This window comes from Staphylococcus sp. LCT-H4, from assembly GCF_001866145.1.
GTDB lineage: Bacteria > Bacillota > Bacilli > Staphylococcales > Staphylococcaceae > Staphylococcus > Staphylococcus succinus.
Genome location: NZ_MODY01000002.1, coordinates 346028 through 576713 on the forward strand (window position 1 = coordinate 346028; position 230686 = coordinate 576713).

A 230686-nucleotide genomic window follows, 5' to 3' on the forward strand; every position below is an offset into this window, starting at 1 on the left:
TCCGTACCGCTAGTTAATAGAATTACACACGATACTGCTTTTGTACGTTACCATGGACGCAATGTGCACGGATGGACGAAGAAAGATATGACTGATGAGGCGTGGAGAGATGTCAGATATCTTTATGACTATAGCCAGCAAGAATTAGAAGCTTTAGTAAACAAAGTGAAAGTATTAGAGCATAAAGCAAAAAAAATTTACGTTGTATTTAACAATAATTCCGGTGGACATGCAGCACAAAATGCCAAAACATATCAAAAGATATTGGGAATTGATTATAAAGGTTTAGCACCACAGCAATTAAAATTATTTTAGGAGCGATAAAATGTTAACTATAGTATTATTGATCATAATTGGTGGCTTATCAGCAATTATTGGGTCATTAGTAGGTATTGGCGGTGGAATCATCATCGTGCCTACGCTCGTTTATCTCGGCGTAGATAATGATTTACTCCAAGGCATTACACCACAAATAGCAATAGGAACGTCATCTGTAATATTAATTGTGACAGGTCTATCATCTACGTTAGGTTATTTGAAAACAAAGCAAGTCGATGTGAAAAATGGATCTATATTTTTAATTGGTTTGTTACCAGGGTCGCTCATTGGCTCAATACTAAGTCGTTATTTAACATTAGAATCATTTAACCTATATTTTGGTATATTTTTAATATTTGTAGCTATATTACTAATGATAAGAAACAAAATTAAACCATTGAAAGTTTTTGATAAACCCAAGTATCAACGTACATATGTCGATGGTAATGGGACAACCTATCACTATAGTGTACCACCTGTTATTGCATTTATAGCAACACTATTTATTGGTATTTTAACGGGATTATTTGGAATTGGTGGGGGAGCATTAATGACCCCATTAATGCTCATCGTATTTAGGTTCCCACCTCATGTTGCAGTTGGAACAAGTATGATGATGATATTCTTCTCAAGTGTGATGAGTTCGGTAGGTCATATAGCGCTCGGACATGTGGCGTGGATTTATTCTATCGTCTTAATCATAGCTAGTTATTTTGGTGCTAAAATAGGTGTGAAAGTTAACCATTCTATTCAATCATCTACAGTTGTAAATCTATTGCGTACAGTCATGTTGTTAATGGGTATATATTTAATAATAAAAGCATTTTTATAAGTATTAGAGGAGGGAATTAGAGATGGAGTTAACGATTTATCATACTAATGATATACACAGTCATCTACATGAATACGCACGTATTTCAGCTTATTTAGCTGAGGCAAGACCGAAGTTGGATCATCCCTCTCTTTATTTAGATATCGGCGACCATGTTGATTTATCTGCGCCAGTCACAGAGGCTACAATGGGTATTAAAAATGTAGAGTTGTTAAATCAAGCACAATGTGATCTTGCAACGATTGGTAACAATGAAGGCATGACGATTTCACATGATGCGCTAAATACGCTATACGATAAAGCAAATTTTCATGTAACATGTTCAAATGTTTTTGATGAACAGGGACGTTTACCCCGTAATATGTCACCTTCTTACATTAAAGAAATTGAAGGTGTGCGAATTTTATTTATTGCTGCTACAGCTCCGTTCACACCGTTTTACCGTGCTTTAGATTGGGTAGTAACCAATCCATTAGAAGCAATTAAGGATGAAGTGCAAGCCAATGAAGGCGCATATGATTTACTTATAATTATGAGTCATGTAGGTGTATTCTTTGATGAAAAATTATGTCAAGAGATTCCAGAGATTGACTTGATTTTAGGGAGTCACACACATCATTATTTTGAACAGGGTGAAATGAATAATGGTGTATTAATGGCTGCAGCGGGTAAATATGGTTACTTTTTAGGTGAAGTGACATTAGAAATTGAAAATAAAAGCGTTGTGAACAAAGTAGCTAAGTTGCATCCGGTTGAAACATTACCAGACTTTGAAACAAATTTTGAAGCTGAGGGCAAGGCGCTTTTAAGTGATGCTATTATCAATCGTCCTGTGAATTTACCTAGAAAGACGAATGTCATTTCACAAACGGCATATATGTTAGCTGAAAGTGTATTTGAATTTACTAATGCTGATTGTACAATTATTAACGCTGGCCTTATTGTTAAGGATGTTATTGCAGATGAAGTGACAGAATATGACATTCATCAAATGTTACCACATCCTATCAATGTCGTACGTATTAAACTGAACGGGCAAGAATTAAAAAATGTAATATTAAAAAGCCAAAAACAAGAATATATTAATGAACATGCGCAAGGATTAGGGTTTAGAGGTGATATCTTTGGAGGATATATTCTGTATAATTTAGGCTTTATTGAATCAGAATCAAAGTATTTTATAAACGGTGAAGAGATTGATGACGAAACTACATATATATTGGGAACTATAGATATGTATACCTTTGGTCGTTACTTTCCAACACTCAAAGACCAACCGACAGATTATTTAATGCCCGAGTTTTTAAGAGATATATTTAAAGAGAAATTACTAGAATATTAAATTATAACCGATTTACGTTTTAATTTAGTGAAAATTTCGTTATAATGAGTAGAGATTTCAAATCAGGAGGATTGTGCGGTTATGGCTACTAAAAATGAAGAAATTTTACGTAAACCAGATTGGCTGAAAATAAAGCTGAACACAAACGAAAACTACACTGGTCTTAAGAAAATGATGCGTGAAAAGAATTTACACACAGTTTGCGAAGAAGCAAAATGTCCGAATATACATGAATGTTGGGGAGAACGACGTACTGCTACTTTTATGATTTTAGGTGCAGTGTGTACACGTGCTTGTCGCTTTTGTGCAGTAAAGACTGGCTTGCCGAACGAATTAGATTTAGACGAACCAGAACGTGTAGCTGAATCTGTTGAATTAATGAACTTGAAACATGTTGTAATTACAGCAGTAGCACGTGATGATTTAAGAGATGCTGGTTCTAACGTATATGCAGAAACAGTACGTAAAGTACGTGAACGTAATCCGTTTACTTCAATTGAAATTTTACCTTCTGATATGGGTGGAGATTTTGAAGCTTTAGAAACGTTAATGGCTTCGAAACCAGATATACTTAACCACAATATCGAAACCGTACGCCGCTTAACGCCAAGAGTTCGTGCGCGAGCGACTTACGATCGTACATTAGAATTCTTAAGACGTTCAAAAGAATTACAACCAGATATTCCAACGAAATCTAGTTTGATGGTTGGATTAGGTGAGACACACGAAGAAATTTATGAAACAATGGATGACTTACGTGCAAATGATGTAGATATTTTAACAATTGGACAATATTTGCAACCTTCACGCAAACATTTAAAAGTTGAAAAATACTACACACCACTAGAATTTGGTAAATTAAGAAAAATAGCAATGGACAAAGGTTTTAAACATTGCCAAGCTGGACCTCTTGTACGTAGTTCATATCATGCTGATGAGCAAGTTAATGAAGCAGCAAAAGAGAGACAACGTTTAGGTGAAGAACAGTTGAATCAAGAGACAAATTTATAATAATTTAAGATAGAAATCAAAGACTTAGTTCAATAAAGAATTATGCTTCAATACAGCGTATTCTTGTGAGCTAAGTCTTTATTAGAAATATAATTCATATATGTCGTGAAATGTAATAGCACTTCTTAATACTACATTGATATGTGACATATTTAGATTAGGTGAATGAAATGATAAAAGTGAATGAACAATACTTTGAAATAATTGAAGATTATAGAGCATCATTTGACGAAGAAACATTTGCAAATCGTTATTCTGATATTTTAGATAAATATGATTTTATAGTAGGCGATTTTGGGTATGATCAATTAAGATTAAAAGGGTTTTATAATGATACAAATAAAAAAGCAGAATTAAGTAAACGATTTTCCACAATACAAGATTATCTGTTAGAGTATTGTAACTTTGGTTGCCCTTATTTTATTTTAAGACGTGTTTCTGAAAAGGAAGCAAAGCGTCATATAGATGATACACGTATAGCTGATGCTGAATTCGAAGAGAATAAGCTTCATGATGTGAAGATTCAGCCAAGTATACAACGAACGGACAAATAAAGAACCAAGTGTCATACATAGACGCTTGGTTCTTTATTAATATATTTGATATAAATGATTTATTGTTTTATTGAATGATTTCGTTAAGGTATTCAGTAATTTCGTTGCCTTCTTCTTCATTCACGCCAAGTATATGGGAAATATAACCTTCTTCTTCTAAATCATCAGTTCCTATAATACCAAACTTATTCGTTTGCATATTGAGGACAATAGATTTACCATAATGGCGGTTTGTTTGTACTAACATTAAATCATAGCGACTGTGCTCACCAACAAAACCAACAAATTGGACTTGTGCAGATTCATCATCGTCATATAGATACATATCAATCATGTTAAAACGCTCCTAATAATAGATTGTGATTTATAAAAAATAATTCGTTAAACATTGAATTTTACTAACCCAATAAAGTCTTAATATTTAGTATAACCATAAATGAATTCGACTGCAAAGGTATGGTATGATGACATTAATAGGGGTGAAAATAATGTATTTCGTGAATAAGAATCAATTAAATACAAAGTTAAATTACTTACAACAATTAATAACAGATTATCCTCAAAATAAAGATAATCATTATGCATTTGAACGTATTTCACAGATGTTTATAGAATCAGCTGTCGATATTGGCAATATGATTATTGATGCTTTTATATTAAGAGATCCTGGAAATTATAAGGATGTTATTGATATTTTAGAGTTAGAAAATGTAATTTCTAAAGAAACACAGGTGCAGATTAATCAAACGGTCGAAGTTAGAAAGCACTTTGTCCATTATTATGATGAATTAGACGTAAACAAATTAGTGCCACTCTTTGATGAATCTTTAGCATATTATCAGCAATACATTAAAGAAGTAACACAATTTTTAAAAAATGAAGATGTACCGATTACAGCATTTGGTAAAAAGGGAGAGTAAACAGAAATGAAAAATTATAAAGCTTATCTTATAGATTTAGATGGGACGTTATATAAAGGTAATGAAATTATCGATGGGGCAGCACAATTTATAGAATATTTGAATCAACAACAAATACCACACCTATATGTGACGAATAATTCAAGTAAAGAGCCTGAAGATGTAGCTTCAAAATTACATACAATGGGCATAGATGCAAAGCCTAATGAAGTCGTTACCTCAGCGCTTGCTACTGCAGAATATATAGCTGAGGAAGCGCCCGGCGCTTCAGTCTATATGTTAGGCGGTAGTGGCTTAGAAACAGCTTTAAAAGCCTATGGTTTAGAAATCAAAGATGATGAATTTGTAGACTATGTGGTTATTGGTTTAGATGAAGCGGTAACTTATGAAAAATTAGCAACTGCGACACTTGGTGTACGTAATGGTGCCAAATTTATTTCAACGAATCAAGACTTATCTATTCCTAAAGAACGTGGATTTTTACCTGGTAATGGCGCGATAACAAGTGTGGTGTCAGTGTCAACGGGTGTTCAACCTACATTTATAGGCAAACCGCAACCTATTATCATGAATAAGGCTCTAGAAACATTAGACATCGATCCATCTGCAGTAGCAATGGTTGGTGATTTGTATGATACTGACATTTTATCTGGGATTAATGTTAATATAGATACAATTCATGTCCAAACTGGCGTGACTACGAAAGAAGAAATTGAAGTGAAAGATGTACCTCCGACATACACGTTTAAAGATTTAAATGAAGTTATCAACGAACTCAAAAGGTAGGAGTGATTGAATGGAAAAAGTCATCGTAACAAGAAAGATACCACAACCATTTATAGAACAACTAGAAGCATTTGCAGAAGTTGAAGTATGGAATGAGTCATACACACCAATGCCGAGAGAAAAGTTTTTAGATTCATTAAAAGATGCTACAGCATGCTTTATTACGTTAAGTGAGAAAATTGATGAAGCTGTTATAGAGTCTGCACCACATCTCAAAGTAATTGCTAATATGGCAGTTGGATTTGATAATATTGATGTACCATTAGTGCATAGTAAAGGTATTATCGCTACGAATACGCCTGAAGTACTTACAGAAACGACAGCTGAATTAGGTATCACATTATTGTTAAGTGTAGCGCGACGCATTGTTGAAGCTGAACAATATGTGCAAAGAGGCGAATGGCAGAGTTGGGGACCTTATTTACTAGCAGGTAAAGATTTATACAATACTAAAGTCGGGATATTCGGCATGGGCGACATAGGTAAAGCTTTTGCACGTCGACTTAAGGGATTTAACACGAATATTATGTATCATAATAGAACGAGATATAAAGATGCTGAAGAAAAATTAGGTGCATTATATGTATCATTTGATACATTATTAGAAAATAGTGATTTTATTGTTTGTACAGCGCCGCTTACAGAAGATACACGTGATAAATTTAATGAAGCGGCATTTAAGAAAATGAAAAATGATGCCATTTTTATTAATATTGGTCGTGGCGCAGTTGTAGATGAACAAGCGCTTGTCAAAGCACTGCAAGAAGGAGAAATAGCAGCTTGTGGTCTTGATGTTTTGCGACAAGAGCCGATAGATATGTCGCATCCACTACTCTCTATGAGCAACGCATTGATTGTGCCTCATATTGGAAGTGCATCAGTTATTACTAGAAATCGTATGATTCAACTTTGTGTTGATAATATTCGCTTAGTTTTAAGCAATAAACAACCCAAAACGCCTATAAAAGCTATTTAAAAATGTATGTAAAGTTATTAAAGTGAATAGATTATAGCATAATTTATAATAATAAAAGCTGGTAGAGTTCCTTTTTAGGATTTCTATCGGCTTTTATTTTTTATTTTAAAAAATATGCTCAAAATTTGAGACGTATTCAATATAACATATTTGTTATATAGGAAATTGTTTATTAAATTGTAATATCGTTGAAAAGAATGTATAATAAATTGGGAAATTTGTAAAAAGTCGTTATACATATTTTAGATAGATTTAAATACTTACATTCAATAATTGTAAAAGAGGTGAATTATGAATAACGATAAAGGTAATACTAAATATCTCACAGTGAAACCATACTTGCTAACGCTATTATATCTTGTAATATTTATAGCACTATATTTAATTTATGGTAGTGGTGATACACATAATAACTTTATTTATAATGAATTTTAATGAAGGAGACAAGCATGAAAGATATAATTCAATCATTAAGTGAAAGTGAAAAAAATTGCCCACATCACATAGCTGTGCAACATAATTATGAGCGATTAACCTATAAAGAATTAAATCAATATTCGAATATACTTGCTCGTATGATACAAGAAACGGATAGACCTATTATAGCGTATGGTCACATGTCGCCGTTTATGATTGTAGCAATGATTGCTAGTATTAAAGCAGGATGTGGTTATGTACCCTTGGATACATCTTTACCTCAAGACCGTTTGCGCACAATTATAAAAAAAATAAATCCTCAATTTTTAATCAATACAACTGATGAAAACATTGAGCAATTTGAATTAAATGTGATTGATATCAATACAATAAAAAACAATACTTTCGAACTTACATTTGAGTCTAAAATTAATGCAGATGATATTGCTTATACAATATTTACATCTGGTTCTACAGGGGAGCCTAAAGGTGTACAAATTAGTTATAAAAGTCTAAACGACTTTACCCGATGGATGGTCAATCTGAATCAATTAGGAGAATATCAACAATGGTTAAATCAGGCGCCATTTTCTTTCGATTTATCAGTGATGGCTATATATCCTTGTTTAGCAACGTCGGGGACTTTAAATTTAGTCGATAAGATGATGATTAATAAACCTAAACAACTCAGTGAGATGTTGGATGAAGCAAAAATTAATGTATGGGTTTCAACGCCATCATTTATGGAAATGTGCTTGATGTTACCACAGTTAACAGAGACGAAATACGCTAGTTTAAAAGAGTTTTTCTTCTGCGGTGAAATATTTGCACATAGAACTGCTAAAATGCTTTTACAACGTTTTCCTTCTGCATGGATCTATAATACTTATGGCCCAACTGAAGCCACTGTAGCTGTTACTAGTATTTTAATAACAGAAGAGATATTACGCGAGTATAACCCGTTACCAGTGGGGACGCCAAGGCCGGGAACTTCCTTAATTTTAGGACATAATGATGAACTTATTATAACTGGCGATTGTGTCAGTATGGGCTATGTATACGACGAGATTAAAACGAATAAGGTATTTAAAAAAGCCAATAACCAACGCGCTTATCACACCGGTGATAAAGCTGAGCAAAGAGACAAGCAGTGGTTTATTAACGGTCGTATAGATTTTCAAATTAAATTGAACGGCTATCGGATGGAATTAGAAGAAATTGAATTTCAATTGAGACAGATAGACTGTGTTAAAGAAGCGGTTGTCGTGCCTATATATAAAGACAACAAAGTCACACAAATACATGCAGTGGTTGTATCTAATAGACCAAATCATATTGATTTAACTGAACAAGAAATGACTCGTGATATTAAAGGAGCATTAAAGGAACATATTCCCGAGTATATGATTCCTAAAAAAATACACTTTACGGATAAATTACCATTAACGGTCAACGGTAAATTAGATCGTAAAAAGATAGCTGAGGGTGTAAATTAATGATTCCTTATGGCACATTTACTTTCTTTTTAATTGCATTTGTATTATTAATACCAGTTATTATATTGGGGTTACAAGGTAAAAGAAGTCGTATTTATAACGGGCTCAGCACACTCGTAATGATTGAACTCATATTCTCTTCGGATAAACATAATCTATTTGGACAAACATGGTTAAGTGTACAATTTATTAACTTTATACTGTATATCCTGTGGCAAGTCGCAATTATATTATATTATTGGAAATCACGTGCAAAAAATAATATGTTTAGTAAATTTTTTATAGTTATCGTACTATCTATTTTACCGCTAGTCATTGTTAAAATAGCTCAAAGTTCCTTGATAGGCGCTTCAAGCATACATTTTCATGAGAGTAAGGTTGTTGAATTAATTGGATTTTTAGGTATTTCTTATATTACCTTTAAAAGTGTTCAATTGTTAATGGAAATACGTGATGGTTCAATTAAAGAGGTAAACTTCTGGAAAATCATCCAATTTATATCATTCTTCCCTACAATATCATCAGGTCCTATAGATCGTTATAAAAGGTTTGCAAAAGACGATCAAAAAATACCAAGCGGTATGCAATATCATCAGATGTTATTGAAGGCTGTTCACTTTATTATGATTGGATTTTTATACAAATATATTATTGCGTACTTAATTCAAGTCTATGCCATTAATCCGTTGATGCTAGATTTTAATGGGTTTACTACAAAATGGCTTTATATGTATGCCTACAGTTTGTATTTATTCTTTGATTTTGCTGGATACTCACTATTTGCAATTGCTTTTAGTTATATATATGGCATACAAACACCGCCAAATTTTAAACAACCATTTAAAGCTAAAAATATTAAAGATTTTTGGAATAGATGGCATATGACCCTTTCATTTTGGTTTAGAGATTGTATTTATATGAGAACTTTATTTTTCTTATCTAAGAAGAAGTTATTAAAAAGCCAATTTGCAATGTCTAATATTGCCTTTTCACTCAATTTTATAATCATGGGGATATGGCATGGCATTGAAATTTACTATATTGCTTATGGCTTATATCATGCATTACTATTTATAGGTTATGGATATTATGAAAGATGGAGAAAAACTCATCCCCCTAGATGGAAAAATCAAATAACTACAATAATAAGCATCATCATAACGTTTCATTTTGTAGCTTTTGGTTTTCTAATCTTTTCAGGGAAATTATTTTAAAAAATTGGAGGAAAAATTATTATGGAATTTAGAAATCAAGTATTAGATGTATTGGAAGACGTTAGTGAAAGTAGTGTGGTTAAAGAAAACCCAGATGTGGAATTATTTGAAGAAGGTATTATAGATTCATTCCAAACGGTAGGACTTTTACTAGAAATTCAAAATAAATTAGATATTGAAGTATCTATTATGGATTTTGATAGAGATGAATGGGCGACACCTAATAAGATAGTAGCAGTATTAGAAGCATTAAGATGAAATTGAAACCATTTATACCAATTATTGTAAGTCTGTTATTGTTTGGAATTTTCTTAATCATGCCTGCCAGTTGGTTTACAGGTTTCATTAATAGTAAAACATTAGAATCACAACGCATAGCTTTAACTGATCAAGTACTTAAAGGTACATTGGTTCAAGATAAGATGTATCAATCTAATGATTATTATCCCATTTATGGTTCAAGTGAACTTGAAAAAGATGACCCATTTAATCCAGCCATAGTATTAAATGGGAAAAAAGAAATATCTCAAAAACCGTTTCTAATTGGTACGGGAGGTTCGACTGATTTAGTAAATGCTGTGGAATTAGCATCACAATGTGACAATTTAAAAGGTAAGAAAATGGCCTTTATCATTTCACCACAGTGGTTTACAAATCATGGTTTGACCAATTCCAACTTTAAAGCACGTATATCTCAAGCGCAGTTAAATCAGTTGTTTAATCAAGACACTTTAAGCCCAAAACTAAAGCAACGCTATGCGCGAAGATTATTGCAATTTAAAAAGGTCGAAAATAGAAGCTATCTAAAGCAAGTAGCTCATCACCCTAATGCAGTGAAGGGGAATTATATTTCTAGTTTCAAAGACAATCAATTAAAAAAAATTGAAGCAATTAAGTCTATTTTTCCAGTACGTAGTTCACCACTTTCACATGTAGAACCCATAGTAAATAAATCAGACTCATGGAAGACAATTCGAAATCGCGCTGAAGCGTATGGTTCCAATCAAGTGAAGTCAAATGAATTTGGTATTAGAGATAAATACTGGGATTTAATAAAACAACACAAACGTAAAATTAATCGAGATTATGAATTTAATATTAACTCCCCAGAATTTAAAGATCTAGCATTACTTGTAGATACATTACATGAAGCGGGTGCAGATGTAACATATATTAATTTACCATCTAATGGTAAATGGTATGATCATATTGGTATTGATAAAGATAGACGACAAAAGGTTTATAAAAAAATTAATCAAACGATAGAACAAAGAGACGGTCATGTCTATGATATGACAGACAAAGATTATGAACCTTATGTCGTAAGTGATGCTGTACACATTGGATGGAAAGGCTGGAGTTATATAGGTGAACACATTGAGAAACATATAAGTGACTTTTAAAGTGAACACTATTTTCTCTAGCATAAGTCTGATATATAAATTATAAAAAGGTAGCCTTATTTTAAGGCTACCTTTTTATTTTATAGCGTCATAGATGCTTATCCAATCCAATCACGTTTGATATACCCTAAGTAGCCTATAAACATTAATACGAGGCTGATTATACCTACTATAAAAAAGGTAGAGAATTCAAAACTTTCTTTTGGCATCGGTGGCAGCCAATTTAAAGCAGAAGTTTTTGAAAACCATGTTGGAAATTCTAAAACTTCGCCAAAATAATTTATTGCAAAGGCATAACCAAGATATAAATAAATCAATTTACCTATTTTAGGTATCCAACCAAGTACTAGAGCAGTCATACTCGTGAAAAATAATACTACTGGCAATAAATTGTAACCGGCGATAAGGAAATCCGCTAAATCTATATTTTCATGATGCGTCATTACTGTAAGTGCTGTAACGCCAAGACTGAATACAGTTAAAAATATGCCGATTATACCTGTACAAAGTGCTAAACCTATATTGGTCCAATATAGATGATTGCGTGTCACTTTTGTAGCACTCATTTGATTTAGATGTGCTTTGTTTTCTTCATTAAATAATTTGTTGATGATTGCGATAGGTAATATTGTCACTAAAGAAATCATTACGATTACAATTTTACTTGTAAATGAAGCTTCTATAGATACATTAGATTGTGAAAACATTTGTTTCATTAATTCATTACTTGCTAAAAAGGTTTGCATATCTCCATAAATTGAACCATAAGCAATACCCATTATTATAAAAGCAATAAACCAGCTTATTATAGTTCCTTTATTTATTTTAAGCAATAAACCCCTAACCGATAGCAAAGAATTTTTGGCTGTGGGTCTACCTTTTATTTCAGGTATATAACTCGTACCCATATCACGTGAGGATTCAAGTATAAAAGCTATTACTACAATAATTACAATGAAAATAACAGCAAATCCTAAAGGGCCCCAATTATTTTCTGTGAATGGGTAAGTGATATAAGTCCAACCAATAGGGTTGAATTTAGCTAATTCAACATTCGTGATATCTGTGGCACCTCGAATAATATAAAGTAACCCTACGATACTAAGTGCCAATCCAGTTGAGGCGGAAGCATTCGGCATTATTTGAGCGGTTAAAAGAGCAATACTTGCACCAATAATACCCGCAATACCAATTGTTGCGCCATATAATAGCGAACCCTGCATAGTGATTGTTTGAGCATTAAAACTCAATAATATACCAGTGATAAAAATGGATACTATCGCATTAATAAGAATGATTTCTACAAATACTGAGAAGGTGTTTGATTGCCTACCTACCTTGAAAGCACGCACGAATTCTGAAAGACCTATGTCTTCTTCTTTACGTGTATGTGCAATTACGTGTAAAAGAGATATAATCATTGAAAGTAAACTACAAAACAATAGCATTTCATGTGCATAAAGGGCACCTAAAGTGTATTGAGTTGCTTGAACAATAGGCGTGGTCCCAACCATTGAAATCATTGCAGGGTTTTTTAAAGTTTCGAACATACCACTTAAACCATTACCTTTTGCAATCTCTTCAAATGATGGAATAAAGGCAGATGAAAATACAGAAAGTCCGCAAATCCAAATTATGATTTTTTTCCAATCTCTTTTTAAATGTTCTAAAAAGAGAAGGTTCCAGTATATAAAGCTTTCTTTCATAAAGCAGCCCTCATTTCATTAACTTAATTTTCATAATGACGAATAAACAAATCTTCAAGTGTTGGAGGGATAGATTCTATTTTTTTTATGTTTAATTGAGTTAGTTGGATTAAAATATCGTTGAGATATTGGTTATCTACCGAAAATGTCGCTTGATTGTGAACCTGTACAAAGTCAAATACTCCATCTAAAGTAGCTATTTTAGCCACATCTCTTTCGGTTTCTATGGTAATTGTGGATCGTGTTAAATGGCGTAATTCATGAAGTGTACCACTTTCTACAATTTCTCCTTGTCGAATAATAACTACTCTGTCAGCCAACCTTTCAACTTCACTTAGAATATGTGAAGATAGTAAAATTGTCTTTCCAGATTTTTTAAGTTGTTCAACTTCTTCTTGGAAAACTTTTTCCATTAGAGGATCTAAGCCCGATGTCGGTTCATCAAAGATATATAAATCTGATTCTACGGCTAACGCTGCAATTAAACCAACTTTTTGACGATTTCCTTTTGAATAACCTTTGGCTTTTTTCTTTGGATCTAATTCAAAACGTTGTATTAAAGCATCACGTTTTTGTTTGTCGCCACAGCCATGTAATTTCATAAATAAATCAATGATTTCACCGCCAGATAAATTGCCCCACAATACGACGTCCCCAGGTACATAGGATATTCTTTTATGAATTTCTGTACTTTCTTTCCAAACATCCTTACCAAATATTTCTACATCGCCTTTGTCTCGTTTGATGACGCCTAATAAAGTGCGTAAGGTAGTAGATTTACCAGCGCCATTAGGTCCAATGAAGCCAACAACTTCACCACAATTGACTGAGAATGTTACATCACGTAATGCTTCAAATTTACCGAATTTTTTTTGTAAATTACTGACTTTAATAATTTTCTCCATAGCAATGCACGCTTCTTTCCAAATGTTTATTTGTAAAAACTATATTTTAATATCTGGGCGTATTGTTTCCATTCATTTAGGTATGTCTCACCAAATTGAGATGAATTATCAAAAGTAGTGATTTGCGTAAGTGTTTTTGTTCCAAATCCAAGCATCGTCCAATTTAGTATTTCTATAGCTTTTTCAATATCAATATCTTCTCGAAATTTAGAATAATCAAGGTTATGAAATATCTTTTTTGTACCTTCTTCATAAGTTAAACTTATTTTTGCTTTAATGATATCTTGTACGTCAGCTGAGCTTTCTTGAGATAAGGATTTTAAAAAATCAAACACTTTAGGTGACTTTTGTTGTATGTATAATTTTTGTAATCCTATGTTTTCAATTCTCTGGAATAAATCTCTTTCTTTAAAATCAATATGTTCATACATAGTTTCTATAGTTTGAATACTGAAATCAATGAGGTATAAATATAAATCCTTTTTATTATTGAAATAATTAAACAATGACCCTTTGGAAATATGAGCTTTTTTTACAATATGATTCGTAGAGGCTTTGTCAAAACCATTTTTTACAAATTCATTCATTGCAACATTAATAATATTATTCTGTTTATCTTTGTGTAGTTGAGTAAACATATAATTAATAAGCAATTGCTCCTTTCTAAATGAAATGACCGATGTGGTCAATTAGAGTGTAGCTTTTACGTGGAAGTAAGTCAAATGATAAAAAAATGTTTAAATGAATATGAGGTGACATAAATAAAATGAAAATACAACGAATTTAATGCAAAGGGTTAAACCGTTTTCAACATTATCGTAAATGAAATTATTAAAACAATGACCATGATAATTTTAATAAAAAAAGCCTATCCAAATATATGGATAGGCTAGAAATGTTCGATAGAAATTATATCTTAAGACGTTCTTTATTTATATATGATTATTGTATCAATTAGAATACTTGTTCTACTTCTATTACTCCGGGTACTTCTTCATGTAAAGCACGTTCGATACCGGCTTTTAAAGTGATTGTTGAACTAGGACATGTACCGCACGCCCCATGTAATTGTAATTTAACAATACCATCTTCTACATCGATGAGTGAACAGTCACCACCATCACGTAGTAAGAAAGGACGTAATCTTTCAATAACTTCTGCTACTTGATCAAACATTGTTACGTTTTCAGTTGGCATGGATATGCCTCCTTTCAAGTAAATTATTTCATTTTCTACTTATCTTTTTATTATAATAGAAATGTACTGAAAAATCTATAAATCAAGATAAAAGGGGATAAGCCTAAATGAATAAAGTGAGCGTAGTTGTCTATGGTGCAGATGTTGTATGTGCAAGTTGTGTTAATGCACCAACCGCACGTAATACCTATGATTGGTTGCAGCCATTATTAAAAAGAAAATATCCGGAAATGCATTTTGAATTTACTTATATTGATATTGAAAAGGATACAGAAAATTTAACTGATCACGATGAACAATATATAGAACGTATACAAGAAGATGAATTGTTTTATCCTCTAATTACAATGAACGATGAATATGTCACAGATGGCTATGTACAATTAAAAGACATTACTCAATTTATGGATAAACAATAAATTGTTAGTTCACGATATTTAACAGACCATTTTGGAGTATTAAAAACTAAATGATAAGCACACATAAAAAAGATGATTTCCATGTAAAATGACATAGAAACCATCTTTTTTAGTTATTAGTTATCTGTAGTCATTAACTTACAGACTCAATATTTGTCTAACCATTATGGTATTTATATAGCCAAAGTACGCCTGATTTTAGGATTGAAGCTAGGCGACCTGTTACGGTACGATCCATAATATAAGCAAACCCTTTTTTATCTCCAAGAGAACCTAAGAAACCTTGAATTTTAATTTCAGGCATTTTGTCAGGTAATTTTTTACCTTGCCATTGTAGTTTCATAACATCTGCGATTTGGTCACCTTGGGCTTCAGCTAATTGGGCACTTGGTGCATGTGGTAGTTCAGCACAATCTCCAACAACATATACATTAGTATAAGTTGGTACTTGGTGATATTGATTTAAAATCACGCGGCCACCTTTACTGATATCAATTGGTAAATTTCTAACGACTTCTACGGGTTGAATACCGGCAGTCCAGACGATTAAATCTACATCTTCTGGTACATCGTTATTATAAATACGACCAGGTTCAACACGATTGATATCCGAATTTGGTACGACAGTAACGTTATTTTTACTGAACCATTTTTCGATATAAGTACTTAATTTTTCTGGGAAACGACTTAAAATTCGTTCACCTCTGTCATATAGGAAGATTTGTAAATCTTCACGGCTTTCACGTAATTCGCTTGCTAACTCTATACCACTTAAACCAGCACCAACAATTCCTACTTTAGCGCCATTTGGTAATTCACTAAGATGATGGAATGTTTCACGAGATTTTGATAATGTTTGGATACTATGCGTATATTCTTCAGCGCCAGGCACATTATGATATTTATCTTCACAGCCTAAACCGATGACTAATTCATCATAGTCTACTTTAGTATTACCAACCGATACAATTTGATCATCTAAATTAATATCATTGATTTCTCCATAAACATTATTAATACGATCAGAGTCAGGGAAACTCATACGAATATCCTTATCGGATTTAGTACCAGCAGCCAATTCGTAAAACTCTGGTTTTAAACCATGATACGGCATACGGTCGATTAATGTAATAGAATAATTTTCTGGTAGAGCATTAGGTAAAATATGTGACATAATGCGCATATTACCATAGCCGCCACCTAACAGTACTAAATTTTTCATTTTGTAATACCCCTCTAGTAAATATTGTGTTGAGCATTTACAGAAAACTCATAAAACACAATAACTTTAATCTTATGAGATAGTAAAGCTTCCTTAAATGCTACAATGTAAGTTATTAAATTTAATATGGTTTAATCATACCTTACCTTGCATCGATATACCAATTTTCTATAATCAGCTTACTTATATATATTATATGCTTTTTTATAAACTACTACAAATAAGTAAAGATAGTAAAATTTGTAATTGTAATCGTTTTAAATAAGAAAGTATCTTTCGTTTAAAACGGCTAATGGCACTAGATATAGGCTTTAGCAAGTTTGAAAGGTAGGTTGTTAATTTACACAAAAAAATTTTATAAGTATCTTCTTATTATTTTAAATTTTTTAAGAAGCAATTATTGTAAGCTAGAATGTAGTCATTATCATCTGATTTTTGTTATAATTGTATAACTGATAATTAATGAGAGGGTGTAATATGAATCCAATAGTTGAGTTCTGCATTTCGAATTTAGCGAAGGGTGGGGACTTTGTATATAATCAACTTGAAAATGACCCAGGCGTCGACGTATTAGAATATGGTTGCTTACAAAATTGTGGACTATGTTCAAGTGGGTTGTATGCATTGGTTAATGGTGATATCGTTGAAGGTGAATCGCCAGACGACTTACTACAAAATATTTATGCACATATAGAAGAAACATGGATTTTCTAGGGAGGTATTTACGATGGCAGTAATAGAAGTAACAGAAGCAGCAGTATATGAAGTAAAAGACATGTTACAACAAAATGATATGGCAGATGGCTATTTAAAAGTTAAAGTAAATGGCGGTGGCTGTACTGGACTTACTTATGGCATGTCAGCAGAAGCTGAACCAGGTGAAAATGATGAAGTTATTGAATTTCATGGTTTAAAAGTACTAATAGATAAAACTGATAAGTCAGTATTAGAAGGTACTACAATTGATTTTAAACAATCTCTCATGGGTGGTGGCTTCCAAATTGATAACCCAAATGCAATTGCATCATGTGGTTGTGGAAGTTCATTTAGAACTGCAAAAGTTGCGGGTTCACCAGAAGATTGTTAGTAGCATGTAAAAAAAATGAAGGCTATAGTACGCATAAAATAAAGTGTGAACTATAGTCTTTTATAAGTTTATGTGAAAAAATAAACAATATGTGCGTTAGCGCTTGAAAATGAAGAATAAAAGCTATAAAATTGGTGTTGGATAAAAATTGTCTTTTTTGTGACTTACATATGTTTCATTTAGGGTATAGAAAAAGACTGACGCAACAAAAAAATTATGAAAGCTTAGGTGAATGAAATGGCTCAAGATCGTAAAAAAGTATTAGTTCTAGGTGCTGGTTATGCTGGATTACAAACTATTACAAAATTACAAAAGCAAATTTCAGCAGATGAAGCTGAAGTTACGTTAATTAATAAAAATGATTACCACTATGAAGCTACTTGGTTACATGAAGCTTCAGCAGGTACACTTAGCTATGAAGATTTACTATATCCAGTTGAAAGTGTAGTAAATAAAGACAAAGTTAACTTTGTTAAAGCAGAAGTTACAAAAATTGATCGTAATGCTAAAAAAGTTGAAACTGATGCCGGTATTTTTGACTTTGATATCTTAGTAGTATCATTAGGTTTTGAAAGTGAAACATTTGGTATTAAAGGTATGAAAGAGCATGCTTTCCAAATTGAAAATGTATTAACTGCGCGTAAATTATCTCGTCATATCGAAGATAAATTTGCTAACTATGCATCTTCAAAACAAAAAGATGATAAAGATTTAGCTATTTTAGTCGGCGGTGCTGGATTCACTGGTATCGAGTTTATCGGTGAATTAACAGATCGTATTCCTGAGTTATGTAATAAATATGGCGTAGAACAAGGTAAAGTAAAAGTGACTTGTGTTGAAGCTGCTCCAAAAATGTTACCACAATTCTCTGACGAATTAGTTAATCACGCTGTAAGTTATTTAGAAAGTAAAGGTGTAGAATTCAAGATTGCTACACCTATCGTTGCTGCTAACGAAAAAGGTTTCGTAGTTAAAGTTAATGATGTTGAACAACAATTAGAAGCAAATACAGTTGTATGGGCTGCTGGTGTTCGTGGTAGTAAATTAATGGAAGAATCATTTGAAGGCGTTAAACGTGGTCGTATCGTTACAAAACAAGATTTAACAATCGAAGGTTATGACGATATCTTTGTAATTGGTGACTGTTCTGCATTCATCCCTGCTGGAGAAGAACGTCCATTACCAACAACTGCACAAATCGCTATGCAAGAAGGTGAACACACTGCGAAAAATATTATAAATATTTTAGAAGGTCAACCTACACAAGAATTCTCTTATGTTGACCGTGGTACTGTATGTTCATTAGGTTCTGGCGACGGTGTTGGTGTTGTATATGGTAAAGATATCCAAGGTAAAAAAGCTGCGTTTATGAAAAAAGTTATCGATACACGTGCTGTATTCAAACTTGGCGGTATCGGCTTAGCATTCAAAAAAGGTAAATTTTAATAAATAAATAGATTTCATACAGCAACACATACACGTGTACTGTACATACAAAAGACCTATCTTATTACTAGATAGGTCTTTTTATTAACAAATGGCAATTAATTTCGAGAAATATAAGATTTATTGTTATAATTTGAAGAAAATAAATGTGAAAAAGAGGGATTCCATATGCAAGCAACAATAAAACCCAATGCAGAAATCAAGCATACTACTTTAATTGTTGGTGTACCTGAACATATAAACCAATTAAGTCAGATTGTAGTAGAAGACGAAGATATAAATGAATTATTAAAAACGTTGAAGCATAATCAAATCATCAGCAGTAATGTAGGACATGTATCGAGCACGCAAGTTTTATTAAATGGTAACTATGTTAAGTTGATTTCAGTAGGTTTAGGCAACTTAAAAACATCTGACTCCAGTGATTTTTTAATTGTATTTGGAAAGTTATTCCAGCATTTAAAAAATGATAGAATTTTCAAAGGTGCATTACTATTTGATACTTTTGCATCTAAAATACTGAGTAAACTTGAGCTTGCTGAATTATTAGGAAGACAAAGTGAGCAATCTATTTATCAATTTGATAGTTATAAAACAGATAAAACTGCACCATATCAAATTGATTTAGACATACATACAAATGACGAAGATGTTAAGCATGCGCTTGCAGATGGCGTAGCTTTGGCTTCTGCTATAAATCTTGCAAGAGATTACAGTAATATGCCGCCTAATATTTTGACACCTGCTTATTATGCAGAACTAATATCTAACCATTTTAACAATACAGAAGTTACTGTAGATGTAAAAGATGGGGCTACTTTACAACGTGAAGGATTTGGTTTGATACATGCAGTAGGTAAAGGTTCAAAAAATGATCCGAGATTAATTACTTTAACTTACAACGGGGGACAAGAAGGAGAACAGCCTATAGCACTTGTAGGAAAAGGAATCACATACGATTCAGGCGGTTATTCAATTAAATCAAAAGTCGGCATGCAAACTATGAAATATGATATGTGTGGTTCCGCCAATGTCGTTGCAATGATAGAATCAGCACAACGCTTAAACCTCAAAGTAAATATCATCGGTGTGATCGTTGCAGCTGAAAATATGGTTAATGAAGCAGCAATGAAACCGGACGATGTATTCACAGCATTAAGCGGAGAATCGGTAGAAGTTCTTAATACTGATGCTGAAGGGCGCCTAGTATTAGGAGATGCAGTTTTCTATGCAAATCAATTTCAACCTAAAGTAATATTGGACTTTGCTACGTTGACTGGTGCTGCTGTTGCTGCACTTGGTGAAGATAAGGCTGCAGTTTTCAATAAAAAGGCAAAAGTGCAGCTGGATGAGATATTGGTAGAAGCGCAAAAAATGGATGAATTTGTATTTGAATTACCAATGACATCTACAGAACAAGCTCTAATTCGTAATAGTGACGTTGCGGATTTAGTAAATCATACAAATGGTCATGGTAAAGCACTGTTTGCTGCTACATTTATTAATCACTTTGCTGGTGAAACACCACACCTTCACTTTGATATCGCTGGCCCTGCTACGATAAATAAAAATACACACAAAGGGCCTAAAGGACCAACAGGTTACTTAATTTCTACCATAGTTCAATGGTTGAGAAAACAATAGCACACGCAATACTTAATTTATAATATAATTGAAAGGAAAAACTCGCTAATCATTAAATGAGTTTTTCTTTTTTTATAATAAACAAAGTGCAAAAGATTTATTGAAAAAAGCTTGTGTAAATATTTATGAACCTGAAAAGATAAGATTGACAATTTAAGTGGTTATTGATAGTATAAATCTCGTGATACTTTAGTTCGATAACGTAATAAAGGAGTTATGCTTTGTGATAAATGCAGTTGTAATAGCAGTTGTATTGATGATTATCTTATGTTTATGTAGATTAAATGTAGTGATTAGTTTGTTCGTCAGTGCATTAGTCGGTGGATTAGTTGCAGGTATGAGTATACCTGAAATTGTTTCCGTATTTGGTAAAAATATAGTTGATGGAGCCGAGGTAGCGTTAAGTTATGCACTATTAGGTGGTTTCGCAGCGCTCATTTCATACAGTGGAATTACTGATTACTTAGTAAATAAAATTATAAATAGCATTCACGCTGAAAACAGTAAAATGTCTCGTGTGAAGGTAAAGGTTATTATTATCGTGGCACTATTAATACTTAGTATTATGAGTCAAAATATCATACCTGTACATATTGCATTTATACCAATTGTAGTACCTCCATTAATAAGTTTATTTAACGAACTTAACGTTGATAGAAGACAAATCTCTATCATTATAGGTTTTGGATTATGTTGGCCATATATACTTCTACCATTTGGTTTTGGTCAAATATTCCACCAAATTATACAAAATGGTTTTACCAAAGCACATCATCCAATTGAAATGGGAATGATTTGGAAAGCAATGATTATTCCATCATTAGGGTATGTTTTTGGATTGATTGCTGGTATTTTCTATTTTCGAAAACCAAGAAAATATAAAGAATATAAAGATGTTAAAGATATGAGTCATATAGAACTGAAACCCTATGTACTGGTAGTGACAATTATTTCTATATTGGCCACATTTATTGTACAAACACTTACTGATTCAATGATTTTTGGTGCATTAGCTGGGGTGCTAATATTCTTTGTGTTTAGAGTTTATAAATGGACGGAATTAGATAAACAATTTGTAGATGGAATTCAAATCATGTCATTTATTGGTGTTGTAATTCTATCTGCCAATGGTTTTGCAGGTGTAATGAATGAGACAGGTGATATTACTAAATTAGTCCATAGTTTAAGTGGTATTACTGGCGATAATAAACTCATTAGCATTATTGTAATGTACATCATTGGTCTAATTGTCACATTAGGCATAGGCTCATCATTTGCTACAATCCCGATTATCGCTACATTATTTGTTCCATTAGGCGAGTCTCTTGGCTTAAGTACGATGGCATTAATTGCGCTTATAGGTACAGCAAGTGCCTTAGGTGATTCTGGATCACCAGCAAGTGATTCTACGCTTGGACCAACTGCAGGTTTAAATGTAGACGGACAACATGATCATATTAGAGATACATGTATACCTAACTTCATATTTTACAATATTCCATTAATTATTTTTGGTACTATTGCGGCTATGATATTATAAAGTTAATAATGAATAGACGGGGTGTCAAAATGACTAATATGTTAGAAACATTAGGCATGAAATTAGAAAAAAAAGCACATGGATTAATTGTAATGTCGATGCCTGTGACTGATCGTGTTAAACAACCTTTTGGATATTTACATGGTGGGGCAAGTTTAGCTCTGGGTGAAACGGCTTGCTCTTTAGGTGCGGCAAATATGATTGATACGAATCAGTATGTTCCTTTAGGTTTAGAGATGAATGCTAACCATATAAGTAGTACTACTGAAGGTATAGTATATGCGACAGCGACCATTATCCATGAAGGAAAGACCACACAGGTGTGGAATATAGAAATTAAAGATGACAACAATCGTTTAATTAGTATCATGCGTGGGACGATTGCGATTAAAGCGAGAAAATGAAATATGAATATTAGCAAAGCGCTATAAAGTATTATACTGTGCACAAAGTGGGAGGAAGCAGCTCACACTTTGTGTAAACAATCAGTATATGGAACTTTATAGTGCTTTTTTTGTTATTGCTTCATTTTCTATGTTATTGAAAGCTTGTGATATTCGAATAGCAGCTTCTCGTCCACCCATAATATTTCTAGCAAATGGACCAAGTTCTAAGTCTGATAAGCCGCCTGAAACAAAAAGGTTAGGTAGCCACTCTAAATTATTATTGATAGACGGCAAGCCACAGTCAGCCACTGGGGCCTGATGTTTATTTATGAGTTGTTTGATAATAGGTTGTGCCATGATAGCATCTTGAAAACCAGTTGCTAATAATATTTGATCATAGTATAAGCAGTAACGATGCGTACAAATATGATGATGTTGAACTTCAACAAGTTCATTCGTATGAATGACTAATCTTTTTTGCTCTACATACTTTTTAAGCCTTAATTCAATTTCTTTAGGTATTGAGCCTTTATGACGTTCTTGTTTAATAATCTTTAAACGTTCTTCAGATGAGTGAATTTTACGGAATTTATTCATATTTTTAGGACCTAACCAACCAGGATCAGCATCAAAATCATGGACCTCAAGTGGTTTGTTAGTCCATAAATGAATGACTTTCTCAGAATTTATTTTGAGTAATCTTAAGGTCAAGTGTGCAGCTGTTATGCCACTACCGACTACGTGAGAAGTATGGTCATAGTTTTTGTCGTCATCATCAAAAATATGGGATACATCTGCTTCATCCTTAAATAGTGCTGGTGTATATGTATTGTGGTTACAACCAAATGCAATAATTAAATGTGTCGTTGAAATCCAAGATTGATCCGCTAATTGTATATGCCAAAGTTGGTCTAGTTGCTTAATATTGCATACAGAACTTTGAATATGACTATGGTTTAAATGATATTGATGAATAAGTTCGTGTGTGTGATTCATAAACATCTCAAGATTTGGGCGTTGGTATGGCCCATACGAGGCGTTGGTATATTGGCATTTTTTAGCAAATTGCTTTAAATGAAATGGGTTAGGATGCGTATGGTGCACACCAGGTGATCGAAGATAAGGCATAGCGATACGTTGGGTAAATTGATTGAATTGCTGACATAGATTACGGTTAGGGTCTATGATACGTAATTTATGCGGACTTAAACCTTGTGATCTTAATTTGATAGCGATTGTTACTGCTTGAATACCGCCACCGATGATAGTCCAAGTAGCCATAATGACATAACCTCCTATTAAATCGTAATAATTACGATTTAATATAACATTGATTGTAGTGTATGACAAATATTTATTTCTGATAAATTTGTAATTTAAAAAGCACCTATCTTTTTAAGATAGGTGCTTTTCAAATTTGCATATAAACGATTATAATTTTGTGTTTTTCAAATCATCTTTGATATCATCGAGCTTTGTTCTCTTAGAAGAAGGTGTATCTAAATTATAAGCTGCTTTTATAATAAGATGACTTGCTAAAGGACCAGTAATCAAGATGAATAAGATACCGACAAGCAATTGCATATTTACGTATCCTTCTTTGCCTATAAAGAATAAAAATACGCCGCTAATTAACAACATTGAACCGAGTGTAGCTGCTTTTCCAGCTGCATGTGCTCTGGAATAGACATCATCTAGGCGTAATAGGCCAATTGCTGCAAGCGCACTGATGATTGATCCAAGAATAACGAGTATAAGTGAGATGCTAATGACGATCTGAGTTATCATGTTCAATCACCTTACCTTTATCCATATATTTTGCGAAGACTGCAGTGCCTAAAAAAGCTAAAATGCCAATCATTAAGATGACAACAAGGATATATTTAGTACCTAAGAAAATACTAAATAGAGCAACGATGGCCATTAACTGTATTCCCATTGCATCTAATGCAACGACGCGGTCAGCAAGAGAAGGACCGATGATGACGCGTACGAGCATACCTAGCATAGATAACGCTACGATTACCAATGCAATGATTAAAATGATATTATAGTTCATTAATTTTCGCCAACCTCTCTAACCACTTTTTCAAGGGAGGATTTGATACTTTCAACTTCTTCTTCCTTAGTGCTAAAATCAATGGCGTGTATATAAATTTTAGTACGATCATCACTGACTCCTAATACAACAGTACCTGGTGTAAGCGTAATTAGATTAGATAATAAGGCGATTTGCCAATCTGTTTTCAAATCAGTATGATAAGTAAAAAATGCCGGTGCATTATTGATAGTTGGTTTAATAATAATTCGTATGACATCGATATTTGCTTTGACTAATTCAACTAAAAATACGAAGAAGAGTTTTAATATCTTATAAATCGTTATAAGGTAAAATCTTCCAGGTAAAATACCGCGCATGATAAATACTAATAATAAACCAAATAAGTAACCTAATATAAAGTTATTAATAGTGTAGCTACCTGTTAAGAATAACCAAAAAATAGTAAGTATTAAATTCACTAATATTTGAACTGCCATATTATTTACCCCCCAATACGCTTTCAATATAGACACTAGGGTTATAGAAGGTCTCAGCCGCTTCTTTGATTATTGGTTGTAAATAGTCCGCAGATAATCCGAACATTACTGAAAGTATAACTGAAATAATCGCTACTGCAAGTAATCCTTTATAATGTAAATGATGATTTACATTATACCCTTTAGATTCACCAAAGAATCCTTTTAAGAAAATGCGAATAACGGAATAAAGTACTACTAAGCTTGATAACAGTACGACAATACCACTGATATAGAACCCTTTCTCAAAAGTGGCTTGAACAATGTAGTATTTCCCATAAAAGCCGCTTAATGGAGGGATACCTGCTAAGCTAAGTGATGCGATAAAGAATGTCCATCCTAGTACTGGATAATCTTTAATAAGACCTCCATATTTACGTAAGTCGTGTGTTTTAGTAATTTTATACATGATACCAATTAAGAAAAATAAAGCTGCTTTAATTAACATATCATGTAAAGTGTAGTAAATCGCACCCATCATGCCTGATTGATTCATCATAGCGACGCCCACTAAAATAACACCGACAGCAATCATAATATTATAAATGATAATTTTTTTCGTATCATAGTAACTTATCGCTCCTACAGAACCAAAGATAATGGTTAAGAGAGCTAAGAAAAGTATCGTGTAGAAGGAGAAACTTGTTGTATCTCTGAAAAAGAGACTTGCTGTTCTAGCAATAGCGTATACGCCTACTTTTGTGAGTAGGGCGCCAAAGAATGCAATGATTGCTACAGGCGGTGCGTAATATGCCCCAGGTAACCAAATATACATTGGGAACACACCAGCTTTTGTTGCAAAGACGAAAATAAACATTATAAATATAAGGCTCACAATCCCACTATCTTGAGAGGGCAGTTGACTCAGTTTTTGGCTGATATCCGCTAAGTTTAATGTACCGACTACTGAATATAACATGGCTACTGCAATTACAAAAAATGCAGATGAAGTTACATTAACAAGGACATATTTAATAGTTTCACTTAATTGTACCTTTGTACCTCCAATGACTAATAAGATATAGGAAGCCATTAGAAATACTTCAAAGAATACGAATAAGTTGAAAATATCACCCGTGATAAATGAACCTATTACTCCAGTAACCATAAACATGATTGCAAAGTAATAATAATATGTTTCACGTTCAATACCAACAGACTGATAAGAATATAAAATGATGAGCATAGTTACGATTAGACTGGTAATTACAAGCAATGCACTGAATATATCAAGTACAAATACAATACTATATGGTGCAGACCAAGAACCAAGTTCTAATTTAATAGGGCCATCTTTTAATACATTACTTAAATTTATAAATGCAAAAACCAATGTGATACCAGTACCAATCAATGCGACATAACGCTTGATTATAGGGCGCTTACCGATAAATATTAATAGAATAATAGTTAACATGGGTATGACAAGCAGTGAAATAATGAGATTATTCTCGATCATCATCAAGTACTCCTTTCATACTTTCGACGTTGTCTGTACCTAGCTCTTTATAACTTCTAAAAGCTAATACTAAGAAAAAAGCTGTGACAGAAAATGATATTACTATAGCTGTTAAAATTAATGCTTGGGGTATTGGATCGACATATGAAGTAATCCCTTTTTCATAAATTGGAACGTCACCCTTCTTTAATCCACCCATAGTCATTAAAAATAAATTTGATGCATGCGTTAGTATGGTAGTTCCAATAATGATGCGTATCAAACTCTTAGAAAGAATGAGATAGACGCTCATTGCTGTGAGAATACCACAAACAAAAATCATAACTATTTCCATTACTCATTCTCTCCAATCGATAAGATTATAGTCATTATTGTTCCGATAACTGCGCACATTACACCCAAATCAAAGAATACTGCAGTATGCATTTCCATCGGTTTTAAGAAACCAAGTGGTATTTCAAAAGGTGTGTGCGTAAAGAAATTTTTAGTATAAAACCAGCTTGCCATAGGAGTTGCTACACAAAAGAGTAGCCCAATACCAATTAATATTTTAAAATCCCAGGGGAATATTTTTCTCATCGTTTTAATATCAAAAGCTACCGTAATTATGACAAGCGCGCTTGATAGCAAAAGGCCACCTACGAATCCGCCACCAGGTGTATAATGTCCTGCTAAAAATAATGATAGACCAAACATAACTATTAGAAAGAAGATAATCACAGCTGAATATTGGAAAATTAAATTATTTTTCTGTCTGTTCAACGTTTTTACCTCCTTCTTCTGTAGCTTTATTTTTTGTACGTAGTTTTATCATAGTGTAGACACCGAGACCTGCAATACCTAAGACTGCAGATTCGAATAAAGTATCGGTACCACGGAAATCTACTAAAATCACGTTAACCATGTTTGTACCATGGGCTAAGTCATATACATGGGCTTTATAAAATGCGCCGATAGATTCAAAGTGCCTATTACCATAAGCAATTAAGCCAAGGATAATCACTACAGCGCCAGCGCCTATAGAAATCAATACATTTACGAGTTTGAATGAACGAGATTCTTGATGACGATTTAAGTTTGGTAAATGATAGAAACATAGTAAAAACAAAGCTGTAGAAATAGATTCAACAACAAATTGTGTGAGTGCTAAATCGGGAGCTCCAAAGAAAATAAAGAATATTGCGACTGAATAACCCACAGCACTAGCCATGATAATACTGAACAATCTAGAGTTTGCCAATACAATCATAGATGTAGCAGTGATAATCAGTACTACGATAATCAATTCAAAAGGTCTTATCTCACTCACATTGTTAAGATCAATACTGAAAGGCGTTACTAATAATGTAACCAACGTAATAACAATTAAAGAAGTAAAGATAATAACTAAATTATTACGCGTAAAGCCTGTCACATAAGTATTAGTGAAAGTGCTTGAGTAATTTGGCGCATAATCTCCGAATTTATCGTACCAGTAATTGAATGTAAGCTTGCGTGGTTGTGCTTTAAGTAAACGCACCCAATAGCCAATACTTAAAATCAATAAAATCCCTATAATGTATATGATAATTGTAGAAATAAAAGCAGGTGTAAAACCATGGAACATATGAAATTCTGCTGTATTACCAGTATGTAAACTAATTGAGTTAACAGCAGGTTCAATAATTGATTTTGTTAAAAGCGATGGGAAGAATCCAAACACGATTACTAATATCGATAAAATGATTGGTGATATTAATAATAAGAATGAAGCCTCATGCGCTTTTTTAGGTAAAGCATTTACATTGCCTTGACCTAAAAAGATTTGAGTAATAAATCTTATAGAATATACAAAGGTAAATATACTACCAATAATGGCTATGATTGGTATCAATATGCCAATGGTATTTAAGTTGTATATGCCTGCGTGGCTTACATCAATCATACTTTCTAAAAATTTCTCTTTTGATAAGAAACCATTAAAGGGTGGTATACCCGCCATACTTAAAGCAGTAATGATGGTAATCGTAAATGAGATAGGCATAACTGTTAAGAGCCCACCTAATTTTTTAACATCACGTGTACCTGTCGAATGATCAATGACTCCAGTAATCATAAATAGCGCACCTTTAAAAGTTGCGTGATTGATTAAATGGAAAATAGCTGCAGTAAATGCTGCAACATAGAGCTGGCTTTGAGCACCTTCAAAATGATAACTCACTGCACCAATACCTAACATGGACATAATCATTCCTAGTTGTGAAACTGTAGAAAATGCCAAGATGCCTTTTAAATCTTGTTGCTTACTTGCATTTAACGATGCCCAGAGTAATGTAATTAACCCTACTGCAGTTACTGTCCATATCCATCCTTGTGAGACCGCATAAATAGGTGTCATTCGAGCTACGAGATAGAGTCCAGCTTTTACCATTGTTGCAGAGTGTAAATAGGCACTAACTGGGGTTGGTGCTTCCATTGCATCTGGTAGCCATACATAAAATGGAAATTGAGCAGACTTTGTCATTGCACCAATTAATACAAATATCATTGATAAAATGAAGACTGGACTCATTTGTATTTCTGAAGCATTACCAATTAATTCTTGTAAGCTTGTTGTACCACCTGCCATTGAGAGTAGGATAAGCCCACCTAATAGCGACAGGCCACCAAATACAGTGACGAGCATTGACTTTTGAGCACCATAAATGGAAGCTTGTTTGTCACGCCAAAAGGAAATGAGCAGAAAACTAGAAAAAGAAGTTAACTCCCAAAACAGATATAAAATAATAATATTATCTGATAATACAACTCCTAACATTGCGCCCATAAAGAGTAAAAGATAACAATAAAAATTCCCCAACTGCTCTTGTCGACTTAAATAACTTATAGAATACAGTACGATTAAACTACCAATACCAGTGATGAGTAAACTAAAAAGTAACCCCAAGCCATCAACATACAAATTAAAATTCATGCCAAAATGGGGCATCCAATTTGCGTTTTGCATGACGGTTTGACCGGACATGGTTGTTGAAATATATGATAAAAAATATATAAATAAGACGACAGGGATGGGTAACACAAACCATCCTATATGTATTCGTTTTTGAAGACGATATACAAACGGAATAATGAGTGCAAATATTAACGGTAAGAGTGCCGCTATATGTAACAAACTCATTATTTTATCCTCCTTTGAAAATATAGTATAAAATTTATTATACATGATTTAGACTATTCTGAAAAACGTGATTATCCCTTGAAACAGTTGAGATACATGTTTAGTTAAATAAGAAGAAACACGGTATTTTTATTCAAAATTTTGTTTATATTGGATTGCATAATCTTTTTTTAATTGCTGTAAATTTTCTAAGGATTTTGCTGCGTGTAATGTACCTTGTGCTTTTAATTTTTGTTCTAAATTTGTGATTGCTTGTTGCAAAGAATCTACATAGGGCATTTCCTCTACATTAAAAGTTTTAAGGTGTGATTGTGTTGTATAACGTTTCTCAAATTGGCTGAGTGCTTTACGTTCATGAAAAAAAACATTTTCGGTTTCATTAGGGTTATGTAAATCGCCTTGTTTTGGGTGTTTAATTACTTGTTCAACTTGTACTAATACTTGATTTTTATCATTTTTTACTATTGAGACACCATAACTTCCAGTTTTATGTGCAAATCGATATAACATCGTTCATTCCTTCCCTTCATTTATGTTAGAATACATATATCATCTTAACATGAAATGGAGAATGAAAATGACTAACTATCCTCAGTTAAATTCAGAAATAAATGGTAATGAAATTAAATTAGTAATGCATACTAATAAAGGCGATATGACTTTTAAATTATTGCCTGATGTGGCACCTAAAACAGTAGAAAACTTTGTGACACATGCTAAAAATGGATACTATGATGGTATAACATTCCACCGCGTTATTAATGATTTTATGGTACAAGGTGGAGATCCTACAGCTACAGGTATGGGCGGCGAAAGTATTTATGGCGGACCATTTGAAGATGAGTTTTCACTTGAAGCATTTAATTTATATGGTGCTTTATCAATGGCGAACTCAGGTCCAAATACAAATGGATCACAATTCTTTATTGTTCAAATGAACAACGTACCTGAATCAATGTTAGGTCAATTATCTGATGGTGGTTGGCCAGAACCAATCGTTAAAGCTTATGGCGAAAAAGGCGGTACGCCATGGTTAGACCAAAAACACACAGTTTTTGGACAATTAATTGAAGGTGAAACAACTTTAGAAGATATTGCGAGTACAAAAGTGGGTCCTCAAGATAAACCATTACATGATATTACAATTGATTCTATTGATATCGAAGAAAGATAATATTAAATGATTATGAAGCGGGCAACAATTATATAAATTGTTGCCCGCTTAAAATCTTATGCAATTTTCAAATACCACAGTGGGAGATGTTGAAGTCTATGATCACATGGATGCAACACTTCTATTAGGGAAGTTGAAGAAATAGCTCAACCATTTCAAATAATTTACGGATTTTCATTTCGATGAAATTCTAGATTAGGAAGTGTGTCTTCAAATGGCAAATTAAGTATTGCAATTAGAGGCAGAATATAAATGATAAATAGAATGAACAAGGTTTAAAGTGTGCACATTGTAGTAGTAGCATCGTGTATATATTTAAGCCTTTTTTTCGTGCAATTTAACTTAGTAATGCTGTTATAACAGTTATATTTGCTTATTTGAGTTTTTATTGTCAAAACTATAATCTAACAAATCGTGAAATTTTTCTATATTAATGTTAGTGACTTCCTATAATTTATGCTATTATAATAGTGTTAAGTATTACGAAATAAGGGGTTATCACGTTGAATAATCACTATAAGGTAGGTCAACATATTAAAGTTCGTGTGACTGGTATTCAACCGTATGGCGCTTTTGTAGAAACCCCTGACAATGCTGAAGGATTAATCCATATTTCTGAAATCATGGATGATTACGTCCATAACTTGAAGAAGTTTTTATCAGAAGGACAAATTGTAAGAGCGAAAGTAATTTCAATTGATGAAGAAGGAAAGTTGAACTTTTCTTTAAAAGATAATGACTATTTTAAAAATTATGAACGTAAGAAAGAAAAGCAATCAGTATTAGATGAAATTAAAGAAACCGAAAAATATGGGTTTCAAACAATTAAAGAACGCTTACCGGTTTGGATTAAACAGTCCAAAAACGCGATCAAAGATGAAAAATAATCTTTCGAAAAAACCACTAACATTTTATGAGATGTTGAGTGGTTTTTCGTTTGTATAGAAGTATTTATATTTTAGTGATGGGTATATAGTCCATGTAAGATATTATAAATGAAATTAAAAATACATGCATGAGCATATTGTTTTATATTTTATAGCAAAGTAGTTAGAATTAATGAGCACTGAACGAGTATTAAAATTTAGGAGGCAATATCGAAATGAATAAAAAATTCCAACCGTTATTTGAAAAACTAACTTTACCTAATAAGGTAGTGTTAGAAAATAGATTTGTATTAGCACCATTGACACATGTATCATCAAACGATGATGGTACTATTTCAGACGAAGAAGTTGTGTATATGGAGCAACGCTCAAAAGATGTAGGTTTAGCTATATCTGCAGCAAGTAATGTTACTGATATTGGTAAAGCTTTTCCAGGTCAACCTTCAGTAGCACATGATTCAGATTTAGAAGGCTTAAAACGATTAGCTAAAGCCATGAAGAAAAATGGTGCAAAAGCAGTGGTACAAATTCATCATGGTGGTGCACAAGCATTACCAAACTTAACACCTAATGGGGATGTAGCAGCACCAAGTCCTATCTCAATGAAAAGTTTTGGTGAACAAGAAGAACATCATGCACGTGAAATCACAGTTGAAGAAATTGAAAATACGATTAAAGACTTTGGTGAAGCTACACGCCGAGTAATAGAAGCGGGATTTGACGGTGTAGAAATTCATGGTGCTAACCATTATTTAATCCATCAATTCGTATCACCTTATTATAACCGTAGAAATGACGAATGGGGCGAAGATCGTTTGAAATTTGCTTCTTTAGTTGTTGATGAAGTAACTGAAACAGTTAAAAAATATGGTAATAAAGATTTTATCGTAGGATATAGATTTTCACCAGAAGAAGCAGAGTCACCAGGAATAAGTATGGAAATAACTGAAACATTAATTAAACATCTTATTGAAAAACCGCTAGATTATTTACATGTGTCATTATTTGATATTCATTCTAAAACACGTGAAGGTAAATATGAAGGTCAAGAGCGCATTGATTTATTACATCAATGGATTGATGGTCGTATGCCGCTTATAGGTATAGGTTCAATCTTCACAGCAGAACAAGCTTTAGATGGTATTGAATCAACAAATGCAGAACTAATTGCATTAGGTAGAGGCATTTTATTAGATCATAATTTTGTGAGCAAAATTAAAGAAGGTAACGAAGACCAAATTATTTCCGAATTTGATCCTGATGATGAAAACAAACACCATTTACCAGAAAAACTTTGGACACAATTTAATCAAAGATTTTATCCACTTCCTAGAAAAGATGAAAAATAGAATTTAGCATATAACCATGGAGTATAGATACCCTGATATCAGTGTATCTATACTCCATTTGTTATTTAAGTCTAAAGATGGATGTATTTATGAATCAAACTTATTAACCTTAGTATATGAAAGTTTATATATGAAGGTGGTTTAAAGCGTGATCAGACAATATTTAATTAATGAATTTAAGACATGGATTCATGTTCAAGTAAATAATATGATACATATAAACGCATTTTCGGCAGATTATCAGCAACTTATTTATGATTGGAAAGAAAGTTATTAAATCAAAATAATTTTTATTCTTCTTTTTAAAGTAATGAATGCTAATGAATAACGAAAGTTTATATAAGCGTTACAGCAAGCTTTGATATGACTAATTATACAATTTATTGTAATTTTAATTGGAAATAAATTAATTTTATAAAATAATAGAATTGCCTTGTATAAGTGTAAGGATATATGTCATTATATATGTAAGGGCTTACACAAAAGAAATGAAGTTAAAGTGATATTTTTTTAATTGTACTTTGTGGTACTTTTCGATTCATAACCCTTGGGAATTGGGCATTTTAAGAAAATAGTTTCAGTTGTCTTGCAAATACGTTATGCTATGAATGAGTATCATTTAAAGAGTTTAAAGGCTCTTAAATTTAAACTAAGGGGAGATATCATGTCAAGATCAGAAGAAATCATTGAATTAACAAATCATTATGGAGCGTCAAACTACGTACCGCTTCCGATTGTCATTTCGGATGCTGAAGGTGTTTGGGTGAAAGATCCAGAAGGTAACAAGTATATGGATATGTTATCAGCTTATTCAGCTGTAAACCAAGGCCATAGACATCCAAAGATTATTCAAGCACTAAAAGATCAAGCGGATAAAGTTACATTAGTTTCTCGTGCTTTCCATAGTGAAAATCTAGGGGAATGGTATGAAAAAATTTGTAAGCTCTCAGGTAAAGAAAAAGCTTTACCAATGAACACAGGTGCGGAAGCGGTTGAAACTGCTTTGAAAGCAGCACGTCGTTGGGCTTATGATGTTAAAAATATCGAGCCAGATAAAGCAGAAATTCTTGCGTTCAATGGTAACTTCCATGGTCGTACAATGGCGCCAGTATCATTATCATCAGAGGCTGAATATCAACGTGGATACGGCCCATTATTAGAAGGATTCCGTAAAGTTGATTTTGGAGATATCGAAGCTGTTAAAGCTGGTATCAATGAAAATACTGCTGCAATTCTAATTGAACCTATCCAAGGTGAAGCTGGAATTAATGTACCGCCAGAAGGTTACTTAAAAGCAATCAGAGAATTATGTGATGAACATAATATTTTATTTATTGCCGATGAAATTCAAGCTGGATTAGGCCGTTCTGGTAAATTATTTGCAACAGACTGGGACGATGTTAAGCCAGATGTATATATCTTAGGTAAAGCTTTAGGTGGCGGAGTATTACCTATCTCTGTAGTATTAGCAGATGAAGAAGTTTTAGGCGTATTTACACCAGGATCACATGGTTCTACATTTGGAGGTAACCCACTTGCTTGCGCGGTATCCAATGCAGCATTAGATGTGATTGTAGACGAAGATTTACCTGGACGATCATTAGAATTAGGTAACTACTTCAAATCAGAATTAGAAAAGATAGACCACCCTTCAATTAAAGAAGTGCGTGGCCGTGGATTGTTTATTGGTATTGAATTAAATGAGAATGCTAGACCGTATTGTGAAGCGCTAAAAGAGCAGGGATTATTATGTAAAGAAACACATGATACTGTGATTAGATTTGCGCCACCACTCATTATTTCAAAAGAAGAATTAGACTTTGCATTAGACAAAGTAAGAAGCGTTTTTGCGTAAATATACAGTTCCATAACATAAGTTTTGAAAAGACTTTAAAAAGAAAAATCTTATGTTACAATTAGCATGAAAGCGAAATCATTAGTGACGAAAAAGAGGCGAAATGGATCATGACTGAGAATAATAATTTAGTTACTTCTACGCAACAAATTATTAAAGAAGCATTGCATAAACTGGGATTTGACGACGGTATGTACGATTTAGTGAAGGAACCTTTAAGATTTTTACAGGTCAGAATTCCTGTACGTATGGATGACGGTACTGTTAAAACGTTTACTGGGTACCGTGCGCAGCATAATGATGCTGTTGGACCAACTAAAGGTGGAGTAAGATTCCATCCTGACGTGGACGAAGAGGAAGTTAAAGCATTATCAATGTGGATGACATTGAAATGTGGCATTGTGGATTTACCATATGGCGGTGGTAAAGGTGGAATTATTTGTGACCCACGACAAATGAGTATACATGAAGTGGAACGTTTATCCCGTGGATATGTTCGCTCAATTTCTCAATTCGTTGGACCGACTAAAGATATTCCAGCGCCAGACGTATTTACAAACTCTCAAATTATGGCATGGATGATGGATGAATATAGTTCATTAGACAAATTCAATTCACCAGGTTTTATTACTGGTAAACCTATTGTTTTAGGGGGATCACAAGGTCGTGATCGTTCAACAGCATTAGGCGTAGTCATTGCAATTGAACAAGCTGCTAAAAGAAGAGGTCTTGAAATCGAAGGTGCACGCGTCGTAATTCAAGGTTTTGGTAATGCAGGTAGCTTCTTGGCTAAGTTCTTATATGACATGGGAGCAAAAATTGTAGGTATTTCAGATGCATACGGTGCATTACACGATCCAGAAGGTTTAGATATCGATTATTTACTAGATAGAAGAGATAGCTTCGGCACTGTAACTAATTTATTTGAGGAAACAATTTCAAATAAAGAGTTATTTGAAATCGACTGTGATGTATTAGTACCAGCAGCAATTTCAAATCAAATTACAGCTGAAAATGCTAATGATATTAAAGCTGATGTTGTGGTTGAAGCAGCAAATGGTCCAACTACGCCAGAAGGTACACGTATTTTAACTGAGCGTGGCATATTATTGGTACCAGATGTATTAGCGAGCGCTGGAGGCGTGACAGTTTCTTACTTTGAATGGGTGCAAAATAACCAAGGTTATTATTGGACTGAAGAAGAAGTAAATACAAAATTACGTGAAAAATTAATAACTGCATTTGATACGATTTATGAATTATCACAAAACCGTAAAATTGATATGCGCTTAGCAGCGTATATTGTAGGTATTAAACGTACAGCAGAAGCTGCACGATATCGTGGTTGGGCATAAGTGAACGTAGGACTTTAATCTATTATAGATGAAGCAGTATCTGGGATATGAAATTCTCAGAATTTAAAAAGGTGATTTCTATTGAAATAAAAATAGAAATCACCTTTTTTATATTAAATTTAGTAAGTAAGTAAGTATATGTTGTTGCTAAAGGTTACTTACTAGATTTAACATTTCGGTGTTGATTCAAAACGTTAACGCAATCATATTAAAATATTTAGTTTATAATTAATCACTGACTTCTATGAAGCGTGACATTGTAAAGCATACTATATATGAAAGATTGTAAGATTTAATGAATTAGCGATTAGGATGAATACTTATAAAATTATTGGATAATCTAGAAAAGAACCCATTCATTGCTAACGAATGGGTTCTTTTAAATCTAAAAAGGCGTATTCATACTTTTATTATTAAAGTATTTTAAAGTGTGTAGATATTTATTTACTATCTTCTACAACTTGTTTATAAATGTCAGCGTAATTAGTGAATACGCCATCAACACCATAACTATTTAAACGTTCCATATCTGCTTTGGTATTAACAGTATAAGGGTGTACTAAGAAGCCGAGTTCTTTTAAATTTTTTACATTATCTTTAGTTAAATCAGTATAATGAGGACCTACACCAATCGCAAATTTTTTGATGTATTCTAAATCTTGTTCGGACAGATTAGGCAACTCACCCTTATTTAAAAGTCTTACTAAAGGAACATCTGGGTTTAAGTTGTTCATTTTTTCAATACTATCTTGTGAAAAAGATTGAACGATGACATGTCCATTATTTAAAGCATCGTTGGTAAGTAAATTATGCTTATCTAAGGTATCAAGTAACTTTTCTTCCATACCTGGGTAAACATCTGGTGATTTCGTTTCGATATAGTAATTAGCATTTGCACCATATCGATCAATAATTTGATCTAATGTAGGGACTTTCGCTCCTTTATATGCTTCATCAGCATAGTCAGGATTTTGTTCATTAAATTTACTACCGGCATCTAGTTTTTTAAGTTCTTTTAATGTATATGAATCTACTCTACCTGTGCCGTTAGTTGTTCTATCTACAGTTTCATCGTGCATTGCTACGAGTTTACCATCTTTAGTCATTTGTAAATCGATTTCAATGTATGAAGCGCCTATTTCATTGTGACTCTTATCATATGCGGGAAATGTATGCTCTGGTGCATAGCCACTTGCACCTCTATGAGCAATCGTTGCATATTTCTCTCCATTTAAATTATGTATCTCCTTAGTATCTGCACTTTTATCGTCGGCCTCGTTAACTGTTTTTGCTGACGAAGTAGTATTTTCGTTGTTTGTATGTTCAGTTGGTTGTGTTTGGTTTTTAGTAGTATCTTGAGGTTGTGTTTGTGAAGCATTTGGTTCCAGTTCTTTAGTAGTATCATCTTGGGATGCTACAGATGATTGTTCATTCGTAGAAGACTGTGATTGAGGTGAGTCTTGTTCTTTTGTCTCTGTAGTATTTTGAGTTTGTTCTTGAGTGTTGAATTGATTTTGCTTTTGGGTATCTTGCTGTTGTGCTAATGGTTTTGTTTGAACTTGAGATGCATCGTTATTTTCATCAGCCTTTGCCATAGAGGTAGAGGCTAGTAATGATAAAGATAAAACCGTCATACTTGATACCATAATTCTTTTCACATTTTTCATAGTGCTTCACTCCTTAATTTGAACTGTACATTCATATTACCTTTGAATATAATATTTTAAACACTATTTACGTATTCTTAATTAAAAGTATAAAAAATTAATTATAGTTTGATATATTAATTGCAAGTTAATTAGTTGTTTTTTTACTGTAAAATATTAAAGGTATGTAAAAGAAGTATGAAATAAAAAAAATTAAAAAACGGAAAAAGGATTGGAACAACAATTTATGTTTGTTCCAATCCTTAAATGTAGTTTAAAGTTATTTTTGTGCTTTGATTACTTTTAATTGTTGTTTAACTGCTTCTTGTCCAGTTGAACCATAACTGATTCTACGACTTACACAGTTTTCTGGTTTTAAATAATCATAAATGTCAGATTCGATACTTGTATGAGCATTTTGATATTCTTCTAAAGGCACATCTAATAAATAAACATTATTTTGAATAGACCAAAGTACAATTTTACCAACTATTTCATGAGCGTTTCTAAATGGTACGCCTTTATTCACTAAATAGTCTGCAAGTTCTGTTGCGTTAGAGAAGTCATTGTAGACGGTTTGGTGTAAGTGATCTACGTTGACTGTCATTGTATCTATCATACCGTCAAAGATACGTAATGAGCCTTTGAGCGTGTGAATCGCATCAAATAATCCTTCTTTGTCTTCTTGCATATCCTTATTGTATGCAAGTGGCAAGCCTTTCAATGTCATTAACATACTCATTAAATGACCAGTCGTTCTACCAACCTTACCTCTAATTAATTCGGCCATGTCGGGATTTTTCTTTTGAGGCATAATAGATGATCCAGTAGAAAATGCGTCAGATAATGTAACAAAGTTTGCTTCGGCAGAAGACCAGAAAATAATTTCTTCAGCAAAACGAGATAGGTGAACCATGGTCAAAGATATATTGTGTAATGTTTCGACAATATAATCTCTATCACTCACTGCATCCATACTATTTTCATATATAGCGCTAAAGTTTAATAGAGATTGCGTTTCATGACGATCAATTGGATATGTTGTACCACTTAATGCAGCAGCGCCAAGTGGGGAGATATCAATACGTTTCATACTGTCTTGAAAACGAGATTTATCTCTTTCTAGCATCCAGTAATACGTTAATATATGGTGTGCAAATGATATTGGCTGTGCTCTCTGTAAATGCGTATATCCAGGCATAATGGTATCAATATGCGCATCAGCAACTTTAACAATTGTCTGTTGAAAAGAAGTGATGAGTTCAATCAAATGAGATACTGCTTCTTTTGTATATAAATGCATATCTGTAGCTACTTGATCATTACGGCTACGACCAGTATGCAACCTTCCACCAGCATCCCCAATGCGCTTAATTAATTCATGTTCTATATTTAAATGAATATCTTCTAAAGAAACATCTAAAGATAAGTTACCTTGTTCATAATCAGTTAAAATATCGTTTAAACCTTTAATGATTTGATCGCAGTCTGAATCAGAAATGATACCTTGTTTGGCCAACATGGTTGCGTGCGCAATACTACCTTGTACATCATATTGAATTAATGCCTTATCAAAGTGTATAGAAGCATTAAATTCATCAACCCATTCCTCAGGCTGTTCGCTAAATCTGCCACCCCAAGCTTTAGTGCTCATCGTGATAACCACCGTGTAACATTGAATTCACTTGAGTAGGTAGGCCAAAGATATCTATGAAACCAACTGCTGATTCTTGATTAAATGCATCTTCTTTAGTATAAGTTGCTAATTTTTCATTATATAATGTATGAGGAGATTTTCTACCATTAACTATGGCATTCCCTTTGTACAATTTAATACGTACATCCCCAGACACATATTGTTGCGTACTATCTACAAATACTTTTAAGTTGTCAGTTAATGGTGAGAACCATAAACCGTTATAAACTTGTTCTGAAAATTGTTTTTCAATGACAGGTTTGAAATGAGCGACATCTTTTGTAAGTGTAATCGTTTCGAGCGCTTTATGTGCTTTGACAATTACTTCCGCACCAGGTGTTTCATATACTTCTCTTGATTTAATACCAACTAATCTATTTTCAACATGGTCGATTCTACCAATACCATGTTTACCAGCAAGTTGATTGAGTTCTAAAATAAGTTCACTTAATTTGTAGGATTGACCGTTTAACTCGGTAGGAATACCTTGTTCGAATGATAGAACGATTTCTTCTGCTTCATCTGGTGTATTTTCTAACGCTTGTGTTAAATCGTATGCATCTTCTGGTGGAGCTGCATAAGGATCTTCTAATATACCGCATTCATTACTTCTACCCCATAAGTTTTGGTCAATTGAGTAAGGTGAATCATGTTGAATTGGAACAGGAATGTTATGTTTGATTGCATAATCAATTTCTTCTTCACGACTCCAAGCCCATTCTCTAACAGGTGCGAAGACTTTTAAATTTGGATCTAATGCTTTAATCGCCACTTCAAAACGCACTTGGTCGTTACCTTTACCTGTACAACCATGAGCAATGCCTACAGCATCTGTTTTGTCAGCAATTTCAACTAATTTTTTAGAAATTAAAGGTCTTGATAATGCAGAAACTAATGGATATGTACCTTCATACATTAAGTTCCCTTTGATAGCATAAGATACAAATTGTTCACTAAATTCTTCAGTAGCATCAATAATATGACACTCAATTGCCCCCATATCTAATGCTTTTTGATGTACTAAATCTAAATCTTTACCTTCTCCAACATCTAAGCAACAAGCTACAACATCGTAACCTTTATCTAATAACCATTTTACTGCAACACTTGTGTCTAATCCGCCTGAATATGCTAATACAATTTTCTCTTTCATAACTTCCACCTCTATTTGTAATTTTAATAATTTGTTTTGTTAATTTGATATTGATTAGTATAGCAGATAATAAATGAAAATAAAACCATTTTTATACATAAATATACAAAAATATTTCGGTGGTGAATTTTGAATTATGATTACCAAGGAATGTGTATGTAAGTTTAAGAGCGTTTGAAGGGTGTATTATAAATGCATATAAATATGAATATGATGCAAGTTGTTTAAATAGTAAAATTTGACGAAATTGTCATAATTTACAATTATCTATAGGCTAGTTGTTTGAATAGTGAAAATAAAATTAGTAAAATGATTTTGAAATTAAAAACACTGGAGGCAAATCAAATGACTCATATTCAATTAGATTATGGTAAAACTTTAGAATTTTTTGGCGAACATGAATTACAACAACAAAAAGATATAGTGAAATCGATTCATAAAACGATTCATGAAGGTACAGGTGCTGGCAGTGATTTCTTAGGTTGGATAGACCTTCCTGTAGATTATGATAAAGAAGAATTCTCACGCATATTAGAAGCTTCTAAACGTGTGAAAGAGCATTCTGACGTATTTGTAGTAATAGGTATTGGTGGTTCATATTTAGGCGCGCGTGCGGCGATTGAAATGTTAACGTCTTCATTTAGAAATAGTGATGAATATCCAGAAATCGTTTTTGTAGGTAATCATTTATCTTCTTCTTATACACAAGAATTAATTGATTATTTAGATGGTAAAGATTATTCAGTTAACGTTATTTCTAAATCTGGTACGACAACAGAACCAGCAGTGGCATTTAGATTGTTCAAACAGTTATTAGAAAGTAAGTATGGCAAAGAAGAAGCGAAAAAACGTATTTTCGCTACTACAGACAAAGAAAAAGGGGCACTTAAACAATTAGCTACAAACGAAGGTTATGAAACATTTGTAGTACCTGATGATGTTGGTGGCCGCTACTCTGTATTAACTGCAGTAGGTTTATTACCAATCGCGGTAGCTGGTATAGACATTGAAGCAATGATGCAAGGTGCTGCTAAAGCCCGTGAAGAATTGTCATCAGAAAATTTAGAAGATAACATTGCATATCAATATGCAACAATTCGTAACGTATTATATGCAAAAGGTTATGACACTGAAATGTTAATTAACTATGAACCATCTATGCAATATTTTAACGAGTGGTGGAAACAATTATTTGGTGAGTCAGAAGGTAAAGATTTCAAAGGTATCTATCCTTCAAGCGCAAACTATACAACTGATTTGCACTCACTTGGACAATATGTTCAAGAAGGACGTCGTTTCTTATTTGAAACAGTAGTCAAAGTGAACAATCCAAAACATAATATTACTATTGAAGAAGATAGTGATAATTTAGATGGCTTAAATTATTTAGCTGGAAAAACAATAGATGAAGTCAATACGAAAGCATTTGAAGGAACGCTTTTAGCACATACTGATGGTGGTGTTCCTAACCTAGTTGTTAATATTCCTCGTTTAGATGAAGAAACATTTGGTTATGTAGTTTACTTCTTCGAACTTGCTTGTGCTATGAGTGGATACCAATTGGGTGTTAATCCATTTAACCAACCAGGTGTAGAAGCATATAAACAAAATATGTTCGCATTATTAGGTAAATCAGGATTTGAAGACAAAAAACAAGAATTAGAAAAACGCCTATAATTTAAATCGTATTTCATTGATGACTTCATAATAAAATATGTACGTGTATGTATGAAATTTAAATTTGTTCGTTTTCTATCTATTAAATTGAATAAATAAAAAGGTGGCTCATCCTAAATTCAGATTTAGATGAGTCACTTTTTTATTTATGTTTAGGAATGACTATAAGCAATACTCTATTATCTAAATACATTATTTAAGTAAAAAATCTATGAGTCGATGATAAGCATACTTATTCGTTCTTAAGGCTGATTTATGAGCAAACTAACACTTTATAGTTTGAAAAGTTTGAGGTTACAATTATAATTACGAAGAATAGTAATATTATGAGGAATGATTTGATGACGGAAGAACAAGTTCAGCATTGGTTTGATTTATTTGGAAGTCTAGGCTATATTATAGGTTTTTTATTGCCGTTTATTGAAGCATTTCTTCCTATTTTACCAATCATTGTATTTGTAATTGTGAACGTCAATGCCTATGGCTTGGTTATTGGTACGTTGTTAGCTTGGCTTGGAACAGTGGTTGGTAGCTATTTTGTGTTTCTTATTTTCAGGAGACTTACACATACAAAATATATGAAGAAATTGCAACAACGCACATCAGTTCAAAGATTGATACATTTTATTGATAGACGTGGCATTATACCTATATTTATTTTATTGTGCTTTCCATTTACACCTAGTGCATTTGTAAATATTGTAGCTAGTTTATCTCATATTAGAGCACATGTATATTTAACAGTACTTTTTGCATCGAAATTAGTTATGATTGGCCTTATTGGATGGCTAGGTAATGATATAACGACATTATTTACAAATCCTACAAGACTTATTTTAATTATGATTGTGTTTGTTATTGTATGGTTTATTGGACGCAAAATCGAGAAGTACTTTATGCATTCTTCAGGAGAGTGACATTATGCGAAGCATATTAAAACATTTGATTTCCATCATTATTGCGATTATTATTGTACTATTGATTCAGGCTTTTATTGTCACTGGTACAGTCATAAAGAATGACGCTATGGAACCGAGTTTGAAACTAGGGGATAGAGTGATAATAAATAAAGTTAAAACAACTTTTAATTTACTAGATAATAATGACATTATAATGTATCGTGAAGGTAATGATATTAAAGTAAGTAGAATTATTGGAAAGCCAGGACAGTCTATTGCGTATAAAAATGGCACGCTATATAGAGATGATAGACAAGTAGATGAACCCTATGTTAATAATGAAAGTATAACTAATTTATCACTTAGGAATCTTAAACATTCTGAAGAAGATATTATTCCACCCAATGCCTATTTCGTTCTTAATGACCAACGGAAGCATGAGGATGATTCGAGGACATTTGGTTTTATACAAAGAAACGATATCATAGGCGATGTGAGTTTGAGATATTATCCTTTTAAAAAATTCACAATGAACTTTAATTAAATAGATGAGGTGTAAAAATTGAAAAAAGAGATATTGGAATGGTTTGTGTCGATCGTTGTTGCAGTTGCATTAGTATTACTTATCGTAAACTTTGTGGCGCAGTCATATACAGTTAAAGGGGATTCTATGGATCCTACTTTAAAAGATGGAGAACGCGTAGTCGTAAATTTATTTGGTTATAAATTTGGAGACATTAAAAAAGGTAATGTGATTGTGTTCCATGCAACGAAAGACAGTGATTATGTTAAACGTGTTATTGGTACGTCTGGCGATAATGTAGAGTATAAGAAAGATAAACTATATGTAAATGGTAAAAAGGTAGACGAGCCATATTTAAATTATAATGAGAAACATAAGCAGTATAATTATATTACTGGTAGTTTTGAAACCAAAGACATTAATCAGGTAGATCAGAAAAATAAAATTCCAAAAGGTAAATTACTTGTACTCGGCGACAATCGTGAGGTAAGTAAAGATAGTCGTTCATTTGGTTTGATTGATGAAGATCAAGTCGTTGGTAAAGTGTCATTTAGCTTTTGGCCGCTAAATGAAATGAAATTTGGGTTTGATCCTGATACAAAAGAGGATAAATAATATTTAATTTAAAATACTAACAAAGTTTAAACCTTTGTTAGTATTTTTTGTTATCCGGAATGTGTATAAGTCATATTAAGTATTAATAAATCGGTTTTTCTAAACCTTAAAATATTATAAAAGTAATTGTGATATGAGTTGATGATTAAAATATGAATATAGCTTTATGAGTATTTAGATTAACGATGCACAACCTTTTATATGTTAAAATATAAGTCAAAGGAGTGGAAGATGTCATGGAATTAAATGCTTATATTGGAAGAGCAGGTACGGGAAAATCACATGCAATGATAGAAGAAATAAAAAACAAAATGAAACAAGATCCGTTAGGCGACCCGATTGTCTTAATTGCTCCAACACAAAATACTTTTCAACTTGAGCAAGCATTCGTAAATGACTCTGAACTGAACGGTAGTCTGAGAACAGAAGTATTACACTTTGAACGACTAAGTTATCGTGTCTTTCAAGAAGTTGGCGGTTTGATGGAACAACAATTGTCGAAAGCAGGCACAGAAATGATGATTTATGACATCATTCAACAACACCAATCGGACTTAAAGCTTTATCGTTCTCAAGTTAAATATTACGGTTTTAGTGAGAAACTCTATGAGCAGATACAAGATTTTAAGAAATATGCAGTATCCCCTGAACAGTTAACATCATACATAGAGACAAATACACTACAAACTAGAACCAAACATAAGCTTCAAGATATAGCACTTATTTACAAACATTTAGAAGATAGAATAAATGGAGAATATGTATCTACTGAAGATAGTTTGCAACGTTTTATAACGGTGATGGACAAATCTGAATGGCTCAAACGTACTGAAATTTATATCGATGGGTTTCATAACTTTTCAACGTTGGAGTATCAAATCATTCAAAGCTTAGTGAAGTATGCCAAAAAGGTAACGATACTATTAACAACAGATGGTGATAAAGATACGTTTAGTTTATTTAGAAAACCATCAGAATCACTTACGCATATAGAAGATATAGCACAGCAGTTAAACTTACAATTAAATGTTAAGCGTTTTAACCAAGCATATAGGTTTAAAAATAATGATTTATCTCAATTAGAACAGAGCTTTAATGCTTTGCAATTTGAGCCTATAGCGACACAAGGTAATATAGAAATCTTAGAGTCTTCTATAATGAGAGAAGAAATCAATGAAATTGCACGACGTATCTTAAGAGAAACACGTGAACAAGGACGTCGTTATCAAGATATAGCCATATTGTATAGAGACGAATCCTATGCTTATCTGATGGAGTCTATCCTACCACAATATGGTATTCCGTATAACATTGATGTGAAAGAGTCTATGACACATCATCCAATCATGGAAATGTTGCGTTCACTTATTGAAGTAATTCAAACTAATTGGAAGTTTGATCCACTGATGCGTTTGTTTAAAACAAATGTTTTAACTAAGAAATTTAAAGATAGTCATCTACTTATTGATATCTTAGAAAATTTTGTGTTGGAACGTGGCATTTATGGCAAACGTTGGATAGACGAAAAGTATTTCCATGTAGAGCAGTTCAGAAAAATGGGGTTAAAACGTCAGCCGCTGACAGATGATGAACGAGAAACTTTTGAACGTGTAATTCAATTGAAAGCTGATGTCATTGACAAAGTTATGCACTTTGAAACAAAAATGAGTGAAGCGAATACAGCGGTTGGATTTGCAACTGCATTTTATGAAGCGTTGGAAGCCTTTGATTTACCAAGTTTATTAATGACGGAAAGAGATACACTAGATGTAGAAGGTGAACATAAAAAAGCAGAGGAAATTGACCAAATATGGAACGGCTTGATTCAAACTTTAGACGATCTTGTTACGGTGTTCGGAGATAAAAGTATGTCCCAAACTAGATTTTTAGAGCTATTTGATATTGGTTTAGATCAATTGGAATTTGTCATGATTCCGCAAACATTAGATCAAGTGAGTATTGGTACAATGGACTTGGCTAAAGTTGATAACAAAGCACATGTATACATTGTAGGGGCTAATGATGGTGTTATCCCACAAACTGTTTCATCTTCAAGTTTGATCACGGATGACGAGAAGAAATATTTTCAAGAACAAGCATCAATAGAATTAAGTCCTACAGCAGATATACTACAAATGGATGAAGCCTTTGTCTGTTATATTGCAATGACGAGAAGTCGTGTGGCTGTGACATTCTCTTATTCACTTATGGGAACAAATGGTGATGAAAAAGAGCCGAGTCCATTTTTAAATCAAATTCAACAGTTGTTTACAAATCTAGAAGTTCAAAATATACATCATCAACATCAAGCTAATCCACTTACTTTAATGGAACATCCACACCAAACAAAAATTGTGTTATTTGAATCATTAAAAGCATGGTTAGACGATGAAATAGTTGCAGATACTTGGTTAGATACATATCAAGTTATGAGAGATGATGATCGTCTAAATAAAGGATTGAATTATTTGTTATCTGCACTGACATATGATAATAAAACGGTGCAATTAAGCGAATCACTATCTAAAGATTTATATGGAAGTACGATAAATGCCAGTGTTTCACGTTTTGAAGGATATCAAGCATGCCCATTTAAACACTTTGCTTCACATGGTTTGAGGTTGAATGAACGAACAAAATATAAACTAGAACATTTTGATTTAGGTGATATTTTTCACCAAGTATTAAAATTCATTTCAGAAAAAGTGAATGGCGATTTTAAAAATTTGAATACAAAGCAAATTCATAAATTGACGGTTGAAGCCTTATCGGAAATATTACCCGAGGTTCAATTTAATTTATTGAATTCAACTGCGTATTATCGTTATTTATCACAGCGAATTGGCGCAATAGTTGAAACAACATTGACCGCATTGAAATATCAAGGTAATTATACTAAATTTACACCACAACGCTTTGAAGCTGGCTTTAGAAGAAAACCACGAGACCATGACGAACTTTTTGCAGAGGCATTGCAAACAACACAAGGTATTCCAATCAATATTCGCGGACAAATAGATCGTATTGATACTTACAATGAAGGGCAACAAAGCTTTGTAAATATTATTGATTATAAATCGTCTAAATATAGTGGTACTTTAGATTTAACAAAGGTATATTATGGTATGCAAATGCAGATGATGACTTATATGGATATTGTTCTTCAAAATAAATCACGACTTGGTTTAACTGAAATGACCAAACCTGGCGGCTTACTCTATTTCCATGTTCATGAACCACGTATTAAACTAGCGTGGAACCAATTAAGTGAAGAAAAGAGAGACGAAGCATTTATTAATTCATTTAAATTGAGTGGATTGTTGAATAGTGATGAATCTGTGTTAGATGCATTTGATACAAGAATTGAACCGAGCTATACGTCTGATATTGTACCACTCGGATTGAAAAAAGATGGCGGTATTAAAAGCAATAGTAAAGTTGCAGATGAACAGACCATTTATAAACTCATTAAACACAATAAACAAAATTTTATTGAGACTGCATCAGATATTATGGACGGCCATACAGAAGTTGCTCCATTGAAATATAATCAAACTTTACCGTGTGATTTTTGTAATTATAAATCGGTTTGTCATGTAGACGGAATGATTGATAGTAAACGATATCGTACAGTAGATGAATCTATTGATCCATTAGAAGAAGTTCAAAAAGTGGCGTTAGAAGAGGATGATCAAATATGAGCCAAATTCCAGTGAAACCCGCTGATGTTAGATGGACGGATAATCAGTGGAAAAGTATTTATGCAAAAGGGCAAGATGTGCTTGTAGCAGCGGCTGCAGGTTCTGGGAAAACAGCTGTATTAGTTGAACGTATTATACAGCGCATTTTAAATGATGAAATTGATGTAGATCGATTACTTGTCGTGACATTTACGAATGCAAGTGCACGTGAAATGAAACATCGTGTGGATCAACGGATACAAGAAGCTTCGCAAGAGGCGCCTGATAATGAACATTTAAAAAACCAACGAATTAAAATACATCAAGCTCAAATTTCTACACTACATAGTTTCTGTTTGAAATTAATTCAACATCATTATGATGTATTAGATATAGATCCAAATTTTAGAACAAGTGGTGAAGCGGAAAATATACTGTTATTAGAGCAAACAATCGATGAAGTTTTAGAGCAACATTATGATATCCTTGACCCTAGTTTTGTTGATTTAACAGAACAATTATCATCCGATCGAAACGATGATCAACTGCGTAATACAATTAAACAAATGTATTATTTTAGTATAGCAAATCCTAATCCATACGGATGGCTCCGAAATTTAGCAAGTCCTTATTATGATGAAGCACAGCAAAATGAATTACTACAATTATTGAATGAATTGGCTATGATTTTTATGGAGTCAGCGTTAGAAGCACTAGATAAAAGTTATAACTTATTTATGTTGTTGGAAGAAGTAGATAAGCAAGTAGCAGTGTTAGAAAAGGAAAGAGCATTTTTAAATCAAGCCATGGAAGATGGACAGTTAAATTCCGAAGTGATTGCACAACATCAATTTGAAGCTCGTTTTCCAGCAAAGAATAAAAAGATAAAGGAAGCAAATGAAATGATGATTGATGCTTATGATGACGGTAAAAAGCATTATGATCATTATAAATCATTAGTCTCGAAAGTGCAGGAAGATTATTTTTCCCGAGATGCGCAAGATTTGAAACAAGACATGCAGAAATTAGCACCAAGGGTTTCTTATTTATCTAAAGTCACAGCCGATGTGATTGAACAATTTGATCAAAAGAAACGGAGCAGAAATCTCTTAGATTTTTCTGATTATGAACACTTTGCCTTACGCATATTGATGAATGAGGATGGCTCGCCTTCAGAAGTGGCTGATGTATATCGACAACAATTCGAGGAAATCTTGGTCGATGAATATCAAGATACAAACCGAGTGCAAGAAAAGATATTGTCATGTTTTAAGCGTGGAACTGAAGCTGATGGCAATTTATTTATGGTAGGTGATGTTAAGCAATCTATCTATAAATTTAGACAAGCCGATCCAAGTTTATTTATCGATAAGTATAATCGATTTACATTAGATGGTTCTAACAATGGTATGCGTATTGATTTATCTCAAAACTTCCGCTCTCGAGAAGAAGTATTAACGACGACAAACTATTTATTTAAACATATGATGGATGAATCCGTAGGAGAAATTATATATGATAATGCAGCACAACTCTACTATGGTGCCGCATTCGATGATAAACCACATGATGTACAAATGAATATGTTGGTCGAAGACCCTTCATCAGATTTAAATGGTTCAGAACAAGAAGCAGAATATATAGTGCAACAAGTAGAGAAGATTATGGATGAGCACGAAATATATGATATGAAAACAAATCAATATCGTAAGCCAAGTTATAAAGATATTGTCATATTAGAAAGGTCATATGGGCAGGCTAGAAAGATTCAACAAGCTTTTAAAGATCATAATATTCCGTTCCATGTTAAGAGTAAGGAAGGGTATTTTGAACAAACTGAAGTCCAATTAGTCTTATCATTTTTAAGAACAGTAGATAACCCTTTACAAGATATCTATTTGGTAGGATTGATGCGTTCAGTCATTTATCAATTTACGGAGGATGAATTATCAAATATTCGTGTCCTTAGTCCAAATGATGATTATTTCTACCAATCTATCCAAAACTATATGTCTCATGAAGCATCCAATAAAAATTTAGTGGAAAAATTACAAGTATTTTTACAGGATATAGCAATGTATCAAATGTATAGTCAAAGTCATCCAGTCTACCAATTGATTGATGAATTTTATAATGACCATTACGTTATACAATATTTCAGTGGTATTATAGGTGGCAAAGGGCGTCGTGCTAATTTATATGGCTTGTTTAATAAAGCTGTGGAATTTGAAAATTCGAGTTTCCGTGGTTTATATCAATTTATACGTTTTATAGATGAATTAATGGAACGTGGAAAAGATTTTGGCGAAGAAAATATTATCGGTCCCAATGATGATGTCGTGAGAATGATGACAGTGCATAGTAGTAAAGGCCTTGAATTTCCTTTTGTAATTTATTCAGGATTATCTCGTAAATTTAGAAGAGATGATTTGTATAAATCTGTAATTCTTAATCAAACCTACGGTCTTGGCATGAATTACTATGATGTAGAAAGTAATATTTCTTATCCGTCATTGTCTTCAGTAACTTATAAAGCTATCACAGAAAAAGAAATGATTTCAGAAGAAATGCGTTTAATTTATGTAGCATTAACGCGAGCAAAAGAGCAATTGTTTTTAATCGGTCGTGTCAAAGACGAGAAAGAGCTGCAGCAATTAGAACAAGCACCAGTGTCAGATACACATTTACCCGTCAGTTACCGTATAACTGCACAAAGACCTATTGATATGATTTATCCAATATTGGCCAAATATCAATCTACATCGTTACCTAACGAATTACGCTTTGAAAATTCAATTCATGATATAGAAGCATCTATGATACCTTATGTTCATCTAACAACAGACTTTTATCAAGATATTGCTTCAGAAACAGTATTTGAAGAAAGCGAGCAGCGGACAATCCAAGATATTCATGCATTAAATACTGGCAATGATGCCATAAAAGAACAAATACAAACACAGTTAACACATGAATATACATTTCAGATGGCAATTAATAAGCCATCAAAACAGTCTGTATCTGAACTTAAAAGACAATTAGAAACCGAGCAAACTGATACCAACTATGATCGTGTCCGCCAATATCGTATTGGTTCAGCAGCCTACGATAGACCAGACTTTTTAAGTCACAGCTCCAAGCGTAAAGCGAATGAAATAGGCACATTGATGCATACTGTCATGCAACATTTACCGTTCCGAAGTGGTGGTCTGAACCAATCAGAAATAGAACAATATATTGGACGACTCATTGAGCAACATATCATTCCTGAAGATGCGAAAACAGACATACGTTATGACGATATAACGTATTTTGTTCAAAGTGAATTATATGAAACCATCGCACAAAGTGACGCAATCTACCGAGAGTTACCATTTGTTGTAAATCAGTCTAAAGTAGAATCGATGAGAGAAGTAGAAGAAGATGCTTCGATAATTCAAGGTATGATTGATTTGATTTTTGTAAAAGAAGGACAATATTATTTCGTTGATTATAAAACAGACGCTTTTAACAGAAGGAGAAATATGACAGATGAAGAAATAGGTGAACAGTTAAGGTCACGGTATAAAGTACAAATGGATTATTACCGTAATACATTAGAAACACTGTTAAATGCTGACGTTAAAGGATATTTATATTTCTTTAAATTTGGTCAACTATCTATTGATTCTTAGAATCTAAAGGGAGGTTGTTTTGTGCCACCACAAAAGCGGTTATTCGAATTAGATGCATTACGGGGATTGAGTTTATTTGGTATCGTGCTTATGAACATTTTAGTTTTTAGTATGCCATATGAAGAAGCTTATTTACCGGATATAGTACACGGCATCAACGAAGGACTTTTACGAATAGTTACGCTTGTCGTTATCAGTTCATTTTATCCAATCTTTTCATTTTTATTTGGATATGGATTAGCAATTATGTATGAAAATATCCAATATAGAGGCCTTCGTTATTATCCGATTATATATCGAAGGTTAGCTTGCTTATTGATTATCGGTTTAATACATGGGTGTTTTATATTTTCTGGCGATATTTTATTTGGGTATGCATTTACAGGAATGCTCGCAGTGTTGTTAATTAAAAAGAAAACGAAAACATTGATTAAAGCGGCAACAATATTGTTTGTATTAAAAATTATCCTCATTGTCATACCATTTTCAGTATTCTCATGGAACACAGGAAGAAATGATACAAATAACTTTTCAGGTATGTCTTTGGGACAACTCATAGATGTTAAGCAAAATGGTAATTATTTTGACTTGTTAAAAATAAATATCAATGAAACAGTGATGAGTGTCTTAGATGTTATGACAACATCGGCGTACTTAGAGTTTTTACCATACATTCTATGTGGTATAATAGCGCAAAAATTAAATTTAATCACTGTTCTACGTAACAATAACAATCAAAAACGCACGACTTTCTGGGGAATGCTATGTATAGTTATAGGGTATACTCTGAAAGTGCCATTCGCCATAGATTATAGTAATAATGCTTTTCAATATATAAGTGCCATGGTTGGAGGTCCGATTGTAGCAGCAGGCTATATTTTAATATTTTTACGTTTATGCCAAGTGTCAAAAGTTAGAAAAGTTGTCCACCTGTTTGAATATCCTGGAAAGTTAAGTTTAACAGTGTATTTATCACAAAGTATTATTTTTACTTTGATTTATATGGGGTTAGGTTTATATAACAAGCTAGAGCTTTATCAGTCCTATCTCATTGTACTTATTGTATATAGTTTACAAGTTTGCGCTAGTTATTACTATTTAAAAAAATTCAAACAAGGTCCGGTTGAATGGGCGTGGAGAAAAATAACATATTTAAAGTAATTGTACGATTATTTCTAAACTGATTGAATTTTTAGAAAATACCAGGTATTTATTTGTTATTTGGTAGTAAATATAGTTATAATATGTATTAAGATATAGATGAGGAGCTGATATTGAATGAAATTCCTATCATTCAGACATGAAGGACAGACATCTTATGGTGTAAAAGTAAAGCGTGAAGAAGCAGCGTGGGATTTGAAAAAAGTCTTTGCTGATTTTGCTGAAGGAGAGTTTCATCCTAAAACATTATTACATGGCCTTCAACAGAATCAAGTCGTAGATTTCCAAGAACAAGTGCGTAAAGCAGTTGTTGCTGCAGAAGATAGTGGCAAAGGTGAGGATTATAAAGTACAATTTGCTGACGTTGAATTTTTACCTCCAGTTACACCAACAAATAATATAATTGCTTTTGGACGTAATTATCAAGAACATGCAAATGAATTAAATCATGAAGTTCAACGGTTATATGTATTTACAAAAGCGGCATCGTCATTAACTGGTGATAATAGCACAATCCCAAATCACCAAGATATTACTGATCAATTAGATTATGAAGGTGAATTAGGTATCGTCATTGGAAAATCTGGTGAAAAAATACCTAAGGGCTTAGCGTTAGATTATGTGTATGGTTACACTATTATTAATGACATTACAGATCGTAAAGCTCAAAAGGCACAAGACCAAGCATTCTTATCTAAAAGTTTAACTGGTGGATGTCCAGTCGGTCCGTATATTGTAACTAAAGATGAATTGCCTACACCTGAAGATGTTAATATTGTAACAAAAGTTAACAATGAAATTCGTCAAGATGGTAATACAGGTCAAATGATTCTTAAAATAGATGAATTAATAGAAGAAATATCTAAATATGTTGCGTTACATCCAGGTGATATTATTGCGACAGGTACCCCAGCAGGTGTCGGTGCAGGTATGAATCCACCCAAATTCTTACAACCTGGTGATGAAGTTAAAGTAACGATTGATAACATTGGTACTTTAACGAACTTTATTGCTGAAAAATAAATATACTTAAACGGACTAACATTTGAGATTGTTAGTCCGTTTTTTGAGTGATTTAACTATGGAAATTAGGGACTTTGATATAAATGATGAATTGTAAGAAAATAGATTTTGAATTTCTTTTTGAAAAATGACAAAGTATTGAGTATGATAAGGATGGAAGCATATTATTTTTGCAATTCAAAGACTACAAAAATTTTACTTATATATAATTATTGTAGTTAATAGTTGTATGAAGTGATAAAAAATATGTGTGGGGGTTATTTAATGTTACATATTCATATTACATCATGGGTGCTTGCAATTATTTTGTTCTTTGCTGCGTATTTTAACTTTTCAGTAAAACAAGGCGCAACACCTTACTTTAAACCAATTCATATGGTATTAAGACTCTTTATGGTATTAGTTTTAATTTCAGGATTTTGGTTATGGATTCAAGCTTTTTCTTCTGATAATGCTGGAGGGCATATGTTACTAACATTGAAAATGTTAGGCGGCGTAGCAGCTGTTGCACTTATGGAAGTTACCATTGCGAAAAGGAAGAAAAGCCAACCAAGCCATGGATTAATGTGGACAACGATTATCGTCATTATCATTACGATGTGTTTGGGTATTATCTTGCCACAAGGACCAATTACAAAAATGTTTGGTTTATAAAGAAAAAGCAGTCATTCATTATGTGATTGCTTCAAGCTGTCGACAGAATTTTTGATTTTGTTGACAGTTTTTTTGTGCATATTTTTATAGAAATGATTCAATATGTGGTGCTAATAAACGCCATAGTTCATTACTTAATTCATCAATAGAGCATGGTCTAGATTGTTCAATCCACCAAACGATAACGCCTACTGTTGCTGAACCTAAAAACTGTGTCATTATTTCATTGTCTTTTTGCTTAATAGATTTCATGAATTTCTCTGAAAGTGTCTGTTTTAATATATTTAAATCTGATTTTTGTATCAATTTCTTAAGGAGATCATATTGCTTATCGATGGCGACAAGTATTTCTCGTATACCCTCTTTACCGTCTTCTATTGCATACATATAGTGCTCACATTTCTCAATTGCCTCTGCCATAATAAAATCTATGGCGTGATTAAGAATGTCATATTTATCGATAAAGTTTAAATAAAGCGTTCCCCTATTAATATTGGCAAATTCAGCTATATCTTTCATAGATATTTTAGCAACGTCTTTTTCCTGCATGAGTTGTATAAAAGTTTCGATAATGAGTTGGCGTGATTTTTCTTGTCTTTTATCCATAATTACTCCTTAGTTCTCGACAATTTTTGATATTTGTACATTAAACATCAAAATGTACATTTTGTTTATTGAGTTTAACGTTTTATAATGATAACTTCAAGTTAATGAACAAATGTTTATTAAAAAGGAAGGAGTATACCAATGAATATACTTATTTATGGTGCTGGTGTGCAGGGGCAATTTTTAGCACATGCGCTAAACAAACCTGAGAATAATATAACGATATTAGCAAGAGGACAGACCTACAACAATTTGAATGATAGGGGAGTCGTATTAAACCACTATTTCCAGAAGCGAAATACAAAAGAACATTTTAGCTATATTAGTGAATTAAATGAGACTGATCATTATGATGTTATATTTGTAACAATGAAATATTCAGATGTCTATTCAGTTGTACCTATAATAGGGAAAAATGTTACGCAGAATATCATTTTTGTGGGGAACAACACCAATCCACACAAGCTTCGTGAAACTGTTCTTAAGCAATCAAAGACATATAAAAATGTATCTTTTGGTTTTTTAATGACTGGGGGAAATAGAAATGACAGCACAACAACGGTTATCCGATTTAATGCTGGAGAACTAAAAGTCAGTCACCTTGAGGAGAAAATACCATTTCAAAATAAACTTTATAAAATATTCAAAGATTTACCTATAAAATTAACTTATGAAGCAAATTTTGAAGATTGGCTAATGTCACATGCAGCAATGATTATACCTTTAAATACAGGCATAGCGCTAAAAAATCAGTATAAAGGAAAACAACAACAACAACTGATTAACAACATCATAAAGTCATATAATGAACTACACTTATTAATAGAACAAAGTAACTATAAAATTATTCCTAAAGTCCAAGCTATATTTTTTAAGAAATTTAAATTCATTGCATATCCCATGTTAAAATTCTTATTAAACATTAAAGTGATGAATCAAATTCAAGGATCTAATAGCGAAGTTACATCATTATATCAAGATATTAAATTACTAAATGAACAAACTGCAGTGACAACGCGTCATTTAGATAAGATAGTTAAAAAAGTAGAAGAATTAAATTGATTTAGAATCAATACTTTAAAGATAAATTAATAAGATCTTTTTGAATTTTAAAATGAAATTTATAGCTTGAAAGAGAATGGATGGAGAGACCCTGTTTAAAGATGTGACTAAATTAGAAACAAATGTTAATCATGATACATTTGAATAGGCGCATTGTGGAACGATACAGTAAAAATATAAGCAACTTTGAGATAAGTATGTAAAATTGAAATTGTACTAGGAGGCAAGAAGCAAAAAATGAATTTACGAAATAAAATCGATGATTTCTACTCAGCTTCATACTTAATAGAAATCATCGATTTTATTGTCTCAGATATTATTTTTATTTATTTCGAGCTTTATAACCAATCATGTTAATAATATCTTTCGGTCTACTATATGGTGGCGCATAGGCAACTTCAAATTCAGTGAGTTCATCAATTGTTAAGCGATGCATCATTGCCATCGATAATACATCGATACGTTTATCGGCGCCTTTTTTTCCAACTGCTGCTGCGCGTATAATACGACGGTTGGTATTATCAAAATAGACACGTAAATGTAAAGGGGAATTACCTGGATAATATCCAGCATGTTCACCCTGTTTAGTTTCAACGACTTCATAATCAAAATGCATTAATTCTTGTGGGCTGACACCAACACTTGCAAAGGTATAGTCGAAAAATTTAACAATGTTTGCACCTAAATAGCCTTTGAACTTTATGGAATCATTCCCAGCAATTTGTTCAGCAATAATGCTTGCGCCACGATGTGCACCCCATGCTAGTGGGACATGTGCTTCAAGGTCAACGTGCCGATAGTGTGCATTTATAATATCACCTAAAGCATATATGTTTGGGATGTTTGTTTCGAAGCAATCATTGACAGGTATATAACCACGTGCGTCTAGTTTGATGTTAGACGTTTTGATGAAATCAGAATTCGGTTTTACACCAATACCTTCAATAATAATATCAAAATGTTCAACTGTACCTGATTTGAAATGCACCTCATTTCCAATGACTTTCTCAACTTCTTCATTGAGTCTAAATGGTATTTGACGTTTTTGCATTTCTTCTATAATAGGTTGATTCATATCGGAATCCATCAGTTTGTTGATATGAGTTGAGCGATGAATTAGCGTTGGGCTAATGCCTCTTTCATATAAATTATCAAGTATCTCTAAACCAATATAGCCAGCACCAATAATAAGTGCATTACTGACTTTACGATGCTTAATAAATGATTCTATGGCATCTGTATCTTCCATATTTCTTAATGTAAATGTGATATCGCTGTCCAAATTTAACGAGTTTGCACTACAACCTGGACTCAGAATTAAGGTATCATAAGTTTCTTCAAATGATTGTTTGCTTTGTCTATCATATACGGTAATAGATTTATGGGTATCATTAATTGCCGTTACTTCATGATAAGGTTTGACTGTGATTTGTTTTTTTTCATAGAACATTTCAGGTGTAGCTTCTAGGATTTTATCTCGTGAATCAACAACATTACCCAGATAATAGGGTAGTGCACAATTTGCAAAACTCATATCTCTGTCTTTTTCGAAGACAATGATTTCACTTTCTTGATCTAATCTTCGTATCTGACTAGCGACGGTCGCTCCACCAGCAACAGCGCCAACGACTATGATTTTATTCATAATAAATGACCTCCTAGTAAGTGAGTATCTGACTATATTCGAGATGTAATGAATGCTTTATAAGGAATATCAAGTTGGAAATAGTTGTTAAGATAACGACCAATACCGTCATCATTATTTGAATATGTAGTTTCATTAGCTACGTGTTTTAACTCGTCTAATCCATTTTCCATTGCGATACCGTATTTAGCATATTTAATCATTTCTAAGTCATTATCTTCGTCTCCGAATGCAATAATTTGGTTGCGATCAATGTCTAGGTGTGATTTAACATAATCAATGCCTCTAGCTTTGCTAATACCTTGTTTTACAATTTCAATAACTGGAAAAGGTGATCCCCATCTGCGGTGTTCAATGTTTTCAGCATAAAAGTGCGTGAGCATTTGTTTAACTCTTGGAATCATCACTTCTTCAGCTTCTACTAAGATAGAAGTCGGTGAGGCTGTTAAAGAAGTCAATAAGTCACCAGTTTCTACTTTAGGCGTGCCCATTGAAAAGCCATCAAATAATTTTTGGTCAAAGTTATTAAGAAAGACATGATCTTTGATTTCAGCAATAATATTTGAAACACCATAATCATTTAAGGACTGAATAATTTCTTTAGACAATTCTAAATCTAAAACATCGTGCTTTGTTTTAAAGTTATTATCTTTAGGATGGTGAACATAGGCACCATTAAAGTTAACTACAGGCGTGTCCATATGAAGTTCATGGTAATAAATTTGACTTGCTCTATAAGGGCGGCCAGTTGCTATCATGAGCTTATGCCCTTGTGATTGTAAAGTTTTTAACACTTGTTTTGTATAAGTAGGAATTACTTTTTCATCGTTTAAAAGTGTACCATCTAAATCTAAGCAAATTAAATAAGGTTTCATGCAAATCTCCTTAATGTTTAATAATTGTTGTATCAATATCATAGCATTTTATTGGCGTTTTGTAAGATATTTGATATATTGTTAATATGATTAATAACGAAGAGGTGAGACAAATGGACGAAGGATTAAAAGATAGTATTTTAAATGCGCTTGAAATGGTTATAGACCCTGAGTTAGGAATTGATATTGTTAACTTAGGTTTAGTATATAATGTAGACGTTGATGATGAAGGTATTTGTAAAGTAGATATGACTTTAACTTCTATGGGTTGTCCAATGGGACCACAAATTATGAACCAAGTTAAAATGGTCTTGGCAGAAATACCTGAGATTTCAGATACAGAAATAAATATCGTTTGGAGCCCGCCATGGGACAAAGATATGATGTCTCGCTATGCTAAAATTGCGTTAGGCATTGGTTAAACAATAAATGGAAATAATTAAGAGAACTAGCTAAATGAGAACCGTATCAAAACGCGGAGATCATGAGGTTAGTTCTTTTTTTAATTTTAAAACTCAAAAACTTCGTTTAATAAATTATATAAGTTTGAACTATTGAAAAAATAAAAAAATGTATCGTACAAATCATTAAAATAATTGCATTTATATTACAAAAGTATTACAATCGGCTAGTAAAATGAAAGTGGATTTACGCTGTAGATAAAGCATTATTTTAAAATTTGGGGATGAAAGTATGATGAAAATGAGTAACGATTCAAGTAAGCGTTGCGATAAAAAACGCGATACACGTTATATGCCTGGCTTGGATGGATTAAGAGCAATTGCTGTTATAGGCATCATTATCTATCATTTAAATAGGCAATGGCTTACGGGTGGTTTCTTAGGTGTAGATACATTTTTTGTTATTTCAGGCTATTTAATTACCAGCTTATTATTAAAAGAGTATGAAGAAACAGGTATCATTAATTTGAAAAACTTTTGGTTAAGGCGGGTTAAGCGATTAATGCCTGCAGTTATCGTCTTAGTTTGTGTGGTGGTATTAGCTACGCTCATTTTAAAACCAGATCAAATTGTCGGTATCAAACACGATGCATTTGCTGCAGTACTTTACGTATCTAATTGGTGGTATATTGTTTCAGATGTAAATTATTTTGAACAGTTTGCGTTTATGCCACTTAAACATTTATGGTCACTAGCAATTGAAGAACAGTTCTACATATTCTTTCCAATTGTATTAATCACTTTATTACTCACTGTTCGCAAATATCGCAATGTGACATTGATTTTTTGGATTATTTCATTAGTATCTTTGTTTGTAATGATTATGATTTCGCAACCGCATATGGGTCATTCCCGTGTTTATTTTGGAACCGATACAAGACTGCAAACGATGCTCTTAGGTGTAATGTTAGCATTCTTATGGCCACCATTTAAATTGAAGAAAAAACCAAATGTTGCTATAAGACACGTCGTTGATACAGTGGGGGTATTAAGTGTTATTTGCTTATTAAGCCTATTTATTTTGGTCGATGATAATAGTGATTGGATATATAATGGCGGATTTTATTTGATATCAGCAATGACACTGTTTGTAATCAGTAGTGCAGTACATCCATCAGGATATTTCGCTCGGATACTCGGTAATCCAGTATTCGTATACATTGGCAAACGCTCATATAGTTTATATTTATGGCATTTTCCGGTGATAAGTTTTTTACATAGTTACTTTGTAGACGGGCAAATTCCTGTTTATGTGTATATTATTGATGTGATAGTAACCATCATTTTTGCAGAATTATCTTATCGCTATATCGAAACACCGTTTAGAAAATATAGTTTCCGTGCGTTCACGTTAAACCGTTTTAGAAAAATCTCATTCTTACGAACAGTAGCTTTAATCATTATTCTAATCCCGTCACTGCTGATTTTTGCAGGAGCATTTGATCATTTAGGTAAAGATACTACAGCTAATAAGAAAATGTCTTATCATACTACAGGCAATCATAAGCTCAAAGAAAAGTCTAAAACTGTTTCTCTCAAAGAAAAATCAGGAGAAAAGCAAGCCAAAGCACATAAAAATAATAAAGTATATTCAGACCTGAAACCTTTACTTATTGGGGATTCTGTAATGGTAGATATTGGAGAAGATTTTACTAAATATGTACCTAATGCCAATATTGACGGTAAAGTTGGACGTAATTTATATGAAGCTATACCACTCGTTGAACAAAATTATAAAAAATATGCTAATAAAAACGAGCAAGTAGTTCTAGAGCTAGGGACAAATGGTGATTTTTCAAAAGAGCAATTGAACGAACTGATAAGTAAATTTGGAGATGCCAAAATTTATTTAGTAAACACGCGCGTTCCGAGAAATTATGAATCACATGTAAATAGTTTGATGGCTGATGCTGCTAAAAATCGCCAAAATGTAACGTTAGTAGATTGGCATAAACGTTCAGAAGGTCATTCTGAATATTTCGCTCCGGATGGTATTCATTTAGAATATTCAGGCGTTCAAGCTTTAACTGACGAAATATTAAAACAGATGGTTCCTAAAAAGGATAAATAATAAATTTTATTTATTATGCCTAAGCGAAACGAAAAGTAATACGATAGTAAGTTCATTTCAACATAACGTTGGCATGGGCTTTCATTCGTTTTTAAAGACAATTAAAATATCAGAAATATGTAATAAAAAATAAGTTAAAGTATGATGGTTTAATCACGCTAATAAAGGGGCAAAACATTGATGTATATAGCTTGAAGTATAAGTGTTTTATTTGAAAAAATACAAGCTTTTGTGTTGATTATCTAAATAAAAAGGACTATAATAAACTTAAGGTCAAAGAAAGTCAAAGTCAAACTTACTTTCCATTGATCAAACACTAAATGGTGAGGTGAATCATTTTGGATATTAATCAAATGACCTATGCAGTTCAAGGCGCTATACAAAAAGCTGTTGAATTAGCAAAAGAAAATGAAAATCAAAATATTGAAATTGAAGCTGTACTTATGGCAGCACTTGAAGAGAATGATAGTTTATTTAAAAGTGTTCTAGAACGTGCCAATATTGAAACAGAAGCACTGATAAATGTATATAAAGAAAAATTAAAACAATATCCATCTGTGCAAGGCGATAACGTACAGTACGGACAGTATATTAGTCAAAAAACGAATGAACTGTTTAATAAAGCTGAAAGTTATATGAAATTTTATGAAGATGAATATATTTCTATGGAACATATTATTGTTGCTGCGATGGACATAGACGAAACGACGCAACAATTTATCGCCAATAAAAAAGAAGTGATAACTGAGATTATAAAAAAAATAAGAGGGGGAAATCACGTGACATCACAAAATCCAGAAGCAAATTATGAAGCGTTAGAAAAATATGGACGTGACTTAGTTGAAGAAGTACGTCAAGGCAATATGGATCCGGTTATAGGACGAGATGAAGAAATACGTAATGCTATTAGAATTTTAAGTAGAAAAACGAAAAACAATCCTGTACTTATAGGTGAACCTGGTGTAGGTAAGACTGCTATCGTTGAAGGATTAGCGCAACGTATTGTACGTAAAGACGTACCAGAATCACTATTAGATAAGACGATTTTTGAATTAGATCTAAGTGCTCTAGTTGCCGGAGCAAAATACCGTGGTGAATTTGAAGAACGCTTAAAAGCAGTGCTTAAAGAAGTTAAAGATTCAGAAGGTAGAATTATTCTATTTATTGATGAGATTCACATGCTTGTAGGTGCAGGTAAAACAGAAGGTGCGATGGATGCCGGTAACATGTTGAAACCGATGCTTGCACGCGGTGAATTGCATTGTATTGGTGCTACAACACTAAATGAATATAGAGAATATATTGAAAAAGATTCAGCGTTAGAACGTCGTTTTCAAAAAGTAAACGTTGCCGAGCCAGATGTAGAAAATACAATTTCTATATTACGTGGATTAAAAGAGCGTTACGAAGTTTATCACGGAGTACGTATTCAAGACAGAGCTATAGTAGCAGCTGCAGAATTATCAGATCGTTATATTACTGACCGCTTCTTACCAGATAAAGCGATTGATTTAGTCGATCAAGCTTGCGCAACGATACGTACAGAAATGGGATCTAACCCAACAGAACTAGATCAAGTCAATAGACGTGTCATGCAATTAGAAATTGAAGAATCTGCATTGAAAAATGAATCCGATAACTCAAGTAAACAACGATTACAAGAACTACAAGAAGAATTATCTAATGAAAAAGAAAAACAAAATGCAATACAATCACGGGTAGAAGAAGAAAAAGGTAAAATTGCTAAATTACAAGAAAAACGTTCAGAATTAGATGAAAGTAGAAAAGCTTTAGAAGAAGCTGAAACGAACTATAATTTAGAAAGAGCAGCTGAGTTACAACATGGTAAAATTCCAGCATTAGAGAAAGAATTACGTGAATTGGAAGAAGCGTTCCAAGATGAACAAAGTGGAGACACTGACCGTATTATTCGAGAAATTGTAACTGATGAAGAAATTGGAGAAATCGTGAGCTCATGGACAGGTATTCCAGTATCAAAATTAGTTGAAACTGAAAGAGAAAAATTATTGAATTTGGCAGATATTTTACACAAACGTGTCGTGGGCCAAGATAAGGCTGTTGATTTAGTATCAGATGCTGTTGTAAGAGCACGTGCAGGGATTAAAGATCCTAACAGACCAATTGGTAGCTTCTTATTCTTAGGACCTACAGGTGTCGGTAAGACGGAATTGGCTAAATCCCTAGCATCTACTTTATTTGATTCAGAAAAACACATGATTCGTATTGATATGAGTGAGTATATGGAAAAACACTCTGTCTCTCGTTTAATTGGTGCACCTCCAGGTTATGTAGGTCATGATGAAGGCGGACAATTAACAGAAGCAGTTCGTCGTAACCCATATTCTGTTATATTGCTAGATGAAATTGAAAAAGCACATTCAGATGTATTTAACGTACTTTTACAAATACTTGAAGAAGGTCGTCTAACAGATTCTAAAGGAAGAGAAGTAGATTTTAAAAATACAATCATTATTATGACTAGTAACATTGGTTCACAAATTTTATTAGAAAATGTTAAAGATACAGGTGTTATAACAGAATCTACCGAAAAATCTGTAATGACAAGCTTGAATCAATATTTCAAACCAGAAATTATTAACCGTATGGACGATATTGTGCTCTTCAAACCGTTAACAATCGACGATATGAGTTTAATCGTTGATAAAATATTGACGCAATTAAATATTAGACTTATGGAACAACGTATTTCTATAGAAGTTTCTGATGAGGCAAAAGCATGGCTAGGAAAAGAAGCGTACGAACCTCAATTTGGTGCACGTCCTTTAAAACGTTTTGTACAGAGACAAATTGAAACGCCATTAGCCCGTAAAATGATTAGAGAAAATTTACCAGAAGGTACATCAATTCATATAGATTTATCAGATGACGGCTTGACGTTTGAAGATATCAAACCTGAAATGTGATAAAGGTAATTAAATATAGCAACCACAAAATAGCACAGCCCCCGTATCAGTTGTCAGACTTTTACGGGGGCTGTTTTATAATAATTTGTTAAATAAAAAACTGCCACAAAGTAATGATACTTTGTCGACAGTTTAAAATATGCCTAATGCTGCTGTTTAGAATCATTGGACGTTGGCTTAATCACCATATCAAATAACACTACAATAATTGTAAATATAACTGCTACAACAAGAGGTGTGATTAGGTTAAGTGGCCCGCCACCCTCTAAACTATTTAATACAAAATTAATCATTTCTAATAAGACAATAGACCAAAATAGAACTATGAGGTATTTCATTATGTAATGCCTCCAATATAATAAATATATCTCTATTATAAATAAGAAAACGCTATTTGTATAGTAAGAAAAGTATCAAAGCATATTTTTGCGTTATAATTAAATATGCTTTAAATTATAATAAAATATGCAATTATACACACATGTTAGAGGTAGTTCTTGTATTTGAAATGTGTATTATGTTAAATTAATACCTGGTAATAAAAAATAAATTAAGAAGGTGTTCGACCATGGACGTGGGTATTAAAGGTTTTGGTGCATATGCACCTGAAAATATAGTAGACAATGCCTATTTTGAAACATTTTTAGAAACAACGGATGAATGGATTTCTCAAATGACTGGTATTAAAGAAAGAAGATGGGCTAGTGAAGAGCAAGAAACATCTGATTTAGCATATGAAGCAAGCGTAAGAGCAATAGCAGATGCTGGAATTGAAGCCTCTGATATTGATATGATATTAGTTGCGACTTCTACAGGTGATTTTCCTTTTCCAACAGTAGCCAATATCCTTCAAGAGAGATTAGGCGTTGGTAAAGTTGCATCTTTAGATCAACTCGCTGCGTGTAGTGGTTTTATGTATTCTATGATTAATGCTAAACAATTTGTACAATCTGGAGATTATAAGAATGTACTTGTTGTAGGTGTAGATAAATTATCTAAAATTACTGATTTTACTGATCGTTCCACTGCAATTTTATTCGGTGATGGTGCAGGAGCTGCCGTTATCGGAGAAGTATCAGAAGGACGTGGTATTCTGAGCTATGAATTAGGTTCTGATGGCTCAGGCGGTAAATATTTATATTTAAATCCAGAAAATGGCAAAATATTTATGAATGGTCGTGAAGTATTTAAATTTGCAGTTAGAATTATGGGCGAAGCATCAAATAATGCAGTAGCTAAAGCAAATTTAAAACCAGAAGATGTTGATATGTTTGTGCCTCATCAAGCAAATATTAGAATTATGGAATCGGCGAGAGAACGCTTAGGCATACCGAGAGAAAAGATGAGTGTTTCAGTTGATAAATACGGTAATACCTCTGCAGCCTCAATTCCATTAAGTATTGCGCAAGAATTGGAAAATGGCAAAATTAAAGACGATGACGTTTTAGTGTTAGTAGGTTTTGGCGGCGGTCTTACTTGGGGCGCTGTTACATTGAGATGGGGAAAATAGGAGGATAAAATATGAGCAAAGAACAACGTGTTGTAATAACAGGAATCGGCGCATTATCACCTCTAGGTAACGATGCAAAGACGACGTGGGATAATGCATTAAAGGGCGTAAATGGTATTGAAGAAATTACTCGTTTAGATGTATCAGATTTCAATATTAATTTGGCTGGAGAGTTAAAAGATTTTAATATTGAAGATCATATCGAGAAAAAAGAAGCACGTCGTATGGATAGATTTACCCAATATGCAGTTGTCGCGGCAAGAGAAGCAGTGAGTGATGCTAAATTAGATATTAATGAAAATACTGCAAATAGAATTGGCGTATGGATTGGTTCTGGAATTGGCGGTATGGAAACTTTTGAAATTGCACATTCACAATTATTAGAACGTGGACCTAGACGTGTAAGCCCATTTTTCGTACCAATGTTAATCCCAGATATGGCTACAGGACAAGTATCTATTGATTTAGGTGCTAAAGGGCCTAATGGATCTACAGTCACTGCTTGTGCTACAGGTACAAATTCTATAGGCGAAGCTTTTAAAATCATTCAACGTGGTGATGCAGATGCCATGATTACTGGTGGTACGGAAGCACCAATTACTCAAATGGCAATTGCAGGGTTCAGCGCAAGTCGTGCATTATCTACAAATGAGGACAAAGAAACTGCTTGTCGACCATTCCAAGAAGGCCGTGATGGCTTTGTTATGGGTGAAGGCGCAGGTATTGTTGTACTTGAATCACTTGAATCAGCAAAAGCAAGAGGTGCAGAAATTTATGCAGAAATCGTTGGTTATGGTACAACGGGAGATGCTTATCACATTACTGCACCTGCACCTCAAGGAGAAGGTGGCTCACGTGCTATGCAAGCTGCTTTAGATGATGCAAACATTGAGGCTAAAGAAGTACAATACCTTAATGCTCATGGTACAAGTACACCAGTTGGAGACTTAACAGAAGTGCAAGCAATCAAAAATACATTTGGTGAAGCTGCTAAAACATTGAAAGTAAGTTCGACTAAATCAATGACAGGTCATTTACTTGGAGCGACAGGGGGCATTGAGGCGATATTCTCTGCACTTTCAATTAGAGATAGTCGTATTGCACCAACGATTCACGCTGTCACACCAGATCCTGAATGTGATATCGATATTGTGCCTAATAAAGCAGAAGATTTAGATATTACTTATGCAATGAGTAATAGTTTAGGTTTTGGTGGACACAATGCGGTAATTATATTGAAAAAATTTGCTGATTAAAAAATGACGTTTAATCACTAATATACTAAATAAAAAGTGGATGTAATCAATTGTGAGATGATTATATCCACTTTTTGTATACCAATTTTTATGAACTTTTGATCTGTTAAAAAATTATTTTTTAGAAATTAGTTAATATGAAAATAAACTTTTCATAATATCTACTTCATGTACTCTTTGCAGTGAGTTCAATTATATTTGAGTCAAATAACCATGTATGCGATTTATGACAACGTACGTGAAATGGATGATGTCGGTATATGTAGGGGTTATCGTATTACTTGGGTTTGTACTGCTATATTATGCTTTGTTTTATAATCCGCATTTAGATACAAAATAAAAGACTGTAAGAAATATTGTTAAATGGATGACAATATTTCTTACAGTCTTTTTTGTTTTAAGTAACGTTTAGAGCATAAATGAAATCAAAATAGAACATAATAAATATATAATATTACAAACAAATCCAGTGATTACCCATGGTGTAATAAAATATTGATCTTTTTTTACTTGTCCTGGTTTGAAAAATGTGTCTTTTTCTAAAGCATCTCTATGTTTTTGGCTAGAGAGTTGATATTTTAATCTTCTAAAACCATAACTTGTAGGATCTAATACACCTTCTTGAACAATGAGAATAATGAAAAATATAATCGTTAAGATGGTAGATATGTAAAACAGTAAATTCATAAAATGCACTAAAGTATGGACGCTAAAGAGCCACAAAGCTAAAGATAATAGAGGTGTGAAAAGTCCCCATATGAGTATATTGTGTTTGCTTCTCATTTTTATGCCTCCTAGTTTCAATAAATTTATTGTAACTTAATATAACTTAAAAAAGAATAATAATATCTATAAATTCTTTTATATCAATGTTTTTGTTAGTTAATAAATTATTTTGTTAAAATATTCTTTATTAATGTAAAGCAAAACAATATTGCTTAATAGATGAACTGAATATATAATTGTTATTAAATATTTCTGAATATTTTGAAAGGGAATGTTTATTTTGAAAATAAAGGGGGATAATTTATGCTTAAATATGTTTTGAAACGTTTAGGATATATGATTTTATCATTATTCATTATCGTAACGATTACATTTTTCTTAATGAAATTAATGCCAGGGTCGCCATTTAATGATGAAAAGTTAAGTGAAGATCAAAAGCAAATTTTAAATGAAAAATATGGGTTGAATGATCCTGTACCAGTGCAATATGCAAGCTATTTGAAAAATGTAGCGACAGGGGACTTTGGTAATTCATTCCAGTACGATAATCAACCCGTGTGGGAATTAATACAGCCACGATTATTACCATCACTTGAAATGGGACTTATAGCAATGGTGATTGGGGTTATATTAGGATTAATTTTGGGGATTATAGCAGCGGTACGGCAAAACAGTTGGGTTGATTACACAGCCACAGTAATTTCAGTTATAGCAGTGTCTGTCCCATCATTTGTATTAGCAGTACTTTTACAATATGTGTTTTCTGTAAGATTACATTGGTTTCCTGTCGCCGGATGGGAAGGTATATCAACAGCAGTCTTACCTTCATTAGCACTCTCAGCAGCAGTGCTAGCAACTGTGACTAGATACATAAGAGCAGAAATGATAGAGGTATTAAGTTCAGATTATATTTTATTAGCGCGTGCAAAAGGTAATTCTACGATGAGAGTGTTATTTGGACATGCATTGAGAAATGCATTGATTCCAGTAATTACGATTATTGTACCGATGTTAGCTAGTATTTTAACTGGGACTTTGACAATTGAAAATATTTTCGGTGTGCCTGGTTTAGGGGACCAATTTGTTAGATCTATTACTACAAATGATTTTCCTGTGATTATGGCAACAACAATTTTATTCAGTACACTATTTATTGTTTCTATCTTCATTGTAGATATTCTTTACGGTGTTATTGATCCACGTATTCGTGTACAAGGAGGTAAAAAATGATGGCTGATAAAAGAGATGAAAAATTAACAGATGACCATTCAAATGCAGTTATGTCACATACCTCTGAAGCTATTCCGGCAACTGATTTTATTAGAAGTAACAATGACATTTCAAAAGAACCAGAAATGCAAAGAGAAAGTAAAAACTTTTGGCAAGATGCATGGGCGCAATTGAAGCGTAACAAGTTAGCGGTAGTTGGGATGATTGGACTTATCATTATTGTATTACTTGCATTGATAGGGCCTTTGGTAAGTGCACATAATTATGCTGATCAAGATGTTGACAGACGTAACTTGCCAGCAAAAATTCCAGTACTAGATCAAATACCATTCTTACCCTTTGACGGTGAAGGCGCAAAAGGTGTTGATGCTTATAAAGAAGCTGGTGTTAAAGAGCATTTCTGGTTTGGGACTGACCAATTAGGAAGAGATTTATGGTCAAGAACATGGCAAGGTGCTCAAGTTTCTTTGTTTATTGGTGTTGTAGCCGCTTTATTAGATATATTTATTGGCGTTGTCTATGGTGCCATATCCGGGTTCTTTGGGGGACGGATAGATAATGTCATGCAACGTATCATTGAAGTCGTAGCATCTATTCCAACGCTTATCGTTGTTATATTATTCGTGCTGATATTTGAACCATCTATTTGGACAATTATATTAGCGATGGCTATTACAGGATGGATAGGTATGAGTCGTGTTGTGCGTGGAGAATTTTTAAAATTAAAATCACAAGAATTTGTGTTGGCATCTAAAACATTAGGTGCTTCAAAATTAAAACTAATTTTCAAACATATTTTACCTAATACATTAGGGGCAGTAGTAGTAACATCTATGTTCACGGTACCCAATGCAATATTCTTCGAAGCATTCTTAAGCTTTATCGGTATTGGTGTACCTGCGCCTAAAACATCATTGGGTTCACTTGTTAATGATGGTAGAGCGATGTTATTGATACATCCACATGAGTTGTTTATACCAGCAATTATATTAAGTTTATTAATCTTATTTTTCTACTTGTTCAGTGATGGATTACGAGATGCATTTGACCCTAAAATGCGTAGATAATAAAGGAGGCAACAGTTATGTCAGAACGAATATTAGAAGTTAACAACTTGCATGTTTCCTTTGATATCGATGCAGGGGAAGTGCAAGCAGTCAGAGGTGTCGATTTCTTTTTAGATAAAGGAGAAACATTGGCGATTGTTGGTGAGTCAGGATCTGGGAAATCCGTGACTACTAAAGCGATCACGAAGTTATTTCAACGTGAATCAGGTCGAATTAAAAAAGGAGAAATCAATTTTTTAGGTGATGATTTATCAAAAAAATCAGAACAAGAATTGATTAAGTTACGAGGCAAAGACATTTCAATGATCTTCCAAGATCCTATGACTTCGTTGAATCCAACGATGAAAATTGGTAAACAAGTTATGGAACCTTTGATGAAACATAAAAACTATAACAAGGTTGATGCGAAAAAAAGGGCGTTAGAGATTTTGAATATGGTTGGTTTACCAAATGCAGAGAAACGGTTTAATGCTTATCCCCATCAATTTTCAGGTGGACAAAGACAGAGAATTGTTATTGCAACTGCATTAGCGTGCGAGCCCAAAGTATTAATCGCTGACGAGCCAACCACAGCACTTGATGTAACGATGCAAGCCCAAATATTAGAATTGATGAAAGAATTACAAGATAAGATAAGCACGTCTATTATCTTTATTACACATGATCTAGGGGTTGTTGCTAACATTGCAGATCGTGTTGCAGTAATGTACGGTGGTCAAATGATAGAAACGGGAGAGGTAGATGAGATATTTTATGATCCAAAGCATCCTTATACATGGGGACTGTTATCATCTATGCCCGATTTAACAACAGGATCGGAAACTGAACTATTAGCTATACCGGGCACGCCACCAGATTTATTACATCCACCCAAAGGAGATGCATTTGCAGAACGAAGTCAATACGCATTAGATATTGACTTTAAGTCGCCGCCACCTTGGTATCAAGTATCGCCAACACATTTTGTAAAATCATGGTTGTTAGATGAACGCGCACCTCATGTTGATCCACCAGAAATGGTACAAAAACGTTTACGTAACATGCCAAAAAATTACGATAAACCTCAACAAGTAGAAAGGGTGTCGTTTGATGGACAATAATAAAGAAGTGTTACTACAAGTGAAAAATTTAAAACAATATTTTAATAAAGGTAAACATAATGAAGTAAGAGCAATTGAAAACATCTCTTTTGATGTATTTAAAGGAGAAACATTTGGATTAGTAGGGGAATCAGGATGTGGTAAATCTACAACTGGTAAAGCAATTATTAAATTAAATGATATTACAGATGGTGAAATCTTGTATGAAGGTGTAGATATACAAAAGATTAAAAATCGTAAAGACTCATTAAAATTTAATAAAAAAATACAAATGATTTTTCAAGATCCATACGCCTCTTTAAACCCAAGGTTGAAAGTTATGGATATTGTGGCAGAAGGCATTGATATTCATAAACTTGCTGCTGGTGTGAAAGATCGTAAAAAACGTGTATATGATTTATTAGAAACAGTAGGATTGAGTAAAGAGCACGCAAACCGCTATCCACATGAGTTTTCAGGTGGACAAAGACAACGTATCGGTATTGCTAGAGCTTTAGCAGTGGAACCTGAGTTTATTATTGCGGATGAACCTATTTCAGCACTAGATGTTTCAATTCAAGCGCAAGTTGTCAACTTGTTGTTGAAACTACAAAGAGAACGAGGAATTACATTCCTATTTATCGCCCATGACCTTTCTATGGTGAAATACATTTCTGACAGAATTGCAGTCATGCACTTTGGTAAAATCGTCGAATTAGGCAGTGCGGATGAAATTTATAATCACCCATTACATCCATATACACAATCACTTCTTTCTGCTGTACCACAGCCAGATCCAGAAAGTGAAAGAATACGTAAAAGAACGGTTTTTAAAGAAGATACATCTAAAAATGACCAAAGAGTATTGCATGAAGTACGTCCAAGTCATTATGTATTTACAACAGATGAAGAAGCTGAGACGTTAAAATCACAAATACAAAAAGCATCTGTATAACAGGGGAAAGGGGGATTTTGATGAAAAAATTTAAAATATTTACCATACTTATAGCGTTATCTGTTGTATTAGCAGGTTGTAGTAGTGCTGAAGGCGTATATTCAGATAAAGGGCAAGTATTTAGAAAGGTATTATCACAGGATATATCATCATTAGATACAGCACTTGTAACAGACACAGTATCATTTGACGTATTTAACCAAATATATGAAGGATTATATACATTAGATAAAAATGATAAAGCGCAACCAGGTGTAGCGAAAGACATGCCTAAAAAGAGTAATGGTGGTAAGACGTTAACAATCAAGCTACGTAAAGATGCCAAATGGTCGAACGGTGATCCAGTAACAGCACAAAACTTTGAATATGCTTGGAAACGCGTCGTCAATCCTAAAACAGCATCAGAGTATGCATATATAATGTATGATTTGAAAAATGCTGAAGCGATTAATACAGGTAAAAAAGATATAGATGAATTAGGCGTTAAAGCTGTGAATGACCATACATTAAAAGTAGAATTAAATAAACCAATTCCTTATATTAGTGAATTGTTAGCGTTTGCGACATTTATGCCACAAAATGAAAAAGTAGTGAACAAATATGGAGAACAATATGGGACAACAGCTGAAAAGTCAATCTATAACGGACCATTCAAAGTAGAGGACTGGAAAGTTGAAGATAAAATTCAACTTGTGAAAAACAAAGACTACTGGGATAAGAAAAAGGTACATTTAGATCGAGTGAATTATAAAGTGTTGAAAGATCAACAAGCGGGTGCTTCATTGTATGATACAGGGTCAGTTGATGATACGCTTATTACTGCTGATCAAGTGGACAAGTATGAAGGCAATCCTGGCCTGAAAAAACGACTGTTAGCAAGTACTTATTATATCAAATTAAATAGAGACAATGTTCCTGAATTTAAAAATAAAGACTTGCGACTTGCGATTTCTCAAGCCATTGATAAAGAAGGATATGTGAATGCCGTTAAAAACAATGGTTCAACAGCGACAGATGGTTTCACATCTAAGTACACTGCAAAATCGCCTGACGGTAAGGATTTTACAGAATCGATTCAATCACCACTATCATATAACCCTAATGCAGCGAAAAAGCATTATGACAAAGCGAAAAAAGAATTAGGTATTAAAAATCTAACATTCACGATGAACACTGAAGATACAGCTGATGCAAAAATTTCGGCAGAGTACATCAAGGCCCAAGTTGAGAAAAATTTACCTGGTGTTACGATGAAGATTAAGCAACTACCATTTAAACAAAGGGTAAACCAAGAACACTCAGAAACGTTTGAGGCTTCGCTTTCTGGTTGGGGTCCAGATTATCCAGATCCATTAACGTTCTTAAGTATTATGACGACAGGTAATGCGTCTAATAACACAGGATGGGGTAACAAAGAATACGATAAACTCATCAAAGACGCGAATGGCAAATTATTACAAAAGCCAGATGAACGTCAAGCGGCAATGAAAAAAGCCGAAGAAATTATGTTACAAGAAGCACCGGTTGCACCAATTTATCAAAAAGGGGAAGCTCATTTAACTAATCCTCAAGTTAAAGGTTTATATTATCATCAAATCGGTGGCGATACTTCGTTGAAAGAGGTACGCATCGACAAAGATATTGATAGAGACACAGGTAACAATAAAAAATAATATACCAATATACCGATCAATATTATGCCATAAGAAAAAGACCATCTCATTTTTAGTTGAGGTGGTCTTTTTGTTATCTCGATATATAAAAAAACACAGCCTAATCATATTAGACTGTGTTAGGGATTTTATCTTTTACGACCTAGGCCCATCGCTTTTTCCATTTTTTTCAAGGTTTTGAATGAAACTTTTTGAGCTTTATCTCTACCTTCATCTAAAATGGTATCCAATTCCTCTGAATTATAGTAGTGATTGTATTTTTCTTGGAATTCAGTTAAGAATGTTTTTACTATGTCAGCTAAATCTGTTTTAAAGACACCATAATTTGAATCCTGGTATTTGAGTTCAAGTGCAGCTAATGATTCATCAGTAAGACTTGAATAAATAGATAATAAGTTAGAAATACCTGGTTTGTGTTCTCTATCAAATTTAATTATGCCATCTGAATCTGTAACTGCACTTTTAATTTTTTTAGCAGCAGTATTTGGATCGTCTAATAAAGAGATGAAGTTTTTTTGATTATCATCACTTTTACTCATCTTTTTAGTTGGATCTTGTAAACTCATGACACGCCCACCTACTTTTGGCATGCGAATTTCAGGTTTAACCAAAATGTCATTGTAGCGACTATTAAATCGATCTACTAAGTTTCGTGTTAATTCCATATGTTGTTTTTGATCATCGCCTACAGGTACGATATTAGTATTGTAGATTACAATATCGGCAGCCATTAATGGTGGATAAGTTAAGAGACCGGCAGGCACACCTTCAGTTTGTTTTAAAGATTTATCTTTAAATTGTGTCATGCGCTCTAATTCACCAATAGAAGATATGGTTGTCAGCATCCAACTTGCTTGAATATGTGCTGGTACTTCTGATTGGATAAAGAGTGTTGATTTTTCTGGATCAATACCAGAAGCTAAATAAATAGCTGCGAGTTGTCTCGTTTGTTTTCTTAATTTCAAACGATCTTGTGGAACCGTAATTGCATGTTGGTCCACGATGCAGAAGAAACAATTGTAATCATCTTGGACTTCTCCAAATTGTTTTAATGCACCGATATAATTACCGAGTGTGGGTATACCACTAGGCTGGATACCTGAAAATAATGTTTCCATTTTTGGGATGCCTACTTTCTAAAATTTAAATTTTTACATATTACCTACATTATAACAGTATTTCATTCATTTGTAAGTTATGTTAAACTAATAGGCATACCTAAGAGTTCAGTCAATAATTATTGAGAAAAGTTATTATTTTAAACATTTTGAAAAAAATTAAGAAATTCTCATTTAATTTTAATGTTGAAAGGGTATACTATGATTGTAAGGTTAGGAAGCGGAATATTACTATAATATTTCTTAATCATATAAATAATGAAATCTAATGAATTATATTCATGAAAAATAGGAGAGTGAGATGTATGGTAACACTATTTACTTCACCAAGTTGCACATCTTGCCGTAAAGCGAAAGCATGGTTACAAGAACATGACATTCCGTATACGGAGCGTAACATTTTTTCAGAACACTTAACAATTGACGAAATCAAACAAATTTTAAAAATGACTGAAGACGGAACAGATGAGATCATCTCTACACGTTCTAAAACTTATCAAAAGTTAAATGTAGACATCGATGCATTACCACTTCAAGATTTATATTCAATTATTCAAGATAATCCTGGTTTGTTACGTCGTCCAATTATTTTAGACGACAAGCGTTTGCAAGTAGGCTACAATGAAGATGAAATTAGACGTTTCTTACCAAGAAAAGTGCGTACATTCCAATTACAAGAAGCGCAACGTATGGTTGATTAAAATAAATAATAAATACTAGCCATAAAGTGACATTTATTCATGTTGCTTTGTGGTTTTGTTATTTTTAAACAAAGATGCAGCATCCTCCGTATATTTCAAAAACGAGGGCTTTAATTATTCAAGTATACATTAAAGGAGCTGGATTGATGTGAACAAGAATGACAAAATCGCAACAGCACTCAAATATAAAGTGCTGTTTTTTTGGTTTATGCAAGGGGATATGTTAATATAAGAGACCGAATAGGAAATGGTAAAATTTAATCAAACAAATGAATTGTAATTTTTACTATATTCTAATACAATAATGATTACTATTCATCGACTGTAAGGAGTGAGATGATATGAGAATAGAGCGTGTTGACGATACTACTGTTAAATTATTTATAACATATAGTGATATTGAGGCTAGAGGATTTAAACGTGAAGATTTGTGGACAAATCGTAAACGTGGGGAAGAATTCTTTTGGAATATGATGGAAGAAATCAACGAAGAAGAAGATTTTGTTGTTGAAGGACCACTTTGGATTCAAGTGCATGCGTTTGAAAAAGGCGTGGAAGTAACGATATCTAAATCTAAAAACGAAGATCTTATTAATATGTCAGATGACGATAATGAACAACTTGATTATCAAGTCAATGATTTGTTGTCACAAACTTTTGATCAAGAAGATAGTTTAGAAGATTTATTTGAACAACGCCAACAGCAAAAAGAGAATGCACAACAACAAGAGCATAACGAACGTAAGCAACAAAATACGCGCACAGTTATTGTTAAATTCAATGATTTAGAAGAAGTTATTGATTATGCACATCACAACAATCAAAAAACTGATGAATTTGAAGATTTATTATATAGTCTTAATAATATTTATTATTATGCTATTCACTTTGATGAATCCGTAGATCAAGAAGCAATTAATGATAGCTATAGTCAATTACTTGAGTTCGCATATCCTACTGACAAATCAGAAGTATATTTAAACGACTATGCTAAAATTATTATGAGCCATAATGTAGCATCACAAGTACGTCGTTATTTTCCAAGTACCACAGAATAATTAAATTGAGTAAATGATTGAAGATAAATATAAGTGATGATAAAGCATTCGGGTTATAAAGCAATATTTTTATAGAGACCAATTAGATTTCAAAATCTAATTGGTCTTTTTTGTATACAATCAATTAGCAAAGATTTTAGAAATATAATGAAATTATGAGTCAAAACAGAATTTAAGCTGAAAGATATGAATATAGAAAAGTAATCATATGGGCTTAAACGTGTAATAGTATGGGGTGATGTATCAATGTTACGTGCTAAAAGCGAAACCAACTCAATTGTTCTAGCTAATCAAGCAGTAAAAGGGCTGAATTATATGTGCCCTCATTGTAATAGAAGTGTTATCTTCAAAAATGGTGGTATTAAGAGAGCACATTTTGCACATAAAAATAAAAGTGATTATTATTGTCATAAAGGAGAAACCTTTGAACATTATCAACTTAAATATTTACTTGCGCAATGGTTCGAGTATCATGCTATTGATGTTGCACTTGAACCTTATGTACCTCAAAGTTATCAATATCCAGATTTAATTATTAATCATACGAATGTAATAGAAATTCAATTTTCTCAAATACCGATTTTTCAAATTCAAAAAAGAACTAAATCATTATTAGCTTTAGGTTATAGTGTGATTTGGATTATCAAAAACCCTAATTACAATGAAATATTGCAAATACTAAAACTAAGTAATTATGAGCGAACATTTATTAATAATGATGAGCGTAGATTATTTGCTTGGGACGAGGAAACACAGCAACTGTATCAATATAGCGCATTACAATTTTTAGGCGGTCAACTCTATTTTGCTAAAAGAAACAAAGTCTCGATAGGGGCTTTAATACTTAAACCAGCAGATGAAGACAATAATCTATTATTCAAACTTAAACCAACAGCCGTCAGCCGTTATATTAAACAGTGCCGACTTAAACGCACTGTATTGGAACCATCCTTAAGCGTTATGTATAATTTACGTATAACGGAAACATGGGTATGTAATCATTTGGGACTGATTTTCCCCGAACAATTATATATTAAATCTCATCCTATCTATTGGCAATTACAATTGCTTTTCATGTTACACAACAAGGACTATAAAGCGCGGCTCTTTTTAGGTTTAATAGAGTTTAATCCATTTTATATGGACAATATAGATAAAGAAAAAATCGTTCGAAAAGTTGTAAGACAATTTCAACAATTGTATGTTGCTACTGAAGTGAATAGCGTGCAAAATTTACTGTGACGTGAGAAAATTATCTTAAGGAATTTATTAGGAGGTTTACTAATTATTATGAGTCAACAATTAACAAGAGAAGAACAAGAACGTAAATATCCAGAATATACATGGGATTTAACTACTATATTTGAAAGTGATGAAGCTTTTGAAGCTGCTTTTAAAGAAGTAGAAAATGAATTAGGACAAGAGCAACAGTTTCAAGGTCATTTAGGTGATGATGCACAAACATTATATAATGCATTAGCTTTAGAAGATGAATTAGGTTCAAAATTAGAAAAAGTCTATGTGTATGCACACTTAAAACAAGATCAAGATACAGCTAATGATAAATATACGGGCTATGAATCACGTGCACATCAGCTTATTATTAAATTTAGTTCAGGTTGGAGCTTTTTAGTACCAGAAATTTTACAAATTGAAGAAAGTACAATCCAACAATTTATTGAAACTAACGATGATTTGAAACGTTATGCATTCGATTTAAAATTAATTAATGAGAAGCGTCCACATGTACTAAGTGCGGATAAAGAAAAATTATTAACAGAAGCACAAGATGCACTATCAACAGCAGATAATGTATATGGCATGTTTAGTAATGCTGACTTAGAATTCGAAGATGCGATAGATAAAGATGGAAACCATCATACGCTGACACAAGGGACATTTATTAAATGTTTAGAATCTGACGATCGTATTTTAAGAAAATCAGCTTTTGAAAATTTATATAAAGCTTATGGTGCGTACAATAATACATTAAGTGCTACTTTAGCAGGAGAAGTTAAAAAGAATGTATTTAATGCCAAATCACATAATTATAATACTGCGAGAGAAGCTGCGTTAAGTAGAAATCATATTCCAGAAGCAGTATATGATAATTTAGTGAAAACAGTTCATGACTATTTACCTTTATTACATCGTTATACTGAATTGCGTAAAGAATTATTAGGCTTAGAGGACATGAAGATGTATGACTTGTATACACCTTTAGTTAAAGATGTGAAATTTGAAATGCCATATGAAGAAGCTAAAGATTGGATGGTCAAAGCACTACAGCCAATGGGAGAAGAATACATGAAGGTTGTTGATGAAGGACTGAATAATCGCTGGGTTGATGTTTATGAAAATAAAGGTAAACGCTCAGGAGGATATTCTTCAGGCGCACATTTAACAAATCCATTTATATTATTGAACTGGTCGAATACAGTATCAGATTTATATACATTAGTACATGAATTTGGTCATTCAGCGCATAGCTATTTTAGTCGTCAAAATCAGCCACCAAACTCAAGCGACTATACAATCTTTGTAGCAGAAGTAGCTTCTACGTGCAATGAAGCGTTACTAAGTGATTACATGGATAAACACTTGGACGATGATCGTAGATTATTATTACTTAACCAAGAGCTAGAACGTTTCCGTGCAACATTATTTAGACAAACAATGTTTGCAGAATTTGAACACAAGATTCATCAAATTGAGGAAGCAGGGGAGCCACTTACTGCGAACCGCATGAATGAAGAATATGCTGAATTAAATAGAAAATATTTTGGTGATTCAGTAGAAACAGATGAAGATATTAGTAAAGAGTGGTCAAGAATCCCTCATTTCTATATGAATTATTATGTGTATCAATATGCAACTGGATATAGTGCTGCACAAAGTTTAAGTCAACAAATCTTAACAGAAGGCCAACCTGCTGTGGAAAGATATATTAATGAATTCTTGAAAAAAGGTAGCTCTAATTATCCTATAGAAATACTTAAAAATGCGGGCGTAGATATGACGACACCTGAACCAATTGAGCAAGCTTGTCAGGTATTTGAGCAAAAATTAGACGCTTTTGAAAAGCTTATGAAAGCTTAGCATTGATGTATTCGTTTACAATATGACAAGTTTGTGACAAAGCATATTTATTTGAACTTAAAGGTTGAAAGGGGCATATGAGCGTGTTATATTATAAACATGAAATTAATCACATAACAAACATACCCCTTTGTTTGAAGTGAAAAAATTTCTCCCATCCCCTTTGTTTAGCGCCGTGTAATCAGACACGGCGTTTTTTTTATGCCTTTTTTAGTTATATTACACCAATCATCAAAAATGAATATCTATTCAGTTGACTTTAGATAGGGAAAGTTGTAGACTTAACTTGTATCTAAAATAAATACAAGAAAGAGGTTATTTACTATGAAAATTGCAGTTGTAGCAGCCAATGGCAAAGCAGGAAGCTTAATCACTAAGGAAGCAGTAGAAAGAAACCTAGATGTAACAGCAATTGTGAGAGGTAAAAATAAAACTGTTGCTTCACAAGTAGTTCAAAAGGATATATTTGATTTAACTAAAGAAGATTTAGCACCTTTCGATGTGATCGTGGATGCGTATGGGCAAGCCGACGTAAATAAACTAGATGAGCATAGTAAGACATTGAAACACTTAAGTGACTTAGTCAGCGGAACGAACCAACGATTACTAATTATTGGTGGTGCTGGCAGTTTATTTGTAGATGATGCACACACAATAAAATTAGTGGATGCACCAGATTTCCCTGAACAATTTAAACCTACGGCACAAGCTCAAACGAAAACACTTGAAGAAATAAAACAGCGTGATGATGTCAAATGGACATTTGTAAGTCCAGCTCCAGACTTCCAATTTGAAGGTGAAAAAACCGGTGATTATAAAGTGAGCGATGATGAAGTTATTGGAACTAGTGTGAGCTATGCAGACTTTGCAAAGGCTATGGTAGATGAAGCTATTAATGGAACACATATTCAAAAACGTTTTGCTGTATTTGCAAAATAAGCAGTGATAAAAGTATTAAAATCAACTATCATATAGTGAAAAATGATTTTAAGTATATGAGTCATTGATTCATAATGAAAAGTAAAAAGCTGTTAAGAAATCATTAGTCTAAATGATTTCTTAACAGCTTTTATTTAGTGAAATAGCTACAATAGTAAATCTCCAACTGTTCAAATTTTAGATTTCCAAAATTTACCGTCCGGAGATTGAAGCTTTTCAATTTTTTGTTGTAATGCTAATTTTTTAAGTTCTTTATTCATAACTTTTTCAGGCCATTCATAAATAGTTAGCAACTCTTCCTTAGTAACAAGCTGTTGTTGTTGAATATAGCTCTCTAAACTAGGCGGTAATTCTTTTTCAATAGACGTGCCTATAAGTTCATTTATGATATACGTATAGATATGGTATGGGTATAAGCCTTCAACTTTTAATCCTTCTTCATGAACATCTTCATTAAAGAATACAAGTGTGGGTGCTTCTTCGATATCCATCTCTCGCGCAATGTGCAAATCAACTTGTAAACTATCTTTCAAGCAATTATTGTGCAAGTCTTCTTTAAACACTTCATAATCTAGACCCGCATTACTGATACAATTATTAACCATAGATTCAGTAATAATGTCCCGTTTAGGTATAATTTCATTTTGCACAAGGTGGATAAAGCGCTCTGCACGTAAACGGCCTTGAAGTTCTGCTGCCTTATAGGATAAAGCAATATTATCTAAATCAGATGTACTTTGAGCTTGGCATTTCGTCAAGACTCGTAATGATGGGTTGAGTATATGCCTTATACTGATATATTGTTTATATTCAATACGTAATTTAGAAAGAATTGCTGATAATTTAAAGCATTCTTTACTAAAAGGATCGAAAAATGAATAAATTTCAATCTTACTCACAGGTGAAAGATTTGCATCTTCACGACTATTAGTATTTATTAATTTTAGTTCTTCAGTCATGTTTATTTCACCTACAATTAATTTTCGGAATTAACCATGTGATTCGCTGTTAAACGTAATCTTTCGTATAAATAATCACCGACACCTAAAGGAAAATTTGCATGTTGAATTGCAATATACATATTTTCTAGCCATGCATCGCGTTCAAAACTTGTAATTATAAAACTTAAGTGACGTTTTTTTAACATTGGATGGCCATGCTCTTCAGAATAAAGATTTGGACCACCTAAAAATTGAGTCAAAAATTGCTTTTGTTTTCTGCTTGTTTCTTGAAAATCTCCAGGAAACAAATGATTAATTCTATCATCGTTTTTAACTAATTTGTAAAAATGATCTATCATTTCATTTAAGGCATCTTGTCCAATGATTTCGTAAGGTGTTTGCGTCATAATATCACCATATTCTTGTTAATGTATTACTAATATAACATGAATATTTACATATGGAAGTAATTCGACTTCTCGCACTTGCGCGCAATTAGTTTTTATTTAAATTTGATTTACGTTTGAAAAATCTTTGTACTTTGTTGTCAGGAGTTACATGAGTAATATCAAATTTTTTTAAGATAGATTTAAAGTTGATCAGCCCTTCATTATAATCAGTAACTTCATATTCTAGTTCATAATCTTGATAATCTAAGTACTTACTTTTGTCTAAGACAAGTAAATTACCTTGAACTTCTTTTTCTAATCGATCAGTTGTTAAAGCACCTAAAATAACGAGATTATCCATATCGATATCCATTTTAGAAAGTTCTGCGGCGATGTCTGTGGGTAAATCTTGTTCTGAAATCGTTTTGTCTAACTCTGGTATGATATGAGTTTCGAAATTGTATTCCATTAGACCGATTTTTGATGGTACTTTTAAGGTCATTTCATAACTTTCATCTTTTACACGAATTCTCAAAGCTGACTTATGATTACGTAAATCAAACTGAGATGTATCTATATAGTAGTTGGTTTGGGTGAAAGGATGGTTGCCTTGGAAATATGCAGTATAAATTGCTTGGTATTGTACTTCTGATAATAATTGTTTGAACTCTATTTCGTTGTTAGTTGCCAAAACAAACACTCCCTTAAAAATATATAATAGTTAATTTTAAAGCACTTTCTACATAATTCAAATTGAATTGCTTTTATTGTGAAAATTAATTGAAAATTAGAGTATTGATGACATTTCATTAGTCTTGTAACGTGTTATGTACACTGAAATTATGTTAAAATAATGAGGAATAAGGAGGAACAAGCATGCGTATATATGTAAATGAAATTAAAATAACAGATGATAGTATTAAATGTTATACAGAAGAATCAACAGAAGGTTTACAAGAAGCAGGACAAATGCTTGTTGATAGTGATAATTATAGTTTTGCATATATCTTAGATAATGGACAATCATATTCATATTTAATATTTGTTCAAGAAACATGGTCTATGCTACATGAAAACAAAGGGAAAAAAATTATAATTAATGATAATTTAGAACTAGAACAATTCGAAAGTGAATTTAATTACATACTGGATAATATTCAGGGTAATTTAAACTATGGTAAAGAGTTCGTTTCCGTTGTAGAAGATACTTTCGAATTAGAGTGAAGCGGAGTGAGGCACAATGAATCAATGGGATCAGTTTTTATCTCCCTATAAACAAGCTGTGGATGAGCTGAAAGTTAAGTTAAAGGGACTTAGAAAACAATATGAGGTAGACGATAATGCATCTCCAATAGAATTTGTTACTGGTAGGGTTAAACCTATGACTAGTATTATTGATAAGGCAAATAAACGCGAAATTTCTTTTGATAGACTCCATGAAGAAATGTATGATATTGCCGGATTGCGTTTAATGTGTCAGTTTGTAGATGATATTGATATTGTGGTTAACCTTCTCAGACAACGTCAGGATTTTAAAGTAGTAGAAGAACGAGATTATATTAGTAATACGAAGCAGAGTGGTTATCGTTCATTTCACGTTATTATTGAATATCCAATAGAGACGCTCGATGGGGAAAAGAAAATATTAGCGGAAATTCAAATTAGAACGCTAGCAATGAATTTTTGGGCAACTATAGAACATACCTTGCGTTATAAATATGATGGCGATTATCCACCAGAAATTCAACACCGTCTAGAAAGAGCAGCTGAAGCAGCATTTTTGCTGGATGAAGAAATGTCTGAAATAAAAGAAGAAATTCAAGAAGCACAAAAATATTATTCTAAAAAGCGTGCGAAGAAGCATGACAGTGACTAGGGAGGTGTAATCTTGCGATATACGATATTATCAAAAGGCGATTCAAAGTCAAATGCGTTAAAGCATAAAATGATCAACCACATGAAAGATTTTCAAATGATTGAGGATGCAGATAATCCAGAAATAGTCATTTCAGTAGGTGGTGATGGCACATTATTACAAGCTTTCCATCAATATAGTCATATGTTATCGCGTTGTGCATTTGTGGGGGTACATACGGGTCATCTAGGTTTTTATGCAGACTGGTTACCACATGAAGTTGAAAAGTTAATTATAGAAATTAACAATTCGGAGTTCCAAGTTATTGAATATCCATTGCTCGAAATCATTATTCGTTATAATGATAATGGTTATGAAACGCGTTATTTAGCTTTGAATGAGGCTACTATGAAAACTGAAAATGGATCTACGTTAGTGGTTGATGTCAATATTCGAGGTAATCAATTTGAGCGTTTTAGAGGCGATGGTTTGTGTGTATCTACACCATCTGGATCTACGGCGTATAATAAAGCGTTAGGCGGTGCATTAATACATCCTTCTTTAGAAGCTATGCAAATTGCAGAGATTGCATCTATTAATAATAGAGTCTTTAGAACAGTGGGTTCACCACTTGTATTACCGAAACATCATACGTGTTTGATTACACCAGTCAATCACGATACGATTTTAACCACGATTGACCATGTAAGTATTAAGCATAAAAATGTAAATGCAATACAATTTAGAGTTGCTAATGAAAGAGTGAGATTTGCAAGATTCAGACCGTTTCCTTTTTGGAAAAGGGTACATGATTCATTTATTTCTAGTGGAGACGATGAATAATGAAATTTAAGTACCATATTACTTCTCCTGAAATGCTAAGAACATTTTTACAAAAAAATGATTATTCAAAGAAGACTATAAGCGCCATTAAACATAATGGCGCTTTATTAGTTAATGGACAAGCCGTTACTGTAAGACGACAGCTTGTAGTGGATGATGTGTTAGAGGTACACCTTAGTCAAGAGGTTCCGAGTTTAAATTTAATTCCATTTATACAACCATTAAATATATTATATGAAGATGAATATTTACTTGTTGTATCGAAAAGCGCATTTCAAAATTGTGCGCCATCTAAAGACCATAAACATGGTAGTTTAGTTGAACAAGTGTTAGGTTATTTTAATGATATGGGTCTTTCAATAACACCACATGTTATTACACGTTTAGATCGTAATACATCAGGTATTGTGATATTTGCTAAACATGGATTTATACATTATTTGATGTCTCAGACGACGCTAGAGAAATATTATTACTGTATTTGTTATGGTGCTGTAGAAGACGAGGCAATGATTGATGCTCCGATTGGAAGAGAGCCAACAAGTATTATCCAAAGACGTGTAGATAATAACGGTAGACAAGCGCAAACCCAATACAAATGTCTTCAACGATCGCCAAACTATAGTTTGTGTAAAGTACAATTACTGACTGGTAGAACGCATCAAATCAGAGTACATTTTCAGCATATTGGCCATCCTTTAGTCGGGGATGATTTATATGGTGGTGCACATCCTATTTATAAACATCAATTATTGCGTTGCATCCAAGTTTCTTTTGTGCATCCTATAACACATAAAACAATTGAAATTCATGATAAATATGACGCGATAGAATCTATATTTAATATGATATAATTTAATCATTCATGGAGGTGGGAAAAGTGGCCAATGAAAAAGATTCAATCGGTTTAGAGGATGAACAAGTATATGATCAAGCGTTACTAGATCGTTTACTATTCCAAAGTAATATTGATGAATTTAGAGACGAATTTTTATCAATGCACACATATGAACAAAGTGAATACTTTGAAGATAGTAATGAGGAAGTGCGTCAAAGGATATATGAAGTGTTATCACCAGAAGAAGTCGCTGATTTCTTTGAACAATTAGAAATTGACGAAGAAGATTATGAGGCGCTTTTTGATACCATGGATGCTACATATGCAAGTAAAGTATTAGAAGAGATGTCTTACGATAATGCAGTAGATATCATGAATCAACTTTCTAAACAAAAAATTGTTAGCTTACTTACATTAATGAACAAAGAAGATGCTAAGGAAATTAAAGCATTATTACATTATGAAGAAGATACCGCCGGCGGTATTATGACGACGGAATATATTTCATTAAAAGCAACGATGCCTGTGAAAGAAGCGCTCATGCACGTTAAAGAGCAGGCGCCAAATGCTGAAACGATATATGTCATATTTACAGTCAATGATCATAAGCAATTGGCTGGTGTACTTTCATTAAGAGATTTAATTGTGGCAGAAAATGATGCTTATATTGAAGATATTATGAGTGAACGTGTCATCAGTGCGAATGCAGCAGATGACCAAGAAGATGTTGCACAAAAAATGAGAGATTATGACTTTATTGCTATGCCAGTTGTAGATTATCAAGATCACTTACTTGGTATTATAACAATCGATGATATATTAGACGTCATGGATGAAGAAGCAAGTGAAGATTACTCACGCTTAGCAGGTGTGTCAGATGTTGATGCTACGAATGATTCAATATTAAAAACAGCAACAAAACGTTTACCGTGGTTAATCATCTTAACATTTTTAGGTATGATTACCGCGACAATATTAGGTTCTTTTGAGGATACATTATCTAAAGTAGCTCTGTTGGCGGCATTTATTCCAATTATTAGTGGAATGTCTGGTAATTCAGGCACTCAATCACTTGCCGTATCAGTAAGAAATATATCCACCGGTGAGATAGATGAACAAAGTAAATTTAAAGTGGCCTTAAGAGAAACAGGAAGCGGATTTTTTAGTGGGTTAGTTTGTTCTATTTTACTATTTATTATAATTATTGTACTATACGGTCAACCTATATTAGCAGTTATTGTAGGCGCAAGTTTGACTATTGCAATGACAGTTGGGACGTTAGTCGGTTCCATGATTCCATTAGTGATGAATAAACTGAAAATCGATCCTGCAGTTGCTAGCGGACCATTTATTACAACAATTAATGATATTGTAAGTATGTTAATTTATTTTGGATTAGCAACATCATTTATGTCTTACTTAACATAAGGGGGGTTATATGGAATTTGTATCACTCGTTGTTGTCGTATTAGCGGCATTTTTAACACCAATACTAGTTAATCGGCTTAGAATCACATTTTTACCTGTTGTTGTAGCTGAAATATTGATGGGTATTGTGATTGGTCATTCATTTTTAAATTTAGTAGAGCGAGACTCTATGCTAAATATTTTATCAACTTTAGGATTTATCTTTTTAATGTTCTTAAGTGGTTTAGAGATTGATTTTAAAGCATTTAAGAAAAATAAAACGCCTCAAGATCAAGAAGACCAAAAGAAAGAACCAGGTCATTTGCAATTAGCCATTGTTGTATTTATGTTTATTATGATTATTTCAATTATTTTCGCATATATGTTTAAATGGTTTGGTTTGGTAGATGATGTATTACTTATGGTGATTATTATTTCTACGATTTCATTAGGTGTTGTTGTCCCAACATTAAAAGAAATGAACATCATGCGTACTACAATAGGCCAATTTATCTTGCTTGTTGCAGTGTTGGCTGATTTAGTAACGATGATATTATTAACAGCCTATGGCGCATTACATGCCTCAGGAAACACATCACTGTGGCTCATTGGCATATTAGTCGTATTTACGCTTGTTTTTTACTTTTTGGGTGGTATTTTCAAAAAAGCCCAATTTTTACAAAAATTAATGGATGGTACGACTCAAATAGGCATCAGAGCGGTATTTGCATTGATTTTATTATTAGTTGCTTTAGCAGAAGGCGTCGGTGCGGAAAATATACTAGGTGCCTTTTTAGCTGGAGTAGTAGTATCTTTACTTAGTCCAGATGAAGATATGGTTGAGAAATTAGATTCATTTGGATACGGTTTTTTTATTCCAATATTCTTTATAATGGTGGGCGTAGATTTAAATATTCCTAGTTTGATTAAAGAGCCTTCATTGTTGTTAATCATTCCTTTTTTAATACTAGCCTTTTTAGTTTCTAAACTCATTCCAGTATTTTATATAAGTAGATGGTTTGATAAGCAAACAACAATTTCATCCGCATTTTTACTGACGTCAACCCTGTCCTTAGTGATAGCATCAGCAAAAATTGCAGAAGAACTAGGTACGATTTCACCAGAAATATCTGGTATTTTAATTTTAAGTGCAGTTATAACTTGTGTCTTTGTTCCTATTATATTTAAAAAAATGTTCCCAATGCCGGATGAAGTTACAAGACAAATTGAAGTGAGTCTAATCGGTAAGAACCAATTAACGATACCTATTGCTCAAAATTTATCTTCGCAACTTTATCAAGTTTCCTTATATTATAGAAATGATTTAAGCGATAAACGTAAGTTGTCTGACGCAATCTCTATGATTGAAATTGCAGATTATGAAGAAGAGTTATTAGAGCGTTTAGGGTTGTTTTCTAGAAATATCGTAGTTTGTTCTACCAACGATGATGATATTAATAGAAAAGTCGCTGTGATGGCTAAAAACCATGGCGTTAAACGTGTAATATGTAGACTTGAATCTAGTTCTGAAGATGAAGATTTACAAAGACAAGGCATTGAAATTTTCAGTAGTTATATGAGTAATAAGATCTTATTGAAAGGTTTAATAGAGACACCAAACATGCTTAATTTACTAAGTAATGTAGAAACGTCATTATATGAAATTGCGATGTTAAATCATCAATATGATCAAATTCAACTACGTAATTTCCCATTTGATGGAGATATCATCTTTGTACGAATCATTAGAAATAATGAGTCAATTGTGCCACATGGTGACACGCAGTTACGATACAGAGATCGTTTAATTGTTACTGGATCTAAAGAGTATGTTGATGAATTGAAACGAGAATTGGAACTTTATTATTAAATAAACAATACAACGATAGGTTAGAGTAAGATTTATCTTCTGTGACTATATCGTTGTATTGTTTTGTTTATGAAAGTATAACGATAAAAAAAGTATTTAAATATGATAATGATAGCAAAATAAATTGTTTAAACAATCAAACCAATGTTAAAATAAAGAATATTGGAATTGGGATTGAGCAAAATGAAGCAACAGCACATCAGAATAACTCGCCCAGTTGAAAATGAAAATTAATTAAAGGAGTTATTATTTCATGTTGAATTTAGAAAATAAAACATTTGTCATTATGGGTATTGCTAATAAACGTAGTATTGGTTTTGGAGTAGCTAAAGTATTAGACGAACTAGGTGCTAAATTAGTCTTTACATATCGAAAAGAACGTAGTAAAAATGAATTAGAAAAATTACTAGCGCAATTAAATCAGAAAGACCACCATGTATTCCAAGTGGATGTACAGAAAGACGAAGACGTTATTGATGGATTTGCTAAAATTGGTGATGAAGTTGGTACAATCGATGGTGTTTATCACTCAATCGCTTTTGCAAATATGGAAGATTTACGTGGCCGATTTATTGATACATCAAGAGACGGTTTCTTATTAGCTCAAGACATTAGTTCATATTCATTAACTATTGTAGCTCGTGAGGCTAAAAAACTTATGCCTAATGGTGGCAGCATTGTTGCTACAACATATTTAGGCGGGGAATTTGCTGTTCAAAACTATAATGTGATGGGCGTGGCAAAAGCAAGTCTAGAAGCAAACGTACGCTACTTGGCGCTTGACTTAGGTGAAGATAATATTCGTGTGAATGCAATTTCTGCTGGACCTATTCGTACATTGAGTGCTAAAGGTGTAGGCGGTTTTAATACAATCTTAAAAGAAATCGAAGAACGTTCACCATTAAAACGTAATGTAGATCAAGAAGAAGTGGGCAAAACTGCAGCTTATCTATTAAGTGATTTTTCAAGTGGTGTAACTGGTGAAAATATCCATGTGGATAGTGGTTACCATATCGTTAAATAATCCGTTTATGTTGTTTAGTCTATAATTGATTCATGAATGAGGATGAACGACGAGATAAATGGTTCGAAGGTATTTTTAAATTGAATTGATTTTCTTTAATATAAAACAGGTCACATCATTGAACAATGATGTGACCTGTTTTTTTATGCACTTTATGCTTTATACACAAAGCATTGTATTATTCTTTAACATCGCTATTGGCTTTTTCCATAATTTGCTCTCTGTAGCTGAATACATTACCAATAATCGTCTTGATTACTGCATAAAGTGGTACAGCTATAAGAATTAGCCCAAAGCCGCCAATATTACCAGCTGCTAATATCACTACAATAATTGTAAGTGGGTGAATATTTAATGATTTACCCATAACATTTGGTGTAATGACATTACCTTCAAGTTGCTGTGCAATTAAAGTAATGATACATACCCAAATGAATATTGTTGGACTTTGTATGATTGCTATGATGGCAGCAGGTGCGAAAGCCATCCAAGGCCCTAAGAATGGGATCATGTTAGCTACACAGGCAAACATTACAAGCAATAATGTATAGTTTAATCCAATGATGGAATAACCAATATATAAGATAACTCCGAGTATGATACTTACAGTTACTTGTCCTTGAATATATGATTTAACAGTGTGATCCAAGTCCTCTAATAATTCTACTACAAATACCTTTCTATCCCCTTTAAATAATTTTGCAATAAAAGGAATAAAGCGTTCATGATCTTTCAACATGTAAATTAAGAAGAACGGCACCATTATAAGTAAGAACAAAGTAGAGATAATTGAAGTAATGTAACTAAATGAATTCGATAATATATCAGCAGTATTATCACTCATTGACTGTACCATTTTGTTAATGCGGTTCGTTACATCAGGTGGTAATCTTTCCATTTGATCTAATGAGTAATTGATAATATGTTGTACTTCATGTTGTAGTGTAGGAATTTGATTAACTAAATTCTCGATTTGCTCTGCAATCAGTGGACCTACAAAGCCAACAATAATACCTATAATTATAATTAACCCAATAAAGATAATTGTAATACTACCCCAACGTGGTACTTTATTTTTTTCAAGTATCTTTTGAAAAGGTAAACAAATATAGAATAAGAAGCCGCTGAGTAATAAAGGTATTAACACAGATTGTAGAATAATGATGAACGGTGTGAATACACTATGGACCTCCATTATTAATTTGATTAGTAAAAACAGGATGAGTAAGGCAACACCTGTTCTAAACCAAACTTTGTTTAACATCGAATATTTCCTCCTAAAAATTGTCATTTATTGAATTACTTTTCAGTATATATCATATATAGGTAGAACAAAAGGTAAATTTAAAGTTACATATAACGTGTGAAGGGCTGCATGTAACGTCAGAAATTTATAATTTTTAGAAAAAACAAACTGAATATCATAAAACTATTTGTCTATAAAAGTAAATATAGATTATCAATTTAGACGTATAATATATAAAAGTTTAAAAATATAAAATATTAAATGCGTTGCGCGGAATATTATAAGTGTGTATAATGAGTAAAAATATATCATTTTACATAATGGTACAACAAGGGGGATACATTATGTTAGAAAGTTTACTTACTTGGTTTTATGATATTGTTTGGAGCAAGCCTTTGGTCTATGGCTTATTAATTACGGGGATTATTTTTTCATTGATGATGCGTTTGTTCCAAGTTAGACATTTTAAAGAGATGATTCGACTCATGTTTCAAGGAGAGAAATCACCTACAGGTATATCGAGTTTTCAGGCTATTGCCTTATCACTTGCTGGTCGTGTAGGAACAGGGAATATTGTCGGTGTATCAACTGCGATATTTATAGGAGGACCCGGCGCGGTATTTTGGATGTGGGCAACAGCATTTTTAGGCGCAAGTAGTGCATTTATAGAATCTACATTAGGACAAATATATAAAAGAGAAGAAAAAGGGCAGTACCGAGGTGGACCAGCATTTTACATTGAATATGGTATAAAGGGGAAAATGGGTAAGATTTATGGTTTAATATTCGCCGTTGTCACAGTTATTTCAGTCGGTTTGTTATTGCCAGGTGTTCAATCTAATGCCATATCAAGCTCAATGAAAAATGCATTTAGTATTGAACCATGGATTATTGCACTATGTTTAGCTGTATTATTAGCTTTAATTATCTTCGGTGGCGTCAAATGGATTGCTACTGCTGCAACAGCAATTGTGCCATTTATGGCAATTATTTATATATTAATGGCGGTTGTGATTATTTTCTTGAATATTGAACAGGTACCAGCACTATTCGCTTTGATTTTTAAATCAGCATTTGGAATGCAAGCAGCGTTTGGTGGTATATTAGGTGCCATGATAGAAATCGGGGTTAAAAGAGGGCTTTATTCTAATGAAGCTGGACAAGGAACTGGACCACATGCAGCATCTGCTGCAGAGGTATCTCATCCTGCAAAGCAAGGTTTGGTACAATCATTTTCAGTTTATGTAGATACATTATTTATTTGTACAGCGACAGCACTGATTATTTTATTATCAGGAACATATAATGTTACTGACGGGGGAACAGGTTCAGGCGGTAAGCCTAGCATGATTAAAGATAATGGTATATTTGTAGAAATGTCCAATGGTGATAAAGATTACTCAGGGACAGCGATGTATGCACAAGCAGGTATAGATAAAGCATTTCAAGGTGGAAGTTACCATTTTGATCCAGCATTTTCAGGCATTGGATCATATTTTATAGCTATTGCATTATTCTTCTTCGCATTTACGACGATATTAGCGTATTACTATATTGCTGAAACCAATATTACCTATTTAACAAGAAAACGAAAAAATAAAACCACTACTTTTTGGATTAATGTAACTCGAATTGTGTTGATTGCTGCTACAATATATGGTGCAGTAAAAACAGCGGAAATTGCATGGTTGATGGGTGATTTAGGGGTAGGTATGATGGCGTGGTTAAATATCATCGCCATATGGATTTTGCATAAACCAGCCATGCATGCTTTAAAAGATTATGAACAACAGAAGAAACGTTTGGGTTCAGGGAAATATGCTATCTATAAACCGGATCCTAAATCAGTACCGAATGCGGTCTTTTGGTTGAAAGATTACCCTCAACGTTTAAGAGATGAAAAATATAACAAATAGTTAATTGGCACGATATTTATTGAAATATAGCACTGAATATTTTAAAATTATGCGTCTCTTGGTACAATGTCATTAAGACTACTAGGAGGCGCGTTATTTATGTGTGATTTTCATCCAGGTACCATTAATAAAATTAATTTTCCAAGTGAAATATTAGATAGAGATGTAACTTTATCTATTTACTTACCGAAAGACTTCACAAGATTATTTAAATATAAAGTTGTTTTCTGTTTTGACGGTTTAGATTTTTTTAGTTTTGGAAGAATTCATAGGACTTATGAGCGATTGCGTGAAGAAAACAAGGTAGAAAGAGCAATCTTTGTGGGTTTTCATTATGAAGATGTAGATAAGCGTCGTGCAGAATTTCATCCACAAGGTGCAAGAACACATTTAACTGTTAAAGCGATGGCAAATGAGATTTTACCTTATATTGATCGTACGTTTCCAACATTTAAAGTAGGGAACGCACGCGTTGTATTAGGTGATAGTTTGGCAGGAAGCGTAGCGTTGATGACTGCTTTGTCTTATCCAAGGGTGTTCAGTCAAGTCGGCTTGTTAAGCCCACAACATGATGAAGTTATACAGACTTTATTAGAAAGGTGTCAATTTAAAGAACAATTATCGATTTGGCATACTGTAGGCTTAGAGGAAGATGACTTTGAATTACCGACAAATGGTAGGAGAGCGGATTTTCTAACACCAAATCGAGAACTCAAAAATATCATCGAAGCGCATGGTATTTCGCATTACTATTTTGAATTCGATGGAAGTCATAGATGGAAGTCATGGAAAGAATTACTTGATGAGTTATTAATTTATTTTTTATCAGATAATATTTCTTTTTAATAATGTGAACTAAATTTAGTTTAAAGTAACGAATTTTTCGAAAATTTGATATAATGAAGTTATGTTAAACAAAGGAGGAATTTAAATGATTTTAGGATTAGCATTAATTCCGTCAAAAGCATTTCAAGATGAAGTAAATGCATATCGTAAGCGTTATGATAATCACTATGCGACAATTATGCCGCATATTACGATTAAGGGGCAATTTAAAATTAATGATGGTGAGTTGGAATCAGTCAAAGAGGATATTAAATCAAGAATTGAAGGTATCCCGACTGTTGAAGTGCATGCTACTAAAGCATCAAATTTCGCGCCAATCACAAATGTGATTTATTTTAAAGTTGAAAAAACAGAAGCATTAGAAAAACTATTTAACCAATTTAACAGCAATGACTTTTATGGTGTGGCTGATCATCCGTTCGTGCCTCATTTCACAATTGCTCAAGGACTAACAAGCCAAGAATTTGAAGATATATATGGTCAATTAAGACTGGCGGGAATTGATTATAAAGAAACGATTGAGCAACTTTCATTAGTGTATCTTGATGAAGAAGAAGAAAAATGGAAAGTGTTAGATACGTTTAATTTAGCTTAATTATTGCCCGATTCAACCAATTATTATTGTTTACGATAATCACAAGGAATTAAAAAGAGGAGTCCCACACCATTTAAGACAACTGTCTCAAATGATGCGGGACTCCTTGTTTAGTTTTAAATCAAATTCACTTATTGTTTACGAGTTGTGATACTTTTCTTTTTTCATAAAGTATATGCCATAGAATATTGCTAAGAATAAGAATAACAGTGCAGAGAAATAAAATGTATTGTTCACAGATTTAGTGAACTCTGTTATTAGTCCACCAACCAACGGCCCAATCATAGAGCCGAATCCTTGAACGCTATTAAATACACCCCAAGTTTCTTCTTGCGCATCACTATGAATATGACCTGCCATAAATGTGTTCCAAGCAGGTAATAATAAGCCATACATAAGTCCAATGAAGACTGCCAATACCCAAACGATTGCTATGTTAGTAATCAATGATAATGCGAAAATCATTAACGTATAAAGTATAAAACCACCGAAAATAACACTATACATAAAAGTTGTACCATTTTTATCAATGATTTTTGATAAAAATAACATTGATAGGGCGCAACCGATACCACCAAATACGATAGCCATTGTATACTCTACTGTAGAAACGCCAACGACTTTTGTTGCATATGTAGGTAAAATTGGGACCAAAGCTGTTATAGATGCGCCCTGTAATAAAATACCTGGAAATAGCACCATATGACGTTTGGTAACATCAACAATTTGCCCTAATTGTTGTTTAACTGGACGCGTATTGTAATTCGTCAGTCTTATTTTTACAAAATAATATAGTATCCATGCAATAAGTACAACGAGTGACATCATAAATGCGAATTGCGTAGGGTGGAATTTAAAGATAATATTCATGCCAACCATACCAACAAGTAAGCCTAATAACCATGAAAAGTAAACATATCCCATTTGTTTGCCACGGCTTCTCTCATCTACACTTGCAAGCATAATCACCCATATTGGACTTACAGCAATGCCTAATAGTACAGCACTCGTAATTAATACTAGCGGAGAAGTTGGAAACCAAATCACTAAAAATAGACTTCCGAAAGCAAGGAGAAAGCCTAAAGTTAATACAAGTTTGGTACCTAGTCTCTTTAATAAGAAGCCAATCACAAAGTTTGTGGCGGCATCAGCAATAAAATGAAGGGAAATTGCGGTAGAAGTAATACCTACCGCAATTGAAGTTGCTGTTGGCAGCAATGATAAATAACTTAATACATACATACCACGAGCAAATTCCATTAAGAATAGGATGACTAACATGATTATGAAATTTTTACTTATAGCATGGTTATTTAACGAAGAGCTTTGCATATAAAGGAACCTTTCCGTAAACATCCTCGTAGTGAGTTGAATGATTTAATAAATCTAATAAGTCTTTACATAATTTATATGTTGAGTAGGGAATGCGAGATGCGTTCATTGATTGTGTCATTGCTGATAATGAATCTAATGAATTTGTTAAAGTCGCTACTTGTTGGATCGCAGCTTCAGGCGTACGAGCAATGTAACCATAACCTTGTTCTTCAAAATAATTTGCATTTTCAAGCTCTTGACCTGGCGCAGGATCTAAGAAAATCATGGGTATTTGTCTCGTCAAAGCCTCTGATATTGTTATACCACCCGGCTTTGTGAGCATTAGTTGACTTGAAGCCATCCACTCGTTCATATTTTTAGTATATCCGAGTATAAGCACGTTATCGTAATGTTTAAATTGTGCAGATAATGAACGTTTTAATTCTTTATTCTTGCCACATATCATTACGACTTGTGAGTGTGGACTATGAGTTAATATGGCTTTAATCATTTGATCAAAGCCTTTAGATACACCAAATGCCCCAGCCGACATTAAAATTGTGGGTTTATCTGGGTTAAGGTGATTTTGACGTAACCACGAAACTTTATCGATTTCTTCCTCGAATTTATCAGCAATAGGAATACCAGTAACTTTTATTTTTTCTTTAGGTATACCGATACTAGCGAATTCTTCTTTTAAATCTTCTGTTGCTAAATAATATCTTTGAGAATGTGGTGTAATCCAGTTTTTTTGTAATTTATAATCTGTCATCACAGTAGCGATAGGTATATTCATATCAAATTGTTCCGTTAATACAGACATCACTGGTGTAGGAAATGTAAGTAAGATTAAATCTGGTTTTTCCTTTAACAATAAGTTTATTAATTTATTGAGTCCGTAATATTTATAGAAACATTTATCTAATTGGTCAGGGCGACTATAGTAAAATGCTTTGTACATATTTCTAAAGTATTTAAAACTATTAATGTACCATTTTTTACATATAGAAGTCAGAATTGGGTGCGCTTCTAAAAATAAATCATGTTCAATAACTGTTAAATTGTCTAGATTCATTTCGTTAAACTGGTTAACTACACTTTGAGTAACCTGTAGGTGACCATTACCAAAGGAACCAGTAATAATCAATATTTTTTTATTTTGAGTAACCATTAAAGCCACCCTCCAATAGTATAATTTATCTCATGCTAAGTTTAACGCATTTTTATAGCTTGCGAAAGAAAAAACACAATTATTAAAGATTATATCATTTTACATAACGATATGAAATCATTCATACTGAATCAAAGATTTTGTTCTGTTAAAATAATATTGTTTTATATCTTTACATTACCACGAAATTGCAATAGTACTCCTATTTCAATAGAGTTTCGTAAATATATAAAGAAACTTAATAATGCAATAACACTAAGTTAATATTTCTTATATATATAGAAATAAGTATAAATTTACAAATAGTTTTAAACAGTCATAAAAACTTATTTATATAGGAAGACATAATAAATTACCAGATAATAGATTCTATAAAATTAATTGAAAATATGTATAAATGTGTATAATGGAAGTAATGGAAAAAAAGGAGCGATAAATGTTGGATGCAAATGTTTTGTTTGAGAAAATAAGAGTTAAACAAGTAATGGGAACTTTAGATAGAAAGATAAATGATATTACTACAGATTCTCGTACTGCTAAACAAGGGAGCGTGTTTATAGCTTCAAAAGGTTATACAGTAGATAGCCACAAATTCTGTCAGGACGTCGTAGATAAAGGATGCCAAGTGGTCGTAGTTAGCGAGGAACAAACATTAAATGGTGATGTAACGCAAGTTATTGTTCCAGATACGTTACGTGTGGCTAGCTTATTAGCCAATGTGTTATTTGACTATCCGAGTAAACAACTTGTTACTTATGGTGTGACTGGTACCAATGGAAAAACGTCTATCGCGACAATGATACATCACATCTATAGAAAATTAGATAAGTCTAGTGCATATTTAGGTACAAATGGTTTTCAAATCAATGAAAATAAATCCAAGGGTGCGAATACAACACCTGAAACGGTCTCATTGACTAAAAAAATAAATGAAGCGGTAGAAAACAAAGCTGAAGCTATGACATTGGAAGTTTCAAGTCATGGATTATCTTTAGGGCGCTTACGAGGTGTTGATTTTGATGTGGCTATTTTCTCAAATTTAACACAAGATCATTTAGATTTTCACGGTACCATGGAAGCTTATGGACATGCTAAATCATTATTATTCAGCCAACTTGGCGAAGATCTTTCTAAGGAAAAATATGCAGTTTTAAATAATGATGATACTTTTTCAGAGTATTTAGGGGCGGTGACACCGTTTGAAACATTTACTTACGGTATTAATCATAAAGCGCAATTTATGGCAGAACAAATTAATGAATCATTACAAGGTGTGCATTTCAAATTCGTCACACCGTTAGGCAGATTTGAGGTTAAATCACCGTATGTGGGTATGTTTAATGTTTCAAATATTATGGCAGCAATGATAGCTGTTTGGAGTAAAGGCATTGCAATGGAAGATATTATTAAAGCTGTTGAAAATTTGGAACCAGTTGAAGGTAGATTAGAGGTATTAGATCCTTCGCTGCCTATTGATTTAATTATTGATTATGCACATACTGCTGACGGTATGGACAAATTAATTGATGCAGTCAAACCATTTGCCAAACAAAAATTGATATTCTTATGTGGCATGGCTGGTGAACGTGATATGGGTAAAACGCCTGAAATGGGGCGAGTAGCTTGTCGTGCGGATTATGTCATTTTTACGCCAGATAACCCAGCAAATGATGATCCTAAAAAACTTACAGCTGAATTAGCAAAAGGTGCAACACATCATAATTATATTGAATTTGAAGATCGGGCTGAAGGTATTCGTCATGCTATTGATGTTGCTGAGCCAGGAGATACAGTAGTATTAGCTTCAAAAGGACGCGAACCATACCAAATTATGCCAGGCAATGTCAAAGTACCTCATCGAGATGATTTAATAGGTTTAGAGGCCGCTTATGAAAAATTTGGTGGTGAGCCGAATGAAAATTAGAGATATAAATTTTAATAATGTACGTTCACATGTATATATTTATGAAAATAGTGAGGATGCACTTTATTTAATTGCCATTCCTGAATTAAATTGGTCACTAGAGGTAGATATAACATTAAATGAAGATGATTTAAAGGAAGAAATTGTGATACACTTGTTTACGTTAATTGATGAATCTTCAGCGAACACTATCGCTGAAGATATTATCGAACGGATATTTGAGAATTAAAGGAGATTATCAATGAGTATAAAGGAAGAAGTAAAATCAAGAAAAACCTTTGCAATTATTTCTCATCCTGATGCTGGTAAAACTACATTAACTGAAAAATTATTGTTATTCGGTGGTGCAATCAGAGAAGCAGGTACAGTTAAAGGTAAAAAAAGTGGGAAGTTTGCTACTAGTGACTGGATGAAGGTAGAACAAGAACGTGGTATTTCTGTTACAAGTTCAGTGATGCAGTTTGATTATGATCACTATAAAATAAATATTTTAGACACTCCAGGACATGAAGACTTTTCAGAAGATACGTATAGAACACTTATGGCAGTTGATAGTGCTGTGATGGTCATTGATTGTGCGAAAGGGATTGAACCTCAAACATTAAAACTCTTTAAGGTTTGTAAAATGCGAGGTATTCCAATTTTCACATTCATCAATAAGCTTGACCGTGTAGGTAAAGAACCATTTGAATTATTAGATGAAATCGAATCTACATTAGATATTGAAACATATCCTATGAATTGGCCAGTAGGTATGGGACAAAGCTTCTTTGGTATTATAGATCGTGATTCACGTACCATTGAACCTTTTAGAGATGAAGAAAATATATTACATTTGAATGATGAATATGAATTAGAAGAAGAACATAAAATTACAAACGATAGTGCCTTTGAGCAAGCAATTGAAGAATTTATGTTAGTAGAAGAAGCTGGAGAAACATTTGATAATGACGCCTTATTAAATGGTGAGTTAACACCCGTATTCTTTGGTTCAGCCTTAGCAAACTTTGGTGTGCAAAATTTCTTGAATGCATACGTAGATCATGCTCCAATGCCAAATGCACGCCAAACAAACGAAGATGTAGAAGTAAGTCCATATGATACTGATTTTTCTGGATTTATTTTCAAAATCCAAGCTAATATGGATCCTAAACACCGTGACCGAATTGCGTTTATGCGTGTCGTAAGTGGCGCCTTTGAACGTGGAATGGATGTTACGCTACAACGTACAAATAAAAAGCAAAAAATCACACGATCCACTTCTTTTATGGCTGACGATAAAGAAACTGTAAATCATGCCGTAGCCGGTGACATTATTGGTTTATATGACACAGGAAATTATCAAATAGGTGATACTTTAGTTGGTGGTAACCAAAAATTTAGTTTCCAAGATTTACCACAATTCACCCCAGAATTATTTATGAAAGTTTCAGCTAAAAATGTAATGAAACAAAAACATTTCCACAAAGGTATTGAACAATTGGTTCAAGAGGGTGCAATTCAATATTATAAAGCACTTCATACAAATCAAATCATTATCGGCGCTGTTGGCCAGCTACAATTTGAAGTCTTCGAACATCGTTTGAAAAATGAGTATAACGTAGATGTTGTAATGGAACCAGTTGGTCAAAAAATTGCACGTTGGATTGAAAATGAAGATGATATTAAAGATAAGATGAGTACATCTCGTTCAATTTTAGTTAAAGATATTTATGATAATTCTGTATTTTTATTTGAAAACGAATTTGCAACTAGATGGTTTGAAGAAAAGTTCCCAGAAATTAAATTATATAGTTTGTTATAAATCTATAATTTGTGTATAATAACTTTATTAATAGAATACCTATGACTTTGTAGTCAGAGGGGAGTAACTCAACTATTGTTAAATTGATATTTAAAGTACTTAATGCTTAATTGATATCTTTTAACGTAGTCATTTTATCGTCATTACGAAGTTTTACGCTTCCGGTGAAATGGGCAGACGCTATTGTCGAGTGAGACCTTTGCTAAAAGTGAAAATCGAGTAATATATTGTAATTTAGTTTATTTAAATCTAAATCGACAATAAAAGACAAGAGATTACACTTACTTAGCTTAGGTCTCTATTTTTTATGTAAAAAATTAAAGGAGTTGTCCTAGATGGATCCGAGTTTGATATTACCTTATTTATGGGTACTTTTAGTACTTGTATTTTTAGAAGGGTTATTAGCTGCAGATAACGCAGTAGTTATGGCGGTTATGGTTAAACATTTACCACCGGAACAACGTAAAAAAGCTTTATTCTATGGTTTATTAGGTGCATTAATATTTCGTTTTATCTCATTATTCTTAATTAGTATTATCGCGCATTTCTGGTGGATTCAAGCACTCGGTGCACTTTATTTACTGTATATGTCAATTAAGAACTTGATATCCTTCTTTAAATCAAAAGATCAACAAGAACAAGAAATTGGAGATACACACCATTTTGATGAATCAGGAGAAGAAATCAAAGCAAGCCCTAAAGCATTCTGGGGTACAGTGTTAAAAGTTGAATTTGCTGATATTGCCTTTGCAATTGATTCAATGCTAGCAGCACTTGCAATCGCAGTGACTTTACCAGCAGTAGGTATCCATTTCGGTGGGTTAGACTTAGGACAATTTGCCGTAATGTTCATAGGTGGTATGCTAGGTGTTGTTATTATGCGTTTTGCAGCAACATGGTTTGTAGGTTTACTAAATAAATATCCAGGTTTGGAAGGTGCTGCCTTTGCTATCGTAGGCTGGGTGGGTATTAAATTAGTGATTATGGTACTTTCACATCCTGATATTTTAATTTTACCAGAAGAATTCCCACACTCTACGTTATGGCAGTCTATTTTCTGGAGTGTAATGATATTATTAGTAATCATTGGTTGGTTATCATCAATGCGTAATAACAAAAAACATCAAAATAAATAACCATGTTTACTTTATGTGAGTTTTATATGAATGTATAATTCAATGACCCAGAAAACATATTATGTTTTCTGGGTTTCTTGCATTATAAAAGTATATGTATAGAATATTGCATACATTATATGTCAATACTTTACTATGATAAACACGTTTTTTTAGAATCATTAATTATAATTAGAAATTTAAGATAAAAGTGATTATAATCAAAATATATCTACTTTTATAAAACAAAATAACTAAGCAATCTTTATTATGATATGTCATAATAGATGTTGAAGTAACATGTAGTATTAGGGGGAATTATAGTGACTAATAATAAAAAACATGTAATCCCAAAAACGAAATATGGAAGAAAACGACGAGAATATTTTCATAACGAAGAACGGGAACAACGTGTACAACTTGAGCAAAAAGCTGAGGAAGAACGAGCAGAAAAAGCAGAACAGTTAGCAAAAAATAATGAAGAACGTGTAAAAGATAATTTGAGGAAAGCACGTATTGAAAAGCTCACTCAAGAAGAAATTCAACAACAACAAATTTTAGCGATTAGTCGAAAACATAGTCCATCTGATAACGACTTAAATGCTAGCCCATCAGACGAGATGTATAAACTTGACGATAACAAGGAAAATCAAGATGTTCATAGTGAACAGCACAACATAGATAAACAAAATGTAGAACAATCTACTACAGAGCAAAGTAATAACGATATAGAGACAAACAGAAAAGAAACATCACATGTAAACGGTAATGGTATAATTGGTAAAAATGAGCAATATGATCATTTTTATTCAGAAGAAGCACAACAGTCTCGCGTCAAACAATATATTGATGAGGAAAGTGGTAGCAATAGTAAAGAGAAGGTTGAAAATACACAAAAAAATAACAATATTGAAACGCATCATAAACAAAGCAATATTGATAAAATAAGAGAGTTTTTCTTGGAACATTGGGCAAAACTACTTATAGTGATTGGTGTGATATTACTCTTAGTATTAATAAACGCAATATTTAATAACGTAGATCACAATGGTAGTAGTAGAGAAAGCGTATTTAAAGGCCACCAAGACAAAGCTTATACAACAACAATGAAAAGCGCAAACAGTGCCATACATTCAATTGTAACTGTTGATAATAATACAGGTAAGGAAACTTCATCTGCAGATAAAGAGACACAAGAAGCTGGGAAAGAAAATGAATTAGGTTCAGGTGTCGTCTACAAAAAAGTGGGCGGCTCTATTTTTATTATGACGAATGCACATGTCGTCGGTGATAAAAAAGAACAAAAGATTACATATGGTAATGATGATTATTCAATAGGTAAAGTTATAGGTACAGATAAATTCTCTGATATCGCTATCGTCAAAGCGAAGGTGAAATCTGATAGTGATGTTAAACCAATCAAAATGGGTGATTCAAGTACACTTGTACTAGGAGAACCTATTATAGTGATTGGTAATCCGTTGGGTGTTGATTTTAAAGGTAGCGTATCAGAAGGGATCATATCTGGTCTTAACCGTCATGTGCCTGTAGACATAGATAAAGATAATCAATATGATGTACTGATGAGTGCATTCCAGGTGGATGCACCAGTGAACCCTGGTAATTCAGGTGGTGGTGTCATTGATAGAGATGGTAAGTTAGTTGGTATTGCATCATTAAAAATTGATATGGAAAATGTAGAAGGTATGGCATTTGCAATTCCTGTTAATGATGCGCAATCTATAGCAAAGCAACTTGAAGCCAAAGGAGAAGTGAAATATCCTAATACAGGTGTTAAAATAACAAATGTTGCAGAGATAGATGATGCGACACGTCAGGCAATTAGCTTACCGAATGATATTAACAAAGGTATTTTGATTGGTGATGTTAAAGAAAATTCATTAGGTGAAAAATCTGGGTTGCAAAAAAATGATGTCATAGTAGAATTAGATGGTAAAGAAATTGAAGATAATCTGAGATATAGACAAGTTATCTTTAGTCACAAAGATGATTTGCAGACATTACCAGCTAAAATATATAGAGATGGTAAACTTAAGGATATCAAGATTAAATTGAAGTAACGTTGAGGTGATAAGTGTTGTCCATTTTCAATCAATTGTTAAAGAAATCCAGCCCTCAACAAGGTATTGTAATGTATTATCTCGTTGCTATTGTAGTAGCGTTCTTATTACTTAATTTACCATTTGTACATAAATCAGGTGTACATGTTGATCCAGTAGACACGCTATTTGTTGCTGTTTCTGGAGTTAGCGTGACTGGTTTATCACCAGTAAATATTGCAGAAACTTATTCAACGTTTGGCCAAATCATTATTATGATTATTCTAAACATTGGCGGTATTGGTGTAATGGCGATTGGTACAATGCTATGGGTTGTCTTAGGTAAACATATCGGTATGCGTGAACGTCAATTAATCATGCTAGATAATAATAAAGACACAATGAGTGGCACAGTAAAACTTATTTTAGATATTGTACGTACGATTTTAATAATTGAATTTGTAGGTGCAGCGTTACTTGCGTTTTACTTTTATAGAGATACGCCAGATTTACAGTATGCTATAATGCAAGGCATTTTTGTTTCTGTCTCGGCTACGACGAATGGTGGTCTAGATATTACTGGGCAATCATTAATTCCGTATGCAAATGATTATTTTGTACAGACAATTGTAATGTTTTTGATTATTTTAGGATCTATTGGTTTTCCAGTTTTGATTGAACTGAAAGCTTATATTAAAAATCGAATCCCGAATTTTAGATTTTCATTGTTTGCCAAGATTACTACCGTAACTTATTTAGTATTATTTGTATTAGGCGTAGTAATGATTTTATTATTAGAGCATAATCATGCTTTTCAAAATATGACTTGGCATAAGTCATTGTTTTATGCGTTATTCCAATCAGCTACGACAAGAAGTGCAGGTCTGCAAACTATAGATGTTAGTCATTTTGGTGATGGGACGAATGTCATTATGAGTATATTAATGTTTATAGGGTCTTCCCCAAGTTCTGTTGGTGGTGGTATTAGAACGACCACGTTTGCAATATTAATATTATTTTTATTGAATTTTAATAATAATAACGAAAAAATTTCAATCAAAGCATTTAATCGTGAAATTCACGTTACAGATATTCAGCGTTCGTTTGCCGTATTTACGATGGCTTCTATACTTACATTTGCAAGCATGATATGTATACTTGTTGCTGAAAATGGTAAATTATCATTTTTACAAGTTTTCTTTGAAGTCATGTCAGCTTTTGGTACATGTGGCTTATCGTTAGGTATTACTGGAGATCTTAATGATACAACTAAGGTTGTGTTGATGTTGCTGATGTTCATAGGACGAGTAGGTCTTATCAGTTTTATTATCATGATAGGTGGCCGTCGCGAGCCAGACAAGTTTCATTATCCAAAAGAACGTGTGCAAATTGGCTAGTAGTCAGTTGAAAATAAAAAGCAAGGTGTTTCTTGGCGTGATATTGCAAGAAACACCTTGCTTTTTTGTATATTACTATAAAGGTATGGAAATTGTTGAAGATGTATCGTATTCAAAATCATTTTTAGTACCAACGATATTTATATACATGTTAAACTGTCATTAATGAGGAGAGAGGCGTATGAAACTAAGTGAAAAAATTGCAATAGATGTTATCACAACTTCAGATATGCATAGTTATTTTCTAAATGGAGATAATGGTTCGAATATTTATAGAGCTGGCACATACGTAAAACAAAAAAGAGAAGAAAACGAGCACGTCATTTTGTTAGATAGTGGCGGGAGTTTAGCAGGATCATTGGCGGCATTTTATTATGCTATTATTGCACCAAATAAGCGACATCCGATGATTAAACTTATGAATGCCATGCAATACGATGCTAGCGGTATAAGTCCTAATGAATTTAAATTTGGATTATCCTTTTTTTCGAGATCCATTTCATTATCTAGGTTTCCGTGGCTATCAGCGAATATTGAATATAAACGTACCCGTGAACCCTATTTTTCTACTCCATATACAATTAAAGAAATTGAGGGTGTTAAAATTGCAATCGTTGGCTTAACATCAGATGGTTTGATGGAACGTGAGCATTTTGAAATGGAAAAAGATGTACGCATTGAGAAAACGTTATTATCTTCTAAAAGATGGATTCGTTTTATCCATGAAACAGAGATGCCAGATTTTCTTATAGTAATTTATCATGGAGGATTAAATCAATTGAATACGTCGGCAAATGAGCGTGAGCAAAATGTAAATGAAGCGGAAAAAATCATGCAGACATTAGGCGTTATTGATTTATTGATTACCGGTCATCAGCATCAAACTTTTATCGGTAGAGATGATCAAACACTTTATGTACAAGCCGGTCAAAATGCAGAACAATTAATTCATGTGAAGATTAATTTCAAGAAGAGAACAAATTCTTACGAGTTGGAAGATGTAGACTCACACATTGTAGATTTAAATGAATATAAAGAAGATGAGGCATTACTAAATCTAACGCATTATGATAGAAAGACGGTTGAACATTGGGGAAAAGATGTTTTAACTCGATCTGATATACAAGCACAAGTAAACGGGCTCGCAGATGTGATTAAGCAACCACATCCATTTATTCAATTATTGCATGATAGTATTCGTTTGTCTTTTGATTATGATATTTCATGTGTACATTTGCCTACAAATGGTGAAGAAGGTTTGACGGGCACAGTGACGAATAAAGACTTGTATGAAGCTTATCCACATCCAGATGTGCCTGTAGACTTAACACTTAAAGGACAACATATTAAAGATATATTGGAGTATGGGTATTCACATATAGAATTTAGCGAAGGTGAACTGAGTTTAACGATTATTGATGAAACATTATGTACATTTTGGCAAGGTGTAGATTATACGATTGATATGAATGCTGAACCGTTCAATCGCGTGGTATTAAATAATATTAGATTAGATCACATGTATCGTGTGAGTATGACTGATTATTGTTATAGAAACTACCGACAATATTTAGAAAATGCTGTAATACATGATACTGATAATATTACTATGGTCGAACTTATTTCTAGAAATTTAAAAAATAACACATATCAATTACGTCAAAAACAAACTTTCAACGTTATAACTTAAAACAAATAGTAAGATAGGTCGTTAATCTTTTGTGCTGTTGGTGGATGTTTTGGTAACTATAAAAAATGTAATAAAAAACTGGAAGATACAGTGTCTTAAGACGAGTATCTTCCAGTTTTTTGTGATAATTGGAATATTTCAATTTTTCCTAAACAATAAACTAAATGAACTATACGTGGAAAATCAAAAGAATAACAACGGCAACAATTTGTGCTATTACGGTTGTTGCAATTCTGCGCGTATATAAATAACTTAGGGAAAGAACAATTTGTACAATAAAAATAAAGAAAACAATCCATAGATTGTCTAAATAGTAAAATAACGAAGCTGAGCAAAGTGCTGTAATCACAATGGCTAACCAACTTGGCATTTTTAATTTTAGCAGTTCTTTTTGTAACACAGTTCTCATATAAAGTTCATGGCATGGAATAACGAAAACGAGCGTTACTAACATTTGCCATTTAAAATATACACCAGTTCTTGTTAATTCTTTAATTAATTCAGAGTATTTTAAATCTGAAACAATAGCTGCTATGATAAGCTGAACTAGGATTAACACGATACCAACAATTATCCCTATACCAAGAGAAGTTAACAATCGTTTAGATTCTATATCTCTTTGGTAAAAGGTGTAACTAATACCTGCTATTAACATAATACCAGTATATAGATACCAATATTCTTGTTTTTCACCCCACATAATATAAAGGATTACGTGAAATACAAGAAAGCTTACTACAAACCATATTAAAGCCTTTGAAATTCTATCCATTTTAACTATCCTTCTTGGTCAACGATTGTATATCGTTTATGATTAATGACAGTTTTTTCAGGCAAGTCTAGTTCATTGAAGTTCTCCATAATTGTTAAGTCTACAATTACTGAATTATCATTAATTTTTTCTACACGGCCTTTTAAACCGTCATAAAATTCTACTATATTTCCAACTTCTGCAACAGTCATGCTTAGTCCTCCCTAGAAATGCTAACTAGATAGTATTATACAAAAAATCCATGCACAAATAAACAAATAACTATCAAATCGCATTAGATAAAACAATATTAAAAATATTGAGTGAAATTGAACTTAATAATTGGCATTTTTCGGCAAAATATAGCATAAATAAGATAAGGGCATATATATTAGGAAAAAGGAGTGTAGTTAATGAAATTTATTAGTAATAATGATATTACAGATCCAACCTTGAATTTAGCTATGGAAGAGTATGTTTTAAAAAACATGCCCAAAGAAGATAGTTATTTTCTTTTTTATGTTAACAGACCATCTATAATAATTGGGAAAAATCAAAATACTGTAGAAGAAGTTAACCAACCATACATCGATAAGCATGGTATTGATGTAGTAAGACGTATTTCTGGTGGTGGAGCTGTGTATCATGATACAGGAAATCTGAATTTTAGTTTTATTACAGATGATGATGGCAATAGTTTCCATAACTTTAAAAAGTTTACTGAGCCTATTGTTGAAGCGTTAAAATCATTGGGTGTAAATGCTGAATTGAGTGGACGAAATGATATTCAAGTTGGGAATGCTAAAATATCTGGTAATGCAATGGTAAAAGTGAAAGATCGTATGTTTAGTCATGGCACATTGATATTGAATAGTGAATTGGATGAAGTTCAAAATGCTTTAAGGGTGAATCCAGCTAAAATTAAATCAAAAGGAATTAAATCTGTGAGAAGTAGAGTCGCGAACATTGTAGAATTCCTAGATGAGCCTATTGATATTGATACTTTTAAAGATATCATTTTAAAAACAATCTTTGGAGAGGCTAACCAAGTAGAAGAGTATAAACTTACAGATGAAGATTGGCAAAATATAGAACAATTAAGTAATGAAAAATATCGTACATGGGATTGGAATTATGGTAAAAATCCAAAATACAACTTTGAAAGAGAAGAAAAATTTGAAAAAGGCTTTGTTCAAATCAAATTAGATGTTAAAAAGGGTCAAATTGCACATGCTAGAATTTTTGGCGACTTTTTTGGCGAAGGGGACATCACCGAACTTGAAAATGCCCTAGTGGGGACATTGCATGAATTTGCTAGTATTGAAGAAGCTTTATCAAACTATGACATCCACCATTATTTTGGCGCTATAGATAGAAATGAATTAATCAGATTAATGTCATAATAGTTTTACTTAAGATTTAAAAAATTCAAAAAGGTCTATTCTCTAACTTCGATAGCGTAAGTAGGGAATAGACCTTATTTTAAATAACATGCTATTAAATTAACCAACGAGGAATTCCTCCAAGTTTCTGTATTCTTCAGTAAATCGTTTGAAATCATTCTCGTTTTTATTCTTTAATGCATCGTCAATAAGATATTCTAATTGCTGCTTACGAACATTCCTAAGTGATTCATCAATAATTAATTCAATGCCCAAATCATTGATAGTAGATACAAAAGATTCCAATGTATTGTATTTAACATGAGTATTGTGTTTCATTTCCAGCACAGCCCTTCTATATATATTTATATTTAGTATACCGTCTTTTATTTTTGAAATCAACGAATATTCTGACTTTTCCGAAAAAATAAGTGTAAAATGCAACTTTCTCAAAAAGTAAGAAATATCAAAAGAATATTCACTGAATTTTAATTGTAGTAAACTTATAAAATATTTTATTGTATAAGTTGAATTTAATATATTTTTAGTATATTATTTGGGTATCACCATAAATTGTAAGGGGGCAACAGCTATGATTCAACAATACATTATTAAAAAAGGTGATATGGCGCTTCAACCATGTAACTTGTCAATTGGACAGTATGAAGGTACATCTATCTACAAGTACAAAGAAGAAAGTAATGTCATAAAAGATCGAATACATAAAATTATCGACCGTTCATGCAGGTTCTATGGTAGTAGTTATGTATTTAAAAAAGAAGATACCATGAGAATCACTGGTATTTGTAGTAAACCACCCATTTTATTCACCCCATTATTTCCTACTTATTTCTTTCCAACCCATTCAGATCGTAAAGAAGAAAACACTTGGATTAACATTCATTATGTTCAGAGTATTAGGACGTTAAAAGATAAGAAATCTAAAGTGACTCTCGTAGATAATCAATCTATGATTGTTAATATTTCAGCACATAGTATGCAACATCAATACTTAAATGGTATATACTATTATTATATGATGGATAGAGCAGCTAGAGTTGCTACATTTGATCCTGAATCTCCTATTGATTATACGAAATCACAATTAAATATTTACGAAGCTTTGGCTAAATACTCTTTATTTGAAAATAAGTAGCTAACTTTATTTATAAAAAAATGTAAAAAATTAAAATATGTGGAACATCATATTAATATAGTGTAAATGTTCCGCATATTTTTTTAACATTCCTCTTGAAAAATATTTTGTAGTTGCTATAATAGTATTTGTGCTTGATGAGAAGCACTGATTGATCCACAGTAGCTCAGTGGTAGAGCTATCGGCTGTTAACCGATCGGTCGTAGGTTCGAGTCCTACCTGTGGAGCCATTGGAAACGTACTCAAGTTGGCTGAAGAGGCGCCCCTGCTAAGGGTGTAGGTCGTGAAAGCGGCGCGAGGGTTCGAATCCCTCCGTTTCCGTAATATAAATATTATCGAAAATACCGGAATCCTCACTATAGGATTTCGGTATTTTTTGATATGTGTATTTAACAAATTGTGATTATGTTAAGTGACATGATCACAATTCGTTGATTTAATTACATGAAGCAGTATTTAAAGTGTTTTGTTTTGCTACATTTAATAATTGACTACTATTCTATTTATGGTTGATATAAGTAGTGCACTGTTGACATTGTGGAACGTATGTTCTATTATGTTAGCGAGGTGAATGAATGTGGAGCCAAATTTAGATTGGGCTAAAGACTTCCAGGAATTTCAAGAGATATTAAATTCTGGAATTCATCCTGAGTGGTTGTACAGTGCCAAAGCGAATATGATACTTAACCCAGCATATACTGGAGAAGGGAAACAATTTTTCTATACAAAAGATATTGTTACTGCCAGCAAGAGCATTCCGTTTTTTTGAGCATAAAGTAAGTTAAACTTAAACAATATAAAAATGATTAATGTATTTGTGATACGCGATGATATATGAATAGGTGAACATTATTGTTTACCTTTGGAATTGTTTTCATTGATAATCTATTTAGTCTAAAAAAGAGATTAGGACATCAGCTATTTATGCTTTGTTCTAATCTCTTTTTGTAGTGAAACTATTTTTTCTTGCTTATTAAATTTTTAATTGCTTTCACTATATAGCCCACAACCAGTGATCTAAATATACGCTTTATAATATTTCCCATTGTAAAACCTCCTAGACTACAGTTCAAAATTGCTCAATCTACTTTATTATAATTGTTTACCCATTTTAAGATGATTTATCGTGATATTTTAAAAATAGTTCAATAAAGGATGGAATATATTATTTTTCGAAACTAATCATGCCATTTTCATCAGCTTTTTTAAAGAAAATAGTAATTATGCCATTTATTATCGCAATGATGTAAGGGATGCCTGTCCAAAAGAAGATTAAATGTACAATACCTTGTGCTAATTGATTTGAATAAAATTTATGAATCCCACTCCATCCAAGGAGAAAGGCAAGTAATACATAAATAACTTTGTTTATTTTCATTTGTTTATATCCTTTCATTATATTAATACCTTAATTATCTCTTATAATAAGACATACAACAATTGAAAACAATTAAGTCGTGAGGAATTTAGCTGTTATTTCGAAAATACCTTATGTTTCATATATAATAGAATCAATAAGTAATGATGAGTTGAGGAGAATTTAAATGATCAGAAAAGCTAAAAAAGAAGATAAACATAAAGTTGCACAATTATGCTACATCATATGGCATGAGTTGGATATAGATATGGTTAAAAGTGTTGAAAAGGAACGATTACTTAAAGTGATGGAACAGAGTATAGTAGAGGTCAATTATAGAGGTCACTATAGTAATGTATGGGTATATGAAATGGATGGTGAAATAGCGGGATGCTTAATTGCTTATCCTGGAGAACAAGAGGAAATGCTTGAAAAGGCATGGTTAGACATGATACTTGAGGAAGATATTAAAGCTTTTGGTACACCTATGCCTATGAAAGAAGCAAACGATGATGAGTATTATATTGAAACAGTTGCAACTTTTCCTGAATATCGCGGTAAAGGGGTGGCAACACAACTTATTAAGCATGTATTAACAACATATCCTGGAGAAAAATGGAGTTTAAATTGTGATATAACAAATGCTGGGGCATTACACGTTTATAAAAAATTAGGATTTCAAATAGCGAGTGAATTTGATTTATATGGTCATATGCATTATCACATGACGTATACAACAAAATCATTGGATTAACAATAAAAAGCGACTTTCTTATTTGAGAAAGTCGCTCCTTGATATAGGTTTAATATTATATTAATGGGCTATATGAAGATTATAGTATCGATTAAATACCACCTAGTAATGCACTAATATAAATTCCTAAGGCAAATAATACACCGAAGAATGTGTTTGTTTTTCCAGTTGCAGCCATCGCAGGCATCATTGTTTGAGGTGTATCATTTCTTTTGAATCTGCGTACAGCTTTAATCGCCATTGGCGCTGATAATAGAGCAAGTAAGTAGAAAATTGAACCACCTGGTTGGAAAAAGGCAATGTAAATAACTAAAAGGTACGCTACGATATACATAAATCCTAAAAAGCGTACAGAGTTATTTTTACCTATTAAGATTGGTAATGTTTTACGACCGCTTTCTTTATCTTTTACTCGATCACGAATATTATTACCCATATTAATAAGTGCAATTGTGATAACGATTGGAAGACTTACCCAAAATGCTAAACTTTGTAAGTTATTTGTTTGGATAAAGAAAGCAATCATAATAATAAACATCCCCATGAATACACCGGAGAATAATTCGCCAAAAGGTGTCCAAGAAATAGGGAAAGGTCCACCTGTGTATAAGTAACCGACAGCCATACATACAAGTCCAATAGGTAGTAACCAGAAGGAACTTTGACTTGCTATAAAAATTCCAAGTATTGCTGCAATAATATAAAATGCAATTGCCAAATTCATGACAAGTTTAGGACTCATACCATTGCGAACGATAGCGCCGCCGATTCCTACAGAAGTGTGATCATCTAATCCTTTTTTGAAATCATAGTATTCATTAAACATGTTTGTTGCTGCTTGAATTAATAAGCACGCGATTAACATTGCTAAGAATAACGGGAGGTTAAGGTGATCTTCACTACCTAATAGAAAAAGCTTTGAAGTTGCAGTACCTACAAGCACTGGGACTACTGCAGCAGTCAATGTATGTGGTCTCATTAAGTGCCAGTACTTTCTGACAGCAGAGTATTGTTGATATTGAGAAGCCATAATGTTTTTACCTCTTATCTGTGTATAATTTTTTATCAAATCAATTTTAATGGAAGAACTTGTAAAGGTCAAATAGCTTATAGATTGTACAAATGAATTAAGCTAGATTCCGTACACATATTGTGAAAAGTGGTACAATATTGTAATGAGTGTAATCTGATAAATGAAAGAAGTGAAATAGATGACTTTAGACGTCAAGGAAAGTGAAATTGTCGAAGCGGTATACGAAAGTAAACATACTTGGGTTTCTGTAGAAACAAAATTAAATTATGAATTAGATCCTTCTGTATTATTTCATATTACAGAAGATTTTGCAGGCGACCGTTTTTATTTCAAAAAAAATGACAACGAAACTTCATTCTTTGGCTATCATGCTATTAAAAGATTTAAAAATGATTTTGAAAATAAACAATCTATTTTCAGAGAATGGCAAAAATATAAAAGTGATATTGATTTAATTCATCCAAACTCAGAACGTCATCACTTAAAGGTATGTGGTGGTTTTCAATTTTCTACGCACAAATCTGGAGATGAGTGGCGCGAATTTGGTATTAATCACTTTATTTTACCAGAAGTATTAGTAACTATGGAGCATGGGAACACATATATTACTTATACTGTAAAATCAGACGAATTTGAAATCGAAGCATTTTTAGCGATTATAGATAAGTTAACCCAAGAAGGTGTCCATCCGGACATTCAAATGGGAGAGATAAAACGAATCGAAGATATTTATAAAGATGAATGGCGTGATTTAGTTAAAGATACAATTGAAATTTTAGATGAAAATAAAAAAATTGTACTTGCTAGAAAAAGAATGATTCAATTTGATAAAAACATCAATATTCCATATATCCTTAAACAAGCAACTCAAGGTGAACATAACAGTTATTTATTTGTATTAGAATCACAAGATAGTGTGTTCTTTTCACAAACGCCTGAACAGCTTATGGAAGTGAATAATGAAGTTTTATCTACGAAAGCAGTGGCTGGGACAATTAAGCGAACGCATCAAGAAGAAATTGATCATGAGAACATTAATGCTTTTTTAAATGATGAAAAGAATTTAAATGAGCATCGTTTTGTTGTTGATAGTATTTTGAGTGATATTGAACCCTATGTTGAAAATATTACTTTCAATAAGGAACCTCAAATTTTAACAAATGATCATTTATACCATTTGTATACGAAAATTAAAGGGCAGTTAACTGATGAATACTATATTGGCTTATTAGATAATCTTCATCCAACACCTGCATTAGGTGGCTATCCTAAAGAAGAAGCGATTGAGTATATTGAGCAAAATGAGTTCGGAACACGTGGGCTTTATGGTGCACCTGTTGGATATATAGATATGTATGATAATTGTGAATTTATCGTTGCAATCAGATCCATGCTTATTAAGAAAAATCAAGCAACATTATTTGCTGGTTGTGGTATTGTTAGCGATTCTGATGCAGATAGTGAAGTTGAAGAGACAGCAGTTAAATTTAGACCTATGATGAAGGCTTTAGGAGTCGAGAAATATGAGTAACCATATACATGCATTAACAAAACAAGTATTTACATTTGTTTCGGAATTATATGCTTATGGGGTAAGAGAAGTAGTAATCAGTCCAGGATCACGCTCTACACCAATGGCCATAGCGATTGAAGCACACCCTAAAATGAAGTCTTGGATTCATCCAGATGAACGAAGTGCCGCATTTTTCGCTATGGGTTTGATGAAAGGAAGCGAACGCCCAGTTGCTATACTATGTACTTCGGGAAGCGCTGCTGCGAATTACACCCCAGCTATTTCTGAAAGTCAGTTAAGTCATCTGCCATTAGTGGTATTAACTAGTGATCGTCCTCACGAATTAAGAGGGATAGGTGCACCTCAAGCAATCAATCAAAATAATATGTTTGCTAATTTTGTACAATATCAATTTGATTTTCCGATTGCAGAAGGCAATGATGATGAAGATTATATGACGAGTACTGTGAAATTTCAATTACAAAAAGCAAGCCAATACTTATATGGGCCACATAGAGGGCCGATACATTTTAATTTACCTTTTAGAGAACCATTAACACCAGATGTTGAAAAAGTTGAATGGCTAACTTCAGAAACAAAAATATTACCACATTATCAAAAGACGACAAGTTTAAATGAAATTAGTTCAATAGTTAATAAACGCAAAGGCATCATCATAGTTGGCGATATGCAACATCAAGATGTAGATCAAATCTTAACATTTGCAACTATACATGACATGCCTATCTTGGCCGATCCTTTAAGTCAATTGAGACGAGAGCATCATCCAAATGTAATCACGACATATGATTTATTATATAGAGCTGGATTAGAGGTAGAAGTTGATTTTATTATTCGCGTTGGTAAACCGGTAATATCAAAGAAATTAAATCAATGGCTAAAAGCGACAGATGCATTTCAAATCTTAGTACAGAATAATGACTATCCTGATGCATTTCCAATACCACCTCATGTTTCATATGAGTTGTCAGCAAATGATTTCTTTAGACAACTTTCTGATGCGACAACTGTGGAACGTAAGCAGTGGTTACAAAAATGGCAATCATTAGAAAAACACGCGCAAGCTGAGGTTAAAGATTATTTAAGAACGGCTACAGATGAAGCGGTTTATGTCAGTAATGTGTTAGATAAATTAACTTCTCAAGATGCTTTGTTTGTAAGTAATAGTATGCCAATACGAGATGTAGACAATCTGTTTATGGATTGTGAAGCGGAGGTTTATGCAAACAGAGGTGCTAATGGTATAGATGGTGTGGTTTCTACTGCATTAGGCATGGCAGTACATAAAAATATTACTTTGCTTATTGGTGATTTAGCATTTTATCATGATATGAATGGTTTGTTGATGTCTAAATTGAATGATATTAACTTGAATATCATTTTATTAAACAACGATGGCGGGGGTATTTTCTCTTATTTACCTCAAAAAGAAGCAGCCGAATCATATTTTGAAAGGCTGTTTGGTACGCCGACAGGCTTGAATTTTGAACATACAGCATTACTGTATGATTTTGCATTTGATCGTTTTGAATCTATTGAATCGTTTAAGTATACTGAGTTATCAAAATTTGGTGCCCATATTTATGAAATTATGACACATCGCGAAGATAATAGAAAACAACATCTGAAATTATATAAAAAGTTGAGTGATATTATAAATGTTACATTATAGATTTCATCAAGCTAAGATTGAAACACCAAAATTATTAGTGATGCTCCATGGCTTTATTAGTGACCAACAAGCTTTTGATCATCATATTAATAATTTAAGCGAAGAAATGAATATTGTTACAATAGATTTACCTGGTCATGGCCAAGATATGTCAGATATGAACGAAACGTGGAACTTTACATTTATAAATCAACAATTAGATGAGACGTTAGAAGCTTTAACAACATATCAACTTTTTTTACATGGTTATTCTATGGGAGGAAGAGTTGCTTTACATTATGCCATTTATGGTAACATTAAATTGAATGGTCTTATATTGGAAAGTACTTCACCGGGTATAGAAGAACAAGATGTAAAGATAGAGAGACAACAAATTGATTATGCACGTGCGAAAGTATTAGAAATAGCAGGGTTAGATATATTTGTAAATGACTGGGAGAAATTACCTTTGTTCTATACCCAATATGATTTGGATAAAGAAACGAGAAAAGGCATTCGCGATATGAGATTACGTCAAGACCCAGAGCGTTTAGCTAAAGCACTACGTGATTATGGTACAGGAAACATGCCTAACTTATGGCCAGAAGTAGCCAACATAGACCTACCAACATGTATTATGGTAGGGGATTTAGACGCTAAATTTAGTAAAGTTGGTAAGCGACTTGAATCATTAATTAAAAAGGTAGAATTACATGAAATATCAAATAGTGGTCACACAATTCACGTGGAAGATGCTAAAGAATTTGATAGAATAGTAATAGGTTTTATTCATAAGGAGGAGCAAAATGACTAGACAGTGGGAAACAATTAGAGAATATGATGAAATTAAATATGAATTTTTCGAAGGTATTGCGAAAGTGACGATTAATCGTCCAGAAGTACGTAACGCATTTACACCAAAAACAGTACAAGAAATGATAGATGCATTTTCAAGAGCACGTGATGATCAACGCGTATCAGTTATTGTATTGACTGGTGAAGGCGATAAAGCATTCTGTTCTGGTGGAGATCAAAAAGTACGTGGCCACGGTGGTTATGTGGGTGAGGACCAAATTCCTCGTTTAAACGTCTTAGATTTACAAAGACTAATCCGTGTTATTCCTAAACCAGTTATAGCTATGGTAAGAGGCTATGCAGTTGGAGGCGGAAACGTATTAAATGTAGTATGTGACTTAACTATTGCTGCAGATAACGCTATATTCGGTCAAACTGGACCAAAAGTTGGTTCATTTGATGCGGGTTACGGTTCAGGCTACTTAGCACGTATAGTAGGACATAAAAAAGCACGTGAAATTTGGTACTTATGTCGTCAATATAATGCACAAGAAGCATTAGATATGGGCTTAGTGAATACTGTAGTACCATTAGATCAAATTGAAGATGAGACAGTGCAATGGTGTAAGGAAATGATGGAACATTCTCCTACAGCTTTAAGATTCTTAAAAGCTGCAATGAATGCTGATACAGATGGTTTAGCTGGCCTTCAACAAATGGCTGGAGACGCTACATTACTTTATTACACAACTGACGAGGCAAAAGAAGGACGCGATGCGTTTAAAGAAAAACGTGATCCTGATTTTGACCAATTCCCTAAATTCCCATAGTCTTAGAACAACAACAAACCAAGCGTATAAATAGCGTTTGGTTTGTTTTTTTGTTAAATCATAGTAGCTTTTAGGGTATTTCATGGTGCCTTACAGAATAAATCGACGTTTATAATATTTATAGAAATAATTTATAATACTTTATCGAAAAATATTAGCTAAAGGAAAATGGATAAGGCGTTTGTCGTGGCATAATAGGCGAGAATGACTGCCTCAAAGTCTTAGGAACGGCTAATAAGCTAAAATGAAATCTTTAAAGATTTCATTTTATTTTTTTGAAATTAAAAGTAGTAAAACAATCGAATAAAATATATAATTTCCCTTTTAGTAATAATATAAATAGTATCTTTTGTAGTTTTACACCTATTTTATTATTTATTATTGTATTTGACTTAATTTAAAACGTATATTAATATTATAATAAAAGGATCGAGGGGAAATAATGACATCAAATGTTTATGACCAAATGAAAAAAGAGCTAAGCTACTTGTTTTATATTACAAGCAAGGAAGTTGTAAATCGATTCAATAGATATTTGAAACAATATGATATAAGTTTTCCTAATTACATCGTTTTGTTATATATCGAAAATGAAAAACCAATATTTATAAAGACTTTATGCGAAGAACTTTATTTAGACTCTGGTACAATCAGTCCTATCATAAAGCGTTTAGAGAAAAAAGAGCTTATAAATCGTATTAGAGCAGAAGATGATGAACGTAGAGTTAAAGTCCAATTAACAGAAAAGGGATTAAATCTGAAAAAGAATTTTAGTCAAATTTCGGAAGATGTACTACAACAATTTGATATGGAGCAAGATGATTCTATAGCGTATTATCAAATTTTAAAGAAATTTGCAGATAAAAATATTTATAGTAAAGAACAAGAATTAAGTGAGTAATAAAGTATGCTATTCAACTAATGTTAGATCATATGAGGGTATATTATGAGGTAATACATTTAAGGCTAAAATAATATATAATAGCTATCTTTGTGCAGTGAATACATATAGTATAAGTTAATGTTGAACTCATACATAAAGTGGTTTAATAAAAAACACCGATTAAACGTTAAATTGTTATTTTAACGTATTTAATCGGTGTTTTTGTATTATTTAATCATTAATAGTGTTTATTTACAGATTGTAGTATTTGTTGATATAGTGCTCTAATCGACGCATACCTTCTTTTAAAGCATCAAGTTCATAAGCATATGAAATACGGATATGTCCTTTGCCAATGTCGGTAAAGGATGAACCAGGAACCATGGCTACATGTGCCTTTTCAAGTACATCTACGCAGAAATCAAAATCATTGTCTGTAAATTTCTTGATATTAGGGAAAATATAAAATGCCCCTTCAGGTTTAGCATCTAACTCAAAGCCCAATGCTTCTAATTTCTCGATTAAATAGTCACGACGTTCAATATAAGCTTCATTCATATATTGAGGTGCTTCTAATCCTTCATTTAAGGCAGCAATACAAGCAATTTGTGCGGGTACATTGGCACAAATGCAATTATAAGCATGCATAAAAGTTAATTTCTCTATTAAATACTCAGCGCCAATTAAAAAGCCGATACGTATACCAGTTGCTGAGTGTGATTTGCTAAGACCACCAACAAGTAAAAGTTGATCTCGTATACTATCAAACTGAGCAAAAGAAGTATGTTGTCCAGAAAAAGTATTTTCTGCATATATTTCATCACTTATGATGAATATTTCTTTAGTTTTCAACATTTCTGTAAGGTCATAAACTTCATTGTAAGCTAATGTAACGCCGGTAGGGTTAGTTGGATAGTTGAGTAGTATTGCTTTAGTTTTTGAAGTTATATGAGCTTCTATAGCATCAGGTGTAACTTTATAGTCCGTCACAGTAGTATCTATATATACAGGAATGCCGCCTAAGGTTTTAATCAGAGGAATATATCCAGCATAAACTGGTCCAGGAATTAATATTTCATCGCCTTGATTAATGATACTTCTTAAAGCAGTGTCTAGTGCTTCACTGGCACCATTTGTAATAATAATTTCCTCAGATGAATATTTAAAGCCATAGCGCTGCTCAAAATACAGACTGACAGCATTTCTTGTCTCAATTAACCCTTTATTGTGAGAATAACTCGTTTTATCTTCTTTAATTGCATTGATATATGCATTCTTTACCACATCTGGCATTGGAAAGTCTGGTTGACCAATAGTTAGATTGATGCAATCATCAATATTTTTCATACGATTTGAAAATTGACGTATGCTTGGTGCGCTTAAAAATTTCGAATTGTTGTTTAATGTAAGTTTCATTTAATTTTTCACCTCAAAAATAAAAATACCGAATTGCATTAAATATGTATGATGATGTAATACATCAAATTATATCTATCATACCATATTTAAAAAGAATACAATTCGGTAAAAGTGTAATTTATTCTTTGAATTTAGAAGGAGGTTGCAAATTTATAATGGGATTTGTCCATTTTGATACAAAGCGTGTAGATAAAACATAAACAATTAAACAGGATAAAACAATAAGGTAAATATAAGTGAATATTGTAATTTCATCTCTAAATGGATATATTTTAAAACCACGTAATATACCTATGAACAGCCCATGTAATAAATAAACATGCATGGTCCTTCTTCCTATATAAGTAAAGAATTTCTCTTTTTCAGGTATTAAATTCAAGAAAGAAAGTAATGTAACTAAAATAATAAAGTAAAGTAACAATCTCTTTAAAGGACTATAAAAGCTTTGTTTCCCTTCTAATGTCATATATGGAGAATCACCAAATAACCAGTCTGAATTAATGGGATGAATTGAATATATAACATAAAAGATAACTAAAACGATAATAGAAATTGGTATAAACTTTTTATTTTTCAACATTTTTATGTGGTGACTATTAAATAAGTAACCTATATAAAAAATAGGGAAGAACATAATCGTTCTTGAAAAACTTAAATAATTATCTATATTTGTAGAATAGCCAGCGAATAATGAAAAGATGATCGCGATTGGCAGTACAAAATAAGGTTTATAGTCTTTAACGATTACTAATATTACATGGAAAAAGAATAATGTGAGTAAGAACCATAAGGCAAATACTGGGTCAAATGGATCAAATTGAACACTATCTTCTTTGCCAGTAAAATAGTAATAAAATGAGAAAAAACCAAAAAATATTACGTATGGTATTAATAATTTTTTAGATACTTTTTCTAAATAACCAGCTTGGCCTGCCTTTTTAGCAAAATAGCCTGATATAAATAAAAATCCCGGCATATGGAAACTAAATATTGTTAAATACAACGCGGCTAAATGTTTACTCGAGCCTGTATAAGGTTGCATGATATGACCCAAGACAACAAGAAAAATCAAAAAGGCTTTAGCGTTGTCGAAAAAGTAATCTCTTTCCTTTAAATGTGTCATTATGTTTCTCCTTTTATGAAAACGGAATATAATTTATATTCACTAATACTAATTTATTATAAATCATAGGGGTAATGCAATGAAATAGGGTGAATTGTAGTTAATTATTGTATATTATCTTAGGTAATATTATAATAATAACATATAAAATAATTAATTTTAATTGTCGACAACAACATAAAAGATAGTGGAGATGAATCAACATGTATAAACAACTAGAACAATTAATTACTCTAACAGGTAACGATTTAAATTTAGTAAGTAGAAGATTTGGACAACGCGCTGATTTAACTTCAGAACAGTTAGAAATGTTGAGGATTTTATATCATTATGAAACTTTATCGCAATATGATTTAACCATGAAAATAAATAAAGAACAGTCGATTGTATCACGTTGGATTAAGAAATTAAGCCAAATGGGTTATATAACAAGTAAACAATCAAATAGAGATTTAAGATGTAATGATTTAATGGTTACTGAAAAGACAAAAGTGCTTGTCCAACAAATTAATGAAATTAGAGTAGCTTTAATAGAAGCACGGTGTCAAAACTTAACTTTAGAGGATATTGAGCGTTTAAACGAGTTGCTACATAAATTAAACGTACATCAGCCATATTTTCAATAATCGTTTTTAAATGACATCTATTAATAATAGTATTGTGATATATTTAGTTGTAAACGTAAAAAGTTTGAGCGTTGACTGCTCATAACATAAGAAAGGGTAGTTGCTATTAAATTATAATAGCAACTACCCTTTTATTATAGAAATTTAGTATTCATTTAATTCAAATGACATCGTCTACGTAATGATTACATTTTATAAGTGTTAATATCAAAGTATTTACCTAGTTTACCCATTGAATCATAGAAATTCTTAATTCGTGTCGCATTATGGCTTGCCCATGCTACATCCGTTGCATATTGATGTACACCTGGATTTTCAGGATTCCAACGCATTTTATAAAGAGTATTTTGTCCTTTATTAATATATGAATCTGCGATAAATCCTGCACCACCTATGATTGCCTTTTTAACAGAATCCCAGCCGTTATTTTTAGCAGTAATGAAACCTTGTTTAATTGGGTCACGATCAACTGCTCCGATACCAAACATATTATAATATTTAGTTTGTTTATCTGTGACAACTTCATCGTTAATTACATCTCCACCATTAGCTAATGTAGAAGTACCGTTACCAGTTTCTAATAGAGCATGAGAGATTAAATATACTTCATTTATATTATTCGTTTTAGCAGCTTCACTGAAAGCTTCGCCTTGGCCTTCTAATATACCTTTACCAACTAAAAGTTTATTTAAATCATCAGCAGAAATGTTTTGAGATTTATCTAAACGTAAGAATTGGTATTTTTGTGTAGGATCATTAGCTAGTTTATTTGAATCCATTGCATTTTTGATTTCAGTAGCATTAGCATCTTCCCATTTTCCTGGCGTATGTTGAATTTGTGGTTTGGTTGGTAAGCCTTTTTGAAGTGCTGCCGCTTCATCCAATGTCAAACCAGATTCATAATATTTTACTAATTCTGCAATTAAATCGCTCTCTTTAATCCAAACTACTTCACCATTCTCTAATTTTCCATGATACCAAGTTACACCATTAATGACTTGTTTTTCATAGACAGAGAAAATACCTTCATAGAAATCTGTGAGTGAACCAGCAGCTTCAGATGAATTAGGATTAGTATAGTAACTACCGTCTGCATTATATATCACGTAATCAAATTTTTCTGGTGTAACAGAAGTGTTTGTTGCGTTAGCCGTTTGATTTGATTGAGTTCCATTGACTTCTTGTAATGTATTTAAATCTTTAGCAGAAATCCAACCAGTTTTGTTGTTTACAATACCATAGAGATATTCGTCCTTATCAACAAAAACAGATTTAGAAGCGTTGAATTTACTGTTTCTCGTATTTTTTAATGAATCTAACTGTTGTGCTTTAGTACCCCAAGGTACTGCATATAAACCGTTGTTAGTTGCTTTAATAGTGTATTGACCATTTTTAGCTGTTGTTTTACTTAAATTACGAGTATTGATATCTTTCGTATTTACCCAACCAATAGGGGTGTTTTTGTGTGTGTTTTGAATAAGAACATAAGTGTTGTCGCCTTGTGTACGTTGCTTAGTTACAGTGTAAGTACGTCCAGATAGTTTAGATGCATCTTTGCCTTTTTCATCATATACGGTAGCTTTAACACCAGAGTTTGTATTAGATAATTGGCCGACCTTACTAACAGATACAGTTTTATTTGTTGGAGCTAATGTAGCAGTTTCTTTAACTTTAATATCACCAGATTGCATCCAACCTAGGTTCGTATTTGTTTTATTGTCTGTAATTAAGTAGAAATCGTTAGTACCCAAGCTAGCTTTTTTACTTAGTTTATAAGTTTTACCATTTACATATGACTTTTGTACACCTTGTTTGTCATAAACAGATGTATATACACCATGGTTAGATTGAGCAACAGTACCTTGTTGATTTGTTAAATTCGTTACAGTTAATTTATCTGCTGCAGGCGCTTTAACTTTAATATCACCAGATTGCATCCAACCTAGGTTCGTATTTGTCTTATTGTCTGTAATTAAGTAGAAATCGTTAGTACCCAAGCTAGCTTTTTTACTTAGTTTATAAGTTTTACCATTTACATATGATTTTTGTACACCTTGTTTGTCATAAACAGATGTATATACACCATGGTTAGATTGAGCAACAGTACCTTGTTGATTTGTTAAGTTAGTTACAGTTAATTTATCTGTATCTGTTGATGGCGTAGTATTTGAACCTTCTAATTTACTCAAACTTACCCAGCCAGATAGCTTGTTAACAGTGCCGTAGATATAATTTGTTTTACCTATTTGTTGTTGTTTTGTTGCTTTAAAAGATTGTGTTGATTTGCCAGAAACAGTACCAACTTTTTGAGCACTTGTTCCCCAAGGTACGCTGTAAAGGGTTTCTCCAGATTTGATTTTGTATGTTTTGTCGATTTTGGCTACTGATTTAGCGGTATTATAAGCAACATCATCTTTGTGAACCCAACCGATTAAGTTTCCTTTATTATAGTCAGAGACTAAATAGAAATTTTCATTATCAAGTGAAGCTGATTTTGTAACTTTTAAAGTTTGGTTTGTTTTATCTGTCTTTTTACCGTTTTGATCATAAACAGTAGTGTATAAACCATCATTTTTACTATTGATACGTGCTACTCCATTATTAGATTTAACGGATACTGTTCCCGTTTTGGGCGGGGTAGTCGTTGTATCTCCCCAAGCAGCTGCTTGACCCGTTTTAATTAAATATTTTTCATAAATAAGGTCATATAGCTCATCGTAACTATAATTATGTGCAGCTAAATAACCATGTGGATCACTATGATCTGAGCCACCTAAGTAATTGCTAACAGCTTGGTGAGTCCATACTGTTCCAGCGCCATCATATTCAGCGCTATTAGGTGCAAGTCCATAATAGTTTAAATTAGTTGCTGCATAGTCTGCATAATTATTGATTGAACGAGCAAAGGATTCATAATCATGCGTATGCACTAATTCAACGTGGATAAAGCGATCGTTTGCAGCTGGTCCAGCTCCCCAAGCAAGATAATCTGTGTCAGCTGTTTCGATGATTCTATTACCATCAACGTAGGCATGAACAAAAGCACTATTATAATTATTCTTCATGTAATTAATTTCACCAGTAATAGTTGAGTTATCATTTGCAGTATCATGCAACACAATTCCTTCAGGTGCGCCATAACGATAATTATATTTTGGCAAATAGCTAGCGATATCTTCTTCATAATTTGGCGCTTTAAAGTTATTTTTACGGATGTAGTTATTAATAGATGAATTCACTTTAGGTGTATATTTTGCTAGGGTGTTAGTTGTTGTTGCTTCTTTAACTGCTGTAGAACGTTGCATATTAGTATTATTAGCACTGTACGTAGCTGTTCTTAATTTAGGTGCGCTTTGTGCACTATACGTATTTGATGCTAGAGCCGCAGTTTTAGGCGTACTATCATCTGTATCATTCTGTTCTTTTGTAGTTACTGTTGCATCCTCTTTTTCTGCAACAGACTGTTGATCTTGTTGTGAAACATCGTCAGACTTAGCTTCGGCGTCATCATTAGTATCGATGTCGTCTTGAGGCTTTTCCTCTTCTTTAGTATCTTCAGCTACGTTTTGAGAGTCAGTGTCTTTTTGAGTTTGATTACTGTCATCTTGAGTATGAGCTGCATCAGAATTAGAAGCAGTATCTTTAACGTCTTTAGACTGTTGATATTGTTGTGAAACATCATCAGACTTAGCTTCGGCGTCATCATTAGTATCGATGTCGTCTTGAGACTTTTCCTCTTTTTTAGTATCTTCAGCTACGTCTTGAGAGTCAGTATCTTTAGCGTCTTTAGATTGTTGATCTTGTTGTGAAACATCGTCAGACTTAGCTTCGGCGTCATCATTAGTATCGATGTCGTCTTGAGACTTTTCATCTTCTTTAGTATCTTCAGCTACGTCTTGAGAAGCAGTATCTTTAACATTTTCAGACTGTTGATCTTGTTGTGATACATCATCTCGTTTCGTTACTGTGCTATCTTGAGTAGTGGAAGTAGTTTGAGCATCTTTCTTCCCATTATCGTCAACTTGAGATTGCTCAGTATCTTGAGTGTTTTCAGCATCTGAATCAGAAGTGTCAGCAACAGCAACATCGTCAGAATCTTGTTGCTGTGAAGTTTCAGAATGATTCCCATTATCTTCAACTTGTGATTGCTCAGTGTCTTGAATGCTGCCAGCATCTGAATCAGAAGTGTCAGCAACAGCAACATCGTCAGAATCTTGTTGTTGTGAAGTTTCAGAATGATTCCCATCATCTTCAACTTGAGATTGCTCAGTATTTTGAGTGCTGTCAGTATCAGTATCAGAAGTGTCAGCAACAGCAACATCGTCAGAATCTTGTTGTTGTGAAGTTTCAGAATGATTCCCATCATCTTCAACTTGAGATTGCTCAGTGTCTTGAGTAGTACCGGTATTTTCTTCAGTATTCTGATTTTCTTCATTATATGTATCATCATTTGAAGTTTGATCAGAAGTTTCACTATTCAATTCATCTAAATGTGCATCGTAATTTGAGTTGCTTTCTTGATTTGATAGTTGTACTTGGGAAGGGTCTTTATAAGCTTGTGTACCCGAAATGTTGGTAGTTGGTTTACTCACTTCAGATTTAATGTCTTGACTTTGTTTAAGCGTGTGCTCATCATCTAAAACATTTTTATTTTTAGACTGATCTTGTATATCGTCTGCTGCTTGCGCGTGATGAGTTGTCAAAGCTGTACCTGCTAATGTAAGTGCTGCAATGGAAGGTACCTTGTAATTAAACTTTTTAGTAGTCATTAAACTGCCCCTTTATACATATATTTATCCGTAATTATAATACGACTAAAGAAGGAGTGTAGTATTTTTTACCGTTTTGTAATATAAAATTAATCTTATTAAATGTCTAAATTTTTATAAAAAGTGTGTTTAAAGCGTGATAACGCCTAATTGATACCAAGTTGATTATTTTATATTTCTTCAAATATTACAGTTTATAGATGTAATTCATCTGTAAAATTACATAATATTCAATCAAATTTTTTTGATCATTGCGATATGTTCAATATTTTCCTCAAGAAATATTTCTCCAATAGTATGATAGCCTAGCGATTCATAAAAAGGACGGGCATGGTACTGGGCGTTTAACATTAAGTTAGGATAGTTTTTATTAATAGCAACTTCTTCTAAAAATGACATTAGTAATTTACCTAAACCAGAGTTGCGATGCGTTTTAATAATGGCAACTCTTTCAATTTTAACGCCATCTTTATAGGGACGGAATCGTCCAGTAGCAAAGGGGATATCTTTTTTATCATATCCTACAACATGAGTAGCAATATTTTCATGTTCGTCTATTTCATTTTCTAAAGGTACGCCTTGTTCACGAACAAATACTTCCTTACGTATATTGTATGCATCTTCCATCATCTTTGGGGTTGTAGCTATTTTAAACATAATTCATTCCTCTTTTCATAGATTTTTAAGTGAAAAAAACCCTATCGAAATAATAGCGATAGGGGAAGATTTTTTATTATTGAGCTTCTTTTCTAACAATAGCAGTATACTGCCAAAAAATTCGCATTTGTGCAATATTCCAATTATTCATACCCATTGTAAACCCTGAAGGCTTAAATAAATTTACATCAGTAACTTCAAGCGCTGCAGCGATAAGGTACTGAATTGGCACACTAATTTGTTTCATTGTTTCCGTAATTCCATTTTGGTCATAAACCCATGAAAATGGGAGTTCGGATTCAAAAACATCAATTTTATCAAATATTTCTGGTAATGCAACAACATAGCAAGCTCCATCAACTACAGGATTATTATCACTATCTTTATAATAAATGCGCAGGGCTTCATAGTTTTCACGATGCTCATGGTTGACATAGAAGAATTCATTTCTAAATAGTGCCATATCTTTGCTGTGTATCAATTGTTGTTCCAAAACATTAAACATCCCATTAACATGTGCTAGTTTTTCATATGTTTTGCGTGACATATAGTGAGCTCCTCTCTACAGTTTAATATTGATTGGTTGGTACTTCACCAGTATTTTGTTGTTGATTTGGATCCATTTGTTGTTGGCTTTGACCATTATTTTGTTGATTTGGATCCATTTGCTGTTGGTTTTGTTCATTATTTTGTTGATTAGAATCATTTTGTTGTGGCATTGTTTGATCATTATTTTGTTGGTCATAATTTTGATTACTATTTTGTTGTTGATTAGAATCATTTGTGTTCATAGATGAATTATCCTGACTTTCATCAGCAGATTCATTTTCGTCATTATCTTCATCATCTGAACTATCATTTTGAGTCTTTCTAAGAAGACTACTGTCTAACTCAGTTTGTGGAATGAGTGTACCGTAAAAATCAGTGACGCGTTGATTTAGGAAATCATCTTTATCATTAATTGTAGGTAAATCTAAATCTTTTCGCAAGAGATTTGAAGTATCTTGAATGCTGTTAATATCAGGGTTGTAATAATAAACTCCGTTTAAGTAATCATCTTCACCTTTAAGTTGCTTACTTTTAATTTTAACATCATTTTGTAAATATGATGTTGCAAGAGCTTTAACTTCTTTAGAATTGAAATTGTGTTTAGAATTTTTACCAACAATACTGATGACATCATCTAATTTATTAAATGAATCTAGTTTTTGAGCCTTAGCAAATAATATTTTTATTAACTCCATTTGTCTTTGACCACGTTTTAAATCTGAATCATGGTGGCGAGTTCTAGCAACAGCTAAAGCTTCATCACCATTTAATTTTTGATAACCTTTTTTAACTTTAATTTGACCAGTATCATTTGTGTTCGGTTCGCTTATGTTGTAAGGTACATCATATTTAATGCCACCTAATTCGTTAACGGCGTCTACAAATGCTTCCATATTGATTCTTACATAATAATCAACTGGAACATTTAATGTAGCTTCCACGGCGTCCATTGAAGCAGTAGGGCCACCAAAAGCATGTGCGTGTGTGATTTTGTCGTAATATCCAACTTTAGGGATATAACTAACGGTATCACGTGGAATACTTAACATTCTGATTTGGTCTTTATTTGTGTTGAATGTAGATAAAATCATAGCATCTGTTCTTGATTGTTCAGTACTTTGTCCATTTTTCTCTCGTCCGCTATTATCATCTATACCCAAAAACAAAATAGAAACTGGATCTTTAGAAGGATCTACTTTCGAATCACGGATATTAGACTGTCTTGATGAATCACTATCGTTAAATGAGTGTTCAAATGCACCTTGAGAAGATTTGAGTAAAGTGATAGCAAATATTACTGGAACAACGACAAGAAGTAAAGAAAGAAATATTAAAAAATATTTAAAAAATTTATTCATGTTTGAAGCTCCCTATGGAAATGATTTTGTACATATTACTATGTTTAAAGGATAGTTATAGTTCTTTATTAACTTTGTTAAATTATTGTAAAGAAGAAAATGTACTATAACTTATAATTTTATTACTATCATTAAAAAATATCAACTAAGAATATGCTAATTACAATTTTAAAGTAAAAGTTAATATCTACAACTTAGATGAAATATTGTTGCATCATGTTTGAAGTAATAGGGGTAATTAACTTTAGGGCATATGTTTAAAATGATTTATTTATAAACATAAGATATAATATATTTATATTATTGCTAGTGTGATATCCCATAGTTGAAGATTAATTAACAGTATGCAAAGTGGGTAAATGATAAAGCGATGGATAGTTGAATTCATTCATTACTAGATATAAAAGTGAATATATATAATTATATTTAATGCAAAAGACTTTGTAAGTATATTTAAGGAGGAACTGTTAAATGCAACAATCATGGTTAGATAAAATAGATGAAAGTTTAGTGAAATCTTTTTATGAAAAACAGAGTGAAACAGAAAGGGAAGAAGGCTTTAAAGGTACTTTGAAATTTGGTACTGCTGGTATCAGAAGTGTCTTTGGTTTAGGACCAAGTCGGCTTAATGCATTTACTATACGTAAGGTAGCCTTAGGGTTATCACAGTATTTAAAAAATAAAATTGAAGTACCAACTGTAGTTATACATTTTGATACTAGATTTTTGTCTAAAGCATTTTCACAAGAAATGGCATCTGTACTGGCTTCAAATGGTGTAACAACTATTTTGTCAGATGATTATAAATCAACGCCTGAATTATCTTTTGCGGTAAGACATTTACGTGCGGATGCAGGTGTTATGATTACTGCAAGTCATAATCCTAAGAATTATAATGGAATAAAAATATATGATGAAATGGGCGGGCAGTTACTACCTGATGAATCTGCCCAACTGAGCTCTTATATAGATAGTATAGAATCACCACTTCAAATTGAACGAGGCGATTTTGACAAACTGAAGCAAGACGAAAAAATTGTATATATCAACAGTGATTTAACAGAACAATACAAATCTAAAGTAAAAGATTTAGTAGAACGCATAGATGGTAAAGACGTGAAAGTAGTATTAACAAGTTTACATGGGACAAGTTTACCAATTGTCTCTGACATACTCACAGATATGAATTATCATAATTTTGTAATTGAAGAAGAGCAATCAACACCTGATGGTAATTTTCCAACAGTAAATAGTGCGAATCCTGAAGATGAAGCAGCTTTTGAACGAGGTTTGAAATTGGCTGAAGAAACAGATGCACAACTTATCGTAGCCACAGACCCTGATGCAGATCGGTTTGGATTTATAGAACGTTATGGGGAAAATGATTATAGATATTTTAATGGTAATGAAATAGGGTTGTTATTTACGAAACTAAGATTTCAGGATTTAGCAGACGATGGAAAGCCTTTATACATTATTAAATCAATTGTGACAAGTGAATTAGCTGAAAGATTAGCAATTGCTTTAGATATTGAGGTAAATAACGTGCTTACTGGCTTTAAATATATTTCGAACTTATTAGAACAAAAAGAAAAAGAGCAGGATAAACAATTGTTACTCGCATTTGAAGAAAGCCATGGCTATTTAGCCCAATCGATTTCAAGAGATAAAGATGCTATTCAAATGGTGCCATTACTTATTAAATATAAGAATCTATTAGCTAAAAATGGTTTGACATTTAAAGAAGAGTTGGAAGATATTTATAAAAATATTGGAAGATTTAATGATAGAACATTGGCACCCTCGTTCGAAGGTGAGAACGGGTTACAAAAAATTGATAAAATTATGAGCCAATTTAGAAATCAAAAGATTTTATCAATTTGTGGTATGGACGTTAAGCGTATCGAGGATTATGAAGAGGGGACAGTGCTAAACATCAAAGAAGGAACGACAGACACATTAGCACTCCCTCAAACTAATTTAATAAGATTTATTTTTGATTATGGATTTATAGCGCTTAGACCTTCAGGTACTGAGCCTAAAATTAAATTGTATTTTTCTTTGAATGTGGATGATATCGATGCAATTATTGAACAATTTGAAGCGCATTATATTCATCATATCGAGTAACTTATTTTGAGGCATCAAGATGACAGCAAAACAATTTAAACAAGTTACACTAATTTTTGTTTTAATGGCAATCATAATAGTAAGTGGATATAAGTATTATCAATATCATAATGAAACGGAATACTTTGGCAATAATAAAAAGATTAAGCAACATAAAATAAAACCTGTATTAAAGACTGTTATAGATGATAAAAATTCTCGAATAAATGCAGTTAATCAATATTTAGAACAAACTGGATTTAATGGAACAATGGCAATATTTGAACGAGGGCAACTAAAGTTAAATAAAGGTTATGGCATAAAGGATTTTGCGAATAATGAACATAATCATGCTGACTCAATGTATTTAATTGGTTCTGCCCAAAAATTTATTACAGGACTAATGTTAAAACAATTAGAAAATGAACATAAAATAGATATAAATGAACCAGTGATGAAGTATTTGCCTTACTTTAAAACAAACCAAGTTATTACATTGAAGCAATTGATACTACATCAGAGTGGGTTACATAAATACAAAGCTAACCAACGTTTTAAGGATTTAAATGATGCAGTTCACGCAATTAAAGACAAAGGCATCGAGACTAAATTTTATAATAAATTTAGATATAATGATGCTAATTATTTGGTATTAGCCCGTGTAATTGAAGAAGTAACTGGCAAATCATATGTTAAAAGTTTTGATGAGAGAATTTCGCTTCCATTTCAACTTAATTTCACTGCGTTTTATAATGATCTAAAATTGCGTAATAAAATGGCAGTAGGATATAAAAAGGCGGCTGATAGCGATTCACCAGTAGAACAAAGGCCACACATATTACAGCAATATTATGGTGCAGGTAATTTGTTTATGACGCCTTATGACATGGGCTATCTGATATTAAACTTGCAACAAAATCATATATTTAACCATAAAATCACGAATCCATTCATACACGAAAGTTTTACAAAACAATATCCGCAACCCTATCGCTTCGGTTTTTATGTTTTTGAAGATAAAAATAGAATCAATGGAAAATTTTTTGGACAAGTATTTACTGCTTATTTTAACCAGGATTATATTATAGTCAGCGGTTCAAACTTTGAAAATAGTAATACAAACAATGAAAGAAAAATGGAATATATCTATTATCAAATATTAGATCAAGGCGCCCCTTATAATATAGTAGGTAAGGCATATTAGCACATACTTAAATTATAAAGAAACCCACTTTTGCTATTTTAAATATAGCGAAAGTGGGTTTTCTTTTATTTGCAATACTTTAAGGATTCTATAAAGATATCTCTGAATGCATCAGGTTCTATAGATAGGACGACGGTGCAATTAGGAAAAGAACTTTTAAAATCTGTTACAGTGGCGCCTTTTGTTAGATGACCAGTCGTTTCAATTTGCACGTCTGCCTCTTGCACATGAAATTTTTCCGGATGTAACAAATATAGAACAGTATAAGCATCGTAAACGTTGATACCGTGTTCAAAATCATCACCTCTATAGTGTTTGAAGAGCTGATGTAGCATTTGACCAGTTTGGTTGAGCGATTGTAAATTATCTACAGTATTGTGACTTAAGGTAGAACTTCTAGCTACGTTAAGGCCGACCATTGTTAAGGGTAAACCAGAATTAAATACGATATGCGCTGCTTCTGGATCACAATAGATATTGTATTCTGCTAATGGCGTTACATTACCTCGTCCAGAGCTACCACCCATTAACACGATTTCCTTAATGTAATCCTTTACTTCTGGATAAGTAGATAGTAAAAGTGCAATATTTGTTAAAGGACCAATGGGGATAAGCGTAATTGGTTCACTGTGATTAAGTAATTCTGTGCGCATTGCCTCGACAGCGTGTTTAGAGGCTAAGTCTTGTTGATTCACTTCTGGAAACGGATAACCTTCCATACCTGATTCACCATGAACGACGCTAGCATCAATAATGTCTGTGAGTAATGGTTGAGATGAACCTCTATGTACAGGGACATCACTTGAAAAAAATTGCTTGAGTTTCAGTGCGTTTGCAGTAGTTTTTTCTATGCCTACATTGCCATTAACTGTAGTAATCATTCTTAAGTCAAAGTTGGGATGGTTTAGAGCAATACTAATGGCTGCAGCATCATCAATGCCTGGATCAGTGTCTATAATAATTGGTTGTTTCATAAAATGGTTATCCTCCTTCAAATAATAAAGATGTATCATACTTTATTTTACAATTTTTTGATAAAAGTGTTAAATCATTCATAAAAGGGGATTTAAACATAAAAAAAGACTTCTCCGGAGAGAAGTCTTTTTTGGATTATAAGTGACTAGAGTGTCCACCTTGCATTACCCAATACGTACCAATAACAGTAATTAAAGTAATGATAATCGCGAATATAACTTTGAAAGCTTGTACATTACCATTTTTACCTTCAGTTAAATGCATGAACATTAATAATTGAACAGCAGCTTGTATAAAAGCAAAACCGAAGATGATGGTGATTTTAGCATTTAGTGCCATAGATGTGTAAAGTGTTACAAAAATCGCTAAAATTGTCAGAACGATTGAGGCGATAAAACCTACAGTATGTTTTACAATTGTATTCATCCGCTATACACCATCCCTATCATATATACGGCAGTGAAGATGAAAATCCAAACAACATCTAAAAAGTGCCAGTATAAACTTACTATAAATAACTTAGGAGCATTGTCTTTATTTAAACCACGCATAGCAATTTGAATTAATAAACATGTAATCCAAACAATACCTAATGATACATGGGCTCCGTGAGTTCCTAATAGAATAAAGAAACTAGACCAGTAAGAACCGATTTGTGGAGTAACACCTTCTGAAACATAGTGTGCAAACTCATAAATCTCAAAGCCTACGAATACCATACCAAGTAATACAGTAAGGATCATCCATATCATCATTAACTTTTGTTTTTCTTGTCTCATATAATAAATTGCAATACCACATGTGTATGAACTAATTAATAATGCAAATGTCATTATTAAAACTAGTGGCAATTCAAATAATTCAGTAGTCATCTTACCAGCGTAATCTCCGCCGTGTTGAAGTGTTAATAATGCTGCGAATAACGTACCGAATAGTGAGAATTCAGCTGTAAGGAAAATCCAAAAGCCAAGTTTATTTAAATTACCTTCATGCGAACGTGTATCAATTGTGTTTGCATCATGACTCATGACTTACAGCCTCCCTTTCTTTTATACGTGCTTCACGTAAACGTTTTTCAGTTTCAGCTACTTCGGATGCATGGATATGATAACCATGATCTACTTCGAAACTACGGTAAACCATACAAGCAAAGATACCAATTAAACAAATAACTGCTGGAACGATAGTTTCAAAGATTAAGAAGAAGCCACCGATAGTGAATAAAATTCCCATCCAGAAACCGATAGGCGTATTGTTTGGCATGTGTATATCTGTGTAATTATGATTGTCTAAGTAATGACGACCGTGTTCCTTCATATCAACAAATGTATCATAGTCATTCCAATCTGGAGTAACAGCAAAGTTGTATTTAGGTGGCATTGCTGAAGCAGTTGACCACTCTAGAGTACGACCTAAGCCATCCCAGTTATCACCAGTTGCTTCACGTGGTGATTTGAAGAAGCTATATACAATACTTGCAACTAAGAACATGAAGCCTAATGCCATTAATAGGGCACCGATAGTAGAAATTACGTTTAGTAACCACCAACCATCTTCTGGCATGTAAGTGTATAAACGACGAGGCATACCATCTAATCCAAGTACGAATTGTGGTAAGAAACAAACGTTAAATCCGATCATGAATAACCAGAAACACCATTTATTTAAAGTCTCGTTTAACTTATGACCAGTCATCTTAGGATACCAGTAAATTAATGCGCCTAGACAGGCAAATACAACACCAGTTACTAACGTGTAGTGGAAATGTGCCACTAGGAAGTAAGTATTATGATATTGGTAGTCAGCTGCTGCCATTGCTAACATTACACCAGTTACGCCACCTAATAAGAAGTTAGGAATAAATGCTAATGCGAATAGCATCGGCGATTCAAAAGTAATTCTACCTTGATAAAGTGTGAATAACCAGTTGAATAATTTAACACCAGTCGGTATACCGATCAACATAGTTGTAATTGAGAAGAATGAGTTGATTAAAGCACCATTACCCATCGTGAAGAAATGGTGAACCCAAACTAAGAAACTTAAGAATGCAATACCAGCTGTCGCCCAAACCATACTTTGGTGACCAAAGAGTCGTTTACGAGCAAACGTCGGTATGATTTCAGAATATATACCAAATGCCGGCAAGATAACAATATATACTTCGGGGTGCCCCCATACCCAGAAGAAGTTTGCCCAAAGCATTGGCATACCACCGTTTGCAACTGTGAAGAACGCTGTATCAAATATTCTATCAGTTGTAAATAATGCTAATGTTACAGTTAAAACTGGGAAAGCCAAGATAACAATCAATGCTGTAATAAACGTTGTCATTGTAAACATTGGCATTTCCATAAATTTCATTGTAGGTGTTTTACATCTAAGTATAGTTACAAAGAAGTTAATACCAGTCATCAGTGTCCCGATACCGGAAATTTGTATTGCGATTAAGTAATAGTTAACCCCGGGTCCTGGACTGAATTCTCCTGCCAGCGGTGCATAGTTAGTCCAACCAGCTGCAGGGGAGCCTCCGACTATAAATGACAGGTTAAATAAAAGCATACCTGAGAAGAATAACCAGAAACTTACGTTATTTAATACAGGGAATGCAACATCACGTGCACCAATTTGTAAAGGTACAACGACATTCCACAAACCAAAAATGAAAGGCATTGCCATAAAGATAATCATGATAACGCCGTGTGTACTAAAGATTTCGTTATAGTGGTTAGATTCCAAGAATTTATTATCTGGAATTGTTAATTGAGCACGAAGTAATAACGCGTCAATACCACCACGAGCAAACATTAATACAGCGCAGATTAAGTACATAGCACCGATTTTTTTATGGTCGATAGATGTGAACCATTCTCTGTATAGATATTTCCATAATTTAAAATAACTAATTACTGCGATCAGGCCTATGATAGCGAATGGCGCACCAATTTGTGCCATTGTAATCATCCAGTTACCATGAACGAGCAATTGATCCCATGGAAAATTCATTAATGTCCACCTCCATTTTCATGGTCTTTTTTCTCTATTTCAGATGCTTTTTTATCTTTAGCACCTTCAGAGATTTTTTCCATTTCGTCCATATTATGTGATTCTTTGTCTTTGAATTCACTATTATATGGTTCTTTATTGCCTAGTATCATGGCTTTCATTCCATGACGCTCATAGTTAGCATTTGTAATTTGCGACTTACGTGCAGGTTGATCTGGTTTATCTAACACATCTTTAGTAATTTCTTCTTCTGTGTTAAAGTTAGGATCTTTTTGAACGTAATTGTAACGATCGTAAGCATAGAAAATATACTCAGGATCTGCTGCAGGATCAACAAATGCCATATGCGTACCACTGAAAGTTAAATTCTTGTTTTCAGTAGTTGGTAAAAGTTGCTTATCAAATGTATCTTGGTCCAATACTTTTTGACTTTGAGCATCTTTAACCCAATCCTTAAATTTGCTTTGGCTTACTGAATGAACATCAAAAGTTTGACGAGAGAACCCTTCACCATTGAAGTTAGAGTTACGTCCACGGAACGTTCCTTCTTCACTAGCAGTTAAAGTCCAGTCCATAGTCATACCTGTCATCGCATATTTCTGACCACCTAATTGCGGGATCCAGAAACTAGTCATCATATCCATAGATTGGAGTTTGAAAACAACTGGGCGATCTTTCGGAATAGTTAAATGATTAACTGTTTCGATTTTTTCATCAGGATAACTGAAGAACCACTTATAACCAGCGCTTGTCGCGTAAACAACAAGTGGGTCATCTTCTTTTGCTGGTGGTTTCTCGTATTCATAAAGTGATTTAACCGTTGGAATGGCTAAAGCGATTACGATAATCACCGGAATGATAAACCAAATTAATTCTATTAAAGAATTGTGATGCATCTTACCTGCTTCTTTAGTATTTCCAATTCGATATTTCACAAGAAATACAGAGAATAAGATAAGTACAGCGGCAATAACAACAAGCATGAAGATGATTGAATAAATAATCAAAAACTTCGAGTCACTTGCTAATGGCCCTTTTGGGTTTAAAACTTCTACATTTGAACAGCCACTAAGTAAAATTAGCGAGCCAAAGAGTAGAAGCAAAGACTTAAATTTTGACACTTTTTTGACCTCCTAATACTACAATTGTAGGGCTTACCATCAATTTTAAGATATTACGCAATATTTACAAGTGTTTATAGTAAAAAAATTATTGTAAAATTAAAACAAACCCAACAGACTCAACGTCTGACGGGCTTTTAAAGATTTGTTAAAATTATGTGTACATTTTGTGAAAAGTGACATATTTAAGTCAAAGTAGTTATTTTGGTCCAAAAATACTGATAATGCTTATCAATTAATGTTATTGAATATATGTATTTAGACAATAAATTATTTTACTTCTATATAACGTATGGATTTATCAGTTGCACCACTTGAATCTTCTACTTTATATTCAACTTTATATTGACCAGGTTTATTTGTATCAATATTTCCAGCTATAGTAATTTTATCTGTTAAATCGCCATCTTCTTTATCAAAGGCACTCACGCCATTAAGTAAATTATAATCATCACCTTTTTCAATGACTGTATCTTTTATGCCTTTAAGTTCTGGAATCGAATTATCAGTTGCTTCTGCACTTAGGTTAGGTGTTACAAGCGTTGCAGATACACCTAAAGCTGATAATGATTGTAATAATTTGTTCATAACGTTAACCTCCGTATGAAAGTCATGATTTTATTTAATTTCACTATACTTTATCTACTATAGAAAAACATCATACTATAGTCTTAATATAACGTATTACTGTGAATATAAATAAAACATTCAGTAAAAAATAAGTAAATTGTGAGTTGAAATATAATTTAGAGGGATTAAAGTTTTTAAAATGTCTAACAGTGGATAGGGCGTACTACATAAAGAAGTTAAAAAAGCTGGAATTTTTGTACTTATATTGTGACGAAAAAATTTATAAATATCACATTATAATAGTAGTAAGAGGAATATAATAGTGGTTAATTAAAATTTAATTGTATGATACGAAAATAACTTTCAATATTAAATGTAATGTTGATTAATAGTAAGAAAGAAAAAAAGAACTTGGTATAAGAGCCAAGTTCTTTTTATTAAATACTATTTTATTCGATGCCTCTGCGTAATTTTTCAGCAATTAGTGTATTATTTAATACCATAGTTATTGTCATTGGGCCAACGCCACCTGGAACTGGTGTGATTGCACCTGCAACTTCTTTAACTTCATCGTATTCAATATCACCTTTTAACTTGCCATTTTCATCAGGAGTATTACCCACATCAATGACAATGGCACCTTCTTTGACATCATTTTTTGTAACTAATCCTGGACGACCTACAGCACTTACGATAATATCAGCATTTTTTAAATGACTGTGCATATCTTTAGATCTTGAGTGAAGGATTGTAACTGATGCATTTTTTTGTAGTAATAATTTAGACACTGGTTGACCAACGATATGGCTACGTCCAATAATCACTGCATCTTTTCCTTCTAATTCGATATCAGCATGGTTTAATAATTCCATAATGCCTAGTGGTGTACATGGTACAAATGTTTGTTGATCAATATAAAGTTTACCAATATTTTCAGGGTGGAAACCATCAACGTCTTTAGCAGGATTAATAGCTTCTAAAACTTTTTGTTCACTTACTTGTTTAGGTAAAGGTACTTGTACAAGAATACCACTTACACTTTCATCTTCATTTAAACGTTTAAGTTCATTAAGAACTTCTTCTTCAGATGTTGTTTCATCTAAATGAACAATTTCAGAAATCATGCCAATTTTTTCTGCAGCTTTCTTCTTAGAATTTACATAACTTTGACTTGCACCATTATTCCCAACAAGAATAACTGATAGTTTAGGTGTATATCCTTTTGATTGTAAAGCTTCAACTTGATCTTTAAGACCCTGTCTGTAATCTTTTGCGATTTGTTTTCCGTCTAAAATTTTTGCGACCATGAAAAATATCCTCCTAAAATGTATGAACTTTACTTAACTTTAACATAAATTGAACGATAAATATCAACCAAAAGACGTAGATTGGAACTTTTTTTTGCTATATAGTTCGATTTTTGATTGAAAAAGCGTTGTTTAGTTGTTATGCTATATTTGTAATATACAACTAATAGTAGTAACATTTCAAATTTCTGAAAGGGTGTTCAATTTGAAAGTGGTAGTTATAATGGGGAGTTCCTCTGACTGGGATACGATGAAAGAAAGTTGCCTAATGTTAGAACAATTTGAAATTCCGTATGATAAAAAGGTTGTTTCAGCACATCGTACACCACAATTGATGTTTGAATTTTCAAATGAAGCAAGAGCAAATGGATATGACGTAATTATTGCTGGAGCAGGTGGTGCAGCTCACTTACCAGGCATGGTTGCATCAATGACAACTTTACCTGTCATTGGCGTACCTATAGAGTCTAAAAGTTTAAAAGGTTTAGATTCGTTATTATCTATTGTACAAATGCCGGGGGGAATCCCTGTAGCGACGACAGCGATAGGAAAAGCTGGTGCTAAAAACGCAGGTATACTTGCTGCGAGAATATTAAGTATCGGTAATAAAGCAATCCAAAAGAATTTGGAAAATTATGAAAAATCGCTAGTTGAGAAAGTGAGTGAAATGCAACATGAGCTTCAGTAAATTAAAATTCGGCTCAACGATTGGCATTATCGGCGGAGGACAGTTAGGTAAGATGATGGCTCAATCTGCACAAAAAATGGGTTATAAAGTCATTGTGCTTGATCCTGGTAATGCTTGTCCTTGCCAACACGTGGCACATGAATTTATTCATGCAAATTACGATGATCTAGAGGCTTTAAATCAACTTGGTGAAGCATCAGATGTTATCACTTATGAATTTGAAAATATCTCATCTAAACAATTACAGTCACTTGTTTCACAATATAATATCCCTCAAGGATATGAAGCAATTCAAACACTTCAAGATCGATTGATAGAAAAGCAATCATTGCAAAAAGCACAAACGCAAATTGCGAATTTTATTCAATTAACTGAGCCTAAAGATTTATCTATAGCAATAGAACAAATCGGTTATCCATTTATCGTTAAAACTAGATTTGGAGGTTATGACGGTAAAGGACAAATATTGGTTAAAGATCAATCTTATTTGGATGAAGCAGAAGTACTTATTTCGAAACAAGAATGTGTTGCTGAACAATTTTTAGATTTACACAAAGAAGTTTCATTAACGGTTACAATTGGCAAAGATAATCAAATAACGTATTTTCCATTACAAGAAAATGAACATCAAAATCAAATACTTTTTAAAACAATAGTGCCTGCACGAACAGATAAAGAGCAAGAAGCACGAAGTGAAGTCAAAAAAATTATAGAGCACATTCATTTTGTAGGTACCTTTACGGTTGAATTCTTTATAGATACCCAAAATAATTTATATGTAAATGAAATTGCACCAAGACCTCATAATTCAGGTCATTATTCTATTGAAGCTTGTGACTATTCACAATTTGATACACATATACTTGCAATTACTGGTCAAAAACTGCCAGAGAGGATTCAACTACTGAAACCTTCTATAATGATGAATTTACTAGGTAGAGATTTAGATATATTAGAAGACCAATTCAGTAATCATCCAGAATGGCATGTGCATATTTATGGTAAAAACGTACGGAAACCAGATAGAAAAATGGGTCATTTAACAGTTTTGACTGATGATATTAATGAAACAGAACAATTGCTGTTAAACAAATTTGAAGGGAGACATAACTAATGTCCTTGTTATATGAAGGAAAAGCTAAAAGAATTTTCTCAACTGGAGAAACTGATGTATTACGTGTCGAATATAAAGATGAAGTAACAGCTGGTAATGGTGCAAAGAAAGATTTTATTGAAGGTAAAGGTCGTTTAAATAACCAAATTACATCAAGAATTTTTAATTTCATCAAATCTCAAGGCGTTGATAGCCATTTCATTGAACAAACATCGGAAACAGAACAGTTGGTGAAGTCAGTAGACATTATTCCTTTAGAAGTTGTGGTACGTAACATAGCAGCAGGCTCTATTACTAAAAGATTAGGTTTTGAAAAAGGACATGAATTTGAAGCACCACTTGTTGAATTTTTCTATAAAAATGATGACTTAAATGACCCTTTAATTACGGATGATCACATTAAGCTCTTGCACTTAGCTAATGATGAAGATATTGCCACTTTAAAAGAATCCGCAAAAGAAATAAATACTATATTAGTTGAATTAATGGACAAAATGGAACTTAGATTAGTAGATTTTAAAATTGAATTTGGCCGTACAACAGATGGTCAAATTATATTAGCTGATGAAATATCACCTGATACGTGTCGCATATGGGATAAACACAGTGATACAAACTTTGACAAAGACGTGTATCGCGAAGACACAGGATCGATTATTGAAACTTATCAAACTTTCTTAAATAAACTGGAGGCACTATAAAAATGAAAACAATCGAATTACACATCACATTACAAACGCAAGTATTAGATACACAAGGTCAAGCTTTAAATCGCGCAGTACATGATTTAGGTTACACGCAAGTGAATGATATCCGTGTAGGTAAAGTTTTATATATGACTATAGATGAAGCGACTGACGAAGCTGTACACAATGTGATTACAACACTAAGTGAAAAACTATTTGCTAATACAGTAATTGAAGAATATAGTTATAAAGTTTTGGAAGAAGGAGAGAAAGCCTAATGAAATTTGCAGTGCTGAAATTTCCAGGATCAAACTGTGATCGTGATATGTATAATGCGGCAATAAAATCTGGTGTACAAGCTGAATATGTCGATTATCGAAATACGTCATTAGAAGGTTTTGATGGTGTATTAATACCAGGAGGCTTCTCGTTTGGAGATTATTTAAGATCAGGTGCTATGGCAAGTGTCGCTCCTATTATTAATGAAGTCAAACGTTTGGCAGATGAAGGCAAACCAGTGTTAGGCGTATGTAATGGATTCCAAATATTAACAGAAATCGGACTTTTACCTGGAGCATTATTACACAATGATTCACATTTGTTTGTAAGTAGAAATGAAACATTAAAAGTAGTAAATAATACAACGCCATATACAAATTTATATGCTGATAACGAAGAAGTTATATATCCAGTTGCACATGGTGAAGGTCATTATTATTGTACTCCAGAGATATATAAAGATTTAGAAGCAAATAACCAAATTATATTAAAATATATTGACAATCCTAATGGTTCTTATAGTGATATTGCCGGTATTGTTAATGAAAAAGGCAACGTATGCGGCATGATGCCGCATCCAGAGCGTGCGATTGAATCTATACTGGGGACTGATAGTGGTGTGAAGTTATTTGAAGCAATGGTAAATAGTTGGAGGGAACAAAATGTCTAAGTTTATTGAACCAAGTGCAGAAGAAATCAAATTAGAACAATTATATAAAGATATGGGATTAAGCGACAAAGAGTACGACAAAGTTTGTGAAATTTTAGGGCGTGAACCTAATTTTACTGAGATAGGTATTTTTTCTGTAATGTGGAGTGAACATTGTTCTTATAAACACTCTAAACCATTTTTAACACAATTTCCTACTTCGGGTGAACACGTATTAATGGGACCTGGTGAAGGTGCCGGTGTTGTTGATATTGGTGATAACCAAGCTGTTGTGTTCAAAGTAGAATCACATAATCACCCATCAGCCGTTGAACCGTATCAAGGTGCTGCTACAGGTGTAGGTGGCATTATTAGAGATATTGTTTCTATAGGTGCAAGACCAATTAATTTATTAAATAGTTTACGTTTTGGTGAATTAACTGAAAAACAAAACCGTCGTTTATTACGTGGCGTTGTTGCAGGTATTGGTGGATACGGTAACTGTATTGGTATTCCTACAACTGCAGGTGAAATCGAGTTTGATGATAGATATGAAGGAAACCCTCTAGTCAATGCAATGTGTGTAGGTATTATTGATCATGATATGGTTCAAAAAGGTACTGCTAAAGGTGTTGGAAACTCAGTAATTTATGTAGGGTTGAAAACTGGTCGTGATGGTATTCACGGTGCAACATTTGCCTCAGAAGAATTGAGTGAAGATAGTGAAAGTAAACGTCCGTCAGTACAAATTGGAGATCCATTTGTAGGTAAGAAATTGATGGAAGCAACGCTTGAAGCAATCACGTTTGATCACCTAGTTGGAATTCAAGATATGGGTGCTGCAGGGTTAACTTCATCATCTTCAGAAATGGCAGCTAAAGGTGGCAGTGGTTTACATCTTCAATTAGAAAAAGTCCCAACAAGAGAACAAGGGATTTCACCTTATGAAATGATGCTATCTGAAACACAAGAGCGTATGTTACTAGTAGTTGAAAAAGGTGAAGAAGATAAATTCTTAGAATTATTCGAAAAACACGAATTAGATACAGCTGTTATTGGGGAAGTTACAGATACGGATAGATTTGTCCTCACTTACGAAGGTGAAGTATTTGCAGATATTCCAGTCCAACCGTTATCTGATGAGGCGCCTGTATATGTATTAGAAGGTGAAGCCCCAGAATATAATAACAATAAAAATGACTATAGTAATATAGATGTGGATAATGTATTTGAAACATTATTACAACATCCTACCATTGCATCAAAACGCTATTTATATGAGCAATATGATCAGCAAGTTGGCGCTAATACCATTGTAAAACCAGGTTTACAATCTTCAGTTGTGCGTGTAGAAGGTACAAATAAAGCTATAGCATCAACAATTGATGGTGAAGCTCGTTATGTGTTCAACAATCCTTATGAAGGTGGAAAAATGGTAGTTGCTGAAGCATACCGTAATTTGATTTCTGTCGGTGCAACACCATTAGCTATGACAGACTGCTTAAACTACGGATCACCTGAGAAAAAAGAAATTTATCAACAATTAGCCGATTCAACTAAAGGCATGTCAGAAGCTTGTGAAATCTTAAATACACCAGTTGTTTCAGGGAATGTTTCACTTTATAACGAAACACGTGAAACTTCAATCTTCCCAACACCAGTAGTTGGTATGGTTGGTTTAATAGATGACATTCAATTTTTAAATGATTTTAATCTTAAAGTCAACGATACATTATATATTGTTGGTGAAACGAAAGATGATTTTGGTGGTAGCCAAATTGAGAAACTACTTTATAACGAAGTAAACCATGAGTTTGAAACAATTGATTTGTCTGACGAAGTACGTAAAGGTGAAGCAATCAAAAATGTCATCCGTGAAGGTCTCGCTTCTCATGTACAAACTGTTGGTAAAGGCGGATTGTTAATTACATTAGCACGTATGAGTGCACATTACGGATTAGGTATGGATGTAAAAGTAAATGTGAGTAATGAACAACTATTTAGTGAAACACAAGGCCGTTATATTGTAGCTGTCAAAGAAGGTCAATCATTATCATTAGATGATGCTGTCGAAATTGGGAAAATTACAGAAGATGGACAATTCTCTGTGTCTAATAATAATGTGCAAGTGAAACGTGAAGTTACAAATCTGAATGAATTATGGGAAGGAGCTATTCCTAAATGTATGACATCAGTGGATTAAATGAAGAATGCGGTGTGTTCGGAATATGGAACCATCACGAAGCAGCACAGTTAACGTATATGGGTTTACACAGTTTACAACATCGTGGCCAAGAAGGTGCTGGTATCGTTTGTTCAAATGGTGAAGCACTTGTGGGTGAGCGTGGTTTAGGACTATTAACTGAAGCAATTTCAGATATTCAACTTGAATCATTTAAGCCCTATCAACATGCTATTGGACATGTGCGTTATGCTACGTCAGGTAATAAAGGTATAGAAAATATCCAACCATTTTTATACCATTTTTATGATATGAGTGTTGCAGTTTGTCACAACGGTAATCTTATCAATGCGCAAAGCTTGAGAAGATCATTAGAACACCAAGGATCCATCTTCCATTCTTCATCAGACACAGAAGTTATTATGCACTTAATTCGTAGAAGTAAAGCACCAACCTTTGAAGCTGCATTACAAGAAAGTTTAAGAAAGATTAAAGGTGGTTTCACATTTGCTTTATTAACAAAAGATGCACTGTATGGTGCAGTTGATCCAAATGCCATTAGACCATTAGTTGTAGGAAAAATGAAAACGGGTTCTTATATTCTCGCAAGTGAAACATGTGCGATTGATGTACTAGGTGCTGAATTTGTACGAGATGTCCATGCAGGCGAATATGTAGTAATCAATGATAATGGTATTAGAGTTGAATCTTATACGAGACATACAACTACTGCAATCTCAGCAATGGAATATATTTATTTTGCAAGGCCAGACTCTACGATTGCCGGTAAAAATGTACATGCTGTACGAAAACAGTCTGGTAAACAATTAGCACAAGAAAGTCCAGCAGAAACGGCAGATATGGTCATTGGTGTGCCTAATTCATCGCTCTCTGCAGCGTCTGGTTATGCTGAGGAAAGTGGCTTACCATATGAAATGGGGCTTGTTAAAAACCAGTATGTTGCAAGGACATTTATTCAACCTACACAAGAACTAAGAGAACAAGGTGTTAGAGTTAAATTATCCGCTGTGAAAGATATCGTTCATAATAAGAACATTGTACTTGTAGACGATTCTATAGTTAGAGGTACTACAAGTAGAAGAATTGTACAAATGTTAAAAGACGCTGGAGCTAATGAAGTTCATGTTCGTATTGCTTCACCAGAATTTATGTTCCCTAGTTTCTATGGTATTGATGTATCTACGACAGCTGAATTAATATCTGCTAATAAATCACCTGAAGAAATTAGAGAACATATTGGCGCTGATTCATTATCCTATTTATCAGTCGATGGACTTATTGATTCCATTGGTCTTGATGAAGACGTACCATATAGTGGTTTGTGTGTTGAAAGTTTTACAGGGGATTATCCTGCTGGCTTATATGATTATGAATCAGATTATATTGAGCATTTAAGCGAAAGACAAAAAGAATACTTAAATAATAATAAACAATACTTTGATAAAGAGGGTAATTTAAATGTCTAAAGCATACCAACAAGCAGGTGTCGATATTAATGCAGGTTACGAAGCGGTAGAACGTATGTCTAGTCACGTTAAACGAACAATGCGTAAAGAAGTTCTTGGTGGGCTAGGTGGTTTTGGGGCTACATTTGACCTATCACAATTAAATATGAAAGCACCATTACTTGTTTCTGGTACTGATGGTGTTGGTACAAAATTAAAATTAGCTATTGATCATAATAAACACGACACAATTGGTGTAGATGCAGTTGCAATGTGTGTAAATGACATTTTAACAACAGGTGCAGAGCCACTTTATTTCTTAGATTACATCGCAACTCATAAAGTTGTGCCTGAAGTCATTGAACAGATTGTTAAAGGTGTAAGTGATGGTTGTGAAGAAACAAATACTGCGCTTATTGGTGGAGAGACTGCTGAAATGGGTGAAATGTATCATGAAGGCGAATATGATTTAGCTGGATTTGCAGTTGGTGCTGTTGAAAAAGAAGCATATATAGATGGCACATCAGTTAAACCAGGTCAAATCATCATCGGACTTGAATCAAGTGGAGTACATTCCAATGGTTATAGTTTAGTTAGAAATTTAATTGAAAAATCTGGTGTTAACTTAGATGACACTTTTGATAGTAATCGCACATATTTAGACACATTCTTAGAACCTACACGTTTATACGTTAAACCTGTACTTGCTGTTAAAGAAGCGGTTCAAATACATGCTATGACACATATTACAGGTGGCGGATTCTATGAAAATATTCCTCGAGCATTACCTGAGGGTGTAACAGCAAAAATAGATGTAACACAGTTTCCTACTCCAAAAATATTTGATTGGTTACAAACACAGGGCGAAATTTCAACAAATGAAATGTACAACGTGTTTAACATGGGTATCGGATTTACTTTGGTCATTGATAAAGAAAACGAACAGCAAGCATTAGATATATTAAACGAGCAACAGGTTAAAGCTTATAAAATTGGTGAAATTGCTAAAGGTGATGACCCAATTCAATTATCGGGGGTATAAAAGTGACCAAAATAGCTATTTTTGCGTCTGGTTCAGGTAGTAATTTTGAAAGTATAATGACACAAATAGAACAAGGTCAGTTACCTCATATTGAAGTGACTGCTTTATATACAGACCAAGTTAGTGCATATTGTATAGAACGTGCGAGAAAATATAATTTGGATGTGCATATCAACGAATTGAAAAATTTTGATTCAAAAGCAGACTATGAACGAAAAATCATAGAATGGTTAACAGCGGAAAAGGTGGAATGGATAGTCTTAGCAGGGTACATGAAGCTGATAGGTGAAAATATATTAAGAGCATATGATAAACGTATTCTTAATATTCATCCATCTTTATTGCCGAAATATAAAGGTAAAGATGCAGTTGGTCAAGCTTTTGAAAGCGGAGATACAATCACTGGTTCAACAGTACATTATGTAGATAGTGGGATGGACACAGGAGAGATTATCGAACAGCGTACATGTAACATATATCCAGATGATACTAAAGAACAACTTGAAGAAAGAATTAAAGCATTAGAACATACTTTATATCCAGAAGTCATTTCAAAAATCATTCAATAAGAGGTGCCAATACAAATGAAAAAAGCAATATTAAGTGTATCAAATAAAAGTGGAATTGTGGCTTTTGCCCAATCTTTAAATCAATTAGGGTATGAATTATTTTCAACAGGTGGAACAATGCGTGCTTTGGTGGAAGCGGACGTCCCAGTTAAATCAATTTCAGAATTAACTCAATTTGAAGAAATTATGGATGGTCGAGTTAAGACATTGCATCCATCAGTACATGGTGGTATTTTGGCTGATCGTGATAAGCCTGAACACTTAGAACAATTAAAAGAACAACATATTGATTTAATAGATATCGTTGTAGTTAATTTATATCCATTTAAAGAAACGGTTGCTAATCCAGAAGTAACACAAGATGACGCAATTGAGAACATTGATATTGGCGGTCCAACGATGCTTCGCGCTGCTGCTAAAAACTTTAAACATGTAACAACTGTAGTTCATCCTGCAGATTACAATGAAGTTATTGATAAGTTAGAAAATGATACTTTAGACGAAGAATATCGTAAATCACTTATGGTTAAAGTATTTGATCATACAAATCAATATGATGCAGCTATTGTAGAATTCTTCAAAGACAATAAAGAAAGTCTACGTTATGGTGAAAATCCACAGCAATCTGCACATTTTGTTCGTACTTCTAATGCTACACATACACTTGCTGGAGCTAAACAATTACACGGTAAACAATTAAGTTATAACAATATTAAGGATGCTGATGCAGCTTTATCACTTGTTAAACAATTTGAACAACCTGCTGCAGTAGCTGTAAAACATATGAATCCTTGTGGTGTTGGAGTTGCAAACACAATTGAAGAAGCATACCAATATGCATTTGAAGCAGATAGCCAATCTATTTTTGGTGGTATAGTTGCTTTGAATCGTACTGTAGACACTGAATTAGCAGAATCATTACATGAAATTTTCTTAGAAGTAGTTATTGCACCTAAATTTACACAGGCAGCCTTAGATGTATTAAGTAAAAAGAAAAATATTAGATTATTGGAAATTGATATGACAATTGATAACAGTGAACAAGAAGTTGTTTCTGTATCAGGTGGATATTTAGTTCAAGATAAAGATAATGTAGTATTAAAACGTGAAGATATGAATATAGTAACAGAAGTGGAACCAACTGAAGCGCAGTGGGATGCTATGTTACTTGGTTGGAAAGTGGTTGCATCTGTTAAAAGTAACGCAGTCATTTTAAGTAATGCGAAACAGACAGTTGGAATTGGTGCTGGTCAAATGAATCGTGTAGGTTCGGCGCAGATTGCAATTGACCGTGCATTAGAAATTAATGAAGATGTTGTAATGGTATCAGATGGATTTTTCCCAATGGGTGATACAGTTGAATTAGCAGCTAAATCTGGCATTAAAGCGATTATTCAACCAGGTGGTTCAATTAAAGACCAAGAGTCTATTGATATGGCTAACAAATATGGTGTGGCTATGGTAACTACTGGCGTTCGTCATTTTAAACATTAAGGAAATCGGAGGCAATTATTATATGAAGGTACTAGTAATTGGTGCAGGTGGTAGGGAACATGTATTAGCACATAAATTAAAGCAATCCCCGCTTGTTACAAAAATATTTGCAATTCCAGGTAATGATGCCATGACAGAAGTTGCACAAGTTCATACTCATATAGCAGAAACAGATCATGAGCAAATTGTGACCTTTGCAAAACAAAATGATATTGAATGGGTAGTTATTGGTCCTGAGCAACCATTAACAGAAGGTTTAGCAGATAAACTCCAAGAAGAAGATATTAAGGTGTTTGGACCTAATAAGGCTGCTGCTCAAATTGAGGGCTCTAAATTATTTGCTAAGCAATTAATGGAAAAGTATGAAATTCCAACTGCAGAATATAAAGAAATTACAAATAAACAACATGCATTGGCTTACATTGAATCATGTGAATATCCAGTTGTATTAAAAAAAGATGGGTTAGCAGCAGGCAAGGGTGTTATTATAGCGACAACTTATGATGAAGCTGTTGCTGGTGTCGAAGAATTGTATCCTGAAGAGCAAGGTGTTGTAGTATTCGAACAATTTCTTGAAGGTGAAGAATTCTCATTGATGACCTTTGTCAATGGTGATTATGCAGTACCATTTGATTGCATCGCACAAGATCATAAACGCGCATTTGATAACGATTTAGGACCAAATACAGGTGGAATGGGTGCATATTGCCCAGTACCACATATAGATCAAACGATTCTACAACGTACTAATGATGAAATAGCACAACCTATAGCAAAAGCAATGCTTGCTGAAGGATACTCATTCTTTGGAGTATTATATATTGGTGCTATTATAACTGCTGAAGGACCGAAAGTGATTGAATTTAATGCACGTTTTGGTGATCCAGAAGCACAAGTACTGTTAACTCGAATGGAAAGCGATTTAATGCAACATATTCTTGATTTAGAAGCAAAACAGCCTATCGCATTCCAATGGAAATCGCAATCAGTAGTTGGTGTCATGTTAGCCTCAAAAGGGTATCCTGCTAACTACGAAAAAGGTAAGGCTGTTTCAGGTTTCAATCTTGATGGTAATTATTTCGTAAGTGGCTTGAAAAAAGAAGAAGATACTTACGTAACATCAGGTGGACGTGTCATTTTAGCACTAGGTGAAGGATCAGATATTGCTAGCGCTAAAGCTAAAGCTTATGAAGCAGTAGAGCAAATTAAAAGCGATGCCTTATTTTATCGTAAAGATATCAGCGATAAAGCGATTCGTTAAAGTATATAGATGCATAAACTAAAAGCAGATGACGGCAACGTCATCTGCTTTTTTATTTAATAAATACTTGTCAGACGTACATCTTCAATACCAGTTATAGGGATGAAGTGTGCTAATACATAAGTGAGGAGTATGATAGCACCAACAGCTACTATGAGTATAATATCTTTATATGAGAAAGAAGTATTATAGTAGTAGGTTCTAGGTCCATCTTTGAATCCTTTTTTTTCCATAGCAACTGACAGTTGATGTGCTTTTCTAATATTTTGGCTTAGTAAGGGAATAACGATATGTTTAATACGTTTAAAACCTGTGTAGTTTGATTTATCAATCATTTGATAGCGCATTTTTAATGAGCGTCTAAGTTGGACTAAAGATGTAAACATCAATGGAACCATTCTTATAGCCGCCATAAAAGCATAAGCTATCTTCGGTTTAACTTTCAAATGCTGCATGAGACTGTAAAAAATCATCACGATTTGAGAAGTAAAAGCAATTAAAATCCCAAAAAAAGATACAGTTGATGTACGCATAGCTAAATGTAAGCCTCGATATAAACTTTCTGTAGTTATCTTTATAAAGCCTAATTGGAAAATCATATGTGTCCCAGAACCATAAAAAATCATGAATAATGCTGATATCAAACTAAATATAACAGTAAAAAACACAAAAACTAAGGTTATTTTGAGTTTCAAACCATTAAAAAGTAATAAAAAGACGAGCGTTAATAATGTTAAATAAATCATATAATCAAATTGATGAATGAAAATAACAAAGAAAAATAATAGTACTGCAATTATAAGTTTCGTGATGATATTAACATCATCTATAAAAGAATAGTGCTTTTTCCACATTTCAAACATGAGTACCACCCTTTAATTCATATAATTGATGTTGATCCACATGTAGCCTATGGGTTGGATACCTAGAAATAAGCTCTGAGTCATGCGTTACCATAATAATAGTTTGTCCGTGTTGAATGCGTTTTTGAAATAACTTAATTAGGTTAAACGTATTATGACTGTCGAGTCCGAAAGTTGGTTCGTCTAATAAAATAAAAGTAGAAGACGAGCTCAATGCAATAGCCACACTTAATCTTCGTTTTTGTCCCATTGATAATTCATATGGATGTTGTGATTGTACATTTTCTAAATTTAACGTTTTGAGCATTTCTACCGTCTCTTGTATAGCATCGTCTTTAGAAATAGAATGATTTTTATATTGAATGAAAATTTCTTCGAAAACAGAATTTGTTATAAATTGTAATTCTGGATTTTGATACACTAAATACATATGTTTTGCTGCATCTTTGATTTTAGTTAAAGGGTAATCATTAATATACATTTTTCCTTCATATTTAATTAGTTGCATCATCGACTCTAATAATGTAGTTTTACCACTACCGTTTGGTCCAGTAATAGTAATCCAATCACCAGTGTTGATGATGTGTTCTGAAATACGTAACAGTTTACGCTTGCCCCTTTTGACTGTAACTTGATTGAATTTAAAGTTACTATTTGTTGGTAATATCTCCGTATTTGTACATGTAGAGGGTTTAGGGGCGTATTGCCAAGCATTTGGATGCCATACACCATATTCTGTTAATAGGTCCTCATAGTCTCTAAGCATCTTTGTTGGGGATTCGTCAGCAATGATTTCCCCGTTGTAATTAAACAAAAGCACACGATCTATATGTTGCCATATATGTTCCACTTTATGTTCTACAATAAGTACAGTTTGATCTTTCCACAATGCCTTAATTTTTTGCCATAAGTCAGCAGTTGCTTCTACATCTAACATAGCTGTGGGTTCATCTAAAAATAAAGTATCTGCCTGTTGCAAAAGTGTTTCTGCAATTGCCAGTTTTTGTTTCATACCGCCACTTAATTGGTTAATATATTGATCTTTATCTACATTAAGACCTACCGCTGTGAGGGCCGCTTTAATTTTTTCGTCCATGTTAATACGAGGGATATTTAAATTTTCTAAAACAAAAGCCAATTCTTCATAAACTTTTGGCATACAAAATTGACTATCTGGATCTTGAAAAATAACGCTACAGTTATGGTCAATGTGTAACTCGTCATATTTCATAGGTAAATCAATAAGATTAGGCACAATACCACTCAAGACATTCAGTAACGTACTTTTTCCAGAACCAGAAGGTCCTAAAAGTAATACTTTTTCTTTATCGTTTATATTAATACTTAAATTATCAAATATTTTATGCTGCGCATTTGGATATTTTAGACGTAAATTTTTTGTTACTATCAACGAAATTGCTCCTTATAAGTTGTCGTAATCGCTTTGACTAGCTGGTCTAAACAATTTAGTTACACCGGTTTGATCTAAGGCTTTTACGATATAATAAGATAAAAGTCCAGCAACAACGATGCCACTTATAAGTCTAAAACCAATATATAATGCGAGATTCCATCCAGCAATTTCTGAAAGATAACCATAAGCGAAGTCAATCGGTAATGTAGCTACTGCAGCTAAAAGTCCAGCTAACATGGCAACCATAGCAGTCCGAGATTTATATTTAAAAATAGCAAATATAATTTCACAAGCTAAACCTTGTAATAAAGCATAAATTATAGTGGCTATATCAAAACGTCCCATAATTATAGTTTCACCAGCTCCTGCAGCAAATTCAGCTAAAATAGCAATACCAGCTTTAGGGATAATAAGATAAGCAACGACAGCTGCCATGAACCATGCGCCATACGTCAATTCTTCAAAATGTAGTCCGGTAATTTGTACAGCTTTGTAGACGAAATTCCAAATGTTGTATATCACTGCGAAAACAACCGCAATTAATACAGTTACGAGTATTTCAGAAAGCTTTAAACCTTTTGTCATGATCTTTTCCTCCTATATAAAAAACGCACAACCTTCTAGAAAGTTGCGCGTTTAAATAGTGGCATAGGGATACCAATAAAAGAAAAAGGTATCGCAATACACTTTCCTACGCTAGTTTAATCTAGATCAGGTTCAAAGGGTTTGAGGGTATACCTCATCTCAGTCACTAAACACCCCTAGTGCGAATATTATATTTAAATTTAACTATAATGTATGATTTTTCGCTAGTTCTGTCAAGTTCTCAATTTAAAATTGGAGGATAATAAGAATATTAATCAATAGAGAAAGCAGGGAAGTGTATTGCTAAACTAAGGTAGGGAAGTGTATTAAAAAAGTAAGCCGAAGTAGTTCGGCTTACTCAAAGTGAATCGTTTATTGTCTTAATCCAACGTATCTTGGATATTTTTTTTAGTTTCTTCCTCACCATCATTTGATGATTGTTGCTCTTTTAATTTATCTTCAGCCGCTTTAGCTTTTTCAGCTGCTTCTTTGTTTAATTCTTCTTTACTCATAATTTCAACACTCCTTAAACTTTAAGTAGAATATATTAATTTAATACCACGGAATTGAGTAATTAAACAAAAGGGAAGAAATATAAATTGTATATAGCCCATGCGTTTTTATACTTTTTATGAAATAATTGTTTAATAGTATAAATTATGTGGAATTTTGACTATACAACTATTTTATATCATACTATAGACTTATTTATTAGATTATTAAAGACAAGAACAAAATGTTCATATATAATAACTTTGAGGTGAATGGTATGTCTTTTTTTAAGAAACACGCTGAGATACTGTATAGTTATATTATAGGCATCGTTTCGCTTTTCACAAGTCTCATCATTTTAATTAATTTACCTTTAATTCATAAATTAAATGGTAAAGGTAAGATTGAATTACATATTCATAATGTGTGGGATTTTATAAACGCGTTTTTCAGTGAAATTATTAGGGTGATGAGTAATTATATAGGGAACTTTCCTGTAGTAAGCGCAATCTTGATTCTTTTGTTTGGTATTGCGTTAATACTTATTGGCTTCACGCTATTTAGAACAACGAGATATGACTATGATATTTCAATTTTCTTTTTAGTTATTGGTATTCTTTTCTTCATTATAACGCTTATACTCATGACACAAGTTTATAGCTTTTTTGCTATTATTTTTGTGATACCTTTTGCGGTGCATATAGGTTACATTGTTTATAAAGATGAATTAAATACGGATCATAGAAAATATCATTATTTATGGATTATTTTCACTTATGGCATAAGTTATTTATTAACACAAATTGTGTTATATGGAAGAATAGATAGTGATCAAATTGTACCAATTGATATTCTGAGTGTTAACACATTTTTCATTATTATGTGGTTACTTGGACAAATGTCAATTTGGAACTTCTTATTCCTAAGAAGATCATTGCCATTAACGAAACAAGAACTCGGCGAAGAAGAACCGGAATTATCTAGAACGAGTAAAGGTGCAGTAACTACTCAAACAAAAGAATATTGGAAAGATTTACAAGACAAAACAACAGAATTTACACGTAAAACACGTAGAAGTGTAGATATTCAAAAAGCTAGGGATAAAAAGGATAAATTCATTAAAAAATGGAAAGACATTATTGATATTCAAGAAGATGATGTACCAAATTGGATGAAGAAACCGAAGTGGCTTAAATCTGCATATGTAGAATTATTCTGTGGAGCAATTCTCTTATTCTTTACTTTGATTGAATTTAATAATAGAAATTCATTATTTGTTTCTGGTGATTGGGAAATTTCTCAAACACAATATGTTATTGAGTGGATTACTTTATTCTTGTTAATGATTATTATAATAATTTATATTTTAACGACATTAACAAACTATTTAAAAGGTAGATTTTATTATCTACAATTATTTATGGTAAGTTTTTTATTCTTTAAGTTAGTTACTGAATTTGTAAACATCATGGTTCATGGATTATTATTATCAACGTTTATTACACCAATACTGTTTATGATGCTGATAGCAATTATAGTAGGATTCATCATAAAATTACGTGAACCAGCAGAATATTAATTGATTAAAATAGTGTAGTTTGACTTAACCTATCTTCCAAATTGGTTGGAAGATAGGTTTTATTTTTTGTATTTTTATAAAGAGGTGTAATTGATATAAAGGTGTACAAGTATGCATACTAAGTATCACATTTGAATTGCTGATTTTTGAAAATAAATTATGAAGTTAGAATTTTATATTATATTAGGATGGAAAATGTTTAAATAGTACAATAGGGAATATAATTTAATAAAGTAAGGTTATTTTAACAACAAATCGAAAATTAAGATTTGACTTGTGTAAATATTAATGGTGTTACAAAGCAGCTGAGATGATAAGATGAATAAGTGAAAAAATAAAAAATAATTAATAGAAGAAAGGCTGACATAATTTTATGAAAACTGCCACATTAAATAAAGGTAAAGAAACGAAGTATTTAAATCAATACCCTTTGATAGATGAAGAGGATATATATTCTCAAGATCATTTGAAAGAAGGGGACTTATTTAATCTCGTAAATGATCAAGGAAAATATATTGCATCTGCATATGTAGGGCGTCAGCACAAAGGCATCGGCTGGGTACTTAGTTATGATAAAGATGAAGTGATTAATACAACATTTTTTGAAAGATTGTTCGAAACAGCCAAAAGCGAACGTGAATACTTCTATCATGTAGACGGTACAAATGCATTTAGAGTTTTCAATGGAGAAGGAGACGGCGTCGGTGGTCTAACAATCGATAATTATGATGGCCATTATTTAATTCAATGGTATTCAAAAGGTATTCATAAGTTCCGTTATAATGTGTTATCTGCATTGAAATCTGTTTTTGGTTATACTTCAGTTTTTGAGAAAATGCGATTTAAAGATTCTGAAATTGAAGGTGGATTTGTAGATGGTGAGGCACCAGAGTTTCCAATTATTATCGAAGAAAACTTTACTTTCTATAATGTTCACTTAAATGATGGACCTATGACGGGAATCTTTTTAGATCAAAGAGAAGTAAGAAAAAAATTAAAAGATCAATATGCTCAAGATAAAAATTTATTGAATGTGTTTAGTTATACTGGTGCGTTCTCAGTTGTTGCAGCAGAAAATGCTAAAGTAACGACTAGTGTTGACTTAGCAAATCGTTCCCGTGCACTTACAGAAGAGAACTTTGGTGTTAATGCGATTGACCCTAAATCACAATATATATATGTTATGGATACATTTGATTTTTATGGTTATGCAAAACGTCATGATTTAGTCTATGACACAATTGTTATTGATCCCCCAAGTTTTGCAAGAAACAAGAAAAAAACGTTCTCAGTATTGAAAGACTATGACAAATTGATTAATGGTGCGCTTGATATACTTGCGCCACAAGGTACATTATTATTGTGTACAAATAATAGTACTTTTTCTTTAAAAGCATTTAAAAATGTAGTTAATGAAACTTTGACAGCTGAAGGTGTAGATTTTGAAATCGTAGATGTGATGGGACTTCCTAAAGATTTTAAAACACATGCACACTATAAACCATCTAAATATTTAAAAGCTATTTTTGTTAAAATACAATAAATTTGTTTAAAACGGGTATTATTTTAAAGTGGCTAATTTACTAAGGAGTGAATATAATGAGCTTTAAAAATAAAATCACAAACAATGTTACACAAAAATTAGGTAATAAAGTATTAGATATTGAAGATGTAAGAAATAAAAGCAATCTACCAACTACAAATATAGAAATTGAGGAACGTCGCGAACGTGCTCAGACTTTAGTGAAGAAAAAATCATTACTATCATCAGGAATAAGTGTTGTGCCTATTCCTGGTTTAGATTTTGGTGTAGATATAAAAATTATGAGAGACATCATTGAAGATGTGAATAAAATTTACGGTCTTGATCATAAACAGGTAAATTCTATGAAAGAAGACATGAGAGAGCGTATATTTGCGGCTGCAGCGATTCAAGGAAGTCAGTTTATTGGCAAAAAAGTTTCTAATGCAATCCTTAAAGTAGTTATTCGAGATGTAGCAAAACGTGTTGCAGCAAAACAAACCAAATGGTTTCCATTTGTAGGGCAAGCTATTTCTGCGTCTATCAGCTACTATTTCATGAAAAAAGTTGGAGACGAACATATCGAAAAGTGTGAAAAAGTTATTAAAGATTTAGTTTAAAAGTGCAGCGTTTTCATAAAATCTTCAATATTCACTGAATATTGTCATATCATGGGTGCAACGCATTGAATTTATATGTATAATTTGGTAATGTTATTATATAAAACTGTGTTAGGTTTTATAATAAACTAACAATTCTAACTATACGAAGGAGAAATCATATTATGGAACAAAAATCATATGTAATAATCGACGAAACAGGTATTCACGCTCGTCCAGCGACTATGCTTGTTCAAACTGCATCAAAATTTGATTCAGATATTCAATTAGAATATAACGGTAAAAAAGTTAACTTAAAATCAATCATGGGTGTTATGAGTTTAGGTGTAGGTAAAGATGCTGAAATCACTATCTATGCTGACGGTAGCGACGAAACTGAAGCAATTGAAGCAATTACTGACATCTTATCTAAAGAAGGCTTAACAAAGTAATATGTTTAATTATATAAATGGAATTGCTGCATCAGATGGTGTAGCAATTGCCAAAGCATATTTATTAGTTGAACCAGATCTTTCATATAATAGTGAAAAGATCTCAGATGTCGACGCTGAAATTAAAAAGTTTAGAAACGCTATCGAAACGTCTAAAGTTGAATTAACTAAAATCAGAAATAATGCTGAAGAAAATCTTGGCGCTGACAAAGCAGCCATTTTTGATGCGCATTTATTAGTATTAGATGATCCAGAATTAATTCAACCGATTGAAGATAAAATTACTAATGAACAAGTTAACGCACCGACTGCTCTATCTGATGTAACTGGACAATTCATTACAATATTTGAATCTATGGACAATGAATATATGAAAGAACGTGCTGCTGATATTCGTGATGTTTCAAAACGTGTATTGGCGCATATATTAGGCGTTGAATTACCAAATCCTAGTATGATTGATGAAAGCGTTGTCATCATTGGGAATGATTTAACACCTTCTGATACTGCACAACTAAATAAAGAATTTGTACAAGGGTTTGTGACTAACATCGGTGGTAGAACCTCTCACTCTGCTATAATGAGTAGATCATTAGAAATTGCAGCAGTGGTAGGTACAAAATCAATCACTCAAGAAGTTAAACAGGGAGACATGGTTATTGTCGATGGTTTAACTGGTGAAGTCATTATCGATCCTACAGAAGACGAAGTTATTGCATATCAAAATAAACGTGAGCGTTTCTTTGAAGATAAGCAAGAGCTTCAAAAATTACGCGATGAAGAAACAAAAACACTTGATGGGAAACATGCCGAGTTAGCTGCTAACATTGGTACACCGAATGATTTAAAAGGTGTCATTGAAAATGGTGCAGAGGGTATTGGTTTATACCGTACTGAATTTTTATACATGGGTAGAGATGAAATGCCATCAGAAGATGAGCAATTCGAAGCGTATAAAAAAGTGTTGGAAACAATGGAAGATAAGCGTGTAGTTGTGCGTACTTTAGATATTGGTGGCGACAAAGAGTTACCATATTTAAACTTACCTGAAGAAATGAATCCATTCTTAGGTTATCGTGCAATCCGTCTATGTTTAGATCAACCGGAAATTTTTAGACCACAATTACGTGCTTTATTGCGTGCTTCTGTATACGGTAAGTTAAATATCATGTTCCCAATGGTTGCAACAATTCAAGAGTTTAGAGATGCGAAAGCATTGCTACTTGAAGAAAAAGATAATTTAACGCAAGAAGGCGTGGAAGTATCTGATGATATTGAATTAGGAATAATGGTAGAAATACCATCAACAGCAGCTTTAGCAGATGTATTTGCTAAAGAAGTTGATTTCTTCAGTATCGGAACAAATGATTTAATACAATACACTATGGCGGCAGATCGTATGTCTGAACGCGTTTCATACTTGTATCAACCATATAATCCATCAATTTTACGTTTAGTAAAACAAGTGATCGAAGCGTCACATAACGAAGGAAAATGGACTGGTATGTGTGGTGAAATGGCTGGAGATGAAATTGCTATTCCATTATTACTTGGTTTAGGATTAGATGAATTCTCTATGAGTGCGACTTCAGTGCTTAAAGCACGTCGTCAAATTAAAGCATTAAGTCAAAATGAAATGGAAGAATTAGCACAAAGAGCAATAAATTGTGCAACTTCTGAAGAAGTTCAAGACTTAGTGAACCAATACGCTAAATAAATCATGAGTTAAGATATATGTAGTTAAACAAAAAGGCTGAGCATTCTATTATTTTAGAATGCTCAGCCTTTTGAATTTAAAAGATAAAGTAAAATTTGTATAATGCATATATTTTAAAAATGATTTTGACATTACTAAAATATATCCTTCATTTTGTCCCAAAGAAAATTGGGTATAGAGTAATGGAGCACATGTTATAATATTAAGAAATATGAAAATATAGCTGATGATTACTATTCGATATTTAACACACGATTTAATTTATCCATATCGATTTGGTACATGGGCTCGTCATTTAACAATATAAAAGGAGTGGCGAATGCATCGTGATCCATCATTTCATTTCTATATTGTGTGTTTGATATGTTTTTTTCACTGTATGTCACGCCTTTATCAGTTAAATAGCTTTTAATAAATGTACAAGGGGGACAATCATTTTGTGTATAAATAATCACTTCGTTCATGTCAGTTCATCCTTTCAATAGTGCGTTTATTTAAATATAAGAAACTTTTATCGAATTATCAAGGGTTGAATTTTATATGTGACTGGTCATTAATTTGTCACTTTATTATAGTTTTAATATATTTTAAAAACATATAAAGAGGTATATAATAAATGGAAGTTGTGATTTTTGTCACAAATAAATAAAAAAGGTGATAATATGGATTCAGTTGAATTAGCACGTTTTCTAACTGCGATGACGCTCGCAGTTCATATCATATTTGCAACCATTGGCGCAGGGATGCCATTGATGTTCGCAGTTGCAGAATTTTTAGGAATTAAAAATAATGATCTTAAATATATTACATTAGCTAAAAGATGGACTAAAGGATATACTATTACAGTGGCCGTAGGTGTAGTAACTGGTACGATTATAGGATTACAGTTATCACTATTATGGCCTACATTTATGCAAATGGGTGGTCATGTCATAGCATTACCACTATTTATGGAAACATTTGCTTTCTTCTTTGAAGCTATCTTTTTAAGCATTTATTTATATACTTGGGATAGATTTAAAGGAAAGTGGACGCATTTCTTAATTAGTATTCCTGTTATTTTGGGTGGTTCATTCTCGGCTTTCTTTATTACTTCAGTAAATTCATTTATGAATACACCAGCTGGATTCGAAATGAAAAATGGTAAAATGATTAATGTTGAACCATGGGCGGCAATGTTTAATGATTCTTTTTTAGTTAGATCATTTCATGTTGTAGCTACTGCACTTATGACTATGGCATTTATATTAGCTGCAATTGCAGCATTTAAATTATTAAAAAACAAATTTAAAAAAGATACTGAATATCATAAGAAAGCATTAAAATTAACTATGATTCTTGGTATTATATTTACACTAGGTTCTATGTTAGCGGGCGACATGTCAGCGAAGTTCTTACATCAAGAGCAGCCTGAGAAGCTTGCAGCATACGAATGGCATTTTGAAACCGGATCTAAAGCAGATTTAGTCTTATTTGGTTCACTAGATGAAGAAACTCAAGAAGTTAAAGGTGCTGTTAAAATACCTGGTGTATTGAGTTTCTTGGCTGACAACAATATTAATACCAGCGTTAAAGGGTTAAATGATTTTCCGAAAGAGTTAAGACCTCCGATGATTGTACATTATTATTTTGATCTTATGGTATTTATGGGTGTGTTCTGTTTAGTTGTTTCAGGTGCATTTGTCTTAACATTAACCTTTAAAAAACTACGCAAATTTACACACTCTAAGCCTTTATTATATGGTGTGTTATTAACTGGTCCTGCTGCAGTGCTTGCAATAGAATTTGGTTGGTTCTTAACTGAACAAGGTCGTCAACCATGGTTAGTTCGAGGTTATCTTAAAGTTGCTCAAGCTGCAACTCAAGCTGGCGGACTTACGTTAGTTACAATACTCTTTGCGATACTATATATTATATTAGTATATACAACTGCATATGTACTTATTCGTATGTTCAGAGACAAACCAGCGCATAAAGACGTAGAAAAATTAGCCCAAGAAAGAGGTGAGGCATAATGGTCTTCGCTTATATTGGAATTTCAGTACTTTGGATTTTCTTATTTTGTTATATTATCGTTGCCTCAATAGATTTTGGAGCTGGTTTTTTTACACTTCATGCAAAAATTACTAAACAAGATAAAAAAATTAATCACCTTGTCGCACGTTATCTCAATCCTGTTTGGGAAGTTACTAATGTATTTTTTGTATTCTTTTTCGTAGGAATGGTGGGTTTTTTCCCAGATACTGCAAAATACTTTGGTTCGGTACTCTTATTACCGGCTTCCATAGCAGTTATTTTAATTTCAATTAGAGGTAGTTTCTACGCTTTTGAAAATTATGGTCCGGATACGAAACTGCCATGGTTGGCGCTGTATGGTATTGCTGGTTTATTTATACCAGCTGCATTAGCGACAACATTGACGATTTCTGAAGGTGGCTACATTACTGGTTCAAGCAACAATTTAGATTTGGACTGGGTACAGCTTATTTTAAGTCCGTATTCTTGGGCAGTAGTATTTTTATCAGTTGTGTCAGTGCTTTATATTTCTTCAGGTTTCTTGACGTATTATGCGTCAAAAGCAAAAGACACGGAGGCATACAAGTTACTTAGATATTGGTTCTTGTTCTGGGGCCCTCCAATGATTGCTATCTCATTATTTGTTTTCTTATCATTAAGGCTACAAAATAGAGAGCATTTCACTAATGCAGTTACAAATTATTGGTGGATGTTCTTACTCAGCTTTATATGTTTTATAGGCGCAATGGTGTTGACTTTGATTAAAAAAGGACATGGTTTAGCATTTATTTTAGTTATCTTACAAATGGGCTTCGCCTTTTTCGGATATGGTGCGAGTAAGTTACCATATCTACTTTACCCATTTATTCGTATAGATGAAGGTGTGGTTAATAATAGTATGGCAATTGCTCTTATTACAGCATTTATTTTTGCTTTACTTTTATTGATACCATCGTTAATATTATTATTAAGATTATTTGTTTTCGATAAAAAATATGTTGAAGGAAAGAAATAAGATAATATTTTAAATTGAGGTGTGGGTGATTCACAGTAACGCGTTTGATGTTGCGAATTGAATCATCTTGCCTCTATTTTTAAATTGGAGGACGCATATGGATAAAGAGTATGTGGTAATCGGATTAGGCCGATTCGGTGGAAGTATTGTAAGAGAACTTAATGCATTGGATATGGATGTCATGGCGATTGACATGGATGAGGCACGTGTAAATGAATATAGTGATATCGCTACACATGCTGTAGTAGCTGACACGACAGATGAAGCTGTTATGAAAAGTTTGGGTATTAGAAACTTTGATCATGTCATTGTAGCTATCGGTGAAAATATACAATCTAGTACATTAACAACACTGATATTGAAAGAACTTGGCGTGAAAAAAGTTACAGCAAAAGCACAGAATGATTATCACGCAAAGATTTTGAATAAAATTGGTGCAGATACGGTCGTTCATCCAGAAAGAGACATGGGCAGACGCATTGCACATAATGTAGCGAGTGCAAGTGTATTAGACTATTTAGAACTTGCTGATGAACATTCAATTGTAGAAATAAAAGCTAGTGAAAAAATGGCGGGGCAAACTATTATACAATTAGATATCCGGGCACAATTTGGCATTAGTATTATTGCAATTAAAAGAGGAAGAGAAATTCTTGTCTCACCTGATCCGAATATGAGTATTGAAATAGGGGACATACTAATCATGATAGGTCATGATAATGATTTGAATCGCTTTGAGAAAAAAGTTGTAAGATAAATAAGTTATAAGGCAGGCGCATGATAGCGTCTGCCTTTTTAATGCATGATACAATAAAAAACACGTAATGCATTTAGTCTGTTAATAAGACTAAAGCATCACGCGCTTTAATTGACCTATGATTCAGATGATGTATGATTATTTGATTCATCTTTTTTAGGTTTTGGAGATTGATTTACTTTTTTGTTATTGTTCGTTTCTTTTTTAGCTTTATTTACTTGTGGTTTTGGTTGTGTTTTTGATTGAACTTTTTTAGGCTTATCATTTTTATGATTCACTTTGTTTGAAGATGACTGGTTCGTATCTTCGTTTACTTTCATAATAACGGGTAAAATCATTGGTTTACGAGCAGTTTTTTCAAATAAATAAGGCTGTAATGTTTCAATGATTGATGATTTAATTTGATGCCATTGGATATCTTTATTTTGATTTAATTTAGAAATCACATCTGTTTTGATTCTTCGTTGTGCATCGTAAATTAATTGACCAGATTCACGCATATATACAAAGCCACGTGATATGATGTCAGGCCCAGATAGTAAAGTGTTTGTCTTGAAATCAATACTGACTACTACAATGACAAGACCTTCTTCTGATAATAGCTTACGATCGCGTATAACGACATTACCGATATCTCCTATACCACTACCATCAACTAATACATTTCCGGACGGGATTCTACCGGCTTTTCTAGCAGAATCATGTGTTAATGCTAGTACATCGCCAATGTCGAAGATAAATACGTTATCAGGGTCAACGCCACATTCAATCCCAGATTGACCATGGGCTTTTAACATACGGTATTCACCATGTATAGGTAAGAAGTATTTCGGTCTGATAAGACGTAGCATCAATTGTTGATCACCTTGAGAGCCATGACCCGATGTATGGATGTTAGAAACTTTATTGTGAATGACTTCTGCGCCAGCACGATATAACGAATTAATAGTACGGTTAATACTTTTTGTATTACCTGGAATTGGTGAAGAACTGAATACAACAGTATCTTCAGGGATGATTTTGATTTGTTTGTGTGTACCATTAGCGATTCTTGATAATGCTGCCATTGGCTCACCTTGTGACCCTGTACAAAGAATTAATAGTTCATGCTTTGGAACAGTGTTAATCTTATTAGGTTCAACGAATGTTTCAGGTGGCGCTTTGATATAACCAAGCTCCATGCCAATTTTAATGTTATTTTCCATTGAACGGCCAAAAGTGACAATCTTACGATTATACTTAATTGCAGCTTCAACAGCTTGTTGAACACGGTAAATGTTGGAAGCAAAAGTAGCGAATATAATTCTTCCAGTACAATTACGGAAGATCTTTTCTACATTTTGACCTACTTCGCGTTCGCTTAATGTGAAGTCTGGAACTAGAGCATTTGTAGAATCAGAAAGTAAACAAAGCACGCCTTCTTCTCCTAATTTTGCCATTTTAGCTATGTTTGCAGGCTCACCAACTGGAGTGAAATCAAATTTGAAATCACCAGTATGCACAATATTACCTTCAGGCGTTTTGACAATCACACCATAAGCTTCTGGAATACTATGTGTTGTTAAGTAGAAACCAACTTCAAAATGTTTTGATTTAATAACGCTACTTTCGTCTATTTCTATAAGTTCTGCTGTTCTTAATAAATGATGTTCTTCTAGTTTATTTCTAATTAAACCTAAAGCTAATGGTCCACCATAGATAGGCACATTAATTTGTTTTAATAGGTAGGGCACACCACCTATATGGTCCTCATGTCCGTGAGTGATAAACAGACCAACGATTTTATCTTGGTTCTGCTCTAAATAAGTGAAATCAGGAATGACATAGTCGATTCCTAATAAGTTATCATCTGGGAATTTAATTCCTGCATCAATGATAACGATCTCATCTTGATACTCAACGGCATAAGTGTTTTTACCAATTTCACCTAAACCACCAAGCGCATAAACCGCAACTTCATTTTTATGAATTTGTTTCATTATTTAGCTTGCTCCACGTTAAAGTGATCTGATTGCTTTTCGTATTCTAAATGTGCGCCCTCTAATTTAGTGATAAACTCAATGTTGAAGTTACGTTCTTTTAAATATCTTCTAACTTGTTCTTCTGTTTCTCCTTCAACGTACATTGTTTGCGTATGTTCACGTACGATTACTTCTTCTTTAGTTTGTTGATAAAATACTTTAAATACTGCCATTTTATATATTTCCTCCTAAAATCATAATTGATTTTTAATATTTATGGTAAAACCCTGCAATTTAATTGACTGAGAACCATCATTAGAATTATCAAAATGTTATTATCATATTAAAATATGATTAACTCTGCAGTCTAATATAAATAGAACATACTAGCTTGTTGCAAGTATGTTTATAGGGTTATCTTCATTTCGTTCGATTAGAAAAATACAAATACTATGATTCATATGTTTTCAGTTATTTCTCATTTTACATGATGTAGTAGAATAAATAAAGCAGTTTTATCATGTTGACTCCTTTTGATATAGGTAAATAACATCATTGTAATTCTAAGTTATTAATTATTTTAAGATTTTAATTAAAATGATTTTCAGAAAATTTGTAATAAACTTATATTTAACTTGAGTAGGCTTTCGTTTTTATTTATGATGGTATTATGCGACATACTTATTTAATGAGGAAAGTAATAGGTGGAAATGAAGTAAGGTAAGGGTGAGAGATGTGGATCAAGTAAATAGAATAATTGAAGATGTAAAAAAAGAAAAAGCGCGTACAGATAAAATATTCCAAGATATTACATTTGAAATACGTGCGGAACAAGTCTTGATGTTTTTTAATTATAAAGAAATTGTTGATAACGTGAACGATAATCAATATTACGTGAAACATAACCATGATCCAGAATTTATTGATATACAAGCGTTAAATGCACTTAAAACTGAATTCAAAAAACTTGATATATCGTTTCATGAACGTAGAGATGATTTCATGTAAAAAAGCCGTTAGCTTTGAGTATTGACTCAACTTGCTAACGGCTTTTTAAAAGTTATGCTTCTACAGCATCCTCATGCGGTTTAAGTGGATTACTTTGATCAATGTAATCGTAAAACATAATTCCATTGATATGATCGATTTCATGTTGAAGAATGATTGCAGGATAACCTTTCAAACGTAATTTGACCTCATTACCATCAATATCTGTAGCTTTAACCGTAATCCTATTTTTGCGGTGTACAAGCCCTGGGATATTCTCATCAACACTTAGACAACCTTCACCAGTTGGTAAATATGCTTCTTGAATACTGTGGCTGACAATTTTAGGGTTTACAAGCATAAGATCATAGCTTCTACCTTCACCATCATCAGGTAAATAAACAGCAATCATTTTCTTTGAAATATTAATTTGTGGTGCGGCAAGACCTACACCTGAACGAAGCCCGTATTTTTGAGCAATTTCATCATCTTGACTATTAATTAAAAATTCACGCATAGCTAATAAAGTACTACGATCTTCTTTAGATAGTGGTAATTGTACATCTTTAGCTTTCTCACGCAATGTTGGGTGACCATCTCTAATAATATCTTTCATTGTTAACATTTGTTCATACACCTTCCTTAATATAAAATAATATACCAAACTTCAATGAATAAATGACAGTGATACATTTGATTTATTATAAAATATTATATAATATAACACACAAATAAAGGAGGATTTCTCAAAAATGAAATTAAAATACGGCATCAGTGCATTACTTGCTTCTACAGTGTTAGTTGCAGGGTGCACAACAGATAAAGGTGAAATAAAAGATTATAATGAAAAAGTGCAAAAAGCATCTGATAAAGAGAAACCTGTTTCCTCAGTAGGCAAAAAGCTGAATAGTTTAGAACAAGAAAAGCAAAAATTAGTGAAAAATGTAAATGGCCAAAATCAAGATAAAGTACAAGACGTCTCTAAAAAGCTTGTGAAAAACGCCGAACAACGAGAAAAAGAATTTAAAAAAGAAGAAGTTGCTTATAGTAAATCACAAAAAGAATTTGAAAAGGCTGAGAAGCATGTAGCCAACATTAGTAATAAACAGAAGAAAAAGGAAGTTCAACAATTGAACGATGCATTAAAAGAAAAATACAAGGCGCATGACGAATATGTCAAAGCCTACAAGCGTATAATGAATAAAGAGAAGGAAATGTTTAAATATACGTCAGGTAATCAAGGGAATCAAGAAGAGGTTGATAAAAAATCAGAAGCTGTAAATAAAGCAGTTAAAAAAATGAATAAAGTATTTAAAAAATACTCGAAATCTATGAACGATGTGAACAAAGAAAAACAAGATGTCGACAATCTAATGTAATAGGATAACCGCTGTTCATTTGAAATTCAATGTGTAAAGCTATATTATATAACATGATTACGCTTACATTTTAGGTTGAATTCCGAAAAAAAGCTCGGAATTTTGTAGTAGTACAGTGCGTCATACTACAGTAATACAGTTCTAAAACTGTACTTGTTTTGAGTGCTACAGAACTTTTTCAAATTATTTAACAGTGTAACAGTTTTGTGATACAATACTAGAGGATAAAATGTATTTCTATTATACGGGAAAGGTATGGTGAATTGAATGGCTCCGAAGTTAAAAGCCCAATTCGATGCAGAGAAAGTATTGAATGATACTCAATCTCAATTTGAAATGATTCAAATATTGGATGAAGATGGTAATGTTGTTAATAAAAAACTATTACCAGATTTGTCAGACGAGCAACTAGTTGAATTAATGGAGAGAATGGTATGGACACGTATTCTAGACCAACGTTCTATTTCATTAAATAGACAAGGTAGATTAGGTTTCTATGCACCTACAGCAGGACAAGAAGCTTCACAATTAGCTTCACAATACGCTTTAGAGAAAGAAGATTTTATATTACCAGGTTATCGTGATGTGCCACAATTAATTTGGCACGGTTTACCTTTAACTGAAGCTTTCCTATTCTCAAGAGGGCACTTTAAAGGGAATAGAATGCCTGAAGGCGTAAATGCACTTAGCCCACAAATCATTATTGGTGCACAGTATGTTCAAACTGCTGGTGTAGCATTAGGAATGAAAAAACGTGGCAAACAAGCTGTAGCAATTACTTACACTGGTGACGGTGGTTCTTCACAAGGTGACTTCTATGAAGGTATTAACTTTGCTTCTGCTTATAAAGCACCAGCAATCTTCGTTATTCAAAATAATAACTATGCAATTTCTACACCTCGTAGTAAGCAAACAGCGGCTACAACTTTAGCTCAAAAAGCTATTTCAGTTGGTATCCCAGGTTTACAAGTTGATGGTATGGATGCGTTAGCAGTATACCAAGCAACAAAAGAAGCACGTGACCGCGCTGTAAATGGTGAAGGTCCAACATTAATTGAAACAATCACATATCGTTATGGTCCACATACTATGGCTGGTGATGATCCAACGAAATACAGAACATCAGATGAAGATTCTGAATGGGAGAAAAAGGACCCATTAGTTCGTTATAGAAAATTCCTTGAGAATAAAGGTTTATGGACTGAAGACAAAGAAAATGAAGTCATTGAACGTGCTAAATCTGAAATCAAAACTGCCGTTAAAGAAGCAGATAATACTGAAAAACAATCAGTTACTGATTTAATGGAACTTATGTACGATGAAATGCCTCAACATTTAGCGGAGCAATATGAAATCTATAAAGAGAAGGAGTCGAAGTAACCAATGGCACAAATGACAATGGTTCAAGCAATTAACAACGCGTTGAAAACTGAATTACAAAACGATGAAAATGTTTTACTTTTCGGTGAAGACGTAGGTGTTAACGGCGGTGTATTCCGTGTAACTGAAGGGTTACAAAAAGAATTCGGTGAAGATCGTGTATTCGATACGCCATTAGCTGAATCTGGGATTGGTGGTTTAGCTTTAGGTTTAACTACTGAAGGATACCGTCCAGTTATGGAAATCCAATTCTTAGGATTTGTATTTGAAGTATTCGACTCTGTTGCAGGTCAAATTGCACGTACACGTTTCCGTTCTGGTAACTCAAAACAAGCACCAGTGACAATTCGCGCACCATTCGGTGGTGGTGTTCATACACCAGAATTACACGCTGATAACTTAGAAGGTATTTTAGCTCAATCACCTGGATTACATGTTGTAATTCCTTCTAATCCTTATGACGCAAAAGGCTTATTAATTTCATCAATCAGAAGTAATGACCCAGTCGTTTACTTAGAGCACATGAAATTGTATCGTTCTTTCCGTGATGAAGTACCAGAAGAAGAGTACACAATCGAAATCGGCAAAGCTAGCGTAAAACAAGAAGGTAATGATATAACACTTATTGCTTATGGCGCAATGGTTCAAGAATCATTAAAAGCTGCAGAAGAGTTAGAAAAAGAAGGTTATTCAGTAGAAGTTATTGACTTACGTACTGTACAACCAATCGATATCGAGACACTTGTGGCTTCAGTTGAAAAAACTGGCCGTGTAGTAGTTGTTCAAGAAGCGCAACGTCAAGCTGGCGTTGGTGCAACGGTTGCAGCTGAATTAGCTGAACGTTCAATCCTTTCATTAGAAGCACCAATCGCACGTGTTGCAGCAGCTGATACAATCTATCCGTTTACACAAGCTGAAAATGTTTGGTTACCAAACAAAAACGATATTATTGAAAAAGCGAAAGAAACATTAGAATTTTAATTATAGCCTTGATGAAGTAGGAAATACGAAACCTCGTTTGACCTACTTCATTCAAGTTTATATATAGTATGAGGGCATGACATATTCGTCCCATCCTCATTTTCTAATTTTTGACTTAATATGAATTTCTAGGAGGATAATAACGTGGCATTTGAATTTAAATTACCCGATATTGGTGAAGGTATCCACGAAGGTGAAATAGTAAAATGGTTTGTTAAAGCTGGAGATCAAATCGAAGAAGACGACGTCTTAGCAGAAGTGCAGAATGACAAATCAGTTGTAGAAATTCCATCTCCTGTTGCTGGTACTATTGAAGAAGTATTAGTAGATGAAGGTACTGTAGCAGTTGTTGGTGATACAATTATTAAAATTGATGCACCAGATGCAGAAGATATGCAATTTAAAGGTAGTGAAAGTGACGAATCAGCTAGCGAAGAAGCGCCAGCAGAAGAAAGCACTGAAGCAGCAACACCTGCACAATCATCAAACGAAGAAGTTGATGAAAGTAAACGTGTTAAAGCTATGCCATCTGTACGTAAATATGCTCGTGACAATGGCGTTAATATTAAAGCTGTTGTAGCTTCAGGTAAAAACGGACGTACAACAAAAGAAGATGTAGACGCTTACTTAAATGGCGGCGGACAAGCAGCTTCAGCTTCTAATGAAAGTACTTCTGAAGCAGTAAGTGAAGAAACTTCAAATACTACACAATCAGCACCAGTTTCAACTGAAGGTGAGTTCCCAGAAACAACAGAAAAAATACCTGCAATGCGTAAAGCAATTGCTAAAGCTATGGTTAACTCTAAGCAAACTGCACCTCACGTAACATTAATGGATGAAATTGATGTTCAAGAATTATGGGATCACCGTAAAAAATTCAAAGAAGTTGCAGCTGAGCAAGGTACTAAATTAACTTTCTTACCTTATGTAGTTAAAGCATTAGTTTCAGCATTGAAAAAATACCCAGCACTTAATACTTCATTCAATGAAGAAGCTGGCGAAATTGTTCATAAACATTACTGGAATATTGGTATCGCAGCTGATACTGATAGAGGACTATTAGTACCTGTAGTTAAACACGCGGATCGTAAATCTATCTTTAGTATTTCTGACGAAATTAATGAACTTGCTGTAAAAGCACGTGATGGTAAATTAGCTTCAGACGAAATGAAAGACGCTACATGTACAATTAGTAATATTGGTTCAGCTGGTGGACAATGGTTTACTCCAGTTATCAATCACCCAGAAGTTGCTATCTTAGGTATTGGCCGTATTGCACAAAAACCAATTGTAAAAGATGGAGAAATCGTAGCAGCTCCAGTATTATCATTGTCATTAAGTTTTGACCACAGACAAATTGATGGTGCTACTGGACAAAATGCTATGAACCATATCAAACGATTATTGAATAATCCAGAATTATTATTAATGGAGGGGTAAAACATGGTAGTTGGAGATTTCCCAATTGAAACAGACACTATTGTAATCGGAGCAGGACCAGGAGGCTATGTTGCAGCAATTCGTGCAGCACAGTTAGGTCAAAAAGTAACAATCGTTGAAAAAGGCGAATTAGGTGGCGTATGTTTAAACGTAGGCTGTATTCCTTCTAAAGCTTTATTACATGCTTCACATCGTTTTAATGAAACTAAAAACTCAGAAAACCTAGGTGTTATTGCTGAAAGTGTTTCACTTAAATTTGATAAAGTTCAAGAATTCAAACAATCAGTTGTTAGTAAATTAACTGGTGGAGTTGAAGGACTATTAAAAGGTAATAAAGTTGAAATCGTTAAAGGCGAAGCTTACTTTGTTGATAACAATAGCTTACGTGTTATGGATGAGAAAAGTGCTCAAACATATAACTTCAAAAATGCTATTATTGCGACTGGTTCAAGACCAATCGAAATCCCTAACTTCAAGTTTGGTAGCCGTGTAATTGATTCTACAGGCGCTTTAAACTTACAAGAAGTTCCTGGCAAATTAGTAGTTGTTGGTGGCGGATATATCGGTTCTGAACTTGGAACTGCTTTCGCTAACTTTGGTTCTGAAGTTACTATTTTAGAAGGCGCTAAAGATATTTTAGGCGGTTTCGAAAAACAAATGACACAACCTGTTAAAAAAGGTATGAAAGAAAAAGGCGTTGAAATTGTTACTGAAGCAATGGCAAAATCTGCTGAAGAAACAGAAAATGGCGTTAAAGTAACTTATGAAGTAAAAGGTGAAGAGCAAACAATCGATGCTGATTACGTATTAGTTACTGTAGGTCGTCGTCCAAACACTGATGAATTAGGCTTAGAAGAATTAGGTCTTAAATTCGCAGATCGTGGATTGTTAGAAGTAGACAAACAAAGCCGTACTTCTGCTGAAAATATCTTTGCAATTGGCGATATTGTTCCAGGTTTACCACTTGCGCACAAAGCAAGCTATGAAGCTAAAGTTGCTGCTGAAGTAATTGCTGGTGAAGCATCAGAAGTTGATTACATCGGTATGCCAGCTGTATGTTTCACTGAACCAGAACTTGCACAAGTTGGTTACACTGAAGAGCAAGCTAAAGAAGAAGGATTAGCAGTTACTGCTTCTAAATTCCCTTATGCAGCTAACGGTCGTGCATTATCATTAGATGATACTAATGGTTTTGTTAAATTGTTAACACTTAAAGAAGATAATACATTAGTAGGAGCACAAGTAGTTGGTGCTGGTGCTTCTGATATTATTTCTGAATTAGGTTTAGCTATTGAAGCTGGTATGAATGCTGAAGATTTAGCATTAACTATCCACGCACACCCAACTTTAGGTGAAATGTCTATGGAAGCAGCTGAAAAAGCATTAGGATTACCAATCCACACAATGTAAGTATATTGTTCTAATACACGTACAACACATAAGAAATAGCCACTAGTTTTTATACTGGTGGCTATTTTTTTAAATAATAGAGTAGCCATATTTGCGTTAGCTATTGTAAATTATGATTTAATTATGAAAAGGTGGCATGTTTGTTTATGGAATATCAATATCCTATTGATTTAGATTGGTCAAATGATGAAATGATGCAAGTTGTATCTTTTTTCAATGCAATAGAATCATTTTATGAGTCTAAAGTTGAAGGGGAAGTATTATTGGAACGTTATAAACAATTCAAAGCGATTGTTCCCAGTAAAGCAGAGGAAAAACAAATCTTTAAAGAATTTGAAAATAGCAGTGGTTATAATAGTTACAAGGCAGTACAAGCAGTAAAAGGCGCAGCAGATCAAAAATATTTTAGTTCAAATTAAAAATAACTATTGTCATATAAGCTATATTTTGATATTTTTATTAAGCATTAAACAAAATGTTTGATAAAAGTAAACTAAATATAGCTTTTTTATTTTGAGCTTAAAATAAAGATTTGTAACTAATTAAAAATAAACTTTGCTATGACCAAACGTTATGGAGTAAAGAGATATAGGTGACGAAATGGATATAGGTAAAAAAATTAAAAATTTAAGACGGATTAAAAACTTAACTCAAGAAGAACTTGCTGAACGTACAGATTTATCCAAAGGCTATATATCACAAATAGAAAGTACACATGCATCTCCGAGTATGGAGACTTTTTTAAATATACTAGAAGTTTTAGGAACGCATCCAAGTGATTTTTTTAAAGCACAAATAGATGAAAAGGTATTATATAAGAAAGTATCGCAAATTACTTACGATGAATACGACAAAGGTTATATATTGAAATGGCCAGTGACACAATCAAATGAATTAGAGATGGAGCCACTTTTATTAACGTTAAAAGCCAATGCGTCTTATAAAGATTTTAAACCTTCAGAATCTGATACGTTTATTTACTGTTTAGAAGGCAATGTGTGTTTGATGTTAGGTGATAAGACTTATCGTGCAGAGACAGGTGATGCATTATATTTTAAAGCAAATCAAATACATAGATTATATAACCCGACTCAAGATGAAGCTAGAGTCATGATAGTTGCAACTGCATCATATTTATAGGAGGACAAATAAATGGAGCCAATCTTATCATTCAAGTCAGTGAGTAAAAGTTATGATGATTTACAAATCTTGAACAAGATAGACATTGATATTGAATCAGGACATTTTTATACTTTGCTTGGGCCATCTGGCTGTGGCAAAACAACTATATTAAAGCTCATTGCAGGATTTGAACAAATAGATAATGGTGACATTATTTATCAAAATAAATCTATAAAGCATACGCCTGCAAACAAACGAAAAGTTAATACAGTATTCCAAGATTATGCGCTATTTCCACACCTTAACGTATATGACAATATCGCATTTGGATTAAAATTAAAGAAAATGAGTAAAGTCGAAATTAAACAGAAAGTTCAAGAAGCATTAAAACTTGTGAAATTAAATGGTTATGAGTATAGAACGGTGGAAGAAATGAGTGGCGGTCAAAAACAACGTGTAGCGATTGCACGTGCTATTGTCAATGAACCAGAAATTCTATTACTAGATGAATCACTATCTGCACTGGATTTGAAACTACGAACAGAAATGCAGTATGAACTTAGAGATATTCAATCAAGGTTAGGCATTACGTTCATCTTTGTTACACATGATCAAGAAGAAGCCTTAGCGCTAAGTGATTATATTTTTGTAATGAAAGATGGCAAGATTCAACAATTTGGTTCACCTACAGATATCTATGACGAACCTGTGAATAGATTTGTTGCTGACTTTATTGGTGAATCTAATATCGTAGAAGGAGAAATGGTAAATGATTATTTAGTGAATATCTACGGTCAAGATTTTGTATGTGTAGATATGGGGATCCCAGAAAACCAACATGTCGAAGTTGTAATCAGACCAGAAGATATTACATTAACCGATGCGCAAGAAGGCTTATTTGAAGTGACTGTAGATGCGATGCTGTTTCGAGGCGTACATTATGAAATCAATTGTATAGACAGAAAAGGATATGAGTGGATGATACACTCAACTAAAAAAGCCGAAGTAGGTAGTAAAGTTAGTTTATATTTTGAACCAGAAGCGATTCATATTATGGTGCCTGGAGAAACAGAAAAAGAATTTGATAAGCGCATTGAAAGTTATGAGGACATAGATCATGCGTAAAATTAATAATTTTTTATTCATTCCTTATTTGTTATGGATGATTTTATTTATCATTATACCAGTGATTCTACTCATTTATTTTTCAATGTTTGATTTGCATGGGCATTTAAGTCTTGAAAACTATAAGAAAATTGTTTCATTTAAGTATTTCCAAATGTTTTGGGACTCTATTATGTTTGCTACAGCAATAACATTCATTACATTATTAATAAGTTATCCTGCTGCTTATTTCATTAAATCATCTAAGTATCAAAACTTATGGTTACTTATCTTAATAATTCCTACGTGGATTAATTTACTGCTCAAGACCTATGCATTTATAGGTTTGTTAAGTCATGATGGTATTATTAATCAAATCTTGAGCATGCTTCATTTGCCTAAAACAGATTTATTATTTACTGCGCCAGCATTTTTATTAGTTGCTAGCTATATTTATATACCATTTATGATTTTACCAATTTTCAATAGTATGAAAGATATTCCTAATAATATAATACAAGCATCGAGTGATTTAGGGGCGAATTCATTTACAACTTTTAGAAAAGTGATATTACCACTTACTAAGCAAGGTGTGTTAACAGGTATACAAGTTACATTTATTCCTGCTTTGTCACTCTTTATGATTACCAGATTGATTGCTGGTAATAAAGTGATTAATATAGGAACAGCTATCGAAGAGCAATTTCTAGTTATTCAAAATTATGGTATGGGTTCGACGATTGCATTATGTTTAATCGTCTTTATGGCACTTGTCTTAATCATTACTAATACTAAATCTTCGAATGGAAAAGGGTGAATCTAATGAAATGGTATGGCAAGTTATATATCTTCAGCTTAACTGCAATATTGTATATTCCAATATTATTTTTAATGGTATATTCATTTAATTCTGCTGGTAATATGATTCATTTTGAGGGATTTACTTTAGAACATTACCAATCGTTATTTAGTAATGATCGTTTGATGGCTGTTATTTTTAATACGATTGCAGTAGCTTTGTTAGCTGCAGCGTTTGCTACAGTCATCGGAACAATGGGAGCCATAGGTTTATATCATTTAAAAGATAAAAAATTAAAAGTTTCGCTTTTAACATTAAATAATGTTTTGATGGTATCCTCAGATGTTGTGATTGGTGCTTCATTTTTAATTATGTTTACAGCAATAGGACATTTTACTGGGTTAGGCCTTGGGTTTATGACAGTACTCATTTCCCACATCGCTTTTTGTATTCCTATTGTAGTCATTATTGTATTGCCCAAACTGTATGAAATGAATGGGAATACGCTAGATGCAGCACGTGATTTAGGAGCTACAGAGATGCAATTATTGAATAAAGTCATGTTACCACAATTAATGCCCGCAATTTTAGGTGGCTTTTTTATGGCATTAACTTATTCTCTAGATGATTTTACTGTTAGTTTCTTTGTTACTGGAAACGGCTTTAGTGTATTGTCTGTTGAAGTATACGCTATGGCCAGAAAAGGAATTAGTATGGAAATTAACGCTATATCAACAATATTATTCGTAGTCATTATGATGGGAGTATTAGGTTATTATGTAATACAAAGTACAATGAAGCATAAACGACTCCTGAAGCGAGGTATACAACGATGAAGCGCTTTTTACAATTAATTATAGTTTCAATTGCTGTAGGAATGATATGTTTATTTATAAGCCAAAAATTCACTGCGAAAAATCACTCTTCAAGCGGGGAAAAAATTTATGTATATAACTGGGGAGAATATATAGACCCTGAGTTAATTAAACAATTCCAAAAAGAAACTGGTATAGAAGTTGTTTATGAAACATTTGATTCTAACGAAGCAATGGAAGCCAAAATCCGTAATGGTGGTACGCATTACGATGTAGCTTTTCCAAGTGAATATACAGTAGAAAAAATGAAACGTGAAAAGTTATTATTACCTATTAATCATGAAAAAATACCTAATATGAAAAATCTAGATTCTGATTATATGAATATGCCATTTGATAAAGGAAATCGATATTCAGTGCCTTATTTTTTTGGTACTGTAGGAATTGTATATAATAAAAATATATATCCAAACGATAATTTTAATTCATGGCAAAGCCTTTACAATAAAAAATATAATGATGATGTCTTATTAGTAGATGGTGCTAGAGAAATAATAGGATTATCACTTAACAAATTAGGTTATAGTTTAAATGATACCCATAGACAACATTTAGAAAAAGCAGAGAAAAATTTAACACGCTTAAGCCCAAATGTTAAAGGTGTAGTAGGTGATGAAATTACAATGATGTTAGAGCAACATGAAGCAAACATCGCAGTTGTTTGGAGTGGCGTAGCAGCACCTATTGTTCAAGCGAGTGATGAATTTGATTATGTAGTTCCTAAAGAAGGTTCTAACCTATGGTTTGATAACATGGTTATACCAAAAACAGCACAAAACAAAGAAGGTGCATATAAATTTATGAATTTTCTATTAGATGCAAAAATTAATAAGCAAAATACAGAGTGGGTAGGCTATGCAACACCTAATAAAGTCGCAAGAGCAAAATTGCCGGCCAATGTTAAAAATGATGATCGCTTCTATCCGTCTCAAGAAACGCAATCTAAATTAGAAGTTTATAAAGACTTAGGTAAAGAAACATTAAGCGAATATAACGAAAGATTTTTAAATTTTAAAATGTCATTAAAATAAATCGTAGTTAGTAGTTATTTTACTGTTAATTCGATATAATAGTTTGACAAGCAATATAAGGAGTTGTAAATACATGTCAGGAGAGCAATATACTCAAGTTAGGCGTCCAGTGAGTCGACTAGCAGAAAAAGTATTAGGTTGGTTGAGTTGGATATTCTTACTCTTACTTACCATTATTACGATGTTTATTGCACTAGTATCTTTTAGTAGTGACACATCAATACAAAATTTAGAAACTTCATTGAACGGAAATGATTTTGTCCAACAACTTTTAGCTAATAATAGTCTAAATACAACCCAGTTTGTAATATGGTTACAAAATGGTGTGTGGGCAGTTATAGTATATTTTATCATTTGTCTATTAATTTCATTTTTAGCATTAATTTCAATGAATATAAGAGTTTTATCTGGATTCTTATTCTTAGTAGCTACTTTAGTTACTTTGCCGTTAGTGTTACTATTTGTAACATTGATTATCCCTATTCTATTTTTAATTATTGCAATCATGATGTTTGCGCGTAAAGAAAAAGTAGAAACCGTACCTGCGTATTATGCAGAAGGAAATCAAGGACATTACACAGATTATGAGCAACATCAAGAATTTACAAAACCTCAAGGTGTTGTGGAGCCTCAAAATGATGACAGACAACAAACTTCTGACGTAGAACAACAAACAAACAAAGATAATCAACTCAGAAGAGGTGGTTATAGTTCTGAAATTGCCGAAAAAGTAAATACAGAAAAAGATGCATCGGATGAAGAACCGAAAATACTTTCAAGACAGGCTAAATACAACTATAAAAATAAAAAGCACCATGAAAACCAAGATGGACAGCAAAGTTCTGATGATGAATTTGGTCAAGTAAGTAGTATTTATGATGAAAAGGGTAAACCTGTTGAAGATGAAATGCAGCATCAACAAAATGATGCAATGAATGAACAAGCAGAACGTGAAAGAGCAGAAACGGAAAGATATAACCAACAACTTGCAGAAGAAGAGGCGCAACGTAAACAAGCAGAATATGAAGAACAACAACGTCTTAAACAAGAAAAGGCAGAAGAAGCTGCAAGATTAAAACAAGAGAAAGCTGAAGAAAAAGCACGTATTAAGCAAGAGAAAAAAGAACGCAGACAACGTGAGAAAGAAAAGCGCAAGCAACGACCTAGTGCTGTAAATCAACGTAGAATGAATTTTGAAGAACGTAAAAAAGTAACATCACATGATGCAGAAGATCAAGAAACTAATGAAGCATCTTCGACATCAGAAGATCAAACAAAAGATAAATCTTAAATAAAAATGCCGATGATATGATATCATCGGCATTTTTATATCGCTATAAGTCTTGAAATGTTTGAATAATTAAATAGATATTTAAAATACTTAAAATAATTATTAGGATCCAGGAAATGGTATTAACCCAACTTTTATTTTTAAACGGCCCCATTAAACGATAATCGTTAGTTGCTAGTTGTAATGGGATTAATGAAAAGGGTAACGCTAAACTTAAAAATACTTGAGAGAATACTAATAGTTGTTCCATTTTAGCTTCATTACCATGAAATATAATTAAGCATAAAATAATAGGTAATATGGCAATGACTCTTGTGATTAGCCTACGTAACCAATTAGGTATTTTAAGGTTTATAAATCCTTCCATGACTATTTGTCCTGCCATTGTCCCCGTTATTGTTGAATTTTGTCCGGAGGCAAGCAGTGCTATTGCAAACAACGTACTCATCACTGCACCCATAGAAGCGCCTATCACCGGTTGATGCAACAACGCATTGTATAAATCATAAAAACCACCGAGTTGTTCCGTATTTACGCCATAAAATAACGCGGCGCCTAACACGAGTAATAAACAGTTAATAACAAATGCAATAGATAGTTGTATATTCGAATCGAGAGTGGCAAATTTAATAGCTTGTGCTTTTGATTTTATACTATTTCTATCATACATTCTAGATTGTACGATGGAAGAATGTAAATATAAGTTATGTGGCATAATTGTCGCACCAATAATACCTAATGCTATAAATAGGGCACTATTATCTGTAATAATTGTCTGGTGTGGTATAAAGCCATTAATTATATCATTTACTTCTGGTGAAGCTATGAATACTTCGAATATAAAAATAACGAGTACGGTAAAAATCAATGTTCCGACGATAGCTTCAATTTTTCTAAATCCAAAACGCATAATAAATAACAATAAGAAAACGTCGAGTACTGTGATTAATGCACCTATTAATAATGGAATATCAAATAGTAAATCTAAGGCAATAGCACTTCCGATAACTTCAGCAATGTCTGTAGCGATAATTGCAAGCTCTGCTATAATCCAAAATATAAACGAAAGCGGTTTGTTCAAATAGTGTTTGGTTGCTTGCGCTAAGTCCATACCTGTTGCTATGCCTAATCTTACTGTCATACTTTGTAATAGCATTGCAGATAAACTAGATAGTAAAATTACGAATAGCAAAATATAACCAAATTGTGCGCCGCCTTGCATGGAAGTAATCCAATTACCTGGATCCATATAACCTACCGCTACTAATAGTCCAGGTCCTAAAAAGGAAAGTAATTTTTGGCTGAATTTACCATTAGAGTTTACAGAAACCGTATTATTGATTTCATCCATACTTTTATGTTTATTGTTTGTTTGTTGTGTCAAAAAATCACCGCCTAAATGTATCATCAATATTCTCTAGATTACTCCAAATAATTTGTTAGGTCAACCTAAAACTAAGGTTGTAAACATAAGTATTATAACATTTGATTAAATAAAATAGGCTTGGTTTAATAGATTATGTATCTAAATAGCACAAGATAATTTTTAAACTTTAATAATTTTGCTATGATAGTATTAAAATATAGAAGAGGAGGATAACGATGAAGAGAAAAGCAGAACGCATTATTGCATGGATCGCAAATGGACTAAGTTTAATATATTTATTGTTTTTAGTAATAGGGTTATTTTTAATAAACAATCCACAATTTGTAGAAATGTATAATGAAATGAATCAACAAAATGGCGTAGAGATATCCTCAGAAGCATTTAAAGCTACCGCAATTTTCCAAGGTAGCATCTTACTTATTTCTACAATATTAGGTATTATAGCAACAATTTTAATAAATAAACACAGAGTATTATCTGCATGTTTATTTATTGTAGCTGGTTTAATAGGTTTATTTACTGCTAATATCATTGCACTTGTTTTATGGTTGATAGTTGCTATTATGCTGTTTAGTAGAAAAAATGATAAAAAGCATAATAATCTAAAACCCAATCAACAAAATGGAGACAGTCAAAAACAACAACACCCGGAAGTAAACCCTGATACGGAAATGAAAAAGAAAAAAGACAATGATCCTTATATATATTAATTTGATGATTAACTTATCTAGTTGAGTAATGAAAAAAGGACAAATTTAAAGCACGGAGCTAAAGTTAAACTTTAGCTCCGTGCTTTTACACCATGTTGATAGAAAATTATCTATAAAATTTTAATAATTGTTCAAATGTTTCTTCTAAGAAATGTAAGAATGATTTATCGCTTTTTAGCTGTTCGCTTTGAGGAGTTAATGTGCGTGCAACAAAAAACTCACCTTTTTTAACTTGTTTCACACGTGTTATGGCCTTATTTAAATCTTCGTCAGACATTTCATGTATGTAAGTTTTTTCTTGACTCATATGGTCTAAACTTACACTATAATCTTTTGGTAAGTTTTTTAATGTTTCAAATTGCTCAGTAAATACATCGACACGTTGAGCTTTATCTTTAGCTTCATGCATTACACCATACATTACAAATAATTGATCTTCAAATAACCCTATCTGGAAGTGAGGAAGCATTTTGTAACCTCGATTATTAGTAGCAAAAGCCACCCATGTGTCTTTAGGTGGGTTTACGCTTCGACGAGCGTGTTTAGCAACATGTGGATAAAATGTTTCGCCAGTTGTTGTTTCTAAAAATTGAGTGAAATACGCTCCCAATTCATTTAATTGTGGTCGAACGCGTTCATTCAATGCTTCCATGCGCGCATCAAGACCATCTATTGTAAAAGCTTTAAAGTCATTAGGTTTAAATGTGTACTTAGTCATATAGACCTCCTATATTCAATATATTCGTTTGTATTGTAGCATAATTTGTTATTACTCTCATCGACTTTGACTGAGCGTATGATCAGCGTGTGAAAGTAAGTATAATAGGGTATACAAAGATATATTAATGAACTAAACAATTTAATTTAAATGCTATACATATAAAAAATGAATATTAGGGAAGTTATTCAACACCTTTTAGAACAATAATTAATGTATAATATAAAGAGACTAAGGAGCTGATACAATGACTGTTTATGAATTTGCTAAAGGTCTAATATTAGAAGCGGGAAATAATGTTAAAAAAATAATGAAACAAGATATAGAAATAGAAACAAAATCAAACCCAAATGATTTAGTAACTAATGTAGACAAAGCTACTGAAAAATATATATTTGATAATATAATGAAGACATACCCGAATCATTTAGTTATCGGCGAAGAGGGGCATGGACATGACCTAGTAGATGAACAAGGTGTAGTTTGGGTAGTAGATCCTATCGATGGTACATTGAACTTTGTACATCAAAAAGAAAACTTTGCAATATCGATTGGTATATATAATGAAGGAAAACCCTATGCAGGATTTGTTTATGATGTGATGAATGATGTGCTATACCATGCCAAAGCGGGGGAAGGTGCATATGAAAATGAACATCCAATACCAGATATACCTTCGACACCTTTAAAAACAAGTATTATAGGTATAAATCCTAATTGGTTGACCAAGCCAAGGCTAGGAGAAATATTTAAACCGATCGTTGATGAAGCAAGGAGCGCACGTGCTTACGGTTCTGCAGCATTGGAAATTGTTTATGTAGCGACAGGTAAGTTGGCAGGATATATCACACCAAGGTTACAACCTTGGGATTTTGCAGGCGGGTTGATTATCTTGAATGAAGTTGGTGGTAAAGGGACTAATTTAATGGGGGATACATTATCTATTTATGAACCTAGTTCAATTGTTATGGCAAACAAGCAACTTCACTCGGAATTAATAAGTAATCATTTTGAAAAAAATATTGAAATCATAGAATTATTACAAAAAAGATTAAAAAATAGTGATTAGCGATTTTCAAATAGACAAAAAAAGCGTCTTACTCGTGTTTGTAGAGTAAGGCGCTTCTAAAAATTATTTATGAAAAAAGTACTGATTTAAAGCCAATCATTTTCACGATATTTCTTTTTTAATGTGAAACCGCAACCAAATGTTGCAATGAACAATATAAGTGTTAAAATCATCATTGGAACATTAGTTGCAGCTAAACTAAAACTAAATAATAGTAAAAATAAAATGGCTATTATAGCGAGTACCCAAAATATTGACTTTGATTTTTTTTGTTGCATCCCGACCACACCTTTATAGTTTTCTTTAACCAATTATATGATATAATAAAAAAGTTGCAAAGAGAAGTGGGAATTTACTCGAGAAAGGAATTTGTATAAAATGACTAAAATTAGAGAAGATGTTCGTAATATAGCAATCATCGCTCACGTTGACCATGGTAAAACGACACTTGTAGATGAATTATTAAAACAATCAGGAATTTTCCGTGAGAACGAGCACGTAGATGAAAGAGCAATGGATTCAAATGATATTGAGAGAGAACGTGGTATCACAATCCTTGCTAAAAACACAGCAGTTAATTATAAAGATAATCGAATTAATATTTTAGATACACCAGGACATGCTGACTTTGGCGGAGAAGTAGAACGTATCATGAAAATGGTTGACGGTGTTGTCTTAGTAGTTGATGCATATGAAGGTACAATGCCTCAAACACGTTTTGTATTGAAAAAAGCATTAGAGCAAAATTTAAAACCAGTAGTGGTAGTTAATAAAATTGATAAACCAGAAGCTAGACCAGAAGGTGTAGTTGACGAAGTCTTAGACTTATTTATCGAATTAGAAGCGAACGATGAGCAATTAGATTTCCCAGTAGTTTATGCTTCAGCTGTTAATGGTACAGCAAGTTTAGACGCAGAAAAACAAGACGAAAACATGCAGGCATTATATGAAACAATTATTGATTATGTCCCTGCTCCTATTGATAATAGAGATGAACCATTACAATTCCAAACTGCGTTACTAGATTATAGTGATTATTTAGGACGTATTGGTGTAGGACGTGTGTTCAGAGGAACAATGCGTGTAGGAGATAGTGTATCATTGATTAAATTAGACGGATCAGTTAAAAACTTCCGTGTAACAAAAATCTTTGGTTTCTTCGGTTTAAAACGTGAAGAAGTTAATGAAGCGTATGCTGGCGATTTAATTGCTGTATCTGGAATGGAAGATATCAACGTTGGTGAAACAGTAACACCTACTGATAATCAAGATGCTTTACCAGTATTAAGAATAGATGAACCAACATTAGAAATGACTTTCAGAGTAAATAATTCTCCTTTTGCTGGACGTGAAGGTGATTATGTAACTTCTCGTCAAATTCAAGAACGTTTAGATCAACAATTAGAGACGGATGTGTCATTAAAAGTTACGCAAACTGAATCACCAGATAAATGGATTGTTGCAGGTCGTGGTGAATTACACTTATCAATCTTAATTGAAAACATGAGACGTGAAGGTTTTGAATTACAAGTTTCTAAACCTCAAGTTATTTTAAGAGAAATTGATGGCGTTAAATGTGAACCATTTGAACGTGTACAATGTGAAGTGCCTCAAGAATATACAGGTTCAGTTATTGAATCATTGGGTCAACGTAAAGGTGAAATGGTCGATATGGTAACTACTGATAATGGCTTAACACGTATTATCTTTATGGTACCAGCACGTGGCTTAATCGGTTATACTACTGAATTCATGTCACAAACTCGCGGTTATGGTATTATCAACCATACATTTGAAGAGTTTAGACCTCGTGTTAAAGGACGTATTGGCGGTAGAAGAAATGGTGCTTTAGTATCATTAGATCAAGGTAAAGCAAGTTCATATGCAATTATGGGCTTAGAAGATCGTGGAATAAACTTCATGGAACCTGGTACAGAAGTTTATGAAGGTATGGTTGTTGGTGAACATAATCGTGAAAATGACTTAACAGTTAACGTCACAAAAGAAAAGAACCAAACAAACGTACGTTCTGCAAACAAAGACCAAACTGTAACTATGAAACGTCCTAGAGTATTAACTTTAGAAGAAGCGTTACAATTTATAAATGACGACGAACTTGTAGAAGCTACACCAGAAAATATTCGTATTAGAAAAACAATTTTAGAAAAATCAGCACGTGAGAAAGAATCAAAACGTGTTAAACAAATGATGCAAGAAGACGAATAATACAATTTGTATGATTTGAATAAAATTTATTTCAAGCTGTCGATGAGGTCTTAGACTTTGTCGACAGTTTTTTTGTACTTGCGACACTCTAACATCTGGTATTTTTCATCTTTTGTCTTACGATAGAAGTTAGTCTAAATGACTATCATGAAACATTGTGTTCATTTAAAAGATTATAGCAAGTGATCAAAGTTTAGATTTTCAAAATAAAAGACAAACCCAACGCTAAACAATAGCATTGGGTTTGTCTTTTATATTTTGAAACTGATTATCAGTATATCTATATCTCGGACTAGATTTGGATGTTGCTATACTAATTATTATTGAGCTTACTTTAACGATGATTATATGTTGATATTTGATTGCGATGTTTAGGTGTATCGAGTCTACTTTTACATTCATCACACATAAAAGTATGCATTGGATCGTTTTTTAATCTTTTAGCTTCTAATGTATTTTCATCAATAAATACTTCGGTATCACAGATAATACATTGCACTTTCCGCATCTTAAATCACCTCAATATGAGTAACGTACTTAAATTGATATGAATAACCTTCATCAGGAATATAGACAAAGCTATCAACGGCATTGTCATCATATAATCTCTTACCATCTTTAGCAAATTGGAAAAATAAATATGGTAATAAATCAATAGGTACCTCAATTGATGCTTCATGATTAAATAAACGAATTGCAGATGCTGTATTTTGTAATTCCGCATTTTTGAAAAAGGGAGTCATATTAATGACAAAAGAATTTTCTAATACTGCACGTTTCTTATACTTAATTTCAGAATTTAGTGTTGGAGGATTTGTTTGACCTTCTAAAATAGCACGATTCCATTCGCGATTATCATCAAAAGCAATTGGTTTTGTGCCATCAAAAACACCATTCTCTAAGTCTTCAATTTGTACTTTGCGATCGTCAAAAATCCAAGTTGTACTATCTAAAGTAATTGGAAATTTAACAGCGCCCTTAATTTGAATCATAATCCCACTCCTATTTAAATATCTACAGATATTTATAGTACTTTATAATAAAAATTATCTCAGAAAAATAATGTTAAGCCAAATCATGAATTTTTGGTGACTTTTATAATTAAGATGGTAATTTATTTAATATTTACATCTAATTTAGTTAAAAATGACTTTGTATAAAAACGCTTTCTTATCAAGGCTGAGCAGTTTTTGAAATAAAGTACTAAATACTGTTGAGATAAAATTTGTTTAAATACAATTTTATCACATATGACAGTATTTAGTATATTTCTGAATTCTCTTGCTTTTTAGTATTCAGTGAGATACACTTTTATTTATAAAGTTACAATTGATAGGGGGAGTATGTCATGGTAAAGAATCAAAAGTTAAATAGTGCGGCATATGACCAGTTGAATAAAGATGCTGATAGGATTCTCCAACTTATTAAAGTGCAAATGGATAATCTTACATTACCTCAATGCCCATTATATGAAGAAGTACTCGATACTCAAATGTTTGGATTGCAGAAAGAAGTTGATTTTGCAGTTGAACTTGGTTTAGTAGACAGTGAAACGGGCAAAGGTTTAATGCTTCGTTTAGAAAAAGAACTTTCTAAACTGCATGATGCATTTACAAATGTTTAATTGGGTTAATAGTGCGTATTGTGGCTAGATCCATTAATAGCCCAAATTTTAAAAATATACAAAAGCTATTGTAGTATTTAAAAACTACATAAACATATGAGAAGTGACTGGGAAATCAATATTTTGTTGATTGGGCCGCAGTCACTTTTCTTGTTTTAAATATACTTTTAAGTGGTGAGTAATTAAAATATTAAACTTTGTGTTATATTTGCTCGAGATAATATTGTAATGTTGATATAATGGAAAAAGCGCAATTTATTATTTTTTAATACAGACTTAATGTCAAATGAATAACTTAAGCATTACTAAATATGTAGGTTTAAGCATCAAGATCTAGCAAATAGTAAAGATATTAATAATTAGAATTGGATGATATGTCAAATGAATAACATAAAGCAATTTTTTCGATACATTGGCAGAAATGCTAAATTTATCGACTATCCGTTAGTAATTACATATTTATTATTATGTCTCATCGGTTTGGTAATGGTTTATAGTGCAAGTATGGTTGCAGCCACAAAAGGTACATTGACAGGTGGTGTAGCTGTATCTGGAACTTACTTTTATACCAGACAGTTGATGTATGTAATTATGAGTTTATCTCTCGTCTTTTTTATGGCATTTTTCATGAATGTGAAATTTTTAGCATCAACACAATTTCAAAAATGGATGATGACTGGAATAATTGTGTTACTAGGAGCTACATTAGTGGTAGGTAGTAACATTAATGGTTCAAAAAGTTGGATTAATTTAGGATTCATGAATTTACAAGCATCTGAATTATTGAAAATCGCAATATTATTGTATATTCCATATATGATAGAAAAGAAACGACCTAAGGTATTTAAAGAACCGAAATTATTAATGTCTCCAATTATTTTAGCTTCATTTTGTATAGGGCTCGTATTTTTACAAAGAGATATTGGACAAACGTTGCTAATATTAATCATTTTCTTTTCAATTCTATTTTATGCAGGGATAGGCGTACAAAAATCACTTAGATATGGTTTGATGATTATTATAGGTGTAGCACTTATTGGAGGCCTATTCTTACTATTAGGATTAGTCCCAGACTATTTAACAGCACGTTTTAGTACGTTAACAAATCCGTTTAGTCAAGAATCAGGTACAGGTTATCATATTTCTAATTCGCTTATTGCAATTGGAAATGGAGGTCTGTTTGGTCGAGGATTAGGTAATAGTATTATGAAATTGGGTTATTTACCAGAACCGCATACAGATTTCATTTTTTCAATTATTTGTGAGGAATTAGGCTTATTAGGTGGTCTTTTTGTTATTTGTTTATTATTTTTTATCGTTTACAGAGCTTTCGAACTTGCGAACAAAACGAATTCTTACTTCTATAAATTAGTATGTGTAGGCATAGCAAGTTATATAGGCAGTCAGACATTTGTAAACTTAGGCGGTATTTCTGGTACCATCCCATTAACAGGGGTGCCTTTACCATTCATTAGTTTCGGTGGCTCTTCAATGATAAGTTTAAGTATTGCAATGGGCTTGTTGCTCATTACAGCTAAACAAATTAAAATAGAAGAATTAAAAAAGAAAAAAACACGTAAAAGTCAAAATCATGTGGATATAGCTAAAAAGTATTAAATGTATTAGTGTCTATGAATGATGTTTTAAAATAGAATATTAACCATACATTAAAAGCAAACGTTACAACAGATTATTGTTGAAAACGTTTGCTTATTTTTATTTTATTATATCAGAATTTTGAAATACTTAGTATTTTTTAGAAAACCAATAACAAAAACTTATCATAAACAATAACTTTTTATTATGATATGATTATGATACAATTACTTTGGAACACGCTAATGGTAAGGAATTAGGAGTTTAATTTGATGTATTGTAGCTATGTATGCTTCCTTAATTAATAAACTGTTTATACATTGCACAGAGATTTGCTCTTATATTTTTTACTGTATACATTGTTCGTATTTTGATATAATGATTTTCATAACTAACTTTTTAGAAAATTCAAAAATTTAAGGGGGACCATGTTGTGAATAAAATAAATAAACTATTGGTAGCCAATCGTGGGGAAATAGCAATAAGGATTTTTAGGGCTGCAACGGAGTTGAATATTAATACAGTTGCGATATATTCAAATGAAGATAAGGGGTCTTTACATAGATATAAAGCTGATGAATCATACTTAGTAGGAAAAGACTTAGGACCGGCAGAGTCTTATTTAAATATAGAACGTATTCTAGATGTAGCAAAACGCGCAGGCGTAGATGCGATACATCCTGGTTATGGATTTTTAAGTGAAAATGAAACATTTGCACGTAGATGTAGCGAAGAAGGTATTAAATTTATTGGTCCACGTGTTGAACATTTAGATATGTTTGGAGATAAAGTTAAGGCACGAGCAACAGCAATTAAAGCAGACTTGACTGTTATTCCAGGCACGGATGGTCCAATTGATAGTCAAGAAGCGGCAATTGCATTTGCCAATGAAGCAGGATATCCACTGATGATTAAAGCTACAAGTGGGGGTGGCGGTAAAGGTATGCGTATCGTTCACTCAGAAGGTGAATTAGAAGAGGCATTCCATCGTGCTAAGTCTGAAGCTGAGAAATCCTTTGGTAATAGTGAAGTATACATTGAAAAATATATCGATAATCCAAAGCATATCGAAGTACAGGTGATTGGAGACGAACACGGAAATATTGTTCATTTATATGAAAGAGACTGTTCTGTACAACGTCGTCATCAAAAAGTAGTTGAAGTTGCACCATCAGTGGCACTTACTGATGATTTAAGAGAAAGAATATGTGATTCAGCAATTCAACTAATGGAAAAGATTGAGTATGTAAATGCTGGTACTGTTGAATTTTTAGTATCTGGAGATGACTATTATTTCATTGAAGTTAATCCACGTGTTCAAGTAGAACATACTATAACTGAAATGATAACAGGCGTAGATATTGTTAAAACACAAATCCTTGTAGCGGATGGAGAAAATCTTTTTGATAAAGAAATTTCAATGCCTCAGCAACAAGATATTCAAACTTTAGGTTACGCAATTCAGTGCCGTATTACGACTGAAGATCCTACAAATGATTTCATGCCAGATTCTGGAAGAATTATAGCATACCGTTCAAGTGGTGGTTTTGGTGTGAGATTAGATGCTGGAGATGGCTTCCAAGGCGCCGAGATTTCACCATATTATGATTCATTACTTGTTAAACTTTCCACACATGGCATGTCATTTAAACAAGCAGAAGAAAAAATGGATCGTTCATTACAAGAGATGAGAATTCGTGGTGTGAAAACAAATGTGCCATTCTTAATTAATGTGATAAGACATCCTCAATTTAAAACTGGGGACTATACAACGAAATTTATTGAGAAGACACCAGAACTATTTGATATTCAACCGACTTTAGACCGTGGTACTAAAACATTAGAATATATTGGTAACGTTTCAATTAATGGTTTTCCAAACGTTGAGAAACGTCCAAAACCAATATATGAGACTTCACCAATACCAGTAGTACCAAAAAAGGAAATAGCTAATCTTCAAGGAACGAAACAATTATTAGATGAAAAAGGACCTCAAGCAGTCGCAACATGGTTAAAACAACAGGAAGATGTACTAATCACGGATACAACATTTAGAGATGCACATCAATCTTTACTAGCTACACGTGTACGTACAAAAGACATGATGAATATTGCTTCTAAAACAGCTGAAGTGATGCAAGATAACTTTTCTTTAGAATTATGGGGTGGAGCTACATTTGATGTTGCTTACAATTTCTTGAAAGAAAACCCTTGGGAAAGATTAGAAAGACTTAGAAAAGAAATTCCAAATGTTTTATTCCAAATGTTATTACGTGCTTCTAATGCAGTAGGTTATAAGAACTATCCTGATAATGTAATTAAAAAGTTTGTGCAAGAAAGTGCTGAGGCTGGTATCGATGTTTTCCGTATTTTCGACTCATTAAACTGGGTAGATCAAATGAAAGTTGCAAATGAGGCAGTACAAGAAGCAGGGAAGATTTCAGAAGGTACAATTTGTTACACAGGTGATATCTTAAATCCTAAACGTTCAGATATTTACACATTAGAATATTATATAAATATGGCCAAAACGCTTGAAAAAGAAGGGTTCCATATTTTAGCGATTAAAGATATGGCAGGTTTATTAAAACCTAAAGCAGCCTATGAATTAATTGGAGAATTAAAAGCAGCTGTAGATTTACCAATACATTTGCACACGCATGATACAAGTGGAAATGGATTAATGATATATAAAGAGGCGATAGATGCAGGTGTCGATGTCATTGATACTGCAGTAGCTTCAATGAGTGGATTAACAAGTCAACCTAGTGGAAATGCATTATATTATGCATTAAATGGGTTTGATAGAAATATGCGCGCTGATATTGATGGCATGGAAGAATTATCTCATTATTGGGGAATTGTACGTCAGTATTATAGTGATTTTGAAAGTGATATTAAGTCACCTAATACGGAAATATATAAACATGAAATGCCTGGTGGTCAGTATTCAAACTTAAGACAACAAGCTAAGAGCTTAGGACTGGGTAATCGATTTAATGAAGTGAAAGATATGTATAGACGTGTGAATTTCTTGTTTGGTGATTTAGTCAAAGTTACGCCATCATCTAAAATAGTAGGAGACATGGCACTGTACATGGTTCAAAATGAACTAGACGAACAAGCAGTTATTGATGAGGGACATAAATTGGATTTCCCAGAATCAGTGGTTTCCTTCTTTAAAGGCGACATTGGTCAACCTGTCAGTGGTTTCAATAAAGATCTCCAAAAAGTTATTTTAAAAGGTCAGACTGCGCTTACAGACAGACCTGGTGAATATTTAGAGCCGGTAGATTTTGAGGCAGTTAGAAAAGAGTTAGAAGAAAAGCAACAACGTGAAGTGACTGAACAAGATGTTATTAGTTACGTACTTTATCCAAAGGTTTATGAACAGTTTATTGCGACACAACAACAATTTGGTAATGTTTCACTCTTAGATACACCAACGTTCTTCTTTGGAATGCGTTCAAATGAAACAGTTGAAATTGAAATAGATACAGGAAAACGACTGATTATTACGTTAAAAACAATAACAGAACCAGATGAAAAAGGTATGCGTACTATTTTCTATGATATGAATGGTCAGGCGAGACGTATCTATATTCAAGATGAAAATGTTAAAGCAAACGCAAGTGTTAAACCGAAAGCAGATAAATTAAATCCGAATCATATAGGGGCTCAAATGCCAGGTTCTGTTACAGAAGTGCAAATTTCTGAGGGTGAATCTGTCACAAGTGGTCAGGCTTTATTAATAACTGAAGCAATGAAAATGGAGACAACAATCCAAGCACCTTTTGATGGAACAGTGACTAAACTTACAGTTAAAAGCGGTGATGCAATTGAAACAGGTGATTTGTTGATAGAAATAGAAAAAGAACCTGTTGATTAATTAACGATTATCTATGCAATAAGTTGATACAAGCTTTTGTATTTGGATTCATAAATAAGAGGTAGCTACTACTCATAAAAGTGGCTATCTCTTATTTTTATTGGTTATCTAATGAATACTTGTATAGATAAAAATTTATCAAAAGGCGTTTAATATAGTTGATATTATATATACACTATGTTGCTATTTAAGTTAATCGTATGATTGAGAGATTAAAGTGTCATATGTCTTGAGCAAAAGATGAAGTTGAAAATTGTAAATTTTCAATCAAAAAAGTACAGCTCTGTTAAAAAACAGAGCTGTACTTTTTACTACAAATAGTTAGATTTTAGTCGTTTTTAATGATCATTGGATTGTTACTTAATGCGTTTATCCACCGCTCCTTATCGTTCGTAACATCAATACAATAAAGTAAGCAATTAAGCCAAATAATAATGTGATGAACAAAGCATGTAAAAGTGCGATAATTAAATTCACTTCAGTAATAATAGATAAAGCACCAGTCGTTACTTGTAATATGACTAGAATAAACGCAGCAGTGTAACCATATCGAATCGTACGGTTATGTTGATAATGATTAACTGCATGAATAAACGTAAGTAATATCCAAGTGAACGCTATAAATGCCATACATCTATGTGTGAAATTAATCCAATCTGCAACATTATGTGGCATTAAATCATTGAATGGTAAAGGCCATTGACCATAGGCTAAGCTGGCTCCTTTATGTCGAACTAAAGCGCCTGTATAAATAGTTAAATAAACTATGATTGCCATAATCCAAGTATAAATTCTTAACGGCTTTCTAATATATAATTCGTCTGCTTCGTATTTACGATCAACTTCAAAAATAATTAATGTTAGTACAAAGACTGAAGAGAATGAGACAAGAGATATACCGAAATGTAATGCTAAAACGTAAGCATTTTGTTGCCACATTACAGCAGCAGCACCTATGAGTGCTTGAAGGAGTAAGAATCCCACACTAATGATACATAAAGGTTTTACTTCTTTAATATAGCTAATATGTTTCCATGCCACAATAACCAACCATAAGACAATAATAAGAGATAAGCCAGATACTGCACGGTGACTTAATTCGATAATTGTTTGAATGGGAAGGTTTTGAGGTAAAAGAGCGCCATGACATAACGGCCAGTCAGAACCACATCCGTCGGCTGAACCTGTCTTTGTAACTAAAGCGCCTCCTAATTGAACCCAAGTCATAATTAGTGCTGCTGTCACCGATAACCATTTTAGGTTTCCTTTGTTAAACAATAATTCACACCCCACTTATAAATAAAACTATTGGGACTTTAAATAATACTCCAGTTGTAGCGAGTTAAGCCTTAATATTTGTAATGTTTAATTCCCAAAAGACATACTTGTTTAACATTAAATAAATCTTAACTATAATTATAACAATAAATGATGATTTATTTGTGTCATAAAAATGACGATTTATCGATGTCGTTAAAGTGTCACAAATTAGTTTATATAAATGTAGTAAATAACACAAATTTCATATATCATTGTGTTATATGGAAAAAATAGGAGGGGAATTATGAACAAAGAACAAACTTTGTCGCATAATACAAGTCGGGTAACTTTTAAAGAGTTACAGCAAATTATCAAAATGGGACTTGTGCAAGGGAATTTAATTCCCGCATTTGCTGGTTCTTGGCTTGCAGTTGTGTTGGCTAATCATTCCTTTCTCTCGTCAATACCACAAATCTTAATGATGTTGGTGGGCTCTACGTTAATTATGGGGGGCGCATGTGCTTTAAATAATTACTATGATCAAGATATTGACAGTATCATGCCAAGTAAACAACAGAGACCAACAGTTAATGAAAGAATTTCAAACAGAAATCTTTTAATTTTAAGTTTTGGAATGATGCTAATAGGAGAAGGTTTACTATTTGCATTAAACATACCATCTGGCGTTATTGGTTTAATAGGTATTGTAGGTTATGTATCATTTTATTCTATCTGGTCTAAACGTCATACAGTATGGAATACAGTGATTGGTAGTTTTCCTGGAGCAGTGCCACCGTTAATTGGTTGGACTGCAATTGAAGGAAATATTAGCTTGGTTGCAGTAGCACTATTTTTAGTAGTCTTTTGTTGGCAACCCATTCATTTCTACGCATTAGCAATTAAGCGTGAAGATGAATATTCGTTGGCTAATATACCAATGTTACCATCGGTTAAAGGTTTTAACCGTACGAGAGTGAGCATGTTTATATGGCTTGTGTTATTGTTACCACTACCATTTTTACTTAGTGACTTAGGTATCACATTTATTGTGTTAGCTTCATTATTAAATTTAGGTTGGATATACATGGGCTTAACAAGCTTTAAAAAAGAGTCAGATCAAATTAAATGGGCAACAAAAATGTTTATATATTCACTAAATTATTTAGTTGTATTTTTCGTGCTCGTTGTTGTCGTATCTCTAATCCAAATGTTCTAATAATTAATAATAAGGATGGAATTTATGAATTTACCAATTTTACCTACTATCAGTACAAGCTTTATTGTTATTAGTGCAATCCTTGTTGCAATAGGTTGGCGCAAAATTTGGAAACGTGAAATTGAAAGTCATAAAAAAGTAATGTTATGGGCAGCTGGTTTTGCACTTTCATTCTTTATCATTTATGCTTCAAGAACCGTTTTTGTTGGTAATACTGCTTTTGGTGGTCCAGATTCAATCAAGCTTTATTATACGATATTCTTAGTGTTCCACATTAATTTAGCAACAATCGGTGGAATTTTAGGGCTAGTACAAATTATTACAGCCTTTAAAGATAAGTTTAAAGTGCATAGATTCGTTGGACCTATAGCATCTATTATTTGGTTCTTTACTGCGATTACGGGTTTAGCTGTATATTTATTATTATATGTGTTTTACCCAGGTGGAGAAACAACGTCTTTAATTAAAGCGACATTAGGATTATAAATAATATTAAACAAAGCGTAAGTTTTTGCGAAATAATAGGCATATAAGAATAACATTTAAAAAGGTAAGCAATCCTAATGATTGCTTACCTTTTTAAATTGCTAAAAGAAAATTAAAAATGAGTTCATTGTATGTTGGTTAGGATAATTTCTATTAATATGATAGATAATTTTTTAAATGCTTAGCAGTTACAGACTCATCAATTTCTATTAAACCTTGAGGATAACCTTGATAAAGTAGTTTACCACCTTGTTCTCCAGCATAAGGGCCTATATCTATAATCCAGTCTGCATATGTCATCATTGTTAAATTATGTTCTATAATAATGACAGTATTCTTTTCTTTTATAAGTCTATCAAAACATTCTAATAAAATTGGAATGTCCTCCTCGTGTAGACCTGTAGTCGGCTCATCAAATACAAACGTATGATGCTGAACGGTGTTTGTAAGATATTTACTTAATTTAACGCGTTGGATTTCTCCTCCTGATAATGTATCAAGTGATTGTCCTAAAGTCATATAATTTAATCCTGTTGATGTAAGTGCATTTAAAGGCTCAGAAATCGCGGGTGTTGATTGGAAAATTTCTATAGCTTCATCTACTGTAAGTGCAAGGATATCTGCAATGGAATAACCGTTCACAGTAGCGTTTAAGACTTCAGGTTTATATCGTTTACCATGACAAACATCACAGGTTTGAGTAAAGTCAGGCATAAAAGCTAATTCGGTTTTTAAAATGCCTTTACCATGACATTCTGGACAAGCTCCTTCAGAGTTGTAACTAAACATCGATTTTTTTAACCCTGTTTTCTTACTAAAATAAGATCTCATCTCATCAAATATATCTAGATAAGTCAATAAATTCGAACGATTTGAAGCGTGTACTGGTTTTTGGTTGATAAAGATTGTATTTGTTTGATGTTCTAATCCGGCACGTATAAGAGAGCTCTTACCAGACCCTGCTACACCAGTTACTACTGTAATGGCTTGTTGAGGTATGTTGACTGACACATTTTTTAAATTATTACGAGATATTTGTGTTAATTGGATAAATTTTTCTGCTTGTCGTGGATGTGCTTTAAGATTGTGTAGCCGTCTTAAAGCTGTTCCTGTACTGGTAGCCGATTGAACTAATGATTGATAACTACCAGTAAATGTAATCTCACCGCCATGTTTACCAGCTAATGGGCCTAAATCTATAATATAATCGGCGATACGTATGACATCTGGGTCATGTTCAACAACGAGAACGGTATTGCCTTTGTTTTTTAAAGATAAAATAATCTCATTAATCCGTTGAATATCATCTGGATGTAAGCCGATACTTGGTTCGTCTATAATATATACTAAATCCGTAAGTGGACTATTTAAGTGGCGTATGAGTTTAATCCGTTGTGATTCACCACCAGAAAGAGAAGTAGTCTCTCTGGATAAAGTTAAATAATTGAGTCCTATGTAACTCAAGGATTCTAATTGTTGTTGTAGTGGTTTGATGATAACTTTTGCTTTATCAGAAGTAATGTTTTTAATAAATTTGATTGCATCATCAATTGATAAATTTGTGAAATCTGCTATATCATAGTTATTGATTTTACACTTTAACACATTAGGATGTAATCTTTTGCCATTACACTTTGGGCATTGACTTGAAGTTACAATGCGGTCAATAGCGTCTTTAAATTTATGTTTTTCAAAGTTATCATTGAGTAAAAAAGACCGTCTAAAACGATGTATGAGTCCTTCAAATTTTGCAGTTTTCGGCCAATTATCGGGTGGATTTTTTAACTTTGTTGGTTCTGTATAAAGTAATGTATCAAGTTCTGTTTTGCTATAATCTTTGAGTTTTTTATCATTATCAAATAAGCCTGAGTATAAGTAACGTTTACCTCGCCAACTATCAGGTCTGAATGAAGGGAAACGAATAGCATCTTCATTTAACGACTTGTCAAAGTCTAGTAATTCATTTAAATCAATATCTTCGACATAACCCAGGCCAGAACAAGTTTCACACATACCTTTAGGATTGTTGAAAGAAAAAATATCTGAATAGCCTACAAAGGGCTCCCCAATGCGAGACCATAATAGTCTTACTGAAGCATAGATATCAGATATAGTACCGACTGTGGAACGAGAATTACCACCTAATCTTTTTTGATTAATAATCATTGCAACAGGTAAATTTTCGATTAAATCTACTGTTGGCTTTGAATATTGAGTAAGTTGATGTTGTATATAGGTGGAATATGTTTCGTTTAAAAGTCGTTCAGATTCCGCAGCTATAGTACTAAAGACCAATGAAGATTTACCAGACCCAGAGCGACCAGTAAAGACAGTTATTTGGTGTTTGGGTATATCAACAGAAATATTTTTTAAATTATTTTGTTTTGCTCCGTGGATGCGGATAGTTTCCATAAAAATTCACCTCTTAATTTTATGTATACCCGAAAGGTATTATGAATCACGTCTGCTTTGTAACATCTCAATTTATATAGTAATTTATAGCTTAATAAAGAATTTACAATGACATGCCTTGCTTGTAACATAATGAAACATGTACAATAAACAAAAGAGAAATATAGGTGGGTGAGTGATGAAAAAGCTAATAATTAAAGTTATTGGTGTATTATTATTGATTTGTTTTTTGATTTATCTATTTTACTCGCCACGTTTAAAATTTGATGTCTTGGAAAATCCTAATAAAGATTCAACTAAATCTACACAAAATAAAGATTTTAAAGAACAAGAATCGAATGTTGAAAACCCTATGCCTAAGGAAGGCGTCGGTACGTGGGTAGGTAAAAGTTTAAATAGATTAACTGATAAATATGGACAAGCAGATCGTGTATATCCATATAAAAATGATTTTAAAAACTATGTCTTTAAACAAAAAGATGAATATTATTTGGTGACAACAAAAAGTGGTATTATCAAATCTGTTTATGCGACAGGGAAACAGGCTAAAGTGAATCCATTACATATTTCTGATAGTGCTTCCCATGTTTTTGAAGAATTTAGTATTAATCCAGAACCTACAATCAATGCTAATGGGAAAAAATATGAATTAGAATTGTCTGATTCAGATATGAAAACACAGACCTTAGTTAAGTTCAAAAATATATATGCTCAAATATATATAGATCAGCAAACTAATAAAATTGTAGCGGTAAGATATTTAGATAGTGAAGCATTAGCTGCATTTAAACCATATCAAATGTTAACTTCAAAAGAAGATAAAGAAGTCAAAAGTAAACATGGCGATTTACCTTACGAACAAAGTTCGAATCAATTGATGACGCTTTATGAAATAACAAATGAAATGAGAAAGCTCAAAGATGCAAAACCATTAAAAATTAACAATACACTTGCACATATAGCTTCATTTAACTTGTATGAGGCCACAGGAGCAGATAGTGTCGAATTCACAGAAGATGCCTTAAAACAGCAGCTTAATGAACAAGACGTGTCATTTGTATCAAGTAGTCAAAACGTAGGTTATGATTTTAATGATGTACCTACATTGATACACAGTTGGTTAAACTCAGATATACACAGGTCAAGAATGTTGAATTCTAAATATAATGAAATGGGTGGAGAAGTCATGAATGGCTACTATACCAATATATTTGTGGAAGAAAAATAGAAAGGAGATTTGTAATTATGATTACCGAAGAAACATTAACTGTACTAGATGATATAGAAGAACTTAGCGATAAAATAGTAGCATCGCGTGTTTATCATGAATATAAATTAGCAGAACAAGCATTAGCAGCTAATGATGAAGCACATCTTTTATATCAAGCTTTTTTGAAATCGAAGGACAAATACGATGAAATTATGCGTTTTGGTAAATATCATCCGGATTATCAAAGTGTGATGCTTGATACACGAAAAAGAAAGCGTGCATATGAAATGTTACCTGTTGTAATGGACTATAAACAAAAAGAAGTAGCATTACAAAATTTGATAGACGAAGTGATTGTAAAAATTGCATATGCTGTTTCTGAAAATGTAAAAATTGAAACGGGCAATCCATTTTTCCAAAAAGATTCAAGTGGTTGTGCTACTGGTGGCTCTTGTAGTTGTTCGTTGTAATATTTATGAATTTTTTAATACGGATATAGTAAGTGGGGAGTCATCACAGATAAAATAAAAGCTTGGGTATCTTAATGCGATATCCAAGCTTTTATTTTTTAGTGATATGTTAATTTAAAGCGTTCAGCTAAATCTGGGCGATCAGTGATAAGTGTATGAGCACCATGGAATAGTAAATCATTCATAAGGTCAAGGTTATTGACCCCATAATAACTTGGTACAATATTTCGTTCATTTAGCCAATGAATAAATCTTGGTGAATTTAATTTAACACCTTTAATGGCTATTGGCATGTGGAAAGTATGTGCATTTGTTTGAAACATGTGGCCTAAGCCTAAATTAAATTTAGAAAAACCTTCAGCAATTTCACAAGGTCTAGCACCAATTGCGATAAAACCGTTGCTTAGTTTGGAAATTTGATCAATGTGTTCTTGATAAGCACTAGATACTAAGACACGTTCTTGAGCATCATGCGTTACGATAATCTTATATAATAACTCAGGTACGAGTTGACCGTGTGAACTATTGGGATTATCACTTAAAGTAATACTAATCACTTGATTTGGGTATAAATCTAATAGTTCACCCAATGATAAAATACGTGCATCTGGATGTGCTTCATAGGGTTTAAAGTTATTAATATCGGTATAATGATAACCAGCATCTAAATTTTGTAATTCATCAAGTGTGTGCTCTGAGACTTTTCCTGAACCATTAGTTGTTCGATCGACATCTGTATCATTAAAAACGATTAATTGATTATCTTTCGTTATTCTGATGCTTATATCGAAACCATCTATATTATGAGCTACCGCATTATCAAAAGCGAGTTTAGTGTTTTCTGGTCGAACTGCCATACCGCCGCGATGTGCTAAGATATATGGGGCAGGTTTGGAAAAGAAAGCGGGTATACTTTGAGGTTTAGGTTTGGTTTTATATCTATTTATAAAAAACAAGCTACTGACTATACCAACCGTACTTAAAAAAGCACCCTTTAATAATTTGTTGAAATTTGTCATGAACAATCCTCCTCTTTTATGTATATAGAGTAATATAGCAAAACTTAGAGTTACATCAAAATAATTGTTATTTATAAAATGAAAAAGACGTGATATTATATAAGGGCTAATAATTGGAGTGATAATAAAATGCAAACTGTACCTAGAACAAGTTTAATCATATATTTGAAACATATGAAACACGAAAGACAAGTGCGAAAGTTTGGGCACATTGTCAGTACAAATAGGCAACAGCGCTATGTTGTTATGTATATCAATGAACAAGAAGCGGACCAAATTGTCGGGAAACTTATTAAGCTCAAATATGTGAAGCACATTGAAGGCTCACCATATAAATATTTAGAAAAAGTATATGAAAAGGAACAGCATGAAATTTCATAACGCAAATCATTTAAGTTTAAAGTTTAAGTAACGATAGCAATTATCTATTTGAAATTAAATAAAGCCACAATAGAACAATGGATTGTCTACGGTGGCTTTATTTTGTTGGTTTTTATTGTAAAGGCGGTATCCATCTTTGTAATCTTAATACGCTGATTAAGTAATTGTAATATAAATCAAGGTCATGAAACGCTTCAGGAGGTTGGACATCAATGCCTTTGATGTCAATGTCAAAGCGATCTGCTTGTGCATTAATGAGCTCGAATTTTTTGTTAGGCTTTGGATATGGATATTTTAAAGCGTTAATCATGATGTACATTGCTTGAAAATGCTGACCACTCGTTGGCTCCATAATGATTGCCACAGAAGAAAGTTTTTTCTCTGATGTAGGGGTATGAAAATATATGATGTGGTCTATACGTTGAAAGTTATATTCAATCAAGGTATTAAATTCAAATAAGTCTGTTAAGCCTTCACCAAGCTGAATAAATGCTTGTTTCATTATTAATGTCCTCCTTATCATGCAATATGAATTATATAAAATTTGTTATAGGAATGGAAGTGTAAATAATATGAGAGTGATTTCAGGAATACATAAGAGTAAAGCACTAGAAAGTATAGAAGGACGTAATACGAGACCGACTATGGATAAAGTGAAAGAAGGTATTTTTAATAGTCTTCATGAAGTATCTGGCATAGGATTAGACTTGTTTGCTGGTAGTGGGGCTTTAGGAATTGAGGCTTTATCTCGAGGAATGGATAAAGTGATTTTTGTTGATCAAAATTTTAAAGCTGTTAAAGTCATTAAAGCTAACTTAAAACATTTAAATATTGAAGCGCAGGCTGAAGTCTATAAAAATAATGCTGATCGTGCACTGAAAGCACTTTCTAAAAGAGAAATCCAATTTGATGTTATATTTTTAGATCCACCTTATGAAAAAGGATTGATTGATGAAGCTTTGGAAGGTATTGCAAAGTTTAATTTATTAAAAGAAAATGGTATTATCGTGTGTGAGTTCAATCATCATGAAAAAATAAACACTCAGCCATTCCAAGTGATTAAGCGTTATCATTATGGTTTGACAGATACTTTGTTATTAGAAAAAGGAGATAAAAATGTCGACAACTAAAGCAGTCATTCCTGGTAGTTTTGATCCAATAACATATGGGCACATTGATATAATAGATAGAAGTGCGGATCGCTTTGATGAACTTCATATTTGTGTTTTGAAGAATAGCAGTAAATCCGGTACATTTTCAATTGAAGAACGTATTGCGTTAATAAAAGAGTCAGTTAAGCATTTAAATAATGTTACGGTACATCATTTCGATGGATTATTAGTAGATTTTTGTGACCAAATTGGTGCTCAGACAATTATTAGAGGTTTGAGAGCGGTCAGTGACTTTGAATATGAATTGCGATTGACATCGATGAATAAGAAATTAAATAGTAATGTTGAAACAATGTATATGATGACGAGTACGAATTATTCGTTTATTAGTTCAAGCGTTGTAAAAGAAGTTGCTGCATATAAAGCAAATGTCTCTGATTTTGTGCCAGTTCACGTTGAAAAAGCACTGAACGAAAAGTTCAAAAAAGAAGAATAGTTTTAAAGGGAAAATCATAGGTGTTAATGTCGTAATTAAAAGGATGGTTGCTGTATTATAGTATAGCAATCATCCTTTTAATTACCCTGTTAACTTAATATATTAGGAAAATCAGTTTATAAGTTATTAACGTTTCATACCCGAATGACTGGTGTATTAAAATCAGTTGTAGTATCTTGTGATAATAAGTTATAAATTTTTGTAGCATGAATTTCATCTGAGAAGAAATGTGCATTTTTTTTATTTACTTGCGTTATAAAATGACGTTCTGGATAATTCTTTTTCAATTCTTTCAAATATTGTTGTCCTTTTTGGTTCATGCCTAGTACGCGCACGGCATTGATATTTGTAGGAGCATGGTTTTGTTTGAAATTTAGTAAGATATTCATGAGTACACGTTGAAGATGGGTGTAAGTGTATCTTTTTGTCTTAAGTAAGGTCATTAAATGTTCGAAAGAAGTTGCTTGAGTAATGACTTGCTTCAAACGATGCTCTAAACCTTCACTCATCGTATATATTTGATTAAGGCTTTTTAGATTATTGCTTAATATTGCATATTTTATAAAATGAAAGGTATCTTCAAGTTCTACAGCTGGCTGATCATATAAGTCATGTAGTTGCTGTGGAACTACATGTTTCCATAGTTCTTCGCCATCTTTGATTGATTTACGAATAGAAGTGCCACTTGCAAAATTAAGCCCTGTAATAACGGCATCATGATGTGAACTTTGTTCGCGTTTTAAAGTCCATGGTTGAATTGTTGGAGCCCATTTTTGGATTGCCCTTACATAAGAAATACCTAAAGTGTTATTAGGAGATGAGAGTAAGGTGTTATCTGATACTAGCTCACTTAAAATTCTAGGGTAGCTTTTACCTTCTTTGGATTTTATGATGAATTGTTGAGAATTTTCGACACTTTCAATATCTTTTGCAAGTGAGGTAAAGGCATCAATATTGCCTGATTCACTTCCAAATGATAAATGGTCAATCGACAAATAGTCAGCAACCTTGACTGCAGCTTCTGCAAAATAGGGGCCGGCAGATAACGTAGCATATGCAGGTAATTCAATAACTAAGTCTACCGCGCTTAAAGCCATCTGTGTACGAATAAATTTATTATAAATTGCTGGTTGGCCTCTCATGACAAAGTGTCCACTCATTATTGCGACAGAAATGTCAGCGCCAGTGATTGACTTTGACTTCTGGGCATGGTATAAGTGACCATTGTGGAAAGGATTATATTCTGTGATTAGTGCAACGCTTTTCATTTGCAATTCTTCCTTTCAGAATTCATTATAGATATTGTAACAGATGTGAATGTGTTAAGAAAAAATCTTGACAACTTATATCTATAAAGTTAAAATAAATTTTGTGCTTGTTAGAGGTGAAGCCATATGAAATGGTCAATAACACAATTAAGAAAATTCCAAGATAAACCATTTGAATTCCATCAAACGGTTAATTTTGATCATTTAGTAAAATCATTAGATTTAATAGATCTATCTGATATTGATATTGCTGGTGAATTAACCGTAAGGTCAAATGAAGTCATTGCAGATATGCATATCACGGGAACATATACAATGGCGTGTGCACGTACTTTGGTTCCGGTAGAAGCTCCATTAGATATCAAATCTCAAGAGATTTTTGATTTGGAAGGTTATGAACGTTATAGCAATGACGCAGAAGATGATGAACATTATCATGATGCAACAGACGGTATGATAAATCTAAAGGATATTGCTGAAGAACTTGTTATTATTGAAAAGCCAATGCGTGTTTTTTCAAATGAAAGCGATCAGATGTTACGAGAAGGTAATGGTTGGGAAGTTATTGACGAAGAACAAGCGATTGATGATGCTAAAGAACAAGAGCAATCTGATTCTAAGCAAATTGATCCTAGGCTTCAAAAATTACAACAACTATATGACGAAGAGCAATAGCAGATTTGTGTAATCTATAGTATAATAGATTATTGAATCTGAAAATATCTATTTAGTGTTTGAATATAAGGAGGATATATCATGGCAGTACCAAAAAGAAGAACGTCAAAAACGAGAAAAAATAAACGTCGTACGCATTTTAAAATTTCAGTACCTGGTATGACAGAATGCCCAAGTTGTGGCGAATACAAATTATCTCACCGCGTATGTAAGAACTGTGGTTCATACAATGGTGAAGACGTTGTATCAAAATAAATTTTTATTAATTTAATGACCTAATATAGGTCGACGATTATCGTTCATTAATTATTCACTTGATAATTTTTGAGCGATTTTTTATTTTATACATGAATAAAAATGATATCAAGTGATGGGTTGTGTGAAGATATGGAGACAATTAACGCGCAAATAATTATGAATAGAATAGAAGATAATGATGTCAATTGGATATACCATCATTTTAGTGATGATTTTCAAGAGGTATCGTCGTTTGATGAATTAACAAAGTTATTAGAAGAGTACAATCGTATTCGAACAACGAACACACAATATAAACATATACATATAAATCATCAAGATGAATATATTTGGTTTGATAGTAAGATGACCTCTGGTGTGAGTGTGACTTTAAATAAATATCAAGAAATTATTAGTTTGGTATTAATTCCACTTAGGCACATACATGTAAGTAAAAATACAAAGCAAACTTATACGTTACCAATTGTACAAGATTGGCTTGTATGGTCTGGTGGGGATAATGTATTGTTAAATTCACATTATCATTATAAACATCAAAGACATGCGCTCGATTTAATTCGTGTAGAACAAGGCATGACGTATAAAGGTAATCCACAATTATGCGAGAATTACTACGCTTATAATAAACCAATTCTAGCGCCGGCTAATGGAATAGTAGTAGAAATTGTAGATGGCATTGCAGATGGTGTGCCTGGTGAAATAAATACTAATCATCCAGAAGGAAATTATATTATTATTAAACACAACAGACATGAGTATAGTATGATTGCTCACATAAAGCCCAACTCTTTTAAAATAGAAAAGGGCGATGAGTTATTACGCGGTCAACATATTGCAAATGTTGGAAATTCAGGCAATTCATCTGAACCACACGTACATTTTCAAGTAATGGATAGTAATGATTTACAAATGGCGCAGACATTAAAAATAAAATTACATAATTACGCATCACCTGTAAAAGGTGATATAGTAACCTATACAGGAGATAATATTTTAGTAAATAAAGACAATTATTTTTCTGCATTTATTAAAAGTATCAGCACAAACATCACACAAATATTCAGAAATTAAAAATTTAAAATAAAGAGGCTATGCTATGGAAATGATTACTTCGGCTCAAAATAGTAAAGTTAAAAATGCAAATAAATTAAAAAAGAAACGCGATAGAGATAAAACTGGCCAAGCACTTATTGAAGGTTATCATCTGATTGAAGAAGCGTATCAAAGTACAGTTAAAATTAAACAATTGTTTGTAGTTGACGTAGAAAGATTAGATGAGGGGTTAATGACTTACGCTGAAGAAGTGTTTGAAATTAATCTTAAAGTAGCAGAAAGTTTATCTGGTACAGTAACACCACAAGGGTTTTTTGCAGTGATTGAAAAACCAGTTCCTGAAACGACACAGGCCAAACAAGTATTGCTTGTAGATTGTATTCAAGATCCAGGTAATTTAGGGACTTTAATACGTACGGCTGATGCTGCTGGGTTAGACCTTATCGTACTTGAAAAAGGTACGGCTGATCCATATCAAGACAAAGTGTTACGTGCAAGCCAAGGAAGTGTATTCCACATTCCAATTATTACTCAGGAGTTAAGTGAGTTTATTGATCATTTTGAAGGTAATGTTTATGGAACAGCATTAGAAAATGCGCTACCTTATCAACAAATACCAAGTCAGGATAACTTTGCGCTTCTTTTAGGCAATGAAGGCGAAGGTGTAAATGCTGATTTGTTAAACAAAACAACTCAAAATTTGACAATACCTATTTATGGGAAAGCAGAGAGTTTAAATGTAGCCATTGCAGGTAGTATTGTGATGTATCATTTGAAAGGTTGACCCTGTAATCAAAAATCGTATATAATATAATTAATGTTATGACAAAGAAAATAACAACCGATAAAAAGACGTAAACTAATTTATACAGTAGTAGAAGGGAGAATATCCAGAGACTGAGAGATGTTCCGCTGTTTTTAGTTTTTTTCACCTTTTTGGTTACTTAAAGAGATTTAAGTCGGATTTCATTTCCGTTATCAATGACAACAAGTGTATGCGTAGGCATAAATTTGGGTGGTACCACGGAAGGCTTTCGTCCCAGTTTCAAGGGATGAAAGTCTTTTTTGTATTTTGAAAGTATATTTTAAAATTAATGAGTGTATTTTAAACTAGGAGGGCAAAGTATGGCACAAACAGAAACTATGGCTGACATCAAACAGCAAGCAATTGTTGATATTAATGAGGCACATAATGAAAAAGAACTACAAGATGTTAAGGTAAAATATTTAGGTAAAAAAGGGTCAGTAACTGGTTTAATGAAATATATGAAAGATTTACCAAATGAAGAAAAGCCAGCATATGGTCAGCAAGTTAACGAAGTAAGACAAACTATTGAAGGTGAAATTGAATCACGTCGTAAATTATTAGCCCATGAGCAATTAGAACAACAATTACAGGAGGAAAAAATTGATGTAACGCTACCAAGTAGAAAAATATCTATTGGTGCTAAGCATCCTTTAACACGTACTGTAGAGGAAATAGAGGACTTATTCTTAGGGCTAGGTTATGAAATTGTAGATGGTTTTGAGGTAGAACAAGATTATTATAATTTTGAAGCATTAAACTTACCTAAATCACATCCAGCTCGAGATATGCAAGATAGTTTTTATATTACTGAAGAAACACTTATGAGAACACATACGTCTCCAGTCCAAGCAAGAACAATGGAGCAACGCAAAGGTGAAGGTCCTGTAAAGATTCTTTGTCCGGGTAAAGTATATCGTCGTGATTCTGATGATGCGACACATAGCCATCAATTCACGCAAATTGAAGGTTTAGTAGTAGATGAAAATATAAAAATGAGCGATTTAAAAGGTACTTTAGAGTTATTAGCTAAACAACTCTTTGGTGAAGATAGAGAAATTCGTTTACGTCCAAGTTATTTCCCATTTACTGAACCATCTGTAGAAGTAGATGTTTCATGTTTCAAATGTGGTGGCGCTGGTTGTAATGTCTGTAAGCAAACAGGTTGGATTGAGATTTTAGGTGCCGGCATGGTACATCCGAATGTTTTAGAAATGGCAGGCTTTGACCCTAACAAATATAGTGGATTCGCATTTGGTATGGGGCCAGATCGTATAGCAATGTTGAAATATGGTATAGAAGATATTCGTCATTTTTATACAAATGATGTACGTTTCTTAAATCAATTTAAAGCTGTAGAAGATAGAGGTGAAATTTAATGTTTATTTCAAAAGAATGGTTAGAAAGCTATGTAGATATTGACCAACCAGTTAATGTTTTAGCTGAAAGAATTACACGCACGGGTATCGAAGTGGATGATATTATTGATTATACAAAAGACATTAAAAAATTAGTAGTTGGTTATGTACAATCTAAGACGCCGCATCCAGATGCTGATAAATTAAATATTTGCCAAGTTGATATTGGTGAAGCAGAACCAGTTCAAATAGTGTGTGGTGCACCTAATGTGGATGCAGGTCAAACAGTGATTGTTGCTACGGTAGGTGGAAGGTTACCGGGCGGAGTTAAAATTAAACGTGCTAAATTGCGCGGGGAACGCTCAGAAGGTATGATCTGTTCACTTCAAGAAGTAGGCGTCCCAAATAACTTAGTACCTAAACAATTTGAAAATGGTATCTATGTATTTTCATCTGCAGTTAAACCTGGAACTGATGCGCTAACGGCATTGTACTTAAATGACCAAGTGATGGAATTTGATTTAACACCAAATAGGGCAGATGCATTAAGTATGATAGGTACTGCTTATGAAACAGCGGCATTGTATAACGTACCAATGACAAAGCCGGAAACACAAAGTGATGAAGTTTCATTACAAACTTCCGATGAAATCAATATCAGCGTGCAAAATAAAGATAAAGTACCATATTACAGTACTAGAGTTGTTAATAACGTGACAATTGCACCTTCTCCAGAATGGATGCAAATGCGTTTGATTAAAGCGGGTATCAGACCAATCAATAACGTCGTTGATATATCTAACTATGTATTATTAGAATATGGTCAACCTCTACACATCTTTGATAAAGATCACATTGGTTCTACTCAAATTGAAGTACGTCAAGCGAAGGCAAATGAAACAATGACAACATTAGATGATCAAGAAAGAACTTTACAAGATACTGATATTGTTATAACGAATGGTACAACACCGATTGCTATTGCTGGTGTTATGGGTGGCGATTTCTCGGAAGTGACTGAAGATACAACAAATGTAGTTATTGAAGGCGCGATATTTGATCCAGTGTCAATCCGTCATACTTCTCGAAAATTAAATTTAAGAAGTGAAGCATCTAGCCGTTTTGAAAAAGGTATTGCTACAGAATTTGTTGATGAAGCTGTAGATAGAGCGTGTTATTTATTACAAAGTTATGCTGGTGGAACAGTTTCGCAGGGACGTGTTGCAGAAGGTGACTTAGGTCAATTTGTGACTCCTATAGAAATATCAGTAGACAAAGTGAATAAAACAATAGGTTTTGAACTTTCGGCAACTGATATTGAATCAATATTTGTACAATTAGGCTTTGAAACAACAAATCATTCAGACATACTGACAGTTATGGTGCCATCAAGACGTAAAGATATTACAATTAAAGAGGATTTAATAGAAGAAATTGCACGTATATATGGATATGATGAAATTCCTTCTACATTACCTGTTTTTGAAGATGTAACCAATGGCGCTTTAACAGATAGACAGTCTAAATCACGTATTGTAAAAGCAACCTTAGAGGGTGCAGGTTTAAGCCAAGCTATTAACTATTCATTAGTAGATAAAGAAAGAGCTAAAGACTTTGCCTTACAAAATCGCTCAACAATAGAATTATTAATGCCTATGAGTGAAGCACATTCAACATTACGTCAAAGTCTCATTCCACATTTAATTGATGCAGCAGCTTATAATGTTGCACGTAAAAATAACGATGTACGCTTATATGAATTAGGACGTGTATTCTTTGGTAACGGTGAGGGTGAACTACCAGATGAAGTAGAATACTTGAGTGGTATCTTAACTGGCGATTACACAGTCAACGCGTGGCAAGGTAAAAAAGAAGCAATAGATTTCTTTGTCGCTAAAGGATTTGTAAATCGTATTGCTGAAAAATTAGATATAAACTTTGAATATGAAGCTGGAGAAATCAATGGTCTACATCCTGGTAGAACTGCTGTAGTGAAATTGAATGGTGAAATTGTTGGTTTTGTAGGTGAGTTACATCCACAAACTGAAAAAGATAATGATTTAAAACGTACATACGTTTTTGAACTCAATTATGATAAATTAATGGCAGTTTCTGTTGGATATATTAACTATCAACCAATACCAAGGTTCCCTGGTGTTTCAAGAGATATTGCATTAGTGGTTAACCGCAATATGCCATCTGCAAAATTAGTTCAAGTCATTCACGAGCATGGTGGAGATATTTTACAAAATGCAGAAGTATTTGATGTCTACGAGGGAGAACATGTTGCAGAAGATGAAAAATCAATCGCAATCCGTTTGGCATATCTAGACACACAACAAACATTAACAGATGATAAAGTAAATGCAGTACACGAAGATATCTTGGGTGCATTACAAGCACAAGGTGCTACAATTAGATAACTAAAATAAAAACCTTGGAGCCCATATAGTGAGCTTCCAAGGTTTTTAGTTGTGAAATATAATATTAAATTATTTAGTTGTTGTGTTTCTTTTGAACAAGGTTCAGCGCTTTTGTTCGATTAGCAAAGTGTTTTTTAGTAATTGAATCTAAGTAATCGATACCTTTGCGTTCAATAATACGGGCGGCGGCAAGGTCAACTTTGTTGCTGGCGCCTTTAGGAATTTCGGTGCGCGTAGATTGCGAGATACTGTCCATATTTTTCACAAAGGCATAGCGTGAAATAATGCTGGCTGCAGCAATGGCGATTGACTTAGATTCGCCTTTAGTTTCAAATTTAGTTTTATTACTCAAAGGCAAGTCAGTGAGGGCATATCTTTTATAAACGCCAGCTTCTGCAAACTGATCAATGACTATATAATCGAGTTCATCGGTGTTAATTTTCTGTGTTACATTTTTAATTGCTTCGTTGTGCAAGACAGCTTTCATTTTCACTTGTGACCAGCCAGCTTTTTGCTTTTCATTATACTTTTCATTATGCATTGTGAGTAGTGAATGAGGTATAAAAGTAACGAGTTGTTCTGCGAGTTCGATAATTTTAGGGTCTGTTAGTTTTTTTGAATCGTCCACGCCCAGTGTTTTTAACACTTGTACATTTTTTTTAGATACATAGGCGGCACAAACAGTAAGCGGTCCAAAATAATCGCCGCTACCAGCTTCATCACTACCTATACATTGATATTTATTATACTGTATCGTTTGTTTGGAACTTGTTGGTTTCGATGGAGATTTTTGTTGGGCAATATGTGGTAATAATTGAGCTGCTATCGCTTCAGCATCGTTACCTTGAAACATAACTTTATTCGAATTATAAATGGAAATAGAAGTGCTTTTATATTTTGTTTTAGCTTTCATTCCTTGAGGAAGTTGATTTGTATTAAATTGAATTTTTGACATTAGCAGTTGAATATCTTGATTCGTTAATTTATGTACAACATTTGTCATGATTTGGCCTCACTTTATTAAATGACTTAAATATCTGTTCAGATAACGTTTATCATATCATATCTATAAATGAGTGAGCTACTATTGGTCAATAACATTAATCATGCATATGAAAAAGACTATTTAACTTTAGCTAAATGGAATAAAATTAAAATATTTCAAATATAACAAATCACACCTCTTACAAAATAATATTCAGTCGTGTATAATGGTTCGTGATAAATACTCTAAATTAACAACTATAAATCTAAGCGATTCAACCAAAATACATTCAGAAATACACATTAAAGTCAGGAGTTATAATATGGGTGAGTTTAAAAATCGGATTAACGTAACTATCAATGATCAACATTATACAATTGTCGGTGAAGACAATCCTGAGCATATCCGTTATGTCGCACATTTAGTTGATGAAAGACTTAAAGAATTGTCTAGTAAAAGTGCTGGTCTAGATACAACGAGAAAGGCCATATTAACGGCTGTAAATATTATGCACGAAAAAGTACAGTTAGAAGAAGAAAATTACCGTTTGCAACAAGAAATTGCACAATTGCGAAATAGTGAAGAAGAATGATTATTGATTTAATTGTTGTATTAATCTTTATCTATATTGGAATGATTGGCTTTAGAAGAGGTGCATGGTTAAGTTGCATACATTTATGTTCGACGCTATTTTCATTATGGGTAGCACAGCGATTATATATGGTTATTTCACAACGGTTAGAATTATTTGTACCATTCCCTAAAACCCGTGCATATGATTTGAATTATACACTGCAGTTTGATAATCTACAGCAACGTTTTGATCATATTATTGCTTTCTTAATTATAGCAACTGTCACTAAAATGATATGCTATGGTATTATCGTCATATTTGATAATATACATAAATATCAATCATTACATTTAATAAGTCGAATAATTGGTGTAGTGATGAGTGTAATATCGTCAATAATAATAACTTCAACATTAGTATATGGTGTGGCATTGTATCCACTAGAAATCATACAACAACAATTATCTGAGTCAATTGTTGCAACCTACATGGTAATACATATACCGTATGTATCGACATTTGTAATGAATATATAGCGTTTTTAAAATATAGGAGGTCAGGACATAATCGATTTACTGATGAACGTATAACAGTATTTTGTCTTGATCTTTTTTTATGGAGTGAAGATAATGACAAAAAAAGATATTATTCAATTATTAGAAAAAATAGCTACTTATATGGAATTAAAAGGGGAAAATACATTTAAAGTTTCGGCATACAGAAAAGCGGCTCAAAGCTTAGAAATAGATGAACGACCGCTTGATCAAATTGAAGATGTTACGGAATTAAAAGGCATAGGAAAAGGTGTTGGAGAGGTTATAGATGAATATCGTCAGAAAGAGAAATCATCTACGCTAGAAGCGTTACAGCAAGAAGTGCCAGAAGGATTAATTCCATTATTGAAAATTCAAGGTTTAGGTAGTAAGAAAATAGCTAAGCTATATAAAGCGCTAGGCATTGATGGCAAAGAATCATTACAACAAGCCTGTGAAGCGGGTGAAGTAAGTGAACTAAGTGGTTTTGCCAAAAAAACAGAGCAAAATATATTAGAAGCAGTAAAAGCGTTAGGCGCAAAAAAAGATCAGTATCCAATAGATCAAATGCGTGGATTAAATTATGAGATTAAGGGTTATTTAGAAACTATAGGTGATATCGATCAATTTGAAGTTGCTGGTAGCTTTAGACGTTTTAAAGAAATGAGCAAGGATCTAGATTATATCATTAGTACCGAGCAGCCGCTAAAAGTACAACAAGCATTACTTGATATACCAAACAAAGTAAAAGAAGTGGCTGTTGGAGAGACTAAAGTATCTTTAGAGTTATCTTATGATGACGAGACGATAGGCGTCGACTTCCGATTGATAGAGCCAGAAGCGTTTTATCATACGTTACAACATTTTACTGGATCCAAAGATCACAACATTCGCATTCGCCAATTAGCAAAAGCAAATGATGAAAAAGTAAGCGAATATGGTATAGAAAAAGCGAGTGGAGAATTGTTACAATATCAGAGTGAACGAGAAATCTATGAACATTTTGGTGTGAATTGGATTAATCCTTCAATTAGAGAAGATGGTAGCGAATTTGATAAAGATCTATCAGATATCATTAAATTAGAGGACATTAATGGAGATATACACATGCATACCACGTATAGTGATGGTGCATTTGATATAGAAGAAATGGTCCTAGCTAATATTGCCAAAGGACGACAGTTTATGGTTATTACAGACCATTCTCAAAGCTTAAAAGTAGCTAATGGTTTGTCAGTAGAGCGGTTATTACGTCAAAATAAAGAAATAAAAGCACTTAACGCTAAATATGATGAAATTGATATATATTCTGGTATTGAGATGGATATACTTCCAGATGGTCGATTAGATTATGATGATGAAGTATTGGCACAATTGGACTATGTAATCGCAGCTATACATCAAAGCTTTAACCAACCTCAAGAAGAAATTATGAAACGATTAGAAAACGCATGTCGGAATCCATATGTGAGACACATTGCACATCCTACAGGCCGTATTCTTGGCAAACGACCAGGTTATGAACCTGATATTGATCGTTTATGCGAAATTGCTGAAGAGACCAATACGATACTAGAGATTAATGCTAACCCCAAACGCTTAGATTTAAATGCGGAGACTGTGAAAAAGCACCCTAATGTGAAGTTAACGATTAATACAGACGCCCATCATATTGATCATTTAGAATTTATGGCATATGGTGTAGCTACTGCACAAAAAGGTTTAGTTAAAAAGGACAGAGTGATTAATACAATGTCTCGTGAGGCATTTAAATCGCTAATTACAAATAATATTAAAATGAAGAAATAGAGGGATCGTATGAGACAGAAATCATTAAATGTCTTAGAATTCGATAAAATAAAAGCACTTGTTGAAAAAGAAACGATGAGTGATATAGGTATAGAAAAAGTTAAAGGGATGACACCAGCGACTGATTTTCACACTGTTGAATTTCAAATGAATGAAACAGATGAAATCTCACAAATTTATAACAAACATCGCATGCCAAGTCTCAGTGGTTTGGCTAAAATCTCACCACTTATTCATAGAGCAACAATTGGTGGCGTTTTAAATGTAAGTGAATTGAATTTAATTAAAAGATTGATACAAATACAAAATCAGTATAAAACTTTTTATAATAGTTTATTAGAAGAAGAAGATTTAAATTATCCAATTCTCAATGATAGAATGGAACAATTGCCAATTTTATCCGATTTATATCAAAATATTCATCAAAAATGTGATGCATATGATTTGTTTGATAATGCGAGTTATGAATTGCAAGGTATACGCAGTAAGATTTCCAGCGCTACACAAAGAATAAAGCAAAATTTAGATAAAATAGTAAAAAGTCAGGCCAATCAAAAAAAACTATCTGATGCAATCATAACTGTACGTAACGAGCGCAATGTTATACCAGTTAAAGCTGAGTATCGCCAAGACTTTAATGGTATAGTACATGATCAATCTGCTTCTGGACAAACATTGTACATTGAGCCATCATCTATCGTAGAAATGAGTAACCAAATTAGTCGTTTACGTAATGATGAAGCAGTAGAACGTGAACGCATACTTACTGAACTTACAGGCCAAGTCGCTGAAGAAGCTGATGCATGCTTAGTGTCAGAGTCTATTATGGGACAAATTGATTTCCTAACTGCAAAAGCGCGTTACGCACGTTCTATCAAAGGAACTAAGCCAGAATTCACGACGGAAAGAACAGTATACTTACCCAAAGCGTTTCATCCTTTGTTAGACAGAAACACAGTAGTAGCGAATACGATTGAGTTTGCTGATGGTATAGAAACAGTAATTATTACTGGTCCTAACACGGGTGGTAAAACTGTTACATTAAAAACGCTAGGTTTAATTATTATGATGGCCCAATCAGGCATGCTCATTCCAACATTAGATGGAAGTAAATTAAGTATATTTGAAAATGTATATTGTGATATCGGTGATGAACAGTCTATTGAGCAATCACTGTCTACTTTCTCATCACATATGAAGAACATTGTAGAGATTTTGAAACATGCGACGCGTGATAGCTTGATTCTTTTTGATGAACTCGGTGCAGGGACAGATCCTAGTGAAGGTGCAGCTTTAGCTATGAGTATATTAGATCATGTACATGACATAGGTTCTCTTGTCATGGCTACAACCCATTACCCTGAATTAAAAGCTTATAGTTATAATAGAGAGGGTGTAATGAATGCGAGTGTAGAATTTGATGTGAAAACATTAAGTCCTACTTATAAATTATTAATGGGTGTACCAGGTCGGTCAAATGCATTTGATATTTCAAAAAAATTAGGATTAAATATGAAGGTTATTCAAAAAGCCAAATCAATGATTGGTCAGGATGAGCAAGAGATTAATGAAATGATTGCATCTCTTGAACATAATTCTAAACGTGTGGATGAACAGCGTATAGAATTAGATCATTTATTGAGGGAAGCACAAGACACCCACGCATCGTTAGCTAAACAATATGAAAAATATCAAAATCAAGAAAAGCAACTGCTAGAAGAAGCTAAAGAAAAAGCGAATCAGCGCGTGAAATCAGCTACAAAAGAAGCAGATGAAATATTAAAAGAATTACGTGAACTCAGAGATAAAAAAGGTGCAGATGTAAAAGAACATGAATTAATTGATAAGAAAAAACAACTTGATGACCGATATGAAGCTAAATCTATTAAACAAAATATACAAAAGAAAAAATGGGATGAAATCAAAGCTGGTGATGAAGTTAAAGTACTCACATATGGACAAAAAGGTGAAGTGCTAGAAATGATAGGTAATGATGAAGCTGTAGTACAAATGGGTATCATTAAAATGAAATTACCTATAGAAGATTTAGAGAAAACTAAAAAAACAAAAGAGCAACCAACTAAAATGATTAAACGTGAAAATAGACAAAGCATTAAAATGGAATTGGATTTACGTGGTTATCGTTATGATGAAGCAATGGTTGCTGTCGACCAATATCTAGACCAAGCGGTACTAAGTAATTATGAACAAGTTTACATTATTCACGGGAAAGGTACAGGCGCTTTACAAAAAGGCGTACAAAATCATTTAAAACGGCACAAAAGTGTGTCATCATATAGAAGCGGAATGCCAAGCGAAGGTGGATTTGGTGTTACCGTAGCAGAATTAAAATAATCGTGAGCAAGAGGTATGCAGAATAATATAAAGTCTGTTATAATTTCTTCATCATTTGAAATTTAAGGAGGATTGGCATTTATGGCAATCGTAAAAGTAACAGATTCAAACTTTGATGAAAATATTCAATCAGGTGTTAATTTAGTAGATTTTTGGGCAACATGGTGTGGCCCTTGTAAGATGATAGCTCCAGTATTAGAAGAATTAGCAGGAGACTATGATGGTAAAGCTAACATTTTAAAATTAGATGTAGATGAAAATCCATCAACAGCTGCTAAATTTGAAGTTATGAGTATTCCAACTTTAATCGTATTTAAAGATGGAGAACCAGTAGATAAAGTAGTAGGCTTCCAACCTAAAGAAAACTTAGCAGAAGTATTAGATAAATACTTATAAGCATCTACCATGAAACTGGGACATTAATTTATTTAATGTCCCAGTTTTCAATTTGTAGTGTTTTAATCCATTGTTAATTATGAATGAGTACATATATAATGTAGATGAAGTGATATCCATAGTTTTTAGTAGTGGATGAAGTGTTGAATTGTAAAATAATTGGAAGGAGGGATTTGGCGTGGAAACTTATCAAGAACAAATCAAACAAAAATTGACAGTAGTACCAATGGAGCCTGGTTGTTACTTAATGAGAGATCGCAATGACCAAGTGATATATGTAGGTAAAGCGAAGCGATTAAGAAATAGGTTAAGATCATATTTTACTGGTGCACATGATGCAAAAACGACACGTTTGGTTGGGGAAATTCGTGATTTTGAATTTATTGTAACTTCAAGTGAAACAGAATCCTTACTTCTAGAATTAAATTTAATTAAACAATACCAACCACGCTATAATATCTTACTCAAAGATGATAAAAGTTATCCATTTATTAAAATAACTAAAGAAAAATACCCAAGATTAATAGTGACACGTACAGTAAAAAAGGGGAGTGGCAAATACTTTGGCCCGTACCCTAATGCTTATTCTGCACAAGAGACTAAGAAGTTATTAGACCGGATATATCCATTTAGAAAATGTGATAAAATGCCGGATAAATTATGTTTATACTATCATATAGGTCAATGTTTAGGACCTTGTGTTTACCCAGTAGAGTTAAATAAATACGCAGAAATGACAAAAGAAATTACCGATTTTCTAAATGGTGAAGATAAAACGATATTGAGAAATTTAGAACAGAAGATGCTAGAAGCAAGTGAAACATTAGATTTTGAAAGAGCAAAAGAATATAGAGATTTAATTCAACATATTCACAATTTAACTAAGAAACAAAAAATCACGACTTCAGATAATACGATTAGAGATGTTTTTGGTTATAGTGTCTCCAAAGGTTGGATGTGTATTCAAGTATTCTTTATTAGACAAGGTAATATGATTAAAAGAGATGCTACGATGATTCCGATTCAACAGACTGCAGAAGAAGAGTTCTATACCTTTATTGGACAGTTCTATGAATTGAATCAACATTTATTGCCCAAAGAAGTACATGTACCTAATCATTTAAATCGTGATATTATTCAATCTGTAGTTGATACCAAAATCGTACAACCGATTAAAGGTAAAAAGAAAGAAATGATAGATTTAGCAAATCATAATGCAGAAGTTACTTTAGAAAATAAATTTGAGTTAATTTCTAAAGATGAGTCACGTACTGTTAAAGCAATAGAAGAATTAGGCGACTATATGGGTATTCAAACACCAATAAGAATTGAAGCTTTTGATAATTCTAATATTCAAGGAATCGATCCTGTTTCAGCAATGGTCTCATTTATAGATGGTAAGCCCAATAAAAAAGGCTACCGCAAATATAAAATTAAAACCGTTGAAGGTCCAGATGATTATAAATCAATGAGAGAAGTCGTGCGCAGACGTTATACTCGAGTATTAAATGAAGGGACGCCCTTACCAGACTTAATTATTGTCGATGGTGGTAAAGGACATATGAATGGCGTTATGGATGTTTTAGAAAATGAACTCGGCTTAGATATACCCGTAGCAGGGTTGCGTAAAAATGATAAGCACCAAACTTCTGAAATATTATATGGTGAAAGTGCCGAAATTGTTCCATTAAAGAAAAATAGCCAAGCTTTTTATTTATTACAGAGAATTCAAGATGAAGTGCATAGATTTGCGATTACTTTCCATAGACAAACACGTCAAAAGACAGGCCTCCAGTCAGTGTTGGATACTGTAGAGGGGATTGGTTCTAAACGTAAGACCAAATTACTACGCACTTTTGGTTCAATAAAAAAAATGAAGGCGGCTAGTATTGAAGACCTTAAAGTGGCAGGTTTACCTCAGAATGTCGCTCAAAATTTACATCAAGCTTTGAGTGATAAACAGTGACAAAAGTTTTAGGTATGAGAATCATTCTCATACCCAAAACTTTATAATTTAGTGTTACAATAACAAATAACAGGAAATCTTTTTTTTACTTGTGATTGGAAGCGTTTTCTAATTGAGAGATATTATCATTAATGCTTAGTATTATAGAAAATATGTAATTTTAAATCAGGATATACTTTTCTGCTAAATATAATTGAGTAAATTATTTTGTTGCAGTAAACATATTATGGTGGAATAACTTGTTATCTTAATGGTTTTTAATGATAAATAGAATAGCTTAATTCACTTGAAAGAAAAGGAAATCCAAAAAAATCAATTGTTTCACAGGGGGGCCTCCTTTTGGCATATTCGAAAAATCAATTCTATTTAAGACGCTTACATTCATTATTAGGCGTGATACCAATAGGTGGATTCTTATTAATTCATTTACTTGTTAATCATCAAGCGACTAAAGGTGCTGATGCATTTAACAAGGCAGCCGGATTTATGGAATCTTTACCTTTTTTAATTGTATTGGAATTTGTAGTCATTTATATTCCGATTTTCTATCACGCAGTTTATGGTGTACATATTGCCTTCACGGCAAAAGAAAACGTAGGACATTATTCTAAGTTTAGAAACTGGATGTTCTTATTACAACGTATCACTGGTATTTTAACGTTTGTATTTGTTGCTATTCATTTATGGCAAACACGTATCCAACGTGCATTAGGCCATGAAGTAAATTACGACATGGTACACGATATTGTATCAAATCCATTATGGTTGATTTTTTATATTGTATGTATGTTATCAGTAACATTCCACTTTGCGAATGGTTTATGGTCATTCTTAGTAACATGGGGTGTACTACAATCTAAAAGATCACAACAAATTTTCACTTGGGTTTCACTTATCGTATTTTTAGTAGTATCATACATCGGTTTAAGTGCTATTCTTGCATTTTTATAATTTAGAAAAGTCTTTGATATATATTTAGGGGAGTGACAATTTATGGCAGAGAAGAAAGTTATTGTTGTCGGAGGCGGACTTGCTGGTCTTATGTCAACAATTAAAGCAGCTGAACAAGGTGCACATGTAGATTTATTCTCGCTTGTTCCTGTTAAACGTTCACACTCTGTGTGCGCACAAGGTGGCATCAACGGAGCGGTCAATACTAAAGGTGAAGGAGATTCTCCAACAGTTCACTTTGATGATACTGTATATGGCGGAGATTTCTTAGCGAATCAACCACCTGTTAAAGCGATGACAGAAGCAGCACCACAGATTATTCATTTACTTGATCGCATGGGTGTCATGTTCAATAGAACAAATGAAGGGTTATTAGATTTTAGACGTTTTGGTGGTACATTACATCATAGAACAGCATATGCTGGCGCTACAACAGGACAACAATTACTTTATGCTTTAGATGAACAAGTTCGTAGTTTTGAAGTAGACGGCCTCGTAACAAAATATGAGGGATGGGAATTCCTAGGAATCATTAAAGATGATGACAATATGGCAAGAGGTATCGTTGCGCAAAATATGACAACAGCACAAATTGAATCCTTTGGTTCAGATGCAGTTATTATGGCAACGGGTGGTCCAGGTATCATATTTGGTAAGACAACTAACTCAATGATTAATACTGGATCAGCAGCCTCAATCGTTTATCAACAAGGTGCTAAGTACGCGAATGGTGAGTTTATTCAAATTCATCCAACGGCTATACCTGGTGATGATAAATTAAGATTAATGAGTGAGTCTGCACGTGGTGAAGGTGGCCGTATATGGACTTATAAAGATGGGAAACCATGGTACTTCTTAGAAGAAAAGTATCCAGACTATGGTAACTTGGTGCCTCGTGATATCGCGACCCGTGAAATCTTCGACGTATGTGTTAACCAAAAACTAGGTATCAATGGTGAGAACATGGTTTATCTAGATTTATCACATAAAGATCCACATGAGTTAGATGTTAAATTAGGCGGTATTATTGAAATTTATGAAAAATTCACTGGCGATGACCCTCGCAAAGTCCCAATGAAGATATTCCCAGCAGTACATTACTCAATGGGTGGTTTGTATGTTGATTTTGATCAAATGACAAATATCAAAGGTTTATTTGCAGCAGGCGAATGTGATTACTCACAACATGGTGGTAACCGTTTAGGCGCTAATTCTTTATTATCAGCTATTTATGGTGGTACTGTCGCAGGTCCAAATGCTATTGACTATATCTCAAATATTGAGAAGTCATATACTGAATTAGATGAAAGTCTTTTTGAGAAGCATGTTCAGGATGCACAAGAGCAATTTGATTATTTACTGAACATGAAAGGTACTGAAAATGCTTATAAACTTCATCGAGAACTTGGTGAAATTATGACTGCGAATGTTACTGTGGTTCGTGAGAATAAGAGTTTATTAGAAACAGACAAAAAAATTGTTGAATTGATGGAACGTTATCAAAATATTGATATTGAAGATACTCAAACTTGGAGTAACCAAGCTGTATTCTTCACACGTCAATTATGGAATATGCTAGTATTAGCCCGCGTTATTACAATCGGTGCATACAACCGAAACGAGTCTCGTGGTGCACATTACAAACCAGAGTTTCCTGAAAGAAATGATGAAGAATGGTTGAAAACTACTTTAGCATCTTATCAAGGAAAAACTGAAGCACCTAAATTTACATACGAACCCGTCGATGTAAGTTTAATTCCACCTCGTAAACGCGACTATTCTACGAAGTCTAAAGGAGGTAAATAATCATGGCAGAAACTAAAGAAGTAAATGATACTCCGACACAAGATGTTCAAGGTGAGCAACAACAAAACAAAAAGAAATCAATTAAACTAATAATTAAGCGTCAAGATGATGATAAGTCAAAACCTTATGAAGAAGAATTTGAAATTCCTTATAGAGAAAATTTGAATATTATCGCATGTTTAATGGAAATTAGACGTAATCCAGTTAATAGTAAAGGTGAAAAAACAACGCCTGTTATTTGGGATATGAACTGTTTAGAAGAAGTATGTGGCGCATGTTCAATGGTTATCAACGGTAAAGCAAGACAATCATGTTCTGCAATCGTTGATCAATTAGAACAACCTATTAAACTTGAACCGATGAATACATTCCCAGTGATTCGTGACTTACAAGTAGATCGTACAAGAATGTTCGACAACTTAAAACGAATGAAAGCTTGGGTCCCAATTGATGGTACTTATGATTTAGGTCCAGGGCCACGTATGCCAGAGAAAAAACGCCAAACTGCGTATGAATTATCGAAATGTATGACTTGTGGTGTTTGTTTAGAAGTTTGTCCAAATGTTACAAGTAATAATGATTTCGTTGGAGCACAAGCGATTTCTCAAGTAAGATTATTTAATTTACATCCAACAGGCTCAATGACTAAAGACGAACGCCTAGATGCATTAATGGGCGGTGGCGGATTACAAGAGTGTGGAAATTCTCAAAACTGTGTCAATGCATGTCCTAAAGGGATTCCTTTGACAACATCTATTGCAGCATTAAATAGAGAAACATCTTTCCATATGTTCAAATCATTCTTTGGTTCAGATCACCAAGTTAATTAATGGACGATCATTTTAAATTAGGGCTTAACATTTGTGGTGAACAGATGTTAAGCCCATTTTTTGTACATAATATAATAAGGATTACAATATGATTAAAGCCAGTAGATATTATATATATAATAAAAACCTTTATTTCAATCGTGATAAATGATTTTGAAATCACTACTGTGCTAAAATAAATTACAAGTAAATAAGTAAGGATGAAATTGACTATGGACAAACCAATTGGTGTAATCGACTCAGGAGTAGGCGGATTAACGGTTGCTAAAGAAATTATGCGTCAACTTCCAAATGAAACAATTTATTATTTAGGGGATATTAAACGATGTCCTTATGGTCCAAGAGATGGATCTGAAGTAAGGCAATTTACAACAGAGTTGGCTGAACAACTCATGACATTTGATATTAAAATGTTAGTGATTGCTTGTAATACAGCTACAGCTGTTGCGTTGAATCATTTACAAAATTTGCTAGCGATTCCCGTTATCGGCGTAATAGAACCTGGAGCTAGAACTGCAATTATGACGACTAAAAATAAAAATGTTTTAATTTTAGGTACAGAAGGTACAATAAAATCTGAAGCATATAGACATCATATTAAAAATATAAATCCTAATGTTGAAGTCTCAGGTGTTGCCTGTCCAGGATTCGTCCCTTTAGTTGAACAAATGCGCTATAAAGATCCAACTATTACCAGTATTATTATGCATCAAACGCTTAAACAGTGGAGAAATAGTGATGCGGATACAGTTATTTTAGGATGTACCCACTATCCATTGCTATATCAATATATTAATGATTATTTTGGTGGAGAAAAGGTTGTCATTTCGTCTGGTTTAGAAACAGCACGGGAAGTGAGTGCGTTATTAACATTCAGTAATGAACATGCTGGTTATAAAAGAAAACCAGCCCATAAGTTTTTTGCTACAGGCGATACGGAACATATCGAAAGTATTATTGAAGAATGGCTTCACATGAAAGTGAAAGTAGAACAAATAGAAATCTAAGTAAGGAGATATAATGATGGAAGATATTGTAATTGCGACGAATAACAAAGGCAAAATTAATGATTTCAAAGTTGTTTTTCCAGAATATAATGTGGTAGGTATTAGTGAAATTATTGAAGGTTTTGATGTAGAAGAAACAGGAGAGACATTTGAAGATAATGCTAAACTAAAATCTGAAGCTGCAGCCAAAGCATTAAATAAACGTGTGATTGCTGATGACAGTGGTTTAGAAGTATTTGCTTTAAATGGAGAGCCAGGTGTCTACTCTGCACGCTATGCGGGTATAGACAAAGATGATGAAGCAAATATAGATAGAGTACTTAAAAACTTAGGTGACACTGCAAATCGCAATGCACAATTTGTATGTGTCATAAGTATGAGTGCTCCAGGAGAAGAAACTGTCCAATTTAAAGGTACTGTCCAAGGTGAAATAGCTTTAAGTAAGATAGGGGACAATGGATTTGGTTACGATCCGATATTCTATATAGCTGAAAAAAATAAAACAATGGCTCAACTAACTGTAGAAGAAAAAAGTGAACTTAGTCATAGGGGTAAAGCGATAGAACAGTTACGCCATTATTTAAAGGATGAGCAATAATGACAAAATGGATTATAGTGAGTGACAACCATACTGAACAAGGTGTTCTATTTAACATTATTAATCAACACGAAGATTTAGACGTAGCAATTCATTTAGGAGATTCTGAATTCGCTTATGACGATAGTGAGTTGAGTCATTTCTATAGAGTAAAAGGAAATACAGATTTCTATCCAGAATTTCCAATTGAAGAAACTGTTAAAATCAATAATATTAAGGCATATTATACGCATGGCCACTTATATAATGTAAATCGCACAAGAATGAGACTTGCTGAGCAAGCTAAAGCTTTAGAATGTAGCTTTGCTTTTTACGGGCATACTCATGTAGCAAAACACGAGATTATTGGCGGTATACATGTCATTAATCCAGGTAGTATTTCACAATCCCGGAGTGATATTGAAGAAACATATGCAGAATTATTAATTGATGAAGCGCAGCAAAGTGCAATATTAAACTTCCGAAATCGTAATCATGAAGTGATAGAAAGTGAAACGTTCACGATTTAACACATTCAAAGCATATTCAAGACACTGTGAATATGCTTTTTTTAGCGCATTTATGACATTTCCAGACAATATTCAAAAAAGATTTTGAACATAATACTATAAATAAGATAAAAAGACTATTATAGTGAAAAATCATATTTATTTTTAACGTATTGAGTATTGCTTTATAGTACTAAGTTAGATATAATTATATTTGTCTTGAAAAACGTTAAGTCCTGGTAGCTCAGCTGGATAGAGCAATGGCCTTCTAAGCCATCGGTCGGGGGTTCGAATCCCTCCCAGGACACTATACCCGTTGATACATCAACGATTCGAGAGAGCAAGTGTCAAATAAGTGTTAAGAGAATGATTCTCTGACACGTTGACCTTGCTCTTTTTTTTGTTCATCAAGTAAATGTTTATAAATATCCAATTTAATGGCTATACTTTTGTCTCCCAATCTTTTATTAATAAGATAACTAGTGTGTACCTTAATGCATAAGGCGTGATCTCATCTTTTATATCAAATTCTTTTTCGTTTTAATATCCCAAAGTAGGGTATTTCTAGTAAATATTATAGGCAATAAAAGATATCGAAGCGTATATAAAAAAAGAGAAAACTTTATAGTATAGATAAAGAAAAATAAAAACTTTAAATTTAGCTAAAAGTATTGAACAATTAAGTTGTTTGTAATATTATTGTTTTGTGAAGTATTTAAGGTACTTCATTTTTAAGCCGCCCTCTCCCTTGGAGGGTGGTATTTTTTTGTTTTGAAAATATAATTAAGGGTAATTAAATAGAGCACTAATTATAGTTGCTTTATTGTTACTAAATTAGCTCTAATATATTTAGGTAGACGTGTGGGGATTCGTCTACCTTTTTAATGTTATATTTAAATTATATGCACTATAAGGGCAGGCACAGTTAAGTGTTTGTCCTATTTGATTTAGACTTGCAAACGTACGTTTTGCTACAATCTCAGAATAGCATGTGAGATCAGAACAATAAAAAAACGCAATTAAGTAACAATAAATGGAGTGAGTTATATTCAAGAAAAGAATTCATAGAGTAGGATAGATGGTGGATAATTTCAGTTAGTGATTATTCAAGGCGCTGTCAATGTGGTATTTTACTATTGTTAATTACTAGTTGAGCTAGGAGAAATAATTCGTTATATTTTAATTGTTCACTGTTATGTGGTGTACATCTCGTTATTTATACTTTTTTATTTTACAACTTTCTTAAAGAGCGAGCCTTCTCACGCTTGCTCTATTTTTTTGTTTAATGTTCTATTTGAATGATATGTACAATCATATTTTTAAGGAGAAAATTTATGTATATTAATTATTGGAAAAACGCATTCGATTATAAAGGAACTTCAAGCCTAATAAATTTAATTTGGTGTATTGTGATAAATATAGCAGTGTTAGTTTTAATTATGGTTTCTGGATTATTTGTTCCTATTACTTGGGAAAATACAGTAGTCGATATTTATTATTTAGTTTTATTAATAATGATTATACCCACAGTTTCTATGGCTGTAAGAGTAGTGCACAGTTTTATTAAAAAATAATTTTCTTGTATTGTGTGAACAAAAGTAATACGAGTTTTCGTATTAAAGGGGAAGCGTTGCTATCAATTGGTTTTTTCAATGCTATTAAAATAATTTATTCTATTTTTGATGATTATTCATTCAAATATTCAGTTTCTATAGGACGATTCTTTTTCTAGCTTGGTGAATAGTTATACAATAGTTTTTAAGTGCACGATTGGCTAAAATTTCATATTCTAAGTTGTCTACATATCTAATTCGGTTCTGCAATTCTTTTTTTACTATCATAGCCTTTATATAGTGTTTTCAATATTAAACATATAGAATCCACCTAAATGATTAGGTGGATTGTTTTTTATGGATTAAATAAAGGGAAGAGTCCTTAATTTAATCAATTAACAATGATTTATACAACCAAAACAGTTATAACGAATGAAGCTAAATTTTGTCACAATGTTGTTTATAGTTTTTGAAAAATAGAGTTGTTATAATAAATTGTATTTGATATTATTATTTAAAAATATTTATAGAATCCTACATTCTTGGTTTTAGAAGAGGATTCATAATATTAAAATTTATAAAAAATAGATAGAGAGGGAATACAAATGCGTATAAAAGAAAAATTATCATTTGTGCGAATTATTTATGCGACTATCGTTGCTGGATTGCTATCAGGCATTGTCAAATTTGGTTGGGAAGTGATGTTACCACCAAGAACGTCAGAGCGGAATATGACCAATCCACCTCAAGAACTATTACAAAAATTAGGCTTTAGTCCTGAATTGACTCACTTGACGTATCAATTTTCAGATCAGTCCATGCCATGGATTAGTTTTATTGTTCATTTTGGCTTTTCAATTGCATTTGCTTTTATTTATATTATATTGGTTGAATATTTTTCTAAGCTTTCGATGGGGTATGGTTCTATATTTGGTATTGCTGTGTGGATAGTCTTCCATTTAGTTGTGATGCCAATCATGCATGTGGTACCAAGTGCATTTCAACAACCTATGCAGGAACATATTTCGGAACTATTTGGGCATATCTTATGGATGATGGTCATAGAATTCGTTCGTAGATACTTTGTTTATAAAAGTAAAATTTAATATGACTTTCACTTAAACATAACCGACCCGTTAATTAATAAATGGGTCTGTTATGTTATTTATAATTTAATGACTAGATTTAAATATATTAAGGACAACGATACCTATTATAATTTAAGATTTTATGAACTTTAGTTATTTATATTTTGCGTTTAACCGTTACTTTGTTTAATATTTAAGTTTATAGGGTATCAATCTGATACTACTAAATTAAGGGAGGTTATCTTTTGATAACTAAAATTAAGAACTTGCTTAATAAATATGTTGAAAATGGAAAGCTTGAAAAAGGTTTGCATAAAGTAAATGACAAAATTAGTCAAAAAAAAGGAAAAGATTATTCTAAATATATTGATAAAATTATGAGTAAATTAAAGAAAAAATAATTCATAAAATGATTTTTATTGATAGTAAAGTATTACACTCGTTTCAATTTCAACTGTAACATAATAGTTTCTTGTTTTTATTATATTTAATAGGGAATACGATAATTACTAACAATTGTTAGTTTTTAGAATTAATTTGCGGCCACCCATACATGTCACTGGGTGGTTTATTTTTGTGTTAAAAGTACCCATACTATAGGTAATAATTATTTAATATCGAAGTCTGTATATTTTTTATTAATAAAGTTTTCAACAGCTTCATTTAAGTTAATATTATTTTTTTCTGAGATTACAGCTAACCACCAAACAACTTCACCGAGTTTATACTCCAAATTATAATTATCTTGTAATTTGTCTGGCCATATCTTTGCTTGATCCATTAGTAACCTATTAATTAAACCTACATCAGTAGATAGTGCTAAGCCATCTTCCAATACTGTCCATTTTCTACCATGATACTTTTCTTCTAAATTGTGATAAGCGTTTCTAATTTTCATACTTTTAGTAGATACTTGATTTAAATCCACAATATAACCTCCGACAATAAAATTTAAAGTAATTAACTAAATATAACTTACTATTATAAAAATTGAAAATATGACTGTTTAAAATAGTAAAATTTAATAAAATGCACCCTATGTACAATAAGTAATTTTTTGTTACATATGTTATATTTAATTTTGACAAGAAATGATTTCAATCTATTATTTAGTTCTTATAGTCAACAACTTAACGTTGGGCAATTTCAATTTATTTTAAAAATATTACGAACGATTTCAAGGAAATTAGGTATTATGATAAAACTCAAAATTTTTATTTTCATTTATATACCAAAAAACATGATTTTATACTATTTAATATAATATAATGTATTACATATTGATGAAAAAGGGGAATTGCGAATTGGAAAAACTTCTATCTATTATAGTACCTGTGTATAATAAAGAATTATTTTTGGATGCATGTATTGAATCGATAAATAAATTGGAAATAAATAAAGCGAAAATTGAAGCTATATTTGTCGATGATTGTTCTAGAGATAATTCGTTGGAAATTATTGAGGCATATGTGAATAAATATGATTTTATTAAAATGATTAAATTGGAAGAGAATACGGGAAGTCCTTCAGAGCCCAGAAATATGGGTATTAGAGAAGCTAAAGGGCAATATATTACTTTTTTAGATGCTGATGATTGGTTAGAACCAATTGGATTACCGACGTTATTAGATCAAGCGATTGAAAACAATTCAGATGTAGCATTTGGGCAGAGTATCAAGCATACAGATAATACGATTAGTAAGTTAGGGAGATTTACATCGTATAAAGTGGCGAATAATCTGATTCCATATGAAATCAACAAAATTTTTAGAGCTGTAGGACCTCCAGGTAAAATGATAAAAAGAGATATTATTGTAAATAATAATATTGAATTTAAACAATTGAAATTTGGTGAAGATAAATTATTCTTTATCAATGCTATTGCTAAATGTAAAAGTGCTTCGATGAATTCAACACCTATTTATCATGTAAATAGATATACTGAAAATCAATCGCTTGTTGGTGAAACAAGTATTATTGAGAAAACAAATTACAATTTAATTGTATTGAAAGAAGTTCTGAAATTAGATTTGCCAGAACGAGCTGAATTTCAAGCTATTAGTAGAATTGTTGAGGTGGATTTCATATCTCGTTTATTCAATGGTCATAGGTTCTTGAAAAATAATAATAAAGAAGATTTTTATCGT

At 32.9% G+C, this 230686-nt stretch carries 215 protein-coding genes, 3 tRNA genes, 1 pseudogene and 1 riboswitch (2 of these 220 cut by a window edge); of the genes and pseudogenes, 150 read left to right on the forward strand and 69 right to left on the reverse strand.

Annotated elements, in window-relative coordinates:
• The 5 genes from BK821_RS06630 to BK821_RS06650 all read left to right on the forward strand — a co-directional run.
• Window positions 1-315 carry the final stretch of a DUF72 domain-containing protein gene (locus BK821_RS06630; RefSeq protein WP_063410201.1) on the forward strand. It extends 534 nt beyond the left edge of the window, so only the last 315 of its 849 coding nucleotides appear in the window; the start codon falls outside the window, past its left edge; its stop codon occupies window positions 313-315.
• A 10-nt stretch (window positions 316-325) separates the two neighbouring features.
• A complete protein-coding gene (locus BK821_RS06635) occupies window positions 326-1150 on the forward strand; it encodes a sulfite exporter TauE/SafE family protein (protein ID WP_046837297.1) in 825 nt (274 codons plus the stop codon).
• 22 nt (window positions 1151-1172) lie between these two features.
• On the forward strand, window positions 1173-2492 hold the full coding sequence (locus tag BK821_RS06640) for a bifunctional metallophosphatase/5'-nucleotidase (RefSeq protein ID WP_071331447.1): 1320 nt from the start codon (window positions 1173-1175) through the stop codon (window positions 2490-2492).
• 81 nt (window positions 2493-2573) lie between these two features.
• On the forward strand, window positions 2574-3503 hold the full coding sequence (gene lipA / locus BK821_RS06645; protein WP_046837299.1) for a lipoyl synthase: 930 nt from the start codon (window positions 2574-2576) through the stop codon (window positions 3501-3503).
• Window positions 3504-3673: 170 nt separating this feature from the next.
• The gene (locus tag BK821_RS06650) at window positions 3674-4057 is read left to right on the forward strand and encodes a YutD family protein (protein WP_071331448.1); all 384 of its coding nucleotides are present in this window, start codon (window positions 3674-3676) and stop codon (window positions 4055-4057) included.
• Between the two features lie 67 nt (window positions 4058-4124).
• Here the strand turns inward: BK821_RS06650 and BK821_RS06655 are convergent, their stop codons facing one another.
• Window positions 4125-4391, reverse strand: coding sequence for a DUF3055 domain-containing protein (locus tag BK821_RS06655; RefSeq protein ID WP_046837301.1), 267 nt, complete (start codon window positions 4389-4391; stop codon window positions 4125-4127).
• Between the two features lie 154 nt (window positions 4392-4545).
• Here BK821_RS06655 and BK821_RS06660 point away from each other — a divergent pair, with 154 nt between their 5' ends.
• The 8 genes from BK821_RS06660 (at window position 4546) to dltD (ending at window position 11269) form a co-directional block, all read left to right on the forward strand.
• Entirely contained in the window at window positions 4546-4977 is a 432-nt protein-coding gene (locus BK821_RS06660) for a DUF86 domain-containing protein (RefSeq protein WP_071331449.1), read from the forward strand.
• A gap of 6 nt (window positions 4978-4983) precedes the next feature.
• Window positions 4984-5763 (forward strand): TIGR01457 family HAD-type hydrolase, encoded by a 780-nt coding sequence (locus BK821_RS06665; protein WP_046837303.1) that lies wholly within the window; start codon window positions 4984-4986, stop codon window positions 5761-5763.
• A gap of 10 nt (window positions 5764-5773) precedes the next feature.
• Window positions 5774-6739 carry a 2-hydroxyacid dehydrogenase gene (locus tag BK821_RS06670; protein WP_071331450.1) on the forward strand — a complete coding sequence of 322 codons (966 nt, stop codon included), beginning with the start codon at window positions 5774-5776 and terminating at the stop codon, window positions 6737-6739.
• A gap of 291 nt (window positions 6740-7030) precedes the next feature.
• The gene (locus tag BK821_RS06675) at window positions 7031-7174 is read left to right on the forward strand and encodes a teichoic acid D-Ala incorporation-associated protein DltX (RefSeq protein WP_046837305.1); all 144 of its coding nucleotides are present in this window, start codon (window positions 7031-7033) and stop codon (window positions 7172-7174) included.
• Between the two features lie 14 nt (window positions 7175-7188).
• Entirely contained in the window at window positions 7189-8652 is a 1464-nt protein-coding gene (gene dltA / locus BK821_RS06680; RefSeq protein ID WP_071331451.1) for a D-alanine--poly(phosphoribitol) ligase subunit DltA, read from the forward strand.
• Entirely contained in the window at window positions 8652-9866 is a 1215-nt protein-coding gene (gene dltB / locus BK821_RS06685) for a D-alanyl-lipoteichoic acid biosynthesis protein DltB (protein WP_071331452.1), read from the forward strand. The genes dltA and dltB overlap by 1 nt, the downstream gene beginning before the upstream one ends.
• Before the next feature lie 21 nt (window positions 9867-9887).
• Complete coding sequence (gene dltC, locus BK821_RS06690) at window positions 9888-10124, forward strand: D-alanine--poly(phosphoribitol) ligase subunit 2 (protein WP_046837308.1); 237 nt, start codon at window positions 9888-9890, stop codon at window positions 10122-10124.
• Complete coding sequence (dltD, locus tag BK821_RS06695) at window positions 10121-11269, forward strand: D-alanyl-lipoteichoic acid biosynthesis protein DltD (protein ID WP_046837309.1); 1149 nt, start codon at window positions 10121-10123, stop codon at window positions 11267-11269. The genes dltC and dltD overlap by 4 nt, the downstream gene beginning before the upstream one ends.
• A 98-nt stretch (window positions 11270-11367) precedes the next feature.
• Here the strand turns inward: dltD and BK821_RS06700 are convergent, their stop codons facing one another.
• From BK821_RS06700 to BK821_RS06715, 4 genes are all read right to left on the reverse strand, one after another.
• Window positions 11368-12975: an ABC transporter permease gene (locus BK821_RS06700; RefSeq protein ID WP_071331453.1), complete on the reverse strand. Its 1608-nt coding sequence runs from the start codon at window positions 12973-12975 to the stop codon at window positions 11368-11370.
• Between the two features lie 23 nt (window positions 12976-12998).
• Window positions 12999-13880, reverse strand: a complete 882-nt coding sequence (locus BK821_RS06705; protein WP_046837311.1) for an ABC transporter ATP-binding protein — start codon at window positions 13878-13880, stop codon at window positions 12999-13001.
• Window positions 13881-13906: 26 nt separating this feature from the next.
• Window positions 13907-14533 (reverse strand): TetR/AcrR family transcriptional regulator, encoded by a 627-nt coding sequence (locus BK821_RS06710; RefSeq protein WP_071331454.1) that lies wholly within the window; start codon window positions 14531-14533, stop codon window positions 13907-13909.
• A 301-nt stretch (window positions 14534-14834) separates the two neighbouring features.
• Window positions 14835-15077, reverse strand: coding sequence for a NifU family protein (locus BK821_RS06715; protein ID WP_046837313.1), 243 nt, complete (start codon window positions 15075-15077; stop codon window positions 14835-14837).
• 107 nt (window positions 15078-15184) lie between these two features.
• On the opposite strand from BK821_RS06715, the gene BK821_RS06720 reads away from it, so the two are divergent.
• Window positions 15185-15496 carry a YuzD family protein gene (locus BK821_RS06720; protein ID WP_046837314.1) on the forward strand — a complete coding sequence of 104 codons (312 nt, stop codon included), beginning with the start codon at window positions 15185-15187 and terminating at the stop codon, window positions 15494-15496.
• Between the two features lie 157 nt (window positions 15497-15653).
• Here BK821_RS06720 and BK821_RS06725 read toward each other — a convergent pair whose 3' ends face one another.
• Window positions 15654-16718 carry an NAD(P)/FAD-dependent oxidoreductase gene (locus BK821_RS06725; protein WP_046837315.1) on the reverse strand — a complete coding sequence of 355 codons (1065 nt, stop codon included), beginning with the start codon at window positions 16716-16718 and terminating at the stop codon, window positions 15654-15656.
• A 477-nt stretch (window positions 16719-17195) separates the two neighbouring features.
• Here BK821_RS06725 and BK821_RS06730 point away from each other — a divergent pair, with 477 nt between their 5' ends.
• From BK821_RS06730 to BK821_RS06755, 6 genes are all read left to right on the forward strand, one after another.
• Entirely contained in the window at window positions 17196-17432 is a 237-nt protein-coding gene (locus tag BK821_RS06730) for a YuzB family protein (RefSeq protein ID WP_046837316.1), read from the forward strand.
• A gap of 13 nt (window positions 17433-17445) precedes the next feature.
• Window positions 17446-17805 (forward strand): HesB/IscA family protein, encoded by a 360-nt coding sequence (locus BK821_RS06735; protein ID WP_046837317.1) that lies wholly within the window; start codon window positions 17446-17448, stop codon window positions 17803-17805.
• 237 nt (window positions 17806-18042) lie between these two features.
• Window positions 18043-19251 (forward strand): NAD(P)/FAD-dependent oxidoreductase, encoded by a 1209-nt coding sequence (locus tag BK821_RS06740; RefSeq protein ID WP_046837318.1) that lies wholly within the window; start codon window positions 18043-18045, stop codon window positions 19249-19251.
• Between the two features lie 168 nt (window positions 19252-19419).
• A complete protein-coding gene (locus tag BK821_RS06745; protein WP_046837319.1) occupies window positions 19420-20895 on the forward strand; it encodes a M17 family metallopeptidase in 1476 nt (491 codons plus the stop codon).
• A gap of 223 nt (window positions 20896-21118) precedes the next feature.
• A complete protein-coding gene (locus tag BK821_RS06750; RefSeq protein ID WP_071331455.1) occupies window positions 21119-22435 on the forward strand; it encodes a Na+/H+ antiporter family protein in 1317 nt (438 codons plus the stop codon).
• Window positions 22436-22464: 29 nt separating this feature from the next.
• Entirely contained in the window at window positions 22465-22839 is a 375-nt protein-coding gene (locus BK821_RS06755) for a PaaI family thioesterase (RefSeq protein WP_046837321.1), read from the forward strand.
• A gap of 96 nt (window positions 22840-22935) precedes the next feature.
• On the opposite strand, the gene BK821_RS06760 is transcribed toward BK821_RS06755, so the two are convergent.
• From BK821_RS06760 to kapB, 9 genes are all read right to left on the reverse strand, one after another.
• Window positions 22936-24102, reverse strand: a complete 1167-nt coding sequence (locus BK821_RS06760; RefSeq protein WP_071331456.1) for an NAD(P)/FAD-dependent oxidoreductase — start codon at window positions 24100-24102, stop codon at window positions 22936-22938.
• A gap of 150 nt (window positions 24103-24252) precedes the next feature.
• Window positions 24253-24609: a Na+/H+ antiporter subunit G1 gene (locus tag BK821_RS06765; RefSeq protein WP_046837323.1), complete on the reverse strand. Its 357-nt coding sequence runs from the start codon at window positions 24607-24609 to the stop codon at window positions 24253-24255.
• Window positions 24587-24880, reverse strand: a complete 294-nt coding sequence (locus tag BK821_RS06770) for a Na(+)/H(+) antiporter subunit F1 (protein WP_046837324.1) — start codon at window positions 24878-24880, stop codon at window positions 24587-24589. Before BK821_RS06770 ends, BK821_RS06765 begins: the two co-directional genes overlap by 23 nt.
• Complete coding sequence (locus tag BK821_RS06775) at window positions 24880-25359, reverse strand: Na+/H+ antiporter subunit E (protein ID WP_046837325.1); 480 nt, start codon at window positions 25357-25359, stop codon at window positions 24880-24882. Before BK821_RS06775 ends, BK821_RS06770 begins: the two co-directional genes overlap by 1 nt.
• Before the next feature lies 1 nt (window position 25360).
• Window positions 25361-26857 carry a Na+/H+ antiporter subunit D gene (locus BK821_RS06780; protein ID WP_071331457.1) on the reverse strand — a complete coding sequence of 499 codons (1497 nt, stop codon included), beginning with the start codon at window positions 26855-26857 and terminating at the stop codon, window positions 25361-25363.
• Entirely contained in the window at window positions 26844-27191 is a 348-nt protein-coding gene (gene mnhC1, locus BK821_RS06785) for a Na+/H+ antiporter Mnh1 subunit C (protein WP_046837327.1), read from the reverse strand. The genes BK821_RS06780 and mnhC1 overlap by 14 nt, the downstream gene beginning before the upstream one ends.
• Window positions 27191-27619 carry a Na+/H+ antiporter Mnh1 subunit B gene (gene mnhB1, locus BK821_RS06790; RefSeq protein WP_046837328.1) on the reverse strand — a complete coding sequence of 143 codons (429 nt, stop codon included), beginning with the start codon at window positions 27617-27619 and terminating at the stop codon, window positions 27191-27193. Before mnhB1 ends, mnhC1 begins: the two co-directional genes overlap by 1 nt.
• Window positions 27600-30017 (reverse strand): Na+/H+ antiporter subunit A, encoded by a 2418-nt coding sequence (locus BK821_RS06795; protein WP_071331458.1) that lies wholly within the window; start codon window positions 30015-30017, stop codon window positions 27600-27602. Before BK821_RS06795 ends, mnhB1 begins: the two co-directional genes overlap by 20 nt.
• Before the next feature lie 129 nt (window positions 30018-30146).
• On the reverse strand, window positions 30147-30527 hold the full coding sequence (gene kapB / locus BK821_RS06800; protein WP_071331459.1) for a sporulation phosphorelay system protein KapB: 381 nt from the start codon (window positions 30525-30527) through the stop codon (window positions 30147-30149).
• 67 nt (window positions 30528-30594) lie between these two features.
• On the opposite strand from kapB, the gene BK821_RS06805 reads away from it, so the two are divergent.
• The 6 genes from BK821_RS06805 to BK821_RS06825 all read left to right on the forward strand — a co-directional run bounded on the left by BK821_RS06805 (window position 30595) and on the right by BK821_RS06825 (window position 36637).
• A complete protein-coding gene (locus tag BK821_RS06805) occupies window positions 30595-31191 on the forward strand; it encodes a peptidylprolyl isomerase (protein ID WP_046837331.1) in 597 nt (198 codons plus the stop codon).
• Between the two features lie 503 nt (window positions 31192-31694).
• Window positions 31695-32078 (forward strand): S1 domain-containing post-transcriptional regulator Ygs, encoded by a 384-nt coding sequence (ygs, locus tag BK821_RS06810; protein WP_046837332.1) that lies wholly within the window; start codon window positions 31695-31697, stop codon window positions 32076-32078.
• A gap of 215 nt (window positions 32079-32293) precedes the next feature.
• Complete coding sequence (locus BK821_RS06815; RefSeq protein ID WP_046837333.1) at window positions 32294-33427, forward strand: NADH-dependent flavin oxidoreductase; 1134 nt, start codon at window positions 32294-32296, stop codon at window positions 33425-33427.
• Window positions 33428-33575: 148 nt separating this feature from the next.
• Window positions 33576-33704, forward strand: coding sequence for a hypothetical protein (locus BK821_RS13625; RefSeq protein ID WP_256201624.1), 129 nt, complete (start codon window positions 33576-33578; stop codon window positions 33702-33704).
• Window positions 33705-34091: 387 nt separating this feature from the next.
• On the forward strand, window positions 34092-35282 hold the full coding sequence (locus tag BK821_RS06820; RefSeq protein ID WP_046837334.1) for an ornithine--oxo-acid transaminase: 1191 nt from the start codon (window positions 34092-34094) through the stop codon (window positions 35280-35282).
• 110 nt (window positions 35283-35392) lie between these two features.
• Window positions 35393-36637 carry a Glu/Leu/Phe/Val family dehydrogenase gene (locus tag BK821_RS06825; protein ID WP_046837335.1) on the forward strand — a complete coding sequence of 415 codons (1245 nt, stop codon included), beginning with the start codon at window positions 35393-35395 and terminating at the stop codon, window positions 36635-36637.
• Between the two features lie 440 nt (window positions 36638-37077).
• Here the strand turns inward: BK821_RS06825 and BK821_RS06830 are convergent, their stop codons facing one another.
• From BK821_RS06830 to BK821_RS06840, 3 genes are all read right to left on the reverse strand, one after another.
• Window positions 37078-38025, reverse strand: coding sequence for a glycerophosphodiester phosphodiesterase (locus BK821_RS06830; protein ID WP_371261095.1), 948 nt, complete (start codon window positions 38023-38025; stop codon window positions 37078-37080).
• A 538-nt stretch (window positions 38026-38563) separates the two neighbouring features.
• Entirely contained in the window at window positions 38564-39937 is a 1374-nt protein-coding gene (gene argH, locus BK821_RS06835) for an argininosuccinate lyase (RefSeq protein ID WP_071331460.1), read from the reverse strand.
• Window positions 39927-41132 carry an argininosuccinate synthase gene (locus tag BK821_RS06840; protein WP_046837337.1) on the reverse strand — a complete coding sequence of 402 codons (1206 nt, stop codon included), beginning with the start codon at window positions 41130-41132 and terminating at the stop codon, window positions 39927-39929. Before BK821_RS06840 ends, argH begins: the two co-directional genes overlap by 11 nt.
• Before the next feature lie 345 nt (window positions 41133-41477).
• Here BK821_RS06840 and BK821_RS06845 point away from each other — a divergent pair, with 345 nt between their 5' ends.
• The 9 genes from BK821_RS06845 to BK821_RS06885 all read left to right on the forward strand — a co-directional run bounded on the left by BK821_RS06845 (window position 41478) and on the right by BK821_RS06885 (window position 55038).
• Window positions 41478-42809, forward strand: a complete 1332-nt coding sequence (locus BK821_RS06845; RefSeq protein WP_046837338.1) for a glucose-6-phosphate isomerase — start codon at window positions 41478-41480, stop codon at window positions 42807-42809.
• 341 nt (window positions 42810-43150) lie between these two features.
• The gene (locus BK821_RS06850) at window positions 43151-43726 is read left to right on the forward strand and encodes a TVP38/TMEM64 family protein (protein ID WP_071331461.1); all 576 of its coding nucleotides are present in this window, start codon (window positions 43151-43153) and stop codon (window positions 43724-43726) included.
• A 4-nt stretch (window positions 43727-43730) separates the two neighbouring features.
• A complete protein-coding gene (gene lepB / locus BK821_RS06855) occupies window positions 43731-44252 on the forward strand; it encodes a signal peptidase I (protein ID WP_046837340.1) in 522 nt (173 codons plus the stop codon).
• Window positions 44253-44270: 18 nt separating this feature from the next.
• Window positions 44271-44846 (forward strand): signal peptidase I, encoded by a 576-nt coding sequence (gene lepB, locus BK821_RS06860; RefSeq protein ID WP_046837341.1) that lies wholly within the window; start codon window positions 44271-44273, stop codon window positions 44844-44846.
• A 236-nt stretch (window positions 44847-45082) separates the two neighbouring features.
• Window positions 45083-48547: a helicase-exonuclease AddAB subunit AddB gene (addB, locus tag BK821_RS06865; protein WP_071331462.1), complete on the forward strand. Its 3465-nt coding sequence runs from the start codon at window positions 45083-45085 to the stop codon at window positions 48545-48547.
• The gene (gene addA / locus BK821_RS06870) at window positions 48544-52200 is read left to right on the forward strand and encodes a helicase-exonuclease AddAB subunit AddA (protein ID WP_071331463.1); all 3657 of its coding nucleotides are present in this window, start codon (window positions 48544-48546) and stop codon (window positions 52198-52200) included. Before addB ends, addA begins: the two co-directional genes overlap by 4 nt.
• Before the next feature lie 21 nt (window positions 52201-52221).
• Window positions 52222-53361, forward strand: coding sequence for a DUF418 domain-containing protein (locus BK821_RS06875; RefSeq protein WP_046837344.1), 1140 nt, complete (start codon window positions 52222-52224; stop codon window positions 53359-53361).
• Between the two features lie 117 nt (window positions 53362-53478).
• Window positions 53479-54384, forward strand: coding sequence for a fumarylacetoacetate hydrolase family protein (locus tag BK821_RS06880; RefSeq protein WP_046837345.1), 906 nt, complete (start codon window positions 53479-53481; stop codon window positions 54382-54384).
• 264 nt (window positions 54385-54648) lie between these two features.
• On the forward strand, window positions 54649-55038 hold the full coding sequence (locus BK821_RS06885; protein WP_046837346.1) for a YisL family protein: 390 nt from the start codon (window positions 54649-54651) through the stop codon (window positions 55036-55038).
• Window positions 55039-55122: 84 nt separating this feature from the next.
• Here BK821_RS06885 and BK821_RS06890 read toward each other — a convergent pair whose 3' ends face one another.
• Window positions 55123-55644: a TetR/AcrR family transcriptional regulator gene (locus tag BK821_RS06890; RefSeq protein WP_046837347.1), complete on the reverse strand. Its 522-nt coding sequence runs from the start codon at window positions 55642-55644 to the stop codon at window positions 55123-55125.
• A 141-nt stretch (window positions 55645-55785) separates the two neighbouring features.
• Here BK821_RS06890 and BK821_RS06895 point away from each other — a divergent pair, with 141 nt between their 5' ends.
• Complete coding sequence (locus BK821_RS06895; protein ID WP_071331464.1) at window positions 55786-56706, forward strand: ketopantoate reductase family protein; 921 nt, start codon at window positions 55786-55788, stop codon at window positions 56704-56706.
• 322 nt (window positions 56707-57028) lie between these two features.
• Here the strand turns inward: BK821_RS06895 and BK821_RS06900 are convergent, their stop codons facing one another.
• The gene (locus BK821_RS06900; protein ID WP_071331465.1) at window positions 57029-58351 is read right to left on the reverse strand and encodes a CoA-disulfide reductase; all 1323 of its coding nucleotides are present in this window, start codon (window positions 58349-58351) and stop codon (window positions 57029-57031) included.
• A gap of 32 nt (window positions 58352-58383) precedes the next feature.
• Entirely contained in the window at window positions 58384-59226 is an 843-nt protein-coding gene (locus BK821_RS06905; RefSeq protein ID WP_071331466.1) for a Cof-type HAD-IIB family hydrolase, read from the reverse strand.
• 113 nt (window positions 59227-59339) lie between these two features.
• Between BK821_RS06905 and BK821_RS06910 the strand changes: the two genes are divergently transcribed.
• From BK821_RS06910 to clpB, 3 genes are all read left to right on the forward strand, one after another.
• Window positions 59340-59648, forward strand: a complete 309-nt coding sequence (locus BK821_RS06910) for a metal-sulfur cluster assembly factor (RefSeq protein WP_046837351.1) — start codon at window positions 59340-59342, stop codon at window positions 59646-59648.
• 280 nt (window positions 59649-59928) lie between these two features.
• Window positions 59929-61758 carry an acyltransferase family protein gene (locus BK821_RS06915; protein ID WP_071331572.1) on the forward strand — a complete coding sequence of 610 codons (1830 nt, stop codon included), beginning with the start codon at window positions 59929-59931 and terminating at the stop codon, window positions 61756-61758.
• A gap of 338 nt (window positions 61759-62096) precedes the next feature.
• Window positions 62097-64703 (forward strand): ATP-dependent chaperone ClpB, encoded by a 2607-nt coding sequence (clpB, locus tag BK821_RS06920; protein ID WP_071331467.1) that lies wholly within the window; start codon window positions 62097-62099, stop codon window positions 64701-64703.
• A 143-nt stretch (window positions 64704-64846) separates the two neighbouring features.
• Here clpB and BK821_RS06925 read toward each other — a convergent pair whose 3' ends face one another.
• Window positions 64847-65041 (reverse strand): YjzD family protein, encoded by a 195-nt coding sequence (locus BK821_RS06925; RefSeq protein ID WP_046837353.1) that lies wholly within the window; start codon window positions 65039-65041, stop codon window positions 64847-64849.
• A gap of 230 nt (window positions 65042-65271) precedes the next feature.
• Between BK821_RS06925 and BK821_RS06930 the strand changes: the two genes are divergently transcribed.
• Window positions 65272-66213, forward strand: a complete 942-nt coding sequence (locus BK821_RS06930) for a beta-ketoacyl-ACP synthase III (RefSeq protein ID WP_046837354.1) — start codon at window positions 65272-65274, stop codon at window positions 66211-66213.
• Between the two features lie 11 nt (window positions 66214-66224).
• Complete coding sequence (fabF, locus tag BK821_RS06935; protein WP_046837355.1) at window positions 66225-67469, forward strand: beta-ketoacyl-ACP synthase II; 1245 nt, start codon at window positions 66225-66227, stop codon at window positions 67467-67469.
• A 408-nt stretch (window positions 67470-67877) separates the two neighbouring features.
• Here fabF and BK821_RS06940 read toward each other — a convergent pair whose 3' ends face one another.
• Window positions 67878-68252: a DUF3899 domain-containing protein gene (locus BK821_RS06940; RefSeq protein ID WP_046837356.1), complete on the reverse strand. Its 375-nt coding sequence runs from the start codon at window positions 68250-68252 to the stop codon at window positions 67878-67880.
• Between the two features lie 246 nt (window positions 68253-68498).
• On the opposite strand from BK821_RS06940, the gene opp3b reads away from it, so the two are divergent.
• Genes opp3b through BK821_RS06965 form a run of 5 tightly spaced genes read left to right on the forward strand, consistent with a single transcriptional unit; the run spans window position 68499 to window position 74199 of the window.
• Window positions 68499-69425 (forward strand): oligopeptide ABC transporter permease, encoded by a 927-nt coding sequence (opp3b, locus tag BK821_RS06945; RefSeq protein ID WP_046837357.1) that lies wholly within the window; start codon window positions 68499-68501, stop codon window positions 69423-69425.
• Window positions 69425-70492 (forward strand): oligopeptide ABC transporter permease, encoded by a 1068-nt coding sequence (opp3C, locus tag BK821_RS06950; RefSeq protein WP_046837380.1) that lies wholly within the window; start codon window positions 69425-69427, stop codon window positions 70490-70492. Before opp3b ends, opp3C begins: the two co-directional genes overlap by 1 nt.
• 17 nt (window positions 70493-70509) lie before the next feature.
• Window positions 70510-71592 (forward strand): ABC transporter ATP-binding protein, encoded by a 1083-nt coding sequence (locus BK821_RS06955; RefSeq protein WP_046837358.1) that lies wholly within the window; start codon window positions 70510-70512, stop codon window positions 71590-71592.
• The gene (locus BK821_RS06960; protein ID WP_046837359.1) at window positions 71582-72526 is read left to right on the forward strand and encodes an ABC transporter ATP-binding protein; all 945 of its coding nucleotides are present in this window, start codon (window positions 71582-71584) and stop codon (window positions 72524-72526) included. The genes BK821_RS06955 and BK821_RS06960 overlap by 11 nt, the downstream gene beginning before the upstream one ends.
• Before the next feature lie 20 nt (window positions 72527-72546).
• Entirely contained in the window at window positions 72547-74199 is a 1653-nt protein-coding gene (locus tag BK821_RS06965) for a peptide ABC transporter substrate-binding protein (RefSeq protein WP_071331468.1), read from the forward strand.
• A gap of 128 nt (window positions 74200-74327) precedes the next feature.
• Here BK821_RS06965 and trpS read toward each other — a convergent pair whose 3' ends face one another.
• Window positions 74328-75317 carry a tryptophan--tRNA ligase gene (gene trpS / locus BK821_RS06970; RefSeq protein ID WP_046837361.1) on the reverse strand — a complete coding sequence of 330 codons (990 nt, stop codon included), beginning with the start codon at window positions 75315-75317 and terminating at the stop codon, window positions 74328-74330.
• Window positions 75318-75622: 305 nt separating this feature from the next.
• On the opposite strand from trpS, the gene spxA reads away from it, so the two are divergent.
• The 5 genes from spxA to BK821_RS06995 all read left to right on the forward strand — a co-directional run bounded on the left by spxA (window position 75623) and on the right by BK821_RS06995 (window position 81114).
• Window positions 75623-76018: a transcriptional regulator SpxA gene (spxA, locus tag BK821_RS06975; RefSeq protein ID WP_040030144.1), complete on the forward strand. Its 396-nt coding sequence runs from the start codon at window positions 75623-75625 to the stop codon at window positions 76016-76018.
• A gap of 341 nt (window positions 76019-76359) precedes the next feature.
• Window positions 76360-77076, forward strand: a complete 717-nt coding sequence (mecA, locus tag BK821_RS06980; protein WP_046837362.1) for an adaptor protein MecA — start codon at window positions 76360-76362, stop codon at window positions 77074-77076.
• Between the two features lie 246 nt (window positions 77077-77322).
• Window positions 77323-78318 (forward strand): competence protein CoiA, encoded by a 996-nt coding sequence (locus tag BK821_RS06985; protein WP_071331469.1) that lies wholly within the window; start codon window positions 77323-77325, stop codon window positions 78316-78318.
• Window positions 78319-78366: 48 nt separating this feature from the next.
• Window positions 78367-80175: an oligoendopeptidase F gene (gene pepF / locus BK821_RS06990; protein WP_046837364.1), complete on the forward strand. Its 1809-nt coding sequence runs from the start codon at window positions 78367-78369 to the stop codon at window positions 80173-80175.
• A gap of 324 nt (window positions 80176-80499) precedes the next feature.
• Window positions 80500-81114 (forward strand): NAD(P)-dependent oxidoreductase, encoded by a 615-nt coding sequence (locus BK821_RS06995; protein ID WP_046837365.1) that lies wholly within the window; start codon window positions 80500-80502, stop codon window positions 81112-81114.
• 170 nt (window positions 81115-81284) lie between these two features.
• Here the strand turns inward: BK821_RS06995 and yjbH are convergent, their stop codons facing one another.
• The 3 genes from yjbH to BK821_RS07010 form a co-directional block, all read right to left on the reverse strand.
• Complete coding sequence (yjbH, locus tag BK821_RS07000; RefSeq protein WP_046837366.1) at window positions 81285-82073, reverse strand: protease adaptor protein YjbH; 789 nt, start codon at window positions 82071-82073, stop codon at window positions 81285-81287.
• 17 nt (window positions 82074-82090) lie between these two features.
• The gene (locus tag BK821_RS07005; RefSeq protein ID WP_046837367.1) at window positions 82091-82462 is read right to left on the reverse strand and encodes a truncated hemoglobin YjbI; all 372 of its coding nucleotides are present in this window, start codon (window positions 82460-82462) and stop codon (window positions 82091-82093) included.
• 88 nt (window positions 82463-82550) lie between these two features.
• Window positions 82551-83135 carry a CYTH domain-containing protein gene (locus tag BK821_RS07010; protein ID WP_046837368.1) on the reverse strand — a complete coding sequence of 195 codons (585 nt, stop codon included), beginning with the start codon at window positions 83133-83135 and terminating at the stop codon, window positions 82551-82553.
• Window positions 83136-83320: 185 nt separating this feature from the next.
• Here BK821_RS07010 and BK821_RS07015 point away from each other — a divergent pair, with 185 nt between their 5' ends.
• The 7 genes from BK821_RS07015 (at window position 83321) to fabI (ending at window position 90281) form a co-directional block, all read left to right on the forward strand.
• A complete protein-coding gene (locus tag BK821_RS07015; protein ID WP_046837369.1) occupies window positions 83321-83668 on the forward strand; it encodes a UPF0738 family protein in 348 nt (115 codons plus the stop codon).
• A 16-nt stretch (window positions 83669-83684) separates the two neighbouring features.
• Window positions 83685-84320: a GTP diphosphokinase gene (gene yjbM, locus BK821_RS07020; protein ID WP_046837370.1), complete on the forward strand. Its 636-nt coding sequence runs from the start codon at window positions 83685-83687 to the stop codon at window positions 84318-84320.
• A 12-nt stretch (window positions 84321-84332) separates the two neighbouring features.
• A complete protein-coding gene (locus BK821_RS07025) occupies window positions 84333-85142 on the forward strand; it encodes an NAD kinase (RefSeq protein ID WP_046837371.1) in 810 nt (269 codons plus the stop codon).
• Complete coding sequence (locus BK821_RS07030) at window positions 85142-85996, forward strand: RluA family pseudouridine synthase (RefSeq protein ID WP_046837372.1); 855 nt, start codon at window positions 85142-85144, stop codon at window positions 85994-85996. The genes BK821_RS07025 and BK821_RS07030 overlap by 1 nt, the downstream gene beginning before the upstream one ends.
• An 11-nt stretch (window positions 85997-86007) precedes the next feature.
• The gene (mgtE, locus tag BK821_RS07035) at window positions 86008-87408 is read left to right on the forward strand and encodes a magnesium transporter (protein ID WP_101117013.1); all 1401 of its coding nucleotides are present in this window, start codon (window positions 86008-86010) and stop codon (window positions 87406-87408) included.
• A gap of 10 nt (window positions 87409-87418) precedes the next feature.
• Complete coding sequence (locus BK821_RS07040; protein WP_046837374.1) at window positions 87419-89257, forward strand: monovalent cation:proton antiporter family protein; 1839 nt, start codon at window positions 87419-87421, stop codon at window positions 89255-89257.
• A gap of 253 nt (window positions 89258-89510) precedes the next feature.
• The gene (gene fabI, locus BK821_RS07045; RefSeq protein WP_046837375.1) at window positions 89511-90281 is read left to right on the forward strand and encodes an enoyl-ACP reductase FabI; all 771 of its coding nucleotides are present in this window, start codon (window positions 89511-89513) and stop codon (window positions 90279-90281) included.
• 178 nt (window positions 90282-90459) lie between these two features.
• On the opposite strand, the gene cozEa is transcribed toward fabI, so the two are convergent.
• A complete protein-coding gene (gene cozEa / locus BK821_RS07050; RefSeq protein WP_046837376.1) occupies window positions 90460-91545 on the reverse strand; it encodes a lipoteichoic acid biosynthesis protein CozEa in 1086 nt (361 codons plus the stop codon).
• Window positions 91546-91871: 326 nt separating this feature from the next.
• On the opposite strand from cozEa, the gene BK821_RS07055 reads away from it, so the two are divergent.
• The 3 genes from BK821_RS07055 to BK821_RS07065 all read left to right on the forward strand — a co-directional run bounded on the left by BK821_RS07055 (window position 91872) and on the right by BK821_RS07065 (window position 94884).
• Window positions 91872-93443 carry an alanine/glycine:cation symporter family protein gene (locus BK821_RS07055; RefSeq protein ID WP_063410197.1) on the forward strand — a complete coding sequence of 524 codons (1572 nt, stop codon included), beginning with the start codon at window positions 91872-91874 and terminating at the stop codon, window positions 93441-93443.
• A 99-nt stretch (window positions 93444-93542) separates the two neighbouring features.
• On the forward strand, window positions 93543-94289 hold the full coding sequence (locus BK821_RS07060) for an esterase family protein (RefSeq protein ID WP_046838096.1): 747 nt from the start codon (window positions 93543-93545) through the stop codon (window positions 94287-94289).
• Between the two features lie 85 nt (window positions 94290-94374).
• Window positions 94375-94884: a YjcG family protein gene (locus tag BK821_RS07065; protein ID WP_046838097.1), complete on the forward strand. Its 510-nt coding sequence runs from the start codon at window positions 94375-94377 to the stop codon at window positions 94882-94884.
• A gap of 138 nt (window positions 94885-95022) precedes the next feature.
• Here BK821_RS07065 and ltaA read toward each other — a convergent pair whose 3' ends face one another.
• Window positions 95023-96216, reverse strand: coding sequence for a lipoteichoic acid biosynthesis MFS flippase LtaA (gene ltaA, locus BK821_RS07070; protein WP_071331470.1), 1194 nt, complete (start codon window positions 96214-96216; stop codon window positions 95023-95025).
• Complete coding sequence (locus BK821_RS07075; RefSeq protein ID WP_046838099.1) at window positions 96194-97369, reverse strand: diglucosyl diacylglycerol synthase; 1176 nt, start codon at window positions 97367-97369, stop codon at window positions 96194-96196. Before BK821_RS07075 ends, ltaA begins: the two co-directional genes overlap by 23 nt.
• Before the next feature lie 439 nt (window positions 97370-97808).
• Here BK821_RS07075 and BK821_RS07080 point away from each other — a divergent pair, with 439 nt between their 5' ends.
• The 7 genes from BK821_RS07080 to BK821_RS07110 all read left to right on the forward strand — a co-directional run bounded on the left by BK821_RS07080 (window position 97809) and on the right by BK821_RS07110 (window position 107359).
• Window positions 97809-99293, forward strand: a complete 1485-nt coding sequence (locus tag BK821_RS07080) for a UDP-N-acetylmuramoyl-L-alanyl-D-glutamate--L-lysine ligase (protein ID WP_046838116.1) — start codon at window positions 97809-97811, stop codon at window positions 99291-99293.
• Window positions 99283-99522, forward strand: coding sequence for a YueH family protein (locus BK821_RS07085; RefSeq protein ID WP_046838100.1), 240 nt, complete (start codon window positions 99283-99285; stop codon window positions 99520-99522). The genes BK821_RS07080 and BK821_RS07085 overlap by 11 nt, the downstream gene beginning before the upstream one ends.
• Before the next feature lie 12 nt (window positions 99523-99534).
• Window positions 99535-101097, forward strand: a complete 1563-nt coding sequence (locus BK821_RS07090; RefSeq protein WP_046838101.1) for a peptide chain release factor 3 — start codon at window positions 99535-99537, stop codon at window positions 101095-101097.
• A gap of 335 nt (window positions 101098-101432) precedes the next feature.
• Entirely contained in the window at window positions 101433-102233 is an 801-nt protein-coding gene (locus BK821_RS07095) for a TerC family protein (RefSeq protein WP_046838102.1), read from the forward strand.
• Between the two features lie 302 nt (window positions 102234-102535).
• Window positions 102536-104293: a S1C family serine protease gene (locus tag BK821_RS07100; protein WP_046838103.1), complete on the forward strand. Its 1758-nt coding sequence runs from the start codon at window positions 102536-102538 to the stop codon at window positions 104291-104293.
• 17 nt (window positions 104294-104310) lie between these two features.
• Complete coding sequence (locus BK821_RS07105) at window positions 104311-105669, forward strand: TrkH family potassium uptake protein (protein ID WP_046838104.1); 1359 nt, start codon at window positions 104311-104313, stop codon at window positions 105667-105669.
• A 181-nt stretch (window positions 105670-105850) separates the two neighbouring features.
• Complete coding sequence (locus BK821_RS07110; RefSeq protein ID WP_046838105.1) at window positions 105851-107359, forward strand: bifunctional metallophosphatase/5'-nucleotidase; 1509 nt, start codon at window positions 105851-105853, stop codon at window positions 107357-107359.
• A gap of 169 nt (window positions 107360-107528) precedes the next feature.
• Here the strand turns inward: BK821_RS07110 and BK821_RS07115 are convergent, their stop codons facing one another.
• A complete protein-coding gene (locus BK821_RS07115) occupies window positions 107529-108131 on the reverse strand; it encodes a CPBP family glutamic-type intramembrane protease (protein ID WP_046838106.1) in 603 nt (200 codons plus the stop codon).
• A 5-nt stretch (window positions 108132-108136) separates the two neighbouring features.
• The gene (locus BK821_RS07120) at window positions 108137-108322 is read right to left on the reverse strand and encodes a YkvS family protein (protein WP_046838107.1); all 186 of its coding nucleotides are present in this window, start codon (window positions 108320-108322) and stop codon (window positions 108137-108139) included.
• A gap of 201 nt (window positions 108323-108523) precedes the next feature.
• Here BK821_RS07120 and lplA point away from each other — a divergent pair, with 201 nt between their 5' ends.
• Window positions 108524-109513 carry a lipoate--protein ligase gene (gene lplA / locus BK821_RS07125; protein WP_046838108.1) on the forward strand — a complete coding sequence of 330 codons (990 nt, stop codon included), beginning with the start codon at window positions 108524-108526 and terminating at the stop codon, window positions 109511-109513.
• Between the two features lie 99 nt (window positions 109514-109612).
• Here the strand turns inward: lplA and BK821_RS07130 are convergent, their stop codons facing one another.
• On the reverse strand, window positions 109613-109831 hold the full coding sequence (locus BK821_RS07130; protein ID WP_046838109.1) for an IDEAL domain-containing protein: 219 nt from the start codon (window positions 109829-109831) through the stop codon (window positions 109613-109615).
• A gap of 253 nt (window positions 109832-110084) precedes the next feature.
• On the opposite strand from BK821_RS07130, the gene BK821_RS07135 reads away from it, so the two are divergent.
• From BK821_RS07135 to BK821_RS07150, 4 genes are all read left to right on the forward strand, one after another.
• Window positions 110085-110648 (forward strand): competence protein ComK, encoded by a 564-nt coding sequence (locus tag BK821_RS07135; protein ID WP_071331471.1) that lies wholly within the window; start codon window positions 110085-110087, stop codon window positions 110646-110648.
• A gap of 155 nt (window positions 110649-110803) precedes the next feature.
• A tRNA-Asn gene (locus tag BK821_RS07140) sits at window positions 110804-110878 on the forward strand.
• A 2-nt stretch (window positions 110879-110880) separates the two neighbouring features.
• Window positions 110881-110969: transfer RNA gene (locus BK821_RS07145), tRNA-Ser, on the forward strand.
• A gap of 256 nt (window positions 110970-111225) precedes the next feature.
• The gene (locus tag BK821_RS07150) at window positions 111226-111417 is read left to right on the forward strand and encodes a hypothetical protein (RefSeq protein ID WP_046838111.1); all 192 of its coding nucleotides are present in this window, start codon (window positions 111226-111228) and stop codon (window positions 111415-111417) included.
• Window positions 111418-111813: 396 nt separating this feature from the next.
• Here the strand turns inward: BK821_RS07150 and BK821_RS07155 are convergent, their stop codons facing one another.
• Entirely contained in the window at window positions 111814-112026 is a 213-nt protein-coding gene (locus BK821_RS07155) for a TM2 domain-containing protein (protein ID WP_046838117.1), read from the reverse strand.
• 166 nt (window positions 112027-112192) lie between these two features.
• Here BK821_RS07155 and BK821_RS07160 point away from each other — a divergent pair, with 166 nt between their 5' ends.
• Complete coding sequence (locus BK821_RS07160; RefSeq protein WP_046838112.1) at window positions 112193-112759, forward strand: GNAT family N-acetyltransferase; 567 nt, start codon at window positions 112193-112195, stop codon at window positions 112757-112759.
• A 91-nt stretch (window positions 112760-112850) separates the two neighbouring features.
• On the opposite strand, the gene BK821_RS07165 is transcribed toward BK821_RS07160, so the two are convergent.
• Window positions 112851-113789 carry a 1,4-dihydroxy-2-naphthoate polyprenyltransferase gene (locus BK821_RS07165; protein ID WP_046838113.1) on the reverse strand — a complete coding sequence of 313 codons (939 nt, stop codon included), beginning with the start codon at window positions 113787-113789 and terminating at the stop codon, window positions 112851-112853.
• 181 nt (window positions 113790-113970) lie between these two features.
• On the opposite strand from BK821_RS07165, the gene BK821_RS07170 reads away from it, so the two are divergent.
• The 5 genes from BK821_RS07170 to BK821_RS07190 all read left to right on the forward strand — a co-directional run bounded on the left by BK821_RS07170 (window position 113971) and on the right by BK821_RS07190 (window position 119503).
• Window positions 113971-115323, forward strand: coding sequence for an isochorismate synthase (locus BK821_RS07170; RefSeq protein WP_046838114.1), 1353 nt, complete (start codon window positions 113971-113973; stop codon window positions 115321-115323).
• The gene (gene menD / locus BK821_RS07175; protein WP_063410196.1) at window positions 115316-116998 is read left to right on the forward strand and encodes a 2-succinyl-5-enolpyruvyl-6-hydroxy-3-cyclohexene-1-carboxylic-acid synthase; all 1683 of its coding nucleotides are present in this window, start codon (window positions 115316-115318) and stop codon (window positions 116996-116998) included. The genes BK821_RS07170 and menD overlap by 8 nt, the downstream gene beginning before the upstream one ends.
• Window positions 116985-117791, forward strand: coding sequence for a 2-succinyl-6-hydroxy-2,4-cyclohexadiene-1-carboxylate synthase (gene menH, locus BK821_RS07180; protein ID WP_046836058.1), 807 nt, complete (start codon window positions 116985-116987; stop codon window positions 117789-117791). The genes menD and menH overlap by 14 nt, the downstream gene beginning before the upstream one ends.
• Window positions 117784-118602: a 1,4-dihydroxy-2-naphthoyl-CoA synthase gene (menB, locus tag BK821_RS07185; RefSeq protein WP_046836059.1), complete on the forward strand. Its 819-nt coding sequence runs from the start codon at window positions 117784-117786 to the stop codon at window positions 118600-118602. The genes menH and menB overlap by 8 nt, the downstream gene beginning before the upstream one ends.
• Before the next feature lie 442 nt (window positions 118603-119044).
• Window positions 119045-119503, forward strand: coding sequence for a MarR family winged helix-turn-helix transcriptional regulator (locus BK821_RS07190; protein WP_046836060.1), 459 nt, complete (start codon window positions 119045-119047; stop codon window positions 119501-119503).
• 234 nt (window positions 119504-119737) lie between these two features.
• Here BK821_RS07190 and BK821_RS07195 read toward each other — a convergent pair whose 3' ends face one another.
• Both BK821_RS07195 and BK821_RS07200 read right to left on the reverse strand, forming a co-directional pair.
• Complete coding sequence (locus tag BK821_RS07195; protein WP_046836061.1) at window positions 119738-120901, reverse strand: aminotransferase class I/II-fold pyridoxal phosphate-dependent enzyme; 1164 nt, start codon at window positions 120899-120901, stop codon at window positions 119738-119740.
• A 121-nt stretch (window positions 120902-121022) separates the two neighbouring features.
• On the reverse strand, window positions 121023-122027 hold the full coding sequence (locus BK821_RS07200; RefSeq protein WP_046836062.1) for an acyltransferase family protein: 1005 nt from the start codon (window positions 122025-122027) through the stop codon (window positions 121023-121025).
• A gap of 203 nt (window positions 122028-122230) precedes the next feature.
• On the opposite strand from BK821_RS07200, the gene BK821_RS07205 reads away from it, so the two are divergent.
• On the forward strand, window positions 122231-122653 hold the full coding sequence (locus BK821_RS07205; RefSeq protein ID WP_071331472.1) for a MarR family transcriptional regulator: 423 nt from the start codon (window positions 122231-122233) through the stop codon (window positions 122651-122653).
• Between the two features lie 185 nt (window positions 122654-122838).
• Here BK821_RS07205 and BK821_RS07210 read toward each other — a convergent pair whose 3' ends face one another.
• The 4 genes from BK821_RS07210 to BK821_RS07225 all read right to left on the reverse strand — a co-directional run bounded on the left by BK821_RS07210 (window position 122839) and on the right by BK821_RS07225 (window position 129986).
• Window positions 122839-127422: a GW dipeptide domain-containing protein gene (locus BK821_RS07210; protein WP_071331473.1), complete on the reverse strand. Its 4584-nt coding sequence runs from the start codon at window positions 127420-127422 to the stop codon at window positions 122839-122841.
• A gap of 234 nt (window positions 127423-127656) precedes the next feature.
• A complete protein-coding gene (locus BK821_RS07215; RefSeq protein WP_071331474.1) occupies window positions 127657-128079 on the reverse strand; it encodes a GNAT family N-acetyltransferase in 423 nt (140 codons plus the stop codon).
• A 76-nt stretch (window positions 128080-128155) separates the two neighbouring features.
• Entirely contained in the window at window positions 128156-128626 is a 471-nt protein-coding gene (locus BK821_RS07220) for a DUF2538 family protein (protein WP_046836066.1), read from the reverse strand.
• A gap of 22 nt (window positions 128627-128648) precedes the next feature.
• Entirely contained in the window at window positions 128649-129986 is a 1338-nt protein-coding gene (locus BK821_RS07225) for an LCP family protein (RefSeq protein ID WP_046836067.1), read from the reverse strand.
• A gap of 471 nt (window positions 129987-130457) precedes the next feature.
• Here BK821_RS07225 and BK821_RS07230 point away from each other — a divergent pair, with 471 nt between their 5' ends.
• The gene (locus BK821_RS07230) at window positions 130458-132116 is read left to right on the forward strand and encodes a phospho-sugar mutase (RefSeq protein WP_071331475.1); all 1659 of its coding nucleotides are present in this window, start codon (window positions 130458-130460) and stop codon (window positions 132114-132116) included.
• Between the two features lie 19 nt (window positions 132117-132135).
• Complete coding sequence (locus tag BK821_RS07235; RefSeq protein WP_071331476.1) at window positions 132136-133299, forward strand: serine hydrolase domain-containing protein; 1164 nt, start codon at window positions 132136-132138, stop codon at window positions 133297-133299.
• 65 nt (window positions 133300-133364) lie between these two features.
• On the opposite strand, the gene rihC is transcribed toward BK821_RS07235, so the two are convergent.
• The 7 genes from rihC to folD form a co-directional block, all read right to left on the reverse strand.
• Window positions 133365-134273: a ribonucleoside hydrolase RihC gene (rihC, locus tag BK821_RS07240; protein ID WP_071331477.1), complete on the reverse strand. Its 909-nt coding sequence runs from the start codon at window positions 134271-134273 to the stop codon at window positions 133365-133367.
• 136 nt (window positions 134274-134409) lie between these two features.
• Entirely contained in the window at window positions 134410-134700 is a 291-nt protein-coding gene (gene qoxD, locus BK821_RS07245) for a cytochrome aa3 quinol oxidase subunit IV (protein ID WP_046836071.1), read from the reverse strand.
• The gene (gene qoxC, locus BK821_RS07250; RefSeq protein ID WP_046836072.1) at window positions 134697-135302 is read right to left on the reverse strand and encodes a cytochrome aa3 quinol oxidase subunit III; all 606 of its coding nucleotides are present in this window, start codon (window positions 135300-135302) and stop codon (window positions 134697-134699) included. Before qoxC ends, qoxD begins: the two co-directional genes overlap by 4 nt.
• The gene (gene qoxB, locus BK821_RS07255; protein ID WP_046836073.1) at window positions 135292-137280 is read right to left on the reverse strand and encodes a cytochrome aa3 quinol oxidase subunit I; all 1989 of its coding nucleotides are present in this window, start codon (window positions 137278-137280) and stop codon (window positions 135292-135294) included. Before qoxB ends, qoxC begins: the two co-directional genes overlap by 11 nt.
• Window positions 137280-138401, reverse strand: coding sequence for a cytochrome aa3 quinol oxidase subunit II (qoxA, locus tag BK821_RS07260; RefSeq protein WP_046836074.1), 1122 nt, complete (start codon window positions 138399-138401; stop codon window positions 137280-137282). Before qoxA ends, qoxB begins: the two co-directional genes overlap by 1 nt.
• 270 nt (window positions 138402-138671) lie before the next feature.
• Window positions 138672-138989, reverse strand: a complete 318-nt coding sequence (locus tag BK821_RS07265) for a DUF5011 domain-containing protein (protein WP_071331478.1) — start codon at window positions 138987-138989, stop codon at window positions 138672-138674.
• 431 nt (window positions 138990-139420) lie between these two features.
• Window positions 139421-140278, reverse strand: coding sequence for a bifunctional methylenetetrahydrofolate dehydrogenase/methenyltetrahydrofolate cyclohydrolase FolD (gene folD / locus BK821_RS07270; RefSeq protein WP_046836076.1), 858 nt, complete (start codon window positions 140276-140278; stop codon window positions 139421-139423).
• Between the two features lie 205 nt (window positions 140279-140483).
• Between folD and purE the strand changes: the two genes are divergently transcribed.
• From purE to purD, 11 genes are read left to right on the forward strand one after another with little or no spacing between them, the layout of a single operon-like run.
• Complete coding sequence (gene purE, locus BK821_RS07275; RefSeq protein WP_046836077.1) at window positions 140484-140966, forward strand: 5-(carboxyamino)imidazole ribonucleotide mutase; 483 nt, start codon at window positions 140484-140486, stop codon at window positions 140964-140966.
• Complete coding sequence (gene purK / locus BK821_RS07280) at window positions 140953-142080, forward strand: 5-(carboxyamino)imidazole ribonucleotide synthase (protein WP_071331479.1); 1128 nt, start codon at window positions 140953-140955, stop codon at window positions 142078-142080. Before purE ends, purK begins: the two co-directional genes overlap by 14 nt.
• The gene (gene purC / locus BK821_RS07285; protein WP_046836079.1) at window positions 142080-142781 is read left to right on the forward strand and encodes a phosphoribosylaminoimidazolesuccinocarboxamide synthase; all 702 of its coding nucleotides are present in this window, start codon (window positions 142080-142082) and stop codon (window positions 142779-142781) included. Before purK ends, purC begins: the two co-directional genes overlap by 1 nt.
• Before the next feature lie 2 nt (window positions 142782-142783).
• Complete coding sequence (purS, locus tag BK821_RS07290; RefSeq protein WP_046836080.1) at window positions 142784-143044, forward strand: phosphoribosylformylglycinamidine synthase subunit PurS; 261 nt, start codon at window positions 142784-142786, stop codon at window positions 143042-143044.
• A complete protein-coding gene (gene purQ, locus BK821_RS07295; protein ID WP_046836081.1) occupies window positions 143044-143715 on the forward strand; it encodes a phosphoribosylformylglycinamidine synthase I in 672 nt (223 codons plus the stop codon). Before purS ends, purQ begins: the two co-directional genes overlap by 1 nt.
• Entirely contained in the window at window positions 143708-145897 is a 2190-nt protein-coding gene (purL, locus tag BK821_RS07300) for a phosphoribosylformylglycinamidine synthase subunit PurL (RefSeq protein ID WP_046836082.1), read from the forward strand. Before purQ ends, purL begins: the two co-directional genes overlap by 8 nt.
• A complete protein-coding gene (gene purF, locus BK821_RS07305; protein ID WP_071331480.1) occupies window positions 145876-147363 on the forward strand; it encodes an amidophosphoribosyltransferase in 1488 nt (495 codons plus the stop codon). The genes purL and purF overlap by 22 nt, the downstream gene beginning before the upstream one ends.
• Window positions 147356-148384 carry a phosphoribosylformylglycinamidine cyclo-ligase gene (gene purM / locus BK821_RS07310; RefSeq protein WP_046836084.1) on the forward strand — a complete coding sequence of 343 codons (1029 nt, stop codon included), beginning with the start codon at window positions 147356-147358 and terminating at the stop codon, window positions 148382-148384. The genes purF and purM overlap by 8 nt, the downstream gene beginning before the upstream one ends.
• A gap of 2 nt (window positions 148385-148386) precedes the next feature.
• On the forward strand, window positions 148387-148953 hold the full coding sequence (gene purN / locus BK821_RS07315; RefSeq protein WP_046836085.1) for a phosphoribosylglycinamide formyltransferase: 567 nt from the start codon (window positions 148387-148389) through the stop codon (window positions 148951-148953).
• Window positions 148954-148968: 15 nt separating this feature from the next.
• Window positions 148969-150447, forward strand: coding sequence for a bifunctional phosphoribosylaminoimidazolecarboxamide formyltransferase/IMP cyclohydrolase (purH, locus tag BK821_RS07320; protein WP_046836086.1), 1479 nt, complete (start codon window positions 148969-148971; stop codon window positions 150445-150447).
• 22 nt (window positions 150448-150469) lie between these two features.
• Complete coding sequence (gene purD / locus BK821_RS07325) at window positions 150470-151708, forward strand: phosphoribosylamine--glycine ligase (protein WP_071331481.1); 1239 nt, start codon at window positions 150470-150472, stop codon at window positions 151706-151708.
• A gap of 56 nt (window positions 151709-151764) precedes the next feature.
• Here purD and BK821_RS07330 read toward each other — a convergent pair whose 3' ends face one another.
• From BK821_RS07330 to graF, 4 genes are all read right to left on the reverse strand, one after another.
• Window positions 151765-152571, reverse strand: a complete 807-nt coding sequence (locus tag BK821_RS07330; RefSeq protein WP_046836088.1) for an energy-coupling factor transporter transmembrane component T family protein — start codon at window positions 152569-152571, stop codon at window positions 151765-151767.
• Window positions 152564-153982, reverse strand: coding sequence for an ABC transporter ATP-binding protein (locus tag BK821_RS07335; protein WP_071331482.1), 1419 nt, complete (start codon window positions 153980-153982; stop codon window positions 152564-152566). Before BK821_RS07335 ends, BK821_RS07330 begins: the two co-directional genes overlap by 8 nt.
• 12 nt (window positions 153983-153994) lie before the next feature.
• The gene (locus BK821_RS07340) at window positions 153995-154570 is read right to left on the reverse strand and encodes an ECF transporter S component (protein ID WP_046836090.1); all 576 of its coding nucleotides are present in this window, start codon (window positions 154568-154570) and stop codon (window positions 153995-153997) included.
• An 86-nt stretch (window positions 154571-154656) separates the two neighbouring features.
• Window positions 154657-154758, reverse strand: a riboswitch (TPP riboswitch).
• Between the two features lie 192 nt (window positions 154759-154950).
• Complete coding sequence (gene graF / locus BK821_RS13550; protein WP_198552176.1) at window positions 154951-155082, reverse strand: glycopeptide resistance-associated protein GraF; 132 nt, start codon at window positions 155080-155082, stop codon at window positions 154951-154953.
• Window positions 155083-155339: 257 nt separating this feature from the next.
• Between graF and auxA the strand changes: the two genes are divergently transcribed.
• From auxA to ptsP, 5 genes are all read left to right on the forward strand, one after another.
• Window positions 155340-156641, forward strand: a complete 1302-nt coding sequence (gene auxA, locus BK821_RS07345) for a lipoteichoic acid stability factor AuxA (RefSeq protein WP_046836091.1) — start codon at window positions 155340-155342, stop codon at window positions 156639-156641.
• Between the two features lie 373 nt (window positions 156642-157014).
• The gene (locus BK821_RS07350) at window positions 157015-158184 is read left to right on the forward strand and encodes a class I SAM-dependent rRNA methyltransferase (protein ID WP_046836092.1); all 1170 of its coding nucleotides are present in this window, start codon (window positions 157015-157017) and stop codon (window positions 158182-158184) included.
• Between the two features lie 56 nt (window positions 158185-158240).
• A complete protein-coding gene (locus BK821_RS07355) occupies window positions 158241-158783 on the forward strand; it encodes a hypothetical protein (RefSeq protein ID WP_046836093.1) in 543 nt (180 codons plus the stop codon).
• Between the two features lie 164 nt (window positions 158784-158947).
• Window positions 158948-159214 carry a phosphocarrier protein HPr gene (locus BK821_RS07360; RefSeq protein ID WP_046836094.1) on the forward strand — a complete coding sequence of 89 codons (267 nt, stop codon included), beginning with the start codon at window positions 158948-158950 and terminating at the stop codon, window positions 159212-159214.
• A gap of 1 nt (window position 159215) precedes the next feature.
• Entirely contained in the window at window positions 159216-160931 is a 1716-nt protein-coding gene (ptsP, locus tag BK821_RS07365; RefSeq protein WP_071331483.1) for a phosphoenolpyruvate--protein phosphotransferase, read from the forward strand.
• Between the two features lie 233 nt (window positions 160932-161164).
• Here ptsP and BK821_RS07370 read toward each other — a convergent pair whose 3' ends face one another.
• Window positions 161165-161395 (reverse strand): glutaredoxin family protein, encoded by a 231-nt coding sequence (locus BK821_RS07370; RefSeq protein ID WP_046836096.1) that lies wholly within the window; start codon window positions 161393-161395, stop codon window positions 161165-161167.
• A 198-nt stretch (window positions 161396-161593) separates the two neighbouring features.
• Between BK821_RS07370 and BK821_RS07375 the strand changes: the two genes are divergently transcribed.
• From BK821_RS07375 to BK821_RS07385, 3 genes are all read left to right on the forward strand, one after another.
• The gene (locus BK821_RS07375) at window positions 161594-162946 is read left to right on the forward strand and encodes a cytochrome ubiquinol oxidase subunit I (protein WP_046836386.1); all 1353 of its coding nucleotides are present in this window, start codon (window positions 161594-161596) and stop codon (window positions 162944-162946) included.
• Entirely contained in the window at window positions 162946-163962 is a 1017-nt protein-coding gene (locus BK821_RS07380; protein ID WP_046836097.1) for a cytochrome d ubiquinol oxidase subunit II, read from the forward strand. Before BK821_RS07375 ends, BK821_RS07380 begins: the two co-directional genes overlap by 1 nt.
• A gap of 97 nt (window positions 163963-164059) precedes the next feature.
• Window positions 164060-164719: a potassium channel family protein gene (locus tag BK821_RS07385; protein ID WP_046836098.1), complete on the forward strand. Its 660-nt coding sequence runs from the start codon at window positions 164060-164062 to the stop codon at window positions 164717-164719.
• Between the two features lie 116 nt (window positions 164720-164835).
• Here BK821_RS07385 and rnjA read toward each other — a convergent pair whose 3' ends face one another.
• Both rnjA and BK821_RS07395 read right to left on the reverse strand, forming a co-directional pair.
• Entirely contained in the window at window positions 164836-166698 is a 1863-nt protein-coding gene (rnjA, locus tag BK821_RS07390; RefSeq protein WP_046836099.1) for a ribonuclease J1, read from the reverse strand.
• Complete coding sequence (locus tag BK821_RS07395; protein WP_046836100.1) at window positions 166698-166913, reverse strand: DNA-dependent RNA polymerase subunit epsilon; 216 nt, start codon at window positions 166911-166913, stop codon at window positions 166698-166700. Before BK821_RS07395 ends, rnjA begins: the two co-directional genes overlap by 1 nt.
• Window positions 166914-167415: 502 nt before the next feature.
• Here BK821_RS07395 and BK821_RS07400 point away from each other — a divergent pair.
• Window positions 167416-167688 (forward strand): hypothetical protein, encoded by a 273-nt coding sequence (locus tag BK821_RS07400; RefSeq protein ID WP_046836387.1) that lies wholly within the window; start codon window positions 167416-167418, stop codon window positions 167686-167688.
• Between the two features lie 52 nt (window positions 167689-167740).
• Here BK821_RS07400 and def read toward each other — a convergent pair whose 3' ends face one another.
• Window positions 167741-168292, reverse strand: a complete 552-nt coding sequence (gene def / locus BK821_RS07405; RefSeq protein ID WP_071331484.1) for a peptide deformylase — start codon at window positions 168290-168292, stop codon at window positions 167741-167743.
• 127 nt (window positions 168293-168419) lie between these two features.
• Between def and BK821_RS07410 the strand changes: the two genes are divergently transcribed.
• The 12 genes from BK821_RS07410 to auxB all read left to right on the forward strand — a co-directional run bounded on the left by BK821_RS07410 (window position 168420) and on the right by auxB (window position 180479).
• Entirely contained in the window at window positions 168420-169046 is a 627-nt protein-coding gene (locus BK821_RS07410) for a YkyA family protein (RefSeq protein ID WP_046836102.1), read from the forward strand.
• A 267-nt stretch (window positions 169047-169313) separates the two neighbouring features.
• Complete coding sequence (gene pdhA / locus BK821_RS07415) at window positions 169314-170426, forward strand: pyruvate dehydrogenase (acetyl-transferring) E1 component subunit alpha (protein WP_046836103.1); 1113 nt, start codon at window positions 169314-169316, stop codon at window positions 170424-170426.
• Window positions 170427-170429: 3 nt separating this feature from the next.
• Complete coding sequence (locus BK821_RS07420) at window positions 170430-171407, forward strand: alpha-ketoacid dehydrogenase subunit beta (RefSeq protein WP_046836104.1); 978 nt, start codon at window positions 170430-170432, stop codon at window positions 171405-171407.
• A 144-nt stretch (window positions 171408-171551) separates the two neighbouring features.
• Window positions 171552-172847: a dihydrolipoamide acetyltransferase family protein gene (locus BK821_RS07425; RefSeq protein ID WP_046836105.1), complete on the forward strand. Its 1296-nt coding sequence runs from the start codon at window positions 171552-171554 to the stop codon at window positions 172845-172847.
• A gap of 3 nt (window positions 172848-172850) precedes the next feature.
• A complete protein-coding gene (gene lpdA / locus BK821_RS07430) occupies window positions 172851-174257 on the forward strand; it encodes a dihydrolipoyl dehydrogenase (protein ID WP_063410194.1) in 1407 nt (468 codons plus the stop codon).
• Window positions 174258-174403: 146 nt separating this feature from the next.
• Entirely contained in the window at window positions 174404-174676 is a 273-nt protein-coding gene (locus BK821_RS07435) for a UPF0223 family protein (RefSeq protein WP_046836107.1), read from the forward strand.
• Between the two features lie 181 nt (window positions 174677-174857).
• Window positions 174858-175397: a helix-turn-helix domain-containing protein gene (locus tag BK821_RS07440; RefSeq protein WP_046836108.1), complete on the forward strand. Its 540-nt coding sequence runs from the start codon at window positions 174858-174860 to the stop codon at window positions 175395-175397.
• Between the two features lie 12 nt (window positions 175398-175409).
• Window positions 175410-176504, forward strand: coding sequence for an ABC transporter ATP-binding protein (locus tag BK821_RS07445; protein WP_071331485.1), 1095 nt, complete (start codon window positions 175410-175412; stop codon window positions 176502-176504).
• Window positions 176497-177300: an ABC transporter permease gene (locus tag BK821_RS07450; RefSeq protein ID WP_046836110.1), complete on the forward strand. Its 804-nt coding sequence runs from the start codon at window positions 176497-176499 to the stop codon at window positions 177298-177300. Before BK821_RS07445 ends, BK821_RS07450 begins: the two co-directional genes overlap by 8 nt.
• A 5-nt stretch (window positions 177301-177305) precedes the next feature.
• Window positions 177306-178118 carry an ABC transporter permease gene (locus tag BK821_RS07455; protein WP_046836111.1) on the forward strand — a complete coding sequence of 271 codons (813 nt, stop codon included), beginning with the start codon at window positions 177306-177308 and terminating at the stop codon, window positions 178116-178118.
• Window positions 178115-179188, forward strand: coding sequence for an ABC transporter substrate-binding protein (locus BK821_RS07460; RefSeq protein ID WP_046836112.1), 1074 nt, complete (start codon window positions 178115-178117; stop codon window positions 179186-179188). The genes BK821_RS07455 and BK821_RS07460 overlap by 4 nt, the downstream gene beginning before the upstream one ends.
• A gap of 73 nt (window positions 179189-179261) precedes the next feature.
• A complete protein-coding gene (gene auxB / locus BK821_RS07465) occupies window positions 179262-180479 on the forward strand; it encodes a lipoteichoic acid stability factor AuxB (protein WP_046836113.1) in 1218 nt (405 codons plus the stop codon).
• A gap of 43 nt (window positions 180480-180522) precedes the next feature.
• Here the strand turns inward: auxB and BK821_RS07470 are convergent, their stop codons facing one another.
• Window positions 180523-181863 carry an Nramp family divalent metal transporter gene (locus BK821_RS07470; RefSeq protein WP_256201625.1) on the reverse strand — a complete coding sequence of 447 codons (1341 nt, stop codon included), beginning with the start codon at window positions 181861-181863 and terminating at the stop codon, window positions 180523-180525.
• Between the two features lie 218 nt (window positions 181864-182081).
• On the opposite strand from BK821_RS07470, the gene BK821_RS07475 reads away from it, so the two are divergent.
• Entirely contained in the window at window positions 182082-182576 is a 495-nt protein-coding gene (locus tag BK821_RS07475) for a DUF4064 domain-containing protein (RefSeq protein WP_046836115.1), read from the forward strand.
• Between the two features lie 106 nt (window positions 182577-182682).
• On the opposite strand, the gene BK821_RS07480 is transcribed toward BK821_RS07475, so the two are convergent.
• Window positions 182683-183294, reverse strand: a complete 612-nt coding sequence (locus BK821_RS07480; RefSeq protein ID WP_046836116.1) for a YktB family protein — start codon at window positions 183292-183294, stop codon at window positions 182683-182685.
• Window positions 183295-183541: 247 nt separating this feature from the next.
• Here BK821_RS07480 and BK821_RS07485 point away from each other — a divergent pair, with 247 nt between their 5' ends.
• The gene (locus BK821_RS07485; RefSeq protein ID WP_046836117.1) at window positions 183542-184363 is read left to right on the forward strand and encodes an inositol monophosphatase family protein; all 822 of its coding nucleotides are present in this window, start codon (window positions 183542-183544) and stop codon (window positions 184361-184363) included.
• Between the two features lie 86 nt (window positions 184364-184449).
• On the opposite strand, the gene BK821_RS07490 is transcribed toward BK821_RS07485, so the two are convergent.
• Window positions 184450-184641 carry a DUF5325 family protein gene (locus BK821_RS07490; RefSeq protein WP_046836118.1) on the reverse strand — a complete coding sequence of 64 codons (192 nt, stop codon included), beginning with the start codon at window positions 184639-184641 and terminating at the stop codon, window positions 184450-184452.
• A gap of 100 nt (window positions 184642-184741) precedes the next feature.
• Here BK821_RS07490 and typA point away from each other — a divergent pair, with 100 nt between their 5' ends.
• Window positions 184742-186589 carry a translational GTPase TypA gene (gene typA, locus BK821_RS07495; protein ID WP_046836119.1) on the forward strand — a complete coding sequence of 616 codons (1848 nt, stop codon included), beginning with the start codon at window positions 184742-184744 and terminating at the stop codon, window positions 186587-186589.
• Window positions 186590-186923: 334 nt separating this feature from the next.
• Here the strand turns inward: typA and BK821_RS13230 are convergent, their stop codons facing one another.
• Window positions 186924-187097, reverse strand: coding sequence for a DUF2197 domain-containing protein (locus tag BK821_RS13230; protein ID WP_082104699.1), 174 nt, complete (start codon window positions 187095-187097; stop codon window positions 186924-186926).
• Window position 187098: 1 nt separating this feature from the next.
• On the reverse strand, window positions 187099-187581 hold the full coding sequence (locus tag BK821_RS07500) for a hypothetical protein (RefSeq protein WP_071331486.1): 483 nt from the start codon (window positions 187579-187581) through the stop codon (window positions 187099-187101).
• A gap of 356 nt (window positions 187582-187937) precedes the next feature.
• Here BK821_RS07500 and BK821_RS07505 point away from each other — a divergent pair, with 356 nt between their 5' ends.
• The 3 genes from BK821_RS07505 to BK821_RS07515 all read left to right on the forward strand — a co-directional run bounded on the left by BK821_RS07505 (window position 187938) and on the right by BK821_RS07515 (window position 193698).
• Window positions 187938-188213, forward strand: coding sequence for an Fpa/YlaN family protein (locus BK821_RS07505; protein ID WP_046836121.1), 276 nt, complete (start codon window positions 187938-187940; stop codon window positions 188211-188213).
• Window positions 188214-188594: 381 nt separating this feature from the next.
• Window positions 188595-189830: a cell division peptidoglycan polymerase FtsW gene (ftsW, locus tag BK821_RS07510; protein WP_063410193.1), complete on the forward strand. Its 1236-nt coding sequence runs from the start codon at window positions 188595-188597 to the stop codon at window positions 189828-189830.
• Window positions 189831-190242: 412 nt separating this feature from the next.
• Window positions 190243-193698, forward strand: coding sequence for a pyruvate carboxylase (locus BK821_RS07515; RefSeq protein WP_071331487.1), 3456 nt, complete (start codon window positions 190243-190245; stop codon window positions 193696-193698).
• 369 nt (window positions 193699-194067) lie between these two features.
• Here BK821_RS07515 and BK821_RS07520 read toward each other — a convergent pair whose 3' ends face one another.
• Window positions 194068-194976: a COX15/CtaA family protein gene (locus BK821_RS07520; protein WP_071331488.1), complete on the reverse strand. Its 909-nt coding sequence runs from the start codon at window positions 194974-194976 to the stop codon at window positions 194068-194070.
• A gap of 286 nt (window positions 194977-195262) precedes the next feature.
• Between BK821_RS07520 and cyoE the strand changes: the two genes are divergently transcribed.
• Together cyoE and BK821_RS07530 are read left to right on the forward strand one after the other, a co-directional pair.
• The gene (gene cyoE, locus BK821_RS07525; protein WP_046836125.1) at window positions 195263-196174 is read left to right on the forward strand and encodes a heme o synthase; all 912 of its coding nucleotides are present in this window, start codon (window positions 195263-195265) and stop codon (window positions 196172-196174) included.
• A 24-nt stretch (window positions 196175-196198) separates the two neighbouring features.
• Window positions 196199-196660, forward strand: coding sequence for a DUF420 domain-containing protein (locus BK821_RS07530; protein WP_046836126.1), 462 nt, complete (start codon window positions 196199-196201; stop codon window positions 196658-196660).
• Window positions 196661-196813: 153 nt separating this feature from the next.
• On the opposite strand, the gene BK821_RS07535 is transcribed toward BK821_RS07530, so the two are convergent.
• Window positions 196814-199072, reverse strand: coding sequence for an ATP-binding cassette domain-containing protein (locus BK821_RS07535; protein ID WP_071331489.1), 2259 nt, complete (start codon window positions 199070-199072; stop codon window positions 196814-196816).
• 178 nt (window positions 199073-199250) lie between these two features.
• On the opposite strand from BK821_RS07535, the gene BK821_RS07540 reads away from it, so the two are divergent.
• Together BK821_RS07540 and BK821_RS07545 are read left to right on the forward strand one after the other, a co-directional pair.
• A complete protein-coding gene (locus tag BK821_RS07540) occupies window positions 199251-200300 on the forward strand; it encodes a CAP-associated domain-containing protein (RefSeq protein WP_046836128.1) in 1050 nt (349 codons plus the stop codon).
• Between the two features lie 17 nt (window positions 200301-200317).
• Window positions 200318-200752 carry a YlbF/YmcA family competence regulator gene (locus BK821_RS07545; RefSeq protein WP_046836129.1) on the forward strand — a complete coding sequence of 145 codons (435 nt, stop codon included), beginning with the start codon at window positions 200318-200320 and terminating at the stop codon, window positions 200750-200752.
• Window positions 200753-200850: 98 nt separating this feature from the next.
• Here the strand turns inward: BK821_RS07545 and BK821_RS07550 are convergent, their stop codons facing one another.
• Entirely contained in the window at window positions 200851-201771 is a 921-nt protein-coding gene (locus tag BK821_RS07550; protein WP_046836130.1) for a lysophosphatidylglycerol phospholipase D, read from the reverse strand.
• 129 nt (window positions 201772-201900) lie between these two features.
• Between BK821_RS07550 and BK821_RS07555 the strand changes: the two genes are divergently transcribed.
• Window positions 201901-202152, forward strand: a complete 252-nt coding sequence (locus tag BK821_RS07555) for a YlbG family protein (RefSeq protein WP_046836131.1) — start codon at window positions 201901-201903, stop codon at window positions 202150-202152.
• Window positions 202153-202264: 112 nt separating this feature from the next.
• On the opposite strand, the gene BK821_RS07560 is transcribed toward BK821_RS07555, so the two are convergent.
• A complete protein-coding gene (locus BK821_RS07560) occupies window positions 202265-202654 on the reverse strand; it encodes a DUF7147 family protein (RefSeq protein ID WP_046836132.1) in 390 nt (129 codons plus the stop codon).
• A gap of 70 nt (window positions 202655-202724) precedes the next feature.
• Between BK821_RS07560 and rsmD the strand changes: the two genes are divergently transcribed.
• Window positions 202725-203282 (forward strand): 16S rRNA (guanine(966)-N(2))-methyltransferase RsmD, encoded by a 558-nt coding sequence (rsmD, locus tag BK821_RS07565; RefSeq protein WP_071331490.1) that lies wholly within the window; start codon window positions 202725-202727, stop codon window positions 203280-203282.
• A complete protein-coding gene (gene coaD, locus BK821_RS07570; protein ID WP_046836134.1) occupies window positions 203269-203760 on the forward strand; it encodes a pantetheine-phosphate adenylyltransferase in 492 nt (163 codons plus the stop codon). Before rsmD ends, coaD begins: the two co-directional genes overlap by 14 nt.
• A gap of 134 nt (window positions 203761-203894) precedes the next feature.
• Here coaD and BK821_RS07575 read toward each other — a convergent pair whose 3' ends face one another.
• Complete coding sequence (locus BK821_RS07575; protein ID WP_071331491.1) at window positions 203895-205028, reverse strand: nucleotidyltransferase; 1134 nt, start codon at window positions 205026-205028, stop codon at window positions 203895-203897.
• A gap of 126 nt (window positions 205029-205154) precedes the next feature.
• Between BK821_RS07575 and BK821_RS07580 the strand changes: the two genes are divergently transcribed.
• From BK821_RS07580 to pheT, 6 genes are all read left to right on the forward strand, one after another.
• Window positions 205155-205703 carry a YceD family protein gene (locus BK821_RS07580; RefSeq protein WP_046836136.1) on the forward strand — a complete coding sequence of 183 codons (549 nt, stop codon included), beginning with the start codon at window positions 205155-205157 and terminating at the stop codon, window positions 205701-205703.
• Between the two features lie 81 nt (window positions 205704-205784).
• A complete protein-coding gene (rpmF, locus tag BK821_RS07585; protein WP_002507971.1) occupies window positions 205785-205958 on the forward strand; it encodes a 50S ribosomal protein L32 in 174 nt (57 codons plus the stop codon).
• Between the two features lie 132 nt (window positions 205959-206090).
• Window positions 206091-207032 carry a M23 family metallopeptidase gene (locus BK821_RS07590; protein ID WP_046836137.1) on the forward strand — a complete coding sequence of 314 codons (942 nt, stop codon included), beginning with the start codon at window positions 206091-206093 and terminating at the stop codon, window positions 207030-207032.
• Window positions 207033-207057: 25 nt separating this feature from the next.
• Window positions 207058-207798 carry a TrmH family RNA methyltransferase gene (locus BK821_RS07595; RefSeq protein ID WP_046836138.1) on the forward strand — a complete coding sequence of 247 codons (741 nt, stop codon included), beginning with the start codon at window positions 207058-207060 and terminating at the stop codon, window positions 207796-207798.
• Between the two features lie 341 nt (window positions 207799-208139).
• Window positions 208140-209198: a phenylalanine--tRNA ligase subunit alpha gene (gene pheS, locus BK821_RS07600; RefSeq protein WP_071331492.1), complete on the forward strand. Its 1059-nt coding sequence runs from the start codon at window positions 208140-208142 to the stop codon at window positions 209196-209198.
• Window positions 209198-211600, forward strand: coding sequence for a phenylalanine--tRNA ligase subunit beta (gene pheT / locus BK821_RS07605; RefSeq protein ID WP_071331493.1), 2403 nt, complete (start codon window positions 209198-209200; stop codon window positions 211598-211600). Before pheS ends, pheT begins: the two co-directional genes overlap by 1 nt.
• A 73-nt stretch (window positions 211601-211673) precedes the next feature.
• Here pheT and rnhC read toward each other — a convergent pair whose 3' ends face one another.
• Entirely contained in the window at window positions 211674-212603 is a 930-nt protein-coding gene (gene rnhC, locus BK821_RS07610) for a ribonuclease HIII (RefSeq protein ID WP_046836141.1), read from the reverse strand.
• 304 nt (window positions 212604-212907) lie between these two features.
• Here rnhC and zapA point away from each other — a divergent pair, with 304 nt between their 5' ends.
• The 13 genes from zapA to BK821_RS07675 all read left to right on the forward strand — a co-directional run bounded on the left by zapA (window position 212908) and on the right by BK821_RS07675 (window position 226205).
• Window positions 212908-213177 carry a cell division protein ZapA gene (zapA, locus tag BK821_RS07615; protein ID WP_046836142.1) on the forward strand — a complete coding sequence of 90 codons (270 nt, stop codon included), beginning with the start codon at window positions 212908-212910 and terminating at the stop codon, window positions 213175-213177.
• Window positions 213174-213695 carry a CvpA family protein gene (locus tag BK821_RS07620; RefSeq protein ID WP_046836143.1) on the forward strand — a complete coding sequence of 174 codons (522 nt, stop codon included), beginning with the start codon at window positions 213174-213176 and terminating at the stop codon, window positions 213693-213695. Before zapA ends, BK821_RS07620 begins: the two co-directional genes overlap by 4 nt.
• Before the next feature lie 93 nt (window positions 213696-213788).
• Window positions 213789-215501: a DNA polymerase/3'-5' exonuclease PolX gene (polX, locus tag BK821_RS07625; protein WP_071331494.1), complete on the forward strand. Its 1713-nt coding sequence runs from the start codon at window positions 213789-213791 to the stop codon at window positions 215499-215501.
• Window positions 215502-215510: 9 nt separating this feature from the next.
• Window positions 215511-217856, forward strand: a complete 2346-nt coding sequence (locus BK821_RS07630) for an endonuclease MutS2 (RefSeq protein ID WP_071331495.1) — start codon at window positions 215511-215513, stop codon at window positions 217854-217856.
• A gap of 81 nt (window positions 217857-217937) precedes the next feature.
• Complete coding sequence (gene trxA / locus BK821_RS07635) at window positions 217938-218252, forward strand: thioredoxin (RefSeq protein ID WP_046836146.1); 315 nt, start codon at window positions 217938-217940, stop codon at window positions 218250-218252.
• A 178-nt stretch (window positions 218253-218430) separates the two neighbouring features.
• Window positions 218431-220218 (forward strand): excinuclease ABC subunit UvrC, encoded by a 1788-nt coding sequence (uvrC, locus tag BK821_RS07640; RefSeq protein ID WP_046836147.1) that lies wholly within the window; start codon window positions 218431-218433, stop codon window positions 220216-220218.
• A 339-nt stretch (window positions 220219-220557) separates the two neighbouring features.
• Window positions 220558-221169 (forward strand): succinate dehydrogenase cytochrome b558 subunit, encoded by a 612-nt coding sequence (locus tag BK821_RS07645; protein ID WP_046836148.1) that lies wholly within the window; start codon window positions 220558-220560, stop codon window positions 221167-221169.
• 42 nt (window positions 221170-221211) lie between these two features.
• Window positions 221212-222975 (forward strand): succinate dehydrogenase flavoprotein subunit, encoded by a 1764-nt coding sequence (gene sdhA / locus BK821_RS07650; protein WP_071331496.1) that lies wholly within the window; start codon window positions 221212-221214, stop codon window positions 222973-222975.
• 2 nt (window positions 222976-222977) lie between these two features.
• Window positions 222978-223805 carry a succinate dehydrogenase iron-sulfur subunit gene (sdhB, locus tag BK821_RS07655; protein WP_071331497.1) on the forward strand — a complete coding sequence of 276 codons (828 nt, stop codon included), beginning with the start codon at window positions 222978-222980 and terminating at the stop codon, window positions 223803-223805.
• A gap of 212 nt (window positions 223806-224017) precedes the next feature.
• Window positions 224018-224812 (forward strand): glutamate racemase, encoded by a 795-nt coding sequence (gene racE / locus BK821_RS07660; RefSeq protein ID WP_046836151.1) that lies wholly within the window; start codon window positions 224018-224020, stop codon window positions 224810-224812.
• Window positions 224813-224828: 16 nt separating this feature from the next.
• Window positions 224829-225410 (forward strand): XTP/dITP diphosphatase, encoded by a 582-nt coding sequence (locus BK821_RS07665; protein WP_071331498.1) that lies wholly within the window; start codon window positions 224829-224831, stop codon window positions 225408-225410.
• Complete coding sequence (locus tag BK821_RS07670; protein ID WP_046836153.1) at window positions 225410-225919, forward strand: YfcE family phosphodiesterase; 510 nt, start codon at window positions 225410-225412, stop codon at window positions 225917-225919. Before BK821_RS07665 ends, BK821_RS07670 begins: the two co-directional genes overlap by 1 nt.
• Window positions 225920-226131: 212 nt before the next feature.
• A tRNA-Arg gene (locus tag BK821_RS07675) sits at window positions 226132-226205 on the forward strand.
• 51 nt (window positions 226206-226256) lie between these two features.
• Here BK821_RS07675 and BK821_RS13630 read toward each other — a convergent pair.
• Window positions 226257-226385, reverse strand: a pseudogene (locus tag BK821_RS13630) (site-specific integrase); the annotation flags it as partial.
• Between the two features lie 922 nt (window positions 226386-227307).
• On the opposite strand from BK821_RS13630, the gene BK821_RS07680 reads away from it, so the two are divergent.
• From BK821_RS07680 to BK821_RS13475, 3 genes are all read left to right on the forward strand, one after another.
• Window positions 227308-227472, forward strand: a complete 165-nt coding sequence (locus BK821_RS07680; RefSeq protein ID WP_256201626.1) for a hypothetical protein — start codon at window positions 227308-227310, stop codon at window positions 227470-227472.
• A gap of 584 nt (window positions 227473-228056) precedes the next feature.
• The gene (locus BK821_RS07685) at window positions 228057-228557 is read left to right on the forward strand and encodes a YagU family protein (protein ID WP_071331500.1); all 501 of its coding nucleotides are present in this window, start codon (window positions 228057-228059) and stop codon (window positions 228555-228557) included.
• A gap of 227 nt (window positions 228558-228784) precedes the next feature.
• Window positions 228785-228940, forward strand: a complete 156-nt coding sequence (locus BK821_RS13475; protein WP_167693330.1) for a hypothetical protein — start codon at window positions 228785-228787, stop codon at window positions 228938-228940.
• 206 nt (window positions 228941-229146) lie between these two features.
• On the opposite strand, the gene BK821_RS07690 is transcribed toward BK821_RS13475, so the two are convergent.
• Window positions 229147-229467 carry a nucleoside triphosphate pyrophosphohydrolase family protein gene (locus BK821_RS07690; protein ID WP_053042465.1) on the reverse strand — a complete coding sequence of 107 codons (321 nt, stop codon included), beginning with the start codon at window positions 229465-229467 and terminating at the stop codon, window positions 229147-229149.
• A gap of 376 nt (window positions 229468-229843) precedes the next feature.
• Here BK821_RS07690 and BK821_RS07695 point away from each other — a divergent pair, with 376 nt between their 5' ends.
• Window positions 229844-230686: the start of a glycosyltransferase family 2 protein gene (locus tag BK821_RS07695; protein WP_071331501.1), read on the forward strand. It continues 1041 nt past the right edge of the window; only the first 843 of its 1884 coding nucleotides appear in the window; the start codon lies at window positions 229844-229846; its stop codon lies beyond the right edge, outside the window.

Bases quoted from the DNA above. Each gene is read 5' to 3' on its own strand.
- BK821_RS06635 (WP_046837297.1), top strand. From the start codon at position 326: ATGTTAACTATAGTATTATTGATCATAATTGGTGGCTTATCAGCAATT.
- BK821_RS06640 (WP_071331447.1), top strand. From the start codon at position 1,173: ATGGAGTTAACGATTTATCATACTAATGATATACACAGTCATCTACAT.
- lipA (WP_046837299.1), top strand. From the start codon at position 2,574: ATGGCTACTAAAAATGAAGAAATTTTACGTAAACCAGATTGGCTGAAA.
- BK821_RS06650 (WP_071331448.1), top strand. From the start codon at position 3,674: ATGATAAAAGTGAATGAACAATACTTTGAAATAATTGAAGATTATAGA.
- BK821_RS06655 (WP_046837301.1), bottom strand. From the start codon at position 4,391: ATGATTGATATGTATCTATATGACGATGATGAATCTGCACAAGTCCAA.
- BK821_RS06660 (WP_071331449.1), top strand. From the start codon at position 4,546: ATGTATTTCGTGAATAAGAATCAATTAAATACAAAGTTAAATTACTTA.
- BK821_RS06665 (WP_046837303.1), top strand. From the start codon at position 4,984: ATGAAAAATTATAAAGCTTATCTTATAGATTTAGATGGGACGTTATAT.
- BK821_RS06670 (WP_071331450.1), top strand. From the start codon at position 5,774: ATGGAAAAAGTCATCGTAACAAGAAAGATACCACAACCATTTATAGAA.
- BK821_RS06675 (WP_046837305.1), top strand. From the start codon at position 7,031: ATGAATAACGATAAAGGTAATACTAAATATCTCACAGTGAAACCATAC.
- dltA (WP_071331451.1), top strand. From the start codon at position 7,189: ATGAAAGATATAATTCAATCATTAAGTGAAAGTGAAAAAAATTGCCCA.
- dltB (WP_071331452.1), top strand. From the start codon at position 8,652: ATGATTCCTTATGGCACATTTACTTTCTTTTTAATTGCATTTGTATTA.
- dltC (WP_046837308.1), top strand. From the start codon at position 9,888: ATGGAATTTAGAAATCAAGTATTAGATGTATTGGAAGACGTTAGTGAA.
- dltD (WP_046837309.1), top strand. From the start codon at position 10,121: ATGAAATTGAAACCATTTATACCAATTATTGTAAGTCTGTTATTGTTT.
- BK821_RS06700 (WP_071331453.1), bottom strand. From the start codon at position 12,975: ATGAAAGAAAGCTTTATATACTGGAACCTTCTCTTTTTAGAACATTTA.
- BK821_RS06705 (WP_046837311.1), bottom strand. From the start codon at position 13,880: ATGGAGAAAATTATTAAAGTCAGTAATTTACAAAAAAAATTCGGTAAA.
- BK821_RS06715 (WP_046837313.1), bottom strand. From the start codon at position 15,077: ATGCCAACTGAAAACGTAACAATGTTTGATCAAGTAGCAGAAGTTATT.
- BK821_RS06720 (WP_046837314.1), top strand. From the start codon at position 15,185: ATGAATAAAGTGAGCGTAGTTGTCTATGGTGCAGATGTTGTATGTGCA.
- BK821_RS06725 (WP_046837315.1), bottom strand. From the start codon at position 16,718: ATGAAAAATTTAGTACTGTTAGGTGGCGGCTATGGTAATATGCGCATT.
- BK821_RS06730 (WP_046837316.1), top strand. From the start codon at position 17,196: ATGAATCCAATAGTTGAGTTCTGCATTTCGAATTTAGCGAAGGGTGGG.
- BK821_RS06735 (WP_046837317.1), top strand. From the start codon at position 17,446: ATGGCAGTAATAGAAGTAACAGAAGCAGCAGTATATGAAGTAAAAGAC.
- BK821_RS06740 (WP_046837318.1), top strand. From the start codon at position 18,043: ATGGCTCAAGATCGTAAAAAAGTATTAGTTCTAGGTGCTGGTTATGCT.
- BK821_RS06745 (WP_046837319.1), top strand. From the start codon at position 19,420: ATGCAAGCAACAATAAAACCCAATGCAGAAATCAAGCATACTACTTTA.
- BK821_RS06755 (WP_046837321.1), top strand. From the start codon at position 22,465: ATGACTAATATGTTAGAAACATTAGGCATGAAATTAGAAAAAAAAGCA.
- BK821_RS06760 (WP_071331456.1), bottom strand. From the start codon at position 24,102: ATGGCTACTTGGACTATCATCGGTGGCGGTATTCAAGCAGTAACAATC.
- BK821_RS06765 (WP_046837323.1), bottom strand. From the start codon at position 24,609: ATGATAACTCAGATCGTCATTAGCATCTCACTTATACTCGTTATTCTT.
- BK821_RS06770 (WP_046837324.1), bottom strand. From the start codon at position 24,880: ATGAACTATAATATCATTTTAATCATTGCATTGGTAATCGTAGCGTTA.
- BK821_RS06775 (WP_046837325.1), bottom strand. From the start codon at position 25,359: ATGGCAGTTCAAATATTAGTGAATTTAATACTTACTATTTTTTGGTTA.
- BK821_RS06780 (WP_071331457.1), bottom strand. From the start codon at position 26,857: ATGATCGAGAATAATCTCATTATTTCACTGCTTGTCATACCCATGTTA.
- mnhC1 (WP_046837327.1), bottom strand. From the start codon at position 27,191: ATGGAAATAGTTATGATTTTTGTTTGTGGTATTCTCACAGCAATGAGC.
- BK821_RS06795 (WP_071331458.1), bottom strand. From the start codon at position 30,017: ATGAGTTTGTTACATATAGCGGCACTCTTACCGTTAATATTTGCACTC.
- kapB (WP_071331459.1), bottom strand. From the start codon at position 30,527: ATGTTATATCGATTTGCACATAAAACTGGAAGTTATGGTGTCTCAATA.
- BK821_RS06805 (WP_046837331.1), top strand. From the start codon at position 30,595: ATGACTAACTATCCTCAGTTAAATTCAGAAATAAATGGTAATGAAATT.
- BK821_RS06815 (WP_046837333.1), top strand. From the start codon at position 32,294: ATGAATAAAAAATTCCAACCGTTATTTGAAAAACTAACTTTACCTAAT.
- BK821_RS06820 (WP_046837334.1), top strand. From the start codon at position 34,092: ATGTCAAGATCAGAAGAAATCATTGAATTAACAAATCATTATGGAGCG.
- BK821_RS06825 (WP_046837335.1), top strand. From the start codon at position 35,393: ATGACTGAGAATAATAATTTAGTTACTTCTACGCAACAAATTATTAAA.
- argH (WP_071331460.1), bottom strand. From the start codon at position 39,937: ATGAGCACTAAAGCTTGGGGTGGCAGATTTAGCGAACAGCCTGAGGAA.
- BK821_RS06840 (WP_046837337.1), bottom strand. From the start codon at position 41,132: ATGAAAGAGAAAATTGTATTAGCATATTCAGGCGGATTAGACACAAGT.
- BK821_RS06845 (WP_046837338.1), top strand. From the start codon at position 41,478: ATGACTCATATTCAATTAGATTATGGTAAAACTTTAGAATTTTTTGGC.
- BK821_RS06850 (WP_071331461.1), top strand. From the start codon at position 43,151: ATGACGGAAGAACAAGTTCAGCATTGGTTTGATTTATTTGGAAGTCTA.
- lepB (WP_046837340.1), top strand. From the start codon at position 43,731: ATGCGAAGCATATTAAAACATTTGATTTCCATCATTATTGCGATTATT.
- addB (WP_071331462.1), top strand. From the start codon at position 45,083: ATGGAATTAAATGCTTATATTGGAAGAGCAGGTACGGGAAAATCACAT.
- addA (WP_071331463.1), top strand. From the start codon at position 48,544: ATGAGCCAAATTCCAGTGAAACCCGCTGATGTTAGATGGACGGATAAT.
- BK821_RS06880 (WP_046837345.1), top strand. From the start codon at position 53,479: ATGAAATTCCTATCATTCAGACATGAAGGACAGACATCTTATGGTGTA.
- BK821_RS06885 (WP_046837346.1), top strand. From the start codon at position 54,649: ATGTTACATATTCATATTACATCATGGGTGCTTGCAATTATTTTGTTC.
- BK821_RS06890 (WP_046837347.1), bottom strand. From the start codon at position 55,644: ATGGATAAAAGACAAGAAAAATCACGCCAACTCATTATCGAAACTTTT.
- BK821_RS06895 (WP_071331464.1), top strand. From the start codon at position 55,786: ATGAATATACTTATTTATGGTGCTGGTGTGCAGGGGCAATTTTTAGCA.
- BK821_RS06900 (WP_071331465.1), bottom strand. From the start codon at position 58,351: ATGAATAAAATCATAGTCGTTGGCGCTGTTGCTGGTGGAGCGACCGTC.
- BK821_RS06905 (WP_071331466.1), bottom strand. From the start codon at position 59,226: ATGAAACCTTATTTAATTTGCTTAGATTTAGATGGTACACTTTTAAAC.
- BK821_RS06910 (WP_046837351.1), top strand. From the start codon at position 59,340: ATGGACGAAGGATTAAAAGATAGTATTTTAAATGCGCTTGAAATGGTT.
- BK821_RS06915 (WP_071331572.1), top strand. From the start codon at position 59,929: ATGAGTAACGATTCAAGTAAGCGTTGCGATAAAAAACGCGATACACGT.
- BK821_RS06925 (WP_046837353.1), bottom strand. From the start codon at position 65,041: ATGAAATACCTCATAGTTCTATTTTGGTCTATTGTCTTATTAGAAATG.
- BK821_RS06930 (WP_046837354.1), top strand. From the start codon at position 65,272: ATGGACGTGGGTATTAAAGGTTTTGGTGCATATGCACCTGAAAATATA.
- fabF (WP_046837355.1), top strand. From the start codon at position 66,225: ATGAGCAAAGAACAACGTGTTGTAATAACAGGAATCGGCGCATTATCA.
- BK821_RS06940 (WP_046837356.1), bottom strand. From the start codon at position 68,252: ATGAGAAGCAAACACAATATACTCATATGGGGACTTTTCACACCTCTA.
- opp3b (WP_046837357.1), top strand. From the start codon at position 68,499: ATGCTTAAATATGTTTTGAAACGTTTAGGATATATGATTTTATCATTA.
- opp3C (WP_046837380.1), top strand. From the start codon at position 69,425: ATGGCTGATAAAAGAGATGAAAAATTAACAGATGACCATTCAAATGCA.
- BK821_RS06955 (WP_046837358.1), top strand. From the start codon at position 70,510: ATGTCAGAACGAATATTAGAAGTTAACAACTTGCATGTTTCCTTTGAT.
- BK821_RS06960 (WP_046837359.1), top strand. From the start codon at position 71,582: ATGGACAATAATAAAGAAGTGTTACTACAAGTGAAAAATTTAAAACAA.
- BK821_RS06965 (WP_071331468.1), top strand. From the start codon at position 72,547: ATGAAAAAATTTAAAATATTTACCATACTTATAGCGTTATCTGTTGTA.
- trpS (WP_046837361.1), bottom strand. From the start codon at position 75,317: ATGGAAACATTATTTTCAGGTATCCAGCCTAGTGGTATACCCACACTC.
- spxA (WP_040030144.1), top strand. From the start codon at position 75,623: ATGGTAACACTATTTACTTCACCAAGTTGCACATCTTGCCGTAAAGCG.
- mecA (WP_046837362.1), top strand. From the start codon at position 76,360: ATGAGAATAGAGCGTGTTGACGATACTACTGTTAAATTATTTATAACA.
- BK821_RS06985 (WP_071331469.1), top strand. From the start codon at position 77,323: ATGTTACGTGCTAAAAGCGAAACCAACTCAATTGTTCTAGCTAATCAA.
- pepF (WP_046837364.1), top strand. From the start codon at position 78,367: ATGAGTCAACAATTAACAAGAGAAGAACAAGAACGTAAATATCCAGAA.
- BK821_RS06995 (WP_046837365.1), top strand. From the start codon at position 80,500: ATGAAAATTGCAGTTGTAGCAGCCAATGGCAAAGCAGGAAGCTTAATC.
- yjbH (WP_046837366.1), bottom strand. From the start codon at position 82,073: ATGACTGAAGAACTAAAATTAATAAATACTAATAGTCGTGAAGATGCA.
- BK821_RS07005 (WP_046837367.1), bottom strand. From the start codon at position 82,462: ATGACGCAAACACCTTACGAAATCATTGGACAAGATGCCTTAAATGAA.
- BK821_RS07015 (WP_046837369.1), top strand. From the start codon at position 83,321: ATGCGTATATATGTAAATGAAATTAAAATAACAGATGATAGTATTAAA.
- yjbM (WP_046837370.1), top strand. From the start codon at position 83,685: ATGAATCAATGGGATCAGTTTTTATCTCCCTATAAACAAGCTGTGGAT.
- BK821_RS07030 (WP_046837372.1), top strand. From the start codon at position 85,142: ATGAAATTTAAGTACCATATTACTTCTCCTGAAATGCTAAGAACATTT.
- mgtE (WP_101117013.1), top strand. From the start codon at position 86,008: ATGGAGGTGGGAAAAGTGGCCAATGAAAAAGATTCAATCGGTTTAGAG.
- BK821_RS07040 (WP_046837374.1), top strand. From the start codon at position 87,419: ATGGAATTTGTATCACTCGTTGTTGTCGTATTAGCGGCATTTTTAACA.
- fabI (WP_046837375.1), top strand. From the start codon at position 89,511: ATGTTGAATTTAGAAAATAAAACATTTGTCATTATGGGTATTGCTAAT.
- cozEa (WP_046837376.1), bottom strand. From the start codon at position 91,545: ATGTTAAACAAAGTTTGGTTTAGAACAGGTGTTGCCTTACTCATCCTG.
- BK821_RS07055 (WP_063410197.1), top strand. From the start codon at position 91,872: ATGTTAGAAAGTTTACTTACTTGGTTTTATGATATTGTTTGGAGCAAG.
- BK821_RS07060 (WP_046838096.1), top strand. From the start codon at position 93,543: ATGTGTGATTTTCATCCAGGTACCATTAATAAAATTAATTTTCCAAGT.
- BK821_RS07065 (WP_046838097.1), top strand. From the start codon at position 94,375: ATGATTTTAGGATTAGCATTAATTCCGTCAAAAGCATTTCAAGATGAA.
- ltaA (WP_071331470.1), bottom strand. From the start codon at position 96,216: ATGCAAAGCTCTTCGTTAAATAACCATGCTATAAGTAAAAATTTCATA.
- BK821_RS07075 (WP_046838099.1), bottom strand. From the start codon at position 97,369: ATGGTTACTCAAAATAAAAAAATATTGATTATTACTGGTTCCTTTGGT.
- BK821_RS07085 (WP_046838100.1), top strand. From the start codon at position 99,283: ATGAAAATTAGAGATATAAATTTTAATAATGTACGTTCACATGTATAT.
- BK821_RS07090 (WP_046838101.1), top strand. From the start codon at position 99,535: ATGAGTATAAAGGAAGAAGTAAAATCAAGAAAAACCTTTGCAATTATT.
- BK821_RS07095 (WP_046838102.1), top strand. From the start codon at position 101,433: ATGGATCCGAGTTTGATATTACCTTATTTATGGGTACTTTTAGTACTT.
- BK821_RS07110 (WP_046838105.1), top strand. From the start codon at position 105,851: ATGAAACTAAGTGAAAAAATTGCAATAGATGTTATCACAACTTCAGAT.
- BK821_RS07115 (WP_046838106.1), bottom strand. From the start codon at position 108,131: ATGGATAGAATTTCAAAGGCTTTAATATGGTTTGTAGTAAGCTTTCTT.
- BK821_RS07120 (WP_046838107.1), bottom strand. From the start codon at position 108,322: ATGACTGTTGCAGAAGTTGGAAATATAGTAGAATTTTATGACGGTTTA.
- lplA (WP_046838108.1), top strand. From the start codon at position 108,524: ATGAAATTTATTAGTAATAATGATATTACAGATCCAACCTTGAATTTA.
- BK821_RS07130 (WP_046838109.1), bottom strand. From the start codon at position 109,831: ATGAAACACAATACTCATGTTAAATACAATACATTGGAATCTTTTGTA.
- BK821_RS07135 (WP_071331471.1), top strand. From the start codon at position 110,085: ATGATTCAACAATACATTATTAAAAAAGGTGATATGGCGCTTCAACCA.
- BK821_RS07155 (WP_046838117.1), bottom strand. From the start codon at position 112,026: ATGAAAATAAACAAAGTTATTTATGTATTACTTGCCTTTCTCCTTGGA.
- BK821_RS07160 (WP_046838112.1), top strand. From the start codon at position 112,193: ATGATCAGAAAAGCTAAAAAAGAAGATAAACATAAAGTTGCACAATTA.
- BK821_RS07165 (WP_046838113.1), bottom strand. From the start codon at position 113,789: ATGGCTTCTCAATATCAACAATACTCTGCTGTCAGAAAGTACTGGCAC.
- BK821_RS07170 (WP_046838114.1), top strand. From the start codon at position 113,971: ATGACTTTAGACGTCAAGGAAAGTGAAATTGTCGAAGCGGTATACGAA.
- menD (WP_063410196.1), top strand. From the start codon at position 115,316: ATGAGTAACCATATACATGCATTAACAAAACAAGTATTTACATTTGTT.
- menH (WP_046836058.1), top strand. From the start codon at position 116,985: ATGTTACATTATAGATTTCATCAAGCTAAGATTGAAACACCAAAATTA.
- menB (WP_046836059.1), top strand. From the start codon at position 117,784: ATGACTAGACAGTGGGAAACAATTAGAGAATATGATGAAATTAAATAT.
- BK821_RS07190 (WP_046836060.1), top strand. From the start codon at position 119,045: ATGACATCAAATGTTTATGACCAAATGAAAAAAGAGCTAAGCTACTTG.
- BK821_RS07195 (WP_046836061.1), bottom strand. From the start codon at position 120,901: ATGAAACTTACATTAAACAACAATTCGAAATTTTTAAGCGCACCAAGC.
- BK821_RS07200 (WP_046836062.1), bottom strand. From the start codon at position 122,027: ATGACACATTTAAAGGAAAGAGATTACTTTTTCGACAACGCTAAAGCC.
- BK821_RS07205 (WP_071331472.1), top strand. From the start codon at position 122,231: ATGTATAAACAACTAGAACAATTAATTACTCTAACAGGTAACGATTTA.
- BK821_RS07210 (WP_071331473.1), bottom strand. From the start codon at position 127,422: ATGACTACTAAAAAGTTTAATTACAAGGTACCTTCCATTGCAGCACTT.
- BK821_RS07215 (WP_071331474.1), bottom strand. From the start codon at position 128,079: ATGTTTAAAATAGCTACAACCCCAAAGATGATGGAAGATGCATACAAT.
- BK821_RS07220 (WP_046836066.1), bottom strand. From the start codon at position 128,626: ATGTCACGCAAAACATATGAAAAACTAGCACATGTTAATGGGATGTTT.
- BK821_RS07225 (WP_046836067.1), bottom strand. From the start codon at position 129,986: ATGAATAAATTTTTTAAATATTTTTTAATATTTCTTTCTTTACTTCTT.
- BK821_RS07230 (WP_071331475.1), top strand. From the start codon at position 130,458: ATGCAACAATCATGGTTAGATAAAATAGATGAAAGTTTAGTGAAATCT.
- BK821_RS07235 (WP_071331476.1), top strand. From the start codon at position 132,136: ATGACAGCAAAACAATTTAAACAAGTTACACTAATTTTTGTTTTAATG.
- rihC (WP_071331477.1), bottom strand. From the start codon at position 134,273: ATGAAACAACCAATTATTATAGACACTGATCCAGGCATTGATGATGCT.
- qoxD (WP_046836071.1), bottom strand. From the start codon at position 134,700: ATGAATACAATTGTAAAACATACTGTAGGTTTTATCGCCTCAATCGTT.
- qoxC (WP_046836072.1), bottom strand. From the start codon at position 135,302: ATGAGTCATGATGCAAACACAATTGATACACGTTCGCATGAAGGTAAT.
- qoxB (WP_046836073.1), bottom strand. From the start codon at position 137,280: ATGAATTTTCCATGGGATCAATTGCTCGTTCATGGTAACTGGATGATT.
- BK821_RS07265 (WP_071331478.1), bottom strand. From the start codon at position 138,989: ATGAACAAATTATTACAATCATTATCAGCTTTAGGTGTATCTGCAACG.
- folD (WP_046836076.1), bottom strand. From the start codon at position 140,278: ATGGTCGCAAAAATTTTAGACGGAAAACAAATCGCAAAAGATTACAGA.
- purK (WP_071331479.1), top strand. From the start codon at position 140,953: ATGAGCTTCAGTAAATTAAAATTCGGCTCAACGATTGGCATTATCGGC.
- purC (WP_046836079.1), top strand. From the start codon at position 142,080: ATGTCCTTGTTATATGAAGGAAAAGCTAAAAGAATTTTCTCAACTGGA.
- purS (WP_046836080.1), top strand. From the start codon at position 142,784: ATGAAAACAATCGAATTACACATCACATTACAAACGCAAGTATTAGAT.
- purQ (WP_046836081.1), top strand. From the start codon at position 143,044: ATGAAATTTGCAGTGCTGAAATTTCCAGGATCAAACTGTGATCGTGAT.
- purL (WP_046836082.1), top strand. From the start codon at position 143,708: ATGTCTAAGTTTATTGAACCAAGTGCAGAAGAAATCAAATTAGAACAA.
- purF (WP_071331480.1), top strand. From the start codon at position 145,876: ATGTATGACATCAGTGGATTAAATGAAGAATGCGGTGTGTTCGGAATA.
- purM (WP_046836084.1), top strand. From the start codon at position 147,356: ATGTCTAAAGCATACCAACAAGCAGGTGTCGATATTAATGCAGGTTAC.
- purH (WP_046836086.1), top strand. From the start codon at position 148,969: ATGAAAAAAGCAATATTAAGTGTATCAAATAAAAGTGGAATTGTGGCT.
- purD (WP_071331481.1), top strand. From the start codon at position 150,470: ATGAAGGTACTAGTAATTGGTGCAGGTGGTAGGGAACATGTATTAGCA.
- BK821_RS07330 (WP_046836088.1), bottom strand. From the start codon at position 152,571: ATGTTTGAAATGTGGAAAAAGCACTATTCTTTTATAGATGATGTTAAT.
- BK821_RS07340 (WP_046836090.1), bottom strand. From the start codon at position 154,570: ATGACAAAAGGTTTAAAGCTTTCTGAAATACTCGTAACTGTATTAATT.
- graF (WP_198552176.1), bottom strand. From the start codon at position 155,082: ATGAGTAAAGAAGAATTAAACAAAGAAGCAGCTGAAAAAGCTAAAGCG.
- auxA (WP_046836091.1), top strand. From the start codon at position 155,340: ATGTCTTTTTTTAAGAAACACGCTGAGATACTGTATAGTTATATTATA.
- BK821_RS07350 (WP_046836092.1), top strand. From the start codon at position 157,015: ATGAAAACTGCCACATTAAATAAAGGTAAAGAAACGAAGTATTTAAAT.
- BK821_RS07355 (WP_046836093.1), top strand. From the start codon at position 158,241: ATGAGCTTTAAAAATAAAATCACAAACAATGTTACACAAAAATTAGGT.
- BK821_RS07360 (WP_046836094.1), top strand. From the start codon at position 158,948: ATGGAACAAAAATCATATGTAATAATCGACGAAACAGGTATTCACGCT.
- ptsP (WP_071331483.1), top strand. From the start codon at position 159,216: ATGTTTAATTATATAAATGGAATTGCTGCATCAGATGGTGTAGCAATT.
- BK821_RS07370 (WP_046836096.1), bottom strand. From the start codon at position 161,395: ATGAACGAAGTGATTATTTATACACAAAATGATTGTCCCCCTTGTACA.
- BK821_RS07375 (WP_046836386.1), top strand. From the start codon at position 161,594: ATGGATTCAGTTGAATTAGCACGTTTTCTAACTGCGATGACGCTCGCA.
- BK821_RS07380 (WP_046836097.1), top strand. From the start codon at position 162,946: ATGGTCTTCGCTTATATTGGAATTTCAGTACTTTGGATTTTCTTATTT.
- BK821_RS07385 (WP_046836098.1), top strand. From the start codon at position 164,060: ATGGATAAAGAGTATGTGGTAATCGGATTAGGCCGATTCGGTGGAAGT.
- rnjA (WP_046836099.1), bottom strand. From the start codon at position 166,698: ATGAAACAAATTCATAAAAATGAAGTTGCGGTTTATGCGCTTGGTGGT.
- BK821_RS07395 (WP_046836100.1), bottom strand. From the start codon at position 166,913: ATGGCAGTATTTAAAGTATTTTATCAACAAACTAAAGAAGAAGTAATC.
- def (WP_071331484.1), bottom strand. From the start codon at position 168,292: ATGTTAACAATGAAAGATATTATTAGAGATGGTCACCCAACATTGCGT.
- BK821_RS07410 (WP_046836102.1), top strand. From the start codon at position 168,420: ATGAAATTAAAATACGGCATCAGTGCATTACTTGCTTCTACAGTGTTA.
- pdhA (WP_046836103.1), top strand. From the start codon at position 169,314: ATGGCTCCGAAGTTAAAAGCCCAATTCGATGCAGAGAAAGTATTGAAT.
- BK821_RS07420 (WP_046836104.1), top strand. From the start codon at position 170,430: ATGGCACAAATGACAATGGTTCAAGCAATTAACAACGCGTTGAAAACT.
- lpdA (WP_063410194.1), top strand. From the start codon at position 172,851: ATGGTAGTTGGAGATTTCCCAATTGAAACAGACACTATTGTAATCGGA.
- BK821_RS07435 (WP_046836107.1), top strand. From the start codon at position 174,404: ATGGAATATCAATATCCTATTGATTTAGATTGGTCAAATGATGAAATG.
- BK821_RS07440 (WP_046836108.1), top strand. From the start codon at position 174,858: ATGGATATAGGTAAAAAAATTAAAAATTTAAGACGGATTAAAAACTTA.
- BK821_RS07445 (WP_071331485.1), top strand. From the start codon at position 175,410: ATGGAGCCAATCTTATCATTCAAGTCAGTGAGTAAAAGTTATGATGAT.
- BK821_RS07450 (WP_046836110.1), top strand. From the start codon at position 176,497: ATGCGTAAAATTAATAATTTTTTATTCATTCCTTATTTGTTATGGATG.
- BK821_RS07455 (WP_046836111.1), top strand. From the start codon at position 177,306: ATGAAATGGTATGGCAAGTTATATATCTTCAGCTTAACTGCAATATTG.
- BK821_RS07460 (WP_046836112.1), top strand. From the start codon at position 178,115: ATGAAGCGCTTTTTACAATTAATTATAGTTTCAATTGCTGTAGGAATG.
- auxB (WP_046836113.1), top strand. From the start codon at position 179,262: ATGTCAGGAGAGCAATATACTCAAGTTAGGCGTCCAGTGAGTCGACTA.
- BK821_RS07475 (WP_046836115.1), top strand. From the start codon at position 182,082: ATGAAGAGAAAAGCAGAACGCATTATTGCATGGATCGCAAATGGACTA.
- BK821_RS07480 (WP_046836116.1), bottom strand. From the start codon at position 183,294: ATGACTAAGTACACATTTAAACCTAATGACTTTAAAGCTTTTACAATA.
- BK821_RS07485 (WP_046836117.1), top strand. From the start codon at position 183,542: ATGACTGTTTATGAATTTGCTAAAGGTCTAATATTAGAAGCGGGAAAT.
- BK821_RS07490 (WP_046836118.1), bottom strand. From the start codon at position 184,641: ATGCAACAAAAAAAATCAAAGTCAATATTTTGGGTACTCGCTATAATA.
- typA (WP_046836119.1), top strand. From the start codon at position 184,742: ATGACTAAAATTAGAGAAGATGTTCGTAATATAGCAATCATCGCTCAC.
- BK821_RS13230 (WP_082104699.1), bottom strand. From the start codon at position 187,097: ATGCGGAAAGTGCAATGTATTATCTGTGATACCGAAGTATTTATTGAT.
- BK821_RS07500 (WP_071331486.1), bottom strand. From the start codon at position 187,581: ATGATTCAAATTAAGGGCGCTGTTAAATTTCCAATTACTTTAGATAGT.
- BK821_RS07505 (WP_046836121.1), top strand. From the start codon at position 187,938: ATGGTAAAGAATCAAAAGTTAAATAGTGCGGCATATGACCAGTTGAAT.
- ftsW (WP_063410193.1), top strand. From the start codon at position 188,595: ATGAATAACATAAAGCAATTTTTTCGATACATTGGCAGAAATGCTAAA.
- cyoE (WP_046836125.1), top strand. From the start codon at position 195,263: ATGAACAAAGAACAAACTTTGTCGCATAATACAAGTCGGGTAACTTTT.
- BK821_RS07530 (WP_046836126.1), top strand. From the start codon at position 196,199: ATGAATTTACCAATTTTACCTACTATCAGTACAAGCTTTATTGTTATT.
- BK821_RS07535 (WP_071331489.1), bottom strand. From the start codon at position 199,072: ATGGAAACTATCCGCATCCACGGAGCAAAACAAAATAATTTAAAAAAT.
- BK821_RS07540 (WP_046836128.1), top strand. From the start codon at position 199,251: ATGAAAAAGCTAATAATTAAAGTTATTGGTGTATTATTATTGATTTGT.
- BK821_RS07545 (WP_046836129.1), top strand. From the start codon at position 200,318: ATGATTACCGAAGAAACATTAACTGTACTAGATGATATAGAAGAACTT.
- BK821_RS07550 (WP_046836130.1), bottom strand. From the start codon at position 201,771: ATGACAAATTTCAACAAATTATTAAAGGGTGCTTTTTTAAGTACGGTT.
- BK821_RS07555 (WP_046836131.1), top strand. From the start codon at position 201,901: ATGCAAACTGTACCTAGAACAAGTTTAATCATATATTTGAAACATATG.
- BK821_RS07560 (WP_046836132.1), bottom strand. From the start codon at position 202,654: ATGAAACAAGCATTTATTCAGCTTGGTGAAGGCTTAACAGACTTATTT.
- rsmD (WP_071331490.1), top strand. From the start codon at position 202,725: ATGAGAGTGATTTCAGGAATACATAAGAGTAAAGCACTAGAAAGTATA.
- coaD (WP_046836134.1), top strand. From the start codon at position 203,269: ATGTCGACAACTAAAGCAGTCATTCCTGGTAGTTTTGATCCAATAACA.
- BK821_RS07575 (WP_071331491.1), bottom strand. From the start codon at position 205,028: ATGAAAAGCGTTGCACTAATCACAGAATATAATCCTTTCCACAATGGT.
- BK821_RS07580 (WP_046836136.1), top strand. From the start codon at position 205,155: ATGAAATGGTCAATAACACAATTAAGAAAATTCCAAGATAAACCATTT.
- rpmF (WP_002507971.1), top strand. From the start codon at position 205,785: ATGGCAGTACCAAAAAGAAGAACGTCAAAAACGAGAAAAAATAAACGT.
- BK821_RS07590 (WP_046836137.1), top strand. From the start codon at position 206,091: ATGGAGACAATTAACGCGCAAATAATTATGAATAGAATAGAAGATAAT.
- BK821_RS07595 (WP_046836138.1), top strand. From the start codon at position 207,058: ATGGAAATGATTACTTCGGCTCAAAATAGTAAAGTTAAAAATGCAAAT.
- pheS (WP_071331492.1), top strand. From the start codon at position 208,140: ATGGCACAAACAGAAACTATGGCTGACATCAAACAGCAAGCAATTGTT.
- pheT (WP_071331493.1), top strand. From the start codon at position 209,198: ATGTTTATTTCAAAAGAATGGTTAGAAAGCTATGTAGATATTGACCAA.
- rnhC (WP_046836141.1), bottom strand. From the start codon at position 212,603: ATGACAAATGTTGTACATAAATTAACGAATCAAGATATTCAACTGCTA.
- zapA (WP_046836142.1), top strand. From the start codon at position 212,908: ATGGGTGAGTTTAAAAATCGGATTAACGTAACTATCAATGATCAACAT.
- BK821_RS07620 (WP_046836143.1), top strand. From the start codon at position 213,174: ATGATTATTGATTTAATTGTTGTATTAATCTTTATCTATATTGGAATG.
- polX (WP_071331494.1), top strand. From the start codon at position 213,789: ATGACAAAAAAAGATATTATTCAATTATTAGAAAAAATAGCTACTTAT.
- BK821_RS07630 (WP_071331495.1), top strand. From the start codon at position 215,511: ATGAGACAGAAATCATTAAATGTCTTAGAATTCGATAAAATAAAAGCA.
- trxA (WP_046836146.1), top strand. From the start codon at position 217,938: ATGGCAATCGTAAAAGTAACAGATTCAAACTTTGATGAAAATATTCAA.
- sdhA (WP_071331496.1), top strand. From the start codon at position 221,212: ATGGCAGAGAAGAAAGTTATTGTTGTCGGAGGCGGACTTGCTGGTCTT.
- sdhB (WP_071331497.1), top strand. From the start codon at position 222,978: ATGGCAGAAACTAAAGAAGTAAATGATACTCCGACACAAGATGTTCAA.
- racE (WP_046836151.1), top strand. From the start codon at position 224,018: ATGGACAAACCAATTGGTGTAATCGACTCAGGAGTAGGCGGATTAACG.
- BK821_RS07665 (WP_071331498.1), top strand. From the start codon at position 224,829: ATGGAAGATATTGTAATTGCGACGAATAACAAAGGCAAAATTAATGAT.
- BK821_RS07670 (WP_046836153.1), top strand. From the start codon at position 225,410: ATGACAAAATGGATTATAGTGAGTGACAACCATACTGAACAAGGTGTT.
- BK821_RS07685 (WP_071331500.1), top strand. From the start codon at position 228,057: ATGCGTATAAAAGAAAAATTATCATTTGTGCGAATTATTTATGCGACT.